The organism is Mucilaginibacter sp. P2_A4 (assembly GCF_056405015.1).
In genome coordinates, this window is the sequence record NZ_JBFUCX010000011.1 from 1 (window position 1) to 230,686 (window position 230,686).

General features: G+C 39.8%; 202 protein-coding genes, 1 tRNA gene, 1 rRNA gene and 2 riboswitches. Of the genes, 89 read left to right on the forward strand and 115 right to left on the reverse strand.

Annotation, left to right across the window (positions count from 1 at the left end; all coding sequences use genetic code 11):
- Positions 1-49: 49 nt before the first annotated feature.
- The 6 genes from rrf to AC1DYB_RS19550 all read left to right on the forward strand — a co-directional run bounded on the left by rrf (position 50) and on the right by AC1DYB_RS19550 (position 8,438).
- A 5S ribosomal RNA gene (gene rrf / locus AC1DYB_RS19525) occupies positions 50-161 on the forward strand.
- 584 nt (positions 162-745) lie between these two features.
- A complete protein-coding gene (locus AC1DYB_RS19530) occupies positions 746-1,438 on the forward strand; it encodes a response regulator transcription factor (protein ID WP_477437250.1) in 693 nt (230 codons plus the stop codon).
- Positions 1,435-2,799 carry a sensor histidine kinase gene (locus tag AC1DYB_RS19535; protein ID WP_477437252.1) on the forward strand — a complete coding sequence of 455 codons (1,365 nt, stop codon included), beginning with the start codon at positions 1,435-1,437 and terminating at the stop codon, positions 2,797-2,799. The genes AC1DYB_RS19530 and AC1DYB_RS19535 overlap by 4 nt, the downstream gene beginning before the upstream one ends.
- A 69-nt stretch (positions 2,800-2,868) precedes the next feature.
- Positions 2,869-4,164: a TolC family protein gene (locus AC1DYB_RS19540; RefSeq protein WP_477437254.1), complete on the forward strand. Its 1,296-nt coding sequence runs from the start codon at positions 2,869-2,871 to the stop codon at positions 4,162-4,164.
- A 13-nt stretch (positions 4,165-4,177) separates the two neighbouring features.
- Complete coding sequence (locus AC1DYB_RS19545) at positions 4,178-5,275, forward strand: efflux RND transporter periplasmic adaptor subunit (protein WP_477437256.1); 1,098 nt, start codon at positions 4,178-4,180, stop codon at positions 5,273-5,275.
- 34 nt (positions 5,276-5,309) lie between these two features.
- Complete coding sequence (locus tag AC1DYB_RS19550; protein WP_477437258.1) at positions 5,310-8,438, forward strand: efflux RND transporter permease subunit; 3,129 nt, start codon at positions 5,310-5,312, stop codon at positions 8,436-8,438.
- 183 nt (positions 8,439-8,621) lie between these two features.
- Here AC1DYB_RS19550 and AC1DYB_RS19555 read toward each other — a convergent pair whose 3' ends face one another.
- From AC1DYB_RS19555 to AC1DYB_RS19735, 37 genes are all read right to left on the reverse strand, one after another.
- Complete coding sequence (locus tag AC1DYB_RS19555; protein ID WP_477437260.1) at positions 8,622-10,193, reverse strand: hypothetical protein; 1,572 nt, start codon at positions 10,191-10,193, stop codon at positions 8,622-8,624.
- A 14-nt stretch (positions 10,194-10,207) separates the two neighbouring features.
- Positions 10,208-10,762, reverse strand: a complete 555-nt coding sequence (locus tag AC1DYB_RS19560) for a WcaF family extracellular polysaccharide biosynthesis acetyltransferase (RefSeq protein ID WP_477437262.1) — start codon at positions 10,760-10,762, stop codon at positions 10,208-10,210.
- Positions 10,755-12,170: an exosortase Y gene (gene xrtY, locus AC1DYB_RS19565; protein ID WP_477437264.1), complete on the reverse strand. Its 1,416-nt coding sequence runs from the start codon at positions 12,168-12,170 to the stop codon at positions 10,755-10,757. Before xrtY ends, AC1DYB_RS19560 begins: the two co-directional genes overlap by 8 nt.
- Entirely contained in the window at positions 12,167-13,306 is a 1,140-nt protein-coding gene (locus tag AC1DYB_RS19570; protein WP_477437266.1) for an XrtY-associated glycosyltransferase XYAG1, read from the reverse strand. Before AC1DYB_RS19570 ends, xrtY begins: the two co-directional genes overlap by 4 nt.
- Complete coding sequence (locus AC1DYB_RS19575; protein ID WP_477437268.1) at positions 13,303-14,715, reverse strand: exosortase Y-associated Wzy-like protein; 1,413 nt, start codon at positions 14,713-14,715, stop codon at positions 13,303-13,305. Before AC1DYB_RS19575 ends, AC1DYB_RS19570 begins: the two co-directional genes overlap by 4 nt.
- Complete coding sequence (locus AC1DYB_RS19580) at positions 14,705-15,865, reverse strand: glycosyltransferase family 4 protein (protein ID WP_477437270.1); 1,161 nt, start codon at positions 15,863-15,865, stop codon at positions 14,705-14,707. Before AC1DYB_RS19580 ends, AC1DYB_RS19575 begins: the two co-directional genes overlap by 11 nt.
- A 1-nt stretch (position 15,866) precedes the next feature.
- Positions 15,867-16,760, reverse strand: a complete 894-nt coding sequence (locus tag AC1DYB_RS19585; protein WP_477437272.1) for an FkbM family methyltransferase — start codon at positions 16,758-16,760, stop codon at positions 15,867-15,869.
- Positions 16,747-18,027: a glycosyltransferase gene (locus AC1DYB_RS19590; protein WP_477437274.1), complete on the reverse strand. Its 1,281-nt coding sequence runs from the start codon at positions 18,025-18,027 to the stop codon at positions 16,747-16,749. The genes AC1DYB_RS19585 and AC1DYB_RS19590 overlap by 14 nt, the downstream gene beginning before the upstream one ends.
- Positions 18,028-18,030: 3 nt before the next feature.
- On the reverse strand, positions 18,031-19,248 hold the full coding sequence (locus AC1DYB_RS19595) for a glycosyltransferase family protein (protein WP_477437276.1): 1,218 nt from the start codon (positions 19,246-19,248) through the stop codon (positions 18,031-18,033).
- Entirely contained in the window at positions 19,245-20,273 is a 1,029-nt protein-coding gene (locus AC1DYB_RS19600) for a glycosyltransferase family 4 protein (RefSeq protein ID WP_477437278.1), read from the reverse strand. Before AC1DYB_RS19600 ends, AC1DYB_RS19595 begins: the two co-directional genes overlap by 4 nt.
- Positions 20,270-21,271 (reverse strand): glycosyltransferase family 2 protein, encoded by a 1,002-nt coding sequence (locus tag AC1DYB_RS19605; RefSeq protein WP_477437280.1) that lies wholly within the window; start codon positions 21,269-21,271, stop codon positions 20,270-20,272. Before AC1DYB_RS19605 ends, AC1DYB_RS19600 begins: the two co-directional genes overlap by 4 nt.
- Positions 21,271-22,236 (reverse strand): glycosyltransferase family 2 protein, encoded by a 966-nt coding sequence (locus AC1DYB_RS19610; RefSeq protein WP_477437282.1) that lies wholly within the window; start codon positions 22,234-22,236, stop codon positions 21,271-21,273. Before AC1DYB_RS19610 ends, AC1DYB_RS19605 begins: the two co-directional genes overlap by 1 nt.
- Positions 22,215-23,147, reverse strand: a complete 933-nt coding sequence (locus AC1DYB_RS19615; protein ID WP_477437284.1) for a glycosyltransferase — start codon at positions 23,145-23,147, stop codon at positions 22,215-22,217. Before AC1DYB_RS19615 ends, AC1DYB_RS19610 begins: the two co-directional genes overlap by 22 nt.
- A 32-nt stretch (positions 23,148-23,179) precedes the next feature.
- Entirely contained in the window at positions 23,180-24,097 is a 918-nt protein-coding gene (locus AC1DYB_RS19620) for a hypothetical protein (protein ID WP_477437286.1), read from the reverse strand.
- The gene (locus AC1DYB_RS19625) at positions 24,098-24,787 is read right to left on the reverse strand and encodes an acyltransferase family protein (RefSeq protein ID WP_477437288.1); all 690 of its coding nucleotides are present in this window, start codon (positions 24,785-24,787) and stop codon (positions 24,098-24,100) included.
- A gap of 32 nt (positions 24,788-24,819) precedes the next feature.
- Positions 24,820-25,119: an acyltransferase family protein gene (locus tag AC1DYB_RS19630; protein WP_477437290.1), complete on the reverse strand. Its 300-nt coding sequence runs from the start codon at positions 25,117-25,119 to the stop codon at positions 24,820-24,822.
- A complete protein-coding gene (locus tag AC1DYB_RS19635) occupies positions 25,106-26,035 on the reverse strand; it encodes a glycosyltransferase (protein WP_477437292.1) in 930 nt (309 codons plus the stop codon). The genes AC1DYB_RS19630 and AC1DYB_RS19635 overlap by 14 nt, the downstream gene beginning before the upstream one ends.
- A complete protein-coding gene (locus tag AC1DYB_RS19640; protein ID WP_477437294.1) occupies positions 26,028-26,564 on the reverse strand; it encodes an acyltransferase in 537 nt (178 codons plus the stop codon). The genes AC1DYB_RS19635 and AC1DYB_RS19640 overlap by 8 nt, the downstream gene beginning before the upstream one ends.
- Entirely contained in the window at positions 26,558-27,709 is a 1,152-nt protein-coding gene (locus tag AC1DYB_RS19645) for a glycosyltransferase family 61 protein (protein WP_477437296.1), read from the reverse strand. The genes AC1DYB_RS19640 and AC1DYB_RS19645 overlap by 7 nt, the downstream gene beginning before the upstream one ends.
- 84 nt (positions 27,710-27,793) lie before the next feature.
- The gene (locus AC1DYB_RS19650; protein ID WP_477437298.1) at positions 27,794-28,726 is read right to left on the reverse strand and encodes a glycosyltransferase family 2 protein; all 933 of its coding nucleotides are present in this window, start codon (positions 28,724-28,726) and stop codon (positions 27,794-27,796) included.
- Between the two features lie 59 nt (positions 28,727-28,785).
- Entirely contained in the window at positions 28,786-29,625 is an 840-nt protein-coding gene (locus AC1DYB_RS19655; RefSeq protein WP_477437300.1) for an alpha-1,2-fucosyltransferase, read from the reverse strand.
- Positions 29,626-29,665: 40 nt separating this feature from the next.
- Complete coding sequence (locus AC1DYB_RS19660; protein WP_477437302.1) at positions 29,666-30,598, reverse strand: glycosyltransferase family 2 protein; 933 nt, start codon at positions 30,596-30,598, stop codon at positions 29,666-29,668.
- A 3-nt stretch (positions 30,599-30,601) separates the two neighbouring features.
- Positions 30,602-31,387: a DUF5672 family protein gene (locus tag AC1DYB_RS19665; RefSeq protein WP_477437304.1), complete on the reverse strand. Its 786-nt coding sequence runs from the start codon at positions 31,385-31,387 to the stop codon at positions 30,602-30,604.
- Positions 31,377-32,330: a nucleotide-diphospho-sugar transferase gene (locus AC1DYB_RS19670; RefSeq protein WP_477437306.1), complete on the reverse strand. Its 954-nt coding sequence runs from the start codon at positions 32,328-32,330 to the stop codon at positions 31,377-31,379. Before AC1DYB_RS19670 ends, AC1DYB_RS19665 begins: the two co-directional genes overlap by 11 nt.
- Entirely contained in the window at positions 32,327-33,340 is a 1,014-nt protein-coding gene (locus tag AC1DYB_RS19675; RefSeq protein WP_477437308.1) for a glycosyltransferase family 2 protein, read from the reverse strand. The genes AC1DYB_RS19670 and AC1DYB_RS19675 overlap by 4 nt, the downstream gene beginning before the upstream one ends.
- Before the next feature lie 27 nt (positions 33,341-33,367).
- Positions 33,368-34,498 carry a glycosyltransferase family 4 protein gene (locus AC1DYB_RS19680; protein WP_477437310.1) on the reverse strand — a complete coding sequence of 377 codons (1,131 nt, stop codon included), beginning with the start codon at positions 34,496-34,498 and terminating at the stop codon, positions 33,368-33,370.
- The gene (locus AC1DYB_RS19685; RefSeq protein WP_477437312.1) at positions 34,498-35,547 is read right to left on the reverse strand and encodes a glycosyltransferase family 2 protein; all 1,050 of its coding nucleotides are present in this window, start codon (positions 35,545-35,547) and stop codon (positions 34,498-34,500) included. The genes AC1DYB_RS19680 and AC1DYB_RS19685 overlap by 1 nt, the downstream gene beginning before the upstream one ends.
- The gene (locus AC1DYB_RS19690) at positions 35,532-36,401 is read right to left on the reverse strand and encodes an alpha-1,2-fucosyltransferase (RefSeq protein WP_477437314.1); all 870 of its coding nucleotides are present in this window, start codon (positions 36,399-36,401) and stop codon (positions 35,532-35,534) included. The genes AC1DYB_RS19685 and AC1DYB_RS19690 overlap by 16 nt, the downstream gene beginning before the upstream one ends.
- Positions 36,388-37,029 carry a CatB-related O-acetyltransferase gene (locus tag AC1DYB_RS19695; RefSeq protein ID WP_477437316.1) on the reverse strand — a complete coding sequence of 214 codons (642 nt, stop codon included), beginning with the start codon at positions 37,027-37,029 and terminating at the stop codon, positions 36,388-36,390. Before AC1DYB_RS19695 ends, AC1DYB_RS19690 begins: the two co-directional genes overlap by 14 nt.
- Positions 37,013-37,645, reverse strand: coding sequence for a CatB-related O-acetyltransferase (locus tag AC1DYB_RS19700; protein ID WP_477437318.1), 633 nt, complete (start codon positions 37,643-37,645; stop codon positions 37,013-37,015). Before AC1DYB_RS19700 ends, AC1DYB_RS19695 begins: the two co-directional genes overlap by 17 nt.
- Positions 37,646-37,654: 9 nt before the next feature.
- A complete protein-coding gene (locus AC1DYB_RS19705; protein WP_295720297.1) occupies positions 37,655-38,947 on the reverse strand; it encodes an ABC transporter ATP-binding protein in 1,293 nt (430 codons plus the stop codon).
- 3 nt (positions 38,948-38,950) lie between these two features.
- The gene (locus tag AC1DYB_RS19710) at positions 38,951-39,808 is read right to left on the reverse strand and encodes an ABC transporter permease (RefSeq protein ID WP_477437321.1); all 858 of its coding nucleotides are present in this window, start codon (positions 39,806-39,808) and stop codon (positions 38,951-38,953) included.
- 2 nt (positions 39,809-39,810) lie between these two features.
- Positions 39,811-40,929, reverse strand: a complete 1,119-nt coding sequence (locus tag AC1DYB_RS19715; RefSeq protein WP_477437323.1) for a glycosyltransferase family 4 protein — start codon at positions 40,927-40,929, stop codon at positions 39,811-39,813.
- A complete protein-coding gene (asnB, locus tag AC1DYB_RS19720; protein WP_477437325.1) occupies positions 40,922-42,709 on the reverse strand; it encodes an asparagine synthase (glutamine-hydrolyzing) in 1,788 nt (595 codons plus the stop codon). The genes AC1DYB_RS19715 and asnB overlap by 8 nt, the downstream gene beginning before the upstream one ends.
- A gap of 163 nt (positions 42,710-42,872) precedes the next feature.
- Positions 42,873-43,388, reverse strand: coding sequence for a UpxY family transcription antiterminator (locus AC1DYB_RS19725; protein ID WP_477437327.1), 516 nt, complete (start codon positions 43,386-43,388; stop codon positions 42,873-42,875).
- A gap of 18 nt (positions 43,389-43,406) precedes the next feature.
- On the reverse strand, positions 43,407-45,830 hold the full coding sequence (locus tag AC1DYB_RS19730) for a GumC family protein (protein WP_477437329.1): 2,424 nt from the start codon (positions 45,828-45,830) through the stop codon (positions 43,407-43,409).
- The gene (locus AC1DYB_RS19735; protein WP_477437331.1) at positions 45,830-46,672 is read right to left on the reverse strand and encodes a polysaccharide biosynthesis/export family protein; all 843 of its coding nucleotides are present in this window, start codon (positions 46,670-46,672) and stop codon (positions 45,830-45,832) included. The genes AC1DYB_RS19730 and AC1DYB_RS19735 overlap by 1 nt, the downstream gene beginning before the upstream one ends.
- 45 nt (positions 46,673-46,717) lie before the next feature.
- On the opposite strand from AC1DYB_RS19735, the gene AC1DYB_RS19740 reads away from it, so the two are divergent.
- The 7 genes from AC1DYB_RS19740 (at position 46,718) to AC1DYB_RS19770 (ending at position 55,864) form a co-directional block, all read left to right on the forward strand.
- Positions 46,718-47,455 carry a glycosyltransferase family 2 protein gene (locus tag AC1DYB_RS19740; RefSeq protein ID WP_477437333.1) on the forward strand — a complete coding sequence of 246 codons (738 nt, stop codon included), beginning with the start codon at positions 46,718-46,720 and terminating at the stop codon, positions 47,453-47,455.
- A 120-nt stretch (positions 47,456-47,575) separates the two neighbouring features.
- Positions 47,576-47,797: a DUF6965 family protein gene (locus tag AC1DYB_RS19745; RefSeq protein WP_295720316.1), complete on the forward strand. Its 222-nt coding sequence runs from the start codon at positions 47,576-47,578 to the stop codon at positions 47,795-47,797.
- Positions 47,798-48,385: 588 nt separating this feature from the next.
- Entirely contained in the window at positions 48,386-51,571 is a 3,186-nt protein-coding gene (locus AC1DYB_RS19750; protein ID WP_477437335.1) for a SusC/RagA family TonB-linked outer membrane protein, read from the forward strand.
- 13 nt (positions 51,572-51,584) lie between these two features.
- The gene (locus AC1DYB_RS19755; protein WP_295720318.1) at positions 51,585-53,075 is read left to right on the forward strand and encodes a SusD/RagB family nutrient-binding outer membrane lipoprotein; all 1,491 of its coding nucleotides are present in this window, start codon (positions 51,585-51,587) and stop codon (positions 53,073-53,075) included.
- A 396-nt stretch (positions 53,076-53,471) separates the two neighbouring features.
- The gene (locus AC1DYB_RS19760; RefSeq protein WP_295720321.1) at positions 53,472-53,864 is read left to right on the forward strand and encodes a response regulator transcription factor; all 393 of its coding nucleotides are present in this window, start codon (positions 53,472-53,474) and stop codon (positions 53,862-53,864) included.
- 254 nt (positions 53,865-54,118) lie between these two features.
- Positions 54,119-54,295 carry a hypothetical protein gene (locus AC1DYB_RS19765; RefSeq protein WP_295720324.1) on the forward strand — a complete coding sequence of 59 codons (177 nt, stop codon included), beginning with the start codon at positions 54,119-54,121 and terminating at the stop codon, positions 54,293-54,295.
- A 705-nt stretch (positions 54,296-55,000) separates the two neighbouring features.
- Positions 55,001-55,864, forward strand: coding sequence for a universal stress protein (locus AC1DYB_RS19770; RefSeq protein WP_477437339.1), 864 nt, complete (start codon positions 55,001-55,003; stop codon positions 55,862-55,864).
- A 24-nt stretch (positions 55,865-55,888) separates the two neighbouring features.
- Here AC1DYB_RS19770 and AC1DYB_RS19775 read toward each other — a convergent pair whose 3' ends face one another.
- From AC1DYB_RS19775 to AC1DYB_RS19790, 4 genes are all read right to left on the reverse strand, one after another.
- Complete coding sequence (locus AC1DYB_RS19775; protein ID WP_477437341.1) at positions 55,889-57,340, reverse strand: sensor histidine kinase; 1,452 nt, start codon at positions 57,338-57,340, stop codon at positions 55,889-55,891.
- A 432-nt stretch (positions 57,341-57,772) separates the two neighbouring features.
- Positions 57,773-60,970 (reverse strand): error-prone DNA polymerase, encoded by a 3,198-nt coding sequence (locus tag AC1DYB_RS19780; RefSeq protein WP_477437343.1) that lies wholly within the window; start codon positions 60,968-60,970, stop codon positions 57,773-57,775.
- 12 nt (positions 60,971-60,982) lie between these two features.
- Positions 60,983-62,485, reverse strand: coding sequence for a Y-family DNA polymerase (locus tag AC1DYB_RS19785; protein WP_477437345.1), 1,503 nt, complete (start codon positions 62,483-62,485; stop codon positions 60,983-60,985).
- A gap of 2 nt (positions 62,486-62,487) precedes the next feature.
- Positions 62,488-63,219: an ImuA family protein gene (locus tag AC1DYB_RS19790; protein WP_477437347.1), complete on the reverse strand. Its 732-nt coding sequence runs from the start codon at positions 63,217-63,219 to the stop codon at positions 62,488-62,490.
- Positions 63,220-63,321: 102 nt separating this feature from the next.
- Between AC1DYB_RS19790 and AC1DYB_RS19795 the strand changes: the two genes are divergently transcribed.
- The 6 genes from AC1DYB_RS19795 (at position 63,322) to AC1DYB_RS19820 (ending at position 66,570) form a co-directional block, all read left to right on the forward strand.
- Positions 63,322-63,594: a hypothetical protein gene (locus AC1DYB_RS19795; protein WP_477437349.1), complete on the forward strand. Its 273-nt coding sequence runs from the start codon at positions 63,322-63,324 to the stop codon at positions 63,592-63,594.
- A gap of 8 nt (positions 63,595-63,602) precedes the next feature.
- A complete protein-coding gene (locus tag AC1DYB_RS19800; protein ID WP_477437351.1) occupies positions 63,603-64,214 on the forward strand; it encodes an alpha-ketoglutarate-dependent dioxygenase AlkB family protein in 612 nt (203 codons plus the stop codon).
- 100 nt (positions 64,215-64,314) lie between these two features.
- Positions 64,315-64,773: a hypothetical protein gene (locus tag AC1DYB_RS19805; protein ID WP_477437353.1), complete on the forward strand. Its 459-nt coding sequence runs from the start codon at positions 64,315-64,317 to the stop codon at positions 64,771-64,773.
- 21 nt (positions 64,774-64,794) lie between these two features.
- On the forward strand, positions 64,795-65,766 hold the full coding sequence (locus tag AC1DYB_RS19810; protein WP_477437355.1) for an ankyrin repeat domain-containing protein: 972 nt from the start codon (positions 64,795-64,797) through the stop codon (positions 65,764-65,766).
- Positions 65,766-66,200 carry a VOC family protein gene (locus AC1DYB_RS19815; protein ID WP_477437358.1) on the forward strand — a complete coding sequence of 145 codons (435 nt, stop codon included), beginning with the start codon at positions 65,766-65,768 and terminating at the stop codon, positions 66,198-66,200. Before AC1DYB_RS19810 ends, AC1DYB_RS19815 begins: the two co-directional genes overlap by 1 nt.
- Positions 66,190-66,570, forward strand: coding sequence for a VOC family protein (locus tag AC1DYB_RS19820; protein WP_477437360.1), 381 nt, complete (start codon positions 66,190-66,192; stop codon positions 66,568-66,570). Before AC1DYB_RS19815 ends, AC1DYB_RS19820 begins: the two co-directional genes overlap by 11 nt.
- A 32-nt stretch (positions 66,571-66,602) precedes the next feature.
- Here AC1DYB_RS19820 and AC1DYB_RS19825 read toward each other — a convergent pair whose 3' ends face one another.
- Positions 66,603-66,956 (reverse strand): VOC family protein, encoded by a 354-nt coding sequence (locus AC1DYB_RS19825; protein ID WP_477437362.1) that lies wholly within the window; start codon positions 66,954-66,956, stop codon positions 66,603-66,605.
- A gap of 142 nt (positions 66,957-67,098) precedes the next feature.
- Between AC1DYB_RS19825 and AC1DYB_RS19830 the strand changes: the two genes are divergently transcribed.
- Positions 67,099-67,989, forward strand: a complete 891-nt coding sequence (locus tag AC1DYB_RS19830) for an NmrA family NAD(P)-binding protein (protein WP_477437364.1) — start codon at positions 67,099-67,101, stop codon at positions 67,987-67,989.
- Positions 67,990-68,007: 18 nt separating this feature from the next.
- Positions 68,008-68,925 (forward strand): helix-turn-helix domain-containing protein, encoded by a 918-nt coding sequence (locus AC1DYB_RS19835; protein ID WP_477437366.1) that lies wholly within the window; start codon positions 68,008-68,010, stop codon positions 68,923-68,925.
- A gap of 13 nt (positions 68,926-68,938) precedes the next feature.
- Here the strand turns inward: AC1DYB_RS19835 and AC1DYB_RS19840 are convergent, their stop codons facing one another.
- Positions 68,939-71,353, reverse strand: a complete 2,415-nt coding sequence (locus AC1DYB_RS19840; RefSeq protein ID WP_477437368.1) for an ABC transporter permease — start codon at positions 71,351-71,353, stop codon at positions 68,939-68,941.
- A gap of 400 nt (positions 71,354-71,753) precedes the next feature.
- Here AC1DYB_RS19840 and AC1DYB_RS19845 point away from each other — a divergent pair, with 400 nt between their 5' ends.
- The 5 genes from AC1DYB_RS19845 to AC1DYB_RS19865 all read left to right on the forward strand — a co-directional run bounded on the left by AC1DYB_RS19845 (position 71,754) and on the right by AC1DYB_RS19865 (position 75,259).
- Complete coding sequence (locus AC1DYB_RS19845) at positions 71,754-72,926, forward strand: DJ-1/PfpI family protein (RefSeq protein WP_477437370.1); 1,173 nt, start codon at positions 71,754-71,756, stop codon at positions 72,924-72,926.
- Positions 72,927-72,960: 34 nt separating this feature from the next.
- Positions 72,961-73,308 carry a hypothetical protein gene (locus tag AC1DYB_RS19850; protein ID WP_477437372.1) on the forward strand — a complete coding sequence of 116 codons (348 nt, stop codon included), beginning with the start codon at positions 72,961-72,963 and terminating at the stop codon, positions 73,306-73,308.
- A 72-nt stretch (positions 73,309-73,380) separates the two neighbouring features.
- On the forward strand, positions 73,381-73,812 hold the full coding sequence (locus AC1DYB_RS19855) for a DUF2147 domain-containing protein (RefSeq protein WP_477437374.1): 432 nt from the start codon (positions 73,381-73,383) through the stop codon (positions 73,810-73,812).
- 31 nt (positions 73,813-73,843) lie between these two features.
- On the forward strand, positions 73,844-74,242 hold the full coding sequence (locus AC1DYB_RS19860) for a DUF6010 family protein (RefSeq protein ID WP_477437376.1): 399 nt from the start codon (positions 73,844-73,846) through the stop codon (positions 74,240-74,242).
- 102 nt (positions 74,243-74,344) lie between these two features.
- Positions 74,345-75,259: a GlxA family transcriptional regulator gene (locus tag AC1DYB_RS19865; RefSeq protein ID WP_477396425.1), complete on the forward strand. Its 915-nt coding sequence runs from the start codon at positions 74,345-74,347 to the stop codon at positions 75,257-75,259.
- A 47-nt stretch (positions 75,260-75,306) separates the two neighbouring features.
- On the opposite strand, the gene AC1DYB_RS19870 is transcribed toward AC1DYB_RS19865, so the two are convergent.
- On the reverse strand, positions 75,307-77,328 hold the full coding sequence (locus AC1DYB_RS19870) for an HRDC domain-containing protein (protein ID WP_477437378.1): 2,022 nt from the start codon (positions 77,326-77,328) through the stop codon (positions 75,307-75,309).
- Positions 77,329-77,892: 564 nt separating this feature from the next.
- Positions 77,893-78,345: a cold-shock protein gene (locus tag AC1DYB_RS19875; protein WP_295720378.1), complete on the reverse strand. Its 453-nt coding sequence runs from the start codon at positions 78,343-78,345 to the stop codon at positions 77,893-77,895.
- 594 nt (positions 78,346-78,939) lie between these two features.
- On the opposite strand from AC1DYB_RS19875, the gene AC1DYB_RS19880 reads away from it, so the two are divergent.
- Positions 78,940-79,191 carry a hypothetical protein gene (locus tag AC1DYB_RS19880; RefSeq protein WP_477437380.1) on the forward strand — a complete coding sequence of 84 codons (252 nt, stop codon included), beginning with the start codon at positions 78,940-78,942 and terminating at the stop codon, positions 79,189-79,191.
- Positions 79,192-79,239: 48 nt separating this feature from the next.
- Here the strand turns inward: AC1DYB_RS19880 and AC1DYB_RS19885 are convergent, their stop codons facing one another.
- The 3 genes from AC1DYB_RS19885 to AC1DYB_RS19895 all read right to left on the reverse strand — a co-directional run bounded on the left by AC1DYB_RS19885 (position 79,240) and on the right by AC1DYB_RS19895 (position 85,924).
- Entirely contained in the window at positions 79,240-80,769 is a 1,530-nt protein-coding gene (locus AC1DYB_RS19885; RefSeq protein WP_477437382.1) for an FG-GAP repeat domain-containing protein, read from the reverse strand.
- 107 nt (positions 80,770-80,876) lie between these two features.
- Positions 80,877-82,652 (reverse strand): RagB/SusD family nutrient uptake outer membrane protein, encoded by a 1,776-nt coding sequence (locus AC1DYB_RS19890; RefSeq protein WP_477437384.1) that lies wholly within the window; start codon positions 82,650-82,652, stop codon positions 80,877-80,879.
- An 11-nt stretch (positions 82,653-82,663) separates the two neighbouring features.
- Positions 82,664-85,924 (reverse strand): SusC/RagA family TonB-linked outer membrane protein, encoded by a 3,261-nt coding sequence (locus AC1DYB_RS19895; protein WP_477437387.1) that lies wholly within the window; start codon positions 85,922-85,924, stop codon positions 82,664-82,666.
- Positions 85,925-86,782: 858 nt separating this feature from the next.
- Here AC1DYB_RS19895 and AC1DYB_RS19900 point away from each other — a divergent pair.
- The 10 genes from AC1DYB_RS19900 to AC1DYB_RS19945 all read left to right on the forward strand — a co-directional run bounded on the left by AC1DYB_RS19900 (position 86,783) and on the right by AC1DYB_RS19945 (position 97,783).
- Positions 86,783-87,724 carry a sensor histidine kinase gene (locus AC1DYB_RS19900; protein ID WP_477437389.1) on the forward strand — a complete coding sequence of 314 codons (942 nt, stop codon included), beginning with the start codon at positions 86,783-86,785 and terminating at the stop codon, positions 87,722-87,724.
- Positions 87,721-88,431 (forward strand): LytR/AlgR family response regulator transcription factor, encoded by a 711-nt coding sequence (locus tag AC1DYB_RS19905; protein ID WP_477437391.1) that lies wholly within the window; start codon positions 87,721-87,723, stop codon positions 88,429-88,431. The genes AC1DYB_RS19900 and AC1DYB_RS19905 overlap by 4 nt, the downstream gene beginning before the upstream one ends.
- Positions 88,432-88,554: 123 nt before the next feature.
- Positions 88,555-89,316, forward strand: a complete 762-nt coding sequence (kdsA, locus tag AC1DYB_RS19910) for a 3-deoxy-8-phosphooctulonate synthase (RefSeq protein ID WP_477396344.1) — start codon at positions 88,555-88,557, stop codon at positions 89,314-89,316.
- A gap of 3 nt (positions 89,317-89,319) precedes the next feature.
- Entirely contained in the window at positions 89,320-90,255 is a 936-nt protein-coding gene (locus AC1DYB_RS19915; protein WP_477396316.1) for a KpsF/GutQ family sugar-phosphate isomerase, read from the forward strand.
- Positions 90,256-90,503: 248 nt separating this feature from the next.
- A complete protein-coding gene (locus AC1DYB_RS19920; protein ID WP_477437393.1) occupies positions 90,504-91,802 on the forward strand; it encodes a nucleotide sugar dehydrogenase in 1,299 nt (432 codons plus the stop codon).
- Between the two features lie 225 nt (positions 91,803-92,027).
- The gene (locus AC1DYB_RS19925) at positions 92,028-93,431 is read left to right on the forward strand and encodes an undecaprenyl-phosphate glucose phosphotransferase (RefSeq protein ID WP_295720401.1); all 1,404 of its coding nucleotides are present in this window, start codon (positions 92,028-92,030) and stop codon (positions 93,429-93,431) included.
- Between the two features lie 61 nt (positions 93,432-93,492).
- A complete protein-coding gene (locus tag AC1DYB_RS19930; protein ID WP_477437396.1) occupies positions 93,493-94,212 on the forward strand; it encodes a helical backbone metal receptor in 720 nt (239 codons plus the stop codon).
- A 263-nt stretch (positions 94,213-94,475) separates the two neighbouring features.
- Positions 94,476-95,072 (forward strand): short chain dehydrogenase, encoded by a 597-nt coding sequence (locus AC1DYB_RS19935; RefSeq protein ID WP_477437398.1) that lies wholly within the window; start codon positions 94,476-94,478, stop codon positions 95,070-95,072.
- A gap of 300 nt (positions 95,073-95,372) precedes the next feature.
- Entirely contained in the window at positions 95,373-96,728 is a 1,356-nt protein-coding gene (locus tag AC1DYB_RS19940; RefSeq protein ID WP_477437400.1) for a Gfo/Idh/MocA family protein, read from the forward strand.
- A gap of 8 nt (positions 96,729-96,736) precedes the next feature.
- Positions 96,737-97,783, forward strand: coding sequence for a DUF6807 domain-containing protein (locus AC1DYB_RS19945; RefSeq protein ID WP_477437402.1), 1,047 nt, complete (start codon positions 96,737-96,739; stop codon positions 97,781-97,783).
- Between the two features lie 135 nt (positions 97,784-97,918).
- Here the strand turns inward: AC1DYB_RS19945 and AC1DYB_RS19950 are convergent, their stop codons facing one another.
- A complete protein-coding gene (locus AC1DYB_RS19950) occupies positions 97,919-98,443 on the reverse strand; it encodes a DinB family protein (protein WP_477437404.1) in 525 nt (174 codons plus the stop codon).
- 248 nt (positions 98,444-98,691) lie between these two features.
- Between AC1DYB_RS19950 and AC1DYB_RS19955 the strand changes: the two genes are divergently transcribed.
- A complete protein-coding gene (locus AC1DYB_RS19955) occupies positions 98,692-99,609 on the forward strand; it encodes a bestrophin family protein (RefSeq protein WP_477437406.1) in 918 nt (305 codons plus the stop codon).
- Between the two features lie 127 nt (positions 99,610-99,736).
- Here AC1DYB_RS19955 and AC1DYB_RS19960 read toward each other — a convergent pair whose 3' ends face one another.
- The 3 genes from AC1DYB_RS19960 to AC1DYB_RS19970 form a co-directional block, all read right to left on the reverse strand.
- Positions 99,737-100,840 (reverse strand): deoxyribonuclease II family protein, encoded by a 1,104-nt coding sequence (locus AC1DYB_RS19960; protein WP_295720420.1) that lies wholly within the window; start codon positions 100,838-100,840, stop codon positions 99,737-99,739.
- 434 nt (positions 100,841-101,274) lie between these two features.
- Positions 101,275-101,356, reverse strand: a tRNA-Leu gene (locus tag AC1DYB_RS19965).
- Between the two features lie 143 nt (positions 101,357-101,499).
- Positions 101,500-101,970, reverse strand: coding sequence for a GNAT family N-acetyltransferase (locus AC1DYB_RS19970; protein WP_477437408.1), 471 nt, complete (start codon positions 101,968-101,970; stop codon positions 101,500-101,502).
- Positions 101,971-102,093: 123 nt separating this feature from the next.
- Here AC1DYB_RS19970 and AC1DYB_RS19975 point away from each other — a divergent pair, with 123 nt between their 5' ends.
- From AC1DYB_RS19975 to rplT, 9 genes are all read left to right on the forward strand, one after another.
- Positions 102,094-102,435 carry a hypothetical protein gene (locus tag AC1DYB_RS19975; protein WP_295720430.1) on the forward strand — a complete coding sequence of 114 codons (342 nt, stop codon included), beginning with the start codon at positions 102,094-102,096 and terminating at the stop codon, positions 102,433-102,435.
- 9 nt (positions 102,436-102,444) lie between these two features.
- On the forward strand, positions 102,445-102,933 hold the full coding sequence (locus AC1DYB_RS19980; RefSeq protein WP_477437411.1) for a DUF4268 domain-containing protein: 489 nt from the start codon (positions 102,445-102,447) through the stop codon (positions 102,931-102,933).
- A 280-nt stretch (positions 102,934-103,213) separates the two neighbouring features.
- Entirely contained in the window at positions 103,214-105,682 is a 2,469-nt protein-coding gene (locus AC1DYB_RS19985; RefSeq protein WP_477437413.1) for a glutaminase family protein, read from the forward strand.
- 267 nt (positions 105,683-105,949) lie between these two features.
- Entirely contained in the window at positions 105,950-107,269 is a 1,320-nt protein-coding gene (locus tag AC1DYB_RS19990) for an MFS transporter (RefSeq protein WP_477437415.1), read from the forward strand.
- A gap of 9 nt (positions 107,270-107,278) precedes the next feature.
- Positions 107,279-108,007 carry a (Fe-S)-binding protein gene (locus AC1DYB_RS19995; RefSeq protein WP_295720439.1) on the forward strand — a complete coding sequence of 243 codons (729 nt, stop codon included), beginning with the start codon at positions 107,279-107,281 and terminating at the stop codon, positions 108,005-108,007.
- Positions 108,008-108,219: 212 nt separating this feature from the next.
- Positions 108,220-110,145: a threonine--tRNA ligase gene (gene thrS, locus AC1DYB_RS20000; RefSeq protein WP_477437417.1), complete on the forward strand. Its 1,926-nt coding sequence runs from the start codon at positions 108,220-108,222 to the stop codon at positions 110,143-110,145.
- Position 110,146: 1 nt separating this feature from the next.
- On the forward strand, positions 110,147-110,713 hold the full coding sequence (infC, locus tag AC1DYB_RS20005) for a translation initiation factor IF-3 (protein WP_090647343.1): 567 nt from the start codon (positions 110,147-110,149) through the stop codon (positions 110,711-110,713).
- Positions 110,714-110,831: 118 nt separating this feature from the next.
- Positions 110,832-111,032: a 50S ribosomal protein L35 gene (gene rpmI / locus AC1DYB_RS20010; RefSeq protein ID WP_295720451.1), complete on the forward strand. Its 201-nt coding sequence runs from the start codon at positions 110,832-110,834 to the stop codon at positions 111,030-111,032.
- A gap of 78 nt (positions 111,033-111,110) precedes the next feature.
- Positions 111,111-111,455: a 50S ribosomal protein L20 gene (gene rplT, locus AC1DYB_RS20015; RefSeq protein WP_076369188.1), complete on the forward strand. Its 345-nt coding sequence runs from the start codon at positions 111,111-111,113 to the stop codon at positions 111,453-111,455.
- Positions 111,456-111,551: 96 nt separating this feature from the next.
- Here the strand turns inward: rplT and AC1DYB_RS20020 are convergent, their stop codons facing one another.
- Together AC1DYB_RS20020 and AC1DYB_RS20025 are read right to left on the reverse strand one after the other, a co-directional pair.
- Positions 111,552-112,301 (reverse strand): SRPBCC family protein, encoded by a 750-nt coding sequence (locus AC1DYB_RS20020; RefSeq protein WP_477437419.1) that lies wholly within the window; start codon positions 112,299-112,301, stop codon positions 111,552-111,554.
- Between the two features lie 65 nt (positions 112,302-112,366).
- Positions 112,367-113,632, reverse strand: a complete 1,266-nt coding sequence (locus tag AC1DYB_RS20025) for a serine hydrolase (RefSeq protein WP_477437421.1) — start codon at positions 113,630-113,632, stop codon at positions 112,367-112,369.
- A gap of 38 nt (positions 113,633-113,670) precedes the next feature.
- Positions 113,671-113,869: riboswitch (cobalamin riboswitch) on the forward strand.
- Between the two features lie 125 nt (positions 113,870-113,994).
- On the opposite strand from AC1DYB_RS20025, the gene AC1DYB_RS20030 reads away from it, so the two are divergent.
- From AC1DYB_RS20030 to AC1DYB_RS20045, 4 genes are all read left to right on the forward strand, one after another.
- Positions 113,995-115,947: a TonB-dependent receptor plug domain-containing protein gene (locus AC1DYB_RS20030; RefSeq protein WP_477437423.1), complete on the forward strand. Its 1,953-nt coding sequence runs from the start codon at positions 113,995-113,997 to the stop codon at positions 115,945-115,947.
- 38 nt (positions 115,948-115,985) lie between these two features.
- Positions 115,986-116,558: a DUF6580 family putative transport protein gene (locus AC1DYB_RS20035; RefSeq protein ID WP_477437425.1), complete on the forward strand. Its 573-nt coding sequence runs from the start codon at positions 115,986-115,988 to the stop codon at positions 116,556-116,558.
- A gap of 167 nt (positions 116,559-116,725) precedes the next feature.
- Positions 116,726-117,412, forward strand: a complete 687-nt coding sequence (locus AC1DYB_RS20040) for an SIR2 family NAD-dependent protein deacylase (protein WP_477437427.1) — start codon at positions 116,726-116,728, stop codon at positions 117,410-117,412.
- A 38-nt stretch (positions 117,413-117,450) separates the two neighbouring features.
- Positions 117,451-118,164: a Dph6-related ATP pyrophosphatase gene (locus AC1DYB_RS20045; protein ID WP_477437429.1), complete on the forward strand. Its 714-nt coding sequence runs from the start codon at positions 117,451-117,453 to the stop codon at positions 118,162-118,164.
- Between the two features lie 227 nt (positions 118,165-118,391).
- On the opposite strand, the gene AC1DYB_RS20050 is transcribed toward AC1DYB_RS20045, so the two are convergent.
- Positions 118,392-118,640, reverse strand: coding sequence for a hypothetical protein (locus tag AC1DYB_RS20050; RefSeq protein WP_477437431.1), 249 nt, complete (start codon positions 118,638-118,640; stop codon positions 118,392-118,394).
- Between the two features lie 3 nt (positions 118,641-118,643).
- Positions 118,644-119,441 (reverse strand): DUF3291 domain-containing protein, encoded by a 798-nt coding sequence (locus tag AC1DYB_RS20055; protein WP_477437433.1) that lies wholly within the window; start codon positions 119,439-119,441, stop codon positions 118,644-118,646.
- Between the two features lie 187 nt (positions 119,442-119,628).
- Here AC1DYB_RS20055 and AC1DYB_RS20060 point away from each other — a divergent pair, with 187 nt between their 5' ends.
- From AC1DYB_RS20060 to AC1DYB_RS20085, 6 genes are read left to right on the forward strand one after another with little or no spacing between them, the layout of a single operon-like run.
- Complete coding sequence (locus AC1DYB_RS20060; RefSeq protein ID WP_477437435.1) at positions 119,629-120,105, forward strand: GAF domain-containing protein; 477 nt, start codon at positions 119,629-119,631, stop codon at positions 120,103-120,105.
- A complete protein-coding gene (locus AC1DYB_RS20065; protein ID WP_477437437.1) occupies positions 120,105-120,755 on the forward strand; it encodes an alpha/beta hydrolase in 651 nt (216 codons plus the stop codon). The genes AC1DYB_RS20060 and AC1DYB_RS20065 overlap by 1 nt, the downstream gene beginning before the upstream one ends.
- Positions 120,752-121,354, forward strand: a complete 603-nt coding sequence (locus AC1DYB_RS20070) for a DNA-3-methyladenine glycosylase (RefSeq protein ID WP_477398163.1) — start codon at positions 120,752-120,754, stop codon at positions 121,352-121,354. Before AC1DYB_RS20065 ends, AC1DYB_RS20070 begins: the two co-directional genes overlap by 4 nt.
- Before the next feature lie 34 nt (positions 121,355-121,388).
- Positions 121,389-122,675, forward strand: coding sequence for a kynureninase (kynU, locus tag AC1DYB_RS20075; protein ID WP_477437439.1), 1,287 nt, complete (start codon positions 121,389-121,391; stop codon positions 122,673-122,675).
- A gap of 17 nt (positions 122,676-122,692) precedes the next feature.
- Entirely contained in the window at positions 122,693-123,547 is an 855-nt protein-coding gene (locus AC1DYB_RS20080; RefSeq protein ID WP_477437442.1) for a bestrophin family protein, read from the forward strand.
- 5 nt (positions 123,548-123,552) lie between these two features.
- A complete protein-coding gene (locus AC1DYB_RS20085) occupies positions 123,553-124,455 on the forward strand; it encodes a histone deacetylase family protein (RefSeq protein WP_477437444.1) in 903 nt (300 codons plus the stop codon).
- On the opposite strand, the gene AC1DYB_RS20090 is transcribed toward AC1DYB_RS20085, so the two are convergent.
- From AC1DYB_RS20090 to AC1DYB_RS20105, 4 genes are read right to left on the reverse strand one after another with little or no spacing between them, the layout of a single operon-like run.
- A complete protein-coding gene (locus tag AC1DYB_RS20090) occupies positions 124,452-125,831 on the reverse strand; it encodes an MATE family efflux transporter (protein ID WP_477437446.1) in 1,380 nt (459 codons plus the stop codon). The two genes, AC1DYB_RS20085 and AC1DYB_RS20090, sit on opposite strands and share 4 nt — an antisense overlap.
- 51 nt (positions 125,832-125,882) lie before the next feature.
- Entirely contained in the window at positions 125,883-126,506 is a 624-nt protein-coding gene (locus tag AC1DYB_RS20095; protein ID WP_477398173.1) for an AlbA family DNA-binding domain-containing protein, read from the reverse strand.
- A gap of 25 nt (positions 126,507-126,531) precedes the next feature.
- Positions 126,532-126,978: a GNAT family N-acetyltransferase gene (locus AC1DYB_RS20100; RefSeq protein ID WP_477398175.1), complete on the reverse strand. Its 447-nt coding sequence runs from the start codon at positions 126,976-126,978 to the stop codon at positions 126,532-126,534.
- 22 nt (positions 126,979-127,000) lie between these two features.
- Positions 127,001-127,477, reverse strand: a complete 477-nt coding sequence (locus AC1DYB_RS20105) for a DUF4442 domain-containing protein (protein ID WP_477437448.1) — start codon at positions 127,475-127,477, stop codon at positions 127,001-127,003.
- A 178-nt stretch (positions 127,478-127,655) separates the two neighbouring features.
- Between AC1DYB_RS20105 and AC1DYB_RS20110 the strand changes: the two genes are divergently transcribed.
- The gene (locus AC1DYB_RS20110; protein ID WP_477437450.1) at positions 127,656-127,856 is read left to right on the forward strand and encodes a hypothetical protein; all 201 of its coding nucleotides are present in this window, start codon (positions 127,656-127,658) and stop codon (positions 127,854-127,856) included.
- 221 nt (positions 127,857-128,077) lie between these two features.
- Positions 128,078-128,731 (forward strand): potassium channel family protein, encoded by a 654-nt coding sequence (locus tag AC1DYB_RS20115; protein WP_477437452.1) that lies wholly within the window; start codon positions 128,078-128,080, stop codon positions 128,729-128,731.
- Between the two features lie 201 nt (positions 128,732-128,932).
- Here the strand turns inward: AC1DYB_RS20115 and AC1DYB_RS20120 are convergent, their stop codons facing one another.
- The 8 genes from AC1DYB_RS20120 to AC1DYB_RS20155 all read right to left on the reverse strand — a co-directional run bounded on the left by AC1DYB_RS20120 (position 128,933) and on the right by AC1DYB_RS20155 (position 137,842).
- Positions 128,933-130,180, reverse strand: a complete 1,248-nt coding sequence (locus AC1DYB_RS20120; protein WP_477437454.1) for a tetratricopeptide repeat protein — start codon at positions 130,178-130,180, stop codon at positions 128,933-128,935.
- Between the two features lie 6 nt (positions 130,181-130,186).
- Positions 130,187-131,305, reverse strand: coding sequence for a tetratricopeptide repeat protein (locus AC1DYB_RS20125; protein WP_477437456.1), 1,119 nt, complete (start codon positions 131,303-131,305; stop codon positions 130,187-130,189).
- A gap of 5 nt (positions 131,306-131,310) precedes the next feature.
- Positions 131,311-133,923 (reverse strand): DNA gyrase subunit A, encoded by a 2,613-nt coding sequence (gene gyrA / locus AC1DYB_RS20130; RefSeq protein ID WP_477437458.1) that lies wholly within the window; start codon positions 133,921-133,923, stop codon positions 131,311-131,313.
- A gap of 160 nt (positions 133,924-134,083) precedes the next feature.
- Positions 134,084-134,482: a hypothetical protein gene (locus AC1DYB_RS20135; protein ID WP_477437460.1), complete on the reverse strand. Its 399-nt coding sequence runs from the start codon at positions 134,480-134,482 to the stop codon at positions 134,084-134,086.
- Positions 134,483-134,491: 9 nt separating this feature from the next.
- Complete coding sequence (gene hemF, locus AC1DYB_RS20140; RefSeq protein ID WP_477437462.1) at positions 134,492-135,406, reverse strand: oxygen-dependent coproporphyrinogen oxidase; 915 nt, start codon at positions 135,404-135,406, stop codon at positions 134,492-134,494.
- 115 nt (positions 135,407-135,521) lie between these two features.
- A complete protein-coding gene (locus AC1DYB_RS20145; RefSeq protein WP_477398797.1) occupies positions 135,522-136,754 on the reverse strand; it encodes an MFS transporter in 1,233 nt (410 codons plus the stop codon).
- Positions 136,755-136,866: 112 nt separating this feature from the next.
- Positions 136,867-137,064 (reverse strand): cold-shock protein, encoded by a 198-nt coding sequence (locus tag AC1DYB_RS20150; RefSeq protein ID WP_091142652.1) that lies wholly within the window; start codon positions 137,062-137,064, stop codon positions 136,867-136,869.
- Positions 137,065-137,206: 142 nt separating this feature from the next.
- Positions 137,207-137,842, reverse strand: coding sequence for a peroxiredoxin (locus AC1DYB_RS20155; RefSeq protein ID WP_295718551.1), 636 nt, complete (start codon positions 137,840-137,842; stop codon positions 137,207-137,209).
- Between the two features lie 147 nt (positions 137,843-137,989).
- On the opposite strand from AC1DYB_RS20155, the gene AC1DYB_RS20160 reads away from it, so the two are divergent.
- Complete coding sequence (locus AC1DYB_RS20160; RefSeq protein ID WP_477437464.1) at positions 137,990-139,774, forward strand: glycoside hydrolase family 15 protein; 1,785 nt, start codon at positions 137,990-137,992, stop codon at positions 139,772-139,774.
- Between the two features lie 86 nt (positions 139,775-139,860).
- Here AC1DYB_RS20160 and AC1DYB_RS20165 read toward each other — a convergent pair whose 3' ends face one another.
- The 7 genes from AC1DYB_RS20165 to AC1DYB_RS20195 form a co-directional block, all read right to left on the reverse strand.
- Entirely contained in the window at positions 139,861-142,059 is a 2,199-nt protein-coding gene (locus AC1DYB_RS20165) for a bifunctional alpha,alpha-trehalose-phosphate synthase (UDP-forming)/trehalose-phosphatase (protein WP_477437466.1), read from the reverse strand.
- A 149-nt stretch (positions 142,060-142,208) separates the two neighbouring features.
- Positions 142,209-142,688 carry a hypothetical protein gene (locus AC1DYB_RS20170; protein ID WP_477437468.1) on the reverse strand — a complete coding sequence of 160 codons (480 nt, stop codon included), beginning with the start codon at positions 142,686-142,688 and terminating at the stop codon, positions 142,209-142,211.
- Between the two features lie 227 nt (positions 142,689-142,915).
- A complete protein-coding gene (locus tag AC1DYB_RS20175; protein ID WP_477437470.1) occupies positions 142,916-143,725 on the reverse strand; it encodes an SDR family oxidoreductase in 810 nt (269 codons plus the stop codon).
- Positions 143,726-143,853: 128 nt separating this feature from the next.
- A complete protein-coding gene (locus AC1DYB_RS20180) occupies positions 143,854-144,633 on the reverse strand; it encodes a menaquinone biosynthetic enzyme MqnA/MqnD family protein (protein ID WP_295718556.1) in 780 nt (259 codons plus the stop codon).
- Positions 144,634-144,650: 17 nt separating this feature from the next.
- On the reverse strand, positions 144,651-145,271 hold the full coding sequence (locus AC1DYB_RS20185) for a histidine phosphatase family protein (protein ID WP_295718559.1): 621 nt from the start codon (positions 145,269-145,271) through the stop codon (positions 144,651-144,653).
- An 89-nt stretch (positions 145,272-145,360) separates the two neighbouring features.
- A complete protein-coding gene (gene mqnE / locus AC1DYB_RS20190) occupies positions 145,361-146,557 on the reverse strand; it encodes an aminofutalosine synthase MqnE (protein WP_477437473.1) in 1,197 nt (398 codons plus the stop codon).
- Between the two features lie 93 nt (positions 146,558-146,650).
- Positions 146,651-147,178 carry a hypothetical protein gene (locus AC1DYB_RS20195; RefSeq protein WP_477437475.1) on the reverse strand — a complete coding sequence of 176 codons (528 nt, stop codon included), beginning with the start codon at positions 147,176-147,178 and terminating at the stop codon, positions 146,651-146,653.
- A gap of 99 nt (positions 147,179-147,277) precedes the next feature.
- Here AC1DYB_RS20195 and AC1DYB_RS20200 point away from each other — a divergent pair, with 99 nt between their 5' ends.
- The 4 genes from AC1DYB_RS20200 to AC1DYB_RS20215 all read left to right on the forward strand — a co-directional run bounded on the left by AC1DYB_RS20200 (position 147,278) and on the right by AC1DYB_RS20215 (position 153,048).
- Entirely contained in the window at positions 147,278-148,396 is a 1,119-nt protein-coding gene (locus AC1DYB_RS20200; RefSeq protein ID WP_477437477.1) for a trans-sulfuration enzyme family protein, read from the forward strand.
- Positions 148,397-149,007: 611 nt separating this feature from the next.
- A riboswitch (SAM riboswitch) is annotated at positions 149,008-149,118 on the forward strand.
- 249 nt (positions 149,119-149,367) lie between these two features.
- A complete protein-coding gene (locus AC1DYB_RS20205) occupies positions 149,368-150,693 on the forward strand; it encodes an O-acetylhomoserine aminocarboxypropyltransferase/cysteine synthase family protein (RefSeq protein ID WP_477394663.1) in 1,326 nt (441 codons plus the stop codon).
- Positions 150,694-150,781: 88 nt separating this feature from the next.
- Entirely contained in the window at positions 150,782-151,837 is a 1,056-nt protein-coding gene (locus AC1DYB_RS20210; RefSeq protein ID WP_295718567.1) for a homoserine O-acetyltransferase family protein, read from the forward strand.
- Entirely contained in the window at positions 151,837-153,048 is a 1,212-nt protein-coding gene (locus AC1DYB_RS20215; protein ID WP_477394667.1) for a homoserine dehydrogenase, read from the forward strand. Before AC1DYB_RS20210 ends, AC1DYB_RS20215 begins: the two co-directional genes overlap by 1 nt.
- Positions 153,049-153,111: 63 nt before the next feature.
- Here AC1DYB_RS20215 and AC1DYB_RS20220 read toward each other — a convergent pair whose 3' ends face one another.
- Both AC1DYB_RS20220 and gpmA read right to left on the reverse strand, forming a co-directional pair.
- Entirely contained in the window at positions 153,112-153,597 is a 486-nt protein-coding gene (locus AC1DYB_RS20220) for a hypothetical protein (RefSeq protein ID WP_477437480.1), read from the reverse strand.
- Between the two features lie 115 nt (positions 153,598-153,712).
- Entirely contained in the window at positions 153,713-154,402 is a 690-nt protein-coding gene (gpmA, locus tag AC1DYB_RS20225; RefSeq protein ID WP_477437482.1) for a 2,3-diphosphoglycerate-dependent phosphoglycerate mutase, read from the reverse strand.
- 106 nt (positions 154,403-154,508) lie between these two features.
- Between gpmA and AC1DYB_RS20230 the strand changes: the two genes are divergently transcribed.
- Complete coding sequence (locus AC1DYB_RS20230; protein WP_295718574.1) at positions 154,509-155,099, forward strand: acetate uptake transporter; 591 nt, start codon at positions 154,509-154,511, stop codon at positions 155,097-155,099.
- 23 nt (positions 155,100-155,122) lie between these two features.
- A complete protein-coding gene (locus tag AC1DYB_RS20235) occupies positions 155,123-155,506 on the forward strand; it encodes an SRPBCC domain-containing protein (RefSeq protein WP_295718577.1) in 384 nt (127 codons plus the stop codon).
- 102 nt (positions 155,507-155,608) lie between these two features.
- Here AC1DYB_RS20235 and AC1DYB_RS20240 read toward each other — a convergent pair whose 3' ends face one another.
- The 3 genes from AC1DYB_RS20240 to AC1DYB_RS20250 all read right to left on the reverse strand — a co-directional run bounded on the left by AC1DYB_RS20240 (position 155,609) and on the right by AC1DYB_RS20250 (position 156,988).
- Positions 155,609-156,043 (reverse strand): OsmC family protein, encoded by a 435-nt coding sequence (locus tag AC1DYB_RS20240; protein WP_295718579.1) that lies wholly within the window; start codon positions 156,041-156,043, stop codon positions 155,609-155,611.
- 92 nt (positions 156,044-156,135) lie between these two features.
- On the reverse strand, positions 156,136-156,552 hold the full coding sequence (locus tag AC1DYB_RS20245; RefSeq protein ID WP_477437484.1) for a DUF3052 family protein: 417 nt from the start codon (positions 156,550-156,552) through the stop codon (positions 156,136-156,138).
- Position 156,553: 1 nt separating this feature from the next.
- Positions 156,554-156,988, reverse strand: a complete 435-nt coding sequence (locus AC1DYB_RS20250; protein WP_477437486.1) for a DinB family protein — start codon at positions 156,986-156,988, stop codon at positions 156,554-156,556.
- An 86-nt stretch (positions 156,989-157,074) separates the two neighbouring features.
- Between AC1DYB_RS20250 and AC1DYB_RS20255 the strand changes: the two genes are divergently transcribed.
- The 4 genes from AC1DYB_RS20255 to AC1DYB_RS20270 all read left to right on the forward strand — a co-directional run bounded on the left by AC1DYB_RS20255 (position 157,075) and on the right by AC1DYB_RS20270 (position 161,120).
- A complete protein-coding gene (locus AC1DYB_RS20255) occupies positions 157,075-158,313 on the forward strand; it encodes a nucleoside recognition domain-containing protein (RefSeq protein WP_477437488.1) in 1,239 nt (412 codons plus the stop codon).
- Positions 158,314-158,449: 136 nt separating this feature from the next.
- Positions 158,450-158,896: a hypothetical protein gene (locus AC1DYB_RS20260; RefSeq protein WP_477394680.1), complete on the forward strand. Its 447-nt coding sequence runs from the start codon at positions 158,450-158,452 to the stop codon at positions 158,894-158,896.
- Between the two features lie 221 nt (positions 158,897-159,117).
- Positions 159,118-159,750 (forward strand): RNA polymerase sigma factor, encoded by a 633-nt coding sequence (locus AC1DYB_RS20265; RefSeq protein WP_295718611.1) that lies wholly within the window; start codon positions 159,118-159,120, stop codon positions 159,748-159,750.
- On the forward strand, positions 159,747-161,120 hold the full coding sequence (locus AC1DYB_RS20270) for a hypothetical protein (RefSeq protein ID WP_477437491.1): 1,374 nt from the start codon (positions 159,747-159,749) through the stop codon (positions 161,118-161,120). The genes AC1DYB_RS20265 and AC1DYB_RS20270 overlap by 4 nt, the downstream gene beginning before the upstream one ends.
- A gap of 63 nt (positions 161,121-161,183) precedes the next feature.
- Here AC1DYB_RS20270 and AC1DYB_RS20275 read toward each other — a convergent pair whose 3' ends face one another.
- Together AC1DYB_RS20275 and AC1DYB_RS20280 are read right to left on the reverse strand one after the other, a co-directional pair.
- Complete coding sequence (locus AC1DYB_RS20275) at positions 161,184-161,798, reverse strand: 2OG-Fe(II) oxygenase (protein WP_477437493.1); 615 nt, start codon at positions 161,796-161,798, stop codon at positions 161,184-161,186.
- A 48-nt stretch (positions 161,799-161,846) separates the two neighbouring features.
- A complete protein-coding gene (locus AC1DYB_RS20280; RefSeq protein WP_477437495.1) occupies positions 161,847-162,509 on the reverse strand; it encodes an NAD-dependent epimerase/dehydratase family protein in 663 nt (220 codons plus the stop codon).
- Positions 162,510-162,667: 158 nt separating this feature from the next.
- Here AC1DYB_RS20280 and AC1DYB_RS20285 point away from each other — a divergent pair, with 158 nt between their 5' ends.
- The 8 genes from AC1DYB_RS20285 to AC1DYB_RS20320 are packed head-to-tail and all read left to right on the forward strand — an operon-like array spanning position 162,668 to position 172,089.
- Positions 162,668-163,495 carry a glycosyltransferase family 2 protein gene (locus AC1DYB_RS20285; protein ID WP_477437497.1) on the forward strand — a complete coding sequence of 276 codons (828 nt, stop codon included), beginning with the start codon at positions 162,668-162,670 and terminating at the stop codon, positions 163,493-163,495.
- Positions 163,496-163,510: 15 nt separating this feature from the next.
- The gene (locus tag AC1DYB_RS20290) at positions 163,511-164,926 is read left to right on the forward strand and encodes an oligosaccharide flippase family protein (protein ID WP_477437499.1); all 1,416 of its coding nucleotides are present in this window, start codon (positions 163,511-163,513) and stop codon (positions 164,924-164,926) included.
- A gap of 52 nt (positions 164,927-164,978) precedes the next feature.
- Entirely contained in the window at positions 164,979-166,670 is a 1,692-nt protein-coding gene (locus AC1DYB_RS20295; RefSeq protein ID WP_477437501.1) for a hypothetical protein, read from the forward strand.
- A complete protein-coding gene (locus AC1DYB_RS20300; protein ID WP_477437503.1) occupies positions 166,660-167,628 on the forward strand; it encodes a glycosyltransferase family 2 protein in 969 nt (322 codons plus the stop codon). Before AC1DYB_RS20295 ends, AC1DYB_RS20300 begins: the two co-directional genes overlap by 11 nt.
- Positions 167,625-168,695, forward strand: a complete 1,071-nt coding sequence (locus AC1DYB_RS20305; protein WP_477437505.1) for a glycosyltransferase family 4 protein — start codon at positions 167,625-167,627, stop codon at positions 168,693-168,695. The genes AC1DYB_RS20300 and AC1DYB_RS20305 overlap by 4 nt, the downstream gene beginning before the upstream one ends.
- Before the next feature lies 1 nt (position 168,696).
- A complete protein-coding gene (locus AC1DYB_RS20310) occupies positions 168,697-169,839 on the forward strand; it encodes a DUF1972 domain-containing protein (RefSeq protein WP_477437507.1) in 1,143 nt (380 codons plus the stop codon).
- Positions 169,802-171,118: an O-antigen ligase family protein gene (locus tag AC1DYB_RS20315; RefSeq protein ID WP_477437509.1), complete on the forward strand. Its 1,317-nt coding sequence runs from the start codon at positions 169,802-169,804 to the stop codon at positions 171,116-171,118. Before AC1DYB_RS20310 ends, AC1DYB_RS20315 begins: the two co-directional genes overlap by 38 nt.
- Positions 171,119-171,123: 5 nt before the next feature.
- Positions 171,124-172,089 carry a hypothetical protein gene (locus AC1DYB_RS20320; protein WP_295718634.1) on the forward strand — a complete coding sequence of 322 codons (966 nt, stop codon included), beginning with the start codon at positions 171,124-171,126 and terminating at the stop codon, positions 172,087-172,089.
- Between the two features lie 47 nt (positions 172,090-172,136).
- Here AC1DYB_RS20320 and AC1DYB_RS20325 read toward each other — a convergent pair whose 3' ends face one another.
- The 6 genes from AC1DYB_RS20325 to AC1DYB_RS20350 are packed head-to-tail and all read right to left on the reverse strand — an operon-like array spanning position 172,137 to position 178,653.
- On the reverse strand, positions 172,137-172,997 hold the full coding sequence (locus AC1DYB_RS20325) for a DMT family transporter (protein ID WP_477437511.1): 861 nt from the start codon (positions 172,995-172,997) through the stop codon (positions 172,137-172,139).
- Positions 172,998-173,050: 53 nt separating this feature from the next.
- Positions 173,051-173,866 (reverse strand): class I SAM-dependent methyltransferase, encoded by an 816-nt coding sequence (locus tag AC1DYB_RS20330; protein ID WP_477437513.1) that lies wholly within the window; start codon positions 173,864-173,866, stop codon positions 173,051-173,053.
- A complete protein-coding gene (locus tag AC1DYB_RS20335) occupies positions 173,863-175,335 on the reverse strand; it encodes a B12-binding domain-containing radical SAM protein (RefSeq protein WP_477437516.1) in 1,473 nt (490 codons plus the stop codon). Before AC1DYB_RS20335 ends, AC1DYB_RS20330 begins: the two co-directional genes overlap by 4 nt.
- Positions 175,336-175,339: 4 nt before the next feature.
- A complete protein-coding gene (locus AC1DYB_RS20340; RefSeq protein WP_477437518.1) occupies positions 175,340-176,446 on the reverse strand; it encodes a radical SAM protein in 1,107 nt (368 codons plus the stop codon).
- Complete coding sequence (locus tag AC1DYB_RS20345) at positions 176,392-177,141, reverse strand: class I SAM-dependent methyltransferase (protein WP_477437520.1); 750 nt, start codon at positions 177,139-177,141, stop codon at positions 176,392-176,394. Before AC1DYB_RS20345 ends, AC1DYB_RS20340 begins: the two co-directional genes overlap by 55 nt.
- Before the next feature lie 12 nt (positions 177,142-177,153).
- Positions 177,154-178,653: a B12-binding domain-containing radical SAM protein gene (locus AC1DYB_RS20350; protein ID WP_477437522.1), complete on the reverse strand. Its 1,500-nt coding sequence runs from the start codon at positions 178,651-178,653 to the stop codon at positions 177,154-177,156.
- A gap of 186 nt (positions 178,654-178,839) precedes the next feature.
- Here AC1DYB_RS20350 and AC1DYB_RS20355 point away from each other — a divergent pair, with 186 nt between their 5' ends.
- Genes AC1DYB_RS20355 through AC1DYB_RS20365 form a run of 3 tightly spaced genes read left to right on the forward strand, consistent with a single transcriptional unit; the run spans position 178,840 to position 181,864 of the window.
- On the forward strand, positions 178,840-179,583 hold the full coding sequence (locus tag AC1DYB_RS20355; protein WP_477437524.1) for a class I SAM-dependent methyltransferase: 744 nt from the start codon (positions 178,840-178,842) through the stop codon (positions 179,581-179,583).
- Positions 179,580-180,749, forward strand: coding sequence for an amidohydrolase family protein (locus AC1DYB_RS20360; protein WP_477437527.1), 1,170 nt, complete (start codon positions 179,580-179,582; stop codon positions 180,747-180,749). Before AC1DYB_RS20355 ends, AC1DYB_RS20360 begins: the two co-directional genes overlap by 4 nt.
- A gap of 2 nt (positions 180,750-180,751) precedes the next feature.
- Positions 180,752-181,864, forward strand: a complete 1,113-nt coding sequence (locus AC1DYB_RS20365; RefSeq protein ID WP_477437529.1) for a glycosyltransferase family 4 protein — start codon at positions 180,752-180,754, stop codon at positions 181,862-181,864.
- Here the strand turns inward: AC1DYB_RS20365 and AC1DYB_RS20370 are convergent.
- The 3 genes from AC1DYB_RS20370 to AC1DYB_RS20380 form a co-directional block, all read right to left on the reverse strand.
- Complete coding sequence (locus AC1DYB_RS20370) at positions 181,850-182,905, reverse strand: glycosyltransferase (protein ID WP_477437531.1); 1,056 nt, start codon at positions 182,903-182,905, stop codon at positions 181,850-181,852. The genes AC1DYB_RS20365 and AC1DYB_RS20370 overlap by 15 nt on opposite strands.
- Positions 182,898-184,565, reverse strand: coding sequence for an ATP-binding cassette domain-containing protein (locus AC1DYB_RS20375; RefSeq protein ID WP_477437533.1), 1,668 nt, complete (start codon positions 184,563-184,565; stop codon positions 182,898-182,900). The genes AC1DYB_RS20370 and AC1DYB_RS20375 overlap by 8 nt, the downstream gene beginning before the upstream one ends.
- Before the next feature lie 131 nt (positions 184,566-184,696).
- Entirely contained in the window at positions 184,697-185,227 is a 531-nt protein-coding gene (locus AC1DYB_RS20380) for an OmpA family protein (protein WP_477437535.1), read from the reverse strand.
- 319 nt (positions 185,228-185,546) lie between these two features.
- On the opposite strand from AC1DYB_RS20380, the gene AC1DYB_RS20385 reads away from it, so the two are divergent.
- On the forward strand, positions 185,547-186,557 hold the full coding sequence (locus tag AC1DYB_RS20385; protein ID WP_477437537.1) for a fatty acid desaturase: 1,011 nt from the start codon (positions 185,547-185,549) through the stop codon (positions 186,555-186,557).
- Positions 186,558-186,584: 27 nt separating this feature from the next.
- Here the strand turns inward: AC1DYB_RS20385 and AC1DYB_RS20390 are convergent, their stop codons facing one another.
- A complete protein-coding gene (locus AC1DYB_RS20390; protein ID WP_477437539.1) occupies positions 186,585-187,166 on the reverse strand; it encodes an N-acetyltransferase family protein in 582 nt (193 codons plus the stop codon).
- An 88-nt stretch (positions 187,167-187,254) separates the two neighbouring features.
- On the opposite strand from AC1DYB_RS20390, the gene AC1DYB_RS20395 reads away from it, so the two are divergent.
- On the forward strand, positions 187,255-187,551 hold the full coding sequence (locus tag AC1DYB_RS20395; RefSeq protein ID WP_477437541.1) for a YciI family protein: 297 nt from the start codon (positions 187,255-187,257) through the stop codon (positions 187,549-187,551).
- Between the two features lie 6 nt (positions 187,552-187,557).
- On the opposite strand, the gene AC1DYB_RS20400 is transcribed toward AC1DYB_RS20395, so the two are convergent.
- From AC1DYB_RS20400 to AC1DYB_RS20410, 3 genes are all read right to left on the reverse strand, one after another.
- A complete protein-coding gene (locus AC1DYB_RS20400) occupies positions 187,558-188,148 on the reverse strand; it encodes a Crp/Fnr family transcriptional regulator (RefSeq protein WP_477437543.1) in 591 nt (196 codons plus the stop codon).
- Positions 188,149-188,171: 23 nt separating this feature from the next.
- Positions 188,172-188,348 (reverse strand): hypothetical protein, encoded by a 177-nt coding sequence (locus tag AC1DYB_RS20405; RefSeq protein WP_477437545.1) that lies wholly within the window; start codon positions 188,346-188,348, stop codon positions 188,172-188,174.
- A gap of 167 nt (positions 188,349-188,515) precedes the next feature.
- Positions 188,516-190,276 (reverse strand): glycoside hydrolase family 9 protein, encoded by a 1,761-nt coding sequence (locus tag AC1DYB_RS20410; RefSeq protein WP_477437547.1) that lies wholly within the window; start codon positions 190,274-190,276, stop codon positions 188,516-188,518.
- A gap of 422 nt (positions 190,277-190,698) precedes the next feature.
- On the opposite strand from AC1DYB_RS20410, the gene AC1DYB_RS20415 reads away from it, so the two are divergent.
- Positions 190,699-191,040 carry a hypothetical protein gene (locus AC1DYB_RS20415; protein WP_295718674.1) on the forward strand — a complete coding sequence of 114 codons (342 nt, stop codon included), beginning with the start codon at positions 190,699-190,701 and terminating at the stop codon, positions 191,038-191,040.
- Between the two features lie 39 nt (positions 191,041-191,079).
- Here the strand turns inward: AC1DYB_RS20415 and AC1DYB_RS20420 are convergent, their stop codons facing one another.
- The 11 genes from AC1DYB_RS20420 to AC1DYB_RS20470 form a co-directional block, all read right to left on the reverse strand.
- Positions 191,080-192,861 carry a beta-N-acetylhexosaminidase gene (locus tag AC1DYB_RS20420; RefSeq protein WP_477437549.1) on the reverse strand — a complete coding sequence of 594 codons (1,782 nt, stop codon included), beginning with the start codon at positions 192,859-192,861 and terminating at the stop codon, positions 191,080-191,082.
- 88 nt (positions 192,862-192,949) lie between these two features.
- Entirely contained in the window at positions 192,950-193,834 is an 885-nt protein-coding gene (locus AC1DYB_RS20425) for a cupin-like domain-containing protein (RefSeq protein ID WP_477437551.1), read from the reverse strand.
- Between the two features lie 246 nt (positions 193,835-194,080).
- The gene (locus AC1DYB_RS20430) at positions 194,081-195,505 is read right to left on the reverse strand and encodes an efflux transporter outer membrane subunit (RefSeq protein WP_477437553.1); all 1,425 of its coding nucleotides are present in this window, start codon (positions 195,503-195,505) and stop codon (positions 194,081-194,083) included.
- 130 nt (positions 195,506-195,635) lie between these two features.
- The gene (locus AC1DYB_RS20435; protein ID WP_295718684.1) at positions 195,636-198,854 is read right to left on the reverse strand and encodes an efflux RND transporter permease subunit; all 3,219 of its coding nucleotides are present in this window, start codon (positions 198,852-198,854) and stop codon (positions 195,636-195,638) included.
- Between the two features lie 203 nt (positions 198,855-199,057).
- Positions 199,058-200,188 (reverse strand): efflux RND transporter periplasmic adaptor subunit, encoded by a 1,131-nt coding sequence (locus AC1DYB_RS20440; RefSeq protein WP_477437556.1) that lies wholly within the window; start codon positions 200,186-200,188, stop codon positions 199,058-199,060.
- 310 nt (positions 200,189-200,498) lie between these two features.
- Entirely contained in the window at positions 200,499-201,104 is a 606-nt protein-coding gene (locus AC1DYB_RS20445; RefSeq protein WP_295718687.1) for a TetR/AcrR family transcriptional regulator, read from the reverse strand.
- A 414-nt stretch (positions 201,105-201,518) separates the two neighbouring features.
- Positions 201,519-202,022 (reverse strand): DinB family protein, encoded by a 504-nt coding sequence (locus AC1DYB_RS20450; RefSeq protein WP_477437558.1) that lies wholly within the window; start codon positions 202,020-202,022, stop codon positions 201,519-201,521.
- 17 nt (positions 202,023-202,039) lie between these two features.
- Positions 202,040-202,489, reverse strand: coding sequence for a DUF5990 family protein (locus AC1DYB_RS20455; protein WP_477437560.1), 450 nt, complete (start codon positions 202,487-202,489; stop codon positions 202,040-202,042).
- A gap of 107 nt (positions 202,490-202,596) precedes the next feature.
- Entirely contained in the window at positions 202,597-203,460 is an 864-nt protein-coding gene (locus tag AC1DYB_RS20460) for an SDR family oxidoreductase (protein ID WP_477437562.1), read from the reverse strand.
- Positions 203,461-203,638: 178 nt separating this feature from the next.
- Positions 203,639-204,790, reverse strand: coding sequence for an MFS transporter (locus AC1DYB_RS20465; RefSeq protein WP_477437564.1), 1,152 nt, complete (start codon positions 204,788-204,790; stop codon positions 203,639-203,641).
- Positions 204,791-204,810: 20 nt separating this feature from the next.
- Entirely contained in the window at positions 204,811-205,395 is a 585-nt protein-coding gene (locus tag AC1DYB_RS20470; protein WP_295718694.1) for a Crp/Fnr family transcriptional regulator, read from the reverse strand.
- Between the two features lie 185 nt (positions 205,396-205,580).
- Between AC1DYB_RS20470 and AC1DYB_RS20475 the strand changes: the two genes are divergently transcribed.
- Positions 205,581-206,738, forward strand: a complete 1,158-nt coding sequence (locus tag AC1DYB_RS20475) for a putative sensor domain DACNV-containing protein (protein WP_295718695.1) — start codon at positions 205,581-205,583, stop codon at positions 206,736-206,738.
- Between the two features lie 120 nt (positions 206,739-206,858).
- On the opposite strand, the gene AC1DYB_RS20480 is transcribed toward AC1DYB_RS20475, so the two are convergent.
- The 9 genes from AC1DYB_RS20480 to AC1DYB_RS20520 all read right to left on the reverse strand — a co-directional run bounded on the left by AC1DYB_RS20480 (position 206,859) and on the right by AC1DYB_RS20520 (position 226,394).
- Positions 206,859-209,426: a BamA/TamA family outer membrane protein gene (locus tag AC1DYB_RS20480; protein WP_477437567.1), complete on the reverse strand. Its 2,568-nt coding sequence runs from the start codon at positions 209,424-209,426 to the stop codon at positions 206,859-206,861.
- Between the two features lie 74 nt (positions 209,427-209,500).
- Complete coding sequence (locus AC1DYB_RS20485) at positions 209,501-211,849, reverse strand: GAF domain-containing protein (protein WP_477437569.1); 2,349 nt, start codon at positions 211,847-211,849, stop codon at positions 209,501-209,503.
- A gap of 22 nt (positions 211,850-211,871) precedes the next feature.
- On the reverse strand, positions 211,872-215,474 hold the full coding sequence (locus tag AC1DYB_RS20490; RefSeq protein WP_477437571.1) for a metallophosphoesterase family protein: 3,603 nt from the start codon (positions 215,472-215,474) through the stop codon (positions 211,872-211,874).
- The gene (locus tag AC1DYB_RS20495; protein ID WP_295718704.1) at positions 215,467-216,093 is read right to left on the reverse strand and encodes a phosphatase PAP2 family protein; all 627 of its coding nucleotides are present in this window, start codon (positions 216,091-216,093) and stop codon (positions 215,467-215,469) included. The genes AC1DYB_RS20490 and AC1DYB_RS20495 overlap by 8 nt, the downstream gene beginning before the upstream one ends.
- A gap of 7 nt (positions 216,094-216,100) precedes the next feature.
- Positions 216,101-216,973 (reverse strand): SdiA-regulated domain-containing protein, encoded by an 873-nt coding sequence (locus AC1DYB_RS20500; protein WP_477437573.1) that lies wholly within the window; start codon positions 216,971-216,973, stop codon positions 216,101-216,103.
- Positions 216,974-216,985: 12 nt separating this feature from the next.
- Positions 216,986-219,016, reverse strand: coding sequence for a polyphosphate kinase 1 (ppk1, locus tag AC1DYB_RS20505; protein ID WP_477437575.1), 2,031 nt, complete (start codon positions 219,014-219,016; stop codon positions 216,986-216,988).
- A gap of 39 nt (positions 219,017-219,055) precedes the next feature.
- On the reverse strand, positions 219,056-220,315 hold the full coding sequence (locus tag AC1DYB_RS20510) for a Pycsar system effector family protein (RefSeq protein ID WP_477437578.1): 1,260 nt from the start codon (positions 220,313-220,315) through the stop codon (positions 219,056-219,058).
- Positions 220,316-220,566: 251 nt separating this feature from the next.
- A complete protein-coding gene (locus tag AC1DYB_RS20515; RefSeq protein WP_477437580.1) occupies positions 220,567-223,152 on the reverse strand; it encodes a DUF3857 domain-containing protein in 2,586 nt (861 codons plus the stop codon).
- Positions 223,153-223,370: 218 nt separating this feature from the next.
- Positions 223,371-226,394: a glycosyltransferase family 117 protein gene (locus AC1DYB_RS20520; RefSeq protein WP_477437582.1), complete on the reverse strand. Its 3,024-nt coding sequence runs from the start codon at positions 226,392-226,394 to the stop codon at positions 223,371-223,373.
- A gap of 359 nt (positions 226,395-226,753) precedes the next feature.
- Between AC1DYB_RS20520 and AC1DYB_RS20525 the strand changes: the two genes are divergently transcribed.
- The 4 genes from AC1DYB_RS20525 to AC1DYB_RS20540 all read left to right on the forward strand — a co-directional run bounded on the left by AC1DYB_RS20525 (position 226,754) and on the right by AC1DYB_RS20540 (position 230,675).
- Positions 226,754-228,382 carry a gliding motility protein RemB gene (locus tag AC1DYB_RS20525; protein ID WP_477437584.1) on the forward strand — a complete coding sequence of 543 codons (1,629 nt, stop codon included), beginning with the start codon at positions 226,754-226,756 and terminating at the stop codon, positions 228,380-228,382.
- Positions 228,383-228,438: 56 nt separating this feature from the next.
- Positions 228,439-229,488, forward strand: coding sequence for a winged helix DNA-binding domain-containing protein (locus AC1DYB_RS20530; protein WP_477437586.1), 1,050 nt, complete (start codon positions 228,439-228,441; stop codon positions 229,486-229,488).
- A gap of 106 nt (positions 229,489-229,594) precedes the next feature.
- Positions 229,595-230,149 carry a carboxymuconolactone decarboxylase family protein gene (locus AC1DYB_RS20535; protein ID WP_477437588.1) on the forward strand — a complete coding sequence of 185 codons (555 nt, stop codon included), beginning with the start codon at positions 229,595-229,597 and terminating at the stop codon, positions 230,147-230,149.
- A 109-nt stretch (positions 230,150-230,258) separates the two neighbouring features.
- Positions 230,259-230,675: a nuclear transport factor 2 family protein gene (locus AC1DYB_RS20540; protein ID WP_295718721.1), complete on the forward strand. Its 417-nt coding sequence runs from the start codon at positions 230,259-230,261 to the stop codon at positions 230,673-230,675.
- Positions 230,676-230,686 lie beyond the last annotated feature (11 nt).

Genomic DNA, 230,686 nt, shown 5'->3' on the forward strand with positions numbered 1-230,686 from the left:
CAAATAATGAATTGGCAAAAAAGCTTTATGCTTTTAGCTCAAAAGAAATTCAGGTGCCTATATCGGCGGTGTCTACCTCTTCCCATTCCGAACAGAGAAGTCAAGCCCGCCAGAGCCGATGGTACTGCGGTAAAACGTGGGAGAGTAGGTCGGTGCCCAATCTTAAAAGCCCCAAAAGGCTGAATCGTGAAACCCTTCATCTAAATGATGAGGGGTTTTTGCGTTTACAATAATCCCCGCCCATCCCAAACAGGTGTTCGCTTTTAGCAAAGCACCCACATTAACCTGTACTTTCAAAACATCAACAAGTTGAAGTCCAGTACTTTAACTGTTCGCTATATTTTCACCTAAAAACAGATTCTGCTGTAAACCAATTGCTTACCTTTTTAATCAACTCCAGCCCGAACGCCCCCGAACACTCGTACGCTCCTGACCCGAACACCCGGGAAAGTCAGCAGATGGAACAGGGTTTTAAATACATCAATAGTTGCGCAATAAGGTGCCAAACACGGAAAGTTTATGGAATATTCCTATTGAATAATGCGCGGAAAAGTGAAGGTTTTTACAAGTTGCTTTTTTGCATCTTTATTTCAGAAGGTAAGGCCTTTAATTTCAATTGATTTAATCTTCGCGGGTTTGTGCCTCTTTTATAACATGATTCACAGGGTTGGCACCTTTTTTAATATTATGCGCAAGTAGCTTAATATTTCTTTTATTTGTAACTCATTCAATTCCCTGAAAAATTATGAATCATATATGCCTCGTGGAGGATGAGGAAAAAGTGGCGGCCTTTATTTCAAAAGGATTACAGGAACATGATTTCCTGGTAACTCATGCCAGGGATGGCTTATCTGCCATTGATCTGATAAGTGCGCAATCATTTGACCTCATCATCCTCGATGTGATGCTGCCTGATATCAACGGCGTTGATCTTTGCCGGCAGATCAGGAGGGATAACAGCAAGGTGCCGATTTTAATGCTTACTGCACTGGACCGCGTAGATGATAAAGTAAACGGCTTGCAGGCCGGGGCGGATGATTACCTGGTGAAGCCTTTTCATTTTAGCGAACTACTGGCCCGCATTGGCGCATTATTAAGACGGTTTAAGCCCGAAAATCAAAAAGAGGAGGGCTTATTGACGTTTAGCGATCTGACACTGAACATATTCACCAAAACTGCCGAGCGCGCCAATGCCGAGATTGTGCTTACAACCAAAGAGTATCACCTGCTTGAATTATTTATGCGTAACCCAAACAAAACCTTATCACGGGATTATATTGCCGAGAAAGTGTGGGACATTCAGTTTGATACTGGCACCAATTTTATTGATGTGTATGTGAACTATCTTCGAAAAAAAATAGAAAAGGGTTCACAGGCCAAGCTGATTCATACTGTAATAGGCATGGGTTATATTTTAAAGGAAAACAAGGTAGTATGAAAATAAAAAACCGGTTGGCCCTCAATTTTACTTTGCTTAGCTCGGCCTTGTTGCTGGTTATTATGATGATCATGTACCTGGCTTTTGCTGATTTCTTCAGGACAGATTTTTATGGGCATTTAAAAGACAGGGCAAAAGTAGCCGCTCAATTATACCTCGAAGCCGACGAAATATCCTCAGACTCGCTAAACCATGTTAGGGAGCGAATGCTGGAGAAACTGCCCGATGAAGTGATACGCGTTTATAACGCCCACAATATTGCCTCGTTTATTAAAGATAAAGAGCAATACTGGAGCATTAATACCATTGAGCAGGTGCGCAACAAAAAAATCATCAGTTTTAGGGAAGGGGAAAGGCAAACTATTGGTATTTATTATCCTGATAACCAGGGGAATTTTGTTATCCTGGCTTCTGCTTATGATCAACAGGCCAAAATTCGCTTATCCGGTATCATCAGGATCATGATCATCATATTAATTGTGGTGAATTGTTTTTTGTTTTTTATAGGTCGCTGGTTTGCTGAACGGTCATTATTGCCTATAGATGGTCTTATCAGGCAAATGAAATTGATGAATGCCAATAGCTTACATTTAAGGGTAGATGAGGGAAAGGGTAAAGATGAAATAAGCGCGTTGGCTATTAATTTTAATCGTTTATTAAGCCATTTGCAAAATTCATTTGAGCTACAACAAACGTTCGTGGCCAATGCTTCGCACGAGTTACGTACGCCTGTAACCAGTATTATAGGTGAAATTGAGGTTGCACTGCATAAACAACGCAGCAGTGCAGAATATGAACAGCTATTAAATTCGGTATTATTTGAGGCAGAACGGTTAGGAGAAACCATTGGCAGCCTTATGGAACTTGCCCAAACCGATATGGAATATACACGCGCAATGCTTGAGCCTGTACAGATAGATGAACAGATTTGGGAAATACAGCATCATTGGGCAATGTCGCCGGGGCATCCGCAGCTTCAGGTACAAATTGATCATCTACCAGAGGAACAGCAGGCACTGTTCATTAACGCCAACAAAACGCTATTGAAAATTGCCCTCAATAATATTATTGGCAATGCCTTTAAATTTTCGGGCAACAAGCCTGTAATCTGCCGTTTGTATGCAGATGAGCGGTCTGTAGTAATTACCATAGTGGATAAAGGTATTGGTATCCCGGTTGATGACCAGGAAAAAATATTTACGCCATTTTATCGTAGTGCAAACGGGCGGGTATTTGATGGAAACGGGGTGGGGCTTTATGTTGCCTATAAAATTATACAATTATTTAATGGCACTATTACCATGAATTCTGTTATTAACCAGGGCACAACTTTTACCATCAGCTTTGTGCCCATATTCTAATCTCTTTCTAATCTCGCTTTAATGTGCCTCTAATTTGGGTGGTATAGCTTTGTCCCAAACAAATATACTATGCACCACAAATTTGTTATCGTTCTTTTTTCAATTCAACTATGGTGTATGGCTGTGGGGGGTACTGTTTTCGGACAAACCCCCAACAGCGATACATTAAGTGTGACATTGAAAGAGACGGAATCGCAGTTCTTAAAGAATAACCTTGATCTCATTATTCAGCATTATAGTATTGACCAGGCCCAGGCGCAAATAATAACTGCCCGTTTGTTCAATAATCCCGACTTTAGCTTTGCCAACGTTTTATATAACCCTAAAACCAAAAGGTTTTTTGACACAAGTCGTGATGGGGGCGAATACTCTGCACAGTTATCCCAACTTATCCAAACTGCAGGCAAACGCAATAAAAGTATTCAGCTGGCACAGATAAGCGCGCAACAAACACAATATCAATTATTTGATCTGCTGCGCACACTTAAATTTACCCTCAGGAATGATTTTTACAAGATCTATTTCCAGGAACAGTCTGCACTGGTATACCAGGAGGAGATAAATTCACTGGCCAAAACGCTTAAAGTTTTCCAGGAACAATATAGTAAGGGGAATATCGCCCAAAAAGAAGTGCTCAGGATTCAGTCGCAGCTTTACTCATTGCAATCGGAGCTGAACGACCTGATGGATAACATTGACGATACGCAAAGTGAGTTAAAACTGATGATCAGGGCCAAAGCTTCGGCTTATATTGTTCCACAGGTTGATATTAACCTTGAAGGGAAATCAGTAGTGGCAGAAGTACCCTACCAGCATTTGGTTGATTCGGCCTATGCCAACCGGTATGATCTGAAAGTAGCGCGGTCTGTTGTTGATTACAATAACATCAACCTAAAACTTCAAAAGGCAACGGCTGTACCAGATGTTACCTTTTCATTAGCTTATGATAAGCAGGGCAGTTACATCCGCGATTATTCCAGCGCCGGGATAGCTTTTTCTCTTCCGTTTTTTAATCGTAACCAGGGTGGTATAAAACAAGCCCATATAGCAGTTGATGCCAGCAAAGTGCAATTACAAAGTCAGCAAGACCAACTGGAAAGTGAACTTGCCAATGACTATAAAGGGGCCTTACGTCTTGAAAATCTGTACAATAGCTTCGATCCGAATTTTAAGCAGGATTTTAACCACCTGATACAGGAAGTATTTAAAAATTACCAGAAGCACAACATCAGCCTGCTGGAGTTTCTTGATTTTTATGATTCTTACAAAACCAACACCCTACAGTTAAATAACCTGCAGCTTAACCGCATCAGCTCGCTCGAGCAGTTAAATTTTGCTACAGGTACTCCATTTTTTAATCAATAATTACTTAGATATCATGTATCGCCCCTATAAAATAATTGCTTTTGGTGTCATTCCAGCCGTTATATTATCCATATCAGCCTGCACCCATCATGACGATGCCGAAACGGCAAAGGATGCCCATTTTCAGGTAACCGATAGTTTATTACACAGTTTGGTGATTGATACAGTAAAGGCCGAAAACGCGTTATCGGAAATTACGCTTACCGGCAGTATCGCGCCAGACGAAACTAAAATGGTTAAAATTTTCCCGATGGTAAGCGGTATTGCACAGGCAGTGCATGTACAATTGGGTGATGTGGTTAAAAAAGGCCAGGTGCTTACTACGATGCGCAGCGCCGAAATAGCAGGCTTTAGCCGTGACATGATCGCGGCCGGGGCCGATTTGCGTAACACCCGCCGGCAACTGGAAACCACACAGGATATGTACAAAAGTGGGCTGTCATCTGAAAAGGATCTGGAACAGGCCAAATCTGATTACCAAAAAGCAACTGCCGAGAATAGCCGGGCAAACTCCATAATGTCTATCAACAAGAGTAACGGTAAGGGTTATGAAATACAGGCCCCGCTGGGTGGTTACATCATCGAAAAAAATGTTACGGAAGATATGATGGTAAGAGCTGATAATAATCAGAACCTGTTTACCATTGCAGATCTGTCATCTGTGTATGTGCTCATCAATATGTATGAGTCTGATATTGCCAGTGTGAAGGTTGGCGATGAAGTACAGATATCTACGCTTGCCTATCCTGATCAAGTATTTACCGGTAAAATTGATAAACTGTTTGATGTGCTTGATCCCGATAACAAGGTAATGCGTGCCAGGGTAATGATCAGGAATCCCGATAATATGTTGAAGCCCGGCATGTTTACCAATGTCAAGATCCGGGCAAAATCAGGCATGAATTTACCGGCCATCAACACCAATGCTATTGTGTTTGATAATGATAAAAACTACGTGGTTGTGGTGGATGGGCCAGCAAAGGTACATATACAACCTATTGAAATAGCCAAACGTGTAGAGGATGTAGCCTACATCAGCAAAGGATTGAAACCGGGGCAACGTATAGTAGCATCGCGGCAAGTTTACCTGTATGAGTCTTTAAAAGATTAATACAGATCCCTATCATTTTATTAAAGCAACTTAGATGAACAAGTTCATAAAAGGAGTGCTGTCTTTTGCACTTAAAAACAAGGTTTTTATATTTTTTGTTACGCTGCTGATGGCTGTTGCAGGTTATATCAGCTTCAAAACCATCGCTATAGATGCTTTTCCGGATGTAACCAATACATCGGTAACCATTATAACCCAGTGGCCCGGCCGTAGTGCCGAGGAGGTTGAGAAATTTGTAACCCGCCCAATAGAACTGGCCATGAACCCGGCAGAGAAAAAGACAAGTGTACGCTCGTCATCGCTGTTTGGCTTATCGGTGGTAAAAATCACCTTTGATGATGATGTAGATTACGCATTTGCCCGTTTACAGATCAATAATCATATTGACGAGGCCAATTTACCCGATGGCATCACGCCGGAGATTGAGCCGCCTTATGGCCCAACAGGTGAAATTTACAGGTACACACTTACCAGCAATAAACGCTCTGTACGCGAATTAAAGACCATACAGGATTGGGTAGTAAGTCGCGAGATAAGGGCAGTACCCGGCGTGGCCGATGTAAACAGCTTTGGCGGCGAGGTGAAAACATACCAGATAACAATTAACCCGCAAAAAGCGGTGCAATATGATATAACCCCGCTGCAATTGTTTGATGCGGTATCAAAAAGTAACGTGAATGTTGGCGGCGACGTGATACAGCAAAGTGGACAAGCCTATGTGGTACGTGGTATTGGCTTACTGAACAATATCAGCGAGATTAAAAATATTGTAGTTAACAACATAAAAGGTACGCCCATCTATGTAAAAACCATAGCAGAAGTAACGGAATCAGCCTTGCCCCGGTTAGGTCAGGTAGGAAGGGATGTAGACCCGGACGTGGTAGAAGGTATTGTTGTTATGCGCAAAGGGGAAAACCCGAGCGTGGTGATAGCGGGCTTAAAGGATAAGATAAAGGAGCTGAACGGCAGTATACTGCCCGAGGATGTAAAGATCAACACTTTTTATGACCGCGAAACGCTGGTTGATTTTGCCACCCATACCGTATTGCACAATATGGCCGAGGGGATTGTATTTGTAACGGTTATTGTACTGCTTTTTATGGCCGACTGGCGCACCACGGTAATAGTTGCCATTGTTATTCCGCTCGCGCTGTTGTTTGCTTTCATGTGCCTTAAACTAAAAGGGATGTCGGCCAACCTGCTATCCATGGGGGCCATTGATTTCGGGATCATCATAGATGGGGCCGTGGTGATGGTAGAGGGGATCTTTGTATTGCTTGATCATAAGGCAAAGGAAGTTGGAATGGAAAATTTCAACAAGCTAAGCAAGCTGGGATTGATACGCCAGGCATGTTTGGTAAATGGTAAAGGCATATTTTTTGCAAAGGCTATTATTATAACCGGGCTGTTACCTATATTCAGTTTCCAAAAAGTAGAAGGGAAAATGTTTTCGCCCTTGGCCTGGACATTGAGCTTTGCCCTTTTAGGTGCTTTGTTATTAACCTTTACCCTGGTACCTGCACTGTGCAGCATCCTGTTAAAGAAAAACGTGCGCGAACGCCATAATATTTTTGTGGAGTTTATTACAAAGCATGCGCTTAGTTTTTATAACCTGTGTTTTAAACGCCGCAAAATAGTTTTCCCGATAGCGCTTATTGCTTTAGTGATTAGCCTGGGTTGCTTTACTTTGCTTGGAACTGAGTTTTTACCAGAGCTTAATGAGGGATCTATATATGTAAGAGCTACAGGGCCTTTGAGTACATCACTTCAAGAATCTGTTAAGCTATCAAATGAGATGCGCAAGATCTTCCTGAGCTTTGATGAGGTTAAACAAGTGATATCGCAAACGGGCAGGCCCAATGATGGTACGGATGCCACTGGCTTTTATAACATAGAGTTTCACGTTGATATTTATCCTCAGGGCGAATGGAAACGAAAAGAAACGAAGGAAGAATTGATAGCGCGGATGCAGGACAAACTGAAGTTTTATCCTGGTGTTGATTTAAACTTCTCGCAGCCGATATCTGATAACGTTGAAGAAGCAGTTTCGGGAGTAAAGGGATCTATAGTGGTTAAAATGTTTGGCGATAACTACCCATATATTGAGGGTAAAGAAGAACAGATCTATAAAATATTAAAGGGAGTACGTGGTATTGAGGATTTGGGTATTTTACGTAACATGGGGCAGCCTGAACTACAGATTAACCTTAACCAGGATAAAATGGCCCAGTATGGTGTTACCGCCGCCGATGCTAATGCAGTTATAGAAACCGCAATTGGCGGTCGTGCAGCAACACAGATCTATGAGGGCGAAAGAAAATTTGATCTTAGGATCCGTTACCCGGAGGATTTCAGGAACAATGCCTCTGCCATTGGCGATTTGCGCGTACCAACACTTAACGGGGGCCGCGTACCATTACGGGAGATAGCCGATATCGGGAAAATTACGGGTATCAGTATGATCTATCGCGATAAAAACAGCCGTTATGGTGCTATCAAGTTCTCTATAAGGGGCCGCGATATGGGCAGTACCATTGCAGAGGCGCAAGCCAAAGTAAACGCGCAAATTAAACTCCCTAAGGATTACCGCTTAGAATGGGCAGGTGATTTTGAAAACCAGCAAAGGGCAACCCAAAGACTATCACAGGCTGTACCCGTGAGTTTGCTTATCATCTTTTTTATCCTGTTTATCTTGTTCGGTAATTTCAGGGATTCCTTGCTGGTGTTAAATAATGTGCCGTTCGCCATTATGGGTGGGATACTTGCCTTGTTGATCACCGGCGTTAATTTTAACATATCCGCAGGTATCGGTTTTATCGCTTTATTTGGTATTTGTGTTCAAAATGGGGTTATCCTGATCTCCAAATTTAAATCGAACATCAAAGATCTGCGTCATCACCAGTTTGCCAATTTTGCTGATGCTTTAAAAAGTGGTGTTGCCGATAGGATGCGCCCGGTTATTATGACTGCTATGATGGCGGCTATCGGTTTACTACCAGCTGCATTATCGGCAGGTATAGGATCCGAAGCATCAAAACCACTGGCCATAGTAGTTATTGGGGGACTAATTACCAATACCATATTCAACCTGTTTGTGTTCCCCATCGTGTTTTACTGGACTTATCTTAAAAGGGTAGAGAACGGCGACACCGGAAGGATTTAACAGGAACTGAAAACTATGTTAGGTGATTGATGGAGGCGGAAAGCAATTAATTGAAGAGGAGAGTTCGCCGGTATATGTTTTTCTTCGGCGGCTGGCAGTAATTGATGGAAATCGAAAGGATTTAGATCAGGACAAATAATTGCTGAGCAATTATTACGTGCTTAGTTTTTCTACAGTCGGCTTTTATTTGGCCGAATACAGGACGTAATTATTGCTCAGCATATCCATATGGAAACCGGTGTATCCGGGGAAGCATTTACGTATAATGTTTGATTTTGGGCCCATATAGCTTGCCGGGAGCATGATAAAGATGGGGCCGGCATGGCCATAATGTACATAGCTATCGAAATTAATTTTGACATCAGCGTCGATAGGATCTAAAATAACATAACGGTTATGGTTAATTTCAAGACCTAGATCCGGGCTAATAAATACGAAGAGCGCGTTTTTTGTTTTCCGGTCTAAATCCATAATATAATCTAGCGATGGCTGATCAATGAATGGCAGTGCTACACCAGATGCCCCGTGGGCGTTTACTGTTTTATTTTGATGATAGCTGGTTACAAAATACCGGATGCTTAAAAAGGCAATAAACAAGCATACCAGTCCGAAAGCTATTTTAAAAGGCGGTTTCCATCGGCTCATCAGGTAAATTACTCCGGGAGTTACCAGTAAACCAATGATCCTGAAATGTCTTGCTTCGTATGAAATATTTGCCTGCCGTAAAAAACTATAGCCAAAAAACAGTACCGATAACACATAAAAAATACTGAGCAATAGGGTGTAGTCCTTATTAGGAACGGAACGGTTGATACTTACGATAATCACGACGCTTAATGCAGCCGCTAATAATAAAATAATCAATAACCACTGAGGGCTAAGCGACCATTCATTATTGTGAAATAGTACCCCGTTTAATATATCATCAAACGAAAAACCTGCTAAAATGGGGGACGCCAGCGGAAAGCTAAAGGTTTCCCAACTGAATAATAACCCTGATGAATCTGATGCAGGGTTTGCACCCTTAGATAGGTAGCTAACAATAATAACACCTATTGATATGATTGCAGGGATGGCAATCCAGATTCCGTTTTTAACCCAATCGGTTAAATTTAATTGCTTTTGGGATAGTTTGATCCAGATATACAGGCATCCTGCAGCATACATCCACAAAAAGGATGATTTGCAGAAAAAGCCTATCCAACCGGCAAACAGCAGGAATACTACAAGCTTCCAATCTGCTTTATCAAAGCTTATACAACCATACAGGAACCATCCAATAAAGCCGAAAAGCAAAACTTCGCCACCGTTATAAAAAACGTAGGGAATAAAGAAACCTTGTTGAATTGATATTACCAGTACACTAACAGCTGCCAACAGTGGTGTAAATCCTGCTTTTTTAAAAAAAATATATAATCCGCCTATTCCAAGCAAGCTAAATAAAGTAACAGTAATTGCGGATGCCTGCCCGGTGTTGATGCCAAAAACGGATTTAAAAAAGTAAGGAACTAAATACTGCCCGGGCGACCACCATGATAAAAATTCACTATAATCTTTTCTTATATCTGCCGGACTGGGTTTGGTGGCTATATTGAACGCGCCACCAGCCTGCATTTTTTGCATCACCTGGAAACCCCAGCTGGGATCAGGGAAGAGGGCGGTAGGCGCAATAAATATCATCGTACCCATAATTAATACCATGATGCCTAAAGCCAACAGGATAATTTTATGGGGGTGTGATTTTTGTAATATCATAGTGTTAGATATATTTATAAGTCAATCTCGCGATCGCGGATCTTTATAGCCGGGTTGCCCTGGTAAACGCTGTAAGCCTGTAGGTTTTTTGTTGCTACAGAACCGCTGGTAAGTACCGAATGACTTGCTGCTACAATACCAAGATTTACCATGGCTCCTGCACCTATCCAAACGCCATCTTCTAAAATCACCTCTTTGGTTATGAGATTGAATGATGTTTTTTTATAGTTATGGCTTCCGGTAAGTAGCACCGCACCCTGCGAAAGGCATACGTTAGCACCGATGCTAATCATAACCAGGCTATCTATCCATACATTTTCGCCTATCCAGCTTTCATCACCAATTTGCAAAAACCAGGGATATTTGATATTTACACATGGCTTAATCGTTACGTTTTTTCCAATCCTGGCGCCAAACATCCGCAGTAAAAATACTTTAAAAGCGCTGGATGGAATAATGCTTGTTTTGAAAAATACAGCGTTTGTATAAAACCATAAAAGTCTTTTTATAGCATTACCGCCGGGATGGAAGGGATGATTATTATAGGTAGCCAGGTTGGTTTTAAGCATGTTTATTGATTGCTTTGTCGTTTTGCTTTACCCAATAATATAAGCTTATCATAATGATAATGTACAAAATGATATTGAAAATGGTATGATGATCAATTATCCGGTTTGCTTTTTTGTTCCAAAATAAAGCTAAAACTACAAAACGGATAATATTTAAAAGCTCAATACCTATAATTCCGGCTATTAAAAAGATCATTTTTTGTTTTAGCCTTTTGGGATAAGCTATTACAAACGCCGAAAAGAAACTGATTAAGCCCAATCCCAAACAAGAGTATACCAGCACAATAGTACCCTTGCCCGCTACCAGTAATTCTGTGCTATTATGTACAGATGAAAATCCAAACCAGCTAAGTACCACTGCGCTGCTTTGTAACAGGAATATTCGTAAACCATTTATATAATTTAAATGCTCAGCTAAAAATGGATAGTAGTGGCTGCCTGGGCTGGTAATACCAAAAAACAAAATGTTGAAGTAATAAAACAGCAGGAATAAAAACAGGAACGTAAATACAAATTTAAAGGGAGAGATACTGGTTTGATTTGCCTGTGCCGGTTTTTGTTGACTTTTAAGGATCTCATCAATTTTAACATCAACAATCAACCTGAACCAAAAGCCCTGTAAAAAGTGGAATATTACACCAGTGCGCCCTTCCAGGATGCCTAATTGAAATATCATGCGGTAGATAAAATAAAGCATTGGCCTTACATAGCGGGGCAATTGCCACCACAATTGTTTTAGCCAGGCTGTACGCTCATCCGGCGAGCCAAACAGCGATGGCTTAAGAGTTTGCGTTCGCATTTTTTGCATGCGCTCAACCTCTTCATGGGCCAGCAGATCGCTGTACCGGTTATGTTTGGCTATCCAGAAACTGATGTTGTTTTCCTTGAGATTTTCTTCCAGGATATGACCATCTTTCCATACCTCGGTTTTGCCTGGAACTATAAAACGATGATCCATGTTTTCGTTGAGGTCTGAGTAGCCAACTCCGTACCTGATCATTTTAAGCAGGTAAAAAGGATAGTAGCCACCATGCTTGATCCACCGGCCTTTAAAAAAGTTTTTGCGGTTAAAGTAAATACCATCGATATCCCTGTGTTCCTCTTCTTTAAAATTGATCAGCTTTTCCTTCAATTCCGGCGTAACTACCTGGTCGGCATCCAAACAAATGATCCAGGGAGTTTTAATGCCGAAATTTTTAAGGGCGAAATCCCATTGTTGCGGGTGATTCAAGAAGGGGTTTTGCAATATTACTGCGTTTACCTTTTGAGCTATATTGATCGTATTATCATCACTGCCCGAATCCAAAATAAAAATAGCCGCATTCAATTCTTTAATAGATGCCAGTAAACGGGGCAGATGCTGCTCTTCGTTATAGGTGAGGATGATAAATGAATATATTGGGGTCAATGCTGTTTGCTTATTTTATTGTACAAACCTATGTATTTTTCAACTAAGCTATCGGCGCCAAAATCATTGTAAACAATTCCCGGGGCCTGCGCCCTGATAGTACTAAGATCGGTTTGCCTGCCGGCTATCTGATTAATAGTTTCTGCCACAGATGCCGCGGTTGTTTTACAAAGCCAACCTAAATGGTTTTTACTTACATAATCAGCTAAGCCAACTTCTTCGCTTATCAGTACAGCCGTGCCCACACTCAGGCTTTCAATAACGGCGTTGCCAAAGTTTTCATCATGCGATGGTAATATGAACAGATCATGCTGCTGTAACACCTTAAATTTATCTTCGTTGATGAAACCGACCCAGGTTATTTTATCGGCAATGCCATTAGTTATAGCTAATGACTTTAAATCAGCTACATACAATTCATTGCCATCGCCTGCAATAGTAAGGTGAAAAGGAATATTAACCATTGCAAGGGCATTAAGCAGGATATCCAATCCTTTTTTTTCTTCAATCCTGGAGAAGAAAATTAACTTAATTGGAGATGTAACTATATTTTGTACCTGTGGATGGTATACCGGAAGTTTTACAAAATTGGGTATTGTAGTGTTGCTTTTTGGTTTGATGATACAGTTTACCGCATCGCTTTCTCTTTGCGATGTTGCGTGGATGTGGCAATGCTTTAATACCGGCTTACCCAATAAATTATGGATGATTGCTTTAATACCCTGGTTTTTATTTTGAAACGAATAAGGGCTTAAGGTACCCCGGGCAGAAACTAAAACAGGCACCCCACGCATAACAGCTATCAGGCATGACAGTACAGAAACCAAATTCCACCAAGCATGAACGTGCACCACATCATAAGCTTTGGCATTTTTCCAAACGGCATTTAATAAAGCAGGGGATAAGTGACTATGGTCTTTAGTGATGCGTTTAAAATAGGTAACATCAACACCATCAACCACAACTGTTTGGTTTGGGACTACTTCAAGTTCGCGCGGGCCGTTGGCTGTGGTGGTATATACACTAATTTGGCAACCCGCATTTACCAGTTGCTCGCAAAGCATCGCTACAGACATAGTTGGCCCACCATAAATATAGGCTGGTTTATAGGCAGCAGAGATCTGTAATATTTTCAACCCTCTTTTAAGATGTTAGATACGGTAAGTATTTTATGTACCACAAACATGCTGATGAAACTCCAGAACACGGTGTTGACGAGAAATTCAAAACTAAGGCCACGCCACATGATCTGGAAAAGACCGCTAAAAACAAGTGCCGTTCCTAAGATATATCCACCAAAAAGATTTTCAGCTTTGGTGGATATCAGCTGTGCAACTGCTCCGTAAAGAAACATGGATAAAAAAACGCCAAGTGCTCCATCGGTAAGGTAGGCGTCAACAATAAAAGCAGGCTTTGCAGATACTGATGATGCCCTGTTTACCACACCTGCATCATAAACGCGTTCCATGATCAGGTCTTCGGTACTTGGTTTACCCGGCCAGAAAACACGTGGGATAATGGCCATACCGGATTGTTGGATCAGTTTGGTGCCATAAAAATCAACATTTTTAGGTGTTGATTGGGTGAATTTGATAAACATATCAATTTCACTTAACCTGTACACCAGGAAGCCCCAGTTTGAGTCATCTTCATCGCCAGAATCAACACTGTTCAACGCGGCATTTAATGCCAGTTCAGTCGCCTCATCGGTAGAGGCATTTTCCGACCATGCATTTTGCCTGAAGATTCTGTTATAGGTAGGCAGAAACATAAATAAAAGCAACAGGATAGGAATGAAAATACCGGCCACTAATTTCTTATAATTAGGGTATAGAAATATTCCTAACACCAAAACACTAATGATAATAGGTTCTTTAAAACCAGAAATGAGTGCCTGGTAAAAGTTGAAAAAGTAAAAGCAAATACAAATAAGGGTATTGCCAATTTTTTTAAGCGGAATGGCAAAGGCAAGCGCCAAAGTACCGGCAATAAAACTTAAGGAGCTGAATTGATTTGCAAATTGCGATAATCCAGGAACTTTAATGAAAAGTATAGAGGCAGGGAAACTGAACACTGCAAACATCATCAGCAGGTTGGCCAGTTTATCTTGTGAAATATGGTATTTGGATTTAGCGGAATAATCCATAAAGGTCAAAATACCAGTAACAAAGGCGGCGTGCCCTAAACAATAATACCGTTGGCATTGCGCCGTAAATTGAAGTCGATCCCGGTCAATTAGGGTAGTACCTACTTTTTCAAAGTTTTGATACCCCAATACATCCAGGAAATAGAATATGGAGGTACAGGCCATATACCCCGCAAAAATTATCTGGACCAAAAAAATTGGCCGCATGAGTTGTTCGGCAATGCTCCTGTCATTGGGCAGCGGTTTAACCCAACCGGTTAACGTTAAAAAAAATATGAGGAAGGATCCCAGCCAGGCGATTATGTACGATAATTCGTAATCGCTTTTCAGTAAAGCGGCCAGCGCCCATGGAATGAACAATATTAAAAAACGCTCTAATGGAACTTGTTTACCTTGCATTGCTATTTCTTAGTATGTTTAAAATGGCATCTGCCTGATTTGTAAAACTCCATGCACCTATTTTGTTTTTAGCATTCTGACCCAAAACTTTCAGCGTTGTTTTATTGAAAATAAGTTTGTTCAGTTTGGTACTGATGTCGGTTAAGTTTCCTGCTTCAAATATTTCGCCGGTAATGCCAGGCACTACCAAATCGACGGCGCAACCGCATTTATCAGATACCAGCACGGGCTTTCCCGCGGCCATGGCCTCATTTACCGCAAGCCCCCATGTTTCTCCCGGGCCTTTTGAGGGCAGACAAAACAAATCACAGGCCTGGTATGCTACCGGCATTAATGATTGATTATAAAAATCAATAAAGTGCACATTGTTTTTTTTGCCCGCATTGGTTTTTAATGAAACTTCTAAATTACCGTTACCAACAAATAATAAATGGGTGTTTGGCATGTTCAAAGTTAAAAAAGCATCCAGCAATAATTGGGGTGATTTTTTTTCTTCCAGCTTACCTGCAAATAGTATCAATGCTTCGGCTTCGGTAATACCCAGGCTTTGCCTTAATTTATCGGCTTCATCGGTCCTCTGCTCACCAAACCGATCATTATCTATGGCGTGTGGGGCAAAACTAAGTTGCCCGGTGTTTAAACCATATTTCTCAAAATAAGCTTTGTTATTACTACCCACGTAAAAGGCATGAGTAATATGATGATACACCCATTTTAAAAAAGTGGACCGTAATAACGCTTTAAATCCTTCCTGAACATCAAGCAGCGTTGAATCACCACGGAAATAAACGGGTAATTTGCTTTTAAAATGCCTGATAACTTTTAAATGGCTATCATATGCCCAGCCATAAACCAGTATGGCATCAGCCTGCCAGGTTTTGATCTGGCTGATTAATCCGGGGTTCACTATGCCCTTAAAATGATGCGAACCCGGATCTGTTGATGTGTTTTCAACCCATTCGTATGGATAACCATCCGTCAATGGCATGTCCCAGGATATAGTTTTCCTAAAACCGGGATCGAATTTCTTCTGTGCGCTTTCTCCCCAGGTATAAAATACTTTAATATCAACCTGTTGCTTTTCATGCAATAGTTTAAAAACCGGTGCATAATACTGTATAGGATGGGTGGTTATAATGGCCAGGCGCATATCAGATGGTTTCGCCCATTATATTAAATCCTTTGGCGATTTTTAACCGGTGATTGATAAAATCAGCGTCGCGGCAGTAAATGGTATTATAACTGCCGAAGGAGGGCATCAAATTTAAATTTTTGCTGAAGGGATCATACTGGTAAGGTTTAAATCCATTGGCCAGCAGTAGCTGATGGATATCTTCCTCATTAAATCCATAACGGATACCACTGCCATTTAGCTCGATGATAATAGCTTTAAGCGATTCCAGCTTCAATGTATCGTGCATCCCTTTCAACACTTCGGTTTCAAAACCTTCTACATCGATTTTTATCAAGGCGGGATTATCATTTACAGAAATGGAATCTATCGTGATCACCTTTACTGTTTCAACGTCGGTATTTTGTGTTTCATTAGGGCTAATAATATGATTGGTAGTATCCTCGTTTTTTGAAAATGTTAGTACACCGGCTTCAGCACCCGCTGCGGCATTAATCAAAGTGGTTTTATCCTGAAGGTTGTTTAGGCTGATGTTTTTATGGGTGATGGCCGCGGTAGTTGCTGATGCTTCAATGGCGATGGTTTTGGCCTTGCATACCCCGGATGCCAGCAAAGTGTAAGAACCCACATTAGCGCCAATATCAAAAAAAACATCGGCCGGCCTTAAAAAGTGCAGTAAAAAGGCCATATCATTAAACTCATGCAGGCCGGTATAAATATTGCCGGTGATGCCGGTTAAGCCTTTACGGGCATGAAATTTTACTCCTGACAGGTAAGGTTTTACAATAAACTGGGATGGACGAAGGCTGCTTTGAATTTGCCACCATACGAACCTAATGAGCGCCTTAATAGGGTGCCTTTTACCTAAAGGGTGCTTAAATATAAAGCCAAACGTTCTCTTAATTTTTTCCACTAATAACGCTATCAAAAAGTTTGCATTGGTTAAAGGCCATTTGCTTGGCCGAATATTTATTTACAACCGCGTCATTATACTTCGGCTGTTGATGATTGCCGTTAAGCAATGCTGTCAGGAATAAGTTAATATCCGAATCGCTTATGGTGTCGTAATCAAAAGCATTGTTCACACCATATTCCTTCATGATATTTATAGCCGAACTTGCAGCGTTAAAAATGGCCAATATTGGTTTTTGGGTTAGGAGGTATGGATATATTTTTGAGGCCGTGTATTTAGGATCGTCAGACCCAGGAATAAAAAGCGCGTCAGCCTGTTGCAAAGTAGCCAGTGTATGATAATAGCTGATCCGATCGGTAATTTCAACTACCTGGCCGTCTACACCAAACTGTTTGGCAAGTGGCATTATAGTTGGATTGCCCTTGCCATTTGGAGCGTAACTTGTGCCGATAAAATAAAACATGAATGATTTTAAGGCTTCGTTCCCGTTTTGTAATCCATTTTTAAGCGCTTTAAATAAAGGCGTTATTGCCTCATGCATATCCGCGCCTCCACGACCTATGTAAACTACGTTGATTGATCCTTTATTAAGCAGCTTATTAAATAATTTTTCATTTTTTTCGGCTATCTGCATATCAGGATCAAATGCGCCGAATGTTATGGTTGCAGAAGGTATGTTTTTTATTTCCGGATATCTTTTTTTCAAGTCGATGATGTAATCATCAGATACGCTGATCAAACCATCTACATTTTTCATGGCTATTGGCTCCAGGTATTTGTTGAGGCGATAGGAGAACCAATATTTGGGCGGCCTTTGAGCTTTGGGTTTATCCTGGTAATAATCAGAAAACCAGGGATCCTGCATATCTATTACATACGGTATCCCAAAACGTTTTTTCCAGTAGGCCCCCAGGATGCAAACCGGAAACTGCGTGGTGGAAAAATAGATAAGATCATATTTTTGAGCTTTTAAAAGCTTGTTGACCTTTTGCCTGTAGAACCACAGGGAACGTAGGGAAATGCTGCCTAACCCTAATTTGGAAGTAATGTGTTTCTTTAAAGCACTTACCTTATGGATTTTTATTTGAGGTGATACACTTTGCAGCAACAACTCATCAATAGCCATATCCGCGTATTTTTCATCAACCATTACTACTTCGGCTTCCCAGTTATTACCGGCAAAATAGGGGAGGCTCATGCGTATTCGTTGCATATCAGCAGCATTTACAGGGGGGAAATAAGGTGAAATGATGAGCAGGCGTTTCAATTTTTAAATATTGATGACCAGGTTTAAGAATACCTGACTTTCATGTTCCCAGTTTAAATCAGCTTGGCCTAACAGGTAATTCTGTAATCTGGTTTGGTATAATAATTCCGGGTCTTTGGCATATGCGTTTAGCCGGTCGGATAAGGTTGTTATATCGTTTTTATCATACAAGTTACCTGTCGTCGGGTATTGTTGCATAAAAAGCTTTTGCGCCTTTGTATCACTTGCTATAATGACAAGCCCGGATTGCAAGTAGGTAAATATTTTATTCGTGAGGCAAATATCCCGGTTTAATGTTGAGGCGGTTTCACTTGCCATGCCTATATCAAATTGAGCAGCAAAACTAAAAAGTTTATCAGGAGCAATAGGTTTATGAAATTGTAACTGTTCGTCATTAAGCCCCAGATTCTTCGCTAATATAATCAGGGTCTTGAAGTCATTACCTGTACAGCTTCCCAACAAATGTAATTGCACATAAGGGGCGGTATGGGCTATTGCTTTAATTATCAACTCAAGCCCCCTGTCTGACCCGATTGTTTGAGAGAACCAGAAAAGTTTTAGGGGGGAACCTTCGCTATAATTTTTTTTGATCTTAAGGTGTGTTTTTGGAAATGTGTTGTTGATTACAACTGGTTTCAGGTACGGATAGGTAACAGAATAATATTCGGCAATGAGCGGACTTGCAGCACTAAAATAATCCGTTTCGGGGAAATATTTTTCTTCAATGTATTTATTGAGCTGATACATTCCGTCTTTAGGAGATATAAACTGTCCTGAGTGCATGTCTTCCGCATCATATCCTGTTTTTACCCCCCAATATTTTGAGGCCAGTACGGCGGCAGGTAAAGCGCCAAGGTTGTGCGCGATATAAATATCTGATTTTATTTTTTTTGCTATGGATAGGGCTTCCGAATGTGTCCGGCTGATTGCTTTTTCGGCGACTCCTGGTATTTTTATGTATTTAAAAAGCAATCTGCAAAGTTTTTGGCGAAGGCGGGTTTTAAAGTATGTCCGCTTTTGTACGATGGGGTCGCCACCGCAATATATATACATGCCGGGTTTCCGGTTTGTTATTTCTTCATCAAATTTTGCAGCCCATGACTGGTAAAAACAGCAGATCACCTTTACCTGATAGCCAAGCTGGTATAAGATTTCGGCTTCTTTTACCAACCTTGGGTTGGTTGTTGGCTGGCCGGTTGTTATAAATGTTATGCTCTTCAACGCCTGCCTCTAATTTGCTTGTAAAGCTGTTCATACTGGTTGGCCAATAGGCTTGAACTGAATTTTTCTTCAGCTACCTTTCGGCAATTCTCCCTGTTAATTTTGCCTGTATTTTTTACAGCTGCTATCATTTCATCAACTGTGTCACAAACAAATCCATTTAAACCACTGATTACTATTTCTGGTATCGATCCACGTTTAAATCCTATAACCGGTGTACCGCAAGCCAAGGCTTCGGCCATTACTATGCCAAAAGGTTCGTCCCAGGTTACTGGCATCAGCATTGCGCGCGAGTTTCTGAGTAATTCATTCTTTTGGGAATCATTTACCGGCCCAATATATTTAATCTGCTCCTGGTCAATAAACGGTTTTACCTGTTCATTGAAGTATTGCTGATGATGTGCTTCCGCAGGAATATTGCCTGCGATAATTAGCTTCTGTCTGGTTTTTAAGGCTACTTGAATAGCAATATCAGTTCCTTTTTCCTTTTGTATCCTGCCCAAAAATACAAGTGGAGCATCCGGGCTAACCTGATCATTAAACAAATAGTCTTTAATAGCTACTCCATTATATATCGTAATAACTTTTGCAATACTATTTATCTGATTAGAAATATAATTACTGCAAGTAGTGAAATAAAGCGAATTCTTATAAGCGATTTTTACAGCTTTTTTTACCTGGGAAATAGTAGGAGGGAGTTGATAAGAAACAATTTTAGGCAATTTAGCCGGCATAAGTAAAGCGATGTTACTCATTCGACCGAAGGTGTGTACTACATCGAAGTTTTGAAACCCGATTCTCGATGTCAGTGCATTTACCTTGATGAAATCAATTACTCCGTAATCACCAGACTCGTGGTAACTGACAAGTTTACAATTTGGTTTAGAAAGCTCATTGGCATATAAGGTTATGTTATGTCCCTTTTTAATAAGTTCCTGGATCAGCATATACACAATACGCTCAATTCCTCCATATTGCTCCGGGGGAACCGGAATCAACGGATTTACGATAATTGCTATTTTCAATGAGTAGAATTTTTTGCGGATTCCTGGTATCTCATCCTTGTGTTTCTCAATAAGAAATTATAGGTATTTGTCTGTGACAGCAGGTATTTTTTAATATAGAATAATTTATGGCCGTTTCTTAGCAACCACTTTGCTGTTTTCAGCCAGTCGTCTAAAGTAAACAGTTTGTACAACCGTCGTTCTTTCAGCAGAAAAATATTCGCTAAAAAGAAATTAACTACCGGACTTGGTTTTTGTTGACGGTAAAACGTTAAACTTTCTTTGAATTTTTGGGCTTTATTGTCAGCTGTTTGAACAAAGCTGCCTAACATCATTACCTGTGTTGCAATCCACGTATAGGGATCATCGGTACGGTTAGTTATAAGTGTTTTTGAAAAATTTGCCAAGGGTTTATTGTTTAGATACAAGGGGTGTTCAAACGAACGCTCCCTGATGAGCTCCACGGCGTTAAAAAGTGCATTTTCCGGAATTCTGTAGTTATTGGCGTGATCGCCGCGGTACAGATGGCTACTGTTGGAATGCAGGGCTGCCATTGCCTGTTGGTTGGCTGGCCATGTAAACGCTGTTACTTTATCTTCAGCCGACCATATGGTTTGGTTAAGCTTTTCCCATTCATTGTTAGCTTTTTCTTCCCATAAATGCATGTTACTCCAGCCAACATTCATAGCTGGTTGCGCATTAAGTAATGCAATCATTTCTTCTAAAAAAGCAGGTTCCCACCAGTTGTCGTCTTCGAGTATGCTGGCATATGCTTCATCGCAGCCTGCAAATGCCAGGTTAAAGCTTTTAACAGCACCCAAATTTACAGGGTGATTCCGTACGATGAACCTATCATCTTTTAGCGACTTGATGAATTTTTCAGGAAATTCATCAGCCGGGTCATCGTTGTGTACTTCACAAACCCAGTCTGTAAACGTTTGATTGGTAAGGCTATTTATAGCCCTTGTTAATAAATGGTTTCTTTTATAGGTAAATACATATACCCTACATATGGCCATCAGGACAGTTTTTTAAGATGAAGTAAAACTTTGATTTTTTTTACATTTTTCCATCCCACTATGATGGATATTAATTTTGTATAGCCACCTGCCGGAAAAGGGACAGCTGAGCCACCGAGCTCTTTTATTCTTAATTCTGCTTTATTTATGAGCTCTTTATAGTCAGGGTAAAAACTATAAATAAACCGCTGAAAACAATCTGCTGCAATTTTTTTGACTTCAGGAACATCACTAAAGCCTAAAAGATACCTTGTGCCACAGTCAATTGACTGGTATGCAGATGTGGCTGCTGTTGCTGAGTTAGTTGATGATAGCGATTTTTTCACACCGCTCCTATAATATAAAACGGCATGTTCAGTATATTTAAGGTGCGCTGCATTCAGTAATACACGGATAAAAAATTCAAAATCATTGATAAGCGACAGGTTCTCATTCCATAGCCCGGATTTGTTTAATACTGACCTTGGAATCAGCCATAATGCACATTGCAACATTACTTCATTGAATCTCATCGATGCTGTTAACCATTCGAATGGCTTCATATCACCTTTGATAAATACAGTATCCGTTTGAAACGTTTTTAAATCATCATTATAAAACCTACCCCATGAGGCATAAGCAATAGTATTATCAGTGTTTTTCAATGCCTGTACCTGTAATTTCAGGGTATCTTGGGATATGAGGTCATCGACGTCCATAAACTTAATGAAGGAGCCGGACGAAAAACCGAAGGCTTTATTTGCGGCAGCGCATTGCCCTTTATTTTCCTGATGATAAATGTGCACCCTGCTGTCGGTAATACTTTCCAATTGTTTTGCAGTATTATCGGTAGAGCCATCGTTCACGATAATTAATTCCCAGTTGTGATATGATTGGTTAATTATTGAATTAACAGACTGCAGCACATAGTTACCGGCATTATATGCGGGCATGCAAATAGACACTAACGGATCGCTTTTTTCCATTCAGTATCAAAATAAGGTAATTTGGCTTTAAAAATATAATGCCTTACTATGTGATTATCTTTTAGACTGAGCTCGCTGTCATAAAAAATTGTATACTGTTCTTTGCTCAATGGCCGCGCATTTTGCTTAAATAATAAGTAACTCATTATAGTTTGCTCAACCTGAGCAGGGCCTGCGCCGGGGTAGTTTTCCAGTAGTAGTTTCGCTTTTTCTTCCAGGTCATTATAGTCAACTTCATTACTATTATAACCAATAATCCCGCCGTTCACAAAACTAATACAATTCATGTTGTATTTATCGGCTAAGGTTTTTACATCGTCAACAAAATAAGAGCTGTTTAGCTGCTCCTGCATGTAAACAGCTCTTTTGGTTTTGTAAGCATCAATGATATGATTGGGCCGGGCAAAAAATATCATGTCGCTATCCAAATGAATAGTCCATGATGCCGATGCGTGAATATCTATGAGCCGTTGAAAAAACGGGTGCCATTGCCTTAAATAATGTAAAGTAGGGAACTTGTTTGCAGGTAAAAAGCTATCCAAATGCTCATCAACCTTGTTTTTTGAAACAAATTCAATACCCGGGGCCATTCTTTTTATCAATGCGATGTGCTGTTCCTGTAAGGTGCCGTCGGAATAAATTTTTATTTTTACCTGCCCTTCAAGTGCCTTTATCAGTGAATAGGCACAAATGATAGTCTGGTGCCAGTAGTTAGCGCCTGTCAGGTAGCAACATGTAAGTAAATGATCGTCTGATAGTTTGAGCGGATCGATATTTGCTGCGGCCTTTTTCATTTGCTTTTCGCCCTGACGCATCTTATACCAGCCAATTAAACCAAAATGATTAAGGTTATATCTTATGGATAAGGTTGGTTTATAAAAAACTTTGTATACCAGTTGGCCAACTGTCATGCTTTATATATTTTGGTGAAGTGGATGGTCACTTAGTTTATTATCTTTTTCCAGGCGGTGGTAAAGTAAATTTTTTTAGAAACATCTACATAATGATGTAAAACGACTTTTTTTTTATCATTATCAATTGGGTTTACTTGGTAGGTATCCTTATTTAAAACAATGGTTTCTTTGTTGCCTATCAGCATGGCGGTCAATGCTTGTTCAAGGTAGTAACTTGCACCTTCCTGTTCTTCCAGCGCGCCCACCCAGCTGTCTAATTTTTGCCAGTCAATATCATTACTATTCAGCCCTATAATGCCAACATTTAGCAATTCAGGAATAGAGCTGCCGCAAAGTTCGGTCATTAACTTTTTTGAATAGCCATAACTTTCAACACAGTCAAGCATATGTATGGGCTGCCTGGGGTTTTGCAGCCATGCGGTAACCTCCCGGGGATCATTCCAAAAGAGCATGTCAGAATCCAGCACAATTTTCCAGTTATTACCGGGAATCGTATGCACATCTGTTAGCTTTTTAATATGTGGATATACTTTCCTTTTTTGATGTAGATGAGGGTACAGATGGGGCGGTAAATATTTGTCCAGGTTTTCTTCAATTTGCAGTTGGGTAACAATTATTGCGCCGGGCAGCAACATTTTAATCTGATCAATTAATTTATCGTTAAATGTGCCATCATCTATAAGTGTGAATTTGAATTTCGACGGGCTGGCTTTTACTAACGAGCGGATACAAAACAATGTTTGATACAAGTAGTTTTTACCTGTTAAAAAATACACCGGCAAGCCATCGGTATAAGAATTTACCGGGGATAAATGCAATGCCGCTTTTTCCATTAGTTTACGATTGTGCATCATGCGCTTATAGCTAAAGTAACCGCCGAGTTTTGATACCCTTTTATATTTGGCTACGGGGTAACGGTATAATATATTGATTATAGTTTGTATCATTTAAGCAGTATGTTTTTGTGCTCTTACACCAAGCTGCTTTTTAGAAAACTGGCGGCCATATTCTATTGATGGCTTTTCCACATGGTTATAAATTAACCAGGCCACAACGCTAATAAAGGCATATATTGTAAGATCATAAATGAAATTGAAAAAGGCGTTTTGCTGAATGTACTTACTTTCGAACAATCCCATTATGTACACCCCTACAGGCACATGAATAAGGTAAACCGAATAGGAATGTTGCCCCAGTTTGCTGAAAATATTGGCCGGAGATTTAACATATTGGCTTATAAAAATAAGGCCAAATGTAATGAGCGCAACTATAGCACCGCTGCTAAGGCCGGATTTAGCATACAAGGCAAATAAGTTAATGAATAGTAGGATGCCAAAGCAAAGCCATGAAAGCGGGTTTGATGCTTTAAAAAAATAGTAGATACAAAAACCCAGGCCAAATGCGGGCCACTGATCAATAAAAAACAAGATACCGCTGTTTTGCAGTGGCAAGATCGCAGCTAATAATGATATAGCTATCAGGAAATAAACTATTAGTTTTTTATTGAATAACAGTACCAGGCATATAGTGAGGTAAAAGAATAGTTCGCAGGTTAATGTCCAGTACACCCAATTCATACCATGAACATTGGTGAGAGGGGTTGTTGTAAGTGTAATGGTAGCCAGTATGTCGGTCATGTTCCGTGGAATATAGTGAACAGCGTTTGAGCCTATATAAAGCTTTTGAAACAGGCAGCAAATAGCACAATAATAATACTTAGCCAATATGGGGGGAATATGCGAAAGAATCTTCGTGCCAGAAAATCCTTTACACTGGTTGAATTATAGGCCGATATAACGATGCAATACCCGCTTATTACAAAAAACATAGGGACGCCAAGCCAGCCATACTTCACCAAGTTACGATACCAGTTATCTACGTGCGGAATGGCCTGGTTAAGATGAAAAAGAACAACAATCAACGCCGCAAAAAAACGCATCATGTCAATCATATAATTATGTTTTTGCATTTGTTTTAATTGTTGCCAAACCATCAAATAAGCCGCAGGCCCCCCGCCACCTTATATAATTGGCAGCACCTTGCCATGCCCTGTAGGTGAACCATGCCTTTGTTTTTCTGAACGGAACAGTAAAACCGGTTACTTTTTTCCAGGGATTTATATGGTGTTTTTCCAATACCTGTATCCATGATCTGTTGGTGTTGTTTAATAACCGGGCCAGGTAATTAACCTGCATACGCTGTTCTGGAATGATATGCTGTAGTTGCAGTGAGGGGAAATAACCAACCTGCCAGCCTGATCTTAAAATTTCGATCACCATATCATTATCTCCGCCCGAGGTAAGCTCATTACCAGTCCTGTCTGATATGACCGAACCGCTAGTTGTTATTTTATCAATGTATGCACCCAACGCCATTGTCCTGATGCCCATACCTGCACCAATGGGAGAACTGTTAGGGTATTCGTTTTTCCAGGTGCTTATCATTGCCTCGTCGCCAAGGTCACGGAGTGCCAGGCTGCCATAAAATTCCTTTAGCCATAGGGGGGGAGGTGATTCAAACAAAGGCGTCGATTTGCCACCTATGGCACCCAATGTTTTGTTTTTGCCAAATAGCGACAAGGTGTTTTTAAGATAATCTTTATCTAATACATTATCATCATCAACCATAACAATAATAGCACCCGAAGCTTGTCCAAATCCTTTTAACCGGGCATGTGTAAGTCCTGGTTTTGCTTCCTTCACTATTTTATGGTTGGGGTGCCAGCTCAGGTCGATATCAACAGCAGGAGCCGAATTATTGTCGACAATAATTAGTTCCCAATTTGTAAAAGGTAATGTTTGATCTTTTAAACCAGAAATGGTTTGGAGCAGACGCGAAGCGTGCGGGTTATAGGTAGGCAGTATTACCGATAGAAAATCAGTCATTACGATAACCAGTTATTTGAGCAGGTATCCCAACTGCAATTGCATAAGGAGGTAAGCTTTTAGCTACAACGGCTCCTGCGCCTACAATGCATCCATCACCAATTGTTACACCTCCTAAAATTTTCACCCCGGCACCTATCCACACATCGCTGCCTATTTTAACCGGCAATAAAACATCGCCCTGCGACCGGATCAATGCATTTTTATTAGCTATGGTATGGTTTGAGCTGATGATACAGGTATGCATAGCTATTAAAGTATTATCGCCAATTGTTACACCTCCGTGTCCATAAATAATACAGTACTCACCTAAAAAGGTGTTTTGGCCTATCGTTATTTCACCGCCATAGGCTTTTAAAACAGTGCCTTGCGATAATTCGCAGCGCTCATTAATAGTGATTTTACCTTTATGGCCATTTGAAAATCCTTTGGCTATATAAGCCCAAGGCCAGATCTTTACATTTTGCTTAATACTTATGCCGAAAGACCTCAATAAATTAACATAAATAAATGAGATAGCTTTTAACATATAAACTTTGTAAGTACATCGGAGAAAACCTTTAGCCCTGTTTCGGCATTTTCCTTGTCTTTAAAATCAAGGTACATAACCTGGTGTTCAAGTTTGCAAATATTTGAAAGCCTGCTATAACATGGCTGAAAGAATGCGCCATTTGGAAACAGCTCTAAAACTTTGGTGCCCGGTGTACATAAATATATATTACTTAGACCGGCACCATGAGGCGCTATAACGTGCGTTGCAGCCTGTAATTTAACAATGGTGTCATCGGCATCAATATGCGACAGCTCGACACTTTCTATATCCGGGAAAAGCGCTAATATTTCATTTTCCCATTCAACTTCCCGGGCATAAACGCTTTTCCGGCTTATCCATATCACTTTTTTGAAACGTGTTTGCTTAGCTTTTGCAGCATCAACGCCAAATGTTTCTTTTAAAGTATTTACGGCCCAGTTATTAAGCTGCTGGTCACCAACAAGCCTGTTGGTAAATATTAATTGTTCACAATCATAATGCGCCATGCTATCCATCCATACAATTTTGGCCCTATCTATATTAGCCTTATCTATCCATTTAAGCTTCCAATCGGTAGATGGCCCGTTGAACAGTAAGTGGTCGGCCTGGTTTATGATCGATCTGTACATTCCTGTTTTCGTGATTGATTCGAACAGGAAATGGTAAAAGCCTCCATCTGCACCTATTGTAAAAAATGATATGGCTGTACCCTTTAAATAGATTTTAGGAGGTAAATTTATGGCATTTAAGTAAGCTGATTGTTTAAGATTGATAACCCACTCTTTTGTTGATTCATCTATAAAGCTTCTTTTTTCGGGATCATATATTAATCCTAACTGCCCTATAATGCACGCGTTTGAAACACTGTATAAATATCTGTTGGGTGATTTAAAGACTCCGGAATACCTGAATCTTGGTTTTTTTTCTATTAGCCTGTGGCTTGTTTCCTGCGGATTACTTATTAATGGCGGCGCGTAATTTATGGTTTCGCCTTGTTCGTATTTCAATATAACCGAAAGGGTTTCGGGCTTATCTATTGACTCGCCAATGGGATCATTATAAATATCTTCAAACCTTTTTATCCTGTAAGGATTATTAGTAAAAAATATGACCACTATTTTTTTAAGATAATTTTTCAGCAAAATTTTAATGTATTATCGCGACTTGCGAAGCCGGTGTTTTTTTAAAAGTATTCTTTGATCTAACCACGATGTATTTTACTAATCTCAGGCGCCTTTTCTGAATGCAAGTTTTAATTGTAATAAACGTAAACTGATCCTTAACGATGGGGGTGTACCCCATTTAATGTATCCCCAGATCCTTGAATTGTTGTAAGGTACCTTTACTTTACACAATTCGCTTAACTGAAATGCTTTTTTTGCCGCTGCAAACTGACGATATATTATTAAACTACCTGCAGCAACCTGGGCTTGTTTCCCGGTTTCTATTCTGGTTGCGTCATCGTTAAAAATTTCAAAATAGTTTTGCAGCAGGCTTAACCTGGTTAGCCAGCTTAAACTTTGATCTGTACTTGCAGAAACGGGGTAGCGAAGGGAATAGGATAGGACCTCCTCAATGACATAAAACCGGGCTTTTTGTGCCGCCAGCTTTACATGAAGATCTGCATCTTCCCATATTCTGATATCTGTGTTGAAACCGCCCGTCTGCATGAATTTACTTTTCCGGTAAAGACCGTTAATACCCCCAATTGGGTGCGAAATGGTATATGTAACCGGGTTTTCATTAATCCCGGTATTAGAGTATTCCCAGCTTAAAGCTAATGCCTTTGTTTGGGCATCGTACCAGTTAACGTTGCATAAAACAACGTCAAATTGGTCGGTTTCGGCCATCCCGGCGGTTTTAACCAGGTAGTCGGGGTTTAAGCCATCGTCAATATCGTGAAAATGAAACCATTCGCACTGTGAGCTTTGGGCAAGTTTATTACGGGCAAACCCTGGCCCCCGGTTTTCTTCGCCTTTAATAACATGACACCCTTTTTGTTTAAGTACCTGGTAAGTATTATCGGTACTCGCATCATCGTAAAAAAGCACCTCATCAAAAGGCCTCTTAAGCTTTGCTATGTTATCCAAAAAAGCGTCAATATAGCTTTCGGCATTGTAGCAGGGCACCAATAATGCAAATTTCAGGCTTTTTTCCACTATCGAGAAAATAGAGCTTTTTGTAGAATTATAAAGATGGTTAAACTGATTTTCAATAATTATATAGTTACTTGTATCCAGTTATCCGGAACAATATTCGCCGGGTATTCTTTTTTTATTTTAAAGCCAAGCCAGTATTTAGGGCAAATAATTTGTTTGTTTTTCTTTTGATTTAAATAGGCCGCCCACCATGAAAATGAGCTGTTTGATATAATGCAGGCATCGGCATTCATTAAAATTTGAAAATCAATGATCATATCATTGCTGGCAAATTCGGCATTTTTGATATGACCGAATGTAGCGCGCGCAAACTCCATATCATCACTAACAAAAATTATTCTGCAATTTCCATGATCGGTTACCTGTTCAATACCTTCTAAATAATAATTTGCAGGCAACGTTAAATCATTACTGCCTAAATTTTGCTGCCACCAGTCGTTTAAATTTAAATAATCACCCCGTCTTACATGCACGGCAATAATCTTGTTGCTGGCAAAAGTATCCTTATATTTTGCACTAAATTGCTGTTGAAATTTTTCTTTTATCCTGATGTGGGAGGATATATTACCTGCTATACTTTCAAAAAAAAGTTCCGACTGGAAGTAGCCACGGTATATAAGCCCATTGGTTGCAGTGCTAATTATAGGATCTGAATAATTATCCACTGCTACACTTTGCAGGCTTTTTAAAATACTGCCACTCCTCAACTTAAAATAAACCCGGTTTATAAAGTTTTTTAATGGGTTATAGCCTTCCAGGTAAAAGTAGTCTGCTGCTGTAAATTTTTCAATAGTATCATTTATAAAGAAGGGGGTTTTTATTTTTTTTGATAATCCCCTTATAAACGCATACTGAAAAAGTTGATTACCCAGCCTGCATTCGATTACGATACCTACCATAAATTCATTTCAGGGAAGTTTATAAATATCATTGAAGTGTTTAGTGAAACCAATTGTATAGTTTTATTCGCAGGCGATTAATAATGGCAAGCCTATCCCAGTTTAACACCGGGCCATGGGCATCAGTACTGCAAATTAGCAAATGGTCCTGGTGCCATTTGTCTTTCATTTTAGGGTCGGATGTTTTGGCATCCATATGTACGTTTGCTACCGAAAGCGGTTCTTTTATTAAACTTCTTTTATTGCCCTTTACTATACGCAGCCAAAGTTCATAGTCAAGCGAGCAATGCAGGTCTTCCCATATAGACTGATGTATTTCCGTATTCCAAAAACAAGATGGTTGCACTAAGGAAGGGAACCTGATAAAATAATCTATAAATGGAATTACTTTTGTAATGTTCCTAAACTGTTGCTTATCAATTAAATACTCAAAAGCATATCCATAAACAAAGCTTGCCCTTGTTTTAATAAATTCCTGTATAACCCTTAAAAAGGTTTTATTTAAGTAATAGTCATCGCTGTTTATCCAGGCGTAATATGCGCCCGACGCTAAGCTAAAACCTTGATTAATAGCGTTTCCCTGTCCTTTGTCTTTTTCGCTTTGCCAATAGCTTATCCATGGCGAATATTTTTTGATGATCGCTGCCGAGCCGTCAGTGCTGCCTCCATCTATAACAATAAACTCCAGGTTAGGGTAATTTTGCAATAATACCGACCGGATGGTTTGCTCGATAAACTTATCCTGGTTATATGAAGGGGTTACAATGGTTAATTTAGGCCAGTTTATTGCCTTATCATAAACCGCGGGATCAACTTCCTCAGTCCAAGGCCAGCCTATGTTACTATTATCGACTTTAGGAAGATGATTTAGCAAACCAGTTTCCCTGTACTCAACACGTGGCAAAGGCCAGTCAACGCCTTTCTGCTGAAATTCAGATCTGTACGTTTTAAGATCAGGAAGTTTAATGTTCAATTTTTAATACAGGTTTTGAAAATTTGAAATATATTTCTCCCACACATCTGGTTCGTGTTTTTCAAAAGCATGGCAGCCAAAGGGCAGCTCATTGTTTAGTTTTTTTAACGACTCCTGTGGTGAGTGTTCTATAGAAAAACGAAGAGCAGTATCATCAGCGGGCAAACTAAAAAAGGGGTATAGTAAATTGCCCCAATATTTAAAGAAACCATCTTCATTGTTTGTTCCCCAGGCAGATGTTTTTGACTTTAAAACTTTAAGCAGCCGATAGCAAGTTTTGGTTTTTCGTAACGAAAACCCGCCGTTGCCAACATTACTTATTTTATGATTTGTTTTAAATATACGGTTAGCGGCATTTAATAATTTTGAATACCCTTTCAGAAATTGAATTTCGTTTGCCTGGTTTTCATGGGGTAAATTTGGTGCACCAATAAAATCATAGTTTTTTGTGCACCAGTAAGCAAGCTCATCTTTAAAAACAAAAGCATCAAGCTGATGGATTAGTATGTACTTGTAATCAAGAAAAGTTTTGTAAAACGTGGAAGATAACATCAATTTATTATAACCTTCTATTCCACTAAAATAATCATCATCAAACAAGGTTAAATTAAATGGGATGTGGCCCCGGCAAATATCCTCATAAGCGGTAGTATTCAGTTTAAATGGGCCAATGAATATTATTGGGTATTTTTTTAATACCCGGATGCATTGCTTTAATGAAATAAGCTCATTGGCATTGGGCTGCGGTTTATAAATGGGTATAATTACAGCAACCATTTTACCTGCCATTTTTTATTAAAATAGGCTTTAAAAACTTACCCGCCACTGCACGAAGCCTGTTTAAGTAGTATTTATATTCGGTGCCAATTAATATATGCCCTCTTTCATAATCATCGGCCTTTGTATTAACCTTAATATGTTGCGGGTGTTTTATTGTTGAAAGCTGATGCTGCACCATTTGCGATTGATTGGAATTGCTATCATGTGTATGCGTAGCATGAGCTCCAAACCCAATGTTTGATATCATATTTTGCCAGGGCACAATGCAGGCAGCATTGTTTTTCCACATCCAATACATAAACTGATAATCCCAGGCATCCAGGCCGTTTATGATCATGTGCATATTGTTTTCCCAAAACTTACGCTCACGATTATTGGTAAAAGTTCGCTCTATAACCTCGCGCCGGGTTTCATTAGTTTCACCGTCAAGTTTAAAACTATAATTTTTCCAGGCTCTTTTCCAGGTCGCCCAGCCCCAAACGTGTGGATATTTTGAAAAATAGTAGGTGTCGTTATTTAATGGTTTGGGCTGATAGCTTGTGCCGCAAACCATCATGATATTGGTGTTATCCCGGTATCTATTTAGCAAGGTTTCGCAATATTCAAAAAAACTGCTGTTGGGTATACAGTCGTCTTCCAGTATTATACCTTCCTCTACCTGTTCAAAAAACCAGGTAATACCTGTGGCAGGAGCAAGGCCGCAGCCCATATTTTTATCGCTGAATAAAGTTTTTACTTCGCACTCCCAGTCAATTTTTGAAACGATATTCCGGGTGGTTTTACATAGCTCAGCATCGTGTTGGTTATTTTCTCTCGGACCATCAGCGGCAATAAATAAATATTGGGGTTTTTGCTTACGTATTTCCTCAAAAACCTTTTCTGTGGTTTGGGGGCGGTTAAAGATTAAAAAAAGTATGGGCGTACTAAACATCTGCAAACGCGATAATCTCAATTAAACATTTCCTGATTTTTTAACATGTTAGTTAATTGACTATGATGTTTTATGATTTTTTTTCGATTATTGAAAATTGATATTAAGGAACCAAGATGTGATTGCAGCTTTAATTTTTCATCTACACTTAAAGGTTGCAACTTTATGAGTTTTTGCCTGGCTAATTTTACTGTAAACATTACCAGGACTTTTATATTATAAATAGACCAATCATTTAATTTTTTTTGTACCGAACGCTTATCGCCATCCATCAGCATAAGATAATTGTTTAGTAAAACATAAGAGTAGCTTATCCAGTACTGCATATTTAAAATGTACTTCAAGTTTTGCCTTTTTAAGGGGACAAAATGATGAAAAGTTAATCGATCATTTGCCACAATTTTGTATCCACTTATGTAAAAAACAAAGCAAATTTCAACATCTTCGCCACAGATTAGCTTTGTGCCATTTCTTCCCGAAGTAATTTGCTGCCAGTCTTTATTATACAAGTTAATAAATAAGCTTTTTCTGCAAACACATCCTGCACCATATACCCAATGTGCTGTTGAAGCCCAGGTTTGGGAGCCATTTACGTAGGACTGCTTATGTTTTTCAATATCCGACCAAGCGGGCTGTTCAGGGTCGAATATGCCGCAACCACCTAACACACCAATTTTATTATCAGCGCACATAGCCTCATAAGCTATACCCACATAATCAGCACACAATCTATTATCATCATCGCAAGTAAGTATATACTCATACTTTGCAGCCTCGATTCCCATTTTATGAGCATGGTTTTTACCGGGGATTGGTTGGGACAATAATCTGAAATCAGCATTTGGAGTAGTGTATTTCTCCCATTCCTGTGAAGCAACCTGGAGAGTATTATCTGTTGATGCATTATCAATTACAATAATTTCCCATAAAATATTTGCAGGCACCTGCTGCATTGCCAAATGTTTCAGCGTATCAGGTAGGCGTGCAGCACTATTATAACAACAGATGATAACTGATATACCTAATTGCATTTACGAAATTTTGAAATTAATATACTTTTAAGAGACGTATAAGGCATCCATATTCAATTTAAAAGATTCGTAGCTAAATAGTTCATTGTATTTTAAATAACCATTTATGCCGTATTGCTTGCTTAAGTTGGGATCATTTAACAGGGTTAATATAGCGTTTGCCTGCCCTTGCTTATCCATAGCGTTTAAGAGTAATCCATTAAACTGATGCTGTACAGACTCTGGAAGCCCGCCTGCATTAGAGGTTACACATGGTAATTGATTGGCCATAGCCTCAATAACAGCAATTCCATGTGTTTCTTGTAAACTTGGCTGATAATAAATACATGCGCTTTTTAAATACATGTCGGTGTCAGCTTTATAACCTTCGAAACGGATGTTATCAAGCATTTTTGTAGCATCTTTAAATTCCTTTAATAATGGTCCGTCACCAAGCCATATAAAAATAGCATTACTATACTTTGATGTTACGAGCTTAGCCACATCTAGCCAAACATGGGGGTTTTTATAATTTATAACATGCCCCATAGTTACAATATGCTGTTTATTATTACTTTTTGTAGTTTGCGTTTTTACGTGGTTTAAATTATCGTTTAGCAGGCAATTATAAATCACATTAACAAATTTTTCTTTATTAGCTATATCCCAATTTTCGCAAATGAGTTGTTTGTTTGATTGCGATACAGTTATGATCCTTTTGCGCTTACTCAGATTTGTGTTACATGTATATGATGTAAAAGGTGTATGATTTTTATTTGGAGTAGAATGCAGTATGTAATATACTTTTCCCCAGGGCAACCACAACAGATACAAATATTTTTCTGGTTCAACCGAGCAGATAGTTACACTTGCATAGCTGTATTTGAAACTTAATAATTGTATAGCAAAAACGGACTTAAGTATTTTGAATAATTCTTTTATGTTGGTGGTGAAATAATTGCTCAAGTGAGCGCAGCCATGTAATTGTTGTTTGATTTTAACAATAATGCCCGTTGTGTCACCTAAGTTTTTTAAATAAGGAAGTTGATCTTCGTTTTCTAACAGTAGTATAATATTTTCCTTGCCAAGGTATTTTATTAATGCTTTAAGGTGACTATTACTGCCGCCAAACTCAAATAATTTAGCAATAATAATATGTTTCTTTGCTGCTTTAAACATTATCTCCTGGCAAAGTTTAGTTTCCAAAACACCAGGCATTTCAAAGCTAACTTACAATACTCCAACGTGCTGAAACAACCTTTATAATTCTTATAAACTTTCAAAAATTGATATAGAACCTTAGGGGTATATATAGTTTGGTTTAAATAGAAACGACGGATGGTGGAGTTTTTTTTTATCCTGATGTAGTCTTTAAATTTGTGTGCGTCAAAACATGCTTTCTCCATATTTAACCTGACAAGTTCGTCCATCCAACCAATCACATCATTTAGTTTGTTTATATTATTGAAGGTTTCATTTTGGAAAAGCAACTCGCGTGTATATTGATCATTTAAAGAGGCATTTTCCCAAATCAGGCTTAGCATATTAACCCTGCAAATGGCCGAATTTTTGTCCTGGTTCTTTTTATTGGTAATAGAGAATTGATTATTATGGTGTCTGTATGAAAGCAACACATCGGGCATGTTATTTATTTTACCAAGTGATACACACCTGGTCCATAGTTCATAGTCTTCAGCACATTCAAATTCATTTAAGTACCTGAGGTTATTATCATCAATAAAGCTTTTTTTTAGCATCACAGTAGGATGTGCCAACGGACAATATTCAAGCATTCCTATCTTTATATCATCATGACAAATAGGGAAACTCACAATAGTTTGACTGTCTATTAGTTGATAAGCAGTTCCACACAAATCAATTTCAGAGTGCTGATCCAGGTAGTTTACCTGTTTTTCGAGCCGGGTTAAGTGGCTAATGTCATCTCCATCCATACGAGCTATGTATTTGCCCCTGGATAGGTTAATACCTATATTTAAACTGGCTACCAAGCCGCTTTTGATTTTTTTCTGTATAAAGTTAATCCTTTCATCTTTGTAGCTGCTGACAATTTCAATGGTTTTATCAGTAGAACAATCATCAACTATAATAAGTTCAAAAGCTGTAAGGGTTTGATTCAGTATGCTGTCAATGGCTGCGACAATATAGCTCTCGCAATTATAAACCGGCATTATTATACTAACAATCGGGGTAGTTATAATCTTATCCACGTTTCGGGTACAATATCCTTAGCCTGGTAATTTAATTCAGTGTCATTAAACCATTTTATTGGCGCAATCACAATTTTGTCGGGTTTAGTGTTGAGCCAGGCTCCCCACCAACTAAAGGTGCTGTTGGCTATAATATGATGTTTGCAGTTGTACATTAAACGAAGATCTTCAAAAGCAGAATGCTCGTCATTAATATCAACAAAGTGCGTTATATAATTTAGTTTGAGGTTGTGTTTTGCCCAGTTTATATCATCTGAGAAAATGTAAAAAATCGGATCAGTAAGCTTATTAGCAAGTAAATTAGCAGCGTTTTCGTAATAATCTGGCGAGCATGTGCCGTGAATTTTGTTCACGGTTTCTTCCTTTTCAAAGTCGCCCCTGCGGATATGTAAGCTTATCGCGTTGTTTGATTTAATTTTATTGAGCAAAAAACAATTTGTGGCAGATGGGGGAGCTTTGGGAGTAAACTCATTTTTTATTTGCGTTTTTATATCTGCAAAATATTTCTCAGATTGCCAGTATCCGCTTAAATATGCATTAGTTAAAGGGGTAAAATATAGTGGGTTAAATTCTAAATTCTTTTCTTCAACTATATGTGTCTCAGGTTTAAAAAGCTTACTTTTTAGAAAATTAAACCTTGTTGTTTTTTTTTGCTTAAATGCCGAAATTTCGGTTGTCGACGCTATGTTTTCTATAATATTGAAATCGCACAGATTATAGCTACGTAATGACTGATCATCAAAAAAATGGATATCAAGTTTAAAATCAGTGTTGTTTTTATATGCCAGGCTTTTTGCAAAAGCATATTGAAATAACTGATTTCCTAAGCCTCCATGAATTTTAACAATTAGCATATTTGTTTATAAAAGCTTCAATATCATGTAATTCAGTAAAATGTTCCTGCAGCCAATCATGTTCTTTATTCCACCATTCAAATTTCTCAAGAAAGGATATTTGATCCGGTTCAAAGCGATACTTTATAACCTGTGCCGGTACTCCAACAGCAATGGCATATGGTGGTATATTTCTTGTTACTACAGCGCCTGCGCCAATTATTGCACCATTACCAATTGTAATATCATCCATAACAATTGCATTAACACCAATCCATACATCGTTACCAATGGTAGTTTTGCCCATTTCAATAAAATATTGTTTATCGCTAAATGTCATACCATTTTGTTTGTGAACAGAAAAAAAAGCCGGATGGGTACTTACAAATTTAGAGGAGGGATGCTTCCCTAAGCAAATGGAAACTCCCTGCGCAACGGAGCAGAATTTGCCAATTTCGGTATTCATCATCGATACATTTTTCGAAAGATATGTGTAACTCCCAATAGTGCAATTGTCGATATAGCAATTCTCTCCAATTTTAACAAAAGGATTATTTGAGCCTAAATCTGGTATGCTATTACCCCGGATTTGACCATTTGATTTATAATTAAGAAGCTGCTTTAGCCAGTTTTTAATTATCTTCTTCAAGTTTTTTTACAATTATCTTTGCTTGTTCAACATCTTTTTCCCACCACGAAGACGCCAAAATTTTGTCAATTTTTTCCTGTGGAAAGCGATATTTTAAAATCTTTGCAGGTACACCCCCAACAACTGCAAAAGGCGGTACATCTTTATTAACAAATGCATTGCCTCCAACAACACAACCAATACCAAGGGTTATACCTCTTCTTATAGTGGCGCCAGATCCTATCCAAACATCGTGTGTAATGATGCATTTTTTTTGTGTTAATACTTCATATGGCGTATCGTTAAGAAAGCTGGATGTTGAAATTAGATTAAGCGGGTGTTCGCCGTGCCCTATATTTACATTGTTGGCAATAGAATTATATCTTCCTATAATTGTCTTTGAAATTAAAGTATTAAACCCAATATAAGTATAACTATCAATTGTGCTGTTTTCACAAACATATGATCCTTTTAAGATAGTTATGTTGTGTCCTTTAACAGCTTTTATATCCACATCGTCAGCATGGATGTTGTTTGATTGTTTTTTGAAATATTGTATTCGTTTTTGCTCTTCCGTATGTTTTTTTAAAAAAGCATACAATATAACCTTCAATTTTTTTAGCTGGGATAATAACATTCTTAATTTTTATTCAATTTTCTTCCACTCGGGCGTAAGGAAAAACAGCCCGGCCGATTTTGGCAGGTAGCGGCTGGTTAGTTTGCCTCCATCGATAATTTCAAAAGAAATACAATCTTCCCGGTAATCATATATTTCGGTGCTTGACGTATCACCACAATAAAGACTTAAATAATAGGTGCCTGGATATAACCGCAGGTCGTTTAATGTTATGCGGTAAAGAGCAGTATTTTCGGCTGATGCTGATACCTGAAAATGCGAATCTTCATCGATCATGTTAGCTATTTTAATGCCATCAACAGTTTTTAGTTCAATGGATGTGCGAACCTGGCTTTGATTGGGGTTTTTAAATTGCAGGTGAATATATATATGCATATCATCACCTAACGAGAATAGGCGCGTACTATCTGACCGCCCATGCTTTTTTAGATAAACATCTACAAAACTAACTTTTTTATTACCTATTCCAGCTGTAATTGTTTCACTTAAGTTTACGTAAGCTTCAGTTAAAAGATCAGATTTTAAATAATCATCAACAATTTTACTTGTTAGGCCATTCATGGCCACCAGCCCGTTTTTTAATAATATGGATTTATTGCAAAGTTGATTTATAGCTGCCATATTATGGCTAACAAACAAAATAGTTCTGCCTTCCCCTTTACTAACTTCCCCCATTTTTCCCAAACACTTCTTTTGAAATTCGGCGTCACCAACGGCTAATACCTCATCAACAATCAATATTTCCGATTCCAGGTGGGCCGCCACGGCAAAAGCAAGGCGCACATACATGCCCGATGAATACCGTTTTACCGGCGTATCCACATATCGCTCAACTCCCGAGAAATCTACGATCTCATCAAACTTTCGCTTTATTTCTGCTTTACGCATGCCCAGGATGGCACCGTTAAGATAAATATTTTCCCTGCCGCTTAATTCGGGGTGAAAGCCCGTACCAACTTCCAGTAAACTGGCTATTCGTCCTTTTAGTTTAACCGAACCTGTGGTAGGAGCGGTAACCCGGCTTAGTATTTTAAGCAATGTGCTTTTGCCGGCACCATTACGACCTATAACGCCAACGGCATCGCCGTGTTCTATCTCAAAATTGATATCCTTTAAGCTCCATACAATGTTACTTTCACCTTTTTTTGCGCGATCGTTAACTTCGCCTATTTTTAAAAAAGGATCTTCTTTACCTCTCATCTTTGCCCAGTAACGTTCCAGGTCGCGGGATAGGGTTCCTGTGCCTATTTCTCCTATCTGGTAAGCTTTTGAAAGATTTTCTACTTTAATTACCGATGGCATATATTACACTGTATCTATAAAGGTGCGTTCAACGCGGTTAAAAATTACTATCCCAATTAAAAGTATCAGTATTGTTATCGCAGTGGTGATCCCTAAGGATAGCATAGTAAAAGTACCCTGGCCAAGAAAGCCATATCTGAAAGATTCAATAATTGGCGTCATCGGGTTATATTCAACCATCCATTGGTATTTGGGGTATTTTTCCTTAACGGTAGATAAAGGATAAATTACTGTAGTTAAATACATCATTAGCTGGATACCGAAGGTAATTAGGAAGCTTAGGTCACGATATTTTGTAGTCATGGCAGATATGATCATTCCAAGCCCTAAACCTAACATTGCCATTAACATTAATAAAAAAGGGAACAGTAACAGATAGGCATTGGGATGAACATTTGCGCCTTTAAATACATAAAATCCTATCATCAGGAAAAAAAGCACCATTTGAACGCCAAAACGGATCAGGTTTGAAACCACAATGCTTAGCGGTACTATAAGCCTGGGAAAGTATACTTTGCCAAAAAGACCGGCGTTTGCTGTAAAAACTGAGGATGTTTTTGTAAGGCAATCTGCAAAATAGTTCCATGCGGTAATACCTGCCAAATAGAATAATGGCTTAGGTAAATGATCGGCAGAGATGTCTGCAAGGTTACCAAATACAAAAGTGTAAATGACAGTAGTGAACAATGGCTGAATAAAAAACCACAATGGGCCAAGGATGGTTTGTTTATAAAAAGAAACAAAATCGCGCCGTACCAATAACATCAGCAAATCCCGATAATGCCATATATCATCAAGTTTTAAGTCAAATAAGCTGCTGTGGGGAGTTAATTCAATATCCCATTTTTCTTCGGTAGGCATACTCATTCGTTTAATAGTAATTGTAATTTTTGCATGTAATCTATTTCGTTAAAATGCAACAGGCATTGCTTTTGCAACTGCTTGCGTTTAACAGCTGTTAATGGCGATTCTAAATATTCGGTAATGCATTTACTCAGTTCGCAGATATCATCTGCATTTATTGCATGACCTAATTCGCCATTTCTTATCGCATCAATACTGCCATCGGCATTACCGCAAATAACCGGCAATCCACAGGCAAGGGCTTCAATAAATACTATACCAAAACCTTCTTTTTTGCTGGGTAGCACAAACAGGTCGGCCAATAAAAAATAGTCTGTTAGTTCAGCTTCTTCAATAAAACCTGTAAGTATTACCTGTTCTGCTACGTTATGGTGTACTATAAGTTTTTTTATTCTGTCCTCTTCTTTGGTATCGTACTTTCCTGATAGTATATATTTAATACCCGGAAAATGCTGTTTTAAGTTGCTGATAGCTTCTATTACATGCTCGTATCCTTTGTATTGTTCTGTAGAAGCAAGGCGTGTTAATGTAAAAATAACGGGCTGATTTGTTGTTAACTTATAGCGCTCAAGAAGGTGTTTCGGCTTCTCAAAGGTTACCGGCAGCTTCATGAATGGGTCGATCGCGTTATTTAAAACCCGGCAAATATCTGCACTTACACTGTGTCGTTTTAGCATTTGCTCACGCGTAAAATTGCTTACACAAATTACCTTGTCGCAACGTTTTAAAAGATATTTTTTAACAAATGAAAGCGGCCGCCAAACCTCAATGCCATGGGCAATAAGCCAAACCTTGCATTTAGGATGAACCAATTTTATAAACAAACCAACACTTGCCAGGTTTATGTGGCTTAAAATAATAACATCGGGCATTGTTGATTTACTCACAGCCTTAAATGCAAAGTTAACGCGGTTAACTCCAAAGCCTTTAAAAGCATTTGCCTGCAGATATTGGGGCATCAGATCGGTTTGCTTATCATAAGCAGACCATAGTTCAAAATTCCCTTTGTTGGTTTTTGCCAGTTGCTGTAATGAATGCCCCAGCGTACGGGTCATTTTTTGGATGCCGCCAGTAGTGCTGAATGTTTGTAAAGTAAAAAGTATTACTTTTTTAGACATTGGCTTGTATTTGGTAAAGAGCAAAAGCTTTTGACCAATGGATTTGGTTATTTTTAAAATTTTTAATTACACTTTGTGCTATTTTACCCCGATATAAGCTACTATCGCTTATTGGTTTGTATTGGCTCATCCATTGTTGTAATGGAAATGTAAAGCCCATTTTTGGCCGGTTCCAAACCGCTTCGGGTAGCAGGCCGTTAAAGCTATCAATCAGAATTTTTTTTGCTTGTTGGTTATTGAATCTTATTTCCGGCGCGATGCTTTCAGCCAGACTTGTAAAGTCCTCGTCTAAAAAAGGGACCCTAACTTCTAAACCATGATTCATGCTCATCACATCAGTATCTCGCAGGAGTTGATTTTGCATATAAAGGTTTGCTTCAAACCATGATGCATGTTCCTGATCATAAGGCCCCAGATGAGGGATATCAAAACCATTAAAAAGAACTTCCCTAACTTGTTTATCATCAGTATTAAGCGCCTTTGCAATATCGCCCGGCGAAAACAATCCTCTCAATAAAAGATAATCGGCTGCCGAATGGTCATTACCCAAAAAGGTAAGCTTTTTATAATGATCTGGTAATAACCCTTTAATAGCCGAAAATAGGGAAGGAGGGAGTTTTCTTAAATATCCAAGATACCGTATCCGGTTAAATGAGGGATAACCACCAAAATATTCATCAGCGCCTACGCCGGATAGTACTGCTTTTAAGCCATCCTCATGTGCGTACTTGCTAATAAACCAGCTATTGATGCCATCGGTAGTTGGCATATCCATGGCGTTAATGATTTGCGGAAGGAAAGTTTCAAAATCATCCTGCTTCACTAAGTGCGAAAAATTTTCACCGCTTACCTTATCTAAAACTACGCGCTGATACGCCTGTTCATCATAGTTTTTTTCGTTGAAAAATATCGAGATGGTTTTAAGCTGCTCCTTTTTTTCTTTGTCTGCTAATAGCGTAATAAGGCTTGAATCTATACCACCGCTTAAAAATACACCCAATGGCGCATCTGCAATCAGCTGGCGGTTTACACCTTTTATTAAAGCATTTTTTATCAGCTGCCGGGCTTCATTAACATCGGTTATCTGATTTTTTAATACAGTTTGTTTATAAGGGCTGATCTCATGCGTTGATGATGCATGGGTCCAACATAAATAATGCCCTTTGGGTAGGCTAAATACATTTTTTAAAGTAGTATACGGTTCTGGTATATGGCCAAACGCTAAAAACCTTATAGGCCAATTGGGATCTTTTTCGGCAGATATGCCAGCCGCCGTAAAAGCTCTTATTTCTGATGCGAAACTCAGCTGGCCACCTTCGGCGAAATAATATACCGGTTTTATACCAGCCGTATCGCGTACCAGGTAGGTAAGCCCCTTCATGCTATCAAATAAGGCGAATGCAAACATGCCTCTCAATTTGGAGAAGGCTTCAGTTCCCCATTGCAAATAGGCGGCAATTATTACTTCTGTATCAGTAACGGAATTGAAGCTAACCCCAAGCCTTAACAGCTCGTTTCTTAATTCCTGGTAATTATAAATTTCGCCGTTAAAGGTTATCCATGCTTTTTGCGTCACATCTGCCATTGGCTGATGCCCGTTACTGCTCAAATCAATTATGGATAGCCTGCGGTGCCCAAATGCGAGATGTTGTTTTTCATCATAAAAAATACCTTCGTCATCTGGTCCTCCATGTTGCAATACTTTGCACATCATGCTCACCTTTTCCCGGATAAGTTGGGGTTGTAACCGCTTATTAATTATTCCAACTATCCTACACATACTTTATAAATATTCACAGCTTCGCCCCGTAAACTACATTTTTAATTGTAACTTATTATTTAACAGTGACTTATACTTATTGGTATAGGCCTGTTTTTTTATTAATTGATGGCTGATTTAAAATCAGCCATCAATATTTTTTAATTAAAATAAATAATTTCAATTAAAATCTTTCAATATAAGATGCGGCAACATGGACAATTATGGAGCATCCTATACTTTCAAGCCTTAATATCAATTGCTTTTGCGACCGCTGCGATATTACTTCCCCGGTCATTCCTTTTAATGGACCTGCTTTGAGTATGATTTTTTCTCCCGCCTGCAGATCATCTTCGGTAATCTCCAATTCATATGGGCTGGCCATTAATAACTTTAACTCTGTTATCTGGCGGCTGGGCATTGATGCGGGCTTCCCCATGAAATATAAAAACCTTGATATGCCTTTTGTCATCAATATATCGGCCTGCTCATGTTGAGCAATGTTAACAAATATGTATGATTTAAGAAAAGGCTCTTCAACCCATTTTTTGCGATCGCTCCATTGTTTTAATTGTCGGTGCAGCGGCAGGTAAGCTTCAACCCCTTTGTTTATTAATGCCTGGTATACTTTTTTTTCGGCACGAGGGTTTGTATAAACAGGATACCACTTTTTTGTTGTTTCACTTACCTTTAATTCCATTGTTTTAATAAGTGCATCTTATTGTTTAAACCATCGCCTTATATCCCACCATTTATTTTTATCATCATCTAAATAATAGCCAGATCCCGAGTATCCGCTATAGTCAGAGTAATAGTAATATCTTGAACCCGCATTGTCGCCGGTAAATTTGGTAGTATAGTATCTTGCATGTAAAAGGTCTTCTTCAAAAGCGTTTAGTACAATTACGGTATTATCAAGATGATATTCTTGTGCTATGCGTTGAGGAACCGTAGCTGCATAAAATTTAGATTTTCCTGATCGGATCACAAAAACATTGATATCGCTCATCCTTATTAAGGGGATTGCATCAGATACCAGGCCGATTGGCGCGGTATCAATCATTATAATATCATACCTTAATTTCAATTCGGCAATCATCGCAATCATCCTGGCGCTGTGCAGTAATTCTGATGGGTTTGGAGGAACCGGGCCTGAAACCATAAAATCGAGATTATCCTGTTCAGAGTGGAGAATAATTTCATCAAGCGTGCTTTGGTGAGCAAGGTAGTTGCTTAAGCCTTTGTCATTAGGTACATGAAAGGTTTTATGGAGTCTTGAGCGCCTTAAATCGGCGCCGATAAGTATAACCTTTTTATCAATGAGCGATAGGGTACTTGATAAGTTTACAGCTACAAATGATTTACCCTCGCCGGCAACCTCCGATGTTATACAAATTATTTTACTGGCCTTTTCTGATGCAAGGAAGCTTAGATTGGTACGCACCGAACGAACCGATTCGGCAAATATGGATCTGGGCTTACTTAGGACTAAGACCTGCCTGCTGTTTTCATCAATGTGTTCCGGATATTTTCTTATAACCCCCAGTATAGGTATTACTGTAAGGCTTTCAATGGTTTCCTTATCATAAATATAAGGGTTAAGTATCCTTATTGAAATAATGAGGCCAAGGCCTATTGCCAAACCCAAAATGATGGCCGAACGATGGATATCATGTTCGTTTGGTGATACAGCATTATAATTGGGCTGTGCAAATTCAATAACCGTGGCACCGGGTAATATGCCGGCGCGGCTTATCTGAGCTTCCAGTTTCTTTTCTGACAGAAAGGAATATACCTTATCATTTATCTCGAAATCCCGTTGTAAAGCAACAAGATCACGCTGGGCTGCCGGTAATGACATTATGGTTTGGTTAATCTGCGCTAACTGACTATCCAAATAAGCTATGTTTTTTACGACACTGTTACGCACACCTTTTATGTTATTTAAAGCGGTGAGTTTACTTTGAAGTATTTGCTGATTAATATCAAGCAGGGGTTGAGAATTAGGTGTATAAGTTTTTAATAAGGCTGATCTTTCAGATATCTGTACATCTAACTTGCCTATTAATGCGTTTAAAACAGGTAAATCAGTTCCGCCAGAACTGAAATTTAATGTAACATTATCCTTTTCTTTGGTTATTTGATCTGTTAGCTGATCAAGTGCTATCATCTGAATTTTTAACAGTGATCTTCTTGTTTCAATCTCGGCGGCTTTACTGGCCGAAGTAGCTGAGGCAGAGCTTACATCAAGTATTTTGTTTTTGTTTTTATATTTTTCTATTGAACTTTCTGATCCTTTTACTTCACTGGATAGGAATGAGAGCTGGCTGTCAATAAAATCAATCATTTGTGATGCCGACTGTGATTTCTGGTTTCTGTCAAAAATCACATACTCCTTCATGATATTGTTAAGCACATCAGCAGCAAACTGGGGGTTAAGGTCGGTTTCCTGCAGCGAGATAATATTGGTATTCTTGCCGGTTTCGCCGGCTCTTAAACCACCCTGCACCCTGCCTATATAATCTTCCGGAATATTGAACTTGAAAAGATAAATTGTACTGTTATCAATAGCGCCAGGGTATTTTATGGTAAAACTGGTATTGCCTATAGTTATAGGTGCATTATAGCTATAGTTGTTTTTAGTTTCTTTTTCGCCCGTTTTATAAGAGAGGCTAAAGATTTGTTTGTTGATAGGTTTGTAACTTATAATATCATGATAAAAGTTTAAGCTATCAAACTTTATAAGTTGAATGCTTAATGGCTTTGATGGATATGTTTCGGAGGTGCGTACGCGGCCGGATATAAAAAAACTTACCCGGTAGTCCATGTCTTTTATAGCACTAAGTATTACATTTCTGCTTTGTAATACCGAAGTTATACTCTGTATTTTTGATGGCCCGCGTTCGGGCACTGCCATTACAGATATAAGATCTGAAACTTCCGACTTTCTTTCTTCAATTTTTAATGTGCCGGATGTTGCAAACGTTTTAGGCGTGTACCATAAATAAGTATAAGATATAATCACAGCCAAACCCACAGATGCGGCAATCCAATACCAACGACTCAACAATACTTTGCCAATCTTGAAATAGTCGATTTCCTGGTTAGGCAGTTTTCTTTGGAATTTTTCTGTTTCTTCCATTAGCGGCGGGAAAGCGATAAAACAAGTAAAGCTGTACTCAGTAAAAGCAACATTGGCTGTACAATGGATGAAGCGTTTTGTAAATTATCATTACGTATGGCGCGTTTGTTTTGAGCTATATATACAATATCGCCATTTTGAAGTACAGCCCTCGGATCGTTTATTGATTGTATGTTCCTAAGATCTACGTAGGTTACCTGGGGATTTTTTTGATCTCCACGAATTATTTTAACGTTTGATATATTAGCCTTCTCTGTAAGGCCTCCAGCCTGTCCAATCATTTCAATCAAAGTGGTTTTGTCTCTAACCAATGGAAAATTTCCCTGCCCCTTAATTTCGCCAAGTAAGGTAACCCTCAGGTTGGTGATTTTTAACTCAATTATGGGATCTTTTAAAAGGTTTTTACGGTAAAGGTCTTCAATAAGTTTTGATGCCTGGGTGCGTGTAAGTCCTACGACAGCAACATGGCCAATAACAGGTAGGGCCACGGTGCCTTCTTCGTCAACCTGGTAAGTTTGTCCGGCTCCAGCGCTTCCACCACCGCCTCCGCTATTTGATGAAGGCGCTTCATCAACTACATATTTAATATTTTGCAGGTTTCGTATCTGCAGCATATCCTGTGATTTTATGCGATAGCTGCTTAAATCGTTATAACTTTTCTGCGATACTGTATCAGTATTGACAGTTTTTTGTTCAAATAAAGGTTGGTACTGCTTACCTGAGCAGGAAGATAGAATAAGAACTATTAAAAAAATAGGGAAAATTGACGTTACTATGCGCATGAGGACAAAAAACTTATGCTTAAATATTTTTATAATTCTGCATTGATTCCAAAAATACATAATTTGCGGGTATTAACGATTCGTATTTTTTCCAATTTATAGAGTTTGAAGATTTCATTAGTTACCGTTGTTTATAATGCCCAGGATACCATAGCGCAATGTATCCAATCTGTTATCAGCCAAAAACATCCCGATATTGAGCATATTGTTATTGATGGCGGATCAACCGACAATACGGTAAGTATTATAAAAAAACATATAAAACACATCAATTTTTTTGTTTCTGAACCAGATCAAGGCATATATGATGCCATGAACAAAGGAATCAGGATAGCTACTGGCGAAATTGTTGGTACTCTTAATGCCGATGATCGCCTGGCTGATGATCAGGTTTTATCAACAGTAGCACAGGTATTTACACAACAGGATATTGATGCGGTTTACGGAAACCTGAACTATGTTAATCTCAACGGAAAAACAATCCGGAAATGGAATGCAAAGCAGTGTGTAATTAATTCCTTTAACTGGGGATTTATGCCCCCGCATCCCACGTTTTATTGCAAACGTAACTTATTTGAAAACTTGGGCTTTTATAGCCTGGAATACGGCTCGGCGGCCGACTATGAACTGATGCTACGGTTTATGTATCTGCATAAAATCAAATGTTTTCATATAAACAAAATAATGGTTGCTATGCTAGGCGGTGGCGTAAGTAATAGAAGTTTTAAAAGTAGGTTTAAAGCCTGGGGTTTTGATTTAAAAGCTATGCGTAAAAATAACATTGTGTTTCCTGTGTTGGCGTTACTTTTAAAACCCTTAAGGAAAATTTATCAATATATTTAATTGGTTTTTATACACATTTCACATCCCCGTACTTAGCGTTATTTGCTACATTGTAACATGAAAGTTTCAATTTGCAAGCGGGTTCGCTGATTAAATGAATCGCTTTTTTAACTTTGCGGCATGACAGAGCAAGACCTGATAGCCTACTTAGAAGCAGCAACATTACCTGAAACCTTACGCCTTGATAGGGCAACCACCCAACTTGATGTTAAAGAAGCTGTAAAAAGGAATATCGAACAGATGACGTCAGATGTTAAAGATGGAAATGCGAAACACCGGTTAACCAGGATATGGTATGCCCTTGAAAATCCATATAACGGACCAGAAATACCTCGTTTTTAATATCCCCGCTCAATTTTACCAATTTTAAATAGCATCTCTCAGTTTTAACGGACGCAGGGCTCATTGTTTTCATTTTTAAATGAAAAAACTGCTGACCGCCTTTTGATTAACTATTTTGTAATAAAATGGATAGAGAGTCAAATTAAAGTCATAATAGTTAAGGCGTTTTTCTGGATTTTAATCAGCCGCTGCAAAGTTTCATTCAAATTTTCGGCGAAAATATTGATAGCGAAATCTTGGTAAAGGAGACTTTTTAATTGATCATTTTGGCTGTATTGCTGTTAAGCTTTTGTTACTTTAATTTAAAGTAATCGGTTAGTAATTAATATTTTGACTTCTCAAGGAAAAGGGAAAATACCTCGCGTGTTTTCCCTTTTTTTTAGTTAATTAAATTAACCGTCTTTCTGTTAAGCTGAAGATTTTCGCGCAGCCGATAACGAAATAAAATATGGTTTGTTGTGTCATTTAAATAAAATAAATCGTCAAGGTTAACAAAGTATAGTCGTAGGAAATATTGCAAAATTTTATTTTGCTTTGCGCTATGTACCCGTTGTGTTTACCGGGATAACTATTAATTAATTTATTTCAATGAAAAAAGGTTTACTACTTATTTTGTGCAATTTTTTATTGGCTGCAACCCAGCTATTTGCGCAAAGCCATGCCGTTAATGGTGTGGTAACAGCTCAAGATGATGGCTTACCTCTACCGGGAGTAAGCGTAAAAGTAAAAGGAACGAACATTGGCGCCCAAACCGGTGCAGATGGCAAATACTCACTAAATGTTGCTAATAATGCAACACTTGTATTTAGCTTTATTGGGTACAGTGCCCAGGAAGTTCCTGTTGGTAACAAAAGCAATTTAAACGTAGTTCTGGTACCGGCCAGCCATGGTTTAAATGAGGTTATTGTTACCGCTTTAGGTATTTCGCGCCAGCAAAAATCATTGGGTTATGCTGCCCAGGCGGTTAAGGGTGATGATTTATCGGTAACAAAGCAATCTGACCTTAACACGGCCTTAGCCGGCAAAATTGCCGGCGTACAGGTACTTGGCGGTTCAGGAGCAAAGTTTGGCACTTCTACAATCCGTATCCGTGGCGTTAACTCCTTATCGGGCGGTAATCCCATTTATGTGGTTAATGGTGTGGTTACTGATCCAAATGCAGTAAATAATGATGATATTGAATCATTAACAGTTTTAAAGGGCCCGGCAGCTACTGCGCTATACGGTCAACGTGCGTCAGAAGGCGCGGTGGTTATCTCCCTTAAAAAAGGTGTTGATAGAGGAGTTGGCGTTTCATTTAATCAGTCAACAACCTTTGAAAAAGTTTACCAGCTTCCTGAGTACCAGAACGAATATGGTGGTGGTACAAGTTTAAACTGGAAGACTTACACTTATGATCCTGGAAACTCACCCGCATCAAATGCAAATTTTAATGGAGTTAAATATTATGATTATGGTGTTGATGAAAGCTGGGGTCCTAAACTTGATGGAACCTTGTACGCACCATGGTATTTCTGGGATCCAACTAATCCTGGCTATGGTAAATTAAAACCCTTTGTGGCTCAGCCTAACAACGTTCGTGATTTTTACCGTACAGGTGTTACTGCAAATACAAATGCAGCGTTTTCAAAAGCCAGTGATAATTATAACTTCCGGGTTTCATACACTAACATTGAACGTACAGGTATTACGCCTAACAGTGATCAAAAACGCAATAACGTTGGTTTAAATGGCGAACTTAAGTTAACAAAAAAATTAACTGTAAGCGCCAATGTAAACTTTTCACAAATCAATTCAAACAATGTTCCCCAGGAAGGTTATGGAACGCAAACAGCCGGATCATTCAGCCAGTGGTTTCACAGGGATACTGAAATTGGTCAGCTGAAAAATTACAAGAGAGCCGACGGAACGTATACATCATGGAATATTATTAGCCCTGATGATCTTTCGCCGCATTACTGGGACAATCCGTACACCGAGGCTTATGTAAATACTTCTAAGTCAAACAGCAATCGTATATACGGTAATCTTACAGCATCTTACCAGTTCACTAAAGACCTTTCTCTTTCGGTAATGGCCCGGGAAGATCTTTTGAACAGGGATGACAATTCACGAGTAGGTTCAGGTACTATCAATGTGGATTCATATTCACAAAGCCAGTATACTTATAAAGAGAATAATTATGTGGCTAATTTGAACTACAGCCACGTTTTTCATGATCTATCAGTAAAAGCTGGTTTATATGCAGAAAGTCGCCAGGATCGTTACCTGTACACCAGCGGAAATACTAACGGCGGTTTGGCTATACCCGGACTATATACTCTTGGTAACTCAATTGATGCGCCAACAGCACTTAGTTATAATGCTTTAACCCGTGTTAATAGTTATTATGGTTACACCTCATTTGGCTATAAAGACTTTTTATATCTTGATTTTAACGCCCGTAATGATAATTCATCTACGCTGCCTGTTAATAATAATTCTTACTGGTATGGTGGTCTTTCCGGCTCATTTGTTTTCTCGGAACTTTTACCTAAAAACGACATTCTTACGTTTGGTAAATTAAGATTATCAGCTGCAAAAATTGGTTCTGATGCTTCGCCGTACCAGGTTTATCAGACTTATAACTTATCTACAACTCCACACGGAGGAGATCCGATCCAAACCGTACCAAATACCCTTCCAAATGCTAACTTAAGGCCTACACTTTCTACCGCTTTTGAAATAGGTACAGAGCTGCGTTTTATAAAAGATAGGATCAGGTTTGATTTTAACTATTACACCCGCAATACCAAAGACCAGATATTGCCGTTACCAGTTAACGGAACTTCAGGTTATTCGGTTGCGGTAATTAATGCAGGTGAAATTAAAAATAACGGTATAGAAATAACATTGGGCGGCACGCCGGTAAAAACAAAAGAATTTACCTGGAATGCAGATTTCAACGTTGCGTTTAACCGTAATAAAGTAGTTTCAATATTCCCTGGCATAAACAGCTTACAGGTATCACCTGATGGTGCAGGCGGTTATGGCCTTGCTGGTGGTAACCAGGCTGCAGGTGCAAAAAGCTTTGGATTTGTTGGTTCTCCAAGCTTTGGTGTTAACGGCGTATTAGGTCAGTCTTATGGTCAAATCATTGGCTCAGGCTTCACCCGTGATACTAAAGGCAACATTGTAGTTGATCAAACTGGTATGCCTGTAGTAAACAATTCTGTTAATTTAGGTAGTATGCTGCCAAGCTATACCGGTGGTTTTACTAACTCATTTAATTATAAGGGAGTAGTAGTAGCTTTTTCTCTTGATTTTCAGAAAGGCGGAAAATTTGTTTCTGTTACTGAGCAAAACTTAAACGGATCCGGACTTGGAGCTGAAACAGTTGGAAACAATGCAAAAGGAAATCCAGTACGTAATGACGTAGCTAATGGCGGTGGTACACTGGTACAGGGCGTTCATGCAGATGGCACTCCTAATACTACCTACGTAAATACCCGTCAGTTATATGAGCAGGTATATAGCCAGATATGGGAAAAATACACATTTGATGCTTCTTATGTTAAATTAAGAGAAGTTAGTGTAGGTTATTCATTTTCTAAAAAAATGCTGGGAAGACTTCCATTCCAATCGGCTTATTTTGGCGTAACCGCGCAAAACCCCTGGTTAATTTATTCCAAAGTTAAAGGTGTTGATCCGTCACAACTGCAAACATCTTTTTATGAAGGTGGACAGTTGCCTAACACAAGAAATTTAGGCGTCAACCTTAAACTAACTTTCTAATAAGCTCAAAATCATGAAAAAAATATTCAATATAAGTAAATATATTATTGGGGCCGGTGTAGTTATCCTGTCCTCATGTAAAGTGGGGGGCGATGTAAACGTTAATCCCAACCAATCGCCAAATGCTCAAACGGGCTATATGCTAAGCAGCGCCATACAGTTTTTGGGTGGTGTAAACGGAGCTGGTGCCACAACTAATATCAATTCCTTTGCAGGCGAGTTATATTCGCAATACCTGTCTGAAACGTTTTACACCAATGAGTCATTGTTTTCATTAAAACAATACGATTATCAAAACTATTACACAGGACCATTACAGGATCTGAAAACGGTTATTACTGTAAATACAGACCCGGCGAAGAAAAGTCTGGAAACAACAACCAGGTACGGTTCAAATAATAACCAGATTGCTTCGGCACGTATACTTACCGCATTTATCTATCTGACAATGACTGACAGGTGGGGAGATATACCTTACACCCAGGCATTAAGCGGATCAGCTAATTTTTCACCGGTATTTGATGCTCAAAAGGACATTTATCCATCTTTAATGAAAGAGCTGGATGAAGCCCAAAAGCAATTCGATGACGGCCCGGCATTAACAGGTGATATTCTATTTCATGGTAACAACAATAAATGGAAACACTGGGCAAACTCATTGCATGCTATCATGGCTTTAAGGTTGTCAAAGGTAGATCCGGCAACAGGTCGTACCGAATTTGCAAAAGCAGTTGCCGGCGGGTTGATGATATCAAACGAGGATAACGTATCTTATACTTATTTGGCAGCACAAACAAACGAAAATCCATATTTTAATAACTATCGTAATCGCTATGATTATGCGGTTAGTAGTTTGGTAGTAAATACATTACAAGGTTTTAATGATCCCCGTTTACCGGTTTACGTTGCTCCAACAGTATCTAAAACCTACGTTGGCTTACCTTATGGTACCTATGGTGATAAACTTGGTGATTATAGTGCAGGTACCAGGGATAAACCGGGTAATGTATCATTAATAGGCCTGACTGTATCAAATCAGGATTCTCCAACTATCTGGACTTCCTATGCCCAGGTATTATTTACGGAGGCTGAGGCTGCTCACTTAGGTTGGATTGCTGGCGGCGATGGTGCTGCCGCTGATTTTTACAATCAGGGTATAACCGCATCTTTAACGCAGAATGGTATAAGTGCTGGTGATGCTGCAACTTACCTGGCGCAAGCTTCCATAAAGTTCTCGGCTAACACTGCTCTTGAACAAATATTACTGCAAAAATGGATCGCAGGCTTTTTAAGTAATGGCTGGGAGTCATGGGCGGAATACCGCAGAACAGGCTTGCCTAAATTGCTTGATCCTGTTCCGGGATCATTAAGCCCGGGTCAGAAAATTCCGCGCAGACAGCAATACCCGCAAACAGAGCATGATTTAAATCTGACTAATTATAATAATGTTATTTCACGTCAAGGTCCTGATGCATTGGATACCAGGGTTTGGTGGGATAAATAAGCAAATTGATATTGCATAATAAATAAAAAGGGCTGGATCAGGTAAAATTGATCCGGCCCTTTTATTTAGCAAATTAAAATTTCCTGTCGGCGAAATGAATAAAAAGAAACGATCACTTTTGCCCATATTGGGGCGGTTTTTTATAAACCTTCATTCATTGTATTTAGTAGATTAATGAGCGTTGTATTGATCGAAATTGCCCATTTAAATACTTTCATTGCCTGGTATATTACCTCGCATAATTAAAAGTTAATCTGGTTTAATTTGGAGTTATTTTTTGCCCTAATTATATACTAACCGGGCGGGCACTTCGTTTAAATTATAACTTTTATAATCTATCAACACCAATGCTATTTTACCGGTGATTCTATTGTTTATTGATAAAAAATAAAGTCTATGGAAACGATCTTGGTACAAGAGAATGATCTCGGTACTTTGGAGGCAGTCACTGAGGCCTTGCAAATGGAGGGCTTTCGGGTTTACAGTTTAACCGACTGCAATGATAACGTCCTGGACATGATCAGGCGTCATCACCCAAGGCTTGTATTGCTTGACTGCTGGCTTTTTAATCATTCGGGTAAACAGGTTTGCCAGTGGATCAAGGCACATTTCCGGCGCCTGCCAGTGGTCGCTTTAAGCTGCGATGATCAAATTGATGTACATTACCGGGAACTGGGTTTTGATGACTATCTTAAAAAACCGTTTGACCTGGATCAGCTTTACTACGTAGTTAGGAAACAGTTAACATGGCATAGGCGCAAAAAGAAATACACCGAACTGACGTTATAAATACTTGAGTCAGTTAGTCGGCCCATTTTAATGGTCATTGCCGCATTGATGATCTGTCTAATCAAAGGAAATTCCGGGGAGTATAAGATGACAATGAGTATCGAACCTGCACATGCTAATGGCAGGCTGAAAATTATCATCGCCATAAAAAAGGAAATGAATATTTTGATCAGTCAATCGAGATCAAATAAGCGGTCGCAAATCCATTCACGTTTAACCATGCACTGTTTACCAGCGCTTTAATTCTTTATACCATGTTAATAAGCAAAGATAAAAGCAAAGAAAAAGATGAAGCAAAGCCAGCAATACATCTGGCTACCGATTGGCCGCTTTGCGAAAAAGATGAACAGGCCATCGCGATAGAGCATACCAAAATACTTCAAAAGGAAGCGTTGGATAGATGGGAACGTTTAAGAACAAAGAGACACTAATTAAATTTTACCTGTTAAAATTAAAGTGCTGCGATTCAACTGTTTTATTCGCAGGTATCAAAGAAAGCCAGTGACTATTTGACTTCAACTAAATACCCGTACGGTTTTTAATGTTTAACGATCAGCATCGCTCGCGTGGTTTACATCACCAGGCTGTTTTTCTTATAAGCACCTGGGGTTTGCCCGGTAATCTTTTTAAAGATCCTTGAAAATAGGATAAATTCTCGAAGCCTGTTTCGGCTGCTATGTCATAAAAAGGCAGGTTGGTGGTAGTAAGCAGCAATTGCGCCCGCTCTATTCGTTTGGTTTGTATATTAGGTTAATGGCCGTTCTCGGGTATTTTCATAAAACAGGCGCGAAAAATAATCTGCGTTGGGGTACAGCCGCTAAACAGGTTAACTGATTTTTTGCCCGCAAGGTTCTGCATGTAGATAATATTTATAGGTCGCTATCCGTTATAAACCAAGTGATTAAGTGATAGAAATCATTTTTTTAAATTGATATAAACTGCATATTTGTATATGAAGCCAACTCGTTCTGAACAGGTGATCAATATAAAATAATGATTGCAGAACAGAAGCTTCAGAACCTATCCTGATCCATGAATACGTTGCAATAGATAATTTAAACTTACCCAGATCACTACAGTTGATGGCAGGACCCGGCTGCACAATACCAGGTGGATTTACATAAATTTTGATAATTATGAAAACGATCCTTGTTCTGACAGATTTTTCTGACAATGCTGCTCATGCAGCTCAATCCGCACTGAATCTTGCCGTAATGATCCATGCTGATGTTTTATTATTTAATGCTTATCAAACAATCCCGGTGAGCAATTATTATATCGGCGCGCCATGGGGAGGAGAGTCCCCCTCTTATTGGGAAGATCATAGCGAAAGCAACATCCAGACTTTTCAGAAACATCTGGAGCCATTGATCAACAAAGTACATCCGGAGCAATTTAAACCAGCCATTAGCACCTTATGCCGGGAAGGAAATTTAGGAGAGCTTGTAAATGAAATTGTTCAACAGAAAAACATCGGGTTGATTGTGATGGGGTCGCGATCTGACAATGCTTTTGAACACATCTTTTCGGGCAGTGATACCTATTCTGTAATTGAGCACGCCAGTTGCCCGGTTTTGATCTTAAGGGAAAAAATGGAGTTAACACAGCTTGGCAAAATAGTGTTTGCAAGCAACTTTAGCCCTGAAGATATTAAAAGCCTCCAATACCTGGTAAAACTTGGTGAACTGTTCAATACAAAGCTGGAGTTGGTGCATATCATGCCATCAGAAAGTCTCGGAACGGCAACAAACGAAGGGGAAGTAGAGTTTATGAAGCAAGTGACGGCACTAAACTATCCGTATATTACTTTTAAAAATGTTAAGGGGAAAGAGGTGGTTGAAAGGCTCAATCACTTATGTGAAGAGGAACAGGCAAATGCGCTTGCCATCATCCACCACAAACATTCATTTTTTATACGGATGTTGAAACAAAGCCTTGCCCATCAGGCACTGGATAAACAAAAAATACCTCTGCTGGTATTTCCCGCTAAAATGGATTAAACATTCAGTTTTTTTTTATACTATTTAGTTCCTGAATTCAATTATAAATGTAGTTCCCTCGCCAGGAATGCTTTCTGCTATGATGTTTCCTCCCATAGCCTCTACCTGGTTTTTAACCAGGAACAGGCCTATTCCGCGTGCGTCATCGTTGCCATGAAAGGTTTTATACATCCCAAAAAGTTTATTGCCATTTTGAACCATATCTATCCCCATACCATTGTCTTTAAATCTCAGGATGATCTGATCTTTTAACCTTTTCGCATTTATATTGATTTTTAGCGACTTTTCGGGGTTGCGGTATTTGATGGCGTTGGTCAATAAATTAAGCAGGATACTTTCCAGGTAAGCAGGATCAAATTCAAATTCAATTTCTGGCGATACTTCAATAGAAAGCTTTGCCGCTGCAGCTTTTAATGATCCGGACAAGACTCCTGTTGTTTTTTCAATTTCTTTAGCAAGATTTAGCATTTTCAGCCTGTGTTTACCACTGGCATGTACGTCAACAACCTCATTCAAATGCACAAGTGTATCCTGCAAATTAACCGCGTTTATACCAAGCATCCCGATCAGGCTATCTCTTTCGGCGGTGTCTTCTTCGCTCAAAATCATTTCTGTCAACATCTGTATATTACCGGCATGTGACCGCAGGTTATGTGATACTATATGTGCGAAATTTAACAAGCGGCTGTTCTGCGCGCTAATGATTTCCATTGCCCGGCTTCGTTCCATTTCCATCCTCTTATGGTCTGTAATGTCTTTAATCTGTGAAACAAAGTACAGTGGCTTTCCCTGCTGATCGCGGGCCAAAGTAACATTTAAAGAGACCCATATAATACCGCCATCAATATGAAAATAACGCTTATCCATTTGATATGCAGTGATCTTGCCATCTAATAGCTGATACATTTGTTGCAAATCAATATCCAGGTCATCCGGATGCGTGATGTCCTGGAAAGTTAGCTTTAATAAAATTCGCTCATTATAGCCCAAAATCTGGCACAACATTTTATTAACCCTAATCCATTCTCCCTTTGTAGATACAAGGGCCATCCCGATGGGGGCGTAATCAAATGCCTGGTGAAATTGTTCTTCCTGTTCTGCCAGTTTACTCACCAGGTTAACCTGCGTTGTGATATCCTCTATAGAGCCATACATGACAGTACATTTGCCGTCCTCGAAATCGGCCTTTATTCTAACCTTAACCCATTTAACGTTTCCTTTTGCAGTAGTCAGTTTTAATTCGACCACTTCAGGATTTTCTGTTTTTATGGCATCATCCATTAATTGCCTAATGGCGTCAGTATCTTCGTAAAATTCTATTGCCTTTTCAAGGCTGGGAGAAAAATCTTGGTCTACTTCATGAATGTCCCGAACAACGGCGTTCCAATAAATTTCACCTTTGGCCAGGTTCACTTCCCATATACCCAAATGAGCTATGGGGATAACTTTTTGGTAGAGTTCGAGTTTAGTTTGCATGTAAAGTAAAGATGAGCTTGCGTAAGCTACAATGGAAAAATGTATATGTTATATATTAAAAATTAGGTGTTGTTGACTATGCAAAGGTTATGAATCTATTTAACGAAAGGTAATCAAGTCTACTTGTTAATAAAGTCTTTGCAATATTCTTTTTATTCGTAATTCTAATTTTTAACGTTTGATTTGTATCCATGCTTATAAAATAACCTTGATGCCCACATCAAGCACTCGGGTACTTCCTGTTGATCCTTCATCTTACAAAGCTAACAATTAAATAGACGAGCCTAAACTGATCTAATCATTGAATTTTAATAACACTTAATTCTTTTTGTGTAGCAGCTTTCAGGTGTTTGTAGTTTTAAAAATTGAATTGCCAAATGATAATTGTTTACAAAGATCAGGTCGGGCATTAATTCAATAAATAAAAACTAATCATCTAAAATTCCTGCCTTTGTAAAAGACATCTTGAGCAGACTGGTCGCGTTTTTGGGGTGCGGGTGCAGTTGTTTCGTCGGATCGGGATAGGGGGACTAACGGTAGATCATCATTATCGGCGTTGGTCAGGCCGTTCAGTAATTTATTGAGGTTGAAGCAGCGCCGGACAACCACATGTACTACTTCGCCCTCCACCTGCAATTTGCCTTCCACCATAAGTAAACGGGACTGCAGGATCTCCTTGCGGTATTTGTCAAAGACTTTTTCCCACACAACAAGGTTAGAAAAACCGGTTTCATCCTTTATGGTGATAAACAGCACTCCTTTGGCTGTGCCGGGGCGCTGACGGACGGTGATCATCCCGGCAACTTTGATAGGATCGCCATTTTTCATCGTTTTTATTTCCCCGGTAGGTGTTACGCGCAGAAGGTCAAGCTGACCCCGTACAAAACTTACGGGATGTGCTTTGAGTGATAGCCCCGTGGTAGCGAAATCATGCACAACATGCTCGGCTTGGGTCATGAATGGCAGACTGATCTGTGTTTCGAGCGCGCTTTCGGATGGCTGCCCGGTAAATAACCCAATTGGCTTGTCATTGAGTGCGGGCACTTCCCACAAAGCCTCACGGCGATCCAGCCCTAAAGAACGAAAGGCATCCGCGTCGGCCAGGTTTTCGATAGCGGCTTGTGGTATACCCGCATCACTCAATTGGTGGATACTGGTATAGCCGCTACTTCGCCCGGCAACAAGGGATTGCATCTCCTCTTCATTTAATCCCTTTACCTGGCGGAAGCCTAACCGTAAGGCAAAAAATTTACCCGCTTTTTCTTCCAATATATTATCCCATTGGGAGTGGTTGATATCCACCGGTCGCACCTCTACGCCGTGATTGCGGGCATCATCCACAATCTCTGCCGGTTGATAGAATCCCATGGGCTGGCTATTGAGCAAGGCCGCCGCAAAAACATCCGGGTGATGCCATTTAAGCCAGCAGGAAATATAAACCAGGTGGGCAAACGAAGCGGCATGGCTTTCCGGGAAACCGTAGCTGCCAAAACCTTCCAACTGTTTAAATATTCGCTCTGCAAATTCCTTGTCGTAGTTTTTGGCCACCATGCCATCCACCAGTTTTTTGCGATGCTGGCTCACCAAACCTTTAGCTTTAAAAGTCGCCATGCTTCGCCGCAGATGATCGGCTTCTGCTGGTGTAAAGCCTGCCGCCTCAATAGCGATCTCCATAGCCTGTTCCTGGAACAGTGGCACGCCAAGTGTCCGGCTCAATATTCTTTCGAGTTCTTTGGATGGATATACTATGGGGTCTATGCCGTCGCGCCTGCGCAAATAAGGATGTACCATGTCGCCCTGTATTGGACCTGGCCGCACGATAGCCACCTCGATCACCAGGTCATAAAAACATCTCGGTTTTAACCGGGGCAGCATAGACATTTGTGCACGACTCTCGATCTGGAAGACGCCAAGCGTATCGGCATGACAGATCATATCATAAACGGCCGGGTCGTCCTGTGGCACATTCTCCAGTGTAAGGTCAAGGTTGTAATGATTCTTGCACAGTACAAACGCCTTTCTTATACAGGTCAGCATTCCTAAAGCCAGTACATCCACTTTCAAAATTCCGAGCGCCTCCAGGTCATCCTTGTTCCATTCCAGTTGTGTACGGTCTTCCATGCGGGCGTTCAGAACAGGACAGATATCAGAAAGCTTGCATTGCATGATCACAAACCCGCCTGTGTGCTGCCCTAACTGGCGTGGGAAACCCATCAACTGTTCGGTCAGCTCCAAAACTTTGTGTAAGTGCGGGTCATCCGGGTTTAGTCCCTGTTCAATGATCCGCTGCCGGTCAAAAGCCTCTTCTGAAAAATCCCAGATTGCACCGGATAAGCGTTTGATCGTATCTTCTGATAGGCCCATTGCTTTACCCACATCGCGGATCGCGCCTTTATGCCGTTCCTGGGTCACTGTGGCTACAATGGCCGCGTGTTCCCGGCCATAGGTTTCATAAATCCATTGTATAATCTCTTCCCGGCGTTCATGTTCAAAATCCACGTCAACATCAGGCCATTCGTCTCGTGCGTCAGACATAAAACGGGAAAACAGCAGCCGGGATTTGGTAGGATTTACCGGCGTGATTCCCAAACAAAAACAAACCGTGCAATTGGCTGCCGAACCGCGTCCCTGGTGCAGGATATTCAGTTGCTCGGCTTTTTGGGTGTATTCATAAATCCGAAGGAAATAAGGAGCCAGCTTCCGTCTCTCAAAAAATGCCAGCTCAAAATCAACTTGTTCCGTAATTTTTTCCGGGATGTCATCACCAAATATTTTTCGGGCGCCTTCCATTGTATGCGCCCGCAGGTGTTCATCTGAAGTACGGCCATCCGGGCTCACCCATTCCGGTTCGAGGTATTTTAAAGTATCCAGTGAGAAGGTACAGGCATCGGCAATCTCCTGGGTACGCGCGATAGCATCAGGATACTGGCGAAACAAACGCTCCAGTTCATCAAGAGGTTTCAGGTAACGCTCGGCATTGGCATGCAGGCGGAATCCCGCGTTATTGATAGTGCATTTTTCCCGTACGCAGGTCTGTATATCCTGTAATTCCCGGCGTGCCGATTCGTGATAGTGTACATCATTAGTGGCTACCATAGGAACAGCCAATTGTGATAACCTGTAAAAGCGCTTGGCATCATCGCCACTATAGGAGCGGCTTACAGCAAGGTAAAGGTCTGCACCAAAAACAACCTTATATTCAGCAAGGTCAGCTTTAAAAGTATCGTCAAAATCAAACTTCCGGTTCAGCCTTATGGGCGGTACAGCTATAAATTTTATACCCTGGGCATGAGCATAAACATCTTTTTTATAAAGTTCGCACTTGCCTTTTTCAGTACGTAGGTTGCCCAATGTCAATAAAGCGCATAACCTGCCCCAGGCCGTAATATTTGTAGGGTATGCTAACAGGCTGGGGCCGTCCAGCAGGTCGAGACGGCAGGCAGGAATAAAACCTATACCTTTCAGCTTTGCGGCCTGGTGCGCGCGTACAACTCCCGCCACACTGTTTCGGTCAGTAATCGCGATTTTGGTATAGCCCAGATCAGCCGCATGTTCTACCAGTTCATCGGGATGCGAACCACCGCGCATAAATGTAAAATTGCTGGTTACCTGTAATTCTGCGTACCTCATATAAGATGTTATTTAAGCAAAAAATCCGTGGATATACCATTGTGATCCCTCATCCGAATAATGGCCCGAGCGAAACAGCCAGTAGCGGCGGCCTTCCTGGTCTTCTACCACATAATAATCGCGATGCGGCCCAGCGTCCAGCCACCATTCGCGTTCTATGCGTTCAGCATCATCGGCTTTTTTGATCGTATGCCGCTCGCCTTTATAAATAAACAGCATGGGGGGATTATCGGGCAGCAACGCGGTCACTTCTATCTTCTCGGGCCGTGGCAACAACAGCGAGGGCCTTGGTCGCCCGGTTCGCCAGGTAGTTGTTGGTTGTTCTGCAAGTGAACCGGCTTTTTTAATGGATTGTTCTGGCCAGTAACGTTCCTGCGGCAGGTAGCGGCGGATGTTGCCAGCGCCAACTTTATTGGCCAGCCTGTCGAGCAGTTCTGCTAAACTGGTATCAGCAAGGCCGCAACCCTCTGGCGACCACAGGATCTCCTGATCGGGCGATACTTCCTCCACTTTTGGTGCCTCCAGGGTAAACAGTTCAATACCCAGATCCGGCTCAATCAGGGGTATTTTTAATTCAAACAATTTGAATAGATGATTGATGCTATGCGAAGCCCGGTTGGTGCCAATAGTGGCATCTACGATTTTACCATCCAGGCGATAGCATTTCAAAATGGCTGTCCGCAAGCCTTTGCCTTCCGCCTGTAGTCGTTTGCAGAGGTTGCCCAACAGTGTTTTAATACCCAGTTCTATTGCTGTTGCAGTGCGAACCGGCTCCAGGCATGGCAGGCGTTCATTATAAGGTTCTGCCGGGTGCAATACTTGTAAGGATTCGTTCTCGTTACCAAGGGCCTGGTCCAAACGAAGCAGGAAATTATCCCCAAAACGGCGGCGGAGTGCTGAACGTTTTAGGTTTATAAAACTTTTGATCGTATAAAAGCCAAGTTTTTGCAGCCGTTCCAGGATAAGCGGTTCCAGGCGCAATGCAGCCGGTGGTAGGGGTAATAAAGCATTCGCCTGATCGCCCGGTTCAATGATCGGTTTTATCCGCCCAAAACGTGCCACGGCCCAGGCTGTTCCAGCCGTATCAGCCATCGCGCCACGAACGTCATAGCCTTTGCTTCTGATGCGGTTTATGATTTCCTTGAGGTAAGCCCGTTCGCCACCCCACAAGTGTGCACAGCCCGAAATATCTAAAATTAAGCCCTGGGGCAAGTCAACCGAAATCAACGGCGAATAACGGATACACCATTCACCGGCCTGTTTGAGTATTTTGGCAGACTGGCCAGGCTGTGCATCGAAAACCTGCAGGCCCGGTATGGCCGCTTTCGCATCTGCCGCCGCCATACCTATAGTGATGCCCTGTACTTCTGCTAAACTATTAGCCGCTGTAACCACCATGCGGTTACGTTCGGACGCTACCAGGATAAAGGGCACATCTTTCAGTTCCGGCTGCCGAATCGTCAGCCAGTCCGTCGTCAAATGACGAAACCATAGGGAAAGAAAGCGGCTTTGCATGATTATATGGCTTTTCGTTCCGGTAATTCATTCAGCATAATATCTTCGTCAACCGGCACAAAGTGTCCGTCAACCCATTCCAACTTCCAACTGCCCGGATTGCCATTACGCACCCGCAACAATTCTACCTGCCATCTCGGAAAGCCTACACCCGGCAATTCTTCTTCCACCGTACTTGGCAATGGTGTGATCTGCCAGCGGGCAACACAGGTAGTTGTACCCAATTTACGCGGATCATTGCGTAGCAGAAAACCTGTAACTTTGCTGCTTTCTACCGCCAGCTGCAAACGGCGGGATTGGGCAAAACTTATTTCCCTGACTTCGGCAATAACTGCTGCCAGGCCTTCGCATTTCAATGCTTCTTCCATGGCCCAGAGTACATCTTTTTCGCGCTGAACATCAACAAAGATTAACCGGTCTGGCTGCACTTCAAAATCATCAAGGGAGGGAGGGAACAATTTTCTTGTGGTACTGATCCACAGGCATGCGCCTCCTTTTTGCATCAGGAAAGCCAGTAAGCCCGACATCAGTCCGCTGGTTGCGGCCGCCTGTTCCGGCGTTGGGCAAACCATTTCGTGGATATTACCTACAGGGAAAACGCCATTGGGAAATGCCGATTCCAATGGTCCCAGGCCAATGCCACCAGGTTTATCCGCTACAGGCGGAACAAAACCCTGCCATCGCAAAATATCTTTTTGCAAACGGTTGATCATATCCTTTTGGGTTTCCTGCATGTTTTTTACATCTTATTCGCCTGAAATTCCTGCGGACTACAAAGTTAATACTAAAAATATTAGCATTTTATTTATATTTGAAAAAAGTTTACAACCGTTAAAATGATTACGCATAACTATCTGACCAGGGAGGCCAAAGCCTTTGTAAAGCGCAAAAGCGGCCCTGATGAAGTCGTACGGGTAGTGCCCGATCCGACGTATAAAAAAGCGGCCCAATGTTATCAGCTGTATACCGCTTTTGAAGAAAGGCCTGATGACCTCGGCTGCATTTTATTTGACGCACAGGGTTTCTGGATCTATGATGGCGATATACTATCTATCGCGGAACAGGAACAGGTTGCGGATTTTATTATCAATTATGTAGAAAGAATTTAAGGAGAAGGATGATGGAGCAATTGTGTTTTTTTCCCGAAGAGGGGCAAAGTAAGGGATTGCCAAAGGAGCTGCTGGAGTATATGCCTGCTTTGTTTGGTGAAGAACAAAGCAATTCTTTATTAAGTAAGTTTATTGCAGCAACTCCCTGGCAACAGCGGATACAGAAAATTTACGACAAAGAAGTTATTACACCAAGACTGACTGCCTGGTATGGCGATCCGGAAGTATATGACTATGCATCGCTTACTCAAACCAAACCCAATCTGTGGACACCTGAATTGCTGATGCTCAAAGCTAAGATTGAGCCCCTGGCAGGCATTAAATTTAATAGTGTTCTGCTCAATTATTACCGCGACGGCAATGATTCTGTGACCTGGCATAGTGACCGTGAGAGTGTTTTAGGCAACAACCCGGTTATAGCCTCGGTTAGTTTTGGGCAGGTGCGCAGTTTTGATATTCGGAACAAAGTCAACCATGGTGAAAAATATTCGGTTCGGCTGGAGCATGGCTCGTTTCTGCTGATGAAAGCAGGTTTGCAGGAACATTGGGAACACCGTATTGCCAAGTCCATTAAACCTATGAAGGCGCGGGTTAACCTTACTTTCCGGACGGTTATATAATTCTGTAAAAAATACTGTGAAGCGCGGGTGTGAGAATCCGCCGATACGTATTTTTTCCTGAAATTTTATTTTAGGTGATTTAAATCCTAAATTTAAATGTATGAAAGCCATCACCTGTTTGCTGCTGCTGATTACCTGTTTTTACGGGGAGGTACCGAAAATATCGGTTACCCATGCGGGAAAGGTATTGGGTCAAACTGTGCGTTTGACCGACAGCTCCAGCGAGGAGAAAAGTGGTGTATTCAAACAGCGGTATACATATATGGGCATTACCGATACGGTATCGCATTTATATTATCTGTCGGCCAAATATCCGGCGATATCAGCTGCACAAAATGCTTATGCCGGTATTGTTGCCGGTAATATTGGTATGCCCGGACTAGAAAAAATAACCGGCTTGGGTGACGACGCTTTTTTTTATACCGATAAGCAGCATTTTTACCTTATCATTTTCAGAAAAAAGAACCAGTTGATTACCTTGAAGGTCAATAAGCTAACCAGCAAAACATCTGCACCGGAGCTCCGGAAATTGGCCGCAAAACTGGAACATAATTTATGAAGATCTCAAAATGCGGAAACCATGATAAGACCTCATGAAATGAGCCTGGGATTGCCCATGGAAGTTGCCAATAAGGTGTTGTCCACAACAGACAAGGTATGGGAAATTCTAATGGCCAGTCATGATGGTGACCTGGAAGGGGTGAAGCAAATGGTCGGCGAATGTCCGGAACTGATCTATGCGCAGTATAATTATACTCCGCCAATCCACTTTGCCGTTCGCGAAGGACATGTAGCTATCGTTAGTTATTTACTGGATAATGGTGCGCACGATCCAGCCTATAGGGCGTATCCCTTTCGGGAGAGTCTTGAAACCATTGCGGCAGACCGCGGCCATGACGATACTGCCCGGTTATTGCAAGAATATGCGGCTCATCCCGGGCGTCATAAGTATAAGAGTGATAACGGGAAAATATTTTTTAACCGAACAAAACTCCAGCTGGAATTTCAAAAAGCAGTAGATCAAAGCGATCTTATAAAAACAGCGGTAATTTTAAAAGATCATCCTGAATTCGCACTTGATGAAACCTATTTCTGGGGCGAAGGCATCCTTACTTTTGCGGCTAAAACCAATAACCGGTCAATGGCCGATCTGTTGATGTCTTATCGTGCAAAAGTGCCTGATATTTTGAAGTGGACGCAGAAATACTATTTTGAACGACTGGAAGGGGCAACCTATATGATGGAAAAAGGGATGAACCCCAATACCATGAGCTGGCATCATGTTACCATTTTACATGACATGGCGCAAAATGGGGATATTGCTAAAGCGAAGTTGTTGATTGATCATGGCGCGGACCTCAATGCGATTGAAGAGGAATACCAGTCAACACCTTTAGGGATGGCTGCCCGCTGGGGACGCCTGGACATGGTGAATTATTTACTGGAACAGGGTGCAGACCCCGGGTATTCCGGTGCTGATTGGTCGATGCCCTTAGCCTGGGCGATGAGGAAAGGCCATGCGGCAATTGAAGAACGATTAAAGAATTTATAATGGAAACTAACCCGCAAAACATCCGGCTGGCAGTGCCTTTTTTTATGGTGGCCGATATGGAGGTTTCTCTGCGGTTTTACCGGGATGGCCTGGGCTTTAAGCTTACCAATGAATGGACACCAAGGGGGAAAATTGAATGGTGCTGGCTGCAGCGCGATGCAGTATCCATTATGCTGCAGGAGCCGCGCAAGAGAAATGCAGATCAGTTAGCGCCACCAGGTGGGGGCGTAACGATTTCTTATCAATGCGCCGATGCACTGGTCTTATATCATGAGTTTAAGGAAAAAGGCTTAAGCATCTCAGAGCCTTTTGTGGGGAATGGCATGTGGGTGGTAGGGTTGAAAGACCCGGACGGTTACCGGCTGGAATTTGAAAGCCGTACCGATGTTTTGGAAGAAACCAAATATAGCGAATGGAAAAAAGATGAAAATTGAATCTGTTATACCTGTACTTTACTCAGATGATGTAACGCGCAGCCTGGCCTATTATACCGAAGTGCTGGGATTTGAAGAAAAATGGACCTGGGATGATCCACCTACATTTGGCGGAGTGTTAATTGGTGATACAACGATTTTCTTTTGTAAAGGCGATCAGGGACATCCCGGAACCTGGCTTTGTTTGAACGTGGACAATGTGGACGAATATTACCAGGCCATCAAAGCCAAAGGCGCGCTGATTTTAAGTGAACCGGACACCAAGCTCTGGTTCATGCGCGAAATGTTGGTAAAAGATCCCGATGGCCATATTCTGCGTATCGGGCATAATACGAATTGTGAACCGGAAGAGGATCAAACCAATAATTAATAGAAAAGATTATATTTATTGTGTAATCACCGTTATTGTTCAACAAAATGCCAGCAAACCCCGGCAATATCAATGATATTAACCTCCATGCCGTAGGGCTGCTGTATGATCTGCCCGATACGGATACCGTACTTTTGAGGTAGTTCTTTTTCAAGAACGCTTTTTCTGAATTCTTCAACACTGCTGACTTTCACGCTGAGCATGAAATTTTGTGCAAATTCAACGTTATCAAATTTCTGAAGCACGAACCTGCATTCATCTCGCTGAAAGCCAACGTAACTGTCCACTTCCCAGTTAATATGAAAGCCCAATTCCTGGAAAAATTCCCGTGAGCCTTCAAAGTTGCTGCCTGAAGGCACAAATGGTTCGAGTGATAAAAACTTCATTTGCTGTTTTTTATCTAAAATATATATTCTGCTACAAAATACCCAACCCCGATCAAAACAGTTTCGACTACAACAACAGTAGATATGGCTACATCTGTTGTTTTGCTATGGCGCAACTTTGTAATATTAAAAAAAACAGAAAATGAAAATTATAGTAACAGGCTCGTTAGGACACATCAGCAAACCACTGACAACAGCGTTAGTGCAAAAAGGACATATAGTTACTGTTATCAGCAGTAATCCTGAAAAACAGAAAGATATCGAAGCATTAGGCGCTGCCGCAGCCATCGGCTCATTGGAAGACGTTAATTTTCTTACGGCAACTTTTGAAGGCGCAGATGCTGTGTACACGATGGTACCACCGGCTAATTACTTCGATCAAAATCTTGACGTAACAGCATATTGTCACAGAATCGGCAACAACTATGCTGAGGCTCTCCAGGCTTCGGGCGTAAAGCGTGTGGTGCATCTTAGTAGCGTTGGTGCTCATTTAATTAAGAATTCAGGTATCATTCTTGCTCATCATGATGTAGAGGTTACCCTGAATAAGCTCACTGATGTTGCCATCACGTACATGCGCCCCGTTGGTTTCTATTACAATTTATACAGCTTTGTAGCTATGATAAAAAAAGACGGCGTTATTGCAGCAAATTATGGTGCAGATGACGAATTAATATGGGTTTCGCCAATAGATATTGCTGCTGCGATTGCTGAAGAATTTGAAACACCACCTGCCAGCAGAAAAGTGCTGTATGTGGCCAGCGATGAACTTACCGGTAACGAAACAGCAAGTATCTTAGGCGAGGCTATGGGTAAGCCAGATTTGAAATGGGTAATTATTACCGATGAACAAATGCAACATGGTTTAGAAACGGCCGGAATGCAGCCAGCTATTGCTGCCGGTTTGGTTGAAATGTATGCAAGCCAGCATAACGGTGTATTAACAGCCGATTATTACCGTAATAAACCGGCAGTTATGGGTAAAGTAAAGCTCACTGATTTTGCAAAAGAATTTGCTGTCGCATTTAAATAAAAACAGGTATATTGAAGTATGGCAAACATCCAACCTCATCGGTTTAAAACGATAAGTGAATTTCACAAGTTTAGGGAATTGCCTAAGCCAGAGCATCCGTTAATCAGCGTAATAAATTTAGAATCGGTTAAGCAGGTGCCGGCCAATGAAACAAGTTTAGTTAAGGATTTTTATTCCATTGCCCTTAAACGGAATTTTAATGCCAAAATGAAATATGGTCAGCAGGAATATGATTTTGATGAAGGTATCATGTTCTTTATATCACCCGGCCAGGTTTTTAGAATTGAGGTGGAGAAGGATTCAACATTCAAACAATCGGGATGGATGTTATTGCTTCATCCCGATTTTTTGTGGAATACGCCTTTGGCCAAAACCATAAAGCAATACGAATATTTCGACTATTCGGTAAACGAAGCCTTGTTTCTTTCAGAGAAAGAAGAAACAACAATTGCGGGTATTATGCAAAACATCCAGGAGGAGTATCATTCAAACATTGATAAATTTAGCCAGTACATCATCATTGCTCAATTGGAATTGTTATTTAATTATGCCGACCGGTTTTATCATCGCCAGTTTATAACAAGAAAAATCGCCAACCATAATATCCTGAATCGGTTGGAATATATTCTTGCCGGATATTTCAACAGCGATACATTAATAAAAAAAGGATTGCCGACGGTTCAATATATTGCCGACACATTAAATGTATCGCCCGGTTATTTGAGTGGATTGCTTAAGACATTAACTGGCCAGAGTACCCAACAACACATACACGATAAACTGATAGAGAAAGCAAAGGAAAAACTATCTGTTACAGGTTTATCAGTAAGTGAAATCGCCTACGAATTAGGTTTTGAACATCCGCAGTCGTTCAGTAAATTATTCAAGACAAAAACTAACCTATCGCCTTTGGAATTCAGAAACACTTTTAACTAATCTTTCTGCAGCTTTATTCGCTCCTTAAACTCTTTACCGGGTTTTCCAGTGCAGCCCTGATACTTTGATAGCTTACAGTTAGCAAAGTGATCGCCATGGCGCCGGCGCCAGTTACAGCAAATATCCACCAGGATATTTCGGATCGGTAATGATAATGCTGCAGCCATTGGTGCATAAAATAATAGGCAACAGGGGAGGCGATAAGGTAAGCTATCATCACAAGCAGCACGAAATCTTTTGAAAGCAAGCTCCAAAGATTAAATACTGATGCGCCCAATACCTTGCGTACACCAATTTCTTTGACGCGTTGTTCGGCTACAAATGATGCCAGGCCAAAAAGACCCAGGCACGAAATTAAAATGGCGAGACCGGCAAAAACAGTAGCAAGCCGGCCAATGCGTTCTTCAGCCGCGAACTTGGCAGCATATTCCTCATCGGCAAATTGATATTCAAATGGCGCCGAGGGAATGATCTTTTTGAAAACAGCTTCTATTTTGGGCAACGCCTGGTTAGCGCTTGTTTTTGGGTTAATTTTAATATTGATCAATGATGTAGGTACATGGCCTTTAATCATAAATATTGTTGGATACATGGGCTCATAAGGCGATTCCATGATCATGTCTTTAACCACCCCTAATATCTTGTAATGCTTTAGAGGCTGGTCCTGAAATTTCCAGCTTACATTTTCGCCAACCGGGTTTTTCAACCCCATGTATTTGGCCGCAGATTCATTAATGACCATGCCCGATGAATCACTGGTAAAGGCCCTTGAAAAATCACGCCCCTTTACAAATTGCCAGCCAACTGTTTTGCCATATTCAAAACTTACGGGCAAGGTACCAAACTGGTCATCCAAATTTGGGTCTTTGCCTTTCCAGTTAAACCCTCCGTTGCCGGATGCTATTTCGGTAACTCTGCCAAATGATTCAGACATTTCGGCTACGGCACCTGTATTCTTGAGCTCAGATCGTAACAGATCGTATTTACCATCAAAATCACTGGATTTTTTTTGGATCATGACCAACCCATCGCGGGTATAACCCACCGGGCGATTTTTGGCAATCTGGATTTGGCGGTAAATGATAATGGTACAAATAATTAAAGCCACCGAGACTGTAAATTGCGCAACTACGAGCACCTTGCGGGGAACGGAAGCAAACCGGCCAACGCGGAACGTTCCCTTCAATACCTTAACAGGATTAAAAGACGACAGGTACAGTGCGGGGTAGCTTCCTGATATAATACTGGTTATCAAAACAAAAGTAATACCTGCTACCCAAAAATACGTGCTCTGCCAGGGTATGATCACTTGTTTGGCCGATAGATCATTGAACCAGGGCAGCGCCAAACGCACCAAAACCAGCGATACCAGGAAAGATAGTACTACAACCAGGAAAGATTCGCTATAGAACTGGCCTATCAGTTGTTTCCGCATAGAGCCAACGGCCTTTCTGACGCCTATTTCTTTGGCACGCTTTTCAGATCGAGCTGTACTTAAATTCATAAAGTTGATACAGGCCAATAGCAATACAAATACGCCGATGATGCCGATCAGCCATAATAACTGAAGCGGTCCGGTATCTGGAGCCCCACGTTTGTAACTATGCAGGTGCCAGTTGCGCATGGGTTGCAGGAAAACCTGTGGATCTAATTTAGCCTGTTCTTTCAGATCAGTCAGGTTTTTTAACTCAGCATCTTTGATATTCCTGGAAACTTTTTCAAAATCAGTATTTGGATTAATCTCCACATAGATTTTTAGAAAATGGTTTTGCCAGTCATTCATGGCCCGTTCTTTTATCCAGGGATTATCAGCGATCCACAACTCGGCGGGGGATAGGAATTTAAGGTCCTTAAACTGTGTATTCAATGGGAGGTCTTCGTAAACACCAGTAACCTTTACATCCAATTTGCTATTGATCTTCATCAACTGGTTCACCGGGTTTGCATCACCAAAGAACGCTTTGGCAGTTGATTGGGAAAGCATGATCGAATGTGGATCCTTTAACCCTGTCCGGGAACCATAGATCATTTTCAGGGTCAGCATTTCCGGCGCGTCGGGGTCCATGAACAAGCCTTTTCTCGAAAGTTTTTTATCCCCTGCCGACAGGATGTCGTCAACATCCCAGGAAGCCATTACAATGTGTTTGAAATTATCTTTATAGTTGGTTTTAAGCTCGGTTACCATCGGGAACTGAAGCGAAGAGTTCATAGCAGGATCACCGGTACGCGGATCAATCAGCCGCGTCCTGACCTGGGCAATACGGTCATAATGTTGATGATAGGTATCAAAAGACAATTCATCCCATATCCATAAGCCGATGAGCACGGCCACGGCCATACCTACAGCAAGACCTCCTATATTGATCAGGGAAGAAACCTTATTCCTGACCAGGTTTCTCCAGGCTACTTTTAGATAGTTTTTTATCATGACGTTATGGTTTAAACGAGACTGAAAAGGAAGTATTTAAACATCTTATTTTAAATATGGTGCCAATGGATTAAATTATTGATTATTAGTTGTTTATGTTATTTTTTGATCTGGAGATGTATCGAAAGCGAACATCTATTGTTCGATTTTATAACAGGCTGATCCAATGAACTATACAGTGACCAGTCTGGAAATAGCTATACCGATTTGTGAGTAAATCCTGTAAATACTATACAGTGGATTCTGTTAGTCCTAAAATGAACTATACAGGTCTGAATAAACCTGCACTTACATCTAAAAGCCTCACTTATTTTCCTGTCCGTATCTGACATCTGCTTGTCTTAATTTTCGTGGCTATTCGCTACACCTTTGTGATGTAATTATTAATCAATTAATCACAATGAAAAAATTTAAGAAAGTATTTATCATTTCCCTATCAACGGTTGTTGTTGCGGGGGTTGTTCTCGTTTTACTTTTTCAGCCTATCATAGCTTTCGGGCAGTTTCCTCCTTATGCAGGTAACAATAAGTTTGATTGGAAAAAACCACCGTACGATGCAGCTAAGAAAACTGTATTCATCATCGCTGATAACAAGGTGACAGAAATGTTTGATATGCTGGCACCTTTTTACCTGTTTAACGCAACCGGTAAATTAAATGTATATATCGTTGCCAAGGAAAGAGCTCCAGTGCTCATCAAAAGAAACCTTTTCATACTCCCGCAGCTGACTTTCAAAGAAGCAGATTCCCTTAAATTAGTTGCTGATGTGATTGTCATCCCGGCTTTATCTATACGTGATGAAAAACAAGATCCCACAATCATTTCGTTTATAAAAAATCATTTTACACCTATTACGAAGATCCTCGCTGTATGTGACGGCGCTTCAACAGCTGCTGCTACCGGGCTTTTTGACGGTAAGCCTATTACCTGCCATGCCTCTGATTTTAACATGCTGAAATCACATTTCAGCAAACCGCAATGGGTAAAGCAGGTGAATGTTGCGCATAGTGGCAACCTGTACAGCACTGCCGGAGTATCCAATGCGGTGGAAGGCAGCTTAACGGTAATTAATGACCTGTTCGGCAGTAAAACGATGCAGGCTGTAGCTGCGGACATTCACTATCCTCACCCGGAGATATTGACCGCTCATCAGAGTGAGGCCATTAAGTTTGGCAACGTGCTCACCATTGCCCATAAAGTTATTTTGAAACAGAACCGCAAACTGGGATTGCTTTTACAGGATGGCATGAATGAATTTGAGTTGGTAAGTATTCTTGATACCTATGCTCGCACGTTTCCAAAATCCTTTAAATGCTTTACACTTACTGATACAACCCTCCAAACCAGGTATGGATTAACACTGGTACATACCGGAGGCAATGACTCAAAAAAGGTAGATGAGATGCATGTATTGATGCCCGGCAACAATGCTTCGATTACGGCACTTTACAAAGATATTATCAGGTATGACATGAAAAACCAGTACCCGATAAATGTGTGCCTTGCACGGATCGGTGACCTATATGGCGACAAATTCAAAGCAGTTGTGAAACTGATGCTTGACTATAATTAAACAAACAAAGGCTTATCAATAAATAAAAACAATCATGAAAAAGATATTCATAATAGCACTTATACTGGGGTCGCTGCATTCATTTGCACAAACAGATTCGATAAAGGTTGAACAGTTTTGCCAGGTTATAGCCAAACCGCGACTATTGAGCAATAAAGTAACCATCGATATTGATTTTGGCGATGAAAAAAGTTTTTGGAGCGATACCAGGTTGAGGACCTGGGAAGGAAAAATCAAACAGTTCAACACCATTATAGATGCCATGAATTTTATGGGCAGGGAAGGATGGTCCTTTATCAACGCCTACCCCGTTCGGTATGGCGACAGTGAGATATTTCATTTCGCTTTCAGAAAATTATTCTACAGACGCGATATCCCTTAACCGGTATGCAGTAAAACACTGTAATTACAAAATATGCAATCAACAATCAATTATATTAAAACACAAAAGACAATGAAAAATTTAATAACATTTATGCTTTCTGCTCTTATTCTATTTTCTGTTTCCTCCTCCGGATTTGCGCAAACAAACCAAAAGGTGGCAGATCAGATTACAGGCTTATACTGGTCGCCTGAAAAAGATGCTAAAATTGAAATTTATAAGAAAGGTGAACAATATTTCGGGAAATCCATTTGGGTAGCTCAACCCCGGAAAGACAGTAAAAACCCAAACGAAGCCTTAAAAACAAGAGAAGTGCTGGGAATAGAATTGCTGACCAATTTTTCCTTCAAAGACGGGGCTTATACTTCAGGAAGGATTTATGATCCTGAAAGCGGTAAAACTTACGACTGCAAAATGAGCTTAAACGGAGATATGCTGAAAATACGCGGATACGTTGGTATCTCCCTGTTTGGACGCACGGAATTTTTTCAACGAATTAAATAATTAAATAATTAAATAATTAAAACATCAAGTCATGATCGCATTAATCATTGGAATTTCGCTGGGCCTTGTAGTTATTTTAACCATTAACATTTTGAAACATTTGGATAAAGAACTCATCTATGGACTCATCCTGTCGGGAATCGGCTTCCTTTATGTTGGGTTTACCTGGAGTACTGTAGCTTCGCTGATCATTACTGCTGTGCAGGCCATTCTGTTTCTTTTTATTGCCTATTATGGAGTAAAAAAAAGTATGATCATTTTAGCAGCAGGTTATTTCCTGCACGGCATCTGGGACCTTGTTTTTGGTATGTTCCCTTACTCCAGTTTAATTCCACCTCACTATGATCTGTTTTGCTTATCCATTGACTTTACAATTGGCTTTTATTTGACTGTTTTAAGATATCGAAATGCAAAATCAGTTCCTTTGTAATAAAATAATTTCTGTAAAGCTATCTGTCTGTATCCGACAGGTAAATGGCCTTATCGGCAACCCACTTATGTATTACCTTTATGAAAATTGCTTCTAAAACTCATGAGAAAAATTGCTTTTATTATTCCCCCAACCGTTGAACTGCTGGACCTGGCCGGGCCCGTGCAGGTTTTTACCGAAGCTAAATTTTATGGTTTTGAGATAGAAATGGAATTTTATACCTACCAGGATAATCCTGTATCAACTTCTGGCCTGGGATTTGGGAAGCTCAGGCATTTTACTGAAGCTTTATTACAGGAGGGGGATTTTGTTTTTGTACCCGGTATGGATTTTGAATATGTTAATAGCATTGCGTTTGGGGCAGAACGGGCATTTTTCAAATGGTTAAAAGAGTGCTCAGACATGCATGTAACTGTTTGTTCTATTTGCAACGGCGCTTTTGCTTTGGGCAAGGCTGGTTTATTAAAGGATACCGAATGTACCACGCATTGGAGAAGGGTGAAGGAATTACAATTACAATTTCCACAGGCAAAGGTTGTAAATGATATTTTGTATATAAAAAGCAATAACGTATACACCAGTGCAGGGATAAGTGCCGGCATTGACCTGGCCTTAGCTATTCTTGAGGATTTTAAAGGCCCGCTTTTTACCCATAAAGTAGCAAGGGGACTAGTGGTTTATCACCGCAGAAGCGGCAAGCATAAGCAACAAAGCATTTACCTGGATTACCGCAACCATATAAACCCGCAAGTGCATGAGGTACAGGATTATTTGATTGATCATCTTTCCGCAGAAAATAATATAGAAACTCTTGCATCGCTGGTTAATATGAGCCCGAGAAACCTGAGCAGGGTTTTTAAAGAAAAAACCGGGTCTACTATATTGGAATACCATACGCTTTTGCGCAAAGAATATGCTAACACGATGCTCAATAATCCAGAATATACCATTGAATATATTGCTGCCAAATGTGGATTTAAAACGGCCAGGCAGTTACAAAGGATCTTAAAAAATTGAGCGTCGGTGTATAACTGGCAGGTGCCAATTATGTTAAATCTAATATTCTAAAATAAACTTTTTTGTTCCAATTCAACGCCTGACAATTCTTGTTGGTAAACGCGGATCATGGCAATAAGCTCCTGGCCATATTGTGTTGATTTTTGTTGACCTACTCCTTTAATTGTTCCAAGTGCTTTAAGCGTCGCCGGGAGTTTTTCGGCTATTGAGGCCATCGTCTTCTCGGAGATTACCATATTAGGCATGATGTTGTTTTTTTGAGCTTCTGAATCCCGCCATACGAGCAGTTGATTAAAAAGCTTTTCGTTTGGTTTGGCGTTCATGGCCCTGACGTATGATTGGGATTGATCAGCAACTGCGCCGGCATGTGCGTCCTTTTTCACTTTAAGGTAAGTAATAACATTAAATTCTTCTTTAGAAAAATGTTCCATTAAAGTAATTTTTGTCATGATCCATTGAATCAACTGGTCTGCCTTGGCTGCCTTTTCTTTAATAGCACCCGGTTGATTAATGTAGGAGGGGAGCTGGGTATGAAGGCTCTCGGTAGTCAGTGTTAATTTTGCCAGGAAGTATTCTGCAGCTTTCTGTATACGTTCCCCATTATGGGCTGATATTTGCCGTACAAATTTTTTGGATACGTCTATAATATCTTCCTGAAAACCTGGGATAAGGTCCTTGAAATTTCCAATCCTGTTTTGAAGGCCGCCGAAATCAAACAGTTCTGTCAGCAGGAATTGCCGGTACAACTCCCTGTCGCCTTTCAATCGCTCCTGGTTGGGTTTAACGAGTTTGGCTTGTTCGTTAAAATGTACTATGGCCGGGTCGCCGATAATATTATGTGGAGATATGGGGTTGCGGAGCACCATCCCAGCAAGGCTTCGGCAACGGCTAAGAGCCACATAAGCCTGGCCGTGGGCAAAAGCTTCACTTACATCAATAATAGCTTTATCAAAACTCAGGCCCTGGCTTTTATGTATGGTGATAGACCAGGCCAGCTTTAAAGGGATCTGGGCAAAGCTGCCCGCGTTGCTTTCATTAATTTGTTCTCCTTCCAACTGGTACTTGATGTTTGTCCATTCCAATGCCTGTACCGCTATTTCCCGGCTTTCGTGACCACATTGCACAAATACTGTGTCGGTTTCTATTCGCGTAATGGTCCCGATTTTTCCATTATAAAAAAGCTTTTCTGCAGAGCTGTCATTCTTGACAAACATAACCTGTGCCCCGATCTTGAGTTTCAAAGTAGTTTCTGTGGGATAGGCATCTTTAGGGAACTCTCCGCGGATGGTAGCCTTGAATTCAAATTCCTCTCCCTGTAACGCTTCAACAAACTCGTTATTAACCTGCTGAGCAATCCCGTTATGCGTGGTGAGCGTAATATAGGGGTCTTCTGCTGTTGGGCGGAAATCTGGCTGGTATCGCTCGTTCAAAAGCCCCAGGTTCTCGGGGCTGATAGTTTGGTTTCTAACCTCGTTTAAAATATCAACAAATGCCTGTTCCTTTTGCCTGAATACATGATCCAGTTCGATGCGGACATAGGGCGTTTTTTGCAACACCAGGCTACTAAAAAAATAGGGGGTTGAATAGTAACGGCCCAGCAGCATCCACTCCTCGTCCCTGATAATTGGGCTCAGCTGCGAAAGGTCTCCAATCAGCAACAGTTGAACACCACCGAAAGGATAAGCGGATTCTTTTACATTGCGCAACACCAGGTCAATATGATCTAACACATCCGGCCGTACCATACTCACCTCGTCAATGATTAGCAGTTCCAGGTTAAATAACAGTTCTTTTTTCTCCGGGCTATAATGCAGCTCCGGCCGCGAAGTTCCTGACGGGATGATTGGCCCAAAAGGGATTTGGAAGAAAGAATGGATGGTCATACCACCCGCGTTGATAGCCGCTACACCGGTAGGGGTTACAACAGCCATTTTCTTTTTTGAGTTTTGCCTGATATATTGAAGAAGGGTGGTTTTACCTGTGCCAGCTTTGCCTGTAAGAAAAACTATTGTATTGGTGGATTCCACATAATCCAAAGCCAAAGTCATCACCGGGTTAATTGTATCCATCTTTTCTGTTGCAATTTTAGCATAAAATTTGTTTGTGGCATTTCATGCAACGTAAAATTTCTTCCTGCATGGAAGTCTTTTTTGTGAAAGTTCGTTTGCCGGTGATTGTTTTTCCCGCAAGGGATTAGACCGAATGCAAAACTAATGCTAAAATTATTAGTTTTTTAATTCTTTATTAAAAAAATACTGTGATTCTTTTAACGGGAGCAAAGAGTTGACATCAGATACGGAACAGTTGAACTGTTTGCACAATCAGGGCGACGCAAAAGTTTAATTGCCGTGATAAAGGGGCGCATCTGGTTCGGTTTCAGGATATGGAATTACATAAATTAGTCAAAGATAATGCAATACGGAATATGACGGCACTTTCAACACTTATAGTATTGAAGGTGCCGTTACAATTCCGTTGATTATACATGCCAGCTTTACCTTGGAGGTATGCTACGATTCTGAGAAATTTGCTTTATAACAGCATTTTAAAAAGAATGTGATCTTATAGGCTCGAGGCAATAAATTCTACTGGTTCAATAGGCTCACAAATCCGGGATGTGAAAATGTAATCAGCTATTGTTTTTTGACTTTTATAGCATTCAATCCTTTTTGTCCCTGTTCGGTTTCAAAGGTTACTTTGTCATTTTCCTGGATAGCTTCTGACAGTCCATTGGCATGCACAAAAATACTTTCCTGGCTTAGCAAGTCCTTAATAAAACCGTAACCTTTTGATTCGTTATAAAAAGCGACAACGCCTTTTCTAACAGGATCGGCAGGGGCAAGATGTTCTTGCTTGGGAACCGCGATCTGGATATCTTCTATGACGATTTTTTTCCGTTTTGTCGGATCAGGTGGAGTGGAAGTAATATTTCCATTTTCGTCTATATAGGCCATCATGTCCTCCAGGCTCTTGCCCTTGTCAGAATTGGCCTTTCTATCTTCCGCTTTATCTTTTTTGTCAAGCTGTTTTTTAAATTTTTTCTTTTCTCTTTCCTTCTTACTAAAGGTTTCTACAGATCTACCCATAGTTCAATATACGAAAAAATTCTCAGATAAACGATACCAGAAATATAAATAGCTGAAATATTTTTAATTCAATTGAGTTTTGGATCATTTTAAGCCATGAGAGTATGCAAGTTTCAACTAACTTTTCTGCTGCCACAAATTATACGAATGACACATTGGGGTTAGGGGATTTTATGAGTGTATTGAAGTTTTGGTGTGGGCTTTTATATATATAATGCATTGATTTGTAAATTTATATGAAGTTTATATGTAGAAAACTAACGATTTGTATACTGTTTTTAATGTACTTGTTTTTGATGTTTTACAAAGGTTATAATCATTTGCTTTACTCTTTTTAATTTTACATTAGAGGGCTATAAATTCATTTTCATATGATCTGATTTTTTTCATCCAAAATTTATTTAATTAAAAATAAGCCGGGCTTTTTAATATTTCTTTGTCTTATTGTACCGAATTGAACAGCTTCACAAGCTGTGTGGCACCGATATTTATTCGATTTCATTGGGATAAGAATCCTCTATTTTTTTAAACCTAATGGCAAATCATAGGAATAGGATGACAATAGAATAGTATTTAATCCGCTATATTTATCAAATGGAATCAAAATTATTCTCTTACAAAGTTGAGGGTATCGTGCTCGAACCTCTTAACGACCAGATCAAACTAACCCCTGTTTTTGATCGGAAAGAACTGATGGAAAAAATAAAGGAAATTTTTATAGGAGATGGTTTTAAGCCTGATGAGCACAGTCTCGAGTTTAAGATTGAAGGGGGGCAGCTTTTTATTCAGGGTCTTGCTGTTAAAAAGCAGGAAAACAAATCTATTGGATTCATGACCAGTACTTAATTCGCTTATTGATGAAAATTAAAGTATTTACACCCCCAAATTGATTAACTAAAATTTTGACTTATTTTTTAGGATAATAAATGGAGTATGGGTATTCCAATCGGGCTTAATACCGTCCTCATTAATAAAACCTAAGGAGAAATTGCCCAAAACAATATCGGGCTTACCATCTGCATTATAATCATTAACATCCATGCAAATCCAGCGCCCTTCTTTTGCTATCGGCAGATTGTGCGGGATAAAATGCATAAACCTATCCTGTTCAAAGTAAGTAAAGCCTTCGGCCGGGTGTTTTTTAAGGTCAGGAAAAAATGCGATCAAAGCTATATCCAGTTTGCCATCGCCATTAAAGTCAGTTGCAATGGCTTTGGTGGCACCGTTTACAGGATAAAAATAAGCCTGTTTGAATTTAAAATTACCCTGATTCAGGAAAATGTACACGCCATGATAAGGTTTCAAAACTCTTGAATAATCACTGTTATCTCCACTGGTGTATAAAATATCCGGTTTGCCATCGTTATTAAAATCTACCAGCTGGAAACTGCTTGAGCCATACATAGGCGGAAACCGTAATACGTTTTTTGTTGAAAAGCCCCCTTTATGGTCATTTAAAAACAGCCACACACCTTCATCAGCCTGGGCAAATAAACAGGCGATATCCGGCCAGCCATCATGATTAAAATCACCGGTAACAGCGTGCTCAGCACCAGGGATTATGCTTATGATGTGTTTCTCAAATTTTTTGCCTGGTAATTGTTCGTACCAGTACAAGCCGCCAAAATTATGGCCAAAACCGCAAACCACCCAATCTGTTAAACCATCTTTATTGATGTCAATAGCTAATGATTGAACGGGCCTTGGTAATTTATCGGCAATTAATGACGTAGCCACGCCACCTTTGTTAAAATCTATTTCGCTTACAGAGCCATTGGTAATATCAACCGCATCCATGGAGCCGATAAAGGTAAATATGTTGTTTCTGTTGCCTTTATCATCCTTGTAGAACTGCACGTCAACTGCGGGCGAATTATATTTATCAGTACCCAAGAGCTTTAACTTATCCGACCATTGAAAAATACTGCTGCTCATCCGGTCACTGGTATATAGGCGATGCTCAAGCGTATCAAAAGCTACCATTGTGGTAGTAGCCACAGAAACACTACTGGCTGGCTTAACCAAACTAAAAACACCCCAATCATTTACCGGAGCAACAGGCGCTTTGGCAGGTTTAAGCGCTTTTGGAGATATTGACGTATAATAATCAACAATTTTCAACCAATTATCATAAGAAACCGGTGAGTTTGTCGATGGGTTATTAACGTATTGATCTTCTGCATAAACCTGTATTCCTAAACGCGGAGCCATTGCAGGCAATACATGCTTTGCCCAGGTTTCTTGATCCAATAGTGAGGCGTCAGGATACTGGTGGCAGCTTTTGCAATATTTTAACGAGAGTGCTCTGCCATCGGTTTTAGCAATTTCTTTTTCGGGACTATTGCAGTTGATGGAGATAAAGCAAACGGCACTTGTAAATACTAACAAGGTTAATGTTAAAATATGATGCTTTTTTAACCTCATAACGGATATTCGATTTTTTGTAAGCTAAGTTTTAATTTGATGTTTCATTATACAAAAAGAGGCAGCAAAAGCCGCCTCCTTTATATAAATAATGACAAGGTTTAGTACTAATAACCCGGATTTTGTTTCAAGGCAGAAGATTTTCCTGTTGATTCAAGATCTATCTGTGGTTGTGGAATAGGGTATATCTCGTTTTTGCTTGTAGTAAAATGTGCACCGGCAACATCGGTTATGGTTTTGCCATCAAAGCCAAAATAAGTGGCTAAAGTTTGTTGAGCAGTTCCCCAGCGTACGATATCAAAAAAACGGTGGCCTTCCATGCCTAACTCAAGCTTACGCTCAAAGTAAATAGCTTTTAACGCTAAATCTTTGCCTGTAAAATAACCGGCCGGATATGGGTTTATCACATAATTAGCGGCCGGCGTGGTGGTATATCCACCGGTTGGGTTACCGGCATCTTTGTACGTGTATACAAACCCCGTTGGTTTTGCAGCCCTTGCACGAACCATATTTACGTAGGATAAGCCTAAATCGCCGGTACCTAATTGTGCTTTTGCTTCAGCAGCCATTAACAAAACATCAGCAAAGCGTATAACGTTAACCTGGTTGGCATTTCCTGGCGCCCATGTATGGCTATCAGCATAAGTTCCCTTTGATGCCTGGTAGTAAACATTCTTTTTAGGAGAATAGGGGCCTGCCGAACTTTGTTCACGAATCCAATTTGTACCCGGGTGATTACCCCAATCAAGATAAGGAATTCCACGACGGCCAACAGTCCAATCTAAACGGGGATCTACGTTGCCTGCATCAAGTGTAAAAGGTTTATCAGATGCGATATTCATATCGGTAACAATAGGATGAGAGTTATAATCATCCAGATAAGGCAGACCTGCTGCATCAGTACGGAATGAGTTTGCCAGATCTAAAGTTGGCTGGAAGAAACCGCAGCAGCCGAAGGGACTATTGTAAGGGTAATTTAGCATATCGCCGTTGTTGGCCTCGCTAATAGTTCCGGTACCATCATTTGCTGCTTGCTGAATAGCGAAAACGGTTTCTTTGTTGTTTTTAGTGGCTGCGTTAAAATTATCTTCGTAGTTATCTGTTAAACCATAAACAAGCCCTGCTGAATTTGTTCCGCTGGCAATAACTTCTGTGAATGTTTTGTCGGCGTTGGTATAATCTTTTTGATAAAGATAGGTTTTGGCAAGGTATGCTCCGGCTGCCCATTTGTTAACCCTGCCAACCTGGGTTTGGGTTGCGGGTAAGTTTGCATAGGCAAACGCAAAATCGGCGACAATTTTAGGCCAGATATCGGTTGTGTTTGGCTGTACAAAATTGGTTGTTGTTTCATCAATATAAGGCACATTTCCAAACATCTTTTTCAGGTCGAAATAGTAATGTCCCCTTAAAAACCTGGCCTGTCCAATTATATTTGCTTTGGCGGCATCAGTTAAGCCTGCAACAGCGCTTACCGCTTTAAGCACATTGTTGGCCCTGGTTACACCTTCATAATCAGCTTTCCATTTGCTGTTTAAAAAACCGTTACTGGCATCAACCGTAAATGTTGCTATGGAATTTATGGCAGGCTGATCAATACCTGAACTGCCTTTATGGGCGTCGCCACCGGCTACACTGCCATATATCCAATTGTCGGGCGAGGTTTCCCATGGTCCGCCACCGCCAAAAGCTGCGTTAGTACCCTGTTGACCATCAAGCGCCGAATAGGCGCCAATTAAAAGACCATCCACACCAGCTGCTGTAGTAATTTGAGTTGTGCTTAGTGCACCCAAAGCGGGTTGATTAAGGGATGACTTTTTGCATGAACTTTGAACTATACCAGCTACAATGAATGCAAACACTGATAAACGTTTTATATTTTTCATAATTTCTTTAATTAAAATTTAGCTTGTACACCTAATAAATAAGTACGGTTTGGCGAGTAGTTACCACGATCGACACCAAAGTTTGTGCTGCTGTTGGTGTTGCTGGTTGTGCCACCACCCACAATCTCAGGATCAACTCCCGAATACTTAGTTATCGTAATTAAATTTGCTCCTGATAAATAAACCCTGAACCTATCAATACCTATTGATTTTAATAGTTTAGGATCAAAGGTGTAGCCTACCTGTAAGTTTTTCAAACGCAGGTATGATCCGTTTTCAACATAGAATGAGTTTGGTACTGTGTTGGTACTGAATGAACCATCAATTTCCTGAATTGGGGCTTTGGCATCCATGTGTGTAGGTGTCCATGAATCATATAAAGCTGTCTTGCTTTTTGCACCTGCAAAGTTTGCATAAAAATCTGTCCACCACCTTACGTCATTCCATATCTTATTTCCGTATGAACCATACCAGAACATGTTCAGATCGAAGTTTTTATAAGAAAAATCAAGGTTTAAACCACCCGTAAATTTAGGGTTCGGGTTGCCAAGCAGTGTACGATCACTGGCATCAACTTTTCCATCACCGTTGATATCGGCATATTTGAAACGACCAACCGCTGCATCAGTCTGGTAAACACCTCCTGCTTTTGCGTTGGCAGCGTCAATCTCTGCTTGTGAATTCCAGAAGCCAGCTGTTTTGTAGCCAAAGAAACCACCTACAGGCCCACCTACCTGGTTCCGGATTATTGAACTACCGTTAAAACGACCAGAGTTTTCATCAAAGTAAGGCTGGCCTACGGTAACCGCTTTAATCACGTTGTGGTAAGTAGTAAAGGTTAATGAAGCATTCATTTTTAAATCATGACTAAAGGTTTGATGAGTACCAATAGTGACATCCAAGCCCGTATTACTCATGGCACCCACGTTGCTATAAGGCGCCGTGGCCGAACCTGCAGTACCCGGAAGATTTGGGTTGAACAATAAACCGGTTATGTCCTTTTTGTAATAATCGGCAGAGATATCCAATTTTTGATTAAAGAAGGAACCGTCAAAACCAATATTTAAGTTTTTATCAAGCTCCCACTTAGCATCGGGGTTACCAATCCGGCTTTGCGTAAAGCCAGCAGTTGTACTGGTTGATGTGCCAGCTATATCATAGTAAGAGTTGGTTTTGCTTGCACCGAATGTAGTAAATGCGTTAGAAGGATCTACGTTGATTTGGTTACCCATTACACCATAACCACCCCTGATCTTTAAATCGTTAATCCAGTTCACACCTTTCAGAAAACTTTCCTGGGATATGCGCCAGCCGGCGCTTACTGCAGGGAACCAACCGTATTGATTTGTTAAAAACCTGGATGAACCATCGCGACGAATAGTTGCATTTAAAAGATACTTATCGTTAAATGTATAATCTAAACGGGCTATTAATGATTGTATCTTGTCCCGTTCAATAGTACTGTACGCTGTTGGTACACCTGTACCGGTTGATATGGTTGTGTAATTTTTATCAAATGTGAAATAGCCGGTGTTTGTAGCTCCTAACGTTTCATACCTGTTTTTGTAGTTCTCTGTACCTACCAATAATTTAACATCGTGTTTACCGATGGTTTGGTGATAGGTTAAAGTGTTTGTCCAGGTGTAATTATATCCATTGTATGAATTCTCGGCGTAGGAATTGGTCGTATTGTTTTCTGAGTTTTCATATTCAGGGAACGTAAAGTTATGGTTGTAATCAGAATAATATTCGCCACCAAACTGCGTGCGCAGGGTAAAGTATTTCAATAAGTCCACTTCGGCAAAAACATTACCAAATAACCTGTTATAGGCTCCATAATTATTAGCAGTGCGCTGTTGTATGGCTACAGGGTTCCTGGCATTACCAAGGTTTGCGGTATTTGAACCGGCGTAATTACCCATAATGTCATACACAGGGATAATAGGTTGCTCGCGGAAAGCCATACCAATTCCAGAACCCTCATCATTTTCATTAATCAGCGGATTTTCTGTTATGGAATAGGATAAGTTTTCGCCTACACGTATATGTTTGGATACTTTAAAACTGGTATTTGCCCTTACGGTGTAACGTTTATCATAAGTATCAATTAAAGTACCTTTTTGATTGTAGTAGTTCAAAGAAAACAAATAAGTTGCCACGTCAGAACTGCCGCTTAAAGCCACATTATGGCTTTGGATGGGCGCCGTTTTAAATATCTCATGATACCAGTCTGTACCTGCCTTGTTTGATTTGGTAATACGGTAAAAGCCAGATGGATCTCCTGATGTATAAAATGGGTTAACATTGTATTTTGAAGGATCAACCGCAGGGTCGCCGTCATGAATGCCGTAAGGACCGGCACCGCCGGCGCTAATATAGTCTGGTAATACATCACCGTTAGGACCATATAAATTACTGGTTAGGTCAACCGGGATTCCTTTTAAAGCAGCGGTGTTTTTAATAGCTAAGTTTCTTAAACTTGTCATTTCCTGCGGATCCAGCAGGTTAAATACGTTGCCACCTTTGGGTACCTGGGTACCATAATAAGCATCATAAGAAACACTAACCTTGCCAGTACCTTTTTTGGTGGTAATAACAATTACACCATTTGCGGCACGTGCACCATAAATTGATGCAGAACTGGCATCTTTTAACACTTGCATGCTTGCCACATCATTGGGGTTAATATCGCTTACATTGGTTGTTGGCACGCCATCAACCACATACAATGGCTGGTTGTTTCCAAAAGTGTTGGCACCACGGATTTTTACCGATGGATTTTCACCCGGCTGACCAGATGCTATTACGGTAACACCCGCGGCCTGACCCTGTAATTGGTTTTCAACAGATGAGGTAGGCTGCCTGTTGGCTGCGGCCACATCTATCACAGCAACAGCACCTACCAGGTCCTTTTTGCGTTGGCTACCGTAGCCGGTTACTACTACCTCATTTAGGGAGTTGGTACCGGCAATTAAGGTGATCCTTAAATTCGCGTCGGTACCCACAGCAACTTCCTGGGTTTGGTAGCCGATATAGGAAACTACCAGGGTGTTGCCCGGACTTAAACTAATCGTAAATTCGCCATTAACATCGGTTACAGCACCGGTAGAAGCACCTTTAACACGTACAGACGCGCCAATAACGGGTAATTTATCATCGCTGCCGATAACTTTACCTTTGTACTTTGTTTGTGCTGTAACTACCATTGAAGAAACTAAGCAGCATAACAGCACGCCAAAGCATCTTCCTTTAAGGAGTAAACTTTTAAACATAGGATTGAGATTTGTTGGTTATATATTTGGTTTATTATTAAATGCAAACAAGTAAGGAGTTGTATTTAGTTGGTAAACAAAGCGTTCCGGATCTCATCCCGGAACGCAACCCAATATCATTTCTCAAGTGATATTGATCAACTAAATCTCAAATGACATGTTTATAATCATCTAAGCTCTTTTAATACATGGCGCTATTTGTCAACGCACTTGTATTGTTAATTCCTTGATCAGATTATTAAAAAGCGTATGAAATGCTCCTGTTAACAATAATTAATTCTTTAATAAAAGCCTTATGAATCTTAAGGCTTAACTGCTTATACCTGGTTTATTATAATTGAATACAAATAATCAAATAATAGATTTATCGATTTTAATATATCGACAAAGCATAAGATGCGTGAGACAAACAGCCGGAGATATACGACAAAGAAAATTTTGAATTTTGTATAAAGATTTAGGGAGACTTTAACGGGATGTAATATATTAGTGCCTGTTTTCAAAAAGACATAATAAACCAATTGTAAGCCAATTTATCGCTTGAAATCACCGCGTCAACTTATAAAAAGATGACATGGTGGTAATGTGGTATTGAAATTCCTGTTAACTGTAAAGCAGTGTTGTAAGTGAAAAAATGCTTTGAGGTAGGAAAGTTTGCGCAGTAGGTTTTGTGTAAAAATAATATAGCATTATAGGTATACTTTTAATTAAATCTTTTATAAATGTATTTTAGCCATGAATGAAAATAACAGGATAGTGGGGTTGAATTTGCATCATAGAAATTTCAAAATTTTAACGCATGTATGCGTTTGGTTGGTTTTGATGGCATTACCTTATATTATGCACTCCTATAGGGCAATGCCATCCAGAGCGTACACCCAGGAAGAGATCAACGATTTTTTTAAGATAGATTACATGGGGTATTTTTTTTGGATAGGCACTTTTTACTTAAATAGTGCTGTACTGATCCCAAATTTGCTATTGAAAAAAAAATACTTTTATTATTCCTTGACTTTTATTTCAATTTACGCGCTGTACCTGTTTTTTCATCACCAGATATATGTGGCCTTAGAAATAGATGTGCCTTATAACTTAATGCGCACCAGTTGGTTAAGATTGCCGGCCTTTTTACTTACAATGGCAGCAAGTTTGGCATATAGCCTGAATAACAATTTACTTGAATACAAGAATAAATTGAATGAAACCGACAGGGAAAAATTAAAGACCGAACTTTCATTTCTGCGATCACAGATAAGTCCCCATTTTATATTCAATATACTGAATAACATAGTTGCGCTGGTTAGGTTGAACAGTTCAGAACTTGAACCAACAGTGATGAAGCTTTCTGGTTTAATGAAATACATGCTGTACCACACGGATGAGGAGAAAGTAAATATTAAAGTAGAAGAAGAATACCTGAAAGATTATATTGATTTGCAAAAGCAACGATTTGGCCGGAAAGTTAAAGTAGAAACTACATTTAATATAAATAATGAATATCAGCTTATTGAGCCTATGCTTTTAATCCCATTTATAGAGAATGCATTTAAACACGGTGTAAGTTCAATTGATGATGCTCATATCACGATTGAGCTATTTGCAGGTGACCATTTTTTGAATTTTAATGTTAGTAATAAATACAACCCTTTTTATAAGGAGGAAAAAGATTCTTCGTCGGGCATAGGGATAGCAAACGTGAGCAGGAGAATCAATCTGTTGTATGAAAACAAACATGAGTTAACTATCAATAATAAAAACAACCTTTTTGAAGTTAATTTAATATTAAAATTGGACGCATGATAAATTGTATCGCGGTTGACGATGAACCTCTGGCTTTAAGTTTACTTACTGATAATATAAGTAAAATACCTTTTTTAAACTTACAGGCGGCATGTGATGATGGTTTTTCGGCAAGTAAGGCTTTACAGGATAGCAACGTGGATTTGATGTTTATTGATATCCAGATGCCCGGAGTTACAGGGATTCAGTTTATAAATAGCCTGATAAATAAACCGCTGATTATAATCGTATCTGCCTATAAACAATATGCTTTGGAGGGTTTTGCCTTAAATGTGGTTGATTACCTGATGAAACCTGTTCCGATGGAGCGTTTTATGATGGCTTGCAACAAGGCTAAAGAGCTTTATGAATTTAAAGAATTGAAGCAGTCTTTAATTAACCAATCAGCAGATCATACTTATCTAAACGCCGGCTATTCAGTTCTTAAAATTGTATTTGATGAAATACAATATCTGGAAGGCTTGAGGGATTATGTGAAAATATATTTTCCAGATGATAAAAAAACAGCTATTGTAAGGCTAAGCTTTAAAAACGTAGAAAAAAACTGGCCGTCTTATTTTATGCGGGTGCATAAGTCATTTATCATCAACACCCGTAAAATTGAGGCGGTAAGTAAAACTTCCATCATCATTAACGGGAAGGAGATACCAATTGGGGAAGCTTACCGGCAATCGGTAACGGCATTAATTGAAGCTAACAGCAAATAAATTTTAACATGCTGGCTGGCGAAAAAAGCACCCTGTAATTTCGACCTCCTTGTTTTCCATTCGTGAAATTCGTGCTTATAATTATCTTTGCCCTATAACTTTCATAATATGTTGTTTGAGCAAATGCGGCAGAAGCCGTTTTTTATACTGGGACCCTGTGTAATGGAGAACCAGGAACTGTTATACCAGGTAGCAGAAAAAGTTGCCGAAGTAGGGCAGAAATACAATGTGCCTGTAGTATTCAAGTCATCATTTGATAAAGCCAATCGTACATCTATACATTCATATCGCGGTCCGGGTATTGAAAAAGGTATGGAAATGCTTCAAAATGTGAAGGATAAATTTGGCTTGCCTGTTTTAACTGATATTCACGAGCCTTTTCAGGCAGCCATTGCTGCAGAGGTGGTTGATGTTTTGCAGATCCCAGCTTTTTTATGCCGTCAGACAGATCTGTTAGTAGCAGCAGCCCAAACCGGTAAAATTGTAAATGTAAAAAAAGCACAATTCCTTTCTGGCGCAGATATGTTTTATCCCGCCCAAAAGGTTTTGGAAGCAGGTAATAACCAGGTAATACTTACCGAGCGTGGTAATATGTATGGTTACAATAACCTGGCGGTTGATTTCAGGAATATTTATGATATGAAAGCATTTGGTCACCCGGTTTGCATGGATTGTACCCATTCGGTACAACGTCCGGGCGGGGCAGGGGGCAAAACCGGCGGCGACCGTACTTTTGTGCCTATGATGGCCTTGGCTGCAAAAGCTTTTGGCGCTGATGGTTATTTCATTGAAACTCATCCCGATCCTGATAATGCTTTAAGCGATGGCCCTAATATGCTTAAACTGCATGATTTGGATGGTTTGATTGCTTCATTAGTTGGTTAAGCAATGAAGGATATTGCTAAAAGAGTTTTTGATATAGAGATCGAATCGCTGCAACATGTGGCCGGTTTAATTGATGACGAGTTTACCAAGACGGTAAATGCCATATTAAGCAATACCGGGAAGCTTATTGTTATAGGCATCGGTAAATCTGGGCTTATAGGCAAAAAAATTGCAGCTACTTTAGCAAGTACAGGTACGCCCAGTTTTTTCCTTCATCCCGGTGAGGCTTTTCATGGGGATTTGGGTATGGTTAGTACCAATGATATCGTGATGCTGATCTCTTATTCGGGCGAAACTGATGAGGTGTTAAGGATCATTCCATTTTTAAAATGGAATAAAAACCTGGTTATAGGGGTAACCGGTAATCCAAATTCAACAGTAGCTAAAAATAGCGATCACCATTTAAATGTTAAAATTTCACGTGAGGCCTGTCCCCTTGAACTTGCACCAACCTCATCAACCACGGCCGCATTGGTAATGGGCGATGCGCTTGCAATTGCTTTAATGGAATCCCGTGATTTTAAACAGCATGATTTTGCCCGTTTCCATCCCGGTGGAAGCCTGGGGCGCAAGCTGCTTATAAAAGTTAAAGACCTGATGCGTACCGATAAACTGCCATTTATTGAGGAGCAGGCTTCATTTATGAATCTGTTATTAAAAATGTCAGAAGGGCGGTTGGGTATGGTTATGGTAGGGGATGCTACTTATATTAAAGGTATAGTTACCGACGGGGATCTGAGAAGGGCCCTGTTAAAGCATCCTGATATAGCAACCTTAACTGTGTTTGAAATTATGACCCAAAATCCTATTATTATAGATGAAGATGAGTTTGCAAGTCATGCAGAACAGCTTATGCTGGAAAAGAAAGTTACTACATTGCTTGTAGGTTCGGCACAAAACAGATCAATATCTGGCGTTTACCAGATATATAATGTTTAATCCCAACAGAAAATAACTTTACCCGGTTTAGTGATGATAGAAAATACGCCGGTTCATAAACCCGTCGGGATGATCGTTCGGAATTTCAGCAAAACTGAATTGGAAGCTGCTAAATAACGATAGAAATAATTCAAATCTCATACAATATCCGAGAAGGTGTAAATAACCAACGGAGTCATGCTATAAAGAGCCGGGTTCAGCGTTTATAGCAAAATTAATTAACTTTACCCATCTATACTACCTTATAAATGTTTGAAGAGCCCCTGAGTATCCGCATTGCAATAATAGGCCTCGGTTATGTTGGTTTACCATTAGCTGTTGAGTTTGCCAAAAAATTTCCGGTTAAAGGTTTTGATATAAAGAAAGGCCGGGTTGATGAATTAAATAATGCATTTGATCGCACGCTTGAAACGGATACAGAAGTTTTAAGATCGGTTTTATCAACAGGCATTGGCAATGGTCTTATTTGTACGTCAACTGTTCAGGATATTACCGATTGCAATGTATATATCATCTCGGTACCCACACCAACAGATCTGCACAACCGTCCCGATTTGAGTTTATTGATAAAAGCAAGTGAATCTGTTGCCAACGTACTACAGCCAGGTGATGTAGTTATTTATGAATCAACAGTTTATCCTGGCGTTACCGAAGATGTGTGCGTACCAGTGCTTGAGCGGGTGTCAAAATTAAAGTATAATGTCGATTTCTTTGCCGGATACTCGCCGGAGCGAATCAATCCCGGAGATAAAATTCATACGTTAACTAATATTTTGAAGGTAACCTCTGGCTCAACGCCCGAGGCTGCGGATTTTATTGACAAGCTTTATCAAACTATTGTTCATGCTGGTACACATAAAGCCCCAAGTATAAAGGTTGCCGAGGCCTGTAAAGTAATAGAAAACTCGCAGCGCGATATCAATATTGCTTTTGTCAATGAGCTATCCAAAATATTTAATATTATCGGTATTGATACACACGCGGTTTTGGAAGCGGCAGGTACCAAATGGAATTTTCTGAATTTTAAACCCGGACTTGTGGGTGGCCATTGCACGGGCGTTGATCCTTACTATCTTGCTCAAAAAGCGCAGGAAGTTGGCTACCATCCCGAGATCATATTGGCTGGTCGGCGGCTTAATGACGGCATGGGTACTTATGTAGCCCTGGAGGTCATTAAACTAATGATTAAGAAAGATATTCAGGTTAAAAACTCAAATGTATTGGTACTTGGTTTTACATTTAAAGAAAATTGCCCGGATGTACGGAATACAAGAGTAATTGATATTGTAAAGGTTTTAAGTGAATATGAAATTTGTTATGAAATATATGATCCCTGGGCCGATCCTTCAGAAGTTAAACACGAGTATGGCGTACAAACAATTAAGCATGTTGATGGTTTAAAGGGGGGGTATGATGCCATAATAGTTGCGGTTTCGCACAGGGAATTTTTTGAGTTAAATTATAGTCAGCTAAAGAAAACGCCTTTATCTGTTATATATGATATAAAAGGCATGCTTGATAAAGATATCGTTGACGGACGGTTATAGTATCGCCGGATTTACAAGATTAATATTCGCGTTTTACGATCATAAAGGGTTACTTAATGCGCTAATAATTTTATATTTGATTTTGTTGAAATTTCTAAATTTTTAATTTTGTCAATCATGCCCTAACACTTTTGTAATCGTTTGTGCATTCAATTATCACATTGTTATTTATAAATAAATATGCTAATTTTAGCAGGTGTTGTATACTTCAAGAAGCTCTAATACATGATTCACAGATACGCTACTTTTATTAAAGCAGTGAACCTTACCATTGATTATATTATACTTAATATGAGCATGGTAATTTCTTACTTTATTGAGGACAGGTCATACGTTTTTTGGATAAATAACAGAAAATATTTACCTATTGTTTTAGTTTTTAACTTAATCTGGTTATTGTCTGCCAATATCACCGGGTTGTATGAACACGTATTAAATAAAGACTCTATAAAAACTTACCGAGGTGTAATAAAAACCTACCTGTTGTTTGTGAGTTTTATCTGCTTTACTATTATAATACTCATAGGTACAAAGGCTTATTTTATTACTCGGGAGTATTTGTTTTACTCGTTGGCACTGTTCGGTTTTCTTTTAGGTTTATGGAAATTGATATTTCTTACCATTCGTAAAAGTGATAGGGCATCGCTAATTGATACCCGGGCCGTAATTATTATTGGTGGCGGCCGTATAGGAACTGATCTTTATAGCTTTTTCAAACAAAACCCTGAACGTGGTTACAGCCTGATTGGCTTTTTTGATGATGACCCCAAAACAGTTAGCGACAATCATTTATATTTAGGAGGAACGGATGATTGTATAAGCTATGTGTTAAACAATAAAGTCGATGAGATATTTTGTACACTGCCAAGCTCAGAAGCACAAACTATTGAGCGGCTTATGCTTGATGCAGATAAAAACCTCATCAGGTTTAAATTTATACCAGAGTATTATGACTATGCAAAAAAACCAACCTTTATACAAAGTTTTGGGCATATCCCGGTAATATCTGTAAGACCCGAGCCGCTCGAAAATATGCTCAACAGGTTTATAAAGCGACTGTTTGACGTTACATTTTCGTTGTTCATTATTCTGTTTGTGTTTAGCTGGCTGTTCCCAATATTGGCTATCCTGATCAAACTTGAGTCGAGAGGACCTATATTTTTTGTACAGGAACGCTCTGGCAGGGATAATAAACCATTTAAATGCTATAAATTCCGCAGTATGCGGGTAAATAAAGATTCGGATAAGAAGCAAGCTACCCGTGGCGATGCCCGTATAACTAAAACAGGCGCTTTTATCCGCAAAACTAGTTTAGATGAACTGCCTCAGTTTTTCAATGTAATACTTGGTAACATGTCTGTAGTAGGTCCACGGCCTCACATGATCAGCCACACTCAACAATATTCGCAGTTGATAGATACTTTCATGGTAAGGCACTTTCTTAAGCCTGGTATTACCGGGTGGGCACAAATTAAAGGTTTAAGGGGCGAAACACAAACCACCCAGGCTATGCTTGAACGTGTGGAGGCTGATGTTTGGTACCTGGAGAACTGGTCGTTCCTGTTAGATCTGAAGATTGTATTTTTAACTTTCTGGAACGCTTTAAGGGGCGAAAAGAACGCGTTTTAATATGGCTGTGTTCCACGATCAATTAAATCGTGAAGTATGTTTACCTGCCGTACCTAAAAGGATGATTTCTGTTGTTCCATCCCAAACCGAACTTTTATTATATTTAGGGTTGGATGCTGAACTTGTTGGCATTACCAAATTCTGCATTCATCCAAAGCAAAAAGTTAAAAGTATAACCAAAGTAGGGGGTACCAAGCAGCTAAATATTCCACTGATTAAATCATTACAGCCCGATCTGATAATAGCCAATAAAGAAGAAAACGAACGTAGCCAGGTAGAAGAGCTCATGAATACCTGCCCGGTTTGGATAAGCGATATCTATGATCTTGATACTGCAATTAAGATGATCCGGGGTGTAGGTTTAATAGTCGATCGCCAGGGAGAGGCGGAAATTTTATGTAGTGAGATCAGCCTGGGTTTTAATACATTGCTTTTACCTCGTTTAAATCTTCGGGTAGCTTACCTTATCTGGCGAAAACCTTATATGGTGGCCGCCAAACAAACTTATATTGATAGCCTGTTACAAAAGTGTGGTTTAATCAACACTTTTGTAACAGCCAGGTACCCCGAAGTTTCGGCCGATGAACTGGTTAAAGTAAATCCAGATGTTGTATTTTTATCATCAGAACCTTACCCTTTTGCACAAAAACATATAGAAGAATTTAAACAGTTGCTGCCAAAGGCGAAAATTATTCTGGTAGATGGTGAATTGTTTTCATGGTATGGCAGCAGGTTGTTGCAAGTGCCGGAGTATCTAAAATCTTTAATGCAGATAGTTTAATCTTTAGTTTCGGCTGCAAATATTAATTGCTTTTTAATACCCTCTTTCTCCAGGTTTGATTTGCCGGCGGCTCTAAGTAGCTATTAATCTAAGGGCATAAAGCCCGCTTTTAACCGGCTGATTTTTATACCATATTTATTGTCATTTTTTATTCGGACAAGTGTTTTTCCCTCTCAATTTCATGCACGGAATTATAAAACGGTTTAAATTAGTACGATCGTAAATTATGAACCTATTAAAAAAAACAATATAAATAAGCTATCATGAAAATCATTATCGTGGGTGCTACCGGCACCATAGGAAAGCACGTAACTGCTGCTCTTGAAAAAGAACACCAGGTTATAAAAGTAGGCTTAAATAGCGGCGACCTGCAATTAGACATTAGCTCACCGGAAGCTATTGAGCGTTTTTATGAGCAGGTTGGCCCATTTGATGCACTGGTAAGTACAACCGGAAACGGCCATTTTGGGCCTTTAGCTTCGATGAAATATGCTGATTTCATGAAAGGGATAGATAGTAAGCTCATGGGACAGGTTAACCTGGTTTTAACAGGTCAGCATTATATTAATCCTAAGGGTTCTTTTACATTAACATCTGGTATTTTAAGTGAAGATCCCATTGTTTTAGGAGCAAATTTAAGCGCCGTAAATGGGGCGCTTGATGCTTTTGTAAGATCGGCAGCAATCGAGCTTGAAAATGGTGTCCGTATCAATTCCATAAGTCCTGGCGTGGTGGAGGATTCTCCCGGGTATTTTCCATACTTTCCCGGCCATGCACCCGTGACTATGGAAAGGGTAACACAGGCCTATATCAAAAGTGTTTTGGGTGCTCAAACGGGGCAAACTTTTAAGGTATTTTGACAAAAGGAGTAGTTAATACTATTATATATTAGTTGCAATGCTTATTGATATTTTTAGCAGTTTGCTTCTTCAAGAAACCATTACAAATAGTTATCATTACCTCATTGTAATATGTTTCTTACAAAAAGGATAATATTTTTAGTGAGATTTCATCGATATTTGACTTTGCCAGTTACACAAACTGTGTTTAAACCAATTTACCTGTACTCTACAAAAAATATTATGGTTGCGGCCTGATGATTGACATCAGCTGCAATTTCAAGAGCAATTAAAATCAACAACCTAAGTAATACAACTATTATGGAAAAATCACGTCGAACTTTTATCAGGCAAGTCGCAATAGTAGGGGCCGGAACATTGCTCACCAAAACCGCATGGAGCGCCAAAAGCTATAAACGCATTATCGGCGCTAATGATCGGGTACGGGTTGGTGTTGTAGGGTTTTCTGACAGGCATAAAAGTTCGCATATTCCCAGTTTTATGAACCACTACAAAGAACTCAATTTTGAGGTAGTAGGTGTATCAGATATCTGGAAAAGGCGTAGAGAAGAAGGCGCTGCAGCCTGGAAAGAAAAGATGCAGAATGATGTAAAGGCTTACCGCAATAATGAGGAATTATATGATAGTAAATCGGTAGATGCGGTATTTATCAGCACTGCTGATTTTCAGCATGCCCGCCATGCTATTGAAGCAGTAAAAGCTGGATGTGATGCTTATGTGGAGAAGCCTTTTGCAGAAACTATGGAAGATAACCGCGATGCCCTTAAAGCGATAAAGGAATCGGGTAAGATAGTGCAGATAGGTTCACAGCGCAGGAGCGGAGCTAATTATCATGCGGCTAATGATTTTATCCGTTCGGGTAAATTTGGCCCCATCACCATGGTTGAATTAACCTGGAATGTTAACCAGCCCGGCCGCTGGCGCAGACCTGAGCTGTTAGGCGCATTAAAAGAAGGCGATACTGATTGGAAACGTTTTATTATGAACCGTCCGTATGAACCGTTCGACCCACGCAAGTACCTAGAATTTCGTTTGTTTTGGCCATATTCATCTGGATTGGCAGGTCAATGGATGAGCCATCAGATTGATACTGTACATTGGTTTTCGGGCCTTAAACATCCGCGAAGCGTAGTTGCCAATGGGGGGATTTATATGTGGAAAGACGGCCGCAGAAACTGGGATACCATTTTGGCCGCCTTTGATTATGGCCCGCTGGATGACGCTTCAACTGGTTTCCAGGTTACTTTTGGTTCGCGCATGCACAACGGAGATGAGCATCCGGCAGAGATTTATTATTCAAACGGAGGTGAATTAAACCTGATAACTAACAAAGTTTCGCCAAACGGCGGCTTAACACAAAAGATGGCTGCCGCCATGAATATGCAGGCAAACCTGCTCCCCGAGGTTAGTCTGGCAAATACCGAAAAGGTAATTGCTTCGGCCAATACAGGCGGCGATGTACTGACTTCAAATCATGTGCGTAACTGGATGGAATGTGTACGCAGTCGTAAACAGCCAAATGCGCCGGTTGAAGCAGGATACAGCCATTCTATAGCAAATATTATGACCAATGCTGCCGTTCATACCGGCTATAAAGCCACATTTGATGAGAAAACCCAGGAGGTAATGGTGAACGGTCAGATATTTAAATTTTAATAGACATTATGATAAACAGGTTCAAAAAGTTGGGGTTGATTGTAGGATTAACAGCCCTGACTTCGGCTGTATCGGCTCAAAAAAGCGAACCGGTAAAGATAGTGAGCTCGGCAAAAGAACATAAGGTTGATGTTTTTGTCGGCGGCAAGCTGTTTACCAGTTTTCTGTATCCTGATAGTCTTGAAAAACCGGTATTGTATCCTTTGTATGCCGCTAACGGTACCGTTGTTACCCGTGGCTTTCCACTTGAACCTAAACCCGGTGACCCGACTGATCATCCGCACCATATTGGTTTATGGTTTAATTTTGAAAACTTAAACGGGCTTGACTTCTGGAACAATTCATATGCCATTCCTAAAGACAAAAAGAATTTATACGGTTGGATACGTACTGACCATATATTGAAAGCGGCCGGCGGAACTATTGGGGTATTGGCCTATCATGCAAACTGGACCAACCAGCAAAAAGAGGTTCTTTTAGAAGAAACTACAAGTTTTGAATTTAGCGGAAAAGGTAACCAGCGTATAATTGACCGGGTTACTACCTTAAAAGCCGATGTAGATGCTGTTTTTAACGATGCCAAAGACGGCATGCTGGGCCTGCGTTTAGCGCACGAATTGCAGATGCCCACTACAGAGGATCAAAAATTCACAGATGATAAAGGTAATGTAACCATAGTTAAAGGTGGCACAGATAAATTAGCCAATGGTAATTACTTAACCAGTGCCGGTAAAACAGGTAACGATGCTTGGAGCACCCGTGGTGTATGGTGCAAGGTTTTTGGCAAAATGGGTGCCGATTCGGTAAGTATTGCTATAATAGATCATCCTGGAAATCCCAACTATCCTACATTCTGGCATGCCCGGGGTTATGGCCTGTTTGCAGCCAATCCGCTTGGTGAAAAGATCTTTACCAATGGCAAATCGGCTAAAAACCTGAGCCTGAAGAAAGGAGAATCTGTAACTTTCCGGTATCGAGTAGTTATTAATAATGGCGAACAAACTATCAGCGCAATTCAGCTAAACGAAATTGCTAAAGATTTCGCTAAAAAATAGCGGCGAAAGACTTACGAAGTTTCTAAAACTTCGTAAGTCTGGGATTCTGCAACTTTCAATAGATGCGAAGCAATTGACGGCTCACTAATTATTTAAAACAACTGCTAAGTTAATAGCGAAATATTTAGCGTAACGCTAATCCCTGTTCCAAAACGCTGGCGGTTCGATTCCCAGAGATCGGAGGTAAACATAGCCTTGTCCGCGGTGATGGATTTCGTTATCAATCCAATAGAGAATTATATCAGATGTTATGCCTTCATATGCTCCGAAAGCCACCATTACTTCTTGAAAGCGCTGTTGTGGTATCAGGGGCCAAAGTGTCTCAATTTTATAGGTGATATCATCCCATAAATTTAAAATTTCTTCTTTTGTGTTGGCGAAAGAGCCTCCTGAATGGTGGCCAAGCTTTGCAACGGGTGTAGGGCTATCCTGGAAAAGGTCCTGAATACCTGAATCTGCAATACTCATAATTTCCTTTACCATCATAGCAAAGGGACGCATTCCTCCAATCGAATATTCAAATAACTTATCTTTTGGAAAAGCTTCAATTACCTGCCTCGTTAGCCGGCGATGACCTTGCCAATGATTTAATATGGCATCTGAAGAGGTGAACCCCTCCATCGCATTGCTTGTTTGCTGTGTGCTTAGATTGTTTTCCATTTTGTTTGTTTTAATTAAAAAAATGATTTCATAACAAAGAAAAGCAGGCCCGATGACAGCCCTATGTCAGTAGTGATAAAAGATATTTGAAAGGAACAGAATAAAAACCGGTTGTTCGGTTCCCGTGTGGGTTTGTTACCTCGAAGATATTTTGAAGGTAATTGAAAATGTAATTATATTAGAATGGTTCAACAAACAAATTAATGTAGCTCAAAAGCGGCTATTAGTTTTATTGAAAAGAATATAATATGATTATCAGAAAAAACGAACACTGGTTCCGAATGCTGTTCATGTGGAAAGGATCGGTATTGCCGAAACTTTTATCACGACTGTTATTGCTGTTTGCGCTATCTGTAATTGTTGTTTTTGCTAAGGGAATTCTCTTTCATTATAAAATACCACTTAATCCTGCTCCGTTTACACTGTTTGGCATTGCTTTAGCACTTTTCCTGGGATTCAGAAATAACGCCAGCTACGATCGTTTTTGGGAAGCCCGTAAACTTTGGGGGGCCTTACTTAACGATACCCGTTCTTTAGCAAGGCAGGCCATAGCTTTAAGTGGCTATCTGCTCAATTCTACGGAGGTAGAAACCTTTGTTAATTACCTGGTAGCTTTTACCTATACGCTTAAACACCAGTTAAGGCATACAGACGCAAACGACGATCTGCAAAAAAGGCTGCCTCCGGAAATTTACCCCGATGTAAAAGGCGCTATTTATAAGCCGGTTATGTTAATGAAGGAAATGGCTATTTGGGTAAAAAATGCCAAAGAACAAGGTAAAATAGATTCCATTCAGCAAGTGGCGTTTGATGAAAATTTGGGCAAACTATCTGATATCGTCGGCGGCTGCGAAAGGATAGCATCTACGCCCATACCTTATACTTACAGGATACTGTTACATCGTACAGTTTATATTTACTGCTTTTTGCTTCCTTTTGGATTTGTAGATAGTTTGGGCTGGTTTACACCACTTATCGTAATTTTTATAGCTTACACCTTTGTTGCGCTGGAAGCCATTGCCGATGAAATTGAAGAACCTTTTGGGGTAGAACCTAACGATCTGGCTTTAAACGCGATGAGCTTGATGATTGAAACTACCTTGCTGGAGATGATTGGAAAGCCCTTGCCTGAAAAACCAGTTAATCAAGGCTCTATTATCGACTGATCTCAATGCTAAATATAAATACGGTGTTTTGATGCGGAATATTGACTGGAAGAGAAAAGATATCAACGGGAATGATCTTTCGGATAACTCCCGTTGATATTAACTGTTAAGCTATTGTCATTTAGTTCTATAGGCCGATCGGTTGAGCTTTTTTGGGTGGATGCGTTTGATGGATCACCTGGTGGACTTCAGTTCTTGATTTTCCCGGAGGCGCCAAAACAAGATTTGTTTTTGATAATGCCTGCCACAGCGTTCTATTTTGAAATGCAATGGTGCCTCCACCGCGTTTCTTTTGTGACACCATGCGGTTGATATCGCCAACACAAACCCATGGGCTGTGCAATGTGATCCCCCATTTGGCATGGTCATGGGTTTCGGGCCAGGCCCAATGTACGCCCAGAGCAGCTAAATTGATGTATTTGATGTCAAAGGTTTTGTGGATACCGTCGCTGTCGGCCTGGGGTGGGATAGGTCCCCTGATCCATGTTTCAACATCCATGTCATCTCCCAGCGCAGGCCCTACTAAGTCATTCCAAAAATCATCATCCCATTGTTTATTCTTGGCAATCACCTTGAAGGGCATACCGCCGATGGATGTCAGTTCGAGCACGTCACTCTTTTTGGGAGGTTTGGGGTTTAATGGTTGTGTTAATATATAAAGAGGATCGGTAGTGGGGAGGTCTGCGGTATGATTATAATAAACCTGCGGCTCCTGGTGGTCTGCCATTTGCGTGGCTATTTTCCTGCAGGTGTCAATATCCAACGATATACACAAATAGGTTTGCCCATACTGAGGAGTCGGGTCTGCCTTTGCACCAGGGTCATTAAATTTTGGCCATGAATGCAGTATCCAAAACCCGGTATTTGTTTCTGTATCAAAAGCGATCGCGCCTTTAGTGTGCCCTTTATTGCCATCATCTGTCTTGCCCACACTTTCAGGCATCTCATCGTTGTACATGATCCACCCCGTCTTTCCTGTTGGTGCTGCAAAGCTGTCAAGCACCGATTTGAGTGTAAGATTAAGTGCGCCATTGCCGCTGTTAAGAACATTCGGCGATTTAGTAACGTTCCTTTGTTTCAGATCAGGATTTGCATCAATCTTTGAGTCATAATAAACGTATTCGTACCCTGTGGCGCTATCGCTACCTGCACCAGGGCCAAGCTGTGGAACTTTGTAAATAAACCACCAATCTACCGGATTGCCGGTTTCATCAAGTGCTGAAATTTTCATAACTATCTGGGATTAAGTTGTTAATGCCATAAAGTTATATATATATTTAAATATTTTTTTATTTTTAAATATGAGATGATTCCAGATTGTTATGCTGCAAAATGCAAACAACCGCTACCTTATTAAATTAACGGCTTTTTTAAAATTTGCGGACCACGGAAGTGTATTTGAATATCTTGAGAGGGGGGAATTGACAATCACATTGATCTAAAAAAAATATCTATTAGCCTTTTAAATCTATCATTTCGCCAGGATAATACGCTTCTAACGACTCATCCAAAAATATCCCATCAATTTTAATGTTTAAGAAATCGTGATATCCTTCATAGTAGCTTTGGTCTATTTGGGTGACTATTTCATTCATATTAAAGCTATTTTCAAGAACTAATTTAAAACAAAAAACCCGATCAAATTGACCGGGTTTTAAACTGTTGTGCGGAAGAAGGGACTCGAACCCCCACGCCTCGCGGCGCCAGATCCTAAGTCTGGTGCGGCTACCAATTACGCCACTTCCGCATTAGGATTTTAACAGGTCGCAAAGATAGCGTTTTAAGATAAACTATAAAATATAATTTTAGTTTTTTATCTATCTACCTCATTTCTTTGCTATTAATTTAATTGAAGGTATTTATTAAGTATGTAACATACATCATCTGGAGCTAATGTTTATTCACTTTAAATTTAAATTGCGAAATTTTTTCTTCAAACCCTTCTGCAGCACGGTAAAAATCCAGGGAATGTTTATCCTCTTCGTTGGCATCAACAAATATTTCGCGTATATAATTTTGCCCTCCCCACGCTTTTATAGCCTGAAGTAATTTATTGCCAATACCCAGCCTTTGCAAGTGGGGGGCAACTGCAATATCATAAATAAAAAGGTCGGTATATTCTGAGTAGTACATCGGTAGTTCATAAGCCGTTAAACCACCTATTACTTTGTTTTTATAGATTGCTGCAATACAAATAAATTCATGCTTCCGCAGCAGTGTTTTTAAATAAGATGGTTTGGCGGGTATCAGATCGTTAGCTTCAAAAATATCCTTAAATAGATGGATAAGCTGTTCTGCAATCATCACATCATCAGATCCAAGTCGCCGGATAATAAGATCATCTATATTAAATTCCATCATAAAATAATTAAGTTAATTGGTAATTGAATCTAAGGATTTTTGAGTGTTAAAAAATCAAATTATTAATTCCATGAACAATTTCAAAACTCACTTGTAATATTCAAATATCAAGAACCTTCGGCTATGACTAATACAGTAAACTATTATATTAAAAAAGACAACGGTACAACAATAAATATCATTATTGAACCAGTGCTAACCCAGGCCGCAAATAATCATCTTAACTTTACAGGTGTGTATGCCTTATATAAAGGTAACGACCATGGCGAAGCCCGCCTGTTAGAGATGCAGGAAATAGCCCCCGAAATAGGAGAAAGCTACCCTTTGGTTGATGATGCAAAGAATCCGGATTTTTTGGGCAGGCTAACTTATAATAGCAACAAGTTGAAATGGGAATACACAGGCGGTTCGTTATCGCCGAATGAACAGCATCAAATTGTTGAGTTTATACAAAACGCAAAATAATCCATAAATTTGCCTGCTCATTTTAAAAAAAGACTATTGTACTCCCGCGATCAGGCATCACAAATTAAACAGGCATTCTGGACGGCCTTTGGCCAATACATTGCTCCGCATCCGTCAGCAGAGGGTTTAAAAATAAACTGGATAAACTATAAAACGGGCATTAAGCACCTTAGCTTTAAGATGCAGGCCGATAACCGTTCAGCTTTTATCGCCATTGAGATCGCTCATCCTGATACCGGCATCCAGGAATTGGTATTTGAACAGTTTAAAGAGCTCAAAGCTGTACTCAATTCAAGTATTGAGGAGGAGTGGGACTGGCAATTACACACTACCGATGAAAATAACAAAACCGTAAGCCGCATTATTAAAACCTTACCCAACGTAAGTGTTTTTAACCAAAAAGACTGGCCCGCGCTTATCTCATTCTTCAAACCCCGCATCATTGCCCTTGATGATTTCTGGAGCACCGCAAATTACAGCTTTGATATATTTAAGTGATGTGCAGATTTCAGATGTGCAGATGTGACAATTGTCTGAACCAGAATTTTTAGAATTAAAGAATTAACAGAATTTGATTTCATAATCTGCATATCTGAAATTTACATATCTGCACATTAATCCTTCATCTGCTCATCTAAAATCTGCCCATCTTTCTACAATTCGTATCAATTAATCGTCTATTTGACGCTTTTTTTTAAAACCGTTTATTAATTGAAAAGAAAAGCAAATATTTACCGATAATAATTATATATCTACATTATAAATCTTACTAAAACACATGAAAAGGTTTCCATTAACCGTATTTTTTGCACTTATTGTTTTTTTAGCAAGGGCGCAGGATACTCAAGCCCCGGCTTATCCACTGATAACACATAATCCTTACTTTAGTATCTGGTCATTTTCTGATAAATTAAATGAATCAACTACCAGGCACTGGACAGGTAAAAATCAATCATTACTTGGCTTGATAAAAGTTGACGGTGATGTGTACCGTTTTATGGGTAAAGAGCCGGCAACCTATAAAACTGTTGTTCCTGCTGCCGACGAAAAATCATACATCTGTAAATACACAGAAACCCAACCAACACAAAATTGGACTGATACAAAATTTGATGACACCGCCTGGAAAAGCGGCACCGCGCCCTTCAGTGATGATAAAGCAATGGGCAATACCGTTTGGAAGGGCCGGGATATTTGGGTAAGGAGAACCTTTACTTTTCATAAAACTGCTATTAATAAGCTTTATCTTAAACTACATCATGATGATGAGGCGGAAGTGTATCTGAATGGCGAAAAAATAAATGTGAGCAGCGGCGCTAATGGCGATCTGCAGATGATCACTCTTAAGGATGATGCAGTTGAAAAATTAAAGGAGGGCGAAAATGTTCTTGCTTTGCATTGTACCAACACAGGCGGAGGCGGAGCGCTTGATGCCGGCTTTGCTGATGAACTAAAGCCAACAGATCATGCTGAGCTGCAGGCTGCAAAACAAACCGGAGTTACCATCAATGCAACACAAACCATTTATTACTTTAAATGTGGTGATGTGGATCTGAAGGTTACATTCACGTCGCCGTTATTGATGAACAACTTGGCTTTATTGTCAAGGCCGGTATCTTATATTACTTATAGCGTAAAATCAAGTACTGGTAAAGCGCATAATGTGCAGGTTTATTTTGGCGCATCAACTGATGTTGCCCGCAATACACCAAACCAGGCGATGACCACTCAAAAATATGCAACGAGTACTTTGTCTGTTTTAAAAGCCGGTACCGTTGAACAACCTATCCTGCAAAAAAGGGGAGATGATTTGAGGATAGACTGGGGATATATGTATGTGGCGGTTCCCAAAACATTTGGTGCTCTGCAATATGTAAGCACCGAAAGTGAAGGGGTTAATTCATTTTTTAAAGGTGATGGTAAATCAACTGCAAAAGAGGGCACCAACCTGGTTTTGAATACTGTACTATCTCTTGGCATGGTTGGTAAAACTGCTGTAAGTAAATTTATTGAGCTGGGTTATGACGATATTACCCCGGTACAATATTTTCATGCCAATTTAAAACCATGGTGGAAAACCCCTCAAATTAAAACCATTGAGCAAGCGTTAGCCAAAGCAGCAGTTGATTATCCAGCGGTGTTAAAAAGCTGCACTGCCTTTAACAGTTCGGTATATAATGATGCCGAAAAAGCTGGTGGCGACAAATATGCAAAGCTATGTGTGCTGGCTTATCGCCAGGCCATATCAGCGCATACGTTAGTAAAAAGCCCGCAGGGCGAGATCCTGTTTTTATCTAAAGAAAACTTTAGTAATGGATCAATCAATACCGTGGATGTAACATACCCATCTGCGCCTTTGTTCCTGATTTATAACCCAAGCCTGATGGAAGGGATGTTGAACGGAATTTTCTACTTTAGTGAAACAGGCAAGTTTCCTCATGATTTTGCCGCACATGATTTGGGTACTTATCCTATAGCCAACGGGCAAACTTATGGTGAAGGTATGCCGGTTGAGGAATCGGGCAATATGCTGGCGCTTACTGCTGCCATAGTTAAAGCCAATGGCAACAACCCGGCTTATGCCAAAAAACATTGGAAGGTGTTAACAGATTGGGCCAATTATCTGAGCCGTGAAGGACTTGATCCCGCTAACCAGCTTTGTACCGATGACTTTGCGGGTCACCTTGCACGCAATGCTAACTTATCTGCTAAAGCAATTGTGGGTATCGGTTGCTATGCCCACCTTGCCGATTTGTTAGGTGAAAAAGCAGTGGCTGCTAAATACCAGGCGATGGCTAAAGAAATGGTGACTAAATGGATGAAAATGGCTGATGCAGGTGATCATTATTCATTGGTGTTTGATAAACCGGAAACCTGGAGCCAGAAATACAATATCGTTTGGGATAAGATTTTAGGATTAAACCTTTTCCCGCAATCTGTTTACGATCGTGAGATCAAATTTTATCTGACCAAGCAAAATGAATTTGGTTTGCCTTTAGATAGTCGCAAAACCTACACTAAAAGCGACTGGATCCTTTGGACTGCTACTTTAGCCAAAAATCAGGACGATTTTAAGACTCTTGCTGCTCCTGTATATAAATACGCGATGGAAACACCAACCCATGTACCATTAAGCGACTGGCACGAAACTACCGACGGCAAGCAGGTAGGTTTCCAGGCGCGCAGTGTGGTAGGGGGCTATTTCATAAAGCTACTACAAGAAAAATGGAGACCTGATGTTAAGTAGAGTTAGGGAATAGAATAAAGATTGAAGAGTCAAGAATTAAGATACAAGAATTAAGACCGAATCTTGTATCCTCATGTCATTGAGAGGGCAGCGCGGCAATCGTGAACTGTGCAGAATGCTTGCATAGTTCACGATTGCTGCGTACCTCTCAATGACATTTTTTTTACAAGTGCAATGTGCCTTGTCTCTTGATTCTTATATCTTGATTCTTGACTCTTATTATTCGCTCTTGTATCTTAAATCTTTTTCTATACTTTTATTGTGTCAATGGAAACCAAAAACAACAAGAAAACCATCCGTGCCTGGGCTTTTTTCGATTGGGCCAACTCGGCCTATAACCTGGTCATCACTTCAACAATTTTTCCGGCCTATTATGTAGCTATCACCTCAAATGCTAAAAATGGCGATAGGGTAATGTTTTTCGGTAAAAGCTTTATTAATACAGCATTATCAAACTACGCGCTGGCAGTTGCGTACATGATAATGGTTTTACTGTTGCCCATACTATCTTCAATTGCAGATTATAGGGGCAACAAAAAGGTTTTTATGCAATTTTTTACGTGGTTGGGCTCCATGTCATGCTGCGGGCTGTTTTTCTTCGGCCCAAATAACCTGGAGTTTGGCATAATTTGTTTTGCGCTTGCGGCTATCGGTTATAGCGGAGGTTTTGTTTTTTACAATTCTTATTTGCCAGAAATTGCTACCATTGATATGCAGGATAAAATAAGCGCTAAAGGATTTACTTACGGATATATCGGGAGTGTTATTTTACAGATCATATGTCTTGTTTTTGTGCTTTCGCCTAAAACCTTTGGATTAACCAGTGGTGGCGCAGCACAGCTTTCATTTCTTCTGGTTGGTATCTGGTGGATAGGTTTTGCGTATATCCCTTTCATCATATTGCCAAAAGGCAGCCCTAATGCAGAGCCCCATCAACACAACATTATTAAAGGCGGTTTTATTGAATTAGCTAAGGTTTGGGCCAAAGTTAAAACCATGCCCTTGTTAAAGCGATTTTTACCCGCGTTTTTCTTTTATTCTATGGGGGTGCAAACTATTATGCTGGTTGCCGCCGGCTTTGGCGCCAAAGTGCTAAAGATGGAAACAAGCGGTTTGATAGAAATCATCCTGATCATACAAATAGTTGCCATAGGCGGTGCTACACTAATGTCGCGCTTGTCGGCTATTTATGGTAACGTAAAAGTTTTAATATTGGTGGTAATTATTTGGGTAGCGGCATGTATAGCGGCGTATTTTGTAACCACCATTCCGCAATTTTATGGGCTGGCTATTATTGTTGGCTTAATTATGGGGGGCATTCAGTCAATGTCACGTTCCACTTATTCTAAATATTTACCCGAGAATATACCGGATACTGCCTCTTTCTTCAGTTTTTATGATGTTACCGAAAAACTGGCGATAGTAGGAGGCATGTTCAGTTTTGCTTTTATAGAAGAGATAACCGGTAGCATGCGCAATTCGACACTTGCATTATGCGGTTTTTTTATTATTGGATTAATATTATTGTTTTCTTTGTTAAAAGCTGAAAAAAGCATTCAAAAAAATGCTGACTTTAGCGCCGAATAATTTGTGCCGATGAAGATAGAGCTGTTTGTACCATGTTTTGTAGATCAATTATTTCCTGATACTGCTTTTAATACCGTAAAGGTATTGGAAAAGGCGGGCTGCAAAGTGAGTTTTAACCCAAACCAAACCTGCTGTGGTCAACCGGCGTTTAATGCTGGTTTTTGGGATGATGCAAAAGCCATTGGGAGTAAATTTTTGAACGATTTTTCGGAAGATAGTGTTATTGTTACGCCCTCGGCATCATGTACCGGCATGGTGAAAAATTATTATAATGATCTGTTTACCAATACCGCGGTACATAACAAATGCCGGGCTATACAGGGGAATATCTATGAACTTTCAGATTTCCTGGTAAATATTCTGCAGTTTGATTACTTCGGTGCTGAGTTGGATGGTAAGGCTGTTTATCATGATAGCTGTGCCGCCCTGCGCGAGTGCAAGATAAGGAATGAGCCACGCCAGCTGCTTTCCAAAGTACTGGGTTTAGAATTGCTCGAACTAAAAGATAATGAAACCTGCTGCGGTTTCGGCGGTACATTTGCTGTTAAATTTGAGGCTATTTCAACTGCGATGGCGCAGCAAAAAGTTGACAACGCATTGGCCGCAGGCGCCGAATATATTATCTCAACTGATGCTTCGTGCCTGATGCATCTGCAAAGCTATATTGATAAAAATAGCCTGCCTATAAAAACTATTCACTTGGCCGATGTGTTGGCATTGGGGTGGGGGAATGTTTGATTCTGATTTAAGATTTGGGATTTTCGATTTCGGATTTTAACTGTAGGTGCGTTCAATTTAACATTCTTTATTGTAGATCTCATAATTCCGAAATCCGAACATTCGCAATCTGAAATCAAAAATAAAATCCTATTTTTGCACCTCAAATAAATGATCACTCCCGTAGGTGATCACAAAACGTAATTTTATTAAAATTTAAATCATAGTTGTAGATGATTAGTATTACACTTCCAGATGGTTCCGTTCGTGAATACGATAAAGGAATTACTTCCATGCAGATCGCGCAGTCGATCTCCGAAGGATTAGCACGCAATGTATTAGCAGCCGAAGTTGATGGCCAGGTTTGGGACGCAAGTCGCCCAATTGAGCAGGATTCGCACGTTAAACTTTTAACCTGGAACGATACTTCAGGTAAATCAACTTTCTGGCATTCATCGGCTCACTTATTAGCCGAGGCTTTAGAGGCCCTTTACCCGGGTACTAAGTTTGGTATCGGCCCCGCTATTGAAACAGGTTTTTATTACGATGTTGACTTTGGCGACCGTGAATTTTCATCAGATGAGTTCAAGAAGATCGAAGACAAGGTTATTGAGCTTGCCAAAACCAAAGCCGAGTACATTCGTAAACCGGTTAGCAAGGCAGATGCTATCGAGTACTTCACCGAAAAAGATGATGAGTACAAACTGGATCTGATCAAGGATCTTCCGGATGGCGCTATCACTTTTTATACACAAGGAAACTTTACCGATCTGTGCCGCGGGCCTCATATCCCCAACACAGGTTTCATAAAAGCTGTAAAGCTGATGAGCGTTGCCGGTGCCTATTGGCGCGGTGATGAAACACGCAAGCAGCTTACCCGTATCTACGGTGTTACATTCCCTAAAGCCAGCGAACTTACAGAATACCTGCATATGATCGAAGAGGCTAAAAAGCGCGATCACAGGAAATTGGGTAAGGAATTGGAATTGTTTGCTTTTTCGGAAAAAGTGGGCATGGGTTTACCATTATGGTTACCTAAAGGAACAGCCTTACGTGAGCGTTTGCAAAACTTCCTTCAAAAAGCACAGGTAAAAGCTGGTTACGAGCAGGTAATTACACCACACATCGGTCATAAAAACCTGTATGTAACATCCGGTCACTATGAAAAATATGGCGCCGATTCATTTCAGCCTATAAAAACCCCGCAGGAGGGAGAGGAATTCTTTTTAAAACCGATGAACTGCCCGCACCACTGCGAGATCTATAAAACAAAACCACGCTCGTACAAAGATCTTCCTGTTCGTTTGGCTGAGTTTGGTACCGTATACCGTTACGAACAAAGTGGTGAGCTGCATGGGTTAACCCGCGTACGTGGCTTTACACAGGACGATGCGCACCTGTTTTGTCGCCCGGACCAGGTGAAGGATGAGTTTAAAAAAGTAATCGACCTTGTACTATATGTATTTAAGGCGCTTGGTTTTGATAACTATACAGCGCAGGTTTCACTACGTGATCCTGAAAACAAAGCTAAATACATCGGTACTGATGAAAATTGGGCTTTGGCAGAATCCGCTATTATTGAGGCTGCTGCCGAAAAGGGTTTAACCACCGTTGTTGAATTGGGTGAGGCTGCATTTTATGGCCCTAAGCTTGATTTTATGGTGAGAGATGCCCTTGGTCGTAAATGGCAATTGGGAACCATACAGGTTGATTATAACCTGCCTGAGCGTTTTGAACTGGAATACACTGGTAGTGATAATTTAAAACATCGCCCGGTAATGATTCACAGGGCGCCGTTTGGCTCTATGGAACGCTTCATCGCAGTATTAATTGAGCATTGCGCAGGTAATTTCCCATTGTGGTTATCTCCGGAGCAATTTATTATTCTTCCGATATCAGAAAAATACGAGGAATATGCAAAAAAACTTTCTGATGTGTTAAAAGATTCCGATATTTGCGGGCTGATTGATTTCAGAGACGAGAAGATAGGGCGTAAAATACGCGATGCTGAAGTCAAAAAGATCCCTTATATGTTGATTGTGGGCGAAAAGGAAGCTGCCGAAGGCATGGTTTCTGTTAGGAAACATGGTCAGGGTGACTTGGGAAGTATGAGCATAGAAGATTTTAAAGAACAAATAATTAAAGAAATAAAAGTATAACTTGGCATTAAACAAACCTTTCAATAGAGGACCAAGGCTTCCTTTTAAGAAAAAAGAAGCTGAACACAACATCAACCAATTCATTAGGGCTCAGGAAGTTCGCCTTGTAGGTGACAACGTAGAGCAAGGAATTTTTTCATTAAGAGATGCCCTTGCTATAGCGCAAGAGCAGGAATTAGATCTTGTTGAAATATCTCCGAACGCTGTACCGCCGGTTTGTAAAGTAACTGACTATAACAAGTTTATTTACGAGCAAAAGAAAAAGCTTAAGGAGATAAAAAGTAATGCCAAGCAAACTGTTATTAAAGAGATTCGCTTTGGCCCGAACACTGATGATCATGACTTTGAATTTAAATTAAAGCATGCTATTAAATTTTTGGAAGCTGGCGAAAAAGTAAGGGCTTACGTACACTTTAAGGGCCGCGCAATTGTTTACAAAGAGCAGGGTGAGATATTACTGCTTCGTTTTGCACAGGCATTGGAAGATGTAGGTAAAGTTGAACAACTACCAAAGCTTGAAGGTAAAAGGATGTTTTTAACCCTTGCACCCAAAGCTGCAAAAAAATAATTTCAGATGTACTGATGTGTAATTTCAGAGTTATACATCAGTACTATCTTATATAAAGGTATTTACAGATCTGCAGGGTTGCACATTTGTAAGTTAAACAAACAATTAAATAATAGTTATGCCAAAAATGAAAACCAATTCCAGTGCAAAAAAGCGTTTTAAGCTTACTGGAACCGGTAAAATCACACGGAAGAATGCTTTCAAAAGCCACATCTTAACTAAGATGTCGACTAAACGTAAGCGTAACCTTGGTCATACCAGCTTAGTATCTAAAGCTGATATGGGAAATGTTAAACGTATGCTTTGCATCGGAAAGTAATTCACAATTTTTTTAACCAGGTATTAGAGTTTTAAGTTCCGCTTTAAAGGCAGGCACTCACTACCAAAATCAAACAACATGCCACGTTCAGTTAACGCAGTAGCGTCGAGAAGACGCAGAAAAAGGATCATGAACCTCGCCAAAGGTTATTGGGGTTCACGCAGCAAGGTTTATACCGTTGCAAAAAATACAGTTGAAAAAGGTTTACAGTACGCTTATCGTGACCGTAAAACCAAAAAAAGAGAGTTCAGAGCTTTATGGATACAGCGTATTAACGCAGGTGCCCGTCAGCACGGAATTTCTTACTCTCAATTAATAGGTAAATTAGCAGCAAAAGAAATCGGTTTAAACCGTAAAGTATTAGCTGATTTAGCAATGAATCATCCTGATGCTTTCAAAGCCGTGATTGATGCAGTAAAATAATATAATTTGCTGAGATCTATTCTCAATGAATTTTAAAAAACCGCCTGGTAATTTTTATCAGGCGGTTTTTTGTTGGTATATATTTTTAATACCAGCTTATGATATTACAATAATGGGTTCCTCTTTGCTATCCAGAAAAAACTCGGGGCCGTTATCAATATCCATATATTGTTTAAAATTCTGCACATCCTTATCAACCATATTTTTGAATAAAGGGTTTAACACCCTGGCAAGGCCAATGCCTAATCCTCCTGCCGGTGGCTGATAGCTGATTACAATATCCACAATAGTTCCTGTACCATCAATGGTATCCTGGAAACGGACTTTCCCAGCATTGTTAATTATAGAGTCGGGCATCGAGCTCCACCCAATCATTTCGTTAGGCTCATCCTTTACAATTTCCGCATGCCAGCTAACGCTTGCTACACCAGCCGGTAGTTTTAGTACCCAGTGGGAATATTTTGAATCAATTATTTCAACACTTTCCAGGTGTTTCATAAATAAAGGGAGATTATCAAACTTGCGCCAAAAATTGTAAACCTTGTGCCTTGGTTGGTTAACAGTAAATGAAGACCGGATATTGATATTAATAGGATTGGTTGATAACTTACCAATTCGTTTATACAATTCGCAATGGCCGGTAATGCCACGATTTAAAAGGTATCCGCTGGCGCCTATCTTTAATATGCTCGTAAACGGAGCTGAAAATATATGCTTAAATCCCGACCATCCCAATTTAACACCTCCAACTATAGAAGTATAACGTTCGGGCCAGTTCAGGTTTATTCTGTCATCACCGTGAAGTATGGGGAAGTTATCAGTGTACTTAATTATTGTAGTTGCCATATTGTTGTTTAAATGGTATGAAAATTAAACACGATATGGTAAGCTAAGTTTTTGTTAATTGAAGTTTATTTAACCTTTCTGTAATTAAATTTAAATTTGGTTAAATCCGGGAGGCGTTTTCTCACTCTTTTAAGTTCATATTGGTAAATCATCTGCCCGAGATTTTTCATAAAAGGGAGGCAGACTGTTGCATATTCATACTTGTTGTCGTTAAGGATTCCGTCTTCGTTTGATTGTATGACTGCCGTAAGTATAAATTCAACCTTGTTTTTAAAATCAACGATGTAGGCGTTATCAATATCATACCCATAACTGTCACCTACTTTATTAAATATTCTGATGTCGGGGTTAATATTGGCGGTACTGTCGCCTCCATAAAATAGAAACTTACAGTAAGCCGGGTAATATGCTGGCCGGCTGTATGTGGGTTTTATGTTTTCGGTAGGGAAGGTGCTCATATACTGATAAATGAAATTATAGTCGGCAGTAGTTAAATTAAAACGTTGCGACTTTTCAAAGGCTTCGGGGAAAAGCAGTCGTTTTAAAACCATTTGCTGATCGGCAATAGTATAAACATTTTTATCGGCGAAGCTGAATGGCTGCATTACCAGTTTATCATTACTATCCATATATCCTTTACCCTGTATCATATTCTTCGGGTGCATAGGGTAGGCCAGGCTATCATAAAGGGCTGGTTTATGATAAATGAGTTTATCGGCATTATAAAAATCAACCGGGTTGGTATGTTTGGTGCTTTCCCCGCTATCGCCAATGGCCAGCCTGCCAATGATGCGGGTATTATTAAAATTGTATTTTTTTAGTTTTTGATTGATCTCTTTGCGACCCACAAATTCATACAACCTGTTATAAGCATCGTTATCGCTCACCAGCAGTATTTTTTTGATGTAGTTTTCAATGCTTGGTAAGCCGCTTAGTGATGATGTATCTGTTTTTACCCTGGTTTGCCCCGTGAATACGCTATCGGTTATCATTACCGACTTTTTGCTCAGGCCTTTAATTTTTAGCTCATTTAGTTTTTCAAGCGTAAATATGGCGGTTGGTAGTTTTACTGTACTTGCCGGGTAAAAATATCGGTTAGGATTGAGCCGGTAACTATATGATTTAAAGTGTGGAATGTTGTTTTTGTCCCGGTTTATCTGGGTGTATAGTATTTGCACTTCATTTTGGGTAGGGTGATTGAGTATGCCTTTAAACAGTTCAGGCTGGGCTTGTAGAAGATTTTTTAAAAGCACTGTATCGGGCTGTTGTGCAAGGCTGTTTATGGTAATCACCATAAACAGTGATAAAGTAATGCATAGTTTCATCAGCATAAATATACATATGTTAGTTGTTGTTGTTAATAGTTGTTGTACTTTTGCATCGCTTTAGGTTTCTTTGATTGTATATCATTAAAGAATTAAAAGGGAATTCGGTGTAAATCCGGAACTGTCCCGCAGCTGTAAGCTCCATAACCGAAGTTCAATCTCAATGTCACTTCTGCTAAACCAGAGGGAAGACAGGACTAAAGGGGAGTAAGTCAGAAGACCTGCCAGAGCAATATAAATTATTCATAGCTTTCGTGGATTGAAGCTTGAATGTGAATGCTCTTCTTTTTTTGATAGTGTATTTTCATTTGACCACTTCCATGTTATGCTATATAGGTTGCATTATTATTTAACACTATAGCAAATACATGAAAAAAAAGTACTTTAAAATTGTTTTAGGATTAGGATTGTTGCAAGTAGGTACAATTAGTACAAAATTATACGCACAGGATACTACGCGTATGTTAAACAATGTGGTAGTTACAGCCACCCGTTCGCCTAAAAAATTAGCAGATATAGGTAGGGTTGTTACCGTAATATCGGCAGAGCAGATCGGTCGTTCACAAGGCAAAACATTGCCTCAATTGCTCAATACAATTCCGGGAATAACCTTCTCTGGTGCACAGAATGCGCCCGGCATCAGTACGTCTGTATTTTTACGGGGAGCATCATCAGGTAATACGCTAATATTGGTAGATGGCTTTCCGGTTAACAACGCAGGCTCAATTGATGGTAGTTATGATCTTAACGCTTTCCCTGTAAACCAAATTGAAAAAATTGAGATATTGAAAGGCAGCGGCTCAACCTTATATGGCTCTGATGCTGTAGCCGGTGTAATAAATATCATCACCAAACATCCGCAAGGACAGGGTTTAAAAGGAACCGTACAGTTAACTGGCGGCAGTTATAACACATTCCAGGAATCGGCCGGGGTAAACGGTAAAATTCACAATACAGGGATTGCCATCAACTTGTCAAATACAGATTCAAGAGGTTTTGCAGCAGCTACCGATACCACAAACAAAGCTGGATTTAAAAAAGACGGATTTCACCAGCGGTCTGCCAGTGTGAACATCAATCAGTATGTTTCTGATAAATTTAGTTTGAATGGCAACTTTCAAGGTAGCTATAATACTGGCGATCTGCCTTATGGCGCTTTTACTAATGACAACAACTACACTTACAACAATACATTTTTATTTGGTGGTTTAGGATTTAAAGTAGTATTGCCAAAAGGAATACTTGTGTTTAATGCAACGCAAAATACGGTTCACAATAACTTTAAAAACTTACCGCCTGATAATGATTCTACACATCAGATAACAAAAAATATTGGCCGTATAACAAATGTTGAGGCTGTATTGAATTACAATCTGGGTAAATATTTTGATATAACGAGTGGAGCAGATTATAAATACAGCAATACCAGTCAATACAGTTTGTTTGAACAATCAGGCTACCATCCAGGTGCAAGTGTTATAAGTGATGATACTGCACATAACAGCATTGCCAGCGTTTATACGTCACTATTTTTCAAATCAAATATCTTTCACATGGAACTGGGTGGAAGATATAACCACCATAGCAAGTACGGTGATAACTTTACCTATACCATTAATCCTTCGCTGTATTTAGCAGATCAGTTTAAAGTATTCGGAACCATTGCTTCGGCATTTAAAGCACCATCTTTATACCAGTTATCTTCCCAATATGGAAATTCTAAATTAAAGCCGGAATTCACCAATTCATACGAGGCTGGGTTTGATTGGGAGATCATAAAAAATACATTATCGTTTAACACCGCTTTCTATAAACGCAACGCAAAAGATGTAATTTATTTCTTCTCAGAATCTGTTGCCCCTTATAGCTCATTTTATAAAAATGGATCTTTTCAAAAAGACAAAGGTTTTGAAAGTGAGTTGAGATACAACTCAACCAAGCTAACTGCATCGGCTTATTTTGCTTATGTAACAGGCAAACAAACAGATGAAAATGGTAAGCAAACGGCTAATTTATACCGCAGGCCTAAGAGTACATTTGGGGCGAATGTATCGTATCAGGCATGTGCCGATTTTCTGATAGGCGTAAATTATAAGTATACTGGCAACAGGGCCGATCAAAATTTCGCCACCTATCCGTCTACAATAACCACTTTAAAAAATTATAATCTGGTTGATTTGCATCTGCAGTTAAAGGCTACCAAAAACCTGAATATATTTGGCGATTTAAACAACGTGCTTGATCAAAAATATACCGACTGGCTGGGTTATAATACACGTGGTATAAACTTTACGCTTGGTGCAAAATATCAGTTTAATTAGTTGTTTTTAATTAACCCGATTATCTGTAATTTTACGTCATGAATAAAAAAGATACCATCAACAGGAACATTATCCTTATTTTAATGATAGTGGTTGCTGCAGCTTTCAGGTTAATAACCTTTAAGTATAAGGAACTGAGTAACTTTACACCAGTGGGCGCGATAGCTGTATTTGGAGGTGTTTACTTTACCGAAAAATGGAAGGGATATGCAACTGTATTGTTTACGCTATTTACTACCGATATCCTCGTAAACTACCTGTACACGTCAAAAATTACTTTGTGGTATAGTGGTGCGGCCTGGGTTTATCTTTGCTTTGCTCTGATGGTTTTAGTTGGCAGCTTTATTAAAAAGGTAAATGTGCTTAATGTACTGTTGGCATCTGTTGCATCGGTATTGATCCATTGGCTCATCATCGATCTGCCATTTTTATATGGCACCATGTATCCGCATACTTTAGCGGGTTATGGTCAATCTTTAATCAACGCTATTCCGTTTGAAAAGAACATGGTTTTAGGAGACCTGCTATTTGGTTTTCTGTTGTTTGGTGGTTTTGAGCTGGCAAAGAGTAAGTTTGCTTTTTTGCAAACTCCAAAGCAGCTGGCTCTTTAACTTAAGATAATAAAATTGAAAGCGATCTGCCATAATGCAGGTCGCTTTTTTTATGGGCTGATAATTTCAGGAAAATCAAAAGCATAGGGCTAACAGCAAATTGTTGAAATGCAAATAGATTCCTGATTTGGTCGAAATATTAAAACAGATCTGATTTAATTTAAGACATGAAAAACGTGGTAGTATTAACGGGAGCGGGGATCAGTGCTGAAAGTGGTTTAAAGACCTTTAGAGACAGCGATGGCCTTTGGGAGGGTTACAATATTCAAGACGTGGCGACCCCCGAAGCCTGGGAACATAACCCGGTATTGGTACAGCAGTTTTATAACGAAAGGCGGAAGTCGGTACTGGAAGCGAAGCCTAATGAAGCCCATTACGCGTTAGCCCGATTGGAAGAGAAATATAATGTTACCATTATCACCCAAAATATAGATGATCTGCATGAAAGGGCAGGCTCAACCAATGTAGTGCATCTGCATGGCGTTATTACCCGTTCGCAATCAAGTATCAACCCCGAGCTTACTTACCCAATAGATGGCTGGGAGATTAAGATGGATGAAGTTTGCGAATTAGGGTCGCCGTTACGTGCGCACGTAGTTTGGTTTGGCGAAGATGTGCCGATGATTGGGCCCGCGGCCCGCATTTGTGCCGATGCCGAAGTTTTTATGCTGATAGGCTCATCGTTGGCTGTTTACCCCGCTGCCGGCCTTATTGGCTATGTAAACAGGGATGTTCCTAAATACATTATAGATCCTAAAATACCCGATGCAAGGGTGAGCGGACCTGTAATTAAAATTCAGGAAAAGGCAACGGTTGGAGTTACTGCATTGGTAAACGAGTTGTTAAAAGATTAAAATCAAATCACCAATTAATCGCTAACCCACTAATTAATATGAAGTGCATTTTTAATTGGAGCGGTGGGAAAGACAGCGCCCTGGCTTTATACCATTGCCTGCAAAACCCCGATCTTGAAATAAAATATTTAGTCACCACCATTAATGATACTGCCGATAGGATCTCGATGCATGGAGTAAGGACGGAGCTATTGGTTAAACAGGCAGAAAGTATCGGTATTCCATTATACCAAATTCGCCTGCCAGAAATGCCGGGGATGAAGGAGTATGATGAGGTGATGCACCATCATTTATCTCACCTTAAAAATGAAGGTATAACCCATTCTATTTTCGGTGATATTTTTTTGCAGGATCTTAAAGACTATCGAGATGCCCGGTTAAGCGAGCTTGGCCTCACTGGTATTTATCCCTTATGGAAACGTGATACCAGCGAACTGATCAATGAGTTTTTAACTCTTGGATTTGGAACAGTAATAGCCTGTACCCAGGCAAGGCTGGAGCGGATAGTTGGGAAGGAGATAAGCCTTGAATTGATTGAGGCTTTGCCCGATGATGTAGATGTTTGCGGGGAGCACGGGGAGTTTCACACCTTCGCTTTTAAAGGCCCTATCTTTAAAAAAGAGATCAGTTATAAAACAGGAATTAAAATATTTAAGGAATACCAGGTTCCCAAAAACGCCGATGATTCATGTGCCTCCACTGCCGATCAAAGGCCGAGTGGATTTTGGTATTGTGACCTTCTTTTGGCCTAACTTCCCATTTATTTGGCAAGATAGTTGACCGAATTTAATTTTTTATAGATTTATATATTGTCTAATTGTCAATGTTTTAAGTTTGTTTAACTAAACTATCAATTTGTTTAAGGTAAGATTTAGTCGAAATAAAGACCGTAAGTATGGATTTTGGCCAAATAAAATTCTGTTTTGATTGTTTTATATTAATAAATTACTGTAAATCAATTATTTAATGCAACTATTTCTTAGAAATTATATCTGTAATAAGCATCTTTGAAGTCGGCGCGCATATCGGCAAAGCGGGTACCTACTGTCTTTAAAAACTCTTCATCAAGCAATTCAAAAACGCTGTTGACGCCATCGGTGAGGTCCATTTCGGCTATTTTAAAGCTTTGCTCCAGGGTGCCCTGTTCTATCTTTATAATGAATTTTTGGTTCATGTTCAGGATGGAGATCTTAAAATCGGGGTGAGGTAATTCGGCTACAATTCTCATATCTTAATTATTCAATAAATCATTTAAAGGGTTATTGCCATTAAGTGAACCAAAGCTGGCAATGGGTTTAAAACGGGCGAAGAGCTCTTCACTATACCAGTTTTCGCTGCGTGTAAGTTTTATTACTTCGGCATGTTCGCGGCTTTTGTAAGCAAAGTTTTTTACATCATCAATGCTCTTCCAGATTGAAAAAGTTGCCTGCCGGTAAACCGGTGCTTCGCCAACACCAAAGGATGTAACATAACCTGCGGCGCTGGTCATTAAACCCGCAACTTCATCTACATGGCTCCAAAAATTCCTTAACCTGCTTATCCTAATAGTTGCCCTTGTAAGTACAGCAACCGGACCTGTATAGTTTTGTACATCCGGCTTGCCGAAAGGTTCCTTGCCATCCCATTTACCATGGCTCTGCAACGGCTGGCATAATATGGTATAGCCTTCATGACCTAATATTTTCCACCAGCTGGAAATAAAGGAGTGATTGTAAAACCTGTCAAAATCTTCACGGTTTTCCCAGCAGGCCAATAAGCCCCATTGCTGCCAGTCGGGTTGCAAATCAAAAGTTCCGTTTCGGCCAGAACCCAGGAGCTTGTAAAAAGTACAGCCTTTTTGCATCAGCATGGGCAGCCGATGTATAGCCATTGCCAGCAAGGCAAAGGGGATAAACAGTTTCCGGTATCGGATTATGGTTAAACTAACAAACATAGCCCTGCTAAATAAAAGATTAAATATGATATTATTGGTATCGGCGTAAAGTATCAGGTAGTAAGCATCAAGTATCAGGATTGATTTTCCAGTCAATATATTGGGTAGGGGCAGTCTGGATGATTAATACTATTGCTATTTGATAGCGAAAAAGAGAAGATTTGCCGTTTGATACCAGGAATTGCTACCTGACTGTAAAAAGAAAAAAATCTTGCTGCCTGGTACTTATTACATGATGCTAAAAAGTGTGACTTAAGCTGAAAATAGTCATCTTTGCAATACCATGGCAGAAGATTTAAACATAACTACATCAACCGATAAAACGGAACAATATACAACACTGATCCCGCAGATTGAGTCATTGTTGTATGGAGAGCCAGACCTGGTAGCAAACCTGGCTAACATCAGCGCTGCTTTAAAAGAGCAGTTTAAATGGTTTTGGGTAGGGTTTTATATGGTGAAGGATAACGAACTGGTTTTAGGCCCTTTTCAGGGGCCGGTAGCTTGCACCCGCATTAAATTAGGCAAGGGTGTTTGCGGCACTGCATGGCAGCAGGCCAAAACGCTGATCGTGCCCGATGTTGAAGCTTTCCCTGGCCATATTGCGTGTAGCTCATTATCTCAGTCGGAGATTGTAGTGCCTGTATTTCATGATGGTGAGGTTGTTGGTGTTTTGGATGTGGACAGCGAGCTGTTGGATCAATTTGATGAAACCGACGCACGGTTCCTGGAGCAGGTTGTTAAGCTGTTAAAGTTTTAATGAGCAGGATTTACCTGATAGCCGGTCTGGGCGCTGATACACGTGTTTATAACAACATTGATCTGCGCGACTATGAAGTGATCCCCGTTGATTGGATTGAACCGGACGAAAAGGATACTTTAGTCAGCTATGCCAAAAGGCTTGTATATCAATATAATATTGCAGTTAATTCAACCCTGATAGGTAATTCTATGGGTGGAATGATCGCTGTTGAGATAGCTAAGCTTATCCCAATAAAAAAGGTGATCCTTATCTCCAGTATCAAAACAACAGATGAAGCTCCACGGTATTTTAGTTTTTTTAGAAATGTGCCAATTCAGAAGCTGATCCCCGGCAAGCTAATTACCTCGATGGGCTTTTTAGTTAAACCGATGTTCGGCCATATGAGTGAGGAGGATGCCTGGTTATTTAATGACATGTTGAAGAATACTTCTCCGTTTTTTGTTAAGTGGGCTATGGGTGCAATATTGGCATGGCGAAATGATGTAATTCCTGCAAATCTTTACCACATCATCGGCGATAAAGACCTCATCTTTGATTATAATCGCATAAAAAACGCCACCGTTGTAAAAGGGGGAACTCATATTATGATATTTGATAAAGCCAAAGAAATTAATAAACTGTTAACGCAAATTCTCCATAAAAAATGAAGCTGACCGAAGATTATTATTTAGGCAGCAACGTTGTTGCGATCAGCAAAAATCTCCTGGGGAAGTATTTATTTACCTGTATTGATGGTGTAACTACTGGTGGGTATATTGTTGAAACAGAAGCTTATAATGGCATTGTAGACAAAGCTTCTCACTCCTTTGGTAACAGGATGACACCCCGCACCAAAACTATGTTCATGCAGGGCGGTATTGCCTATGTTTACCTTTGTTATGGCATTCATGAAATGTTCAACATCGTAACTTCTGTTGAGGGTGAACCGCATGCTATCCTGGTTAGGGCCATTAATCCAACTGATGGCATTGAGGCCATGCAGGCAAGGCGAAACATGTTTGTACTCAAACCAACTATCACTTCCGGACCTGGTTCTGTTGCAAAAGCATTGGGCATTTCGCGCAACATTAATGCAATTAGCTTGCAAAGTGATACGCTCTGGATAGAAGACCGAGGACTAAATTTCACAGATGAGCAAATTACCATAGGTCCCCGTATTGGCGTGAGCTATGCCGGTGAGGATGCTTTTTTACCGTACCGTTTTTATGTAAAAGGCAATAAATACGTAAGTAAACCCAACAAATAGATGCTTTAAATTTGCTTTTTTGTAATATTGACCAATGGATTATCAAAATAGTTTAGCATTTGCCAAAGCACAGGACGAAAAGGATATTTTAAAAGATTTCAGGGACAGGTTTTTAATTCCCAAACATAAGGGAGAGGATGTCATATATCTTTGTGGCAACTCGCTTGGTTTGCAACCTAAATCAGCCGCTCAATACATTGCCGACCAAATGGGTACATGGAAAGAGCTGGCGGTAGAGGGTTGGTTCCAGGGTGATGATCCCTGGTTAGCATATCATAAATCACTTTCATCGTCAATATCTAAGATCGTGGGCGCCCTGGAAAGTGAAGTTACTGTAATGAATTCACTTACAGTGAATCTTCACTTATTGATGGTAAGTTTCTATAAACCAAATAGTAAACGATTTAAGATCATCATGGAAAGTGGCGCTTTTCCATCTGATCAGTATGCTGTGGAAAGCCAGGTTAAGTTTCATGGCTTTGATCCTAAAGATGCTGTGATCGAGATTTTTCCGCGTGAAGGGGAAGTAACTTTGAGAACAGAAGACATACTTCGAACCATAAACGATCATGCCGATGAACTTGCCTTAGTGCTTTTTAGCGGAATAAATTATTATACCGGGCAGTTTTTTGATTTGGAATCAATAGCAGATGCAGCCCATAAAGCGGGCGCTTATGCCGGTTTTGATCTTGCACATGCCGCGGGTAATGTGCCGTTGAAATTGCATGAATGGGGCGCCGACTTTGCCTGCTGGTGCTCATACAAATACATGAACTCCGGTCCGGGTGGGATAAGTGGCATTTTTGTGCATGAAAAACATTTTACCAACCAGGAAATTAACCGCTTTGCGGGCTGGTGGGGTTACCGGGCCGACAAGCGATTTTTGATGGCCCCGGGCTTTGATCCGGCTGTAGGGGCTGATGGGTGGCAGGTAAGCACAAGTCCAATATTACTTCTGGCTTTATTTAAAGCCTCTATGGCGATCTTTGACGATGCAGGCGGAATAGATATCATCCGAAATAAAGGCGTCGCTTTAACGGGATATTTGGAGTTTTTGATCAACGGGATAAATAAAGACTACGGCGAAGAAGTTTATAAGATCATTACACCAGCCGATCCGACGATCAGAGGTAGCCAGTTATCCGTTGTTTGCAGGTATAATGCCAAAGCGATATTCAAGTACCTTGCGGATAATGGTGTAATTGGTGACTGGCGAGAGCCGGACGTGATCAGGATAAGCCCTGTACCGCTTTACAATTCCTTTCAGGACGTTTTTAATACTGCAAAACATCTTTGTGATGCTTTGTCTGCTGTAAAATAACATAGTTAAACGCAAGTATGGTTTATTACAACCCAAAAGAGTGGTTTTCTTTCGTTTTCAAGCTTAATAAGGCAGATACATTACGTGAGCTTTTTCCGCTGATAGTGGCGGTTGCCGCTTATGCCGGCGTAGTTACTTATTTGTTAATAGATTTCTGGAAATTGCCAGATACCAGTATACTAAGAAAAGTAAACTATATCCACCAAACCATCGGATTTGTATTCTCCTTGCTTTTGGCATTTCGTATTAACTCGGCATATGATCGCTGGTGGGAGGGCCGCAAGGTCTGGGGGAGCCTCACGAATAACAGTCGTAACCTGGCTATAAAGTTAAGGCACATGGTTAGTGAAGATGAATTGCCCTTTTTTAATTATGCGATCCCGCTTTATGCCCGTTCTTTAAGAAATCATCTTCGTGACGTTTATGAATCAGAACGACAACAATTTGTAACTATTGACCCTGAAAAACATGTGCCTAACCAGGTAGCATCAGCCATTATATCAAACATATACCGACTGAATAAAAGTGGGCAAATAAACCCGGAGCAGTTATTTAGTATAACTACCGAAATAACTTCATTTACAGATATTTGCGGGGCTTGTGAACGCATCAGGAAAACGCCGATACCTTACTCATACAGCGTTTTTATCAAGAAGTTCATTTTTACATATATCATGACGTTGCCTTTCACCTGGGCCTTTGATCTGAAGTATTTTACAATTCCTATCATTGGTTTTGTGTTATTTGTTTTTGCAAGCATTGAATTGCTGGCTGAGGAGATAGAAGATCCTTTTGGCTATGATGCCAATGATTTGCCGTTGGATAACATTTGTGATAATATCCAAAAGCACGTTGGGGAAATATTAGGTTAAACACAATGTTCAAAATAGCTTTCGACCCAATATATGCCCATCCGCTACCGGAGGGTCACCGGTTTCCGATGCTTAAATATGAGCTGATTCCGGCGCAGCTATTACATGAGGGTATAATATCAAAAGATAATTTGTTTTCTCCCGGCTTGCCTTCAGAAGACACGATTATAAAAACCCATGATAAAGATTACTGGTATCAGCTTCGTGATCTGACATTGCCTTTGAAAGAACAAAGGCGTATTGGATTCCCATTATCAGCTTTATTGGTAGAGCGAGAAATGAGGATAGCTAAAGGAACAATTGACGGATGTATATCTGCTTTTGAAAATCGTGTTGCCTTTAATGTTGCCGGCGGAACTCATCATGCGGGAACGGACTGGGGGGAAGGCTTTTGCATGTTGAACGACCAGGCAATTGCTTCTAATTACTTGTTAAATAATGATTTATCAAGCTCTATCTTAATAGTTGATTTAGATGTTCACCAGGGAAATGGTACTGCCAGGATATTTGAAAATGAACCCAGGGTATTTACATTTTCAATGCACGGAGCCAATAATTTCCCATCCCGCAAAGAAAAGTCTGACCTGGATATTTCTTTGCAGGATGGTGTTGCAGATGACGAGTTCTTAAATATTTTACAACATACTTTACCTAAACTGATTCGGCAGGTAAAACCCGACTTTATATTTTACCTGGCGGGAGTTGATGTATTAAGTACTGACAAACTGGGGAAGCTTGCCTTAAGTAAAGAAGCATGTAAAAGCCGTGACAGGTTTGTTTTTGAGCAATGCATTGCCAACAATATTCCTGTACAGGTAAGTATGGGAGGAGGATACTCGCCCCAGATCAAAGATATCGTTGATGCCCATTGCAATACCTTTAAAGTTGCGACCGATTTGTATTGCTAATCTTTAGATGGCAATAATATTGCTTTATCCCGATGATTTTTGCTAATCATATTAAAGCGGAAGAACAAAAGGATAGAGGCTGTAACCAGGCCAAGTACTAATCCATACCAAACACCATAAATACCCAGGTGAAACTTGATACCAAGCATATAACCTATAGGTAATCCTACTACCCAATAAGCTAAAAATGTAATTAGGGTAGGGATGTTTACATCGCCCATTCCACGGAGGATACCAAGGCCAACAACCTGTGTACCATCAAATAGCTGGAAGAAAGCTGCGATAATAAGTAACCGGGCGGCAATATTTACAACATTTTCATCCGCGGTAAATATCCATGGTAATAAATGCCGGCATAAGGCAAAAATTATAGCTGTTATACTCATAAATATCAAAACAATATGATAGTTAGAGATTGCCCCAAGTCGTAAATTTTTGTGATCTCCAATGCCAAAATAATTTCCTGATTTTATTGCGGCAGCGGCGCCAATGCCGCTCGCCATCATATAGGTCATGGAAGCCATGGTAATAGTAACCTGGTGCGCAGCCTGGTCAACTATTCCAATAGTACCCACTAATAATGCAGCTCCACCAAAGGCACTTATCTCAAAAGTGTATTGCATGGCTACCGGCGCGCCTATCTTCAGAATATTGAATGCACGGAGCCGATCGATATTTTTAAGGGCAAAATTTTTCAAATATGATTTGAAATTCGCTGATCTGAAAACATAAAAAGCCATTACGATAGCCATTAAACATCTATCAATTAGCGTGCTGTATCCAACGCCTTTAATTCCCATAGGATGCACACCAAACATCCCTTTAACAAAAATAATCCCCAACACAATGTTGATGACATTACCCACCACAGAAATGATCATTGCTTGCATGGTAAAACCGAGCCCTTCTGCAAATTGCTTGAAGGTGTTAAATATAAGGAGTGGAATTATTGACAGGCTTAATAATAGCAAATATGGTTTAGCCTCCTTTACAACCATTGGCGACTGGTCGAGGTGGTTGATTAAAAGCATTGTACCGAAATAGATGCCGCAAAATAAAACAATACCACTCAATATGTTTAAAAGCAAACTGTTCGATAGCAAGCGGCCGCATTCTTTATAGTCTTTACGTCCGTTATTTTGAGCAATTAGTGGAGTGAGGCCATATGAAATACCCATGCCTATAACCAGCGGTACCATAAAAAGACTATTTACTGTAGAGGCTGCGGCTAAGGATATGGTACCCGCGAAGTGGCCAACAATAATAGTATCCGATATTTGAACAGCCGTATGCCCGGCATTGGATATCACTACAGGAACAGCAAGTTTTAAACTTTCGGTATAGTAGGGTTTGTATTTTTGGTAAACGGCTTTCATTACTTTTGTGCAGGAAGGTAAAAGTAATAATTAGGACGGTAAAAAAAACAACTAACAAGCGGTATAATACTCTTCCTTTTCGGTTGTATTAATGCGGATCAGGCCCGAAAGGATGAGATCAACCAAAACTCGTTGAGTGCGCCTGCGTCCCAGTTTTAACAATTCGCTGCATTCCTTAATTGTGATTCGGTTGGTTTCTGCGAGATAAGTTAGCAAGGTTTTTTCGTTATTAGAATATTCTATCAATACACCCTGGTCGTTAGATGAGCGTTTAAGAACTTCCAAAACAATTTTACTGGCCAATACACTCTTATCCTTCACCCTTACATAAGCCCACCATTTACCATCATCGGCAAGGGCGTAATGGGGTTTTAGGTTACTGGGTAAGGTATCAACAACAAGCACTAACTTGTCATCAACATAAATTTCTTCAAATATGGGTTCAAGTGCTGGCCGAATAAACATATGAGCCGCCCGGGTTATCATATAGCGTTCCTCATCTTCAGATTTTACGCCCTTGATTGTACCGTCATCTAAAACACCAATCAACAATTTACCGCCTTTGTTGTTAGCAAAGGACACCATTGTGCGGGCTATTTTTTCGCAGCTGGTAATTGTCTTTTTAAAATCGAGCGTTACGCCTTCGCCCTCAAAAATCAGTTTTTTGATATTCATTTTAACCCTCCGGTCTCTTAACTAATTATTGAGATTTAATATACGGTGTAAATATTTCCATCCAGTTCTCCGGTTTTGAAATCTGGCTAAACCCAAACTGGCTGTAAAGTTTTTGGGCATCTGCAGTAGCTAATGACCATCGGCGTAAGCCTTGTAACTCCGGGTGATTAACAATGGTTTGCATGAGCCATTTTGACAACCCTTTTTTTCTGTATATGGGCAAAATAAACACATCGCAAATATAGGCGAACGTAGCATTATCGGTAACGACCCGTGCAAAACCCACCAGTTTGCTGTTGTTGTAAACCCCAAAACACATTGAGTTTGCTATGGCCTTTTTTAATTTTTCGAGTGGAATTCCCTGCGCCCAATAAGAATCGTCATTTAGATAGTTATATATTACTTCAACATCTAAAAGAGTTTTGTCGGTTGATATCAGGAAGTCTCTTTTTATAAAGACTTCGTCATTCATGAAAACAGTCATCAAATTAAAATTACAAATTTGGATCGATAAAATTCAGGTTTCGCAAATAAACTTCATTTATTACAGATACGCATATTTCCCCATTTTTATTGTAAATATCAATAGGGTGGTGAGCGATATACTTGCCAAGAGTGTTCAATTGATTCTCGACTTCTTCAATTTCATCATCACTTATACTAATCTTAAAATACAGATCAGTTAAGCCAGGTTTCAAATATTCTATTGTTGACGATTTTGACCACACCTTTAATTTATATCCTTTTTTAATTAGTAGATGATGAAATAATATAGGGTAAAATGGATCTGCGGCGGCAAAAAGTGTACCTCCAAAAATAGAATTATTGTAATTTTTATTTAAAAAGCTTTTTTTGATTTTGACTTCAACACCTCTATATCCTTTATCAAATCCAACTACCCAAATACGCTGAAAAAAGAGGGGAGGGTATAAGCGCAATGCCCACTTCAATATTCTTTCGGATGCCACCATAGTTTTTAAATATCTGAAATTTACAGCAAAATAATTCAACATTAAAGTAAATTAAAAAGACCGTTGGGCTGAAGTATTTCTGATAATATGTAAACTGGCTTAAACAAAATAAGGTGTATATAGTTAATAGTATGTTCATCTATTATAAGTGATTTACATTATTAATAAACTAATAACTATGAAAAAGCAAATTTTAAGCCTGGCACTTGTCGCGACAATGATAGGCGCAATTACATCTGGATGTAGTTCGGCCAAAGATGCCAAAAGTGGATCTGACAGTACGAAAATGGACTCAGCTTCCACAACAACTCCGGCACCGGCAGCTACGGATACTGCTAAAACCGATACCATGAAAAAGGATACTGCTAAGAAAATGTAATTATCAATTTAGTTTTTTATAAAAATGTCCGGTTTCTTTTTATAAACCGGACATTTTTATGTCGCTTTATTATATATCTTTTCAATTAGAGCTCAGTTACTTCGTAATTTAATAATATAACCCAGATTATTGGTTGTACTTCCATTGCTTCCCCAGCTTTTTAACGGCCATCTGTTTGTACATTTTAATTTTTATATTAGAGCCACCAACTTTATCATTAAATGCAAGTAGTAGTTACTAAAGAAAACCAGTTAGGCATCCTTAACCTGATCGTATTTGTATTATCTGTTTATGTGTTATTGGCAATCCTAGTTGATACTATATTTGTTCTACCTGTTGAAACCTCAATACTGCTTAACTATATTGATAATGCTATTTGTGTGTTTTTCTTTATCGAATTTTGTGTCCGGTTTTTTCAGGCTGAAAATAAGTTGAAATTTATGAGATGGGGATGGATCGATCTTATTTCCAGTATCCCAGCGATTAGTTATTTGAGAGCGGGCCGGGTTTTACGGCTTATCCGATTGCTTCGCCTTATCCGGGCTTTTCGTTCCACACAAAATTTTATTAATCATGTATTTAGAAATAAGGCGCAGGGAGCTTTTACCTCGGTAGCAATATTGGCAGTATTGCTAATTATATTTTCATCCATAGCTATTTTACAAGTTGAAAAAGATCCGAACAGTAATATTAAATCAGCAGAAGATGCTATTTGGTGGTCGTATGTGACGATTACCACAGTTGGTTATGGAGACAAGTTTCCCGTAACTACTGAAGGTCGTTGCATTGCCGCTATTTTAATGACGGCCGGTGTCGGGCTATTTGGAACATTTACTGCATATGTAGCTTCTTGGTTTGTTACAGAAAGAAAGTAGTTTTTACGATACAGGAAGTCGTCATTAGTAATGCGCAATTAAATACATTGGTTGAAAGGAGTCTGTTTGAGATTATTAGTATTTAGATATGCCTTGTAGTGGTTTTGTAGATAATCTATTTTTCTCATAATTAACATTATGTTAAATAGTAATATTAAAAGAGAAGGCTTTACAATGAAAGCCCCTCTCCTTTTAATATTACTACTGTTTAGGTAATGCTTCTATCTCAGCTTTTATTTTGTTAGCATTAACATCATCCTTTACACCTAAATAATAGGTTCTTAGGTTTGTTAACGCGTCAATTGATTTAGGATTCAAATCTTTGGCCTTAACCAAATAAGGTTTTGCAGCTTCAAATTGCGCTTTAGCTTTAGCAATAGCCACATCATATTCTTTTTGTTTATTGGCAGGAAGTTTATTAGCTGCATTATAATCATCAATTGCAGGATTAATTATAACATAACCCAGGTTAAGGTTTGCTTCAAAATAATTCGGGTCGATTTCTAAAGCCTTTTTATACATTTCTGCTGCTTTGTTATAGTTTTCAACTTTTGTAGCTTGTAACTTATTTTTAGCAACCGGATCTTTTGTTTTTGCTTGTTCCTTTATAATCGCTTCTGCAGTTTGTGAATAAGTTAAACCTGCGTAATAATAAAGTGTTTTATTCTTAGGATCAGCTGCTAACGCATTCTGTATTTTAGTTAAAACCTCTTTTTCTTTTCCGGTTTGCAAGCTTATTTCAATTTCCCTCTTACGAAGATCTGAATTTGCCGGATATTTTATAACTCCCTCAGAAACGGTCTTAAGGGCATTTGTTGTATCCTTGCTCAATAAATAAACTGAAGAAAGGTCCATGTAAATATTAGGAACCTTTGAAAATTTTGTAGTAAGCAGTTTTGTATAATTTGATATTGCAGCCGGGTAGTTATTTGAATTGGCAGCAGATAAACCAGTATAATAAATAGCGTTTGTGTCCTCTGGTAAAATGGTGCGGTAATAGTCAAATGAATGATAAGCCAATTCATATTTACCACTTCCATACTCGGCAACACCTTTAGTCAGTTGGTATTGGGCCAGGTTTAGATTAGCGGCTTCAATAAGATGTTTGTTTTCGCCTTTAGTATCAAGTTCTTTTGCTTTTTTTAATGCCTCTTCGGCTGCAGTAAATAATGGCAATGATGTGGTGGCTACTGAGTCCTGATTTGCATAAGTAGAGTAAATTGCGCCTTTTAAAGCGTAAGTAAGTGGCAATGTAGCAGTTTTTTCATTTGCCGCAGCCTTATCAATAGAAGTTCTGGCTGCTGTTAAACTTGTTTTTGCTAAAGGAGTTCCCCTTAATCCTTCATACTTTTCGTACTCAGATTTTGCATTGTTTAACTCCCCTTTTTGTGCAAACGTTGTTGCTGAAACTAAGCCTAAAAGACCAGCCATCAAAAGTTTGATTTTCATGTTTTATTAATTAGTTAGCTGTTTTAATTTATTGTTTATTTTGTCTAATTGATCTTTATTGTTGGTTTTGGCGTATACGATTTGGAGTGCCTGTAAACCTTTAATATTATTTGGGGATAATTCGTTGGCCTTTTCGAGCCATTGAATAGCCATTCCAATATTTTTGTTGCTATCTGCTTCTTCCTTTGTTACAGCGCTTTGTTTTAGATACATCAAACCTAAATTAAATACAGGCTCATAAGCCGAGCCATTTAACTCAATAGTATGTAAATATAAGGATTCGGCCTGATCGTATTTGTTTAAATGATCATAACAATTAGCAGCTACAAATGCAATATCGGCGTTATTTGCATTAATATCAAGTAGTTGTCCTATTAAGGGCTCTAACGACTTATAATCTTTTAAATTATTATAGATATTGGCTTCATCAAGCAATAAAAATCTGTCGGATGGCACAAGCTTCCTGCCCTTTTGCAGTATTTGTAATGCTTTTGATGTATCGCCCAGTGATTTATAGATACTTGATGCTGTTTCAATGTATTCAGTACGGGCGCTATCAACCGCTAATAAATTACTGTAATACTTAGCAGCATCAACCAAATTACCCATTTTATTGTTTGAATAGGCTATATAGTCATTGATCTGCTTAAAATTGGGAGCGTATTTTTTTGCATTTTCAAACGATTGCCGGCCATTGGCAAAATCAGAATTATTTACAAACTCAAAGCCTTTACGGATATAAACGTTCGCAAGACAGCGTTTTGAATAATCAATTTCGGCCTGGTAATTATAAATTTTGCCTTTAGTTGATAATTTATCTACCAGGGTAGCTGTTTCTGCTAACAGCGTTGCCGGTTGGCCTGTTGTGTTAGTTGAATCGATATACAAAATACTTGCATTGATTAATGCCCTGTAGGTATTCTTTTTCAAATCAGCCGAATCGGAACGGGTAACAACTAAGCTATCGGCAGATTTTTTTGCCGCTCTTAAATATTTCAAATCCTTGTGCTGCTTGTAAAAGGCAAGGTTATTAACTACAACCTTTAACGCTTCTGATTGTCCGAAGGCAAAAGTTGTAGTAATAAATGGTATTAAAACCGATAAAACAATTTTACGGCACTGCATATTAGTTATTCAGTTGGTTCGTCTGTTGTTGGTTCTTCGCTTTCGCCTGTTATCTTATCTTCAGTTGATTCTTCTGTGTTTTCTTCAACTTCATTTTCGTCAACAGGAGTTGTTATTTCAGCATTCTCATCAATTTCCTTCTCTTCATCCTCGTCATGCTCAATTTTTGCTACCGAAGCAATTTCGTCATTTCCTTTCAAGGTTATTAAACGTACACCTTGGGTAGCCCTGCCCATTGTGCGCAGTTCACTGATGGCTATACGGATAATTATGCCTGATTTATTGATGATCATCAGATCTTCTTTATCAGTAACACCTTTTATGGCAACAAGGTTTCCGGTTTTTTCAGTAATATTTAAAGTTTTTACACCTTTACCACCGCGATTAGTTACCCTGTAGTCATCTATGTCGGTACGTTTACCATAACCTTTTTCTGATACTACCAATACTGTTGTTTCCGCATCATCAATGCTGATCATGCCAACTACTTCATCAGTTTCATCATCAAGCGTAATACCACGAACTCCGGTAGCAGTACGGCCCATAGGTCTTACAGTAGATTCATTGAAGCGAATAGCCCTACCCGATTTAAGCGCCATTACAATTTCGCTGCTGCCGGTGGTTAAAGTTGCCTCTAATAATGAATCACCTTCATTAATGTTGATGGCGTTAATGCCATTTGCACGCGGACGTGAGTAAGCCTCAAGAGATGTTTTCTTAATGGTACCTTTCTTGGTACACATGATAATAAAGTTATTCTCCAGGTACTCTTTATCCTTAAGACTGATAAGCTTGATATAAGCCTTAATGTTTTCCTCTTTAGGTATATTGATAATGTTTTGGATAGCACGGCCCTTAGAAGTACGTGTTCCTTCCGGAATTTCAAATACGCGTAACCAGTAACATTGTCCGGATTCGGTAAAGAACAACATATAGTTGTGGTTGGATGCAACCAATAAGTGCTCGATAAAATCGGCATCACGGCTATTGCTGCCAATTGAACCTTTTCCTCCCCTGCCCTGACGGCGGTATTCGGTTAAAGGCGTACGTTTAATGTAACCTTCCCTGGATATGGTTATCACTACATCTTCATCTTCAATAAAGTCTTCAGTTTGCATTTCGGCTGAGGAGTGAACCATTTCGGTCCTGCGCTCGTCGCCATATTTTTCTTTGATCTCTATTAGTTCGTCCTTAATGATCTGCATCCTTAAGCCTTCATCAGCCAGAATCGATTTTAAGTGTTCAATCAATTTCATTAAAGCAGCATATTCATCCTTGATCTTATCGCGTTCAAGTCCGGTTAACCGGCGAAGCGTCATATCCAAAATGGCCCGGGCCTGGATGTCGCTTAATCCAAATTGAGTTATTAATCCTTCTCTTGCTTCATCAGGCGTTTGTGATGCGCGTATCAAACGAATAACTTCGTCTAAATGATCTAATGCAATTAATAAGCCTTCTAAGATATGCGCGCGTTTTTCAGCTTCAGCAAGCTCAAATTTTGTACGGCGAACAACTACCTCATGTCTGTGATCAACAAAATGATGGATAAGATCTCTCAGGTTAAGCATCATCGGGCGGCCGTTAACCAACGCGATATTGTTAACGCTGAAAGATGTTTGCAACGCGGTGTATTTAAACAAATTGTTTAATACGATGGCTGCATTTGCATCACGTTTTATTTCATATACAATACGAATACCTTCCCTGCTTGATTCATCACGGATGGCTGATATACCTTCCAGTTTTTTATCATTAACCAATTCGGCAGTGCGTTCAATCATTAAAGCCTTATTTACCTGGTAAGGTACTTCGGTTACAATGATGCGCTCTCTTTCACCATGATGCATTTCAATTTCAGCTCTTGAGCGAATTACTATCCTGCCCCGGCCTGTCTCTAATGCTTCACGAGGACCTTCAAATCCATAGATGATACCACCTGTAGGGAAATCTGGTCCTTTAACATATTTCATCAGTTCTGAAACCTCTATCTGTCGGTTATCTATTAATGCGATAGTGGCATCAATAACTTCTGACAAGTTATGTGGCGCCATATTGGTAGCCATACCCACCGCAATACCCGATGCGCCATTAACCAAAAGGTTGGGAAATTTCGCAGGTAAAACGGTTGGTTCCTGTAACGAATCATCAAAGTTTAACTGAAAATCTATGGTGTCTTTATTAATATCAGCAAGCATTTCTTCAGCAAGCTTTTGCAGGCGTGCCTCAGTATAACGCATTGCCGCTGGTTCATCACCATCGATAGAACCGTAGTTACCCTGGCCTTCAACTAACAGGTAGCGTAAACTCCACTCCTGCGCCATACGAACCATAGTATCATAAACAGATTTATCACCATGGGGGTGATACTTACCCATTACCTCACCTACAATACGGGCAGATTTTTTATAAGGCTTATTGTTGTTTAAGCCCAGATCAAGCATACCAAATAAAACACGCCTGTGTACGGGCTTTAGTCCATCGCGAACATCGGGTAGTGCCCTGGAAACGATTACTGACATTGAATAATCAATGTAAGCCGATCGCATTTCCTCATCAATATTTATTGAAATTATTCTGTCTTCTTTGTGTGAATTATCGTTTTCTGTTCCTTCGGCCATTTTTATTTATTTGTGGAATCTTCTCTCTATAATTGTACGTTAAAATTGAATTTAAACGACCTGCGAAGTTAAGAAAATAGTTGACTATTGTGCCATTTTTAGCAAGAATATGCTGTCGAATTTATGCACGCAACCTAATTTATTAACGTTGCAGGCTAATTTATTTGATCTTTACCCAGTGATCTTCAATCTTATTGCCATTTGGCAAAACAGTTAATAATTTAAGAGTATCATTACTAATTGAATAGTTATATTTTACAACCTTGTTAAGTAGCTTTGAGGATTGCAGGCTGTAAGTTTGCGTTTCAAAACAAGTATCAGCTACAAGTTTGTAATCGCCTTTTTCGTAGATAACGTCCTTCTCCCCTTTTTCTTTTAGCACCGCTTTATAGTGAGATTTATCATATACGCGTTGTAGCGTATAAGCGGTTGAAACACTATCTGTTTTGTCATTAAAAAGGCCACCCGCGTACTCCCATGTTCCTTTTAGCGGGTTATCACCTATATTGAAAGAGCACAAAGCAATAATGGCTACAATTGGAAGAATAAGCTTTTTCATACACGGATTTTAAGCCCAGGCAATGCCTTTTTTAAGTAGAGACAAAGTTTTTTCTTCTTCGCTGCCGGGTACTGCCTGGTAGTTATATAGCCATTTGGCTGTCGGCGGCAGGCTCATTAAAATAGATTCAATACGACCATTTGTTTCAAGGCCAAATTTAGTACCTGCGTCATAAACCAGATTAAACTCGGCATAGCGGCTGCGGCGTTGATATTGCCATTGCTGCTGCTCATCAGTAAACGGATTGTTACGATTACGGTTAACCAATTCTGTGTAAGTAGGAATAAATGACCTTCCCAGGGCTTTTGAAAAATCAAAAATATTTTCCCAGCTTAGCTCATCGTTGGCGGTTAAGCGATCATAAAAGATTCCGCCAATTCCACGAGTCTCATTACGGTGTTTTATATAGAAATAATCGTCGGCCCAAAGTTTAAAACGATGATAGAAATCATGATAGTAGCTTTCGCAGACCGCTTTTAAATTGGTATGAAAAAAGCGGGCATCCTCCTCAATAACATAGTGTGGTGTAAGGTCAATACCTCCGCCAAACCATCTTATCGGTTTTCCATTACTTATAAGGGATGATGGCATCTCGAAATACCTGATGTTCATATGTATGATCGGCACCAAAGGGTGGCTTGGGTGGATCACTATAGAAACCCCCGTAGCGAAAAAATCATCGGATTCTACCTGCAAAGCTTTTTTCATGGTATCGGGCAATTGACCATGCACCGCAGAAAAATTTACCCCGCCCTTTTCAAAAACATTACCATTTTGAATTACACGCGTTCTACCGCCGCCACCACCTTCCCGTTCCCAATTCTCTTCTTCGAACTTAGCCTGTCCATCGGTTAGTTCAAGCGCTGCACATATCTCGTCCTGTATCTGTTTATAATCGGCGGCTATTTGTTCTTTGCTTATCATCAATGCAAATGTAGTTTATTAGTTTTATTTGGGAATTTGAAGATTTAGAATTTAAAAATGGCGTTTGTTTGCTTTCTCAGCTATTTTCAAACTTTTAAATTGTTAAATTTTGAAATTAGCTTATCTCCACATAATCCAAATCTTTGCCAAAAGTCTCCTTTAGCTGACTTAATGAAAACAAGGCAATTAGTGTAAGTATCACCATCATTATATACCCGCTTGTTACCATACCATAGCTTTTTGCAAAAGCGGCAAAAGCCATATTTATAGGAATTAATGATCCCCTCACAAAATTTGGAACTGTGGTGGTTACCGTGGAACGAATATTTGTACCGAATTGTTCGGCCGCAATAGTAACAAACGTAGCCCAATACCCAACGGAGCAGCCCATGAAAAAACAGAGCCAGACGAAGCGAGCATTGGTTAGATCTTTTGAACTTAAATAGAATATAACGCTCACCACAGATAGCAATAGGAATACCACCATGGTAAGTTTTCTTGATTTGGTAATTTGTGCAAGCAGCCCCGCAAAAATATCGCCAATGGCTATGCCAATGTATGAATATAAAATCCCGTCGGCAGCACTTAGGGTTTCTTTTGCCCCCATTGCTTTACCAAACTCGGGCGATAAGGTTACCAATACGCCTACAACATACCATAATGGTGCACCTATTAAAATGCAATAAATGTATTTTTTGAACCTGTCCCAGCTGGTAAAAAGCATGAAAAAGTTTCCTTTTGATACCTTGCTTTGCTCCATGTTTTTAAACATGCCCGATTCAAAAGTGCCAATTCTCAATAATAATAAAAGCAAGCCAAGTCCGGCGCCTACCTTATAGGCATTTTGCCAGCCATGTTTGGCTACCATAACCGCCGCTGCAGCACCAAATAAACCAATAACTGCAACAATCATAGTTCCGTATCCACGTTTTTCTTTACTTAAGGTTTCGCTTACCAGGGTAATACCGGCACCAAGTTCACCAGCCAGGCCAATACCTGCAATAAAGCGTACTAAGGCGTATGTGTTTACATCATGTACATAAGCATTAGCAAAATTGGCCACAGAGTATAACAAAATGGAACCAAACAGTACCTTAATACGGCCAAGCTTATCGCCAATTACGCCCCATAAAATGCCGCCTAATAAAAGTCCGAACATTTGAACATTGATGATGAAAATGCCTTTGGGCAATACATCAGCTGCAGAAACGCCTATATCCAGCAAACTGGCTTTACGTACTATCGAGAAAACTAAAAGATCATAGATATCAACAAAATAGCCGAGGGAGGCAACAAGAACCAGGAATATCATATTTCTTGTCGCTTTGGCAGCGGTAGCATCAGTCATAATTGTAGTAATTGGATGGCTAAAGTAGTAGAATTATGTATATAATTTCAAAAAAAAAGCACAAAAAAAACCCCTGTGATTGCAGAGGTCTCTTGTTAAGAACTTTGGTTAACTATGCTTTTTTAACATTTACTGCTTGTAATCCTTTTCTGCCTTCTTCCACTTCGTAAGTAACGCTATCATTATCTTTAATGGCATTTACGCCGCCCTGTACATCCTTAAAGTGTACAAAAAGATCTTTACCATCATCGGTAACAATAAAGCCATAACCTTTTTGTGTGTTAAACCATTTTACTTTTCCAGTTTTCATAATTATAATTATCGTATTAAAAATTTTTGTTGTTAGATTAAATACTAAAGCCAAACTGAAAATAAAATGGTTTTAATGTTCAGACGGAATAGATAACCCTATCTTTCTCAAATATATAAAATAAATGATAAACCAAATAAAATTATTTATTTGGTTGTGGAGTAATGCGTAAATAAGGTTTTATGGCTGTGAAACCCTTTGGAAATTTGGCTGGAATGTCCTCTGTTTTTATTGCGGGCACCACAACTACGTCCTCTCCATCCTTCCAATCAACTGGGGTGGCTACTCCATAATTCGCGGTTAATTGTAATGAGTCAATCACCCTTAAAATTTCCTGGAAATTTCTACCCGTTGATGCAGGGTATGTGATAATTAATTTAACTGCCTTATCAGGGCCTATGATGAATAATGAACGTACAGTTGCATTTACTGATGCGTTTGGGTGGATCATATCATAGGCTTCAGAGATTTTACGATCTTCATCAGCAATAATTGGAAAATTAACTTCTACGCCCTGGGTTTCATTAATATCATTTATCCAGCCGGCATGTGATTCAACAGAATCAACACTAAGGGCCAGAATTTTAACATTGCGCTTGGTAAATTCGTCTTTTAAGGCTGCTGTTCTGCCAAGTTCGGTTGTACAAACTGGTGTATAATCGCCTGGGTGCGAAAATAATACTCCCCAGCTATCACCAAGGTATTCGTAAAAATCAATATCTCCAGCGGAGGTTTTTGCTTTAAAATCTGGGGCTTTATCGCCTAATCGTAAACTCATTGCTTATATAATTTAAGGTTGATTAAAGACTACTAAGTTAATATACAATGTTTAATAAATCAAAATTATACAGAAATTGTATACCTGCTCAACAACATTACACAGTCAACGGTGTTGAACAGTATACAAACTAAAGCAAAACTATTAATGGAACGACATACCTATGATACCGGGATAATTGGAAACTGTGCGTTTTTGGCCCATATACATAAAAATACGAATGTAGAATGGCTTTGCTGGCCCCGATTTGACAGCACTTTTATTTTTGGCGGATTGCTGGATAAAAAGAAAGGCGGCGAGTTTTCAATTCAGCCCGAAGGAGAATTTACCTCACATCAATATTACCTGGAGAATACCAATGTTTTAATTACAGAAATAAGCCCTGCCAGTGGCGGTAAGTACCGTGTAACAGATTTCGCCCCTCGTTTTTATCAACACCAGCGCTATTATAAACCCCTTATGCTATTCAGGAAAATTGAGGCCATTGAAGGTTCACCAAGAGTAAGGGTGAAATGTGAGCCTGTATCTGAATATGGTGCAGTAAAACTAACCGTTAATCGTGGTAGTAATCATATACAGTATCTCGGAGGCGAAGAAAGCATAAGGCTTACAACCAATATTCCCATTAGTTATGTATTTGATGAGCAGCCTTTTGTATTAAATGAAGTTAAATATCTTGCCCTTACTTATGGCGAACCATTGGAAGCTCCCCTTATAACTACAACCGAGCGTTTTTTAGCAGAAACCATACAATATTGGCGAACATGGATTAAGCACTCATCTATCGCTACTTATTATCAGCCCTTTGTTATCCGCTCTGGCCTGGCCTTAAAAATTCACCAGTTTGAGGATACTGGCGCCATTATAGCAGCAAGTACAACCAGCTTGCCAGAGTCACCCGGAAGTGGTCGTAACTGGGATTATAGATATTGCTGGTTGCGTGATACCTATTACGTAATTACCGCGCTTAATCATATAGGCCATTTTGAAGAAATGGAAAAGTATTTTAGTTATGTAACTGATATTTCTTTTTCTGATGATGAGCGATACCAACCGCTTTATAGTATTACCGGTAAAAAAGACCTGGTTGAGGAGATATTGACTAACCTGGATGGATATTTGGGCAATCAGCCGGTGCGCATTGGCAACCAGGCTTCAGAGCACATTCAAAATGACATTTATGGACAAGTGATGATTTCTATGCTTCCATTATATACAGATCATCGCTTTGTTTTTTCTGAACGAAAGGATTCTGTAAGATGGATAGAATCTTTACTTCACAAAATTGAGCGCACAATTGACGAAAAAGACGCTGGTATTTGGGAGTTCAGAAATATGGCAAATATACATTGCTACAGTAACCTATTTCAATGGGCAGGCGCATCGGCTGCAGAAAAAATGGCCCGGGCTATTGATAATAAAGAGTTGATTGATAAAGCCATATCGCTAAAAAATCGAGCTGCTGTGCATATTGAAAGCTGCTACGATCCTATCAGGAAAGTTTACACCAATTCGGCAGGTAGCTCAAATCTTGATGCCAGTACATTGCAGTTGATCATGATGAATTATCTTGACCCGGAATCCCAAAGAGCAAAGGATCATTTACTTGCATTAGAAAAAGAATTAAAAACACCTAATGGGTTATTTTACAGGTATTTATATAAAGATGATTTTGGTAAACCTAAAACAACTTTCCTGATATGCGCTTTTTGGTATGTAGAAGCCCTGGCCAGTGTTGGGCGTATTGATGATGCACAACGTGAGTTTGCCAACCTATTGCAGTATTCAAATCACCTGTTATTATTCAGTGAAGATGTTGATGAGGAAACAGGAAGCCAATGGGGTAATTTTCCGCAAGCTTACAGTCACGTTGGTTTAATGAATGCCGCCTACCGGATAGCCATTAAATTAGATAAGCCTATATTTTTGTAACATGATCTATAGATTTGCGGAATTAACAAGGTTTTAATGTTTGAAGACTAAAAAATCTTGTTAATTCCGCAAACTTTGCAATCATGTTATACTTCTTCTACAACAATATTTTTTGTAAAACTGGTAAGCAGTTTGCGAACTTCTTTGGGATTGCGCAGATAAAACTTGGCTGCAGATAAATTACTTCCAACCTTGATGGTAATAGCACTATCGGGCAGCGCTTTAAATATATCTTCATCGGTATAATCGTCACCAAAAGCTATAATGAAATCATAATCTTTGCCTTCGGTAAGCGTTAAAGCCGCCTTACCTTTGTTAACATCCATATTCTTCACTTCCAATACCTTATCCCCTGCCAGTAATTGTAGCCCTTTGTCACTTGCGTGATACTTAAGGTTGTTCATCAACTCGCCTGCCCTGAGTTCGCCCAGGCCTGCCTGAGCTTTGCGATAATGCCACACCAGTGAGTATGTTTTTTCTTCGATGAATGAGCCCGGTGTACGATCTACATAAGTTTCCAGAATTGGGTAGATATCTTGTTTCCATTGATCTGATAAACCTCCAATTTTATGCCATGATGTGCCCTGCTGCTTAAACCACGAGCCATGTTCAGCAATCAGGTACATGTTGGTATGCTTAAACCAGTCGTCGAGATTTTCATGCTTGCGGCCACTAATCAACACTACCTGGTTGGCAGGATCTTCGGTGAGTTTGTTGATAATATTGTAAAGTTCTCTATCCGGACTCGCCTGATCTATGTTTGATTTAAAACCTACAAGCGTACCGTCATAATCTAAAAATATAATGCGTTTTTTGGTTTTAATATAGCGATTAATGATAGATTGCTCGGTAGTGTTACTTACATGCCTTGCTTGCAATGACCGCTGCATTAGTTTTACCTCTTTCAGCCGATCCATAAATATTTTAACCCAGTGCGATACATTAAATTTGGTTACCAACTGTCGCATTGGTATCATCCGTCTTTTCTGTTCACTCAAAGGCATGTTAATAGCCTGTAATATCGCCCTGCAAACCTCACCGGTATTATTGGGGTTTACAATTATAGCATCAATTAATTCCTTAGATGAACCAGCCATCTCGCTCATAATCAGTACACCATCATCTTTTATGCGGCTGGCTACATACTCCTTACTTACCAGGTTCATGCCATCCCTCATGGGTGTTACTAAACATACGTCGGCGGTGTAATATAGGGCCGAAAGCATCTCTATAGGGAAAGAGCGATAGTAATAATGTATAGGGCTCCAATCCATTGTTCTATAAATGGAGTTGATATTACCCACCTTTTTGTCTATTTCATCACGTAAATGAGCATACTGAGGAACAGTATCCCGCGATGGCACAACAATCATATAAAGCGCTATTTTTCCTATGCATTCGGGACATAGTTGCAACAAAAGCTCAAAAGCCTGCAGGCGCTGCAATATCCCTTTGCTGTAATCAAGCCGATCAACGGAAAGAATAAGTTTGGTATCTTTAAAATTGTCTTTAATCAGTTCTATTTGATGTTGAACATCTTTTTGTAAAGGCAATGAAGCATATTTTTTTTCATCTATCCCCATCGGGAACGATTCAACAACAATTGATCGCTCACCTGTTGTAATGATGTTTGATGACGATAATACTGGTAAAATGCGGGTTGTTGCTCCTATAAAATGCCGTACATCATCAAATGTATGAAAACCTATCAGGTCGGCCCCAAGCATTCCTTCAAGTAACTCTGAACGCCATGGTATGAGCCTGAACATTTCATGCGAAGGAAATGGGATATGAAGGAAAAAACCTATAGAAACATCAGGCAGTTCATGTCTTACCAGGGCGGGCAATAGTAATAACTGGTAATCATGTACCCAAATCACGTCGCCGGGCTCGGCAACACTAAGTACTACATCTCTGAATTTTTTATTAACTGCCTGGTAATAATCCCAGTTGGATTGTTTGTAATTTGCATAGGTTGAGGCATAGTAATGGAAAACAGGCCATAAAACCTCATTTGAAAAGCCTTCATAGTATTGGTTAATCTCTTCCTGATCAAGAAACACGGGAATAAGACTTAATTCTTTTAACTGATTGGTTACCTCATCTTTATCATGTTGATCGATAATCTCCACTCCCGGCCATCCAATCCACACATTATCGTCTTGTTTGTATATTGATCCTAAACCGGTTGCAAGCCCACCTTCGCTTGATGATAGTATATATTCATCATCAGTTTTGGAGATCTTTACAGGTAATCGGTTAGATACAATGATAGTCTTTGGCATAATACTTATTAATATTTACAACTTATATATTTTATAAAGGTGTAAACAGCCAAGTTGTTTGCCAAAAGATGAGAATTGCAACATTTGTAACACAAAAAAGCCGCCCAGATTTACTGAGCGGCTTTAATAATTTTACAATTCCTTAGAAATTATTTCACTTGTTGAAAAAATTCAAGGTTAGCTTGTTGGGTTATCCTTACAAGCACTTCATGAGCATCATTTTTAAGATCAACGAAGTATGAAGTTTGATCAATGTTTGAGTTTATATCAGTATTAGCCTGGTAAACAATAACTTCGCCAATTTGGTAACCAGCATAATCTTTGTTGATTTGTTTCATTGTTTTTGCAGGGATCGCTTTAGGATCAACACGTTGAGTAACACCAAGGTACTCACCGTTAAGGTTATAAAAAGCGGTTTTTCTAACGCCATCAACAGTGAAAGTAGCTTTCTGGCAATTTTTAGTTACTGTCCAGTTTACATCTTTTGCATCAGCAAAATCAACTGTGAAACCATGTAAGGCTACGTAAGAAACGTTTGTGCCTCCATCTACTCTTTTACCACCATCGGCAGCAAATACATTAACACTTAATAAAGCGGCAATTGCGGTTGTTAAAAATATCTTTTTCATGTATGTTTAAATTTTAAATCCACAACAAAAGTATGCTACAATTAGTGATTTGGCAAATAAAATTTAACTTTTATGAATATTTGATAATAACAGTCAATTTGACGTATAAAATTTAGATTTTTGCAATCTACTTAGTGTATATTTTACAATATGCTAAACAAAAAACATTTACAAAAATCGGTTTAGCAAGGCTGAAAACAGCTTGTTTATATAAAATTAACCTCAAATTAACCATTATCGGCAAAGCCTGGGTATAAGGTCATGCCACCATCCATAAATATTGTGGTGCCGGTTATGTAATCGGCTTGATCGGATGCCAGCCAGGCCGCAAGTTGCCCAATATCATTGGGTTGGCCTATCCTGTTATATGGGATAAGTGTGAGTAGTTTATCTAAAGCTTCAGGGGTATCCCAGGCAGATTTATTGATCGGGGTTTTTATAGCACCGGGGCCAATACCCACAACCCTGATCTTATGCGGAGCCAGTTCCTGAGCTATACTTTTCATGAACATGCTGATGCCACCCTTGCTTGTTGCATAATTAACGTGACCGGCCCAGGGAATTATTTCATGTACACTGCTCATGCAAATTATCTTGCCGGCAGCACTACTCCTATCTTCAATTACTCCCCTGCGTATGAACTCTTTAGCAGCTTCACGTGAGCATAAAAACTGACCGGTTAAATTAATACCAATCACTTTATTCCAGTCGTCCAAAGTCATATCTACAAATTTGGAATCTTTTTGTACGCCGGCATTATTGACTAAAATATCAATAGTGCCGTAGTGCGCAAACATTTGCGCAAACATAGTCTTTACTTCTTCCTCATGGCTCACATCTGCCTGGATAGCAAACGCTTCGCCGCCTGTAGCTTTTATTTGACTTACTACCTCTTCGGCGGCATCATGGTTATGGGCATAGTTTATAACTAATTTAGCTCCGGCAGCAGCCAGAGCCAAAGCAACACCTTTACCTATTCCGCTATCGGAACCTGTTACCAGGGCGGCCTGATTTTTTAATGATGGAGTTTGGTTCATTTAACAACAGTTTTAATTGTTCAATATAACCAATGTAATTGGAAGAATAATGTTTTGCCTTCATTAAAGGAATTGACATAATTAATGCTTTTTCTGCTCAATCTTATGCAATCCTGTGCGGTATTGTTTTAATCCTGTACAATCCTGAGCGGCTCAGGTTCATCCTCTAAATGTTTAATAAAATCAAGAAACATAAACAGTGCTTTCTTTTTGTCTGCTGTCAAATCGTAATCAATCTTGTCCATCAGGTAATCTATAATGTCAAAATCATCGCGCATCGGAATTTCTTTGAATAGCTCGTGGCGGTGGTCGAGGCCGTATTTGAGTGCGGCATTAAACTCATCCATAAATTCCTGCGGAATGGGTTTGTTGGCTATCCAGCCCGCAAACATAAATGGCAGGCCGGTAAAATTTTGCCACTCCCCGGCAAGGTCATACGCGTATTTATACTTTTCTTTTTTGCCAAAAGTACGGTCGCCTATTTGAACGAATGCGGTATTTGCTTCGGCTGATGTGCCATAATCGGCAGCATCCTTAATTAATTCGGGACTTACTTTCCAAAAGTTTTTAAGTAGCACAAGGGCCAGGTTATTGGACGACCGGGATTGCGGATCAAGCTGCAGGTATTTGATATCCTGCACCGCGCAATTGCTAAAGATGAATACAGAGTTGACTGGCCCTACTGCACCAATGCAATAATCAGATATTATTTCCCACTGTGGTAGATTTAAGGTAGCTGCTACCGGGATTAACCCGATGTCTACCACATCATCTATGAGTTTTTGAGCACAGTCTGACGGCATGTCCAAACTTAGTTCTATCTTATCTATGAACCCGGTTTGTTGTAAACCGTATATAAAGGGCTTGGTGTTGGTATAGCTTACTGCTGATATTCTGATCTTTTTCACAAGTAAAGTACTTTCTTTCAGGATTGTTTTAAATGTTCGGCATTATTGAAATCCACGATTTCGAATTTCTCGCCATCGGTCACAACCTTGTATAAAACAAGATTCTGGTGCGGAAATGTTTCCATTTCTGTTAAAGGCTTGCCGGTTAAAATGCATAATAATAAACGCATGGCACGGCCGTGCATACAAATTAACACTGTTTTTTCTTCCGGGTGACTCATGATCACCTGTAACGCTTCACGTTGGCGGATGGCAACCTCATTGGGGCTTTCGCCACCTTCAAATTTACTATCTAAGCGGCCATCGAGCCAATCGCGCATGATCTGTAAAAAGGCCGCTTTGTTTTCGGTAGTACTTGGCTGCCCTTCATGTATGCCCCAGGCCAGCTCATCTAAACCACTTAATTTTTGGTAAGGGATGTCAAGATCAATAAAAGATTGCACGCTTTGCTGGGTACGCTTTAATGCTGATACATAGATCTTATCAAAAGCAACATCTTTATAAGCCTCGTAAAACTGACTGGCTTGTTTGCGGCCCTCGTCATTCAAATCGGTGTTCATGCCGCGTCCTTGTACAATGCCCTGTCTGTTAAGCTCTGTTTGGCCGTGGCGTACTATATATAAGGTTTTTTGTATCATTCTTTTTTAGCAGATTGCTTGAAGCCGAAGTTTAAAGCTTTATCTGCATGTTTATTATTGAAGTTGCGCCCCGGGCCTTCTGCCTTGGGCTAATTAATTACTGGTAGTTTGTAATATTGTGGTTTTTTCTCAGTTTCCGGGAATTCAAAATCATTGTAATCGGTAACCACATTGTAAAGCGTGTCGCGCTCTATAGGGTACCTGCCCACATTTTTAATCAATTCAACCAGTTGTTTGGTGCTCATGCCCGGGTGTTGCTCTTCTGCACCTGCCATAGAATAAATTTTTGTGGTATCATCAAGCGTTCCATCAATATCATCCACACCAAAATTAAGAGAAAGTTGCGCTGTAGTGCGACTGATCATTGCCCAATAAGCTTTGATATGATCAAAATTATCCAGGTATATACGAGCTATAGCGTAGTTGCGAAGATCCTCAACCACACTTGATTCGGGCACATGTGACATCTGGTTATCCTGGTTGCGGAATTTTAAAGGGATAAATGTCTGGAAACCACCTGTTTTATCCTGTAACTGCCGTAGCTGCTCCATATGGTCAACCCGATGGTGGAATTTTTCAATATGGCCATAAAGCATGGTAGCATTTGAGCGCCCACCCAGTTTATGCCATTCTTCATGAATAGCCAGCCACTGGTCGCCGGTACATTTATCCTTCGAGATCAGTTCGCGAACTTCGGGATGGAAAATTTCAGCGCCGCCGCCGGGTATTGAACCTAAACCAGCTTCATGCATCAGGCGCATGCCGGTTGCATAGTCTATTTTAGCTTTCTTAAATATGTAATGGTATTCAACAGGTGTCAGCGCTTTAATGTGCAGTTCGGGCCGGTGTTTCCTGATCCTGCTAAAAAGCTCCTGGTAAAAAGGTACATCATATTGAGGTAGTACACCCCCTACAATATGCACTTCGGTTACCGGCTCACCATCGTATTTGGTTACCATATTAAACATCTCATCCATGGTGTACTCCCACCCTTCTGATTTTTGTTTCAGCAGGCGCGAGTATGAACAAAATTTACAATCATAAACACAAAGATTGGTAGGCTCGATGTGAAAATTACGATTGAAATAGGTTTTATCGCCATGGCGTTTCTCGCGGATGTAGTTGGCCAAAACGCCCAGGTAGCCCAGGTCGCCCTGCTCATATAGCGTAACACCTTCATCAAAGGTGATCCGTTCGCTCCGTAAAACTTTTTCGGCAATGTGCTTTAAATCAGCAGGCAGATCCGGATTTTGTAATAATAATTGTAAATTACTCTCAGCTTCCATTCAAAAAACTTTGCACAAATGTAATAAAAAGCACAAAACAATACTTCATACAACAGGTACATCGCTTAATGATAGCAAGTAATGACATTGAGTTTACAGTGCATTTATATACCAAATATGTATGCCAATGGTACAATCATCCTGGCAGCCTTTGGGCCTGTAGCCGCATGTTGATATCATGCCATTGATAGTAGTCTCAAAGAAAATATCATTAGTTTTTTTATCAGCGGTAAGCCATTCATTTTTAGCTTTTTTGTAAATATCATCTAAGGTAAGTACCTGTCCTGCTACATTTCCGTGCGTATTTAAATTGGTTTTATCTTCGTGCCATTCACTTAAGGTAGTTTTTACACTCCCTGTACCGGTCGCGTTGGGGCTATATTTATAGGATGTATAATCTCTTGCTATAACAACACCTTTATTCACTGTGATTTTGGTTTCTCCACTAACACCTGACACCACCGAGCCGTTTATAGTCGTATATGAATAGGAGTTGTTGTTAGCTCGTTTAAAACTTAACCAGGCCGAATAACTTTTATCATAATCGTTTGTAAGTGCATCTTTTTTGCAGGCCGATAAACATATGGTAATAAGCAAGGTAATGATAAGGGATTTTTTCATGGTTGCGGTTTTTATACCTATTCGCAAAAAAGAGGCTAAGTGCTACAGCAAATCACAAATAATCTTATTTACTTTGAGTTCATAACATATAATACGATAATGAAAACTGAAACTATAGCCATACATGCAGGTAACCATATTGATGGATCATCAAGAGCTGTGATACAGCCGATTGTAATGTCTACCACTTTTGAGCGTGGTGTAGATGGCGATTTTCCTGGTGGGCATATTTATAGTCGGTCATCAAACCCTAACCGTTCATTATTGGAAAATGTTATAGCTCAGTTGGAGGGTGGTGTTGATGCCGCTTCGTTTTCATCGGGCAATGCGGCTGGTATGGCGGTATTTCAATCGCTTAAACCGGGCACACATATTATTTGCCCCGACGATATGTATCACGGTTTGCGTAACCAGCTTAAAAACCTGTTCGCAGGCATTTTGACTTTCGATTTTATTGATGTTAATGATAGCGAAGTGCTCCAGCAGCACATTAAGCCCGAAACCGGTGTGATATGGATAGAAACACCATCAAATCCATTGCTTAAAATCACTGATATAAAAAAGGTGGTGGGTATTGCCAAGGCAAAAGGACTTAAAGTTGTTGTTGATAATACCTTTGCCACCCCAATATGTCAGCAGCCGTTGGCATTAGGGGCTAATATAGTGATGCACTCGGCCACAAAATATTTTGGCGGCCATAGCGATCTGATGGGCGGGGCACTAATTACCGCTGAAAAAAGCGACTGGTGGGCGAAAATTCGCCAAGTACAGGAAATGGGCGGTGCTATCCCCTCCCCAACCGACTGCTTTTGGCTGGTGCGCAGTATTAAAACGCTGCCATATCGGGTTAAAGCACACGTGTATAACGCTCAATTATTAGCTGAGTTTTTAGAATATCACCCAAAAGTAGAAAGAGTTTTATATCCCGGCCTGGCATCACACCCGCAGCATGAAATTGCTAAAGACCAGATGTTGGCCTTTGGAGGAATGTTATCCTTTTTAGTTAAGGGCGACGAAAATGATACCCATAACATTATCAATAAGCTAAAAATATTCACCAAAGCAACCAGCCTTGGCGGCGTGGAAAGCCTGATAGAGCATCGTGCTACTGTTGAGGGGCCGGATACAAAAACACCGCGCAATTTACTGCGGGTATCGGTTGGATTGGAGCATATTGATGATTTGATAGAAGATTTGGAGCAGGCTTTAAATGGATAAAGGATGAAAAGATCAAGGAGCAAGGATTAAATCAACAAAGCATCTTTGCTTATTTATCCAACAGTCTTTAATCTAATTGGTGTTTACTCCGTTGTTTGTGTCCTCACAAACAACTATTCCGGTGTATTAACTAATGTAGAACTTACGCGGGCCCTCCCGCTAAACCTATGTTTACACAATTGCATGCGCCGTTAGGCGCTACCTGTTTGTAGCAATAATCAAGAAAAAACAAAATTGCGCCGTAGGCGTTACCTGCAAATTAGCAAGGTATTGGCTTTGTTAGCAGGTAGGTAGCCTCAACGAGGCAAATGTTAAGGGCGTGGTTTTTCTACAAACAGGTAGCACCTAACGGTGCAGGTAACCTTGATTGATTTGTGCCCTATGCAAATTTTGTTAGCTAACCTGATTTAACCTTTCTCTCCTACTTACCGAGAGAAGAGATCGCAGATACCAACGCTTTTTATTTCTTCCTGATACTTTTGCTCCTTTGTCCACCCGTCTTTTATCTAAATAAAATTTAATTTGGTATTTAAATAAATATCCGCTTATATTTGGAACATTATTTGGTAGCAATACCATAATCGATCAATCCTCCGCATAGTTCGGGTATTGATTTATAAAGAAGCGGCGAGAGATCAGGCTCAATGACCCGCTGGCAACCCTTCAATTTTGAAGAAGGTGCCAATTCCTGTCCCGGCAAATAACACCGGGGAATATAAATTTATAACCATGAAAAATTTAGTTAAAATTACTACAGGCAACATTTTTAATACCCAAAACGGTAATATACAACGTATTAGCTCAAATATTAGCTATATGTGTATTTGTTGCTGCTGTTGATGCTTTAGCACGTTCCTCTTTTTCAAATCCCGAAAAACGCACGTGTTGTTAAACTGATATTCATTTCCTATTCAGCTTTCCAAAGTCCATTTAAACATCAAAGAATTAATTATAATCTAAAAAAAAATCCTATGTCTACCAGCAATTTAAAATTCGAAACCTTACAATTACACGCAGGTCAGGAAGTTGATCCAACAACGGGTTCACGCGCGGTACCACTTTACCAAACCACATCTTATGTATTTAAAAATGCCGAGCATGGTGCCAACCTGTTTGCATTAAAAGAGTTTGGGAATATATATACCCGCATTATGAACCCTACTACTGATGTATTTGAAAAACGCATAGCAGCTTTAGAAGGTGGTGTTGCGGCTTTGGCTACAGCATCGGGCCAGGCAGCACAATTCATTGCATTAAATAACATATTACAAGTCGGCGATAACTTTGTTTCCTCACCATTTTTATATGGTGGTACATATAACCAGTTTAAAGTTTCCTTTAAGCGAATAGGCATCGAGGCACGTTTTGCCAAGGATGATACCGCCGAAAGCATTGAAGCACTTATCGATAATAAAACCAAAGCTATCTTCCTGGAAACTATTGGTAACCCTGGCTTTACCATTGCTGATTTTGATAAGATAGGTGCTCTTGCAAAAAAGCATGACCTGCCTTTAATAGTCGACAATACTTTTGGAGCCGGCGGCTATTTATTTCGCCCGTTGGAGCATGGCGCCAGTATAGTGGTTGAATCAACAACAAAATGGATAGGCGGTCATGGTACCAGCATTGGCGGAGTAATAATTGATGGAGGAACTTATAACTGGGCTAATGGCAAATTTCCGCAGTTTACAGAGCCATCTGAAGGTTACCATGGTTTGGTTTTTGCCGATGTATTTGGCATTGGCGGTCCTTTTGGCAACATCCAGTTTATTATACGTGCCCGTGTGGAAGGTTTACGTGACTTTGGTCCATCACAATCTCCATTTAACTCATGGCTTAATATCCAAGGGCTAGAAACCCTTTCATTGCGTGTACAACGCCATGTAGATAACACGTTGGAGCTTGCCAAATGGCTTGATCAGCACCCGCAGGTAGCATCAGTTAACTATCCCGGATTGGAATCATCTCCTTATCATCAATTGGCGAAAAAATACCTTAAAAATGGATTTGGAGCGGTGCTATCATTTGAGATAGATGGCGATAAGGAAGATGCCGGTAAATTAATTGACAATCTTTTGCTGGTTAGTCATTTAGCTAACGTTGGTGATGCTAAAACATTGATTATTCAGCCGTCAGCAACTACACATCAGCAGCTGTCTGATGAAGAACAATTATCAGCAGGTGTAACACCTAATTCATTACGTGTAGCTGTTGGTATTGAGCATATTGATGATATTAAAGCAGATTTTGAACAGGCATTTGCCAAAATAAAAAGGGCATCGGCCCAATTAGTATAGTATAGTTTTTTTTTAAGTGATATAGTAAAGTTGTTACGGGATGCAGCTAAATTAAAATTAGCTGCACCTGTGATAACAAAACAGAAGAATGAACACAGAAATATTTAAGTACACACAACCATTCGGTCTTGAATCCGGCGAGCAATTACATGAATTGGAGATTGGCTTTCACACTTATGGCAGATTAAATAAGGAGAAGGACAACGTGATATGGATTTGCCATGCGCTAACTGCCAATGCCGATGTTTTTGACTGGTGGAAAGGCTTTGTGGGTACAGGCAATAAATTTAACCCCGAAGAGCATTTTATTGTATGTGCCAATATCCTGGGTTCGCCATATGGCACAACCAATCCTTTGAGCATTAATCCGGCAAGCGGGGAGCCATATTTACAGGCTTTTCCGCAATTTACCATCAGGGATATTGTAAAAGCACATCAGTTACTTGCAAATCATCTTGGAATAGGAAATATTCATATCCTTATCGGGGGCTCATTGGGCGGCCAGCAAGCAATTGAATGGGGGATTATTGAACCAGCCAGGATTAAAAACCTGATACTGATAGCTACCAATGCGCGCCATTCTCCATGGGGAGTAGCATTTAATGAATCACAGCGTTTGGCTTTGAGTGCCGATCCTACTTTTCATGATAATACCCCGGATGGAGGTCAAAAAGGTTTGAAAGCCGCAAGAAGTATTGCGCTGCTCTCCTACCGTACCTATAAAACCTACGGCATAACTCAGCAGGAAGAAACAGATAATAAAACTGATGATTTTAAGTCATCATCATACCAGGACTATCAGGGGCAAAAGCTGGTAAATCGCTTTAACGCCCATAGCTATTGGTATTTAACAAAAGTGATGGATTCGCACAATGTAGGCCGTGGTCGTAACGGTGTAGAAAAGGCGTTAAGCCTGATCAAAGCACGTACACTGGTTATTGGCATAAAATCAGATGTGTTATTCCCTATTGAAGAACAGGAATACCTGTTCAGGCATATTCCAAAATCGGCCTTTGCCGAGTTGGATTCATTTTATGGCCACGATGGTTTTTTGATTGAAACAGAAGCATTAACAAATATTATTACATCGTTTTTTAAGACCGATGTAAAAGGAAAAATTATAGAATTGCAACGTACAGCGTAATGAGTAAAAAGTTAAGTATAGGATTATTTGGATTTGGAGTTGTTGGACAGGGATTATATGATATCATCATAACAAAAAATTTAAACATCGAAATAGTAAAATTTGCCATTAAGGACCCGCATAAAAAGCGCACTTTACCCGCAGAATTATTTACCACTGATAGAGACGAGTTGCTGAACAACCCGGAGATTAATACCATTGTTGAGCTAATAAATGATACCGAAGCCGCCTTCGAGATAGTTTCAAGGGCGTTAAGCTCAGGTAAAAATGTTGTATCGGCCAGTAAAAAAATGATCGCGCTCCACCTGGAGGAATTGATAGAACTGCAGCATAAACACGGTACCTCATTGTTATATGAAGGTGCGGTGTGTGGCAGTATCCCCATTATTCGTAACCTGGAAGAGTATTATGACAACGAATTACTGCACTCCATAAGCGGCATTTTTAACGGATCATCAAATTATATACTATCCAAAGGATTTATTGAAGGTTTGGATTATGATAGCGCCCTCAAACAAGCGCAGGATCTTGGCTTTGCCGAAACTGACCCTACAAGCGACGTTGGCGGCTTTGATGCCAAATATAAGCTGGTTATTGCAGCTGCACATGCCTACGGTGTTATTGTACAGCCGGAGGAGATTTTTAACTTGGGGATCCAAAACCTGGCTGCCCAGGACCTGCAGTATGCCCGTGAAAAGAATTTGAAAATTAAATTGGTACCTGTTGCTAAAGAATTGGATGATAAAAACGTAGCTATGTTTGTATTACCCAAGTTTGTAAATAGTACCGAGTTTTTATACAATGTAGAATATGAATACAATGGTGTAACTGTTCAGGCAGCTTTTGCCGATCAGCAATTCTTTTTTGGTAAAGGCGCTGGTGGGCACCCTACAGGCTCGGCAGTACTATCTGATATTGCAGCGCTGCGGTACAATTACCAATATGAGTACAAAAAGGCTAAAGAAAAAACCGATCTTAAATTCACCAATAATATTGAGTTAAACATCTACTTAAGGTACGATGACGAGAGCCTGGTGGAAGCTTTGCAGTTTTTGCACATACAAGAGCGTTATTATTCTGGTAGTTACAAATTTGTTATAGGGAAAGTGAATTTGCAAAGTTTGATAGCTAATCAATTCCGTATAGCTGATAGTGGGGCATTTGTTGCCTTTGCCGATCAGCTAACGGGGGTGAATTTAGCATCGGCATAAAATGAAAAAGGCTCCGGATCGGGGCCTTTTTCATTTCTTATGATTTCTTTAGGGTGTCATTATTTATTTCGCAAAGAAAGCGGCAATGCGTTTTCCATATGCTACGGTTATAATGCCAACGAATATTTTTGTTATCGATGATATTACTGAGTTTTGATCGCTAACGTTTGATAAATTGTATAGGCGGTAAAGCAGATCGGGCAGGCTATTAACAATGAGCAGGCCGCCAATGATGATCAATGCTATCTCATAGATCACTTTTCTATCGGCAAATAACTTTACATTTTCCTGTCTGTCTGCCGTGGTGGTTACTAACCGGGTAATAAATCTTGTACCTGCAATCAGAAAAATGGAAAAGGCCAGCATCAACACAAAATTTGCAATGTTTAACCAAAATAAATTCATTTGCTCACCGGCATGGTCGGCTGATGAAATGGCACCGAAGCTTTTTAAAAATGTAAAAAAGCCGGGTACTTTAGATAAATTGGATACCAAAAGGTAAACACCCAGAATTTTTATGGTTATTTCATAAATATCAGACTTCTTCATTTTTTAATATAGGATATGGTTTATAAGAACGACGAATATAAACAAATACGGCACATATTGAATAAATGAAAACCTGATTTTAGAAAAAGCAGCGAACTAAAAATTACGGGAAATCTCAATCCAGATAATAATGCCTTATCTGGTTTAATCCATGATCCAATTCATAAACCCAGGGTGTTGCGGTAGGGATCTCTAACTTGGTTACCTCCTCATCGGTAAGGCAGTCAATATATTTTATTAATGAACGCAAGCTATTGCCGTGGGCTACCACAACTACCTTTTGGTTGCGGCGTATGGCATTTACAATGCTTTCATTCCAGAAGGGTAAAACCCTGTCCATGGTTTCGCTTAGGTTTTCGGTTAAGGGTAGTTCGCGGTCTGTTAAATCTTTATAACGCAGGTCGTGCCCGGGAAAACGTGGATCTTCGCGGGTTATTGCGGGTGGATGTTCATTTGGGTCGCGCCGCCACTTTAGTACCTGTTCGGCGCCGTACTTTGCTACGGCTTCATCCTTATTCATTCCTTGCAGGGCGCCATAAAAACGCTCATTCAACCGCCATGATTTTTCAACCGGGATCCATAAGTGATCAAGCTCCTCCAATACAAAATGCATGGTTTTGATTGATCGTTTAAGGTATGATGTAAAACCGGCATCAAAGTTATAGCCGTTCTTTTTAAGTATCTCCCCTGCTTTTCGGGCCTGCAGGTAACCGTTTTCTGATAGATCAACGTCTTCCCAGCCGGTAAAACGATTTTCGAGGTTCCATATACTTTCGCCGTGGCGTATTAGTACTATTTTTTGCATAGGTTTTTACTTAACGCAAATGTAAGCCGCGAGTTGTAAATAAAATTGTAAAATATTTATAATTCAATTAGCTTGCGGTATAAACCAATTAAATACTAAACCAATTATGATTCCAACTACAACTATCCCTGTAAAGGATGGTATTGCCAACCCGGCCCCACTTGGGCTTTGCGCCTTTGGTATGACAACCGTTTTATTAAATATCCATAACGCAGGCTTTTTTGAAATGAATGGTATGATACTGGCCATGGGGATATTTTATGGCGGTATGGCCCAGGTTATTGCGGGTGTTATTGAAGCCAAAAAGAACAATATTTTTGGGTTAACAGCTTTTACTTCCTACGGCTTTTTCTGGCTATCATTAGTGGGGCTTATTGTGATGCCAAAATTAGGCTGGACAACACCTGCTTCAGAAGGGGCCATGTGCGCTTATTTAGGTGTATGGGGTATTTTTACGTTTCTGATGTTTTTTGGTACGCTAAAATTAAACAGGGCACTTCAATTTGTATTTGGATCATTAACCATATTGTTTCTTTTATTGGTTATAGGCGATGCTACAGGCAACCCTGCTATTAAGCACATTGCCGGTTACGAGGGTATAATTTGCGGAGCCTCGGCTATATATACAGGTATTGCCAATGTATTAAATGAAGTTTACGGGCGTGTAGTATTACCTATTGGCCCTGTAAAGGTTTAAAATAATGTTGCTAAATTGCGCAGGTGAAAGATTTTAAAAAATACTACAGCATACCGGCTACGCCCGATGAAATTTATACAGCCTTAACCAACCCAATTACCATTGAATTATGGACAGGCGAGGTTGCAGAAATGAGTACAGAGCCGGGCTCTGAATTTTCCATGTGGGATGGCAGCATAACCGGTAAAAACCTGGAGTTTGAACCAGGTAAAAAGATTGTGCAACAATGGTACTTTGAAGGTAAATCTGATAACTCCATAGTAACTATTAAACTACACGCTGATAAAGAAGGAACATCTGCCGAATTAAGGCACACCAACATTCCTGATGAGGATTTTGATGACATAGCCGAAGGCTGGACATATAGCTACTTTGGCGGGTTAATTGATTTTTTTGAAGGCGAATAAAGCCTTAGTACATACTCTGCCTGGATGACAGGTTATCAAAACAACAAAAGCCGCTTAACTCAAGCGGCTTTTGTTGTTTTAAGCGTAATTATTTGTAAGATGTTAAATGGCTACCGCAGGGTGCACAAACACCTTTGATTTAATTTCAGCGCCTGCTTTGCTAAGCGTAGCGGCTACCGAACAATATTTATTAAGTGATAACTCAACCGCACGGGCTGCCTTATCTTCATCAATATCGCCATATAAATGAAATTCAATGTCAATATCCTGCCAAAGTGAAGGTTCTTTACCTGCTTCACGTTCGCCGTTTACAACCATTTTATAATCCTTTACTTCCTGTCGTTGTTTTTTAAGTATACTGATAACGTCAATTGCAGAACAACCTGCCAAACCCATTAAAAGCATTTGCATTGGGCGTATTCCAAAATCATCGCCACCGCTTTCGGGGCTGCTATCCATTTTTACGGTGTGACCATTGGCATCTACAGCCTCAAAGCCGAAATCTTTATGCACACGTTTAAGTTCTATTGTAGACATAGTATTGTAGTTTATAATAATGCTAAGTTAAGTATAAAATTTAGTGTTGCTAATCAGCAGGGCATTATTTACGCTCTCATTACCAAAAAATTTCATATAAATCGCATCCTGTCTTTAACAGGGATCACCAATTTCAACCCCGACCATGTTTCGTCAACGGCGCAAACTTTTATATCCACCAGCCCAATTTCAAGCGCGAAATTCCTGATAATGTCTTCGGTAATATCAGTAACAACCTTTGATGCCTTCTTTGGCCAGGATACCCATATCATCCCCTCGGGTTTAATTTGCTTCATTAATTGGGGAAGCATGGTTAAAAATTCATCCTGTTGCTTGGTAAAAAAATGGATCACATCTTTTTTAACATCGCCTCCACCCACAAAATATACATCTGCAGGCAAATCGATAAGCAATTGCAGGTAATTGTCGGGCGCGTTAAGCAGCATTACTTTTGCTCCCGTTTTTATGCCCAGCTTTTTTGCCAATGGAGTGCCCGAGTAGCCTGCCATGTTATTTAATTTGTTTTAGGTGGTGTAATAAATGCTCAACGTAATCATTTGCCAGCCATTCAACAGTTTGCAGGTTAGGTTCCATTTTGCTGTTATCGCAGCGGGCAGTTAATCTTTCTGGTGGGTAGTTTTCCCAAACCCTGATAATTTGCCGGTTGAGTAAGCTCCACAGATCAAGCAGCTCATTAATGTCAGCCTTTTGATAATGCTGCGCCGCAACCCATTCCACCTGCTCATAAGTAAGCCTGAAATTTTCTTGGTAAGTACAACGCACAAAACGCTGTAGGTTTATTTGCGCGCTATCAATCAGGTGGCCTATGATTTCCTTTTGTGACCATTTATCGGGTGTTGATTTGCTTTCCCAATCAACCTGATGGGTTTTTATCTGCAGGAAATCATTGATCACATTGTTTAAAATTGCTGAGGTAGTAGTCATGATTATGCTTTGGAAATAAGTATTTAAAGATTGTTATTTCATATTAAAATACAAAACCATTAACTTCAAAGCCTTAAACATAGCTAATGGCCCTTAATTATATCTGGATAGCATTTTTCCTTATCGCTTTTGTTGTTGCCCTCGTTAAGCTTATATTTTTAGGCGATGTAGAAGCATTTAAATTATTGGTTGACGGCATTTTTAGTTCCTCAAAATCATCGGTGATGGATATTGCGCTGCCGCTGGTTGGTGCCATGGCTTTTTGGCTGGGCATTTTAAATGTTGGTGAAAAAGCAGGTGCCATAAATTTTCTTTCGCGCATTGTAGGTCCATTTTTCAGTCGCCTGTTTCCCGAAGTACCTAAAAAACATCCTGCAGTTGGGCAAATGCTCATGAATTTTTCGGCCAACCTGCTGGGATTAGATAATGCCGCTACCCCACTTGGCCTAAAAGCAATGGGAAGCTTGCAGGAGTTAAACCCCGATAAAGATACCGCCTCAAACGCGCAGATCATGTTCCTGGTGTTGCACACCTCGGGTTTGCAAATGTTGCCGGTTACCATTATAGCCCAGCGTGCCATCCTTAATGCTAAAGACCCCGCCGATATATTTTTACCCTGTGTAATAGCAACTTATGTTGCAACTGTAGTGGGCTTACTGGTAGTGGCCGTTAAACAAAAAATCAACTTGTTTGATAGAGTGATTATTACATGGCTTGGTGGCGTAACCGCTTTTATAACCCTGGTAGTTTGGTATTTCACTACGCACTTATCCAAAGACGAGATCAGTACCGTATCAAAAGTGGTGAGTAACTTTCTGTTGTTTGCCATTCCTGTTATTTTTATTGTTGGGGGATTGATCAAAAAAATCAACGTATTTGATGTTTTTGTTGAGGGTGCAAAGAGCGGATTCGAAACTTCGGTAAAAATTATCCCCTACCTGGTTGCCATGCTGGTGGGCATTAGCGTATTTCGCAGTTGCGGGGCTTTGGATTATATGAACGAAGGTTTACGCTGGGTTTGTACGAAAGCAAGTTTAAATACGCGCTTTGTAGATGCGATGCCGGTGGCCTATATGAAACCCTTAAGTGGATCGGGCTCAAAGGCGATGATGATAGATGTAATGAAAACTTTTGGCCCCGATAGTTTTGCCGGACGATTGGGAAGCATATTCAATGGCTCGGCCGATACTACTTTTTATATTGTTGCGCTGTATTTTGGTACTGTAGGTATCAAAAAATCAAGGTATGCTATCCCCGCCGGTTTAATTGCTGATGCGGCCGGTATTATAACAGCCATCTTCCTGGCTTATTTGTTTTTTGGATAGTATCATACTTTGTTTTACTGTTTTATTTAAGTTTACATATTGTAGTTTTATTATTAATAACAATCTTCATTGGTTTACCGTATAAACTGTTTTTATTTTTACACCCTGTATATTTAAAATCATATAACCTAAATTGATGGAGAAAATCTATCCAAAATCAAAACCTGAACTTTCCTACCTCAAAGACAAACAGCATAAAAAGAAAACGGCTATGACCGGCGTGTGGGTGCTGGTGGTTTTCGGAATTATTTTTACTGCAGTAATAGCAAAGTTTGCTACCTCAGGTGGCTCTTCGGATATTTTATCCTTCACAACATTTCCCAATAGCGATGATGCTTACCAGGTAGCAAAAGAATACATCAGTCCTACTGTAAAGGCGGGAAACCTGGTATTTGCCGAAGATCGTTATCAATTTGCCAAAAAATCCGATTCGGTATTTGTTATTAAATCATATGTTACCTCAATTGATGAAAAGGGTGCGAAGATTAAAACCAATTTTCAGATCATATTAAAATATAATGGCGGCCCAAAAGGTGTTCAGGATAATTGGACTATGGTTGACATGAATGAAAATACTGACTGACCGGGTTAGTTAAAAAATGTTTTTCTCATCTAAATGATGAGTGTTTTTTAATTGTTTTATTGTTGCGTAGTCTTGTTTTCTATATATTTAGAGATAAAATAATGCTATAAAACAATATTTAAAAATCCTTAAAAAAAGTAAACGTTGTGGCAACCTTTAGTTGCTGAATACCGTGTTAACTGCAGATAAGGAAATTTAAAAAAGGTTGGAAGCCCGCATATATGGGAGAAGCAGAACTACAACAGTTAATTGCAGGCTGTTTACAGCATAACCGGAAGGACCAGAAAATGCTTTATAAGGCGTTTTATGGTTTTGCTATGAGTATATGCCTGCGATATGCCGGTAATAGGTATGAAGCTTCTGAGATCATGAACCAGGGGTTTTTAAAAGTGTTCACCAATTTGCAAAAATATGATACAGGCAGGCCCTTTATAGCCTGGGTAGGCCGTATCATGATGAATACATCGGTTGATTATTACAGGAGTAACCTGAAACTTTCACTCAATGATGATTTGGATGCTGCTGAAGATGTAGGACATAATGAATTACCTGACCAGAAATTAAATTACGACGACCTTATTGGGATGATACAGCAATTACCCAATGCTTACCGCACGGTGTTTAACCTGTTTGCGATTGAGGGTTTTTCGCACGAGGAGATAGCAACACAACTGGGTATTAGCACAGGTACATCAAAATCAAACCTGTTTAAAGCCAGAGAAAAATTAAAGAATATGGTAATTAATTCCAGACGGCTTCCGGATGCAAATTCCGGTGACTCACAACAAACCATTGTTGCAATAGGTGCGGTGAGTATCAGCATGTCTGTTTTGATTCAATTAATAATAAGATGAAAGAGAAATACGAAAATAAATTGGATCAATTATTCAAAGACGGGTTATCCGGCTCTGAGGATCGCTTTGCTTTTCGTGAGGAGGATTGGGAATCAATGGAAGCATTGCTGGATAACAAATCCGGCAAAAAGAAAGTATTGTTTCGCATAATTTATTATGCATCGGGTATTGCTGCATTATTACTGCTTGCTATCGGCTTATATTTATATACCAATAACGATAAAACAGATCCAACAAAAACGAATTTACATAGCAAAAACACTAAAAATAATCCCCAAAAGGATGGCTTACAAAGTGGCGATCCGGTTAAAGTGCCTGCGGCTAAGCTACCTGGTCAGGAGGAAAGCTTGGGTAGTAACAGTACTCAAAATCAATCGCTTGCTCCATCGAATCATCCTAACACAGGTAAACATCCGTTTAGCCCATTTTCTGGTATAATACCATCAACGGGTTACAATGCTTTGGCGGTAGATACCAATGCCGCCCGTAGCAATAATTTAATAACCAGGAGTAAAAAAGATACTATTACTGATAAGGTTAATAATTTGATTGCTAATAATGCATTACCAAATAACAAAACACAAAACGTAAATGTGGCGGCAGTTGATACTATAACAGAAAAAAATGCGGTGCCGGATGCAAAAAAGCAAATGGCGGCTATAAATACGCAGGGTAAAAACGGCGGTGCCGATACCATAACGGATAAAAATGCAGTACAAGAGACAAAAAAACAAATAGCCGCTATTAAAGCATCTGCCATAAAAAATCGGCCGCAGTTTGCAATTAGTATACTGGCAGCATCTGATGCTAACGCTGTTAATTCATTTAATCGCAGCCAGGCGGGTACTAATTATGGAGTGCAGTTTTCGGTACGCTTAACAAAGAAATTATTTATAAGCACCGGTGCATCTTATGCTATTAAGCCGTATTCGACCAATTATGACAGTTATAATTCGGCATCCTACAATCCATCTGTAATACCTACCAATATACAGGCAAATTGCAAGGTTCTTGATGTTCCTTTAAATATTAGTTATCAACTATATTCGAGAGGAAGCAACGCCATCGCCCTGGGTACCGGTTTATCCTCCTATTTTATGCTGAAGGAAAATTACAGGTTTGATTATTCGGCCGAAAGCGGATGGAAGCCTTATAACCTGGAGATCAAAAATCAAAATACTCACCTGTTTAGTGTGCTTAATATTAATGCAAATTATCAGCGCAAAATAAACTCAAAATTCAGCGCAGTAATCCAACCGTATATGAAGCTGCCGCTTACAGGCATTGGCAATGGCAGGGTCGACCTAAAATCAACAGGTATTGCACTTGGCGTAAACTGGAATTTAAATTCGGTATTAGGGCCTAAATAACGTACGGATGTATTTAAATAATGAACGGGATCATTTAATCCCGTTTATTATTTAACCAAACCTTTAATGATCTACCTTTAGCCAGCCGGTTATACTCATTCTTGATTTTTGCGTGCATAAAACTTCATGTAAAAGTTCGTTGCTTTTAAAAAACACCGTTCTTCCGTTTTCGGGACTGATGTTTTGGTAAGTATTGTTTTGATGAATACAAAGCTCGCCCCCATCAGCAGCTTGCCAATCAGTATTTAGATACATGATCATGGAGTATTTTCGGCTATCGTTATTCTGAAACTGATCAAGATGCTTTTTATAAAAAGAACCCTTTTGGTATAATGTGTAATGGAATTCGTAGCCGGTAATGCCGGTATAGCATGTTTGGTTTAAATAGCCTACAAAGTTATCCATCAGATCGAAAAAAACATTCTCACAAGGCGTATCATGCTTACGGTCGAGCCAGTAAATACTGTCACCCCGTACCAATTGGTTATTAACCACTATACGATCATTACCAATGCCGGCAGAAAGGAGTTGGTTTTGCTGAAAAAGCGATATAAGATTTTGTTTTAGATCAGCAGCCAGTGTATCACTTAAAAAGTGATCGGCAATGCCTACCTTATTGTTTATATAACTATCAATAAGGCAATTAAAGGTATCTTCCAATAAATGGTGGTTTAGCATGTTACCTGGCAAATACCGGTATGTTGCTAAAGGTAACCTTTTAAAGCGCTATTTAGCCAAAGCAATTATATCTTTTCCATCAATCACTTTTTTAGGATATGGCTGATTTACAATGTGTATCATGGCAGCGGCAAGCTCCTTTAGTGTACAAAATCCATTGGGGTAAAGCGCACGGCCAATGGGGAATAGCCAGTTTATATATTTGTAATAGCTATGTGTATTGGATAAGCCTTCTATAGGTTTAATAAAACCCGGTCGTAAAGCATACACCTGTTTAAAGGGTAGTTTCATCAGGTCGTTTTCGGTTTTACCTTTTACTGCGGCCCAGCCATTGCCTTTTTCCTTACTATCGGTACCCGCTCCTGATATATAGCAAAAAGTCATATCTGGATTTAGTTTTGCCAATGTTTCGGCCACATACAGGGTGAGTGTGTAGGTAAGTTTGTAATATTCATCGGCCTTTTTGCCAACCGAGGTTACACCCAAACAAAAGAAACAAGCGTTATACCCGGTAAGCTTATCGCTAATTGCCGATAGATCAAAGAAATCGGCATGGATGATCTCCTTTAGTTTGGGGTGAGAAACTCCGGAGGGTTTCCTGTTAATTACTAAAACCTGCTCAACGTAGGGATTTTGCAAACACTCATGCATTACCCCCTCGCCTACCATCCCGGTTGCTCCGGTAACAATTGCTTTTATTCCAGTTTTCATATGTAAAAGTATCTATATAAAATGGAGTGTTTAGGTTGATTAATTGATATTACTAAAATAAGTTTTTGGCACTATGGGCAACCTTTTGCGTAAAATCAGCGATATAATTAATAGATACGTGTTGCTTGATTTGCCAGGCACAGCTAAAATTTAACCGCATGACTTCTATTTCTGTTGTTATTATCACCAAAAATGAGGCTGAGATGTTGGCCAAAAGTATGCCCATACTAAAGCAGATCACCGATGATATTATTGTAATAGATAATGGCAGCACAGATGGTACGCTAAAAATAGCGGCTCAAAACGGATGCAGGGCTTATCATAAAAACTGGGATGGTTATGGCGCTAATAAAAACAAAGGAATTCAACTGGCTCTTAATAATTGGATACTAAGCATTGATGCCGATGAAATACCGGATGAAACGCTTATAAGGTCAATAAAAGCATTGAATTTTGACGATGAGAAAGTAGTTTATGATATTGATTATAAAGCTTATTACGGCAACAAACTCATCCGTTTTGGTAATTGGGGGCGAGATCATCATATCCGCATTTTTAACCGGACCCAGGTAAAATGGGCCGAGCCCACAGTGCATGAAACTTTAATCCTCCCAAAAGAGGCTGTGGTGAAAAAATTGAAAGGTCACATTCAGCATTACTCAGTGAAAAATGAGCAAGAGCATGAAGCAAAAATAATTCATTATGCACAGCTTAGCGCTATTAAATATTTAAAGTGCGGCAAAAAGGCAGGTTTTATGAAAATGTACCTTGCGCCTTTATTTCATTTTGTAAAAATCTATTTATTTTTTTTAGGATTTTTGGATGGCAAGGAAGGTTTTAAAATTGCAAAAATGGCATTTAAAAATACAAGGTTAAAATATCACTACCTTAGTGAAGCTTCGCAAACCATTAGGCAAAAAAAAATGTATAAGCCGGCCACGCAGGTTATGCCTTACAAGTTTAAAGCCGATACGCGTGTTGAATAAACCGGTTAGCCGTTCATGAAAAATAAGCTGGTACACAATCTTTCGGCAAATACATTGCAGCTTGTCATAAACCAGTTGTTTGGCTTATTTATATTTTACATCCTTTCGGTAAATCTTGATAAAAACAGCTTTGGCCAGGTTAACCTGGCCCTTGCCGTACTGTTATCCGCATTTAATATTCTCTCTTTTGGTATTGACCAGGTTATCATCAAAAAAGTAGCCCATGGAGATGATGCTCAAGCTGTATTATCACTTTACGTATTCCATGTAATTTTAACCGGTGCATTCTTTTATGCGATATTGTTAATCGGTAAAATGTTTTTTGTGCAAGACGGGGATTTATACAGGCTGATACTACTGATAGGTATTGGTAAGTTGATGATGTTCTTTTCCACACCGTTAAAACAGGTAACCAGCGGTATGGAACGCTTTAAGTTGTTATCATCCATGTTAGTGGTGTCGAACATAATTAGGGGTGCAGGGTTAATTATATTGGCATTATTACACCTTGTTAGCATCACTTTCATAATTGGGGTTTTTATAGCGGGGGATACGATAGAATTACTGGTAAGCGTTTATCTTTTCAGGAAATATATCAAAATACCGGTATTTGCGCGATGGAATAAAACAGCATACTTATTGTTGTTACGAGAATCGTTACCGCAGGTGGGTGTGGTACTCATCACATCGGCTTTGGCCCGGTTTGATTGGTTGTTTATCGGGTTCATGGTATCGGCAGTAAAGCTTGCCGAATATAGCTTTGCATATAAAGTATTTGAGATCTCCACTTTACCTTTGCTCGCGATAGCACCTTTGTTAATTCCCAAATTCACCAAATTGTTTAAAAGCGGGAATTTCCGTCCGGCGGATCTGATGCTGCTGATTAGGATAGAACTCGTTATAGCCGTATTTACAGGCTTGCTGCTAAATTTATGTTGGAATCCTGTGATTGATATCCTTACTAATGGAAAATACGGAGCTGTTAATACCCATACAATATTTATCCTCTCTCTTTGCATGCCCCTTTTATATTTTAATAATTTTTTGTGGACAATATCATTCGTGCAAAACAGGCTAAAAATGATCTTCCATTCATTCCTTATTACTTTTGGTATAAATGTAATTGGCGATTTGGTATTAATACCTATTTATAAAAACGAGGGGGCCGCCATTGCCTTTTTACTGGCATGCCTGGTGCAGTCTGTTTTTTATTGCTCAAAAAATCAAAGCTTCGGGTTTAAGGGAGCTTTTACGTCCTTGATTATTTGTACCGGATGCGCGTTAATAAGTGTTTTTTTAGCAAGGTTTTTATTTCAAAATTTGTGGGTGGCAGGCGCGCTTTCAGTTATGTTTTATTTTGTTTCCCTGCTTATTACCATGCAACTAAGGGTAGACGACCGTAAAAGCTTAATTAGGATTTTAAATAGCTAAATAAAGCGTTTTCGAGGTTTATACAGGCAACCAATCCCATTTTGAGGTCGTAATGACTTTAAGAAAACCCAGGGAAATGTTGATTGACAAAGCAATTTTTTATTTTAATGAGAAGATAAAAAACAAGGTGGATTTAAAGCTCCTTGCCTTTTTGCTTTTGTTTTTAAATGTAAAGTTGGGCATTAAAATTCCGGTCATCATCCTGTTTACTTTACTGCAATTCAATTTTAAATTCGGTTTCAGTTTTAAAAACTCCCGTTTACCAATTTTTTATCCTTTGGTTATAGCCATAGCTGTTTTCAATTGGCTTATTGGTAATAACTACGCTAATCTTAACTATACAGTGGTGCTTTTAACCGGCATCGGTTTTTGGATTGTTTGTATCCTGGCCATTCACCAGGTTAAACTGGCAGTTGAGCAAAATGATCCGGCGGTGATTCATCAAACCATTATTGTGTTTTTCATTATAAACGCGTTGTTTTCTGTAGGCAACCTCGCTGTTATATTTTTAGAGACGCATGCCATTAATCCCTATACCTACCAGGCCCAGCTTCAGAAATACTTCATTAACACCGGCGATTATGTAAGGGGGATCACCTTTGATACTTCAACTACCAATGCTGTATTGAATGCTGCCGGTGTAATATATTTCCTGGTTCGCAAAAATGCGCTCATGCTTTTTGTTTGTATGGCTACCCTCCTGCTTACCGGCAGTAACTTTGTCAATATTGTTATCCTGCTGATATTTTTGCTGGTATTTGCTTTCAGGAGCAATCGCTATCAAAAAAGCCTAATCGTAGTTTGCCTCGTTTTCCTGGGTGTTTTTATGGCGAAAATATCCCCGCAAAATAACAACTACGCTACAGACACGGTAAAGATTTTGCTTCATAAAGATGTATCCGCAGCAAAGCCCTCGATATGGGCAAACGTACAAATCAGATTTAGACCAGATAGCGTACTGAACGCTGATGAGCGTAGGCAAAAGATAGCTAAAATATTTATGGATAGCGTTTACACTGTAAAGCATCTACATGATAAAGCGATCACAAACGCCGAGAGCAAGGTTTATGTAGTAGATGGCGGCCGTATTGCCATTAAAGGACCTGATATTAATTCGGCCTCCTATCAAAGCAGTAAACAAACGCCCCCCGAACAAGAAAAACTCGTTCAATTTATAGATGCACATAAAAAGGAGCTGCCAATTTCAGGTAAAGAAGCTCCGGAGTCAACTCCAACTACGCCCGGCAAGATTAAAGGTTTTTTACAAACTGCCTTTTTTTTGCAAAAACATTTAAACAATACAATTACTGGTATTGGCATGGGGAATTTCTCATCCAAACTGGCATTCCGGGCTACCGGGCTTGGTTTTGCAGGCGGCTATCCGCATAAATTTGTTTATATCAATCATGATTTTATGGTGAATCATCTTGATGTGTACCTTAATTATTTTAGCAAAAGGGCTGGTTTGCATTCACTAACCAATAGTCCCTTTTCTGTTTACGATCAACTACTCGCCGAATATGGATTGATTGGCATTGCAGGGTTTTTTATTTACTACCTGGGCTTTTTTGCCAAACATCACAGCGTGTTAACTTATGGTTTGCCCATTTTGCTTTTAATGCTGGCTGTTTTTTTCATAGAATACTGGATTGAACAACTATCAGTGGTGGTGTTTTTTGAACTGTTGCTTTTGCTTAATATAAAAGAAAACTCAACCCTTAAACCGTTAACAAATGAATTTTGATATTCCCAAAATAACGGTTTTGATGCCGGCTTATAATGCAGAGAAATATATTGGTGATGCCATTGAATCTGTATTGAGGCAAACTTTTGCTGATTTTGAGTTACTGATAGTTAACGACGGATCGACAGATGATACGGTTGAGGTGATTGGGGCATTTAATGACCCCCGTATTGTGGTTATATATCAGGACAATAAAGGTATAGCCAATGCCTTAAATTATGGTTTAAAATATGCCCGTGCACCGTTTATTGCCCGTTTTGATGCCGATGATATTTGCTACCCCGAAAGGCTGCAGCTGCAATATGACTTTATGGTAGCCAATCCCGAATACAGCGTTATAGGTTCGGCGGCAGATTATATTGATATGGAGGGGCATTTTCTATTTACGCATACCCCCCCGGCATTTAATAATGAGGAGATCCAGCGGCTTAAATATTCGGTTTGCCCATTCATCCATTCCTGCGTTTTTTACAAAAAAGATATGGTTATCAGTAAGGGTGGCTATAATGAGCATGCTTATACCTTTGAAGATCATTTTTTATGGGTAAATATCCTTAAAGATCAAAAGGCTTGTAATCTTGCTCAACCACTTATTAAAGTGAGGCTCAACCCCGAATCTGTTACTATTGATGAAAAGTGGAGGCCGCGCAAATTCAGGCATATTAAATATACTACTCTTAAAAACCGCGCTATAAGTATCAGCGAGGGTAACTTGCTGGCTAAAATTGGGGAAAAACAATATTCAGCTAAAATTAAGCAGGGGTCTTATTATGCGCTTTGTGGTAAAAAATTATTGCTCAATAATTTTCAGCCACAAAAGGCCCGTTTATATGCCGCAAGAGCCATCAGTATATCTCCGCTTAGGTTAGATAACTACCTGTTGTACACGGTTAGTTATTTTCCAGCGGGGATGATCTCCTGGTTGCATAAATTTATTTCGGGAGGGCCAGCGTTATGAAAGTAGCGTTTATAACCCGGTCTACATTGTACACCGCCCCTGGTGGTGATACTGTTCAGGTTGTTCAAACTGCCCGTCACCTCACATTTATGGGCATCACTGCCGAAATAAAACTGGCAAATGAGCATATCAATTACAACAGTTATGATCTGCTGCATTTTTTTAACCTCAGTCGCCCGGCCGATATTTTATACCACAGCTATAAGGCCGAAAAGCCTTTTGTGGTGTCAACTATCCTTTGCAACTACAGTGAATATGATCAGCAACATCGCAAAGGCTTAGGCAGGCTGCTCAGGTACCTACCGGCTGATGGCGTTGAATATGTTAAAACAATGGCAAGATTCCTGCTCGGCCGTGACGGAATGGCCAGCATGTCGTACACATGGAAGGGGCAGCGTAAAAGCATCATGGATATTTTGCGCCGTGCTGCTATGATCCTGCCAAATTCACAATCAGAATATCAGCGTGTATTGAACAATTACCCTGGCGAAGTAAAGCATATGGTAATACCAAACGGCACAGATCAGCATTTATTTAAATATGATGAATCCGTCATCAAAGACGATAAACAGGTTATTTGTGCCGCGCGAATAGAGGGAATTAAAAACCAGTTGAACCTCATTAAAGCATTAAATAACACCGCGTACCACCTGCTACTTATCGGGGGCCATGCGCCAAACCAGGCGGCGTATTACCGTGAATGCCGGGATATAGCTGCTGATAATATTGAATTTGTTGACCAGGTGCCCCAGCATCAGCTGGTAAAATACTATGCCCGCGCCAGGGTACATGTATTACCCAGCTGGTTTGAAACCACGGGCTTAAGTTCAATAGAAGCTGCGCTGATGGCTTGTAATGTAGTTATTAGTGATAAGGGTGATGTGAGGGAATATTTTGGCAATGATGCCTTTTATTGCGACCCTGCTTCACCACAAAGTATATTCAATGCAATAGAAAAGGCAAGTCAATCACCCGTTAATAATCATTTGAGAAATAAGATCCTTGAAAAATATACATGGAAACACGCCGCAACACAAACGCTAAAAGCATATCAATCTGTATTATAACATGAAACTACGCATAGCAATATTAGGAACCAGGGGCATACCGAATTACTACGGAGGGTTTGAGCATATATCAGAATATGTATCTGCCGGCCTGGTAAAACATGGCCACGCTGTAACTGTTTATAATTCGCACAACCACCCCTATTCAAAGGATAACTGGAATGGTGTGGAGATAAGGCACTGTTATGATCCTGAATACCTTATAGGTACTGCCGGTCAGTTTATTTATGATATGAACTGCCTGCTTGATGCCCGCAAAAGAAATTTTGATGTGGTAATGCTCATGGGGTATACCAGCAGCTCGGTTTGGGGGCCGCTTTATCCTAAAAACAGCACTATCATTTCCAACATGGATGGCATGGAATGGAAAAGATCAAAATATTCCAGAGCTGTACAGAAATTTCTGAAATATGCCGAAAAACTGGCGGTTCAATACAGTCAGTACTATGTTGCAGATTCGATGGTGATAAAATCATACCTAAAGGATAAGTACAACATTGATAGTAAGTATATTCCATATGGCGCAGATGTTTTCACTGATATTGAACGCGGGCAATATCATTTTACAGAAGCTGTTAAAGAAGACTACTTTTTGCTGATGGCACGCATGGAGCCTGAAAACAATATCGAAACCATATTAGAGGGTTTTAATAAAAGTAACTCCACTAAAAGTTTTAAAGTTTTGGGGAATACCGATAACCGATTTGGAAAATTCATCACCAATAGATTTGCCAATGATGAACGGATCCAGTTCAAAGGGGCCATTTTTGATACGCCTAAAGTTAGATCGTTGCAAAACAACTCCCACCTGTATTTCCATGGGCATAGTGTTGGTGGTACAAACCCTTCTCTTTTAGAAGCCATGGCCAGTGAAGCCTTAATAGCCGCACACAACAACCCTTTCAATAAATCAGTATTAAATAAGGATGCATTTTATTTTTCAAATGCTGCAGAGGTAACTCAACTGGTGGAGAATGTTCAACGGAAGGATCTGGAAAAAAATATGGTAATGAATAACCTGCGCAAAATAAAATACCAGTTTAACTGGGAGCGGGTTATTGATCAATACGAAGAATTTATTGTAGAGAGTTATAAACGTAAAAACTATGAAGCATTTGTTGCTGATATGCGATACCAACGCTAATAAGATAAGTTACTTTCACATCATGTTGCTGATGGCAAGCCTGCCGTTTGATAGGTTTTACAGCCATATTATATTGATCAGCTTTATAGTTCATACACTTATCTACTTTAAAAAAGGAACGCTGGTATCGGTCTTTACTGTAAAAACGGCAGTATTACAATCGGTATTCTTAGTATCGCTGATTGCTACGGTTTATTCCCTTTACCGCTCCCAGGCTGTTAACGAATTAACATTACGCTTGCCTGCTTTATTGTTTCCTGTTGTGTTTGCACTTAATGCCCTCGATTTTAAAAAATACAGATCAAATTTATTGCTGGCATTTGGCCTTGTTTGTACGGCAACCATAATTTATTTATATGTTGATGCCCTTATAACCATCAGATACTACCATTTACCCATAAAAACAATATTATCAGCTGCATTTACCAATCATAACTTCTCGGAACCAATTGATATGCATGCCACCTTTTTTTCCCTTCAGCTGGTAATAGGGTTGGTATATTTATTAACCCTGCTGTTTAAACCCTTAGCGTTATCGTTAAAGCTGCTTTATGGCGTCTGTTGCTTTATACTGTTATGCGGAATTGTTCAACTAAGTTCAAAATCTATATTGGCAGTGTTGTTCCTGATTGTTAACCTGGCACTTCCATATTGCCTGTTCCAGGGCAAAAAAAGGCTGATATTTATGTTAGTAGCGCTCGCTTTATCAACTTTGGCCTTTGTTATAGTTTTAAATGGAAAATCATTCAATGAACGGTATATAACCAGTTTAAAAGATGATTTTGCTGTTGCCAGGCCAGGTGAAAGTACCGATCCCCGCCTGGCCCGTTGGCATGTGGTAGTCGAACTAATAAAGCAACGGCCGTTAATGGGTTATGGTTCGGGCTCAGAAGTTTCCTTGTTACATGATGAATTTTTTAAGGCTAAAATGTATAGCTCGTTTCTTGCAGGTTTAAATTCCCATAATCAATACCTCAGTTTTATAATGAAATCGGGCGTTTGGGGTTTGCTTGTCTATTTGCTGACACTGGGCTACGGATTTAAAATGGCCTTTAAAAAAAAGGATCTGGTTTTTATCAGTTTTATGCTGGTAATAGCTATCGTATCCTTATCCGAAAACGTGCTGGATGCGGACAAGGGTGTTATGTTTTACAGCTTTTTCTTTGCGTTTTTCTTATTTTCCGATAGCTCAGAAAAATCATCCCTCGCCGGCAAAAACAAATCACATGAAAATTCAAACGAGATAGCAACCAACCGTTTAACAGTTACGTCATACTAATATATATGCAGATCAGGTCCGCTTTTAGTCAAAATTTAACCATCAATAAAGTGTCAGAAATTAAAAAGAACATATTGGCTACCCTGGCCTATTTTGATGCGTTTAATTATCCACTCACCCGCGAGGAAGTTTGCCTGTTTTTGCCCGTAAAATATGAGTGGAAAACGTTTGATGAAGCATTGGCTTGTTTAGTGGGCGGTCGGTTAATATTTCGTTTTGATAAGTATTATAGCCTTAAAAATGATCAATACCTGGTACAGCGTCGCAACAAGGGAAACCAAAAAGCCTTTGAGATGATAAAAACCGCTTATAAGGTTGGGAACCTACTAATTAGGTTTCCTTATGTGCGTGGGATTGCCATTTCCGGCTCTCTCTCAAAAAATTATGCGGATGATGCATCTGATATTGATCTCTTTATTATTACGGCCCCTAATCGTCTCTGGATAGCACGTACGTTGATGCATTGTTTCAAAAAATTAACTTTTTTGGTTAATAGGCAACATTGCTTTTGCATGAACTATTATATTGACGAATGCGAGCCTGAAATTGCCGAAAAAAATATTTACACCGCCACAGAAGTAGTAACACTAATACCCATACAAGGCGATACCACCTTTGCTGATTTTTTTACTGCAAACGCCTGGACACTCAAATATCTGCCTAATCATATCATGAGGGTATCAACGGCTAAAGCATTAAAAAAGAATATTTTAAAAAGTTTATTTGAGGTATTACTGAATAATAAAGTTGGCGACAGCCTGGATGATAAATTGATGAAAATTACCGCCGATAGATGGAATCTTAAAACGCAGCAAAAAAGAGTAAACAATCATGGCACCGTATTGGCAATGGTAACTGGCAAACATTTTGCCAAACCAGATCCCGCAAACTTCCAGTTTAAATTGATTAGCCGCTTTGAAGCTAAAGTTGCACAACTATTAGAAGAAAATCAGCACAGTGTGGCTAATTGATCTACTTAATTAACAGCTGAATTATCTGGCAATATTGGATGGTTTTCTTAACCCTTCATTTTAGAAATAACCAGGCCCGAAACTACTAGTAATGTACCCGCAATGGCGTAAATGGTAATGCTTTCGCCAAGTATCAGGTATCCAAAAGCATATCCAAATACAGGCGTAACATACAGCCAGGTGCCGGCTGTAACAGCATCCTGCCCTACCAGGTGAAGCCATAGTTGATTGGCTATAAATGAGAGTACAACGATTAACCAAAAGAGAGACAAAAACAGGTTAAGATCGACATGCTGGATGTGATTTTGATGAAACAAGGGGCAAAAAGGTAAAAGTATTATCCCTCCTACAAATACCTGCCAGATGTTAAAGGATACATTTGGTAACGAAATATTTAAAGTTGAAAAATAAACGCTGCTTGATGCATAGGCCAGTACATAGATGGTCAATAATAAGATGCCTATAGGTTTTATACTGGCATTAGGCAACGCTGTTGCAGAAGCAAGTACCAGGCCAGTAAATGCAATAAGCATACCCACAATTTCAAATCGTGTAAGCTTTCGCTTTAAAATTAATGATGAAAATAGAGCGATTAATAATGGAGCTACTGCGATAAACAGCATACTAATGCCCGCCGAGGCGTAACGTTGGGCAGCAAAAAAAGATCCCAGCGTTAAGGTAGTGCATAAAAAGCCGTAAATAAATATGCTTTTCCATTCGTGTTTTAAAGGCCAGAATCGCTCCTTCCTGAATAAACCAAAGTACGGGCCAAAAAACAAACCGGTTGCTATAAATCTTATACTGGCCAACATCAGGGCATCTGCAGAGTGTATTCCTAACTTAACAGCAACAGACCCTGTAGCCCAAAGCATGCTAAACAATAAACCAGGAATAATTTTTTTAAACATGGGCGTGGCAATTTGCCCGGCAAAGTTATTTTTTCAAGGCTTATAATGGTCATTTATTTCTTCTCTAATGAAATAATAAAGTAATCGCCAATATGCTTCCAGGGCCATGTGCTTTTTAATTTGTCTTCTTTATTCTTCAGGAATTTATAAGTTTTAGGATGCTTTTCTGCAAAGCCTTCTATATATGAAGGAGGCACTATCGTACATAAACCTTCCAATTTTAACACTTTAAATGAATTTTGTAAAGTGTTTATAATAAATGAGTTGCTATAATAAAAGCATTTGAAATAAGCGCCTTCAACATGTGCTAATCGTCCCTCGCTGCTAAATAAACGCCTAAATGCGGTTTTAAATTTTCCCTTAAAAATTAACAATGTTTCCCATAAACAAAATGGTGTAATGATAACCATCGTTACTTTTCCTCCGGGCTTTAAAAGAGCATCAAATGATAATAAAACCTTATCCAGTTCACCGGTACAATTTAAACCGCCGAAATTGGAGAAAATATGATCATATGGCCCTTTTTTATTTAATTGATTAAGTTGGGTAAATGAGCAGGTTTCAAAGCTGATACGGTGGCGGTAAGGGACCGATTTTTGCTCCAGTACATCCTGCATCCCTGCTGATATATCGGTTGCATGTACGTAATGACCTTGTTTAGCGAAAAAGAGGGCATCCTCGCCAGTGCCGCTATTGAGCTCAAGTATCCTGCTGCAGGGCTTTAAATACTGTAATACATGATCCCTTACTCTTGCTCTTTTATAATTAATAATGGCATTGTTTGAGTAAATTTCATCAAATACCACTGATTGCCTGCTGAAGGCATCAGAAGCATTTGCCTCATTATTTGTAAAGGTGACTTCACTCATATCGCTTTTTCCAATTTGCTTAATTTAAATCCGGCTATCAGGGTGGCTGGCGCATGGTATATCAATGAAACCGCTTTCCTGATTCGTTTTATATTGGGGTTAAGTGGATTTTTAAACAGCTTGATAAGATTATATTTTGCCAGGTGGGCATGATAGTTCTGATGCACATATTTATGTAACTGCTTGTAATAGGCAGGACTAAAAGTATTACTAAACATCAGTGCCATCTCGTCAGAATCTGTCCAGTTGGTTTTTTGCTGCATGTTGGCTTTTACCTTTTCATAAAATAAGGTACCAGGCAGCGGGTATGATACCGATATGCCTATCTCATACGGTAACAAATCGTTAATCATGTTGATGGTAAGCGCAATATCGTCCTTTGTTTCGCCGGGATAGCCAAATTGTATAAAAAAAGATGGTTTTATACCATGTTTTTTCATCAGTTGTGTTGCTGCAGAGATCTGGTGAATGGTAGTTCCTTTATCCATGGCATCCAGTATTTTTTGCGAACCGCTTTCTGCCCCTATCCAAACATTATCGCAGCCAGAGGCCGCCAGCGCGCTTACATTTTCATCATCCAAAAGCAAGTCAGCGCGGGATTGGAGCTTGTACCTGAACTGTAAGCCCTCCTGTTGAACAAGTTTGGCAAACTCATTAACCCAACCTGGCTTTAATCCAAAAATATCATCACAGAACCATATATGATCCATGTTGAACATGTGCTTCAATAGTTTCAGTTCGGTTATCACGTTCTCTGGGCTGCGCGAATTGTACCGGTTGCCATAAATTGGCTTGGCGCACCAGTTACATTTAAAGGGGCATCCGCGCGTGGTACCAATGTTCATGGAAAAATACCCAGCATGTTTTAACCAGCTTTCCTTATAAGGAGTAATATCAATCAAATCCCAGGCTGGTAAAGGCAATGTATCCAGGTTTTTTAATACAGGGCGGGCAACGGTTTTAAATGCAGCATCGTTTTTTAAATAAGCAAGTCCCGGTATTTGTGAAAAATCATCTTCTCCAGTCTTAATCGCATTTGTTAGCTCAAGAAGGGTTTGTTCGGCTTCGCCAATTATTACAAAGTCGGCACCTTCCTGCAAATATTCTTTATATCTGTCGGTTGAGTCTGAGCTTGAAACTATTACCTTGCAGCCGCGGTCTTTTGCCAATTTACACATTTTAAAAGCAGCCTCCCGCATATTGGTAAGGCACATTTTGGTGAGGTAATTGAACCCATCGTCATAAATTACAAAAAAGCCCGGTTTGATTTGTTCAATCGCAGGTATAATCTCTTCTGCCGTGTGCGAAAACATGTTATCAAAAAACGAAACTTCGTAACCGTTCATCCGCATATTTGAGGCTGCATACAATGTTCCCAAAGGGGCATATGGTTGCCCCATGGCCCATTGCTTTGGGTCGAACCGCAAAAAATAGGAATGCGTAAACAATATGTTATTTAACTGGTCCATAAAATTACGATAGATGTGTTAATGGCGACAGATTAAGTGAGCACACGCATTTTACACAGGTCGGATTTGTTGAAGTATTTAATGATTTGCGAAACGCGATAGCATCCGGGCTATTCAATATATTGATTAATGATGTGTCGCGGATATTTCCCATCGATTCCAAAAAAAAACATGGCCTAACCGTTCCATCGGCTTCTACAACGGTAGATACCCAGGGGGCGTTGCATTTTTTAAAAGGGAATTCATTTAAGCCATAAAACGCTGCATAATAATGATATATATCCTGTATCTTTTCTTTACTTTCAGCAATGAAGCCGTTGTGGAATTCGTGGTTAAACTCGGTAAATAAATAGCTGATCACTTCGCAAAGCTCGGGCAGTTCTTTTTCCGATATCAGGATCTCGTTCTGCTTAGGTTCGGCCCAGGCTTGCTGGCGGTTAAAAGCGTGGCTGCTAACATCGGCAGGTAAAAAGCTTACCTGGTTAAGTCCCATTTTTTTGGCCTCGGTTATGATGGCCGCCCAATTGCGATAATTGAGGCGATGAATTACCGTACGGCCTGTAATTCGATATGCAGGGTTTAGCTTCTTAATATACTCCACGCCCTCTTTTAGTTTTTTAAAGGCATTGGGGATGTTCCTAATGGCATCATGCAGTGGTTCATCTCCATCAATAGATACAATTACCTCGCTAACATATTTTAAAATATCATCGGCATTGCTTTTTATAGATAAGCCGGTAGTGAGCAATACAACACTAATCCCCACATCTTTCAAAATTTTGCATAATGCGAAAAAATTTTTATTAAGTAAAGCTTCTCCGCCCGACATTAGCACTTGCGTGGTCCCTAATGATTTAAGTGACCCTAACAAGCCGCTGATATCTTCGGCCGTAAGCTGCTTTAAGTTTTTATTGTCTTTCCATATATCACACATTACACAACGGCAATTACACGCGCTGTGCGGCATCAGTATTACAATTGGCAATGCCGATATCCTGTGTGTTTGCAGGGTGCGGTAACGCTTAAACGTTTGCAATATGGTTTGCCCGCTCATGTTCAGGGTTTTAATATTATCCAGTAAAAAATGTTTTTTTTGGTCAACCTGTTCCATAATGTTGTTGGATCGGTCATCGTTTTGTGCTTAAGCTCCAACACTTGTTTTAAGGGGTGATGATAGTAATAGCGTGACATTTGCGGAAAGCCCAGAGAATCATAATAATCAAAACTTCTTTTAGCAGCCATTTCTAATTCGTTTGTATGATAAAAAGGGGTGTCAAGTACGTGTACCCGCCCTGTTTTACTTAACAAAGAAAAAGCATCAGCTATGGTGTCTTTTATCGACGGGAAATATTGTATTGACGCCGCAAATATGATCACATCAAATTTTACAGGTTCGTTGAAAGTATTGTTATCAAATGAACCGTGAATAAATTTCAGGTTCGGCTTTTTTTTAAATACGCGTTGTGCCTGTTCAATTTCTACCCGGTTAGGATCAAGCCCGGTTACCTGGGCATTATGGATATTTGCAAGCTTTGAAGAAAGCCAGCCATTACCGCAACCAACTTCCAGTATATGAAGTGGCTGTTGTCTTTGTTTAAGATAAGTGACGAGTTGTTCTGATGATTGCTTTCTCTTTTTCCATTCTTTGTAATACCTATGCCCTTTATCTAAATAGGGTAAACGGGCTACCTCTTTATCGCTATATAACCTACCCTCTTTATCACGAACAGCAATATACATCTCCTCAAAAGCTTCCTGGGCGGCTTGGGATATATCGGGGGCAATATTATTTACGTTGGTCTTCAATGGTTTTACAAATTAAAAGCCCTGTATTTCTGGCTGGCGGTATTCCCATAAGCGTTGCAGTATTTTAATTTCGTAAGGATATTTATACAGGTTTGTTCTATAACGCAGGGTAGATACTAATTTGATCGCTTTTCTTTTGATATCATTAAGCTTAATATCTGTTACAGTTGGATATACGCCGTTAAGCACAGTTTCAAAGTTGCGGATCTTATCTATCATCCCTGGTTTTAGCCAGGGTGTTAATGGGTTTTTACGCAGATCAAAATTTTCCCAGGCCGGACTTATCCAATCTTCAAGACTTTTGGGGTATTCAAATCCCTGTTCCAAAACTTGTTTATAAAGTTCCGAACCTTCGGTGGGTACTGGGGTATAAGTATACAGTACAATTTCGGTACGCGGATTTACAGCTTTTACCTTTTTTATAAAATCAATTTCAAAATCTATCTGGGCCTGTACTTTTTCGGGCGTTGGGGCTGGTGTTCCCAAAACAAATGAATACTCAGGGATGATATCAAACTTTTTTAACCGCTCGGCAAAACGGATGATCTGTTCGCCTGTTTGGGTGCCTCCTTTATCCAGCTGTTCCAAAATATCATTATTACCACTTTCGGCGCCAAAAAATATAATTTTGCAGCCAGCCTTGCGGATCTGTGCCAATGAGGCGTCGCTGAATTTATCCATGGTGTCAATACGGGCCATCCCCCACCATGTCATATTTTCGGGCTCTATCAGTTTCGCAAACTCAACGGTACGTTTTTCTGATACAAAGAAGTTATTGTCATGAAACTCAATGGCATCTGCGCCCCACCTGTCTTTAATGTATTTAACATCCTTATAAACCGTTTTTGCCGATTTGGCTTTCCAGCGTGCCTCATAAATAGGCACAACGGCACAAAACGAGCAGGTAAACGGGCAGCCAATACTGGAGTGATAGGCCATGGTACGTTTTCCTAAATAGGTTTTGCCCAGGTACCTGTCTATAGGATAAAAAGTGGCAAGTTTATCATAAGGTAATGGCGGCAATGAGTCCTGATCAAGCAGGTCTTCCTTAATTGTTTTGATAATTTTGCCATCGGCTTTGTAAATCAGGTTTTTAATAAACTCATAAGGTTCATGATTTTCAAGGGCATCTATCAATCTCGGGAAGGCATTATCTCCCGGACCGTTGATGATAAAATCAACAAAGCCCGAGCTTAAAACCGCTTTTGGCTGACTTGAAGGGAAGTATCCTCCCCATATCATAGTAGTATAAGGGTATCTCTCTTTTATTTTTTTTGATAGAGGAATAGCTTCCCTTAGTTGAGGGCCGGGCATCACTGTAAAACCAAGATAGCCAAACTCGCCGGTTTTTAAATAGCTTTCAATTTTTTGAAGGGGATCTGCTTCACAATTACCATCTACAATCACCCATTCATATTTACCTTCAACAGAAGCGGCGATATTTAAAATAGAATTAGGAATGCGGTGCTTGGCTATAGCACTTTTAGGATTGTAAAGTAATATCTTATTCATACTTACTTATTTTGGCAGTTAAATGAAGGCGATAAGCTTTTATACTCATCGCCCTCTAACCCAGATCAACATTAAACTATTCATAATATACTACGCTGCATAATTAACAGGGGTTGCCTGCTTAATAATAAAAATGACGGGCAACCATATCACTTTTGTGCCCGTTATTATGATAAACCCTGCACAATGCTGACTACTCTCAAAAACTATATTAAAAGCAAGATAAACTCCCCGGCTGTTATAGAAAAAAGTGTAGTGGAAGCCTACGACCTGTGGGCATCTGACTATGATAAACAGCCCGGAAATTTAATGTTGCACCTTGACAAAAGACTATTTGAAAATCTTATTGAAAATATAGATTTTAAAGGCAAACAAATTGCTGATATAGGCTGTGGCACAGGCAGGCAGTGGCCCGCTATTTTCAGTAAAGATCCCGCAGGTCTTACAGGTTTTGATGTGTCGGGTGGTATGCTTGATAAATTAAAAGATAAATACCCATCATCACAAACCAGGCTGATTAAAAACAATGCTTTTGCTGATGTTCCCGATGCCGCTTTTGACATCATCGTTTCAACACTTACTGTGGCGCATATTGAACATATTGAAGAGGCTTTACAGGCCTGGTGCAGGATGTTAAAACCCGATAGCGATATTATTATTACCGATTTTCATCCACATACGTTAGCATCTGGTGGCAAACGTACTTTTAAACACCGCAATACCTTAATGGCCGTTCGTAACTACGTACATCCTATCTATAGTATTAAAGATGTTTTGTTGAAAAATAACTTTCAGGTGGTAAGCCAGCTGGAAATAAAAATTGATGACTCCATGAAACCATTTTACGAAAAGGCAAATGCCATGCATGTATATGAAAAGTATTATGGTTTCCCGGTTATTTATGGCATTCATTTAAAAAGGATTAAATGATACTGCATAATGTGAGGTTGGCTGATAGCGTGAAGGTGGTTGACATAGAGATTGTTAATGATAAAATCATTGACGTGAATTACCCGGTGATCAATAGCGGCGGCGAGTTTCAGCTTTACTTTGATGATTGCATCGTTTTCCCTGGTCTCATCAACTCGCATGATCATCTTGATTTTAATCTTTTTCCACAGTTAGGCAATCGCATTTATAATAATTATACCGAATGGGGAGCTTACATTCATAAAGAGTTTAAGTATGAGATAAACGCTGTGCTTCATGTTCCCCAACATTTGCGTACGTTATGGGGGATGTACAAAAATTTGCTTTGTGGGGTTACTACGGTGGTAAATCATGGGGAACAATTATTTGTTGAGTCTGCGCTCATTAATATATTCGAAAATACCCACGACCTGCATTCGGCAGCGTTTGAAAAATACTGGAAAATAAAACTAAATAATCCACTTAACAGAAAGTTGCAGGTAGTGATCCATACCGGTGAGGGAACTAACGCACAGGCCGAAAAGGAAATAGACGGCCTTATCAACTGGAATAAAATGGCCCGGGAACTTATAGGAATTCATGCCGTGGCCATGACCTTGAAACAGGCTCCAAATTTTAAGGCCATCGTCTGGTGCCCTGCATCCAACTATTTCCTGTTGAACGCAACAGCTCCTATGCAAAAACTAAAATCTTTTACAAACATTCTTTTTGGCACCGATTCAACCCTTACAAGTAGCTGGAACATTTGGGATCATATCGCCATAGCACGAAATACCGGGATGCTTAGTGATGAGGAATTGTATCTATCCCTTAATAAAACAGCTGCAAACGTCTGGAAAACAAACAATGGTGAAATTGCTGCCCACAAATATGCCGACCTGGTAATTGCAAAAGCAAAAGGGCAAACAGCAGGTTACAATGCTTTTTATGCTACAGAACCTGCCGATATTCAATTGATAGTACATCGGGGAAACATTCGTCTATTCGACCAGAGTTTATTGCCCAAATTGGCGAATGAACTTAAAGGAAAGCAGTTTAGTTTGATTAAATTGGGAGATGTTTACAAATATGTGGAGGGAAATATAGGCGAACTTATGTCGTCTATTCATTCTTATTTACCGGGCGCTGTGTTCCCGGGAACATTTATACATCATCAAATATTGTAAAATTGATAAAACTGGTTGATCTTACTTATCACTCCCATTTAAATTACACCCGGCCAGAACAGGTTAGGGAAAACCATGCTCCTGCCCTGGCTTTTGCCTCTTATCTTAAAAATCACGTCGATATTACTTTTGTTAAACATGCGTCTTTTGAACAGCAGGTGATCATGGACGATGTTCCGTATTATTTTTTTAGAGGGAAAAATAGATTTTGGTCGGTTTCTATTAAAACCCATCGTTTTATTAAAGCTTTAAAACCCGATATTATATTGGTACAAGGATTGGTATTTCCTATCCAGGTGATGTTTCTTCGGCTGTTCTGTAATCAAAAATTTAAGCTAATCATCCAGCATCATGGCGAATTACCATCGACAGGTATAAAAGGTTATTTAGAAAAAATAGCCTGTAGTCTTGCCGATGCATTTCTTTTTACAGCGGCAGGCAATGTGGATGTGTGGAAGAAAAAAAATATCATAAAGCGGGATGCCAAAGTATTTGAACTTTTGGAAGCTTCAACCGGTTTTAAACCCATTGAAAAGCAGTTGAGTAAAACATATACCGGTATTACAAGTGAGATCAGTTTTCTTTGGGTGGGTCACTTAAATGCTAATAAAGATCCGATGACGGTTTTAAGCGGCTTTGAACAGTATCTGCAAGCCAGGCCCGGCGCGAAACTTTATATGATATATCAAACAGACGAGTTATTGAGCAGGATAGATCAAAAGCTGGCATCAAACAAGTTATTGTCAGCATCAGTTGCATTGGTTGGGAAAGTTACTAATGCTGCTATGCCTTATTGGTTTAGCGCGGCAGATTATTATATATCGGGCAGTCGTAAAGAAGGGAGCGGTTATGCACTGCTTGAAGCAATAGCCTGTGGTTGTATTCCTGTTGTTACAGATATTCCACCATATCAAAAAATAACCGGGAATGGCAAATACGGCTTCTTATATCCGCCCGGCGACGCAGATATGCTGGCCCAAACACTTAAGGAGACTGAAAGTATCAACCCAAAAGAAATGTCGGCAGCTGTTTTAGCCCACTTTAATCAATGCCTTAGCTTTAAAACCATAGCCGATGACCTGGTTGAAATTTGCCATAGGTTAATGACCAAATAAAGCGGCTACCCTTGCCGTCACAGTTTTAATTGGATAAGCCAAACTTGGTTCGTGAAGCAGGTTTTTATTGCTAAGCAAGTCTTTAATTATATCCGGCAAATGTTCCGCGTTATCGGGAACATGGTGCTGGGCTGGGCGGGTATTCATCCCATTAACAAGGCTTACTACATGGCAGCCTGCGTATAAAGCCTCACTTAAAACGGTACTATAACCCTCGTATGCCGATGTATGTAAAAATATTCTTGAACGCTGCATCAACGCAAGTACTTCGGCGTGTGCTAATTCACCTATTAACTGGATGTTGTTTTCCAATTTTAGTTTGCTTATCTGTTTCCGAAGACTTTCCATTTGGGGGCCTTTACCGCAGATAACTGTTTTTATGTCAGGGAACTCGGCGGTTAAGCTTTTAACAACATTAACAAACAAATGATATTGCTTAAGTGGAATAAGCGAACCTGCGCCCATAATATCAATATCCCTATCAACTGATCCCGTATTAAAAAGTGTAGTGTCGATACCCGTAGGAATGGTATATGCAGGTTCTATCCCATAATTTATCCTGAACTCCCGTGCCAGGCTATCAGATATAGCTATTAATGATTCTCCTTTAGGTTTTATCCGGTTTACGTATTCGTTGCCGGCTTTTGCATCCTGACCAAGCAGCCATGCGTAATGCAGTAAACTGTATTTTTTGGCAAAGCGGTCGCCAATATAGGCGCATTCGCCCATCCAAAAGCTTAACAGTCCGCTGAGTTCATACTGATTATGAAGCTTTTTTAGAGCTTGCCATACACGCCTCCAGGTAATTAACCTGAATAACTGTCCTTTGCCTTTGCCCGCAATTGCTATAACTTCCACTCCATACCAGTGATATCGTGAAGCGGTGAAAGGATATTGAAAGCTAACAACTATAATATGCAGTTGCGGATTATGTTGCTTTAAAGCTTTTACAAAAACCTGCATCGGTGGTATACAAGTAGTATCATTACTATCCGCAGGAAAACCGGGACTCAATATTACCAATGCTTTGGGCTTATTCATTTACCAGGGGAATTATTTTGTTACAGTGGTTTAAACTTGCGGTGTTATGCGTAATAAATAATATGATTTTACCCTCGGCAGTTAGGAGTTTTAACCGATCAAGGATAGCCTCTTCGGCTTGTTGGTCCATTTCGCCAAAAGGCTCATCTAATATCAATACATCAAAATCATGATACAATGCCCTTGCAAGTGTAATACGCTGGCGTTGACCTCCACTTAAATTTTTACCGTTTTCACGAATTACTTTATTGATCCCTTCGGCATAACCAGATAATAATGGTTCAAGCCCGCAAAAGGTTATTACCTCGGCCAGCTTTTCGGGGTCGTGTTGTTTATCGGTAAGGGTAATATTTTTAAGGATGGTATCATGAATGAAGAAAGTTTGTTGTTTTACGTAGGCAATCTTTTTCCAGTAATGTTGTCTTTTTATGGTATTTGCAGGTCTGCCATTTATATCTATGTAGCCGGATTCGGGAGTTAAAAATCCCAGAATTAAATTTATGATTGTAGTTTTGCCAGTACCTGATGCGGCCGAAAAGCCTACAAAATCGCCTGAGCAAACCTCAAAACTAATACCGTTTAATACGGTCTGTTCTTTATAGCTAAAACGGATATTATTAAAACGGATAGAATTTATAGGTTGAACAATATTGAGCAGATCGGCAGATACAGTTGTTTCTTTAACAGCCAATAGGTCATTTAAAGTAAACTCATAAGTTTTAATTTGCCCGGCACTGTTCAATATTTTAATGATACCAGGAATAATTTTATAAGCTGCGGCCATGAACACGCCAATAGTAAGGATACCTACTATTGGCCCATGGGCCGAAAACTTATTAATGAAAATCAAAATAAAAAAGCCAAATATGGCAAACACTTCCACCAGTCTTGACGGCAACCCCTGCAGGGTTTGCTGTGAGGCAATGTTATTATTTAATTGCTGTTGATAGTTGTTATACCTATCGGCCAAAAAATCGCTCGTATTATAAATATTGCTTTCTACAAAGCCGGATAGCGATTCCTGTAAATACTGGATACTTTTTTCGCTGGTTACTTTGGTATGTTCGCGTACCTGTTTTGATTTTCGTTTTATAAAGTAGGCCAAGATAATTATTGGAGGTACTAAAAACGTCAATAACAATAAAAACAACAGGGGTTGGTAAAATAAAATTGCGCCAACAGTAAATAAAATGAGGATGCTTTGCGATATGATCTGTTGAACGTTGTTTAGTATATAATGACTAAACTCAATAGGTTGTTGACTTATCTGCCGGATATGCACCGATGAATCAACATTTACAAATTTTATATAGTCATCCTTAAGATAATGCAAAATATTCCTTTTGGATAAGCGCGTTGCTACACCGTAAAAAAAGTGATGTTGAAAACGAAGGATAAGGTATCCCAACCAATTTTTAAAACAATACAGCACCAGGAACAAGCCGATGAGCAGGATAGAATCCTGGTTGAACCATGCGCCGGGAATAAAATAATGTTTGTCGGGCTTCCCGGATGTGTAAAAGCCGATAACGATTAGCAGTAATCCTAAAAATAGAATATCCAATACACTAATAAACAGATCGAGCAGGATGAGCCTGCACAACTTGTTTTTTTCTTTAGTATTTAGCAGGGTTAGGATCCCCTTAAAAATATGCTTCAAATCGCCCGATAAAGTTTGTTACTACTTTAAACATTAACGAATATTAAAGCATAATGGTTGCCTGTTATAAACTATAAAGCACCGGTTTTAAACTGCCGGTGCTTTATTTTATGATAAGTGTTTTAAACTTATTAATTAAGCTTTATCTCTACGCGTCTGTTTAAAACTCTTCCCTCTTCGGTTGAGTTATCGGCAACTGGTTTGCTTTCGCCATAACCTTTAACACTTAAATTATCGGCACTTATGCCGCTGTTTACAAGGTATGTTTTAACTGAGTTGGCTCTTTCAACAGATAGTTCCATATTACGCTGATCTGTGCCTTCGGCAGATGAATTACCATTTAATACAAATTTTACTGTTGCATCTTTCTTCATTTCTGCCACAGCCCGATCTAATGCCTGGTATGAAGCTGTTTTTAAAACAGCTGAGTTAAATTCAAACTGAATATTGCTGAAATTATAGTTTGGCTTTGCAGGTGGCGGCGGCGGTGTTTGCGCAGGAGCCGGTGCAGGCGGCGGTGTTGGTTTTGGAGCCGGGGCATACATTTTTTCGGTTTCAACCGGTGCTGGTTTTTCGGCTAATTTCTTGGCTTTACAAGCAGGAAAAATCAGCGCAACTAATGCAATAAGTACAGGAAATAAAAGGGTTTTTAAAACTCTCATAACTAAGATTGATTTTTTTGGTAAACATAAAAAAATAATCGTTATTCAGCCTAAACTGCTATAACGTATCTATAAATAAAGGAATATCGTGACATTTTTTTGGTAGATGTCGTTATTCTTTGCTGTGAATTAGAACGGAAAATTGTTGTGATAAGTATTTATCCATTTAATGCGCCTTAAAAGTTTTTGCAGTAATTACGGTTAAAACCGTGTTATTGATATGGGTAATTAAGTATTTATACGTGGTTAAATTGAGTACCAGCACTGCGGATTGGGTTGAAGAATTTATGTTATTTAGCATAGCCTAAAACATATCGTTATGAAAAGTAACTCCCCTTTTGAAAACATTCAAACACCTGATATTCATTTTTTGCGGCGGATAGAAGTATTAAAGAAATATCCCGAAGTAAGACAGTTGATGGGATATGATCCCTGGGCGGCTGTGCTTACATTTTTTATTGTAGCCGGGCAACTTTGTTTTGCCTGGGGTGTAAGCGTGTGGTTTCCCTCATTTAGTGGCTACTGGTGGCAAATAATCCTGTTATCGTATGTGGTTGGTGGTACTATGAACCATTGGTCGGCAATGGCCGTACATGAAATGGCCCATAACCTGATGCTTAAAACACCTGCCCAGAATAAAGCGCTTGCCATATTTGCTAATATCCCGGTTTTGGTACCTGGAGCTATCGCTTTCAGAACCCATCATATGAAACACCACTCCCATTTAGGCATCGAGGAGATAGATAACGACTTCCCCAGCCACTGGGAAGTTAAAATGGTAGGCAAATCGGGCATCAGGAAGTTTTTTTGGTTGTTTTTTTATATTTTCTTTCTTTTTTTAGTGCGGGGATTTGATACTAAACCTACCCGATGGGAATGGGCTAATATCATCACATTAATTATTACCGACATAATAATCTGGGTATTTCTTGGGAAGATAGCCATCATTTACCTATTCCTCTCAACCTTATGGGGATTCAGCCTTCATCCCGCGGCAGGGCATTTTATTCATGAACACTTTATTTTTCAGGAAGGACAGGAAACTAACTCCTATTACGGATGGCTAAACCTGGTATGCTTTAATGTAGGTTACCATAACGAGCATCACGATATCATGAATATTCCCGGCCGGCATTTACCAAAGTATTACAAGATCACCAAAGAGTTTTATCAGCACCTGGATTCAACCCACTCGTGGACGAGGATGTTTTATGATTTCATCACCAAACCCAATTTAGGCGCCGATAAACGTTATGTGCGCAGTGCACAGGTACGCAAGCAAGGCATAAAAATGGCCGAAGCTATGAAGCGGGAAAGGGAATTGGTATAAACAGCGTTGATATGATTTATCAATTTATCATGCTTTATTTTTTATATCCCACACAACCACATTCCAGTCTTCTAATCCGTCGTTATGCGTACTCACAACCTCAAACCCCATTTTTTGGTGAATCTTTAATGATTTGGTGTTTCTTACAGCCACTTCTGTTATGCAAAGTTCATAATCTTCCTCCACCTCATTAGCAGTTGCGTTATAAAGTTTACTTAATAAACCCAGGCCACGGAAATCTTTATCTACACAAACCTGACCGCCTACAAAAAATTTGTAATCTATTAAAGGTTTGCCCAGGTACTGGCTTTTATGAAACTCCCTAAACATGGGTGCAAGGCTTGGCAATTCATTTTCCATGGCGGCTGTCATCGCCAGGTTATAACCTATTACTTTGTTTTTATATAACGCTATAATTTGTGGTATTTGAGCTGCCATTACTTGTAATAAGGGTACGGTATGCTCGGCAAATACGAAGCCTTGTTGTTCCTGCTGCTCGGTGCTCAGACTTTTGTACAAGTTTTGATTTTGTAACTGAACTATCTGCTCAAAATGCTCAATTGACGTTGCTGCTTGAAAAGTTATTTCTGATAGGCTATTTTTATTCATGCTATGGGCAAATGTCTTATTTTATGAGTATTTGCGCAAGCATAAATAAATTTACCTTTATCACTATCTTGTTCAATAAATCAAAAACATGGAAAAATTACATTTTGCAGTTAAATTATTATCGCCCCGCCCCACTTTTCCGAATGATATGACAGATAGTGAGCGCGCCATTATGCAACAACATATTGCCTACAACCGGGATTTTATGGATAAGGGCATCATACTTGTATTTGGGCCGGTAATGGATCCTGCAGGAGTTTATGGCCTGGGGATCTTTGCCGTTGATGACGAGGAGCAGTTAAAAAACATAATAGCAGGCGACCCAGTTACCAGTTTTGCCAAATATGAGTATCACCGCATGATGGCCGTTACCCCTTCAAAGTAGTTAATATCAGCGAATATTTTTCCTGATACGGCTAAGGGATTGCGGCGTAATACCTAAATAAGAAGCAATATCATTCAGCGGAACACGCAGTGCAATATCAGCCTGCCTCATCATAAAAAGCTTGTAACGGGTAGTTGAATCCTGTCCCAAATAGATATTTCTTACATTGATCTTTTCAACCAGGGCCTGCTGTATTATTTCATCTATCAGGCTTTTTAAATATGGCACCCGAAGGTACAGAGCCATCAGGTTGGTATGAGTAACAACCAATACTGTTGCTTTACAAGCCGCCTGGATACTTTCATGAGCAGGTACCTGGTTAATAAAACTTTTCAATATAGTGCAAAACTGATTTTCCTTTAAAAAATAATGGGTAACCTCATTCCCTTTTTCATTTCTGACCATAATACGCAATACCCCTTCAACAATAAAAAATAACTGCTGACAGACCCTGTCACCTTTAAAAAGGTAATCGCCCTCATCAAATGTTCTGGCTTCAAATGTGTTTGTAATAAGCTCCTGATCATCTGCTGATAGATGCTTAAATAAAGATAGAAACGAAATAAGTTTATTGGGCATGGTCCAAATTTCAATCATTTATAAACCATCAGCAAAAAAAATTATCGTTCTTGCTCTTTATGTTCATTCATCTTTTCAAGCCAGCCATCTTTGTTAACCATATATTTAGACAAGTTTGTTGGCCTGGTGAGTTTGGTGTTAGTGTTTTTTGAAGGGCCGCGCAATGGTACTATCAATACGCATAAAAATATAAGGATCATCAATACCGCAATCATCATAAATTAAATTTTTAGCTACAACTGTATTAGTTGTAATTGCCTGAATATTAAACATAATGATTGGTTGAGGGCTGTTTAGGTAAAACTCCGGGGCGATTAATTCCGTTGTTTTACAACCTCATGCCCTAATATAGGTAAATCCGATAAAACTTATGAAGTTGTTACGCTTATTTTTCGTCGGCCATAGCTGTAATTGCTTGTAAAAACCAGGCCGCGTGAGGCAGCCATTGTTCTGTCCAGCGCCATTCATTGCCATTGTCTTCGGTTTTGTAATCAATGCCGCTGCCATCAGCATTTTCCTTTGCGCCGGTAATACCATTTGATATTCCCCCTTTACCAGAACCATGACCAAAGTTTGAGCTCATGTAAGGCACATTGTTTTTACCAAACTGGTACATAAAACACATGGAATATGGATTGCAACCAAGTATCCATGATAGTTGATTTGAGGCATAAGCTGCAAGGTCTGTTTTAACACCCCAACCACCTTTTTCAGGATAAACCAAACGGCCTCCTATAATAGCCGCTGTGGCCAATGATGCCAGGCGAGCATTTTCGCCCTGCCACCACCAACCGGTCTCGTTTTCATGCGGAATAAAGAAGCCATTCTGAATTTTATCTTTCAAACGGAAAGTCTGTCTTGCATAGCCAAATGGATTGCTTGTTTCGGCAGTTACCCGCAGGTTATAATCCAATGCTTTTTTTATAGTGTTTAACGCGGTGGTTCTGTTAGCGGCATCTTTCTCTTTGCTTAAATACCGACTTAAAGCAACAACCGGCATACCGGCATCAGATGCGTGCCAATACGGGCGGCCACTATCATTTGCATAAAAGTATCCCGCCGGACTCATTCTCTTTTCAAGGCTTTCAGCACGCTTTCGGGCTTCGGTTTGGTAGTATGAACTGTCGGAAGCTATCCAAAGTTCGGTAGCGGCCATCAAGGCGCAGTAATCATCAATGATATTCTCCTTACCATCGTCATCATATTCGGTGTTATGGACTAGCAGGTGTGCAAAGGCGCGTTTGGCAGCAGCAAGATAATCTTCAGATTTAAAATCTCTATCTTTTTTTAGCTGAGAGATTCGGGCAAGTGCAGCTATAGCCATACCTCCACCTTCGCGAAACGCGCATTGATATTCATTGGTGGTAACACTGTTTGCTTTCAACCCCACTACCCTACGTGCTTTTGGATCTTTATTAAAATAGCTAAAAACAATCATATAAAAATAATCGTCCGTTGATAAGGCCCGCATAAGGTAGTCTGCTCCATACAGCGCTTCGTCAACCGTTTTATCATATATACTGAGCTTGTTCAATGTGGCAGGAATTGTTTGCACAGCGTTAATCATTGACCAGGTAACCAGCGGGATTTGCTGTGGCGACATATAATTGGCATATGCCAGGTGCGAAAAATACTTACTCACATCGCCCGAGGCATCACACCAGCCACCATGCATATCAACCGTTTTATCACTACCGTATAACAACAGATGTTTATCAGCCTCAAGCTCTGTTGGGGTATTAGCCCTTTGCCGGTTGTAATAGTTAATGATTGATGGCATAGTAGTAATAGTGAGTGCATTTGGGCTAATATTAAACTCATCAGACACGTATCGTTTGCCGTTTACACTGATGTTTATCTTATATCTGCCCGATTTACTTACCGATGAAAAATCGGCCTGGTAAAAAAAAGTTCCTTTTGCCCACTGGGTAATTTGTAACGGGCCTTTAAGTGCACCCGTAAAAGTAATTTTTCCTTCCTGGTTGGTTAGTGTAAATATGGTTGAGCCACTAAGCCTGGCGTCGTTACCAACAACCGCCATTTTTGCCCCCCGCGAATCAAAAGCTACCTGGTTCACATAAATTATAGGTGATGCTTTGCAAATACACGGGAGTAAGAGCATCAAATAACTCAGGATATATCTCATGGGATTTTAGGTTTTTTTAGTATTGCAGGATTAATTGATTTCCTGTTATTTACAATTGCAAATTACCAATATTAAGTATCAGCATGAACAAAAGCGCGTTTAAAATCGGCGGTGCTTGCCCCTACATTATTACTACAAAATATGTTATCATGTATAAATAATTGATTAACAATGTTTTATTGGGTTTAACTATATGGAAATATAAATTACCATAGTACACTTTTATTTAGGTAGCTTTGAATTGTTATGCGGTAATATTATTCCGGGAGTAGCTGTCCCTCATTACCTTAGTTTCAAAACAACAAAATCACACAAATAATATAAGATCAGGAGATAGTGTTCCCCGGTTCTTAAAGATCCTTTAAAGCCTCTGTAAACGAATACCTACAGGGGCTTTTATTTTTTATATAGATAAGAATATCATGGAAGAAAGAAAGTATTTAACTACCTGGAAAAGGTACATGCCCGTTATCCGTTTGCATTTGAAGAAAAGCCTAAATGAAGATCAGCAATTTAAACTGAACATCACAGATTTTGAATCTGCGGGAGATCGCGGAAAATCAGGTTATACCTTCAATATCAATATGGAGAATGGCAAAGTTACCAATAACATCAGCGGTTCGGCAGTAGCGCGCGATCTTTTTGAAGCCATTAAAGGTGATGACGCAGTTAAAGCCATGTTACTGGATAAAAACGTTAAAATAAGCGTAGGAAAATCATTTGTATTGAGCATTAAAACAACCCACCTTTCAACTTACAGGTAGGTAGATTATACTTTATCTAAAAAGGAAATAACCCACAGGCTATTTCCTTTTTTTATGCGCTTTACTTTTTGTCGTTTTTGACGAAGTTTTATGAGTTTTAGTGGAACTGGTGTGTTTCTTAGCAGCTTTTGAATGCAATTTTTTTGAACTGTGATTGTGACCACGCTTCCCGGTTACATACGTTTTTTTGACGGTTGGCGCAAAATCAACAGCTTCAGGGTGAGCTAAAGGATCAAATGGATTAAAGTAGTAAATATTGTCCTTGTCCCAGTTCTTTAAATCAGTTTTTAATCTTTCGTTAAATGCTGCTTCATTCTTAAGTTCAGGCGCTGTCCAGCCAGCCTCGGCTAAACCGGCAATTCTCGGGAAAAGCATAAAATCCAAACGTTTTTCTGATGCAATCTTTTCCGTCCAGATATTAGCCTGCACACCAATAATCTGGCTTGATGTAAGCTGATCTGCTGATAATTGCTTGTCGGGGAAATTATATACGTCTGTTACGCGGTTAAAAACACCGTTCCATTTTCTGCCGGCAATATGGTCGCCATCCTGCATAAAATCAAAGTAAAGTGGTAAACGCGGGCATAGTACAACCTGGTAGTTTTTTTGCATCGCCAGAGTTAATTGGCCCGGCAAATTTTGGCGCCACCAAAAAATGATGGTTTTGCCTGCCGGAAGATCAGTTTGGGTAGCTTCGTCCCACGCCAGTATTTTACTGCCCAGGTTGGTAACGGTATCCGTCATCCGCTTAAAAAAGTAACGTTCCAGTTCGCCTACGTCTGCAAAGTTTTTTGTTTGCATCATCCTGGCTATAGCCGTATCCAACGACCATGCTTTAATGCCTAAAACAACCTCGTCGCCACCCAAATGCATCATTTTAGACGGGAAAAGCGCATTTGTTTCTTTTATAATGTTGGCTAAATACTGGTAAGTTTCTTCTTTTGCCGGGTTAAAAGTGAAGTTGGGATAGCCCGAAACACTTCCACCAGAGTATTCCGGATAAGCCCTGTTTGCCGCGGTGGCATGACCCGGCATATCAATTTCAGGAATTACCGTTATAAAACGCTGTGCAGCGTAAGCAACAATCTCTTTGATATCGTTTTGGGTGTAAAATTTAGCTTCGGCGGAGGTATCACTGTAGTTACCAATTGCACCCACAGCAGAGAGCTTTGGATATTTCTTAATCTCGATGCGCCAGCCTTGTACATCTGTAAGGTGCCAGTGAAATTTATTCAGTTTGTAATAAGCCATCCAATCCAATAGATGCTTTACTTTTTCTTTACCAAAAAAATGTCTTGATTCATCCAGCATCAAACCCCGCCATTGGTATCGCGGCGCATCTGTAATTTCGGCAGACGCAAGGGTAATGGTTTGGAATCCGCTGGCGACTTTTACATCCGTTGATGCAAGAGTAATGTTCTCTCCTTCTTTTGGCTGGTTTTTGATGATCTGTAACAATGATATCAATCCATAAAAAATGCCTTCCTTATTTGAGGCGGATATGGTTGTACGATCAGGCGTGATTTTAAGCGAATATGCCCCAATAGTTTGATTAGTATTGGTTAAAATAAGCTTAATCACACTTCGGGAGTCCTCATTATTTATATCAAGCGATAAACCTTTTATTTTAAATAATTCCTTTTGAAAGTAAACAGCCAAAGTGGTTAACGAAGTATCACTTGCACCAATGGCAGAACGGTTATTAATACTGATTTGCCCTGTGCTGTTTACTACCGACCGCGGCTGGGGGATTATATTTAAGTTTTGTGCTTTTAAATAACCAGAGAATAAAAGAAGCGCTGCTAAAAATTTAAATTTCATTAAAAAACAAGTTCAAACTATTGAGGATACGCTATGATAGGGATTTTATGATAGATCCGGGTAATTTATTTGTAATAAATGTTGAATCTTATAATTCGAAGGTGTTCATGATTGCCCCAACAATTGCTCCGTAAGCCAACACTGGCGCAGCCAGAAAGGAGATCTTCTTTTTCCAGTTTACATAACGATCATTGATAAAATTGTTCCAGTTATAGGTATTTAACTGGGCACGGCCGTAGGTAATACTTGGCTCGGTGATCCTGGTTGTATGCCACCAGCCCGATGGAAAAAACAAAGTTTCACCTTGCAAAAGATGAACTATTATTGGCTCAACTTCTTTATATAAAGGAAACTTTTCATAGTCGGGATTGAGGAAGTTGATTTGGGAAAACTTTGGATTATCCGGATAAGGATACATATTAGGCGTTTGCGATGGCGGGTACATGAAAAACATTTTTGAACCAAACAACTGCGTTATCTGCGTATGCATAAATAGCGCGTCATAGTGCAGGTATGGGAAGCTTGCCCCCTTGCCTCCCAAAAAAAGCTCATGAACAGTAGTACCTGCAAGCATTTGCTGAGGCATTAGTTTACTGTTGATCCTATCGCTTTTTCCATAAACAAGCTGTGGTAAAAAATCAGGCATCAGCTCAGGAAATACTTTTTTTATATCAAAATTGAAAGGGTATGGCGCCCTGTTTTCTGCAGTTGAAACCAGTATGCGGTCAATAGCCTCGGCAATGGTATAGGTGACACCATCAATTGTTTTGACGATATGGCTATAGTTTTGTTTATAAAACTCAGGCGTATGCTTGCCCATGGCGGGCCAGTTTTTGGCAGCATCGGTTAGTACAACGGGTAGAGATTTATCAACATACTCACGTATGAATTCAGCTCTTGAAAGATTTGTGCGCTTATCAATAGTGATGGTTTGTTTGCTACCTGCTTTTTCAAGCACCCCGTTCTGTTGCATACTGGATAGGTTAAAAATTCTGATCAAATAGTTTTTTTGATCTACCTGATAAATCTAAGCAATTTTCAAATAACCAATGCATCGGGTAATTTTAATTTCACAAAACGTTCATCATATACACTCCAGTAAAAAAGGCCAGCCGATTGTGATCAATCACAATCGGCTGGCCTTTTTTATATTATTAAGATTTTACCGCAATTGGATGATTAAATTAACTCTTCGCCTCACCAATTACTTGTCTTCTGCTTATTTCCAGCCTCCACCTAATGAACGGTAAAGATCGGCAGTAGCGGTCAATTCATCTCTTTTTATAGAGGCAAGCGCCAATTCGCCTTGTAATACATTGCCTTGCGCTGTAATTACCTCAAGGTAATTAGCTAAACCATTTTTAAACAGCATACTGGCATTACTGGTAGCTTGTTGCAGCGTTTTTACACGGTTTGCAGCTATAGCACGCTCCTGTTTTAATTTATCAATTTTAACCAGCGCATCTGACACCTCACCAACTGCATTCAATACCGACTGTCTGAACTGAAGAACTGTTTTTTCACGATCGATTTTGGCAACCTGGTATTGGGTGCTCAATTGCTTGTGCTCCAACAAAGGAGTGACAACGCTCCCTGCAACAATACCAAATAAGGCAGCTGGTATGTTAAACCAATTGCTGGCTTTAAAGGAGTTAACTCCTCCACTTGCAGTAATCCTTAATGCAGGATACATTTCTGATTTGGTAATACCCACCTTGGCATTGGCAATGGTAAGGGCCAGTTCCTGGCTCCTCACATCGGGCCTGCGGCTAATGATGGCTGTTGGTACACCTGCTGTTAAAGTTTCAGGGAACTTCACATCATTTAAAGTACCATTACGTTCGATGCTGTCTGGCAGTCTTCCTGCTAAAACGCTCAAAGCATTTTCCTGTACCGCTACGTTCCTTTCAAACTGTGGCACCAGTTGGGCCGCAGCTTGTTGTTGTGCCTCGGCCTGTTGTACTGCTAATAAAGTAACCTGTCCGGCATCATACTGTAAACGAATGATCCTTAAGGTACTATCATTAAGCTTTACATTCTTTTTGGCAATATCCAATTGAGCATCCAGCATCAGCAGGTTGTAATATCCCTGTGATACGCCGGCAACAATATTGGTTTGAATTGCCTTTTTAGCCTCAGTGGTTTGCAGGTATTGGGCCAGCGCCTGGCGGCTTTGATTACGGATCTTACCCCAGATATCAGCCTCCCATGAAAGTGCCAGATTTGCTGAGTAATCCTCAACATGTTTGGTGCCGATATTATACTGACTGATACTTAAACCGGTTAAACTGTTATCGCTTGGCCGGCTTGTACTTGCAGTAACATTTAAGGCAACTTCTGGCACATAGTTCCATTTTACCTGTTTAAACAACTGCTGTGCGGCGTCGATGTTTTTAACGGCAATCTGCATATCATAGTTCTTAGCGATAGCGCTGTCTATCAGTTTTTGCAGGGTGACATCGGTAAAAAAGCTCTTCCACTGTATGTCGGCATTACTGCTGGTATCGGCAGTGGTTGTTGCTACACTATTTCTAAAATTTACAGGTAGCTCGGGTTTGGGTGTTTCCACATCTTTTGATACTTTACAGGCGCTTAAAAAGGCCATAAGTAATACAAAAGCTAATGGAGTTATATATCGTTTCATTTGTTTATTGCTTTGAAAGAGTAAAGAATCAAGAGTTAAGAATCAAGACAGAAGACAATCTTCAATCCTATTATTCTGTAACTTTTACTTTTCTATCCTGACTCTTGATTCTTAACTCTTGATTCTATTCTTAATTTTTTTGCAGTTCCAATTCTTCCGCTTCAATGGCATGGCCATTTTTATGGGCAGATGAACCTCCACTGTTTAATACTGCCAATGGCGCACCGCTAATTTTTTCCTGCAAGCCCTGGAATACCACGAACAATACCGGGATTATGAATAAACCTAACAGTACTCCTGATACCATCCCGCCGGCAGCACCTATACTAATAGAGTGGTTACCTTGCGCTGATGGGCCTGTAGCGATACTCATTGGGAACAAACCGAATACGAACGCCAGTGATGTCATAATGATCGGGCGTATCCTTAGTTTTGCTGCTTCAATTGCCGATTCAACCAAACCATGCCCGGCTTTGCGTCGCTGTACCGCAAACTCCACAATAAGGATGGCATTTTTGGCCAGCAAACCGATGAGCATGATCAAAGCCACCTGTACGTAAATGTTGTTTTCGATACCGGTTAAACCTAATACCACAAACACACCTAAAATACCTGTTGGGATTGAAAAGATTACCGCCAGTGGCAATATGTAACTTTCATACTGTGCTGATAATAAGAAATATACAAATATCAAACAAAGCATAAATATAACAGCCGACTGACCACCAGAAGAAATTTCTTCGCGGGTTTGGCCAGAGAACTCGTAGCCAAAACCCGATGGCAATTGCTCCTGCGCTGTTTCCTGGATGGCCTTGATGGCATCACCGGAACTATAACCCGGTTTAGGAATAGCATTGATCTCGATAGAGTTAAACAGGTTATAACGTGACGCCGTTTCTGAACCATACACACGGGTTAGTTTCACCAGTGTATTGATAGGTACGTTTTCACCTGTTTTATTTTTAACAAACACCCTGTCAATGGCAGATGGATCTGTCCTGTCAGCAATATCGGCCTGAACAACCACCCGGTAGTATTTACCAAAGCGGTTAAAATCTGATGCCTGTGCGGTACCAAAGTACGCCTGCATTGTTTGCAAAATGTCTTTAACATTTACACCCAACTGGCTGGCCTTTTCATCGTCAACTTCTAACTGTAACTGTGGATAATCTGCTTTATAAGAAGTAAAGGCATAAGCGATAGCTGGTTTCGCCATCAGCTTTCCTATAAAGTTATTGGCAACGCCGCTAAATTTATCCAGTTTGCCGTTGGTTTTATCCTGTAGCACCACATCAAGCGCCTCTACGTTACTAAATCCTGGAACGGTTGGAAAACTGAACACGAAGAAGGTACCACCCGGTATACCACCTAATTTCCCTCTTACAATATTCTGTATATCATCAATGTTTTTAACTGCGCCCCTTTGCTCGTTAGGTTTTAACAACAGGAAAATTACCCCGGCTGATGGACTGCTGGATTGTGTTAAAAAGTTAAAACCAGATAACGCGGTAACAAACCTTGCTGATGGTAAAGTTTTCAGCTGGTCTTCGGCCTGTTTAAAAACTTTATTAGTACCGCTTAACGAAGTTCCGGATGGTGTATTAACAGCTATAGCCACAAAACCCTGATCCTCGGTAGGAATAAATCCTGTTTTTGTTTTATTTACCAGGTAAAATGTAAATGCCACAACCAATACAAGGCCGCCTATGCTAAACCATTTTTTACGGATCAGGAACTTTAAACCCACAAGGTATTTGCTGGTCATATAATTAAAACCACCATTAAAGCCTGCATAAAATTTTTCTACAAAACCCTTTTTAGGTTCATTATGCCCATCAGCACTATGTTTGTTCTTTAAGAACAAAGCGGCAAGCGCGGGGCTTAATGTTAAAGCGTTAACAGCAGATATAATGATGGCTATAGCCATGGTTAAAGCAAACTGACGATAAAATATACCTGTTGAACCTACCATGAAGCTTACCGGTAAAAATACCGCTGCCATAACCAGCGTAATAGATATAATGGCGCCGGTAATTTCGCGCATAGCCTCAGTAGTTGCCGCTTTGGGGGTTAGGCTGGGGTCATGTTCCATTTTGGCATGCACCGCCTCTACCACCACAATGGCATCATCCACCACAATACCTATGGCCAACACCAATGCAAACAGGGTTAACAGGTTAACAGAGAAGCCAAAGAGATTCATGAAGAAGAAAGTACCGATGATGGCGACAGGAACCGCTATGGCCGGGATCAAGGTAGACCTGAAATCCTGCAGGAATATAAATACTACTATAAACACCAGTATAAAAGCCTCTATTAATGTATGCTCAACCTGGTTAATTGACTCATCGAGGTCGGTTTTGGTACGATAGAACTGGTTGTATTTAATGCCGGCAGGAAAATCCTTTGATAACTTCAGCATCAGCTTATCAATCCCGATCTGAATTTCGTTGGCATTTGAACCAGACAGCTGTATGATACCTATAATAATACCGTCGTGTCCGTTCAGGTTACTTACGCTGTTATAAGAATAGGCGCCCAGTTCAACACGTGCTACATCTTTTAAATGCAATACAGAACCATCTGCATTGGCGCGGATGGCAATATTCTGATATTCTTCTGGTTTGGTAAGTTTACCTTTATATTTAATTACATATTCAAATGCCTCGTTACTGCGTTCGCCAAATTTACCGGGGGCGGCTTCCAGGTTCTTGTCCTGTATAGCTGCCATCACTTCGGCAGGCGTAACTTTATAAGCTGCCATTTGACCGGGATTAAGCCAAACGCGCATTGAGTAATCCTTAACACCACCAAATATACTGGCCGAACCTACACCCGGAATACGTTTCATTTCGGGCACAATGTTGATCTGTGCATAGTTGGCCACAAACGTTTGATCGTATTTTTTGGGATCCTCTGAGTAGATAGCCATAGCGCCTATGAAGCTGTTTTGTTGCTTGGTAGTAGTTATACCATATTGTACAACTTCGGCAGGTAACTGGCTTGTAGCTTGTGAAACACGATTTTGAACGTTTACAGCCGCCTGATCCGGGTCAGTACCTTGTTTAAAGTAAACTGTGATACCCAATGTACCATCGTTACTGGCAGTGGAGGTCATATAGGTCATATTTTCCACACCGTTAATCGCTTCTTCTAACGAAGGCGTAACAGAACGTAAAATAGTTTCGGCATTAGCGCCCGGGTAAACAGCAGATACCAATACCGCCGGAGGGGCGATATTCGGGAATCGCTCTAAGGGCAATTTTGTTAAACCAAGTACACCAACTATCACCAATAATATGGAGATCACTGTGGAAAGTACCGGTCTTTCTATGAATTTTTGAAACATGGCTTTTTCTTTTTTAATTTGATATTGGAGTCAGGAATCAAGAGTCAAGAATCAAGACAGAAAACCTGTCTATCATCTATATTCCAGTCCTAACCCGTTTCTATCTTAATTTTGTTTCTTACAGAGCGCTAAACCAAAGGAGTAGTAAACTCACTGCGCGATTTTCGCAGCTTTCCTGACTTTTGATTTTTAACTCTTGACTCTTATTTTAAAGCGGCAACTTTATCAGTAGCTTTTTGAGGCGCTATTACCATACCTTCTACTAAGTGGTCCATGCCGCTTAACACAATTTGATCGCCAGCTTTAAGACCATCTTTAACCAGGTAGTTTTCGCCGCTTTTGCCAACAATGCCGATAGGTACTTTTTTCACCTTGTTGCTATCTGCAAGGGCAAAAACAAACACTTTATCCTGCATTTCAACCGTAGCCGATTCTGGTACGATCAGGGCATCGGTATGTTGCAAGCTCAGGCGTACTTTACCGGTGTTACCGGCACGTAACAAACCATCCGGATTGGCAAAGTTTGCCCTGATGGTGATGGCACCTGTGTTTTTATCAAACTGTCCGTCAATCACATCTATTTTACCTTGTTTAGCGTATTCGCTGCCGTCGGCTAATAATAATGATACTGATGGTAAATGTTTCAGCTTGTCTTTCAAAGTTTCACCGGGATATTGTTCTTTAAAGGCTACGAAATCTTTTTCGCCTAAAGAGAAGTAAACATGCACGTCGTGTACATCTGATAACTGGGTTAATGCTTCAACATCCTGCGGAGTAACTAAACTTCCTTGTTTTTTAAGCAAACGACCTATGTAACCGCTTACTGGTGCTTTAATTAAGGTATAACCTAAGTTGATTTGCGCGGTTGATACATTTGCCTTAGCCGATTCGATGTTAGCTTTTGCAACCTGGAAAGCTGCCTTGGCTGTTTTTAACTGGTAATCAGAAACTACCTTGTTTTCAACCAATGGAGTTAGTTTATCTACTTCCAGTTGTGCATTGCCTTCAGCTGCCTGGGCGGCATGTAAGCTTGCAAGGGCGTTGTTTAATGCTGCGCGGTAAGGCTGATCATTTATTTTAAATATAGGTTGACCGGCACCTACAAAAGCACCTTCGTCAACAAATACTTTATCTAATGCGCCACTTACCTGTGGCCTAACTTCTACGTTTACAGTACCCTCAATTGATGCAGGATATTCCTGGAAAGTAGTTTGTGTGCCTGATGCTATACTTGCTACAGGTAATGATGGTGGAGGCGGTGCCTGCTGCGTTTGCGGCTTGGGAGAGCAACCATATAATGTAAGTGCTAAAAGCGCTAAAGTGATACTTTTCATGATGATTAATTTAAAGTGATGGATAGAGTGTTGATTTGTGGCCTCGCGGCCGGTAGATATATGTAGAGTTGATTGTTTTAATTGTTATTATGTGTGTAATTCATTGAAATAATAACCACATAAGTAAAATTAACAGCGCTAACGGCGGTTAGCAGCGGTATTTGATATGGTTATGACAGGTAATTTAACACTGTTGATTAATTGTATGTAGAAGTTGAAATCCATGGTGTTACTATTATTAATTTGTTTTTAATTTAAAGTTACTTAACACTGTTAAATAACTTAACACCGTTATTTTTATGTTAAAAAATTACTCAGGTTTTATTGATCTGATGATACCTGTAATAGCATCCATTAATACCTGGCGATTGATAGCGTCTGATGACCCGCGGCTCAATAAGTTGATAGAAACCAAACCATGTACAACAGACCAAAAAGTATAATACTTAGTACAGATTACATCAGATGCGGGATCTTCGATGTGCATTACTTTTCCGATGACATCTGTAAACAGGTCCCATGGCATTACCGATTCTTCGAGTTTATTTACTTCCTCGCATGAGCAATTGGTAGTTATACCAAACATGATCTGGTAAAGCTCTTTGTTTGCAAAGGCAAAATTCCAATAGGCCAACCACATAGCTTCCAGTTGTTTTTCTGGCAAGTTGTGTTGTTCGTGGGCTGTTCTAAGGTCTTTAGCCAAAATAAGATAACCCTTACGGGCAAGCTCTAACAGGATAGCCTCCTTGTTGGCAAAGTACTCATATATGATGGGCGCTGTATATTCAATCACATCAGCAATTTTGCGCATACTTAAGGCTTGCCATCCCTCCTCTTTTACAATGTGGAGAGCGGCATCCAGAATGTTGATCCTGGTTTCGTCTTTTAAGCGTTGAATACGTTCTTTACTGGCCATTTTGTTTACGTGATAAATTATTTAACAGCGTTAAGCAAATATATGACTGTTTATTGATCCATAGTACCATCGCTTTGTAAAATTGAGATCATCTAAATGTCAGGATGGGGAAGAATTTATGGAATTAGCATGGAGAATTGAGATAAACTATGTTAATTCTAATAAAAACCCGTATTGTAGGCTATAAAAGCAACGGATTTAGAGGGGGAAGCTGAGAGATAGCGAAAGATTTACGAAGTTTTCAAAACTTCGTAAATCTGACATTCTACAACTTTTGATAGGTGGTTGTAAAATATAGTGATGTTTAAAAAAAGGCTGTCCTGCTGAGCTTGTCGAAGCATGTGGGCAAAGGCTTCTGCGCTCGACCTTTCGACAAGCTCAAGGTGACAGGCCTTTTTAGAATGCGCATACCTTTTAGTCCTTCTTCACCAAATAAGTTAGTTGCCCCATATGATATCCCTGGTGAATAGTTCTGTTGATCAAAATATTTAGCTTATTCCTATGTGGTTCCTTTGCAAAATCTTCGGCAGATACAGCGCTGTGTTTTGTAAACCATTCCTCGGGTTGCATGGCATCAAATTTTTGCTTGAGCGTAGTATTTACATGGTTCCAGTATTCTTTAATATCGGCAATTGACGGCTTTTCGAGCCCCGATGTATCTGAATTTTTCAGGAAGATCTCATCCAATTGCGGGTAAAGCCGGTCGCCAAGTTCCAGAAAGGTAAATAAACCATCGCTTACCGCAGCCAAATGTCCCAGTAGATATATACCACTGTTGCGGCCGGGAGCGGTTTGGGCAGAAAGTTGATCATCTGTCAGTTTATTTAACAGCGCATTTAAACGTGTATTTTGTAATTCCCAGTTTGATATCGCCATTTTTATGAATAGCGCTGTTGTTGTTTCCTGTTGAGTTTCCATTGAGGGTATATGTGTTTTTAATTTATTGGTGATGTTGAGGTTATTTTCCAGCCGTCAAAAGGTTTAACCGTTGCACAATTGGGCGTTCCATCTTTTGCTGTTCCCGGAACTTTGGTCTGCAAAATTAAATTTGATTCTGTTTTAAGCTGATCAATAATTTCCCAGGTGACGCCGTTTAGTGGAATTTTAAGTCTTCTTTCCCAGGAGCCAATCTGCCCGGCTAATCTTCCAATATCTAAATATATAAAGTTGTTTGGGTATGGGCCTTGTATAAATGGGCTGCTAAATTTGGGTAAACTATCTTTTTGCCTGTCGCCTTTAACCACAATTGTTAAATAAAAATGCAGGTCTGTTGAATTTGATCGCTGTGTTTGCACAGTTTCATATTTGCTGCCTGATCCTTTTTGCAAACCAAAGTCAACATTGGCAGGCGGCTTTTGCAGGATAATATGAAGAGACAATTCCATAACAGATAAATTAAAGGTTCTTAATGTGATATGAAATGCAAACGTGTGTCTCTACAAATAAATTGAAGAGACACACGTTTGTGTTTTTGATGCTGCCAAGGTATTACTTATAAAGTAAATCCGTAATTCTTTGCCCATTTATCTTTGATTTCGGCACGTGATTTTACAAATTCATGATCTGCGCCCTGTGCAATAGCATCCAGTGGGTAACGTAAGGGGCGTTCGCCTTTATCAAGGTTAATCAAATCGAGTACGCCATCAGCAATGGTTTGCGGATCCATTTTGTAATCAGCCATCTTGCCAAATAAAGCACCACCCATCGCGTTGAAGGTGTTTACAGCGCCTTGTCCATAGGCGGCAATGATATCTTCCTTATCGGCGTTCAAACCTGTTTTGCTGCCGTTGTTCATTTCGGTTGGGTAAACACCGCTTTGTATAGATACATTCTCTATTCCATAAGCCTTCAGTTCATGATTAAAGCCTTCTGTTAATGATTCCATCGCGAATTTGGAAGCCATGTAGGGTACCATAAATGGCAGTGTAAAGCCGCTGGCGCCAGTAGAAATATTAATGATAAGGCCATTTTTGTTTGCACGCATGGAAGGAAGCACTGCATCGTAGGTACGCAAAACTCCGTAAAAATTAACCTCAAACATTTTCTTTACCTGGTCAATGGTATATGCTTCGGCTAAGCCATAACCTGTTATGCCTGCATTGTTCACCAATACATCAATCCTGCCATGTTTGGCTAGAGACTGAGCGAAAGCACTTTTTACAGATTCATCACTGGTTACATCCAGCTCTACAACATCTACATTAGGTAATGCGGCCAGCTCTTTGGCGGCGGCTTCATTTTTACCTGTTGTACCACGCATGGCGGCTATTACAGTATGCCCCTCTTTAGCTAAGGTTTGAGTCATTAACTTACCAAACCCTGTGCTTGTTCCTGTTATTAAAACTATCTTTTTCATTTTGTTGTGTATTATTTACATAACAAAGATGGGGCAACGCTAAATGCTGCCAAATGACAAAAGGCAAAAAAAAACGTTGATATTTATCAAGAGTAATTGGAGTTTCTTGTCGACGAAGAACGCTATACCAATGTAGGTATGACGCTTTCGCACAAAGACGCGAGGTGATCTACCTATTTTACGCGTTTTCTTTAAGTTGAGATACCATCACAATAATCAATGCGCCGAAACCAGCCACTATGCCAAATGCCCAGCGCAGGCCGGCTGCCTGTGCTATAAAGCCTACTGCCGGCGGTATGATCAGGAACCCCAGATAACCTACAGTTGAAACAGCTGCGAGTGCCTGACTGGTATTCATATTTTGTGATTTACCGGCCATACTGAATACCAATGGCACAATACATGATACCCCCAGCCCTACCATGGCATAACCCATATAGGTGGTGTAGGCATAGGGTAAAATAATGCAAAACAACAGCCCTGAGGTTACCAGGATACCATTAAGTGTAAGTACTTTTTTTATCCCTATTGAGGCCACCAGTCTATCGCCGGTGAACCTGCCAATGGTCATGGATACCATATAAACAACAAATGCCGCTGTTGCTGCTGATTTAGAAGGATGAACCACCTTTTGAAAATAAATGCCGCTCCAATCATACATCGTATTTTCGCAGGCCATGGAGGCAAAACATATCAATGCAAATTTTATAAGATGTTTATCAGGTAATTTAAAGCCAGATGAGGCTGATGTAACAACTGGTTTTTCATAATAGATGTGCGGGTAAAAAATAGCTGTTGTAATAAGCATTGCTATCCCAACTAATAGCAAATGCCAGGATGCGCCCACATTATAAGATACCATGACGTATCCAACGGCGGCACCGGCAAAACCGGCAATACTCCAGATGCCATGAAAGGTTACCATGATAGATTTATCGTAAAACGCCTGCACACTTACTGCCTGGGAGTTTGTTGATAGGTTATATATATTACGTGCCGAGCCAAAGAAAAAAAGCAGTATAACCAATTGCCATACGTAGGTAGTAAAGCCGGGTACACATAATAATAAATTGAAAGCGATAGCGCCAATAAGCATAATACTTTTGCTGCTAAAGTGCTTGAGCATTTTCGCGGTTATGGGTATAGTAAGCATCAAGCCTATTGGCAAGGCAAACAAAACCGCTCCTAACTGCGCCTCGTTTAAATGAAGCTGTTGTTGTATAGATGGTATGCGTGATGCCCAGGACGAATATCCAAAGCCCGAAATAAAGAAGAAAACTCCGCAGGCAAATCTTAATTTCGATCTGTTTGGGACGGTAGCATTATCCATGGCCTAAAAGTAAAAATAAATTACTTACCCGCCATCTGCTTCCGTATCCTGCTCAAGGTTTCTGGCGATATGCCCAGGTATGATGCGATCATATTTTGAGGGAAGCGCTGCAAAAAATCGGGATAGGTATTCAGGAGGTCTATATAACGGTCCTCGGCGGTATTGCTAATAGAGGAATGAATTCTTCTTTGTTGTGAAACGTAACTACGCTGGTCTATTTTTTTTACCATGGCTTCAATAGCTGGGACTTTCTTTTTCAGATCCTCCAGCTGCTCATATGATATTTGTAACAGTTCCGAATCATCAATGGCATCAATATTATAGCGGCTGGGGGTTTTCATCGTGAAGCCTTCATAATCGCCCATCCACCAGCGCTCTATACCAAAACGCACAATATGCTCATGACCCTTATCGTCAACCGTATATTGCCTTAAAGCTCCTTTAGTTACAAATGAGATATATTTACTCATATCGCCTTCCTGCAAAAGGTATTGTCTTTTACGCAGTTTTTTGAGCTTGAAGGATTTCTTTATCACTTCAATTTCTTCATCAGATAATTTTAATGATGAGTAATCTGCTACGTATTGTAAAAAAGTATCAAACATTTATGCGGGATCAGGATTTAAAATAATTTCAAAAATAAACATATAATTTAATCAGCATGTTGCCCAATTATCGGCTAATTGCAATTTTGAGGCATTTGTTTGTGATGGCGATAAAGAACCGCTATTTTTGGGTAGTACAATCTATTTAACCGGCCGTACCAGCCGGGAATCATCTTATAATCAATATGGAATCAAGGAGTATTACCTCTGAACCAACTTATAAAGCTGCCCGCGTTGTAGCTCCGTCATTAGAGCGGCATTTTAAACATTTCCATTCAATGGTAAATGTAGAAAGCGTCGACCTGGCCGCGCCAACACCTGATATTGCAACTATTGAGGCTATTATCGATATATCCTTCTGGGCGAGCCTACGTCGCGAAGAAGGTTATTCGCCAAAATTTACTTTGGCTTTTTTACCGCCTGAAAGCGCCGGACAACCGCTGTTGTTCGGACATAAAATAAAACTTGCGCCCAATATTCTTACAAAATTTGCTTCGGCTGTGCAGCAACCGGGGATACATTTAGGCGTTTGGATAGAAGATGGGGAACTTTACGTTTGGGGAACAACGCTTGCCATACCTGCCTATTGTTTTGTACTGGAGGTAATAGAGCCGGGATTACTGGTTGTAAAACATCGCCGTGTTGATGGTTTTGGTAAGTTTGTGAATATAGCCATTTTAAAAGGCGACGATATTAAGGTAGTTGATGAACAAGGCTCTACCCTATCCGACTGTCCCACCATTCTTACCTCTATGCTTGATTTTACTTTGCCATCTTCCTGGAATGATCCGGTGAATGTGCTGGTACAGTTAGCGGCATCTATGCAGGCTCATAAACGTGGCGGTATACTGCTGGTTGTACCATCCGGGAGCGACGATTGGACAGAATCCATTATTTCTCCTATATCCTACCCGGTTTCGCCGGCTTTCTCTGGCCTTACCGACCTGATGATTCATGAAGGCATTGAAAAATATCATACTTCCTGGCAGGAAAAACTACGCCGTGCAGTTGATACCATTGGTGGGCTAACCTCTATAGATGGCGCCACGGTAATTAATGATAAACATGAGCTGCTTGCCTTTGGTGCCAAAATAGGCCGTTCATCAAAAAGCACGCGTGTTGAAGAAATTATTGTTACCGAGCCGGTTGTTGGCTGCTCAACAAAAATAATTCACCCGGCACAAAACGGCGGTACGCGGCATTTATCTGCAGCGCAGTTTGTGTTTGATCAAAAAGATGCTATTGCTTTAGTGGCCTCGCAAGATGGCAGGTTTACGGTTTTTGCATGGTCGCCAATTGTAAATATGGTACATGCGCACCAGATAGATATACTTCTTCTTTAATTAAAAATGTTTATCCTCTGAAGGGAGAATGACAGGATATCGCTGGGATCAAACTTACGAAGTTTTGAAAACTTCGTAAGTTTTGCGCGATTAGACAAGCACGTCATGGACAGGTGAAGCTTAAAACCTCAATCCAATAGTAATGTAAGGTAATGATCCTTCTTTTGAAAAACCCATTACTGCTTCAATTAAAACCAGTTGCGCAGGGATGATGTAAATACCACCACCATAGCCATCATGCCATTGGCTGGATTTTTCGCCCGGCACCCAAACACGGCCTACATCATTAAAGCCGATAACACCTATTGAACCGGGCAGCAGGTAAGATGCAAAATCAAGCACTTTAAGGCGAAGCTCGAGGTTGTTGTAGGCGATAGACTTACCGGTGAACCTGTTGGTATGAAACCCCCTGAAGTTTTGGGCTCCGCCCAATTTCATTAGCTGAAAATAGGTGGCATCCCCAACTGTAGTGCCCAAACCCGTTCTGTTGGCTATAACCAGTACCGAGTCCCTGTCGGGATTTAGGTAAAAGCTGAATTCTGATAGTATTTGCCCGTAAGTGTTATGACTACCAGAACTTAATCCTGTAAACCCGCTAAGGGTAGTACTCCAGTAGATCCCTTTGGTAGGTATGGTTGCTTTATTGCGGGTATCCAGTTTAGCTGTTACCAATGCCCCTGTATAAAACCTGGTTCCAAATACATTTTCGGACGGATTTAACTGATCGTAATTGTTTAAAAAACGGTTGCTGTTATTAGATATGCTACTGTTATAATATTGCCCCGCAATGCCTTCACTTAGATGCCAGTTACCCTGTGTTTGTCGTAAGGAAACATCAGCAGTAACAAAATCGTAACGATTGCGATAGTACGAGATTTTTTTATCACCCTTGTTTTCGAAAACAGTATTGTTACCTATCCCAAAGAAATTACTAAGATTATGGGGCCCGAGCGAAACAAAATTAATGGCCAGGTCATTATTCCCTATCAGCTTCCACCAATTGGCATAATACGTTAACAGGAACGATTGCCTGGACAAGTTATAATTTACTAAAAACTCATTTCTGAAAGCATATGGCTCTTTACGGAAACCATGTTTTTCGTAAGAAAAACCGCCGATAAGGGATATACCAAGATCTGTGCTATAATTAGCCAGTACAATTGGCTCAAACCTGTTGAATTTAAAACTTTGTTTATCATATTGATTAACCGCGGTATCTGTTGACGTGCGAATTTTTACCTCTGTTGAGGATGGTAATTTATTCGGTTGATCTGATCGATCATATAAATAAAGCTTGCTTTTATTATGCAGATTTTTATCTACATAAAAACTATCCACCCCATCGCCACCAACCATGCGCACCCTTATAGGCGAGGGCTCAGTACCCGTTACTAAAAACTGGTCATCACCGGCAAAACCATACAATCTTACTTCCTGTGTTACATCCGGTTTAAAAGTGCGTTGATAGGTAACTTTGTCAATACTACCGTCTTTTTTTATCTTATTTATGGTTACAGAAAGATTACCGCCAGGCAGGTTATTGATGTTGAATTTATCCGTTTTATCGCTCGCTGGAATTTCTACCTCTTTGGATAAGAAGCGGTAATATTCCATTGCCTGTTTATAAAGTATATTCCGTCGGGCTATCATTTTTTTGATAATTCCCGAGCCCGAAAGCTTGTATATGGTATCAGGCATCAGTTTAACTGCCCTTTTGATCAAATCGTCGGTCAGCTTACTCTGCACAAAAGCTATCTGCTGTTTCCAGTCATCTTCGCTCAGGGCATTTAAAAAATAACGGTCAAAATAACGGGCATTAAAATTCCATCCGTTAATGTCCCTTATTTCTTCACTATATCCCTGGAATTTTGATTTTAACCACTGATGGGCAACTATCCAGGGGAACAGCCCGGAGGTTTTATAATAAACCTGGTCGCGGTCGCGGGGTACTGGCTCATAGATGATTTCGTGTTTACCTTCCTTTTTTTCCCAGCGCCATTGGTCTTCGTGACGATCCCAGTCGCCCAATAGCATATCCAGAAGGCGGGCCCGTAACACTATCTTTTCATCAACGTGATTATCGTTATCGTCCTGGAGCTTTTGTTGTACTTTTTCGGTGTTCTCAGTTTTTTCAGCATCCAGCGGTTCACGTTCCTCGAACAGGAAAACCTGGTTGGCAAAATCCTTACGGTACTCGCCTAATGCGGGATCATCGGGCACATATACAATTTTAGGATTAGAATGCGGAATTCCTAATGCTGATGCCAATGGTGGCACAGTTAACGCCGAAAACGGATGCGCGGCAGATACCTGGTCCTGTAAAATATCCTTCGCTACGGTGGGCCTCAGGTCGGGCGGTAAGCCATTCTCCGGATATTTTTGGATGGTCCGTAATACCCATTGCTGCCCTGTGGGGTCTTGCAGGCGTAAAGATTTTGTTTGTTTCCCTCCGCCCCTCTGCAAGATCTTTAAGCCGCCCTTTTCTGTTGATATATGAAAAACGCTGAACTTTACCGGAGCTGCCCATAGTTTACGGTAATTCTCTCCAAGAAAAAAACGGTGTGTACCGCTTACATTATTGTATTGAGGTTCGATGGCCAATTTTACGCTATCGCCTAATGATTGCGCACTTATATTATTAGTGATAAACAAGGTCATCCCCAATAAAAACAATAATGGAGGTTTCATAGGCTATATGTTGATTTATATGCGTTTTAAAATTAATCGGTTATGTATTAATTATTACAACACATAACTTTATTTTATGATTTAAAATCATAATTAACACCTACCCTTAAAGCTTTTAAGCCGGTAACGCCTTGTAATTCTTCCAGGTCGAGATATTCCAAATCATTGTTGAGGATATGACGATCCTGCAGGTATTTAATATATTCCTGGTACTCAGTGGCCTCCATCTGATTAAAATAGACCATCGCAATTTTACCTGGTTGGGTAAGGCGTTCAACCGTGCCGGCAATTAACACCTTATCTATTCGCTTCTTCACCACCTCATAACGTATGTTATAAGCTCCCTCTACATCAAAACGCCTTTCGTCGTTCCTGAAACTGATATCAATAGCGTTTGAATGTATAAATATCAGCTGTGTAGTTTGTAACGGGCGGGATATCTGGTCGGTTAAGCTGTTGGTTAACTTGGCTATCTCGGCCATGGACCGTAATTGCCAAAGGCGAATATTTTTTAGATACAGCAGATCAAATGCTTTGTGAGGCGCGATAGATTGACCAATATAAATATCATATTCAACCCCGTCGGTTCTGAATTTTTCAAAATAACATGGGAACGATCCTTGTACCTCATCCTGAGCCATCTCCAGGTAATTGTTAATACTGGTGTTGATGAGCTGCATAGAGTTTTCCAGGTTGCGGCGGTTGGCAAATGAAAGGCCAGTTTCTTCGGGCAGGGCATCAAAGTACTTATCAATCACCGGCTTTTCCTCTGGATAGTTTTGCCTGAAATGATTTAAAAACGGATTCAATTCATCCTGCAAAAAGCTATCCAGTGTAAGCTCATCATTGGTAGTTATAAATCCACTAACTTTTTGCAGCCACTCTTCACATTTAAATACCAGGTTATCAATAAGACTAAGGTGAATGTGTGTTTTTAACTTTTTTAAAGTATCTATGGTGAGGACTAACAACGCTTCAAGGTCATCCTGTAGGGCTGTGTTACGCTCTATAGTGGAGTTGCGAATATCTATTGCGCCAAACAATGGGTAAACGTTATTAAAAACCACGGTTTCTATTTCCTGGTTCTTATGCTTTTTGTTTCCTCGTGTAAGATAAGTCCAGGCTACTTCATTAAATTTCCATTGTACAGATGGCTGTAGCGAGGTGAATTTATTTTTAATTACTTTCTCTAACTTTTCATCGAATTGGTCGATACTATTTTGCAGTAATTGGGCAATTAACGGAATAGCGGTTTGCAATTTGGACAGCAGCTTTTCGTAAAAGGCTATTTCCTTATACGAGTATACTTCCATTATGCCTACGTTCTTTTTATTATAATAAACCGGGAAAATTCCATACGACTTAATTCCGGATTGTTTTAATACTTTAAGAAAAGGAAATTTTGCTACCTTTTCATCACTGATGATATTAAAAAATAAAGGTTTAGGATTTTTACTGTAATCTTCAGCAACTGACAGAAAAGCCTCTTCGGCCATGCTATATTGCTTTGCTGATGATATTAAAATACTTTGCGAGCATTCATTCTTGTCAAATATCGGCTTGTTATTAACGGTTAAAAACGGCATTAAGCCAAATTCGATAAAGGGATCTTCAGACAAAGTTTTTAATGACTTGATAATATGATCATACTGCTCAGATTCATTTGCAGAGTGATTAACCAACTCATTCCTGATGCTTTCCATAGCATGCGGAAGTGTAATATCCGTTAAGGTGATCACCGTAAAACCACGGAACATAAAATTTGATAGCGGTAAGATGTTTTCTAATACCTCTATTCCTTCAAAGCCATTTAGGTAAGGCTCTATCGTTTCAAACTTTAATTTGGGTAATTCGCCTTTTGCAATGATAGTTACAAACTGGGGGTTGGTGAAAATGCTATAATACCGGGTAAGGTTTGTTTCCGGGTCAACATAGCTGTACAAAAGTTCGTTTTTAAGCACTGTGCTAAAACCATACATGCGCTCCAATATCAAGTTGTAAACAAACCTTCTCTGGCGTTGGGTAAACAGCTCACTACCGGGCATATCTACCACATACAAACCAGAGTGATGACTGGAATGGAAATTAAAGAATGCTTCTGTGCTAAAAAAAATTTTATCAGGCACCGGAGTGCTTAATGCCCAATAAAATTCCTTTTCGTTGAGTATGGGCGGGGTGAGTATGCTAAAAACAAGTTCCAGCATTCCACGGTATTTTTCTGCATGTTCCGGGTTCAATTCCAGGTCTATACAGGTATCCGTTTCAAACTTGTTAAGAACATATTTATAGAATTCACTTTTAAGGGTTTTCTCGGTAATTACACGCTCCTTTAAATGTTCCACAAATGGATTGAATGACAGGCACATATCAACCTGGCAAACAGTGCATTCGTTCTTGCTTATATTTAATACTTCGGTGTGCATTTTATTATAAAATTATCCCTTGTTAAAATCGGAATGCTGTTGAAAGATAAGGATACCATCCTTCTTCAGAGTGCCCGGCAACTATTTTTATTACTACCAGTTTAGCGGGTGCAATATATAAACCGGCACCCGTGCCATTATGCCATTTATCTGAATGCTCTCCCTTTTCCCAAACTCTGCCAATATCATAAAAGCCCAAAAGCCCGGCCTGTCCCGGTACAATATAACTGGCAAAATCAAATAGTTTAACACGCAATTCCAGGTTGTTATAAAAGCTGTATTGCCCGGCAAAACGGTATAATCTATATCCTAATAAGTTATCCTGCCCACCCAAAAACAAGGATTGATAAAAAGCTGTTTTACCAATGGTGATACCGCCACCAATCCTTTCGGCCAGTACAACAGTGCCCTTAGTATTTAAACTTTTATACAATGCTGCTTGTGGTATAAGCTGTGTAAAGGTATTTGAATAGCTATTTAAACCCGCATAACCTTGCAGTTTAATATTTACATAGCTTCCCCAGGCAGGTAGGATCTGGTTGTTACGCTTATCGCTGGTAAAATTAACTATTACGCCGGCAAAAAGCTTTTGTTTATCAAAGTTATAACGATCTGTGCTTTTTGTAAGTAATGGATTTGTAATTAAACGACCTGTGTTATCGGCATCGTTTAAATTATAGTATTGAAAAGATGGACCCACATTTATAGTAGTGCCCGATTTGCTATGCCAGCTTAAAGCAGGATCAAACTGAACGGTAGTGAATCTGGTACGGTAAAATCTTTTATAGTCGCCTGTTTTATCAAATACTGTTTCATTGCCACGCCCAAAAAAGTTAAGGCTTTGGGGCGAATTGGCCTGAAATTGCAATAAAAGGTTTGCATTTCCCACCGCTTTTATCCACTCACCATTATAATTAACCCTAAATGCTTTAGTTGAAAATGAATGGCTTACAAACACCTGCTGCACATCATTGTAAGGGAATTTACGAAAACTATCCTGGTGGGTATATTTAAAACCAAGGCCCAGCAAAAAGCCTTCATCGGGGTTTATTTCAATATTGGCAAGCGGCATGGTAACATTAGATAAGTTTGTTGCCATGTAGGAGATATTAGCGCTATCTGCCGAAAGATATCTACGCACTTTTGAAGTATCACCCGTAAGCTTAAACGTGCCGGGGTCATAAATCTGCACCTTGTTTTTTGATTTGATGATATTATAGTTTTTAACATCCACGCTATCAACAAACCTAAGTTTTATAGGGGATGTTGCGTTATTCAATATCACCCTATCAGCGCCCGCACCAACATAGATCCTAATCTCTTTGGTAATATCCGGCATGAAATTGATATCCATTAACGTATCCCTTACTTTGCCATTATTGTTAATTTTATTGATAACAATGTTGAGGCCATTACCCGGGATATCTTTAATATTCAACAATTCATTTTTGCGGGAGGTGTGGATCTCAACAATTTTATTGGTGATCTTGTAAAACTCTTCCATCGCCGCCGGGATATTTGCACGGCGTTCTTTTAATTGTTTAAATAGTTGATCATGCCTTAATTTATAGGATGATGCCGGAAGCCTTTTTAAGCCCGCTTCTAAAACCTCGTCGGTTTCGGCAGCTACAAAATCATTAACTATTTTTGTCCAGTGCTCGTGATTATATTTTACATCAGGAAGCAGATCTGCAAACATACTGCTCCAGGCAGAGTAATATATATTACGAATTTTGCCATCAAAGCCCTGTAAGTCGGGTTCCAGCCATTCTCTTGAAGCAAGATAAGGTAATATACCCTGGTTGGTGTAAAGCGCCTGGTCGCGATCGCGGGGAACGCCTGTATAAACAATACCCTTATCGGTTTTGGTGCCTTGCCAGCGCCATTGGTCGCCTCTCCTGTCCCAGTCACCAATTAATAAATCAAGCAAACGGCCGCGTAAAAACGCATCTCCATCTAACCTGTTATCATTGTCCTTCAACATAACTGCCAGCATTTTTGCGGTAGCATCGGATTTTCCTGTGGGCTCTCTTTCTTCAATCAGTACTACTTTATTATCAAATATCTTATTGTACTTACCCAGCTTTTCATCTGGCGACATCACCCCTATCTGGGGATTGGTATGAGGCACGCGTGCGGCATCTGCCAATGGCGGAACGATGAGTGCTGAAAATGGGTGTTGTGCACTCATGGCATCATTTACCCAATCTTTAGCAAAAGTTTCCTGGAATTCTTCGGGCAGTACTTTTTCCGGACTTTTCTCAACGCTGCGGATCACCCATTCCTTGCCTGTATTATCTATTAAACGTAAGGAATGGGTTTGAAAACCGCCACCCAATTTCTCGGGAGTTAAGCCTCCCTTAAATTCAGAGATCCTGATAACAGGTAATTTAGTATCTGCCGCCCACTCCTTACGGTAGTTTTCGCCAAATATGGTGCGGTGAAATTTGCTTACGTTATTGTAGGAAGGATGCACTTTAACTACCACGCTATCTGCGGTAATTGGTTTAACAGTCGCATCAAGCTCTTCTTTTACAGGTGTATAAGGTTGGGTGTAGGTAAATGCCTGCTTTACGCCTGTTGTACTATCAATATAGTAAGTAAAACGGATGCTATTATCGATCAGCATATCGGCGATAACATACCCTTGAGTAGCATCGGCGAAAAGAGTGTGTGCACCTTTTGTAGCGTAGGTGCGTTTGGCACCTGCCCCACTTACTACCTGTACCTGGTCGCTCTTAATAAATTGCAGGCCATGTTCATGTCCTGCTACGTGGATCATATTTGGGAAGCCTTTAAAAACACCATCTATTCGCGTTATCATATCCTTATATAAGGGATGATTCAAGTCCTCGGGATTAGGAAAGGATGAACGTAAAAAAGGATACAATGAGCCAATTACCGGTAAGGGCACCATTAAATTGCTGTTGAGCGCAGTTAACGGAAAAATATGATCTTTCAAAGAAAACTTGCCGCCATGTGTGCCATAGCTTTGAAATGGATGGTGTGATGCCAGCAGAATAACCTTATTGCGGTTCCTGTTCAATATCTCCTCAAATTTATCTATTATATCATCTTTGGTTTTGCAATCGCATTCCGCATCGTTATTAATCTTGCTATAGGGATATAACCACCATTCACTATCAAAGGCTATAACTGTTAAATTTTCATTCAAATCAATCTCTACCGGATCTGGGCACCCGTTTGAGGGAATCATTTTCAATAAGCTATCCTGTTGCTCATTCAAATATTGCCACTGGCGTTTAATTTTAGCCAGTCCTTGCGGTCCCATTTTATCCCAGTCATGATTGCCGGGCACAAAATAAACGGGTGCGCCGTTAGCGCGCATGGGTTGATATTGCGATTGAAGGATCTTTTTTGTGCGATCTTCATCAGGGCTGCCCGGTAAGCCCATACCTGTTGGGTATATATTATCGCCCAGGTACATTACAATGGTTTTGTTTTTGACGATGTTAGCCGCTGCATGTTTTAAAACATCGCTTTGATGCACCCCCATTTCGCCTGCATCACCAATCAGTATTACCCGGTAACGTACCGAATCCTGGGCCTTTGCAGCAAGCCTGCCCAGGAATAAAATGAATAAGAAAAGTATTTTTTTATTCATGATCAGTTACGGTTGGGTTGTGCTTTTTAAATAACTTTTGATTAAGCCAATGGCCTGCATATGATGTACCTATGCCTACAGCAGCACCTGCTAATACATCCGTTGGGTAATGTTTACCCAGATACATCCTGGAGTAACCTACCGATGATGCCCATAAATAAGCCGGTACGGTTACATACCATTTATGATACTGTATAGATAAAGTGGCTGCTGTTGCAAATGCCAGGCTGGTATGCCCCGAAGGAAAAGACTGATTGTGTGTTGGCGAATTAACAAACACATCGTTAGGGTATCTATCAGCCGGCCTGGTACGATTTACAGTTACCTTAAGAAGATCCGTAACTAAAACAGATGCTCCTAAATTGATAATGGTTTCGATACCATTACGTTTAGCTGTTTCATTGTTGCTGACTAAACCATATATCAGCGTGCCGAAGGAGGCAGCTCCTGCTCCATAATAGGCCGAATTACTGGTATTGCGCCAATATAAGGACGTTGGATAGCGAGGGTTGATACTCTTTAAAATATTAATATCTGGGTTTTGGGCTAAGCAATTATGATAACCTGTAAATGCAATGATTATAAAAAAAATCCAGATCAGTTTCGCGTCTCTTATCATTTTGCTATTATTTAGTGTATTTAAATTTTAAAACATTCCCCTCGCTGGTTTTGCTTCCTTCGTTGGAAATGTAAAGGTTATAGTTTGCATCAAATGCCATACCCTCGGGTTGGCCAAACAATGAAGTATTTAGTGGGTAAACCGCTGTTACATTCCAATTAATATCCGTTACCACCAGCATTTTGTTAACCGACGACAAAATGTACCATTCATTGGTATTAACGTTTTTCGCTAATGCCGATGGGTGGAAACCAATCCGCTTTTTACCCAGTATTTTCTCAATAGATTTAACGTTGATGCCGAAATCTCCGCTTTGCTTAAGTGAGCCATCGGTTTGTAAGGCAAATATGTAACCACTGCTGCTTTTTGTGGGGTGCTCATCCGTACAATGTTTGCATAAAATATAGAGCTGGCCCGATTTTTCGTCGGCATACATACCTTCATATTCTCCGGGCGGTAAAAGGCCTTCCAGCTTTTGTACGTCGGCTACTTCTTTGCTTCTTATCTGGCTAAGCGGAAAAGTAAACAGCAGCCCATCACTGCGCAACATAATTACCCGGTTATGGCAGATAGCAATATCCTCGTAATCGCCTTTTTTGCCAAACCTGCTGTGGCTAACCTGTTTATCGCCTAATTTAAAGTAAAATACTTTACCCTCCTCATCCTGCTCTGCATATAAGGAATCGCTTTTGCCATTATTGAAAGTGATTCCCGAGATTTCAAGCAATTCGTCGGGCATATTGTATTTTATTGGCTTATCCAGGTTATAGCCTTTAGGACTATCATTTCCATTTCTGTCGGCCCTTTCGGTGCATGATATAAATGAAACAGCACCTACCGAAACAAGTAAAATGGATATATAAATAACGGCTTTACGCATAATTATAACCTTTTAAACCCCACTTAAAAATTTATGTATCTCACGCTGCGATTGCACCAGGGGTGGTTTGGCATCGATGATTATATTCTGCAATTGCGCATTTAGAATTACAGCTTGTACATTATCTTTTAATTGTAAATCAATAATCTGTAAAATTTCCGCCTTTATCTTTTCATCATAAACCGGGAAGCAAACCTCAATACGGCGGTAAATGTTACGGTTCATCCAATCGGCTGAGCCAAGAAATACTTTTTTATCGCCATTGTTGTGAAAGATAAATATACGACCATGCTCCAGGTAACGGTCAACTATACGTCTAATGGTGATATTCTCGCTCATACCCGGTATTCCGGGGATTAAACAACAAACGCTCCGCACAATCATGCTTATTTTAACCCCAGCCTGCGATGCTTCGTACAATTTAGCAATTAGCTTACGCTCTTCCAAATTGTTTAGCTTTATAGTGATGGCTGCAGGTAAGTTTTGTTTCGCGTTTGCAATTTCTTTATCTATTAATTCCATAAAGCCCGATTGCAAATTAAACTGCGCAACCAGCAAATGCTTAAAATTGATAGGGTAACCCTCCGCAGATTTTTTTCCCTTAGATAAGAAAATAAATAGCAATTCCATTTCGCGCAGCAACAATGGATTTGCCGTCATTAAAATATGATCAGTGTAAAAAGCAGCGGTACTTTCATTAAAATTACCGGTAGCCAATAGGCCAGAATATTTATCACGACCATTCACCTGCCTTTTTACCAGTGCTACTTTAGCATGAACTTTAAGGGCCTTATCGCTATAAATGATATTTACGCCGGCGGCCTTCATCTTTTTAGCCCATTTTATATTATTGGCTTCATCAAAGCGTGCTTTCAGCTCAACCATCACCCTTACCTTTTTGCCATTATTGGCTGCGCTAATCAGCGCGTTCACAATTCGTGAATCGCTGGCTACACGATAAAGGGTTACAAATATCTCCTCTACGGTTACATCCGTTGCAGCTTCGTTAAAAAAGCGTAGTATCGTATTGTATGATTGATATGGCGCGTGAAAAATGCAGTCCTGTTTTTCAATATAATCAAACAAAGAACTCCAGCTACCAATAGCAATGTTTGTGGCGAGTGCCCAACGGGAGTAGCGTAGTGAAGGATTATTAACCGGTAAGCCCATCAGATCCTTAAGATTATGGTACATTCCGCCCTCAACCACACTTGAACTTTGCAGGCTAAACTTTTCTGTTATAAAATGCAGTATACGCAAAGGAATACCTGGTTGATGCAAAAACCTGGTGGCTATGCCCAGATCACGTTTTAACAGTTGCTTTTCTATTTGCTCGGTTAGGTCGCCCTGGTATTCGTCTTTCAGGTCCAGTTCAGCATCGCGGGTTATTTTAAAGCTAAAGCATCCTTGTAATGTTTCATTCGCAAACAGTTTATCAAGGTTATGCCTGATGATATCATCCAGGAAAATAATGTATTGCTGATCATCAGCACTAACACTGTAAAAACGCGGTAACTGGTTTGAAGGGATATTGAGTATTACATTTCGCTCCTTATCGTCTCGGGTACGAAGATTTATAAAAAAATATAACCTGTTATTTTCAGGGAAAAAGTTCTTTTTGGTGTCAGCAAGATCTATCGGCTGCAAAAAAGACATTACCTGGCTATAAAAGTAATCGCTTACTTTATCGTTAATAGCAACGGGTATAGGCTCATTAAAAAGGAGATTAATCTTATTGTCTTTTAACAAGGGAATAAGCCTGCTGGTAAATACTTGCCCAAATTTTTGCTGCTGATGGCCTATCAGTATTTGTGCTTCCAATAAAACATCTTCCTTTTCGCTATTGCCATGCGTGGTCAGGTTGTGCAGGGCCAGTAAAACCGGCATTCTTACCCGGTAAAACTCATCTAAGTTTGACGAAAATATCGATAGGAAATTTATCCTTTCCATTACGGGAAGATCTTCCTTGTTGGCCTCCAACAAAATACGCTCGTTAAAAAGCAACCAGCTCAGGTCCCTATCAAAAAATGAATAATGATCCATAATCGCAGTATTTATCTATTTAGCTATAAAATTTACTGCTTAGAGCAATGTCGAAATAATGAACGCTGCTACCGAAATAATAAGTCCAAACATGAATATATTATAAGAAGCACGCAACAACCGGTATTTTTTACCTAATACAACACCCTGTGAATAATTGTCGCGGATAAGACTGCCATATAAAAAGTCGCTGTCATCCATCATTTTTATCATACCGTCGGCGTATTCATCCAGCGACATCCGGTAAAAGTTACCAAAGAACAACAGGTTAACAGTTTTCTTTTCAATATCAGCGCGCGTAAACAATCCACTCGGGATGGATGGCCGCGTTGCCAGTATAGAAAAAGTCATCGTTAATAAACTTACGCCAAGCAGCATAAACGTAGGAATCAGCAGGTTTGAGTGCTCATCAAGCTTTCGTAACACCAAACTGATTATAGCTGATAGAATAATGGAGTTTACCGTAATCATAATATGGGCCTTATTATCAGCCATATCGCTCAGTCGCTGATGGTTGCTTGAGCTAATCCGGAACATGGTTTCTATGCCTCGCTCGGGCTTATCATTTTTATGCTTTTTACCATGTTTATCATGATCATTTTTGCTTTCATCGAAAGCGTCGGTAATGTTTATTTCGGCAGATTCATCTGCTTCAACATATTCATCTGTTTTAGCAGGTTCTTTTGTTTCGGTTTTATCCTTCACCGTACTTTGCTTTTCTAAAAGTTTGTCGAGGTTTTTTTGTTGCTGATCACCAAGCAACAGGCGGCAATAATCTGTAAAATACTTGTGCGATTGCAATAATTCAATACTGCGGGCACGCCATTCATCTTTATCAATGATGATACGCTTCACTGCTTCTATCTCTTTGCGAACCATTTTACTTCTTTCACTAAAATCATCGGTTCCTAAATGAAAAAGATCGGCATCGCATAAAATTTCCTGGAGTAAGCCAACTGGTTTCTGAGGCATTTCGGTAGCCAGGATACAGGCTTTAATTTTATCTATCACAGGCTGAGTTACCTTTAATTGTTTCAACTCATGCTCTGCAATACTTATACTTTTTGCTTCATGATCGGCCCTATCCGTAAAGTAGCCGGTATCATGAAACCATGCAGATGATACTACCACAAAAAAATCCTCATCACTTAGCTGGTAATGGTTGGCTATTTTGGTTGCTGCAGTAACAACATCTTTAGTATGTTTAATATTATGGTATATCAGTTCCGGATCCTGGTAGGCGTCGAAATAGGAAGTGACATATTGTTTTACCTCTTCTAATAGTTGTTGAAATTTCATTTGGATTGGGTAATTGTTTATCAAATTTATTCTAAAATTTTTTATTAAACTGTTTAATAAAAATTATGGGCTTAATTATTGCGTAAGAGTTATTTGAAAATAAGGCAGAATACAAATGATGCAGTCTTATTTTCAAATCTTGTGCCAATTGATAAACAATTTGTTTATCAATTACTTAATGTAAATACCGGATTCTTGAATAATCGATATATCGCTGAAAAACGTAATATATTACGGCATATAGCGATTTCTCATCCGTTTTTAGATGCCGAATGATGTTCTTCGGGCCCTTCGTAACTGTAATTATATGGAGGATACGGCACAATAAAAGTATCCTCTACCCGCGACGACTTTTTAAAATATGGAATCCATATAGCTGCAACTATCATCGCGTAAACCAATATGTACGGATGTGGTTGAACAATTCTGTTGGATTTAATAGTAAGCGTCCAAACAAAATCAACCAGCACAAAAGCAACAGTGAACAGGAAATAACCTGTAATTACTTTTGGCAATATATCGCGCTTGTTCAAGAGTAATACAAGGCAATAAACAGAGTAAAATATTAGGGCTATAAAGCAGGTGACTTCCATAATCACAAATAATTTATAGCTCAGGTTCTGGATGCCAACGCCACCCAAATTCCAGGTTTTAAGGCTGAAGTAATCACCCGCAAGCAGAACAGATATTGAAAAAAATGCAGTTAAGGCCAATAACACAATCACCAATACAAGCCAGCCGCCAACAGGTGTAAATGTTGAACCATAGCTAAAAACAATGCCCGGGGTTTCGCGCTGATAGATCCAAACACCTAAAAATATAAGACCCACTGTAAGGAATCCTGCAAAAAGTATCATAAAATTGTTTGCGTTTGAAGGAGGCTCGTTTACAGTTCCATAAGTAAAGTTGTAACTTAAATCATCATAATTAAGTTTCTTTAAATCGCTTTTAAACTCGGCCAATTTGTTAACCGGCACATTGTCTTTAAGATAAGCCAGCTTATAATTGAGACGCAAGGTATCTCCGGATGAAGAATAATCTGACGAAAATTTGTAATAATCCCTGTTAATAGCGTTAGTACGGTTTGTAATATCCCAACCACCGGGTAATATTACATTAATGGTATAGTCGTAATTAAGAGGATAACTTAGCGATACCGGTGTTTTTATTTGACCATTTATTGTCGGCAACTGTTGCGTTATATAACTGGCATACAAATCAACAGATCGTTTATTGGTTTCAGAATCAGTTTTGAAAAAGTCCTTTATAATATAAGTTTCGGTTGTTGTAAGTACATTCTTTTCCAGGTTATCAACTACAGTTATCGAATCCTTAGGCTCAATTCTTGCATATGTTTTTGCATAATATTCCAGGTAGTTCTTTTCCGTTTCGGCCATACCTGATGATGCCAGTCTGCTGCGTATGTCATCCGCTTCGTTGAAGGTATAGGTAGTTTTTACGGTAAATTCAACAGGAGCTTTATCGTTTTTAATTTTATAAATATCGTTATAAACTATACTTCCTGCTTGTGATTGTGGTATGGCGGTGAGCGATTTATTACCAGGTTTTAATACCAGCCCTTTGCCATAATTGGGGAAATAAATATTGGTACCGGTGCCTCCCTGGTAACCAATAGTAGCATCAACCCAAACCTGTCTTCCCTTCACGTTGGCAGTAACGACGGCATGGTCAAAAGCATAGTAAGTAGGTATGTAATCGGCAATGTGTTCCCGTACGCCCGAGTTAACCAATACCATAGATGCATCAATGCCATCCGCTTGCAGCATTGATACCAGCAGCAGCGATTTATCTTTGCAATCTCCGTAACGTTGTTTAAATACCTTGTCGGGATTGTTAGCCCGGTGTGAATATTGCCCTATCTCGATGCCCATGTACCTTACTTCGTCCTGCACGATTTTTACCGCTTCGCGAAAGTATTTTACCTGGTCGGAACCTGTTTTTGTTTTTATTTCGGCTATACGCGCGGCCAGATCACCTTTTATATTGATAGCAGCGGGGTTTATGCTGAGCGCCCAGTTGGTAACAGCGGCCCAATCATTAAACTCGCTGATCTGAACGCGTGCGCGACCCTCATACCAGACTGGCTGGCTATCGTCATAGTGGGCAGCCGGTACCTGGAAGCTTTCGTACTCATATCGTTTTAAGCCACCATTTTGAGTAATGGTTGCTTTAGGTATAGTATTAAAGGCCTTAAAATTTAAATTTCTTTGTAACGACGTGATCCAAACGGTGTATTGATGCGCCACCGGCTGATACCATTGAAAAGAGATATCATCGCAAAATTTTCCATTAAATATAGGGTTACGGCCGGTTAAGGTATATGAATATTCAATGCGATCCCCTTTGCGGATATCATCCAATATGCATAATGCAGAGTAGCTACCCTGGTAAATGAAGTTAGATAGATCCTGTTCATCGGCTATAACTTTAAATGCTGATATGTTTAGGCGGTTGATAGGTTTATTGTTACGCCATACAATGATCTCGTGAAAATCAAGGCGCTTAAAGCTGGGGTCAAAACCAACGTTGATCTGCGATGCATTTTGGATCCCGGTTTCGGATACTATTTCTTTTATGATATGGTGATATTCAGCTTGCTTTTCAATATGTACCTGCTGCTCAATAAGGGCATAAAAAAAACCTTTTTCTATTGTACGTGCTGATGGTCTTTGGTTATAGGGTTTACAAATACTTAACCAGGTTGGTTTGGGAGTTACGTGTACTGCTGGTGTGTTTGCTTTAACAACCCGGTTGCCAATTAATAAGAACAGAAAACAAAACAGGAATGTGAGATATAATTTAAAGTGTTTTTGCATACCGGCTATGAAAATAAATAAAGAAGCCGACTTTATGATTATTTATTTAATATTTAGCTTAATCCATGCCCGCCCCAAAGGATATCGGTAAAACAAGCTCGTTTAAAACAACAAATGGAAGTTCTCTCTTAAAGAAAACTTCCATTTGTTGTTTATGAATTTAAACTATCGTGGCTCTTGGTAATTGATTCCCTGGATAGGGACTTTACCAAAGCATTTTATTGTTGGCCGCCTAATAGTGGCGAAAACTTTTTAACGTAATCTTTTAATTGGCCATCAAACTTTTTAAACAATCCTGTTTGGTTATTTTCCTTCATGAAATCAGTCATTCCATTTAGTACCTGTAAGCTAATCTGAACATCACGGGTATTTAAGCCACCGCTGTTGGATGTCAATAAATGATAGTTATAATCAAGTTGATCAACCACATAGTTATCAATATTTTGCACCATTTTAGTTCCCAGTACAACATCATTTACTTGGAAAGCCATTTGGGCTAAAAATATTTTACGTCCGGCAATGTCGATATACGGGTTTATATCGGGCATTTCCTGGTCGTATTTATGAAGGGCTTTTAGCGCCAGGTCTTTACGGCCTTCTTTCATCAGGTTTTGGATCAGATCGCTAAATGTGGTTACCATTACCGGGTAAAACATTGATGTTGATTCATGATCAAGATATTTGGCAGTTTTAAAATTGCCAAACTTAAACTTGTTCATTACATTATCATACATCACCAAAGTGTTTGTTTTGCTCAGCTGATCACGTATGGTTGTATCTTTCTGGAAAGGTATTAAATGATAAGTAAAACCTTCTTTATATAGGTATGGCTGTAAGCCTATCAAATTTTCGTTACCAATGGTGGTAGTAAAGCAAATTGGTCTTTTCCAGTTATTATGCGCCAGGATATCAAGCATGGCCAGATTTTCTTTGGTTACATAATTTGGCGGGAATTTCCAATCCATAATATTGGCTAATTTGCTTTTCTGCTCAGGTGTAACAACTCCCATTTTAACCACTTCATCAGGGTTAATGGTGATCTTTAAGTTTTTGGTAGGCATATAATTGCCATAATCACCACTTTGATATTCTACCTGGGCTGCCTTATCATCAGAGGTTATAAAGTCAAACACCTCTTTTACTTCCTGCGGACCGTCTAATTTACGGTCGCTGTAATAGATAGCATCCCTTACCCCCTCTTTATATTTATCAAAAGGCATAGTGATAGGCAATGGTTCCGATTGGTTCATTTTTCCCTGCATCTGGCGTATATACCAATCGCCGGTGAATAAACTCAGGTTTACGATGCGTACATCTGGCCTTATTCCTTCAACCTCCTGGTCGTACCATAACGAGTAAGTATCATTATCGCCATAAGTAAACAAAATGGCATTTTTAGGGCACGATATCAGGTAATTATAGGCCATATCATGTGGCGTCATTTTGGTAGATCTGTCATGAGCCCTCCACTCTTTACTGGCTAATAATACCGGAGCAACCAGTATACAAATAGCTGTTGAACCAATTGCTGCGGTACGGCCATCCAAAAATTTGCGGGCGCCTTCGGCAATAGCAATCACACCCAAACCTATCCAAATGGCAAACGCATAAAAGGAACCCACGTAAGAGTAATCGCGTTCGCGGGGTTGTACGCTCGGTTGGTTTACGTATATAACAATGGCAAGGCCCGTAAAGAAGAATAGTAATAACACTACCAGCGCATCTTTCTTTTTGCGGGTAAAGTGGTAGGCAGCCCCAATAAAGCCTATTATTAGCGGCAAAGCATATAATGGCGTATAAGTTGGCGCATTAACTACAGATTTTGGCAGGTGACGGCCGCCATCAAAAACGCCGGTTGTCCAGTTACCGTCAATACTTTCGGTACTTTGCTGTCCGTCGGCGTCATTATAACGGCCAACAAAATTCCACATAAAGTAACGCCAGTACATCTGGTACATTTGCCAGCTCAGCATCCATTTCATATTATCAACCATGGTTGGCGCCTGTCCTTCAGGAATGCGTAACCAGTCTTTATAAAACTGAATATCCTGCGCTTCGGTGCTATACATACGTGGAAGAAAGGTAGTATGATCAAACACGGTTTCAACCTTTCGGCCGGCATTTTCATATTTGGTTTTTCCCTTACGGTATATGATGCTTCCCTCGTTTTGCTCAACAGCTTTGGCATCATAGTACTGGCCAAATAACAATGGGTTTTCGCCGTATTGGATGCGGTTCAGATAGCCATAAAGCGTAAACGCATTATCTGGATGGGAGTTATTTAAATCGGGATTGGCCGTAGCCCTGATGGGAATATATGCAAATGAGCCATAACCAAAATATATAAAGGCCAGGCAAAGCAAAGCAAGGTTTAAAACAGGTTTTTTAGCACGGATACTGTAGATTATGCCGGCTACTAATGCGGCCACTATCAGCAATATAAAGAAAAAGGCACCAGTACCAAACCCCAGTCCCAGAGAGTTTACAAAGAAAAGATCAAAGTAGGCGGCAAATTTTATAGTATATCCCCTAACTCCATATTGTACCAATCCAAGTATAACAATGCCCGAAAGTATAGCCAGGATACCATTGCCAACAGTAATTTTTTTGCTCCTGCGGAAAAAATAAACTATGGCTAATGCCGGAATAGTTAATAAGTTAAGCAAGTGTATACCTATTGATAAACCAATAACATACGCTATAAAAACCAGCCATTTATCAGCACCTTTTTCATCGGCATGGGCATCCCATTTTAATATGGCCCAAAATACAATGGCAGTACATAATGATGACAGCGCAAATACGATGGTTTCAACAGCTGAGAACCAAAAAGTATCGGTGTAAGTAAAAGCCAATGCGCCAACAAGTCCTGCACCCATGATGAGGATAAGATTTGTTTGGTTAACAACATCATCGCGTTTATCCAATATCAATTTTTTAGCTAATGCGGTAATTGTCCAAAACAGGAACATAATGGTAGCACCACTGGCAATTGCCGAACCCATATTGGTAAAATAAGGAACCTTGGTATTATCGCCCAGTGAAAGAAGGGAAAACAATTTACCCAACATGGCAAATACAGGATATCCGGGTTGGTGGGCTACCTGTAAACGGTAGGCGCATGAAATAAATTCGCCGCAATCCCAAAAACTTACGGAAGGTTCTAAGGTTAGAATATAGGTCACTGAGGCTATAATAAAGCAAAGCCAGCCTAAAAGATTATTGATTTTTTTGTACTGCATTTATATAAATAGTAATGGTTTCGTCGCGCGGGCAAATATCATGATTTTTACAGCTTATTTAAAAAAAACCGATCGACGATGTCAAATTTAACATTTATTAACTTTTAAAGGCGCGCTATTACATGCATCACAATTAAGGCGGCTACTAAGTTTGATTATAATGGAACCTGTAAAAGCTTCATTTAGAACAATTAATAAGGAAAACAAATTTGTACTATTTTGCATTTATTAGGTGACTTTCGTTTTTTATATTCTGTATCCTAAAATATGAGGGTTATAATAAGCCATATATAAGGATGAATAAATCATAAACAAAACGAAATTTTTATGTTACAATAAATAATACTTATTTTGTTGCGATGCAAAAACTCTACTCCGTAAGTTTCAGAAAAACATTTTTGTTGGCCGGGATAATCCTTTTTTCGGTACAATTATGTCAAGGCCAATCTACTTATTTGCCTAACTCCTACCAGCTTTATCAAAAGTTCAACGCCGATATTTATTCGACAAAAAGCGCGTTTCATACTTCATTACGGCCATTTTTGATTGATAGTTTAATTCAACATTCTTATGATTCGGTAATGAATGTTGGTGTAAATAATAATCGTAAAAGCTGGCTGGACCGAAAAATATTTAATGAACATCTTTTTGAAGTTAATAAACCCGACTATACTTTTTACGGGGATATTATACTCGATCTACAAGCCGGGACTGATTTCACATCTAAAAAATCAACCTATTTAAATACCCGCGGCTACCAGGTAGGCGGCACCATTGGTACCAAATTCTCGTTTTATACCAGTGGTTTTGAAAATGCGGCTAAATTCCCTTTATACTACAGCAATTTGGTTGGTGTAGATCGCTTTATACCTGGACAGGCTTATTTGCGGAACTATAGCGGTATAGCAAAAAACACTGCAGACTGGTCATACGTTACCGCAATTTTGTCATATAATTTTACCAAGAACTTAAATGTAACTTTAGGCGAGGATAAAATGTTTATAGGTGATGGCTACCGGTCTTTATTGCTATCTGATTATGCTGCTAATATGCCTTTGTTAAGAGTTACAGCTAACTTAGGCAAGCATGTTCAATACATGGCTACATGGGCTTATATTGAAGATACTCGTGAAACCAAATTTGATACCTTTGGCAGCAACCGCCGTAAATGGGCATTTTTTCATTATATCGACTGGAATGTAAGTAATCGTGTTTCATTCGGGTTCTTCAATGCCCTTATATCGCCAGAAGCTGATGAGGCAGGCAACAGGCGCGGTTTTGACGTGAATTTTATAAATCCCCTTTTGTTTTCGAGCTCCTTAGGCCCATCTCAGCAACCAAAGGATAATACATTAATTGGTTTTACAGGCAAGTATAAAATATTTGATAAAACCGCATTATATGCCCAGCTATTATTGGATAGGTTTAAAGCCAGTGATTTCTTTTCGGGTAATAACACTGATAATACAAATGGCGTACAGGTGGGTATACGCGGAGCCGATCTGTTACAGGTTAAGCGCTTTAATTACATTTTTGAATTTAATACAGTTAAACCATACACTTACCAAAATACAAACACCATCAGCAGTTATGCATTTTATGGCGATCCGCTGGCGCATCCTTATGGTGCAAATTTCAGGGAGATTTTGGGTATATTGAATTACTCTTTTGGCCGGATCGATCTGCAAGGACAGGTAAATTATGCCAAATATGGCCTTGATGCTACAACGGCTATAAACAATGGTAAAATTGTAACTAAGCCATTGGTACCTACTGCCAACACAACTACAACTATAGGCCAGGGAATAAATACCCAACTTTATTATGCCGAAGGTACTGTATCATTCCTCCTTAATCCAAAGTATAACCTGCGTTTTGAGCTAAGCGGCTTATATCGACAGGAAAAGAACAGTGCAGCAGACAACAAAACTACCATGGTAACTTTTGGACTAAGAAGCTCGTTCAGGAATTTGTACCACGATTTTTAGCAGGACCTAAAGTTCATAGTGCGATATAATTTTACGGATATTATTTTATATCAATAATGAAAGATGATCATTTAGCCTGTTTGCGTATGTTTAACCAACATATCAGCAATCCACAGTTTAAAGATCCTGCAGATGTTGTAAAATATATGGTAGCTATGCAGGCACAGGATTATGCCGGTGCTAAATGGGCTATTGGTTTACGGATGCAAAATGCACATGACACTGTTATTGAACAAGCCATAACCGAAGGTAAAATACTGCGAACCCACCTGCTTAGACCAACCTGGCACTTTGTATCGCCGGTTGATATTCGCTGGATACTTGCACTTACCGCTCCCCGCATTAATAGCATTAATGCGGGGATGTATAAAAAGTTTGAAGTAGATAATGCTATTTTCAACAAGAGCAACGATGTGTTGGTAAAAGTAATGGAGGGGAACCAACAACTTACCCGCGCCGAAATTACCGAATCATTAAACCAGGCCGGCATAGCAACAGATGATCTGCGATTAACTATACTCCTAATGCATGCGGAACTCGACGCCGTTATTTGCAGCGGTGCCCGAAACGGCAAACAATTTACCTATACGTTGCTAGATGAAAGAGTACCCCAAACTCCACAGTTAACCAATGAAGAAGCGTTAATTAAGTTAGCCACCGGCTATTTTAAAAGCCGTGGGCCTGCTACCGTACATGACTTTGCCAATTGGTCTGGGCTTACCATTGCTGATGCGGCCATTGGACTGGAAAATATTAAAGAGCAATTGATCGGCATAAAATCTGACGGAAAAACCTATTGGATGGCAAATAATAATGATGCCATTATCGCCACAAAACATGATGCCTATTTATTACCCGCCTTTGATGAATTTGCTATTGCTTATAAATATCGGGATGCTTTAGTTAATCCCAAATACCTGGCGCAAGCCCGTCATGTAATTTTTGATCCGGCTATTGTGATTGACAACCAGGTTGTGGGCAACTGGAAACGGGCCATTAAAAGTAACAAGGTCGACGTCAGCTTAAACTTATATGGTAACCTTAATAAAGCGCAAACAAAGGCAGTAGAAATAGCAGCCAATAGATTTAAAAAATTCCTTTTATAACTTCCCGGGAAAATTGTCCATGCATTGACGAAATTCATCCATGTTACAGCGTCGCTAACGTTTGCACATTTGTACTGTCAATAACGACAATTAAAACATAACAACAATGGCACGTTTAAAAGCATTAAGTCCTGATGAAGCAACAGGCAAAACAAAAGAATTATTTAACGCTATACAAGGCAAATTAGGTGTGGTACCAAATATGATGCGCACCATGGGTAATTCACCTGCCTTGCTGGAAGGTTACCTTAACTTTAGCGGAGCGTTGGCGCATGGCAAACTTGGTGCAAAAACCGGCGAACTATTGGCCCTCGCTATATCTGAAACTAACAGCTGTGACTATTGTGTATCTGCCCATACATATATTGGCGAAAAATTGGTTCATATTGATGCTGCAACTTTGCAAAGCGCACGTAGTGGCAGCAGCGATGACGCCAAAACCGAAGCCGCATTAAAATTTGCCAACACCTTGGTGGCTAAAAAAGGGTTAGTAAATGATACTGACGTTGATGCAGTTAAGGCAGCCGGTTTTACAGACGGTGAAGTTGGCGAGATTGTTGGTCATGTAGCTTTAAATATATTAACTAACTACTTTAATAATACTGCCGCAACTGAAATTGATTTTCCGGCAGTAAAAGCATTAAATGCTGTTGAAGCATAAGGAAAATATAATCAGGATGTAAGAATTGAGATGTAAGAGTTTTATCTTGATTCTTACATCCTGACTATTGGTTCTTATGTTTAATTTTAATCAATCAAAATATTTTGTCATGGAAAATAAACGATATCCCCTCCCTCCTTTTAACATGGAAACGGCCCTGCAAAAGGTGCAAGCAGCTGAAGATGCCTGGAATACCCGTGATCCCGAAAAGGTTAGCCTGGCCTATACTATTGATACCGAATGGCGCAACCGAACTGATTTTTTGAATGGACGCGAAGAAGTAAAACAGTTTTTAAAAAAGAAGTGGGAAAAGGAGCTGGATTATAAGCTAAAAAAAGAGCTTTGGGGTTTTCGCGAAAATCGTATGGCCGTAAGGTTTGAGTATGAATGGCATGATCATAACGGTCAATGGTATCGCAGTTATGGTAATGAGCTTTGGGAATTTGATGAAAACGGTTACATGCAAAAAAGATTTGCCAGCATCAATGATATGCCCATAGCCGAAACCGATCGTAAGTTGTTTTAAACTAATTTTAT

What these genes read in the sequence shown, in the direction of transcription:
- AC1DYB_RS19530 (WP_477437250.1), top strand. Translation starts at nt 746, where the DNA reads ATGAATCATATATGCCTCGTGGAGGATGAGGAAAAAGTGGCGGCCTTT.
- AC1DYB_RS19535 (WP_477437252.1), top strand. Translation starts at nt 1,435, where the DNA reads ATGAAAATAAAAAACCGGTTGGCCCTCAATTTTACTTTGCTTAGCTCG.
- AC1DYB_RS19540 (WP_477437254.1), top strand. Translation starts at nt 2,869, where the DNA reads ATGCACCACAAATTTGTTATCGTTCTTTTTTCAATTCAACTATGGTGT.
- AC1DYB_RS19545 (WP_477437256.1), top strand. Translation starts at nt 4,178, where the DNA reads ATGTATCGCCCCTATAAAATAATTGCTTTTGGTGTCATTCCAGCCGTT.
- AC1DYB_RS19550 (WP_477437258.1), top strand. Translation starts at nt 5,310, where the DNA reads ATGAACAAGTTCATAAAAGGAGTGCTGTCTTTTGCACTTAAAAACAAG.
- AC1DYB_RS19555 (WP_477437260.1), bottom strand. Translation starts at nt 10,193, where the DNA reads ATGATATTACAAAAATCACACCCCCATAAAATTATCCTGTTGGCTTTA.
- AC1DYB_RS19560 (WP_477437262.1), bottom strand. Translation starts at nt 10,762, where the DNA reads ATGCTTAAAACCAACCTGGCTACCTATAATAATCATCCCTTCCATCCC.
- AC1DYB_RS19575 (WP_477437268.1), bottom strand. Translation starts at nt 14,715, where the DNA reads ATGCAAGGTAAACAAGTTCCATTAGAGCGTTTTTTAATATTGTTCATT.
- AC1DYB_RS19580 (WP_477437270.1), bottom strand. Translation starts at nt 15,865, where the DNA reads ATGCGCCTGGCCATTATAACCACCCATCCTATACAGTATTATGCACCG.
- AC1DYB_RS19605 (WP_477437280.1), bottom strand. Translation starts at nt 21,271, where the DNA reads ATGGCCATATGTAGGGTATATGTATTTACCTATAAAAGAAACCATTTA.
- AC1DYB_RS19610 (WP_477437282.1), bottom strand. Translation starts at nt 22,236, where the DNA reads ATGGAAAAAAGCGATCCGTTAGTGTCTATTTGCATGCCCGCATATAAT.
- AC1DYB_RS19615 (WP_477437284.1), bottom strand. Translation starts at nt 23,147, where the DNA reads ATGACAGTTGGCCAACTGGTATACAAAGTTTTTTATAAACCAACCTTA.
- AC1DYB_RS19620 (WP_477437286.1), bottom strand. Translation starts at nt 24,097, where the DNA reads ATGATACAAACTATAATCAATATATTATACCGTTACCCCGTAGCCAAA.
- AC1DYB_RS19625 (WP_477437288.1), bottom strand. Translation starts at nt 24,787, where the DNA reads ATGACCGACATACTGGCTACCATTACACTTACAACAACCCCTCTCACC.
- AC1DYB_RS19630 (WP_477437290.1), bottom strand. Translation starts at nt 25,119, where the DNA reads ATGCAAAAACATAATTATATGATTGACATGATGCGTTTTTTTGCGGCG.
- AC1DYB_RS19635 (WP_477437292.1), bottom strand. Translation starts at nt 26,035, where the DNA reads ATGACTGATTTTCTATCGGTAATACTGCCTACCTATAACCCGCACGCT.
- AC1DYB_RS19640 (WP_477437294.1), bottom strand. Translation starts at nt 26,564, where the DNA reads ATGTTAAAAGCTATCTCATTTATTTATGTTAATTTATTGAGGTCTTTC.
- AC1DYB_RS19655 (WP_477437300.1), bottom strand. Translation starts at nt 29,625, where the DNA reads ATGGTAGGTATCGTAATCGAATGCAGGCTGGGTAATCAACTTTTTCAG.
- AC1DYB_RS19665 (WP_477437304.1), bottom strand. Translation starts at nt 31,387, where the DNA reads ATGGCAGGTAAAATGGTTGCTGTAATTATACCCATTTATAAACCGCAG.
- AC1DYB_RS19675 (WP_477437308.1), bottom strand. Translation starts at nt 33,340, where the DNA reads ATGCAATTAGGTATATCAGTTATCATCTGTTGTTATAATAGTGCTGCA.
- AC1DYB_RS19680 (WP_477437310.1), bottom strand. Translation starts at nt 34,498, where the DNA reads ATGTTTAAAGCAGCAAAGAAACATATTATTATTGCTAAATTATTTGAG.
- AC1DYB_RS19690 (WP_477437314.1), bottom strand. Translation starts at nt 36,401, where the DNA reads ATGCTAATTGTTAAAATTCATGGAGGCTTAGGAAATCAGTTATTTCAA.
- AC1DYB_RS19700 (WP_477437318.1), bottom strand. Translation starts at nt 37,645, where the DNA reads ATGTTATTATCCCAGCTAAAAAAATTGAAGGTTATATTGTATGCTTTT.
- AC1DYB_RS19705 (WP_295720297.1), bottom strand. Translation starts at nt 38,947, where the DNA reads ATGCCATCGGTAATTAAAGTAGAAAATCTTTCAAAAGCTTACCAGATA.
- AC1DYB_RS19710 (WP_477437321.1), bottom strand. Translation starts at nt 39,808, where the DNA reads ATGCCTACCGAAGAAAAATGGGATATTGAATTAACTCCCCACAGCAGC.
- AC1DYB_RS19715 (WP_477437323.1), bottom strand. Translation starts at nt 40,929, where the DNA reads ATGTCTAAAAAAGTAATACTTTTTACTTTACAAACATTCAGCACTACT.
- asnB (WP_477437325.1), bottom strand. Translation starts at nt 42,709, where the DNA reads ATGTGTAGGATAGTTGGAATAATTAATAAGCGGTTACAACCCCAACTT.
- AC1DYB_RS19725 (WP_477437327.1), bottom strand. Translation starts at nt 43,388, where the DNA reads ATGGAATTAAAGGTAAGTGAAACAACAAAAAAGTGGTATCCTGTTTAT.
- AC1DYB_RS19730 (WP_477437329.1), bottom strand. Translation starts at nt 45,830, where the DNA reads ATGGAAGAAACAGAAAAATTCCAAAGAAAACTGCCTAACCAGGAAATC.
- AC1DYB_RS19735 (WP_477437331.1), bottom strand. Translation starts at nt 46,672, where the DNA reads ATGTATTTTTGGAATCAATGCAGAATTATAAAAATATTTAAGCATAAG.
- AC1DYB_RS19745 (WP_295720316.1), top strand. Translation starts at nt 47,576, where the DNA reads ATGACAGAGCAAGACCTGATAGCCTACTTAGAAGCAGCAACATTACCT.
- AC1DYB_RS19750 (WP_477437335.1), top strand. Translation starts at nt 48,386, where the DNA reads ATGAAAAAAGGTTTACTACTTATTTTGTGCAATTTTTTATTGGCTGCA.
- AC1DYB_RS19755 (WP_295720318.1), top strand. Translation starts at nt 51,585, where the DNA reads ATGAAAAAAATATTCAATATAAGTAAATATATTATTGGGGCCGGTGTA.
- AC1DYB_RS19760 (WP_295720321.1), top strand. Translation starts at nt 53,472, where the DNA reads ATGGAAACGATCTTGGTACAAGAGAATGATCTCGGTACTTTGGAGGCA.
- AC1DYB_RS19765 (WP_295720324.1), top strand. Translation starts at nt 54,119, where the DNA reads ATGTTAATAAGCAAAGATAAAAGCAAAGAAAAAGATGAAGCAAAGCCA.
- AC1DYB_RS19770 (WP_477437339.1), top strand. Translation starts at nt 55,001, where the DNA reads ATGAAAACGATCCTTGTTCTGACAGATTTTTCTGACAATGCTGCTCAT.
- AC1DYB_RS19775 (WP_477437341.1), bottom strand. Translation starts at nt 57,340, where the DNA reads ATGCAAACTAAACTCGAACTCTACCAAAAAGTTATCCCCATAGCTCAT.
- AC1DYB_RS19780 (WP_477437343.1), bottom strand. Translation starts at nt 60,970, where the DNA reads ATGAGGTACGCAGAATTACAGGTAACCAGCAATTTTACATTTATGCGC.
- AC1DYB_RS19785 (WP_477437345.1), bottom strand. Translation starts at nt 62,485, where the DNA reads ATGCAAAGCCGCTTTCTTTCCCTATGGTTTCGTCATTTGACGACGGAC.
- AC1DYB_RS19790 (WP_477437347.1), bottom strand. Translation starts at nt 63,219, where the DNA reads ATGCAGGAAACCCAAAAGGATATGATCAACCGTTTGCAAAAAGATATT.
- AC1DYB_RS19795 (WP_477437349.1), top strand. Translation starts at nt 63,322, where the DNA reads ATGATTACGCATAACTATCTGACCAGGGAGGCCAAAGCCTTTGTAAAG.
- AC1DYB_RS19800 (WP_477437351.1), top strand. Translation starts at nt 63,603, where the DNA reads ATGATGGAGCAATTGTGTTTTTTTCCCGAAGAGGGGCAAAGTAAGGGA.
- AC1DYB_RS19805 (WP_477437353.1), top strand. Translation starts at nt 64,315, where the DNA reads ATGAAAGCCATCACCTGTTTGCTGCTGCTGATTACCTGTTTTTACGGG.
- AC1DYB_RS19810 (WP_477437355.1), top strand. Translation starts at nt 64,795, where the DNA reads ATGATAAGACCTCATGAAATGAGCCTGGGATTGCCCATGGAAGTTGCC.
- AC1DYB_RS19815 (WP_477437358.1), top strand. Translation starts at nt 65,766, where the DNA reads ATGGAAACTAACCCGCAAAACATCCGGCTGGCAGTGCCTTTTTTTATG.
- AC1DYB_RS19820 (WP_477437360.1), top strand. Translation starts at nt 66,190, where the DNA reads ATGAAAATTGAATCTGTTATACCTGTACTTTACTCAGATGATGTAACG.
- AC1DYB_RS19825 (WP_477437362.1), bottom strand. Translation starts at nt 66,956, where the DNA reads ATGAAGTTTTTATCACTCGAACCATTTGTGCCTTCAGGCAGCAACTTT.
- AC1DYB_RS19830 (WP_477437364.1), top strand. Translation starts at nt 67,099, where the DNA reads ATGAAAATTATAGTAACAGGCTCGTTAGGACACATCAGCAAACCACTG.
- AC1DYB_RS19835 (WP_477437366.1), top strand. Translation starts at nt 68,008, where the DNA reads ATGGCAAACATCCAACCTCATCGGTTTAAAACGATAAGTGAATTTCAC.
- AC1DYB_RS19840 (WP_477437368.1), bottom strand. Translation starts at nt 71,353, where the DNA reads ATGATAAAAAACTATCTAAAAGTAGCCTGGAGAAACCTGGTCAGGAAT.
- AC1DYB_RS19845 (WP_477437370.1), top strand. Translation starts at nt 71,754, where the DNA reads ATGAAAAAATTTAAGAAAGTATTTATCATTTCCCTATCAACGGTTGTT.
- AC1DYB_RS19850 (WP_477437372.1), top strand. Translation starts at nt 72,961, where the DNA reads ATGAAAAAGATATTCATAATAGCACTTATACTGGGGTCGCTGCATTCA.
- AC1DYB_RS19855 (WP_477437374.1), top strand. Translation starts at nt 73,381, where the DNA reads ATGAAAAATTTAATAACATTTATGCTTTCTGCTCTTATTCTATTTTCT.
- AC1DYB_RS19860 (WP_477437376.1), top strand. Translation starts at nt 73,844, where the DNA reads ATGATCGCATTAATCATTGGAATTTCGCTGGGCCTTGTAGTTATTTTA.
- AC1DYB_RS19865 (WP_477396425.1), top strand. Translation starts at nt 74,345, where the DNA reads ATGAGAAAAATTGCTTTTATTATTCCCCCAACCGTTGAACTGCTGGAC.
- AC1DYB_RS19870 (WP_477437378.1), bottom strand. Translation starts at nt 77,328, where the DNA reads ATGGATACAATTAACCCGGTGATGACTTTGGCTTTGGATTATGTGGAA.
- AC1DYB_RS19875 (WP_295720378.1), bottom strand. Translation starts at nt 78,345, where the DNA reads ATGGGTAGATCTGTAGAAACCTTTAGTAAGAAGGAAAGAGAAAAGAAA.
- AC1DYB_RS19880 (WP_477437380.1), top strand. Translation starts at nt 78,940, where the DNA reads ATGGAATCAAAATTATTCTCTTACAAAGTTGAGGGTATCGTGCTCGAA.
- AC1DYB_RS19885 (WP_477437382.1), bottom strand. Translation starts at nt 80,769, where the DNA reads ATGAGGTTAAAAAAGCATCATATTTTAACATTAACCTTGTTAGTATTT.
- AC1DYB_RS19890 (WP_477437384.1), bottom strand. Translation starts at nt 82,652, where the DNA reads ATGAAAAATATAAAACGTTTATCAGTGTTTGCATTCATTGTAGCTGGT.
- AC1DYB_RS19895 (WP_477437387.1), bottom strand. Translation starts at nt 85,924, where the DNA reads ATGTTTAAAAGTTTACTCCTTAAAGGAAGATGCTTTGGCGTGCTGTTA.
- AC1DYB_RS19900 (WP_477437389.1), top strand. Translation starts at nt 86,783, where the DNA reads ATGCCATCCAGAGCGTACACCCAGGAAGAGATCAACGATTTTTTTAAG.
- AC1DYB_RS19905 (WP_477437391.1), top strand. Translation starts at nt 87,721, where the DNA reads ATGATAAATTGTATCGCGGTTGACGATGAACCTCTGGCTTTAAGTTTA.
- kdsA (WP_477396344.1), top strand. Translation starts at nt 88,555, where the DNA reads ATGCGGCAGAAGCCGTTTTTTATACTGGGACCCTGTGTAATGGAGAAC.
- AC1DYB_RS19915 (WP_477396316.1), top strand. Translation starts at nt 89,320, where the DNA reads ATGAAGGATATTGCTAAAAGAGTTTTTGATATAGAGATCGAATCGCTG.
- AC1DYB_RS19920 (WP_477437393.1), top strand. Translation starts at nt 90,504, where the DNA reads ATGTTTGAAGAGCCCCTGAGTATCCGCATTGCAATAATAGGCCTCGGT.
- AC1DYB_RS19925 (WP_295720401.1), top strand. Translation starts at nt 92,028, where the DNA reads ATGATTCACAGATACGCTACTTTTATTAAAGCAGTGAACCTTACCATT.
- AC1DYB_RS19930 (WP_477437396.1), top strand. Translation starts at nt 93,493, where the DNA reads ATGATTTCTGTTGTTCCATCCCAAACCGAACTTTTATTATATTTAGGG.
- AC1DYB_RS19935 (WP_477437398.1), top strand. Translation starts at nt 94,476, where the DNA reads ATGAAAATCATTATCGTGGGTGCTACCGGCACCATAGGAAAGCACGTA.
- AC1DYB_RS19940 (WP_477437400.1), top strand. Translation starts at nt 95,373, where the DNA reads ATGGAAAAATCACGTCGAACTTTTATCAGGCAAGTCGCAATAGTAGGG.
- AC1DYB_RS19945 (WP_477437402.1), top strand. Translation starts at nt 96,737, where the DNA reads ATGATAAACAGGTTCAAAAAGTTGGGGTTGATTGTAGGATTAACAGCC.
- AC1DYB_RS19950 (WP_477437404.1), bottom strand. Translation starts at nt 98,443, where the DNA reads ATGGAAAACAATCTAAGCACACAGCAAACAAGCAATGCGATGGAGGGG.
- AC1DYB_RS19955 (WP_477437406.1), top strand. Translation starts at nt 98,692, where the DNA reads ATGATTATCAGAAAAAACGAACACTGGTTCCGAATGCTGTTCATGTGG.
- AC1DYB_RS19960 (WP_295720420.1), bottom strand. Translation starts at nt 100,840, where the DNA reads ATGAAAATTTCAGCACTTGATGAAACCGGCAATCCGGTAGATTGGTGG.
- AC1DYB_RS19970 (WP_477437408.1), bottom strand. Translation starts at nt 101,970, where the DNA reads ATGATGGAATTTAATATAGATGATCTTATTATCCGGCGACTTGGATCT.
- AC1DYB_RS19975 (WP_295720430.1), top strand. Translation starts at nt 102,094, where the DNA reads ATGACTAATACAGTAAACTATTATATTAAAAAAGACAACGGTACAACA.
- AC1DYB_RS19985 (WP_477437413.1), top strand. Translation starts at nt 103,214, where the DNA reads ATGAAAAGGTTTCCATTAACCGTATTTTTTGCACTTATTGTTTTTTTA.
- AC1DYB_RS19990 (WP_477437415.1), top strand. Translation starts at nt 105,950, where the DNA reads ATGGAAACCAAAAACAACAAGAAAACCATCCGTGCCTGGGCTTTTTTC.
- AC1DYB_RS19995 (WP_295720439.1), top strand. Translation starts at nt 107,279, where the DNA reads ATGAAGATAGAGCTGTTTGTACCATGTTTTGTAGATCAATTATTTCCT.
- thrS (WP_477437417.1), top strand. Translation starts at nt 108,220, where the DNA reads ATGATTAGTATTACACTTCCAGATGGTTCCGTTCGTGAATACGATAAA.
- rpmI (WP_295720451.1), top strand. Translation starts at nt 110,832, where the DNA reads ATGCCAAAAATGAAAACCAATTCCAGTGCAAAAAAGCGTTTTAAGCTT.
- rplT (WP_076369188.1), top strand. Translation starts at nt 111,111, where the DNA reads ATGCCACGTTCAGTTAACGCAGTAGCGTCGAGAAGACGCAGAAAAAGG.
- AC1DYB_RS20020 (WP_477437419.1), bottom strand. Translation starts at nt 112,301, where the DNA reads ATGGCAACTACAATAATTAAGTACACTGATAACTTCCCCATACTTCAC.
- AC1DYB_RS20025 (WP_477437421.1), bottom strand. Translation starts at nt 113,632, where the DNA reads ATGCTGATGAAACTATGCATTACTTTATCACTGTTTATGGTGATTACC.
- AC1DYB_RS20030 (WP_477437423.1), top strand. Translation starts at nt 113,995, where the DNA reads ATGAAAAAAAAGTACTTTAAAATTGTTTTAGGATTAGGATTGTTGCAA.
- AC1DYB_RS20035 (WP_477437425.1), top strand. Translation starts at nt 115,986, where the DNA reads ATGAATAAAAAAGATACCATCAACAGGAACATTATCCTTATTTTAATG.
- AC1DYB_RS20040 (WP_477437427.1), top strand. Translation starts at nt 116,726, where the DNA reads ATGAAAAACGTGGTAGTATTAACGGGAGCGGGGATCAGTGCTGAAAGT.
- AC1DYB_RS20045 (WP_477437429.1), top strand. Translation starts at nt 117,451, where the DNA reads ATGAAGTGCATTTTTAATTGGAGCGGTGGGAAAGACAGCGCCCTGGCT.
- AC1DYB_RS20050 (WP_477437431.1), bottom strand. Translation starts at nt 118,640, where the DNA reads ATGAGAATTGTAGCCGAATTACCTCACCCCGATTTTAAGATCTCCATC.
- AC1DYB_RS20060 (WP_477437435.1), top strand. Translation starts at nt 119,629, where the DNA reads ATGGCAGAAGATTTAAACATAACTACATCAACCGATAAAACGGAACAA.
- AC1DYB_RS20065 (WP_477437437.1), top strand. Translation starts at nt 120,105, where the DNA reads ATGAGCAGGATTTACCTGATAGCCGGTCTGGGCGCTGATACACGTGTT.
- AC1DYB_RS20070 (WP_477398163.1), top strand. Translation starts at nt 120,752, where the DNA reads ATGAAGCTGACCGAAGATTATTATTTAGGCAGCAACGTTGTTGCGATC.
- kynU (WP_477437439.1), top strand. Translation starts at nt 121,389, where the DNA reads ATGGATTATCAAAATAGTTTAGCATTTGCCAAAGCACAGGACGAAAAG.
- AC1DYB_RS20080 (WP_477437442.1), top strand. Translation starts at nt 122,693, where the DNA reads ATGGTTTATTACAACCCAAAAGAGTGGTTTTCTTTCGTTTTCAAGCTT.
- AC1DYB_RS20085 (WP_477437444.1), top strand. Translation starts at nt 123,553, where the DNA reads ATGTTCAAAATAGCTTTCGACCCAATATATGCCCATCCGCTACCGGAG.
- AC1DYB_RS20090 (WP_477437446.1), bottom strand. Translation starts at nt 125,831, where the DNA reads ATGAAAGCCGTTTACCAAAAATACAAACCCTACTATACCGAAAGTTTA.
- AC1DYB_RS20095 (WP_477398173.1), bottom strand. Translation starts at nt 126,506, where the DNA reads ATGAATATCAAAAAACTGATTTTTGAGGGCGAAGGCGTAACGCTCGAT.
- AC1DYB_RS20100 (WP_477398175.1), bottom strand. Translation starts at nt 126,978, where the DNA reads ATGAATGACGAAGTCTTTATAAAAAGAGACTTCCTGATATCAACCGAC.
- AC1DYB_RS20105 (WP_477437448.1), bottom strand. Translation starts at nt 127,477, where the DNA reads ATGGTGGCATCCGAAAGAATATTGAAGTGGGCATTGCGCTTATACCCT.
- AC1DYB_RS20110 (WP_477437450.1), top strand. Translation starts at nt 127,656, where the DNA reads ATGAAAAAGCAAATTTTAAGCCTGGCACTTGTCGCGACAATGATAGGC.
- AC1DYB_RS20115 (WP_477437452.1), top strand. Translation starts at nt 128,078, where the DNA reads ATGCAAGTAGTAGTTACTAAAGAAAACCAGTTAGGCATCCTTAACCTG.
- AC1DYB_RS20120 (WP_477437454.1), bottom strand. Translation starts at nt 130,180, where the DNA reads ATGAAAATCAAACTTTTGATGGCTGGTCTTTTAGGCTTAGTTTCAGCA.
- AC1DYB_RS20125 (WP_477437456.1), bottom strand. Translation starts at nt 131,305, where the DNA reads ATGCAGTGCCGTAAAATTGTTTTATCGGTTTTAATACCATTTATTACT.
- gyrA (WP_477437458.1), bottom strand. Translation starts at nt 133,923, where the DNA reads ATGGCCGAAGGAACAGAAAACGATAATTCACACAAAGAAGACAGAATA.
- AC1DYB_RS20135 (WP_477437460.1), bottom strand. Translation starts at nt 134,482, where the DNA reads ATGAAAAAGCTTATTCTTCCAATTGTAGCCATTATTGCTTTGTGCTCT.
- hemF (WP_477437462.1), bottom strand. Translation starts at nt 135,406, where the DNA reads ATGATAAGCAAAGAACAAATAGCCGCCGATTATAAACAGATACAGGAC.
- AC1DYB_RS20145 (WP_477398797.1), bottom strand. Translation starts at nt 136,754, where the DNA reads ATGACTGATGCTACCGCTGCCAAAGCGACAAGAAATATGATATTCCTG.
- AC1DYB_RS20150 (WP_091142652.1), bottom strand. Translation starts at nt 137,064, where the DNA reads ATGAAAACTGGAAAAGTAAAATGGTTTAACACACAAAAAGGTTATGGC.
- AC1DYB_RS20155 (WP_295718551.1), bottom strand. Translation starts at nt 137,842, where the DNA reads ATGAGTTTACGATTAGGCGATAAAGCCCCAGATTTTAAAGCAAAAACC.
- AC1DYB_RS20160 (WP_477437464.1), top strand. Translation starts at nt 137,990, where the DNA reads ATGGAACGACATACCTATGATACCGGGATAATTGGAAACTGTGCGTTT.
- AC1DYB_RS20165 (WP_477437466.1), bottom strand. Translation starts at nt 142,059, where the DNA reads ATGCCAAAGACTATCATTGTATCTAACCGATTACCTGTAAAGATCTCC.
- AC1DYB_RS20170 (WP_477437468.1), bottom strand. Translation starts at nt 142,688, where the DNA reads ATGAAAAAGATATTTTTAACAACCGCAATTGCCGCTTTATTAAGTGTT.
- AC1DYB_RS20175 (WP_477437470.1), bottom strand. Translation starts at nt 143,725, where the DNA reads ATGAACCAAACTCCATCATTAAAAAATCAGGCCGCCCTGGTAACAGGT.
- AC1DYB_RS20185 (WP_295718559.1), bottom strand. Translation starts at nt 145,271, where the DNA reads ATGATACAAAAAACCTTATATATAGTACGCCACGGCCAAACAGAGCTT.
- mqnE (WP_477437473.1), bottom strand. Translation starts at nt 146,557, where the DNA reads ATGGAAGCTGAGAGTAATTTACAATTATTATTACAAAATCCGGATCTG.
- AC1DYB_RS20195 (WP_477437475.1), bottom strand. Translation starts at nt 147,178, where the DNA reads ATGAAAAAATCCCTTATCATTACCTTGCTTATTACCATATGTTTATCG.
- AC1DYB_RS20200 (WP_477437477.1), top strand. Translation starts at nt 147,278, where the DNA reads ATGAAAACTGAAACTATAGCCATACATGCAGGTAACCATATTGATGGA.
- AC1DYB_RS20205 (WP_477394663.1), top strand. Translation starts at nt 149,368, where the DNA reads ATGTCTACCAGCAATTTAAAATTCGAAACCTTACAATTACACGCAGGT.
- AC1DYB_RS20210 (WP_295718567.1), top strand. Translation starts at nt 150,782, where the DNA reads ATGAACACAGAAATATTTAAGTACACACAACCATTCGGTCTTGAATCC.
- AC1DYB_RS20215 (WP_477394667.1), top strand. Translation starts at nt 151,837, where the DNA reads ATGAGTAAAAAGTTAAGTATAGGATTATTTGGATTTGGAGTTGTTGGA.
- AC1DYB_RS20220 (WP_477437480.1), bottom strand. Translation starts at nt 153,597, where the DNA reads ATGAAGAAGTCTGATATTTATGAAATAACCATAAAAATTCTGGGTGTT.
- gpmA (WP_477437482.1), bottom strand. Translation starts at nt 154,402, where the DNA reads ATGCAAAAAATAGTACTAATACGCCACGGCGAAAGTATATGGAACCTC.
- AC1DYB_RS20230 (WP_295718574.1), top strand. Translation starts at nt 154,509, where the DNA reads ATGATTCCAACTACAACTATCCCTGTAAAGGATGGTATTGCCAACCCG.
- AC1DYB_RS20240 (WP_295718579.1), bottom strand. Translation starts at nt 156,043, where the DNA reads ATGTCTACAATAGAACTTAAACGTGTGCATAAAGATTTCGGCTTTGAG.
- AC1DYB_RS20245 (WP_477437484.1), bottom strand. Translation starts at nt 156,552, where the DNA reads ATGGCAGGCTACTCGGGCACTCCATTGGCAAAAAAGCTGGGCATAAAA.
- AC1DYB_RS20250 (WP_477437486.1), bottom strand. Translation starts at nt 156,988, where the DNA reads ATGACTACTACCTCAGCAATTTTAAACAATGTGATCAATGATTTCCTG.
- AC1DYB_RS20255 (WP_477437488.1), top strand. Translation starts at nt 157,075, where the DNA reads ATGGCCCTTAATTATATCTGGATAGCATTTTTCCTTATCGCTTTTGTT.
- AC1DYB_RS20260 (WP_477394680.1), top strand. Translation starts at nt 158,450, where the DNA reads ATGGAGAAAATCTATCCAAAATCAAAACCTGAACTTTCCTACCTCAAA.
- AC1DYB_RS20265 (WP_295718611.1), top strand. Translation starts at nt 159,118, where the DNA reads ATGGGAGAAGCAGAACTACAACAGTTAATTGCAGGCTGTTTACAGCAT.
- AC1DYB_RS20270 (WP_477437491.1), top strand. Translation starts at nt 159,747, where the DNA reads ATGAAAGAGAAATACGAAAATAAATTGGATCAATTATTCAAAGACGGG.
- AC1DYB_RS20275 (WP_477437493.1), bottom strand. Translation starts at nt 161,798, where the DNA reads ATGCTAAACCACCATTTATTGGAAGATACCTTTAATTGCCTTATTGAT.
- AC1DYB_RS20280 (WP_477437495.1), bottom strand. Translation starts at nt 162,509, where the DNA reads ATGAAAACTGGAATAAAAGCAATTGTTACCGGAGCAACCGGGATGGTA.
- AC1DYB_RS20285 (WP_477437497.1), top strand. Translation starts at nt 162,668, where the DNA reads ATGACTTCTATTTCTGTTGTTATTATCACCAAAAATGAGGCTGAGATG.
- AC1DYB_RS20290 (WP_477437499.1), top strand. Translation starts at nt 163,511, where the DNA reads ATGAAAAATAAGCTGGTACACAATCTTTCGGCAAATACATTGCAGCTT.
- AC1DYB_RS20295 (WP_477437501.1), top strand. Translation starts at nt 164,979, where the DNA reads ATGACTTTAAGAAAACCCAGGGAAATGTTGATTGACAAAGCAATTTTT.
- AC1DYB_RS20300 (WP_477437503.1), top strand. Translation starts at nt 166,660, where the DNA reads ATGAATTTTGATATTCCCAAAATAACGGTTTTGATGCCGGCTTATAAT.
- AC1DYB_RS20305 (WP_477437505.1), top strand. Translation starts at nt 167,625, where the DNA reads ATGAAAGTAGCGTTTATAACCCGGTCTACATTGTACACCGCCCCTGGT.
- AC1DYB_RS20310 (WP_477437507.1), top strand. Translation starts at nt 168,697, where the DNA reads ATGAAACTACGCATAGCAATATTAGGAACCAGGGGCATACCGAATTAC.
- AC1DYB_RS20315 (WP_477437509.1), top strand. Translation starts at nt 169,802, where the DNA reads ATGAAGCATTTGTTGCTGATATGCGATACCAACGCTAATAAGATAAGT.
- AC1DYB_RS20320 (WP_295718634.1), top strand. Translation starts at nt 171,124, where the DNA reads ATGCAGATCAGGTCCGCTTTTAGTCAAAATTTAACCATCAATAAAGTG.
- AC1DYB_RS20325 (WP_477437511.1), bottom strand. Translation starts at nt 172,997, where the DNA reads ATGTTTAAAAAAATTATTCCTGGTTTATTGTTTAGCATGCTTTGGGCT.
- AC1DYB_RS20330 (WP_477437513.1), bottom strand. Translation starts at nt 173,866, where the DNA reads ATGAGTGAAGTCACCTTTACAAATAATGAGGCAAATGCTTCTGATGCC.
- AC1DYB_RS20335 (WP_477437516.1), bottom strand. Translation starts at nt 175,335, where the DNA reads ATGGACCAGTTAAATAACATATTGTTTACGCATTCCTATTTTTTGCGG.
- AC1DYB_RS20340 (WP_477437518.1), bottom strand. Translation starts at nt 176,446, where the DNA reads ATGGAACAGGTTGACCAAAAAAAACATTTTTTACTGGATAATATTAAA.
- AC1DYB_RS20350 (WP_477437522.1), bottom strand. Translation starts at nt 178,653, where the DNA reads ATGAATAAGATATTACTTTACAATCCTAAAAGTGCTATAGCCAAGCAC.
- AC1DYB_RS20355 (WP_477437524.1), top strand. Translation starts at nt 178,840, where the DNA reads ATGCTGACTACTCTCAAAAACTATATTAAAAGCAAGATAAACTCCCCG.
- AC1DYB_RS20360 (WP_477437527.1), top strand. Translation starts at nt 179,580, where the DNA reads ATGATACTGCATAATGTGAGGTTGGCTGATAGCGTGAAGGTGGTTGAC.
- AC1DYB_RS20370 (WP_477437531.1), bottom strand. Translation starts at nt 182,905, where the DNA reads ATGAATAAGCCCAAAGCATTGGTAATATTGAGTCCCGGTTTTCCTGCG.
- AC1DYB_RS20380 (WP_477437535.1), bottom strand. Translation starts at nt 185,227, where the DNA reads ATGAGAGTTTTAAAAACCCTTTTATTTCCTGTACTTATTGCATTAGTT.
- AC1DYB_RS20385 (WP_477437537.1), top strand. Translation starts at nt 185,547, where the DNA reads ATGAAAAGTAACTCCCCTTTTGAAAACATTCAAACACCTGATATTCAT.
- AC1DYB_RS20390 (WP_477437539.1), bottom strand. Translation starts at nt 187,166, where the DNA reads ATGAATAAAAATAGCCTATCAGAAATAACTTTTCAAGCAGCAACGTCA.
- AC1DYB_RS20395 (WP_477437541.1), top strand. Translation starts at nt 187,255, where the DNA reads ATGGAAAAATTACATTTTGCAGTTAAATTATTATCGCCCCGCCCCACT.
- AC1DYB_RS20400 (WP_477437543.1), bottom strand. Translation starts at nt 188,148, where the DNA reads ATGATTGAAATTTGGACCATGCCCAATAAACTTATTTCGTTTCTATCT.
- AC1DYB_RS20405 (WP_477437545.1), bottom strand. Translation starts at nt 188,348, where the DNA reads ATGATGATTGCGGTATTGATGATCCTTATATTTTTATGCGTATTGATA.
- AC1DYB_RS20410 (WP_477437547.1), bottom strand. Translation starts at nt 190,276, where the DNA reads ATGAGATATATCCTGAGTTATTTGATGCTCTTACTCCCGTGTATTTGC.
- AC1DYB_RS20415 (WP_295718674.1), top strand. Translation starts at nt 190,699, where the DNA reads ATGGAAGAAAGAAAGTATTTAACTACCTGGAAAAGGTACATGCCCGTT.
- AC1DYB_RS20420 (WP_477437549.1), bottom strand. Translation starts at nt 192,861, where the DNA reads ATGAAATTTAAATTTTTAGCAGCGCTTCTTTTATTCTCTGGTTATTTA.
- AC1DYB_RS20425 (WP_477437551.1), bottom strand. Translation starts at nt 193,834, where the DNA reads ATGCAACAGAACGGGGTGCTTGAAAAAGCAGGTAGCAAACAAACCATC.
- AC1DYB_RS20430 (WP_477437553.1), bottom strand. Translation starts at nt 195,505, where the DNA reads ATGAAACGATATATAACTCCATTAGCTTTTGTATTACTTATGGCCTTT.
- AC1DYB_RS20435 (WP_295718684.1), bottom strand. Translation starts at nt 198,854, where the DNA reads ATGTTTCAAAAATTCATAGAAAGACCGGTACTTTCCACAGTGATCTCC.
- AC1DYB_RS20440 (WP_477437556.1), bottom strand. Translation starts at nt 200,188, where the DNA reads ATGAAAAGTATCACTTTAGCGCTTTTAGCACTTACATTATATGGTTGC.
- AC1DYB_RS20445 (WP_295718687.1), bottom strand. Translation starts at nt 201,104, where the DNA reads ATGGCCAGTAAAGAACGTATTCAACGCTTAAAAGACGAAACCAGGATC.
- AC1DYB_RS20450 (WP_477437558.1), bottom strand. Translation starts at nt 202,022, where the DNA reads ATGGAAACTCAACAGGAAACAACAACAGCGCTATTCATAAAAATGGCG.
- AC1DYB_RS20455 (WP_477437560.1), bottom strand. Translation starts at nt 202,489, where the DNA reads ATGGAATTGTCTCTTCATATTATCCTGCAAAAGCCGCCTGCCAATGTT.
- AC1DYB_RS20460 (WP_477437562.1), bottom strand. Translation starts at nt 203,460, where the DNA reads ATGAAAAAGATAGTTTTAATAACAGGAACAAGCACAGGGTTTGGTAAG.
- AC1DYB_RS20465 (WP_477437564.1), bottom strand. Translation starts at nt 204,790, where the DNA reads ATGGATAATGCTACCGTCCCAAACAGATCGAAATTAAGATTTGCCTGC.
- AC1DYB_RS20470 (WP_295718694.1), bottom strand. Translation starts at nt 205,395, where the DNA reads ATGTTTGATACTTTTTTACAATACGTAGCAGATTACTCATCATTAAAA.
- AC1DYB_RS20475 (WP_295718695.1), top strand. Translation starts at nt 205,581, where the DNA reads ATGGAATCAAGGAGTATTACCTCTGAACCAACTTATAAAGCTGCCCGC.
- AC1DYB_RS20480 (WP_477437567.1), bottom strand. Translation starts at nt 209,426, where the DNA reads ATGAAACCTCCATTATTGTTTTTATTGGGGATGACCTTGTTTATCACT.
- AC1DYB_RS20485 (WP_477437569.1), bottom strand. Translation starts at nt 211,849, where the DNA reads ATGCACACCGAAGTATTAAATATAAGCAAGAACGAATGCACTGTTTGC.
- AC1DYB_RS20490 (WP_477437571.1), bottom strand. Translation starts at nt 215,474, where the DNA reads ATGAATAAAAAAATACTTTTCTTATTCATTTTATTCCTGGGCAGGCTT.
- AC1DYB_RS20495 (WP_295718704.1), bottom strand. Translation starts at nt 216,093, where the DNA reads ATGATAAGAGACGCGAAACTGATCTGGATTTTTTTTATAATCATTGCA.
- AC1DYB_RS20500 (WP_477437573.1), bottom strand. Translation starts at nt 216,973, where the DNA reads ATGCGTAAAGCCGTTATTTATATATCCATTTTACTTGTTTCGGTAGGT.
- ppk1 (WP_477437575.1), bottom strand. Translation starts at nt 219,016, where the DNA reads ATGGATCATTATTCATTTTTTGATAGGGACCTGAGCTGGTTGCTTTTT.
- AC1DYB_RS20510 (WP_477437578.1), bottom strand. Translation starts at nt 220,315, where the DNA reads ATGAAATTTCAACAACTATTAGAAGAGGTAAAACAATATGTCACTTCC.
- AC1DYB_RS20515 (WP_477437580.1), bottom strand. Translation starts at nt 223,152, where the DNA reads ATGCAAAAACACTTTAAATTATATCTCACATTCCTGTTTTGTTTTCTG.
- AC1DYB_RS20520 (WP_477437582.1), bottom strand. Translation starts at nt 226,394, where the DNA reads ATGCAGTACAAAAAAATCAATAATCTTTTAGGCTGGCTTTGCTTTATT.
- AC1DYB_RS20525 (WP_477437584.1), top strand. Translation starts at nt 226,754, where the DNA reads ATGCAAAAACTCTACTCCGTAAGTTTCAGAAAAACATTTTTGTTGGCC.
- AC1DYB_RS20530 (WP_477437586.1), top strand. Translation starts at nt 228,439, where the DNA reads ATGAAAGATGATCATTTAGCCTGTTTGCGTATGTTTAACCAACATATC.
- AC1DYB_RS20535 (WP_477437588.1), top strand. Translation starts at nt 229,595, where the DNA reads ATGGCACGTTTAAAAGCATTAAGTCCTGATGAAGCAACAGGCAAAACA.
- AC1DYB_RS20540 (WP_295718721.1), top strand. Translation starts at nt 230,259, where the DNA reads ATGGAAAATAAACGATATCCCCTCCCTCCTTTTAACATGGAAACGGCC.